This is a genomic window from Candidatus Tisiphia endosymbiont of Nemotelus uliginosus, assembly GCF_964264835.1.
GTDB lineage: Bacteria > Pseudomonadota > Alphaproteobacteria > Rickettsiales > Rickettsiaceae > Tisiphia.
This window is the reverse complement of record NZ_OZ183485.1, coordinates 519,043-749,728: the sequence shown is the minus strand read 5'-3', so window position 1 is coordinate 749,728 and position 230,686 is coordinate 519,043. Positions and strand designations below refer to the sequence as shown.

Below are 230,686 nucleotides of genomic sequence, written 5' to 3'. Positions count from 1 at the left end.
TATTAATATGCATGTAATATTAACATATAGTGGTAAAAAAACTCAGTATCAAGTATAAAACTATTTGACTTATATATCAAAATCATGATAATGCACATAATGATATATTCGTTTCAAACGATTCTTCTATGGTAATATTATTTAGACCAATATAAGCTAAGGTATTACCTCCTAATTGCCCTAAAAGTAAAATTGCCAGCGTGCTGTTAATTATCTTATTCATTGATAATATTTAATATCTCAATTGCACTTACAAATTACTAATATTTTAAGGAGACATAAGAATATGAGCAAAAATTTTGCGCCCCTCAACAAAGCGATACTTGTTCAGGGAAATACATTGCCAAAAAAACAATTCAGTGGTAAACAATCCTCAAATCAATTAACCACGTTACAAAAGCAACAAAAAGCAGAACTTATCATTAGTGAAATGGAGCCAGAGCTACCTAATATTAAAAGTTTTATAGCTATCCAACTTTCAGGAATAGCCTATAAAAATAATGGGGTAATTTCCCTAAAGGACCAAGAATGTGCGCAAATGTGCTATACTTTATTAAATGCTGACCCTAAAAAGCAAAGTAGTAATAAAGATGTCAAAAGTATAACAAACACTATAAGCTCTCTAACTGCCACAATGGAACAAGCAAAAGTAAAATATAATATAAATCCAAAATATTTTAATAATTTTAAAAAGCAAATAGAACGTTTTGAAGCAGATATAAGAAGCCAACTATCCACTGATCAAGGGATAAAAGAAATGGTTGTAGGGACTTTAAAAACAAGATTACTTGAGCAAGTGCCCCTCCTGGATATTAAGAAGCAAGTTATTTGTACTGAAATTGCCCCCTATATCACAATTCCTGCTGACTTACAAATACCTATGCTACAAAAAGATTATCAAGCTTCCCCGGCAGTACAAAAATTAATTAATAGCATAGTGCTGGACAAGTTTGCAATCAAAATACCAGGGGGCCAGAATCAGTCTCAAAACTTTGGTATTTTTAATGCAGAAAAGTACCCAGATAAAGCTAGTAGAAGCGAGAGCAATAAAATAATCGCTAGCACTATCAATAACATTTTAGAGGCTAGGTCAATAGTTTTATCGGCAACTGCAAAATTAACTAAAGGTACAAAATTCAATAAAAAACAAAGTGAGCACCTGCAAAAACAAGTGGAGAAAATTACAAGTATTTTATGCCCCAAAATAGCTGAATTTAATGGGGAATATTTAGAGAATAATAAACTCCAAATTATAGACCAGCTCAGTAAAAAGCTGCAGGATAATAGCAGCCATTATATTAAAAATCGTTTTACCATTTCTACTAAAAAGTTAATTAACATCTCTGAACAATTAACTGAATACCATAGCCAGACAAATGAGATAAACCCTCAAGAACAAAATATAGAGATGCTTAGTACAGTTAGTAAAACCAACTCTACTGCCAGTGAGCTGCTCCACTCTCCTGATACAACTTTAGAATTACAAGATATAGCTCAGGACGAAATAGTGAGGGACGAAAACCAATCGCTCACAACACAACAACCTCCAGCTATAGCCGCACTACATGTTAGTAATAAAAAGTTATCAAGTGACGAAATAATACAATATTATACAGAACTACAAGCTATTGGTAAAAACACCCATGCTTTACAGAAATATTTTGATGATTATCTTCCTACAATCTGCTCAAAGGACAATCAACTAATGCTAATCAATAAGTGGTTAGAGATTGAAGAAGTGAGTCGAGAGAATATTAAATTAATATGGATAATGCGTGACACGAGAGAAAAGCTACAAAATACCTCTTCTCCTCTGCCCAAACACAAATGTCATAATATGAGTATAGAGACCGATAATTCTCAAAAAATTGTTGTACAACAAGCACCTTTATCTCCTAAGTCTGAACATTCAGATCTAACTAAGGATGCAAGTCCTATTATGCCTATAAACCCATTACCAGAAGTAGAAGTAGACTGCTCCTCAACCCACTCCAGCGTGACTACAGAAAAGACGCAGACAGAAGTAGTACAAAATAAGCAAACTACCAGTGCAGAATCTTGGTTTGCTAAAACGCCCTTAAGCTACCTCTCCTTCCTCGCCGATAAAGCGACTGGGTTTTTTAGTAGTTTATCATCTTTGGTACAGCAGGAGCTAGACCTCCCATCAACTTGCGAGAATAATCATTATTATTTAGAGGGAAACCCATCCTTACCCGACGATAATCTCTATCTACTAGGAACAGGTTTCCTAAAATATTTCTTATAACTAACCGCAATTTGTTATAATACCATTTTCCAAAACTAAATTAGCACTAGGAGTACGAGTGGTGGCTACCGCCGCGTACCTCTACTAGTACGTGAGGAGCAGAAGATCATGAAGTACGACGAACGTAGATGATTAGTTTTCGGAAATGCTATAAGAAAGTTATATTAATTGCTTATAGGAGGTGGTACTGGCGAATAATTTTCATCATGCTTAGTTAATAATTCCTTAGCAATAAACATATTATTTGCTAGTTTGCCTACCGCCACTATACCTTGCTTTTCACGAAATAAAGGAGGTAGCACTCCTTGATAAGATATTTTTAAATCTTTAATATTATCTGTAATAACAAAAATTATTTTATCAGGGGCATTTTTTTCTATTGATCCTGCCTTGACTATTCCCCCCACTCTAAATTCCTGACCCATTTTTGTTTCATTAATTTTTGAAGGAGGATAAAAAAATGTTATATTCTCTTCAAGATTATATAATATTATATATACTCCTAGGCTACTACATACTAAAAAACATAGTATAATTTTTAACCTATCTTTTACCCTTTTTTGCATTAGTAGATCTGATCTTATTATAATCTAACACACTTTTTATTAGCATAGTGGCAAGCAGCCCAAGAGCAAAGAGGTATGATACTATTATATGCTTTTCCATATTTCCTTAGTAAATTTAATTTCATCTGCTAATAGGATAATCACCCCAAACCGTTACTGTTGAAATCATGCAATACTGCGCATTATAGGTATAGTACTCCCTGCTATACACAACAGCCACTTTCATCTTTATCGCGCCGGACTGGGCCTACCACTATTATTCTGTGAAGTTGCTGGCGGAGTCGGAGCTGGAGAGACACGTCCTGTGGAAGTCACATCCGACGCCCCTGCTATCGAGCCCTGCCCTATCCTATTAATAGGTTTTATTGATGATCGGTATTGTACAGCTTCCTCGTAAGAAGGTAAGCCAGCTACACTCGATGCTATGTCATAAGAGGGCAGCAAATCCACTAAAGAAGCGTGTGCAGGACGATATTGAGAAGTACTGGGAACAGCGTCTTGAACAGGGGGTGGAGAACCATATTGAGAAGTGCTGGGAGTAGCTTCTTGGGAAGAATGCAAAGGACCGTCCAGCGAAACGAGCAGTAGATTTTGACAGATATGTTTTATCTGATAGCACCCCTCCTCTAATCTGTTGCTTCTCTCATCTCTATCCTTGGCGTGTCCTAGCTTATCCTTCATTTCTTTCAACGCCTTTGCTACCATTTTGAACTCTCGAGTTTCTATCTTACTCGCAAATAATAGGTCTACTTTACCGCAATCCCCAATACGCCCTACATACTCCTGAAAATCGTCAAATATGTTTTTCACATCTTCCTTACTTTCCCTTACCTTCCTGTCATCTATCCTTTCTCCAATATCTTTCAATTGTGCCCTTTAACCATATCTGTAGTTTTTGTTCTTTAATTCTTCCTTCTATAGCCTGATTCATGATCGCTAACTGTCCACTCATGTTTCCCCTACCCGGCGCTATTTGCTTAACAAAATTTTTCACATCAGAATATAAACCCAACCCGTTCACTGGGTACCATTTCATTGTTTGTTTTATACTCCAAACTGCACCCTTTGCGCCTTCTGTATCTACATCTCTGTTCAAAGCTAGGACAAATTGTTCCCTTAAACTCTGTAAAGTCTCTGCAGCCTCAGGATTATAGCATTGTTCATCTATATAGCATAGCTGAGTTTCGTTGTTAATACATTCTTTCCAACTTTCTATCACTTCATTTGTCTGACCTACTAATAATGGATTCACCATAAAACCCCTTTTTAGTTTATTAGGAATTAAATTCTTAATATTAGTTTACTACAATAGCCTAACATATTCTATAATTTCTTGAGAAGAAGAATTTAAATAAAAATGCTTTAAATATTTTCCTTCCGGACTCATCAGATAAAGAAAAGACGAATGATCCAGCATATAATCGTCTCCCTCTCCTGGTACTTTTGCATAATATACTTTAAATATATCTGCTGCTGCCTTGATTTGCTGCTCATCACCCGTTAAACCAATAAATTGCGGATTAAAATGAGCTAAATATTCCTTAAGGACGTGCGGAGTATCACGTTTAGGGTCGATAGTAATAAAAGCAAATTGAATATTAATTTGATATTTTTGTAAAGTGGTATAAACTTCAACTATCTTTTGTAAAGAGGTAGGACAAATATCAGGGCAATAAGTAAAACCGAAATAAATTAAGCTAAATTTACCTTTTAATTTATCACTATGAAATACCTTACCATTTTGATCTATTAACTCAAAATCGCCCCCTATCTGTACTTCATTTTTATGCATATCCCCTTCTCCGGCGATAGGCTTTTGGGGCACTTCACTAGTAAATAATAGATATAGGGAGGTTACAGTAATTAACAACCCTATTATTATCACTATTTTTATCATCATGCTTGAGCGCGGCAGGTCTTGCTTCATGTCATTACCACAAATTATTATTTTCTATTTTATAAGTGTCAGCTTAGGTCCTGTTGACAAAATTTTTGCTACTTCAAGGGCGGCATAAGTAAAAATTACACTAGCCCCAGCGCGTTTAAAACATATTAAGGACTCTATTAAAGCCGCATGCCAATTTAATGCCTTTGCTTCTGCAGCAAATTTTAGCATAGCATATTCACCACTTACCTGGTAAGCAAATATTGTAGTGTTAAAATTCATGGCTGCATCACGAATAATGTCTAAAAACATCATACCAGGTTTTATTATAATCATATCTGCTCCCTCAGCCAAATCATGTTCTATTTCTAACATAGCTTCTCTACTATTACGTATATCTAGCTGATAGGTCGCTTTATCTAGATAATTAATGTTATTATTATTTAAAGCATCTCTAAAAGGAGAATAAAAACTTGATGCATATTTAGCAGCATAAGCTAATATGTTAACATTATAAAACCCTTCAGCATCCAGCATCTGGCGTATTCCTATAATTCTACCATCCATCATATCGGAAGGAGCGACAATATCTGCTCCAGCTTGCGCTAGAATTAATGCTTGTTTACATAAAGCTTTTACTGTTTTATCATTATCTACATCCCCATTATATATAACTCCATCATGTCCATGCTTGGTGTAAGGATCCAATGCAACATCACATATTATCCCAATATCTATATTAGCATTTTTTATACTTCTGATAGTTCTACATATTAAATTATCTATATTATATGCTTCATCAGCATCATTATTCTTTAATTGTGGCTCAACGCAAGGAAAAAGAGCTATTGCCTTAATATTATTTTCATATGCCTCTTTAGCAGTTAAAATGACTTGATCAATTGATAATCTATATATTCCTGGCATTGATTCAATTTCTTGCCGTTGATTCTCTCCTTCTACTACAAATAAGGCTAATACTAAATCTTGTGCACTTAAAGTAGCTTCTGCAATCAATTCTCGAAGCCAGAATGATTTTCTATTACGTCTTAACCTTACGATGGGGTACATATAATATATCCTTTTATTACTAACAATATATTCTAAAAGCAAGCTATACCATTTCCCAAAACTAAATTAGCACTAGGAGTACGAGTGTCGGCTACCTCCGCATACAGACGTATACGTGAGGAGCAGCGATCATGAAGTACGACAAACGTAGATGATTAGTTTTCGCAAATGGTATTATAGATTGCATTGTTTATATACTTGATTATATATATCAAATCCTGCTGGGTTAAGCTTATAATCTACTTCCGCCTGCTGTAAACATTTTAAAATTCTGGTACATTCTACTATATCAATCTTGTTTATCACTTGTTTCAAACTTGGGATATTTTGATAAAAAATAGGAGGGGATAAGAACTTGATAGCCTCTTCTATATTCATTTTATCGGCGATTTTATTTAATAAAGTATATAAGGTGACATAATACCTTATTAGGGCTCTAATCATTAATACTTCATTAATATTTTGTTGCTTTAACTTTATAAATTCTTGCAAAAAAGCGGCCAGGTTATTTAACGCAAAGTAGATACATAAGGTATCGCCATTTCCTACCAAACCAGTGGTAATAACAGAGCGTGCATCCTCTAGGGTCACTTGCTCTTTCTCAATAGTAAAATATATTAATTTATCAATTTCATTCAATATGAGCTGATGATCTCCCGTTAATATTCCAGTTAAATATCTAACCGCCTCTTCTTCTATATTTTTACCTGCTTTAGCAAATTTTTGTAAAATGATTTTAGCAATTTTTTGTTCCCCATCATGATAACACGCTAAACAGGCTAAATGATTTTCTGTTTCAAAAAATTTCCTAATAGGAGCGTGAGCAGATAATTCATCAGCTATGAACACTACAAAATGTCCTAATTCACTCGTAAGAGCAAGCTTTACCAATTTATCGATAGATTCCCCAACAGATCTTACTTTAATTAATTGCTTTTGCATGAAAAAATTTTGGGTATTTGCTAATATCTTAAGGGAAGAGTTTTTAAGCTCTGAATATTCAATAGAAGTTTTAAGTAAATTAAATTTTTTAATCAACGTGTTAGTGATTTTGTCTATATAACCCTTATCCGGTCCATAAAGTAGTAGCGCTTTAATGTGTTGACTCTCAATTTGCTTAAATAGAGCAATAATTTGCAATAGATAAAACTTCATATTGATAATTTGATCTTTATCCTATACTTTCGAAATATAAAATTAATCGACTGATAATTTCTTCTGCTGCTCGTTTAGTAAGCTCCTCTACTCCTAATTCACCTAATGTATAGCTACTATAAACTGCAGAATCTACCCTATAAGTTGTGATATGATTAAATTTTCCCTCTGTTACTGTTCTATTGGTTTGTATATCAATTAGTTTATAGCGTACAACTTGATCGACTATTTCTCTTAAAGAGTCAGAATTTTTTTGTAATATAGAAGGGGATTTATTATTAGAAAATTCTATGTTTAATATATATTTAACTTTAACTCCATGCTTCCTAGGCAGTAGAGAAGATAAATGATAGACAAGCTCTGTTCCCGCCACCGAATTAATATCCTGGATTGTAATAGCATTTAATTGATTAATAGCTGGAGAACTAGATTGATTATATACTGCCCTTAAATTACAAGATGACAATAACAATAAACACTGTAGTACGAATAAGAGATTTTTTAGACTTCCTGCACTAGTCAATCTAATTGGTGATTTGGTTGTCAACCCTTGCTTTCCGCCGAGTAACAATCGTTTAGGTACACAGCTTGGCTCGGCTTCGTTGTTTTCTTCAAAATCCCGAGAACTTTTTTGAACTATATGCAGGACGTCTTGTAAACAGGAAAGATAATTCACTCTAACTTCCTCCTATTATTTCCTGATTTGAAATTGGGGTATCATTTTTTCTATCGAGTTTATGCTTATTACGCGCTCTTGGACGAGAATATGTTTTCTTAGCATTTTTCGGGGGGGATGAGGATTCCGAATTATTAGCATTATCTTTTAGTGGCGCAGCCGGTTGCAGCTCATTTTCTTTCTCAGCAGTTTTTTGTTGCTTCACCATATCTTTCTTACTTACTAGCTGCTCATTAATCCCAGTAGCCATTTGGCTTGGATTTATGGGGCTATCTAAAGGTAACTCTATTATCGTCTTTGGTGGCTGCAAAATAACATTAGGATGTAAGGCTTCTCGACTGGGTAGCTTATCATCGCTCCCCCCTGCCTTATTGCCTTGCACAATACCCCCATTGCCCGTTTCCTTTACGGACCCAATTTTCCCCTTTCCTGGTTTAGAATTGCCAGTTTCTTCATGATCTTTTACTATTATCTCCTGATTTATCTCTCCCCCTATTTCCGCTTTATTACCTGATACTTTCCATTTTTGTTTATTGTGATTAGCTCCCACTTTACTATTTTTTTCTTCTTGGTAATTCGCCGAAGGATTTTGAATTAACGGTTTATTATTCACTACTACATTACTAACTTTTTTCGGTAATTTTATTTTTTCAATTGAATAATTATCGGAAGTAGCAGTAGGATCAACCTGAAAGTTTAGTTTTAAACTATATTTCTGTTCAATGAAAGATATTTCTGACCGCTTATTATTGAGTAAATAAATTACTGAGCTTACATTAGCAAAAACGTTGATTACATCCACTGCTTCATTAAAGATTTCATTTTCTACTGTCCGTAAAATTAACATTGCATTGGATTCATCAGCTCTTACCAGCCCTTTACCATTACAATATGAACAAATTGAAGAATTGGACTCTAGAAAGGAAGGTCTAAGCCTTTGACGCGACATTTCCAGCAACCCAAACTGACTAATATTAGCAGTTTGAATTCGTGCCCGATCACGACTTAAAAATTCCCGGAAAGATCTCTCGATAATTCTCCGATTTCTAGTATCGTACATATCGATAAAATCAATTACTAATAGGCCAGATAAATCTCTTAATTTTACTTGACGAGCAATTTCTCGTGCTGCTTCTAAATTAGTCTTTAGTGCTGTTTCTTCAATATTTTTTTCTGAGGTAGCCTTACCAGAGTTCACATCTATTGAAATTAGCGCTTCGGTAGGATTGATTACTATATATCCCCCAGAAGGTAACGCAAAAACTGGTTGGTATAAGTTAGCTAATTGTTCCTCAATAGCAAATTTTGTAAAAATTGGTACCTTACTTTTATATTCTTTAAGCTTGCTAAGTTCTGTTGGTAAAATATCTTTCATAAACTTCACAGCATTTTGATATGCGGTGCTACCTTGTATTATCATCTCCTTGACCGTATGATCAAACATATCTCTAATTATTTTTTGAATCAACCCATCTTCCTCATGTATAAAGCACGGCGCTACTGATTTAAGAGTAATCTCACGAATTTTATTCCACAATTTCACTAAATAATCATAGTCTCGTTTAATATCTAAGGTAGTACAACCAGCACCTGCAGTACGTACTATAATGCTTGAAGTATTGCTATTATTTGCCGTTACTTTACTAATAATATTTTTTAGCCTTTTTCGTTCGTCAACGTTAGATATTTTACGGGACACCCCATTTTGCAAGGGAGTATTAGGCATTAAAACACAATATTTTCCAGCCAAAGATATAAAAGTAGTAAATGAGGCTCCTTTATTTCCTCTTTCTTCCTTAGTAACCTGAACAAGTATAACCTGCCCCTTTTTTATTACTTCTTGAATTTTATATTGTTTTTGCTTATTTTCTGCTTCTTTATTATTGCTCCATGAGCTTATTGTTTCAATATCATTATCCAAGACCTCTAGATTAAATTCACTTTGGATTTTTTCATCTACTAATTTCTCTATGGCGTTTAAATCAATTTCTTCACTATCTATAAGGGGGTTATATGACCTTTCTCTAACATTGTCCTCAAGGTCCTCAGCAGGAAGATTAGAAAAAGCAATTGCTTGTAAGTTCTCTATAGGCAATAATATTTTCGCATCAAAATTAGGTATATTATAATAATCTGGGTGAATTTCTACAAAAGACAAAAAGCCACTTTTATCTGCTCCATATTCTATAAAAGCAGCTTGCAAAGAAGGTTCTACCCTGGTAACTTTAGCAAGATATATATTACTTTTATTTTGTTGTTTAGTAGCTGTTTCATATTCAATATCTTCGATATTGTTATTTTGACTCAATAATACCGCTCTTGTTTCGTTAGGAAAATTAGCGTCAATTATAATTTTTTTATTCATTAATTTTTTACTCGTAAATTTCTACTAATATACTTTATATTCTTACTTAATATCGAAAAGGTTGCATTTATCGCCATAGGTTTTAAAATGTAATATTAACTAATGAATTTTTTATTCAAATATACTCATTTGATCTCAAGAATTGGATTTTATTTTAAGCATTAGACGTGCGGAAGTAACACTAATACATAAGCAGCACTCATTCTCCGCTAAAATGAAAAAACAATGCTTGAAAGCAAAGAAGCATACTCCACTATCTCTCTTAAACAACTGCAGTCTTATGCTTTACCATACCAACACCAGAACCTTACTATTGGTGCCAAGATTATTGTGGTTTTCAAACACTATATTAATCCCCTTACTATCCTGTCCCATATAATTCAACGCAATAGGCTGAGAATTCGCGCTAAATACATTATGTATAATAAATTTATTTAATTTATCCTGCTCCCCTTTAATAATTGTTTTACAATGATTGGGAGAGAAAATAAATACGGTAAGTACCAAAGATTTAAGGCAATTACTAACTTATAGTAACATTTGAAGTTCTGTTACCATATTTCCCCTAAAACTTTATTAAAATATGAAAATTACGTTCCTAATTCTTCAGTTTTGTGCAGTATAACTTGTTACATAGAATTCAGGTTAGTATAATAGAAACATTAATATCCTTACCAATACTTATAACTTAAAATTTATATACCATGTAATTTAGTTTAGCAAATAATTATTTATGAGCCAAAATCATCCGTTCCCAAGAGTGTTATTATTATTTCTCGGCGTGCTCTTTTTTGCCTGCACCACACATATTAACGCGCATATAATACCACGAGTACTCAGCAGTAAAGGCGTAACGAGTACGATATTGGCTAAGTTTGAATTAAACGAAATGCTAGGCTACATCATAGCTGGCTTAGGCATTACTACTTTAATTAACAAAATCAAATATAGAAGCCTAGCCATTAGCAGCTTAATAATCATCATAATTGGCATGACTAATATGATGCTAGTACAGGATTATACAATACTTAAATTCCACGGTATCATAATATCGATAGCATATTATACTTACGTCACTATTACTATAATACATATTTTAGAGGAGTCAGAGAATAAACACCTTGCTCTTATCATTTTTTCCCTATTGTGGATAGCGGGATATTTTTTAGTTTATTTATTAAGGCCCTTCTTAACAACCCATATAAATGCCTTATTAATATGTGTGACATTTTATATGTTAATTATTATAACTTGTTTGCCCAAAAGCAATATTATTCATAAAACACATATGATTTCAAAATTTTCCTTTTTAATGGAAAATATAGAACTACAGATCTTAACAGGCTTTATGGTAACTTACATTGTCTTTGCCATATTATGGTATTATGAAGGGTTTGCTAAACTTAATCAATTTCCTATCTCAAATATATGGTCTATTATCTACTACATATTTCTCACTATCTTACTCTTTATTGCCCCTATCATTCTCACTTTTAAGTTTATTAATAAATACTTAATGAATTTTATATTAATTAGCATATTAATAGCTAGTTTTATTCTGTTACCAAGCTATGGCACAAATTTAGTATGGAATATAATATTACTTTCACTTATTGGCCTGTGCCTCTGGTCTATCTTCCTGGGTAATATATTAATATTATCCGACAAATTTAGTAATCAGGACTATCGCATTGTCTTAATGATATATTTTACTATGTGCGCTCTTGGGATGTATTCAGGAGCTTTGTCTTCCTATATATCTTATGATCCTACTAACCCACAAAACTTTTTATTTTCCATCTTTACTGCCTCTACTATCTTTATTCTATATTATGCTTGGTGTTTATTTACCCAAAAATTATATAGAGGCTGAGAGTATTTTGTGATAATTTCAGCCCATACCAATATTATAGGCAATGTTAGTTAGCTCTCATATATTTGCAATACAGAAGGAGTAACTCAATTATTAATTAATCATTAATAAATTACTTTTTTATTAATGATTTTGTTGGACAATAGCGTATAATTACTGTATTATTCTGCATTACATCAATATTAATTAAAGGTAATTACTGACATGCTTGAATTTATTAAAAAATTTTTTAGATCTGACCCAACTACTCAATATAATCAAGATATACAAGATTTTACAGATATGATGCTACTAAAGGGTATAATACAGCGCGAAGATGAAGGCACTCTAACTAACAGGCTTAGCCAGGAAGGCGCAAATCCTAATTGTACGATTACTGAACAAAATACTCCTTTTACTAAAGAAACTGTGTTAAGTCAATATTATACTACTTTCGGTTTTACCCCTATGCATGTAGCAGTACTTTGGAACAATTCTCCAGCCATTCAAGTACTAGCAAAATATGGCGCTAATATTGATAGTATGAAGGAATATTATAACTTGTACTACAACATTTTTCTATACCGCAATTGGGATCTGATGAAAGAAGTGGGAAATATAGGAGCAAAATATTTCGTGGACCTTCTTATTCTACAGAAGAACACATCAACTACTCCTCTAGGATTAGCGGCACGTGTAGAGAATAATAAAGAGCTAATAAAATTACTCCTTGAAAATGGAGCGCAGCAAGATCTGGTAGACCCTATATTATTACAATCCCATGCCACCGAAACTACTAAGCACCACTTAAAGATAGCTAAACAAATAGCACTTATTACTGACTTATTATCTGATAACAAAAATGCTACTAATATTATATTTCAACGTTATCTTCACCATAACAATTTAGTGGAAGAGAATAAAGATTTTGCTCAAAAAGTATTCGCAAATTACACATCAGAACCCTATAATACAGAAAAATTCCAAGATACTGAGGTAATAGGCGAGCATTTTACTATAAAGTCAGAAGTGCAAATTTAGCTCTAGATAGGTTGTTTTCCTAGCTTGTGTTAACAAAATTTTTTGCTAGACAACAACTTGTGGTTACTTTACTATATTATCAATAAAGTAAAAACTATTAGATGTATGTGGGGTTATTTAAAACATTATTGGTGCAACCTAAGAGCGAAAAAAAAGTTAGAGGCCAAGCTGCTACAATCCATTATTAACAAAGATGATGTAACAGATATGGTCTCACATATCGTAAACGGGGCTGATCCTAATCAAATTATCACCGATCACAGTATTACCATCCCTCCTGGCACTCAGTTTCTTCGTGGGGTTACTCCTCTACAACTCGCAATAGCACAGCAAAGCCCTCTCTATATTCAAGCATTGCTAGATAATGGGGCTATCGCCAATAAAGCAAACAGCCCTTCACTAACATCGGCGCTTCAGAACATTACCCAACTATATGTCGCCATCATTGCATTGTATGATATTGCCGTAATAACACATTATATAGGTGGTGATAGTAATATAAAATCTCTGATTACTATTAACAATATTATATTACTTAATGCCTCAGCAGTGATTAGTACTGTGATGTTGCTACTCGACTTAATACCTAATATCACACTACCTATCATTTGTAAGGCGAACGTAATAATGCCTATAGAATTGGCCCTACAAACCGTAGAACACAAAGAAACAATAGTTCGAATACTTTTAGAATATGGAGCAGACCAAAACCTTGTCCGCGACCAAGCTTTATTACATTCCAATCTCAGCAATGCAACCAAAAAACACTTGCAAATAGCTAAAGAAATAAAATATATTATGGATTTAACTAATAACCATAATGTTCTTGCAACGGCCACTGCTATCACTCAATTTAAAGATTTCTATACTCTGCTAAAGGACCGTGATAAAGAGTTTGCCAATAAACTCTTCGCCTATTATAAAGATATAAAATGTCATGATAACGTAGAACAGTATGAGATAAATCCCTATATGGCAGGATTTTTGTCTGTAGGTAATATTATAGATATGACAGGGACTACACTTAACATAAGTTAACTATTGGCATTTAAAACAAAATATTATACTCTATATTCATATCATACCATTTTCCAAAACTAAATTAGCACTAGGAGTACGAGCGGCGTCTGCCTCCGCGTACATATACTGCTCGCAGATGAAAAGTTGGTAGACGAAGGTCAACTTCAAGAAGAGCAAGGAGTGTTCAAGTCTCAGAGCGCAGCGTACTTATGTACGTGAGCATCTGAGAACTTGAACAACGACGATGCCAATTCTTGAAGTTCACCGAGTATACTAGTACGTGAGGAGCAGAAGATCATGAGAAAGTACGACAAACATAAATAATTAGTATTCGGAAATGGTATCATTTCTTATTTAATGCTATTAAATATTCCTCTGTCGACTCTTTACGACTAGCAGCAGGCTTAAAATGTTTTACTATCTGAAAATTCAGCTTTATTTTAGTAAGAAGAGTATTTTCAAGACCACCCCGAAAAATTTTAGCAATAAAATGGCCCTGTGGTTTTAAAACTTTCAACGCAAATTCTAAAGCATGCTCACATAGATTCAAGGTTCTAATATGATCAGTAGCAGCATGCCCTATGGTATTAGCTGCCATATCACTCATAACAATATCAGCTTTATGCCTATTATTGCTCCTCTGGGATTGACCGTGGTTAAATAATGGGCGAGTTGCTACATGGGCATTATCTTCGCGTGCTAAGACCTCAATAAAATTAGGAGCATCATTAAGCAGCTCCATAATCATGCTTTCTGTGTCGTGGGCATAAAAATCTTGTTGCAAACATTGAACCCCGGCAATTGGCTCAATTTCTAGTAAATCCACCGCTATTATAAGGCTATTATTTGTATTTAATTTGTTAGGAATCACAATTTTTGCTGCTACTTGACTCCAGCCTCCTGGAGCAGCACCTAAATCTACAATTTTCATTCCTGGTTTTAATAATTTAAATTTGTCATTAATTTCCAGCAATTTATACGCCGCTCTTGATCTATATCCGTTGATTTGAGCCTTAGCAACATATGGGTCATTTAATTGACGCAAAAGCCACTGCCTTGAAGATGATTTACGCTTTTTAGCGCTTTTCACCGGGACAAACTTACCTCTAAACCCTAAAGTTCTATCAACTTTCATACTGTTCACTACTTGTTGCAATATTATCTAATATCGAATTAATAAAAGCTACTTCGTGATCATTTACCATATCACTGCCAATATCTGTGAACTCATTAATTATTACCTTCCTAGGAACATGAGGAAAATATAGCAATTCGCAAACTGCTACCCGTAAAAGTGCAACAAGCAAAATAGGTAAATTCGTTATTGCCCATTCACTTGCCAAATATTTAATTATTATATTATCAATTTGAGCTAATTTCAGCACTACGCACTTTACTAATGCTTCAAAATAACTTATGCTAAATTTTACTTTTATTGAGTTATTTGAATTATTGCGAGCTCGCTCATCTTGGTAGAATTGAATCATTTGCTGCATGAGAAGATTAATGTTTGGGGCTGGCACTTCCAACTGATATTGATACATTAGTTGCACGGCAGCAATTCGCGCTATTGTTTTGCTACTAATCTTATTTTGGCAAGTCATATACAAGTAGGAGCTATTTCATTAAAATAATAGAGTCATGTTAACAAAGTTTACAATGTTTTGTTATTACAATATAAGCCTTAATACCATATAACCCTAATTTAGTAAATAATATTTAAAAATTTGTTCTGCATGTTGTCGCTATTTGGGTATATTATTACTATCAGTATATTAGTATTTATTCATGAATTTGGTCATTATTATGTGGCCAGGTTGTGTGGTATGAAAATTGAAGTATTCGCTATAGGTTTTGGGAAAGAACTATTCTCTAGGGTAGATCAACAAGGGGTTAAATGGAAAATTTGCAGTTTACCATTTGGAGGTTATGTCAAAATACATGGTTTTGACTCCACCGCCTATCCGCCAGAACAAAAAATTGATAGACAACCTGGAGCTTTTCGCAGTAAACCTCTTTATGCGCAATTTTTAACGGTTATTGCCGGCCCTATCGCTAATTATGTATTAGCTATCTTGATCTTCACTACTCTTTATTGTTACTACGGTCAACTTACATTCCCACCAGTAGTAGATAAAATAGAAGTGGGCTCCCCTGCGGAAAAAGCAAACCTTCAAGAGAATGACCGCATTATCATGATGGATAATAAAAAAATCAAAGACTTTGCTACGTTACAACGGAATCTTCTGCTGAATAATAAACCAACCTTAAACCTATCAATAGTCAGAGAAGGAAAGATCATTAATATTTCTGTGGCCCCTGAAAAAATGAAAAAACCGAGTAAAGATAATAATACATTAATAGAAATCCCTTATATAGGGGTAATTGCTAAAAATGAACCAGTTTTGAACAAACTTAATATCTTGCAAGGTATATATAAAGCTTCCATTGATGCTATTAATATTTCCCATCTTATTTTAAAAACGCTAGGGCAAATGATAATTGGTACAAGGCCGTTAGAACTTGCTGGCCCTATTACCATTGCCCAAGAATCAGGTAAATCATTAAGTTATGGGATAGTAGATTTTGCATTATTTATAGCCATGATATCAATTAATTTAGGACTACTTAATCTTTTACCTATTCCAGTATTTGATGGTGGGCATTTAATGTTTATAATATACGAAGGAATATTTGGTAAAGCACTAAATCAACATGTAAAAACTGTTATGTTGAAAACAGGCATGCTAATAATTATTTTTCTTATTGTATTTTCTATCTCAAATGATATAAAAAATTTAATACACTAAAATACATCCAAAAGAAGGGTCTTGTGAAAAACAACGTGAAGTCAACTATTAAGCTAGCTATTTTTACAACAACTATTTTATATCATGCTTCTTCCTTATCAGCTGAGTATATAAAAAAAATAACTATTCAAAATAATGAGAGGGTTGAGGCTTCTACTATTATCAATTATCTCAAGCTTCACGTAGGAGAAGAATATACTTTAGCCAAAGAAGATGCAGCCCTAAAAAGCCTATATTCTACTTCTTTATTTGAAAATATTAATATTAAATTCTTAAATAATGGTAATTTGGTAGTTAAAGTCACAGAAACGCCTTTTATCACTAAAGTAATATTGCAAGGTAATTCAAAAATTAAAACGGCTCAACTATCCAAAGAATTATTAACTATGGCTGGCGACTCAGTAAGTCATAGTAAAATTCAGTTAGATGTTAAAAAAATTAAAGAAATTTATAAGCGTTCTGGACGTTTTTCTACAATTGTAGTGCCTAAGATAGAAACACTGCAAAATAGTAGAGTCAAAGTTATATTTGATATCACCGAAGGCCCCAAAACTACTATTAGACAAATTTATTTTAATGGTAACAATAATTATAGTGATAATGAACTGCAATCAATTATCATGACAAAAAGAACAAGGTGGTTTAGCTTTTTTGAAACCAATGACACCTATGATCCTGATAGATTAGAATATGACAAAGAATTACTCAAGGAATTTTACCAATCTGTAGGGTTTGCGGATTTTCGGGTTATTTCAGCCACCGCCGAATTAGGCACCACTAAAGAATATTTCTCAATTACTTATTCAGTAGAAGAAGGACAAAAATATAAAATTGGCCATATATCTATTGATAATAAATTATTAGATACTGAGGTCACTGCCTTACAAAAATATATTACCGTAAAACCCGGTAGCATTTTTAATATTAAAACCTTAAATCAAATAGCTGATAAGATGTCTTTATATTTTGCGGTTTCAGGTTATCCAGGAGTGAATATCTACCCTGATGTTAGTAGTCGAAATCCTGATCACACTATTGACATTAAATTTGTTATAGAAAAAGCGGATAAAGCCTTTATTAATCAAATAAATATTAATAATAATTTAAAAACTGAAGATAAAGTTATTAGACGTGAATTCAAAATTGCTGAAGGAGATATTTTTAATCGTAGTTATATTGAAAATGGCGAGAAAAATCTACGGAATTTAGATTATTTTGAACAAGTATTGGTTAATCTTACTCCCACAGATAAAAAAGATAAATATGATCTTAACATTGAGGTTGAAGAAAAATCTACTTCCTCAATCGGCTTTGATATCGGATATAATACGGCTGGCGGTTTATTTGGACGCCTTTCATTTTTGGAACGCAATTTAATTGGTACAGGTAAAATTTTAAACGCTGGCGTGCAAACTGGTAAGAAAAGTATTAGTTATTATGGCGGAATAACCGAGCCCCATTTCCTAGACAAAGATTTATCACTAGGAATTAACGTGTTTAAAAACCATGTCGGTCGTGGAACTTCATTTTTATCTCAAGGCGATCAAAATTATACTTTAAAATCAGTAGGATTGAAAACTTCTCTTGGTTATGAAATAGCCGAAGATTTAAGCCATGAAATTGAATATACTATCAAAAAGGAGGAATTAAAGTCACCAACCGAATCAAATTCTATATTCTTAAAGGAGCAGATGGGAAAATTTACTACTTCTGCTATTGGACATACTATCACTTATGAGCAACTTGATAGCCGCATTATTCCTAAAAATGGTTATATTATAAGCGGTACTCAAGAATTTGCCGGGGTGGGAGGGAACAATAAATATCTTAAACATGAACTAGATGGTAAATATTTCAAATCATTTGTTAATAACAAAGTTACTTTAAAATTAGCAGCCAGTATAGGTAATATCAAAGGTATAGGTAGCAAAAACGTCAGAATTTCTGATCGCTTTAACCTAGGTGATTACAGTCTGAGAGGATTTTCTTCAGGAGGCGTAGGACCGCGAGAGAAAAAAACCTCGGAAGAACTTGGAGGAGAAAAATTCTATACCTTTTCCACAGAGTTAAATTTTCCTACTGGTTTACCGGAAGAATTTAACTTAACTGGAGCGGTTTTTATGGACGTTGGAAGTCTCTGGGGTGTAGGGCGCAAAACAAAAACTTATCCGCCAGATAGTTTCTATAATGATAAATCTTTACGTGCTTCTGTTGGAGCAGGTTTTATATGGATTACTAGGCTTGCCCCTATCAGGATGGACTGGGCGTTCCCTATTAAGAAAAAACCTTATGATGATAAACAAACTTTTCACATAAAATTTTCTACCCATTTTTAGTGATTTCCTTAACTAGTCGCAAGAGAATATTAGACTTCTTGCGACACGCACTTTGAGACAGGAATGTAAAGTAGATAGGGAGGACAAAACCGCAACGTACTTACACATATAGATCAGGATTTGAGCCTTGATTTGTCCCACGCGATCCTTATGCCGCAGGCAGTAAATAACATAAGGGACAGTTAATGAAGTAGCCCTAGATTCGTGTAGGTTGGCAACCATAATTTAGCTTTGAACATATTAAATATGACGCATTATCGCTGGTTGATTACAATAATTTATATAATATTATCATACTATACTCCAGTTTATGCTGCTCATTCTAATAATGAAACTAAATTTTTAGGGCAAATCGCTATAGTAGATATTCCTGCTGTTTTAGAATCTTCAGTGGCAATTCACTCTATAAGAAAATCTGTTGAGAATATCAGCAAAAAAATACAACAAACTCTATTAGAAAAAGACGCAGAATTTAAAGCATTAGAGAGCAAACTACTAGCAAAACGAAATAATATAAGCGAAGCTGCTTTTAATGAGGAAGTGCATCATTTTAACCAAAATGTCAATGTAGCACGCAAGCACCTACAAGAAAAAAAAATAATGCTCACACATTCACATAGCGAAGCGGTAGGCAAGGTACAACAGGCTATACTGAACATTATCAGTACATTAGCAGAAAAATATAATATCGATATAGTCATTTCTAATACTCAAATTTTGTTTGCTAAAAATACTCTTAATATTACTTCAGAAGTGATAGAAGAATTAAATAATAGTTTAAAACAGGTGGAAATTACCTATGAGTAATAATTGTGACAGTAATAGATTTCTTAGAAATTATATTAAACGATACTTTATGAGGTAATAATGACAGACTTTACTCCTATCACAGTAGCATATGGGGATGGAATAGGCCCCGAAATAATGACTGCAGTACTGCACATTTTAAAGGAAGCGAAAGCAAGAATACGCATAGAGGTGGTAGAAGTAGGAGAAAAATTGTATAACAAACATTATACTTCAGGGATTGCTGAGGATACTTGGGAGTCATTAACTAGAACTAGAGTTCTTTTAAAAGCTCCTATTACTACTCCCCTAGGTGGCGGCTATAAAAGTTTAAATGTCACACTTAGGAAAGCTCTCTCTCTATACGCAAATGTGCGGCCTGCTGTTTCTTATGCGCCTTTTATTAAAACATTGCATCCAAATCTTAATATAGCAATTATTCGGGAAAATGTCGAAGATTTATATGCAGGCATTGAATATAGACAAACCCACAACGTCTATGAGTCTCTTAAATTAATTAGCAGGGTGGGTAGTGAGAAAATTATTAGATACGCATTTGAATATGCTATAAAAAATAATCGTAAAAAAGTTACTTGCTTTAGTAAAGATAATATTATGAAGCTTTCAGATGGGATTTTTCATCAAGTGTTTAAAGAAGTAGCAGTTGAATACCCACAAATTCAAAGTGACTATTATCTGATGGATATAGGAACCGCTCGCCTAGCTACTACCCCAGAAATATTTGATGTAGTGGTTACCTCCAATCTCTATGGAGATATAATATCTGATGTCACATCTGAAATTTCTGGTTCAGTTGGCTTAAGTGGTTCCGCCAATATAGGAGAAGGATACGCTTTATTCGAAGCAGTCCATGGATCTGCACCCACCATTGCTGACCAAAATATCGCTAACCCTTCTGGGTTACTTAATGCGGCAATTATGATGTTAATCCATATTCGGCAGGGGGATATTGCCACCTTAATAGAAAATGCCTGGAAAAAAACCCTTGAAGAAGGAATCCACACCCAAGACATTTATCACGCTAATATATCCAGCAAAAAAGTTGGTACTAAAGAATTTGCACAAGAAGTTATTAAAAGACTTGGTGCAACCCCTTCTATGCTGCAAGTTGCTAGGTATTCTACCGTACCTACTCACGAAAATGATGATAGGACCTATTCTATTAACCTTACTGAAATCAAAAGTTTAATAGGAGTAGATGTATTCCTTCAGATGAATGTCCTATCGGCCCATGATGTAGCTACTAAAATTCAAGATATAAATTTGGGAGAGCTAGAATTAAAAACTATTTCTTCTATGGGACTTAAACTCTGGCCTCATAATGATCGGTTTGAACTTATTTCTGATCACTGGTGCTGTCGTTTTATGGCCAAAACAACAGGAGACGCAATCCAGCACCTAGCAATAGCCGATTTACTTAAAATATTAAGTAATAATCATATAGATTTTATTAAAATTGAAAATCTCTTTTTATTTGATCAAAAACCAGGCTTCTCTTTAGCGCAAGGGGAATAAGTGAAAGGAATGATGTTATTATGATGCTATTTATTGGTTATATATTCATATTTTTAGGTATTAGCGCTATATTTTCTGGTATTATAGGGTTGGTTCGATTTGTAGATTTTTATACTAAGATTCACGCTGCGAGTTTGATTGAATGTTGTGGGGTCCCTTTAACCCTTATTGGCCTTGCTTTCTTACAACAGGATTCTTCTAGTACTTACAAACTAATTTTTGCGGTAATATTAATTTTAATATTAAATCCTGTTTCAACTTATGCCATTGGCAAAGCCTCTTTATTGAGTTCGACTCAAAGCCATTCTAAAGCTAACATACAATCCGAATAAAGGATAAGAGTAATATAGGGCTTTTATGATACCAGAAATAATAAATTTTTATCTTGCTACTTGGTTCTTGATAAGTATCCTCATTTTATTAACTTTAGTAATAATCAAACTTAACTTTTGCAACACTCTCTTAGAAACAATAATCAATAGTTCTATCGTTAGTTTATTAATCAGCCTAGCTTATTTATTAATGGATGCTCCAGACGTGGCGATGACAGAAATAGCTCTAGGCAGCTGTTTATCTAGCTGTGTTTTATTAAGTTTTTTAAGCAAGTTGCCCAAAACACAAAAATATCATTTAACTCAAACGCGCTTAATAAGCTCTTCGATTATTTGTTTAGTGTTTATAATAGTTTTTACGCTATTAGGCACAGAATTACCGGAATATGGTGCTAATAATTCTCCTCTACAAAACCACCTCACTAAATACTACATCCAGAATACTAAAGCAGATATTGGTATCTCATCTTTTGTTGCCGCCATCCTTGCTAGCTATAGAGGCTATGATACTTTTGGAGAAACTATAGTAATTTTAACAGCAGGCATATCAGTATTACTATTATTGTCAAAAAAAGTTCAACATGTTTAAAAATTTTATCATTATCAAACAGCTGACGCTTTTTATATTACCTTATATATTCCTCTATGCCTTATATATTCAAATTAATGGAGAATCCTCACCAGGCGGAGGCTTTCAATCTGGGGTGATATTTGCCTCTATTCTAATTGGTTTAGATTTAGTGTATGGACCGTTAAAGTTCAAACATTATTTTTCTACTGACACCCTAATGGTTATCGCTACTATAGGGGTGCTAATCTATGCTGTGGTTGGTATAATACCCTTACTATATAATGATAATTATTTAAATTATTACTCCCTTACTCATAATAAATTATTATCTCAACATATTGGTATTTTTATTATTGAGTTAGGGGTAGGGTTATGTGTAGCAGCAGTAATGTATTTAATATATTCTACTATAACTAATAGCCCAGAATAAGCACCCTTTTACTACCTAGGTATATTATGAGTAGATTAATACAGCTAATCAAATGGGAGTATTTAATTCAAAATCGTATTAATAATCTTACCCAATATCTAGTAATATTTTTTTCATTTTGTACTTTTAGCCTTACCTTAATTAATGAACAAGAAAATATTACCAAATTTAGCATGACTTTTTCTATAATTTTGTTACCTTTAGCTTTAATGAATTTACCACATATTATATTTAAGCAAGACTTAGAAGATGGCAACCTAGAATTGTTATTAACTAACTTCACTGCCAATGAAATTATTATCTCTAAATTTCTTACTATTTGTTTAACCTCTATCAGCAGTACTGTGCTTAATCTACCAATAATTTATTTCTTTTTTAATATCTCATTGGCAACCCTAACCTATATTTTGCTAGTCTTAATTTTATTACTAATTTTAGCTAGTGCTTTATTAATCTTAATTGCTGCTATTCAAAGCTATTTTAGGGCAAATACTTATTTATTGCCCGTATTAATCATGCCATTATTAATGCCTAATATTATACTTGGGGGAATAATTATTCATAATCCTAATAATCTTAGTTTAACTTTCTGTATGTTGGGAATTAATATAATACTTTTACCAATTATATTGTTTCTAGCAGCATATTTAATTAGTAACATTTACAACATTTAATATTAATTATCAGTTTTCCCCATGTTTAAACTAATAAAAAATTTGTCATTTTTTTATAATTCCTGTACCATACCATCTAAGAATTTTTAATCGTTGTATCAATTTATGGAAATATATTTATGTGGCTAGCATTAAGAAGGTTGATCACAGCCAATCCTATCGGAATATTTTTATGGGGACTGATAGCCAAATGGTACGTGATGATAGCGGTAGCATCTTTAGTAGTGCTATTTTGGGTAGTAAAAGGTCTGGAGAAAACCAAATTTCTTGATGCTATGGAAACAGCTACAAAGGAAATATTTACCATTACTAAAGGAGCCGCCCAAAACTGTATCCCAAAATTAGGACCAACCTTTACGGATTTAACTAATTTTTGGAATTGTTTAGGTGATCCGCCAGCATATGATAAAGATAAACCGGCATATGATAAAGATCAGGGAGAGATCAAGACTCACGAAGAAGAGTTAGAAAAAGATTTTAACAAAATATTACCTAAAGATAAAACAGTGCCAGAAATGGTACCATATAGCAATCCTTATGATATACCTGACACGCCCAGCCCTAATAACCCACCGCCTAATAATCCCCAATCACAATAAGGGATATGACAATTCAGGGTCTGGTTGTGTGGACAAAAATTATCTCCTCACTTCTCCTTGATTGGTTACCCTTGATTTTTTATGCTAGTTTGGTATTATAGGCGAGAAAATAACAGCCTCACCAATAGACTTCTTTTAGAGCTTGCTTCTGGTAGGAAATTTGAAGAAGGCTCCTCGCTTCAAACCGCAGCGTACGGCAGTAGTAGTGAGGATTTGAGCCTAGATTCATTAGACCTCTTGCATAACCTAAAGATAGTTGAGGAATTTTTAGGAAAAACGTAGCCCAGCACCACATCGTACATAGAAGTACGTGAGGAGCGGAGACAAGTTTTGACAACAAAATTACCAACTAGATTAGGTTATGCAAGGGGGCTATTGTCCAAATTACCATCGCCAGTAGAGTTTCGAAAGAAGCCTAATAATACCAACATAATAGCTGAATATATAATAATATTTTATGTCTGACCCACAGGATGATAACAAAACAACCCGCAGAGATTTTATAACTCTCTCCGCTACTAGCATGGTTGCTGTTGGCGCAATGTGCAGCGCTTGGCCCCTTATTGATTCATTTAATCCTTCTGCTGACGTTTTAGCTATATCTTCAATCGAAGTAGATTTATCGAAAATATCACCTGGACAAACGCTAACTGTGAAATGGCAAGGAAAACCAGTTTTTATTACCAATAGAACCCAGAATCAAATTAACGAAGCAAGAAACACCAAACTCTCGGAATTAGTAGATCCTGAACCTGATCAAAATAGGGTAAAAGCAGGCCATGATAACTGGCTAGTTACCATAGGGATTTGCACCCATTTAGGATGTGTGCCTCTTGCAAATCAAGGAGATTATGATGGCTGGTTTTGCCCTTGCCATGGTTCCCACTATGATTCGTCAGGACGAATCCGTAAGGGCCCAGCCCCTCTAAATTTAGCTGTTCCTCCTTATGAATTTATTTCCAATACTAAAATCAAAATTGGGTAATTATTTATGACTCAAGACGATTATCCCAAGAAAGCTAATTCTATAATAGAGTGGCTAGAGTATAGGCTTCCTATTTTTTCCTTTTTTAAACATTTAGGTGAATACCGCACTCCCAAAAATTTGAGTTATTTATGGAATTTGGGGTCAATTGCTGGCATTGCTTTAGTCATTCAAATCATCACTGGTATTATTTTAGCTATGCATTATACTCCGCATGTTGACCATGCATTTGATAGTGTAGAAAAAATTATGCGTGATGTCAATTATGGGTGGTTATTGCGTTATATCCATTCCGTAGGCGCCTCTATGTTCTTTGTTGCAGTCTACCTTCATATTGCTAGAAGCCTCTATTATGGTTCATATAAAACACCTCGAGAATTATTATGGCATATAGGTATAATAATTTTGCTTATGATGATGGCCACCGCCTTTATGGGCTATGTGCTACCTTGGGGTCAAATGAGTTACTGGGGAGCAACCGTAATAACCAATTTATTTTCGGCTATACCTATTATAGGAAAAAATATCGTGACCTGGCTTTGGGGCGGATTTTCCGTTGATAATCCTACACTGAATAGATTTTTTGCCTTACATTATTTATTGCCTTTTATTATAGTCGCGTTAGTCATGTTACATTTAGTCGCATTGCACATTCATGGCTCTAATAATCCTAAAGGTATTGATGTTAAAACTGATAATGATACCATTCCTTTCCATCCTTACTATACGATCAAAGATTTTGTTGGATTTGGGTTTTATTTTGTAATATTTGCCTTTTTTATATTTTATCAACCAAATTATTTAGGACATCCTGATAATTATATTCCAGCTAATCCTTTAGTCACCCCTGCTCATATAGTGCCGGAATGGTATTTTTTACCGTTTTATGCAATCCTGCGAGCTGTTCCATCCAAACTTGGCGGAGTTGTATTAATGCTCTCCAGTATATTGATATTATTTATTCTTCCTTGGCTTGATACCTCAAAAGTAAGAAGCGCAAATTACCGCCCCATTTTTCGGGTTTCTTTCTGGGTGTTTATATTCAATTGCTTACTACTTGGATATCTTGGAGGTATGCCAGCAGAAGAACCTTATCTTACATTAAGTAGGTTAGCGTCTACCTATTACTTTTTTCATTTTTTAATCTTGGTACCATTAATTGGCAAATATGAAAAACCGCTCCCCCTACCGTATCACTTATGAACTTATGACAGATTTTTTAAAAACATTTATTTATTTTTTGATTTTACTTACTCCCTACATTACTCAGGCTAATGAAGCTCTACCTCCAAAAAAAGTTAACTGGCCATTTGATGGAACTTTTGGTACAGTAGACCGAAAAGCTGCACAGAGAGGATTTCAAGTGTACAAAGAAGTTTGTGGTGCTTGTCATGGCCTATATAATTTATACTACCGCAATCTTAAAGAGTTAGGTTTTTCTGAAGCAGAAATTAAAGAAATAGCCAAAAGCTATACCTTGCAAGATGGCCCAAATGATCTTGGTGAAATGTTTGAAAGACCAGCCCTGCCATCTGACCGTTTTAGCCGCCCCTATCCTAATGAGCAAGGCGCCCGCGCTGCTAATAATGGAGCTTACCCTCCGGATCTATCGTTGATAATTAAAGCCCGACCTAATGGTGCTAATTATCTATACTCTCTGCTCACCGGCTATACTAACCCTCCTGAGCATTTTAAATTAATGCCAGGGCTACACTATAACCCCTATTTTCCTGGCGCGCAACTGGCAATGCCAGCTCCTTTGACGAATGGCCAAGTAACCTATATAGATGGAACGGAATCTTCAATAGAACAAATGGCTATGGATGTCACCATTTTCCTACAATGGGCTGCTGAACCAGAAATGGAACACCGTAAATCACTGGGATTAAAAGTCATGTTATTTTTAGTAATCTTGACTATTTTCTTGGCAATTTCTAAAAATCGAATTTGGCAGAATGTTAAATAACACTGGCTATATGAAATAATTTTATCTATATTTATATGATAATTATATACTCAATGGATTTCAAGCGTTGAGTTTCATTGTGGGGATGAGCACGGGAGCGTAGCTAAGCCATAATAAAATAAACTTCTTTTAGAACTCACTTCTGTAGGGAATGTGAAGGAAGGCTCTTCGATTCAAACCGCAGTGCATGTGCGGCTTTGAGCCTAGATTCATTGTCCAGATTACCATCGCCAGTAGAGTTTCGAAAGAAGTCTAATGAAAAAAACAACTCTTGAAAGGCGAAGAGTATACTCACTTTATATATGTAAGGGCTAAAAGTAATGAGAACATTTATTTGTATATTTACTAAATTTTTGCTACCCCTATCACGACATAATAGCCTAACTCAACTTTATCTTAAACATTCATTTGTGATAATTTTTATCACTGTTTTCTGTATGAAAGCTATTGCAGCCACCCCACAAGTACCACAATGGCAGGAGACTGAAGCACAGTTCCAAATTATCGCTCACGATATATCAGATTTAAAGACTGAAAATACACTCTTAGGATCCCTCCTTCAACAAAATAATAAAACTTTAAAAGCCGTATTAGAAAAAGATCAAAAAACTGTATTATCTTTCACAATTCACTACGAAGCGCCAGTAAAGTTAAACAATACTAAAGAAAGAAAACAACAAACTATTACTCAATATGGGTTATACCAAACTCTTAATCCTAAGGTGCAAGCTGTTTTAGATCCTCATAACCCTTCGTCTACTATCAAAATTCGATTTGCTTTAAATGATCCTATACTAATACAATTTAGGGTAAACCAAGACTTTATAGCTGCCCCTCCTCTACTCACCAATACTATAGATGATGATTGGACAGCAGCCTCTAAATAACTAACTTAAGTTATATTTTGAAGTGAATTATACGAGGAATAAATAAGCTAAAGTTAAGAAGGTAAAAAATCCAAATGAATCAGTGATGGTGGTAAGAAATACACCTGAGCCAGTAGCGGGGTCAAGATTTAAATAATGTAGTATAATTGGAATTAGCGAGCCGAAAAGTCCAGCGATTAGAAAATTGAGTATAACCGCAATTGCAAAAATAAGGCTCAGATTAGGATCAGAAAGCATTACTAGACTGAGCAAAGCCCCCACTAAAGCTAATACCAAACCATTAAATCCACATACCATTACCTCTTTACAAATTACCTTTAACATATTACTTGGGTGAATATCTTTATTTGCCAGGGCTCTTACTGTCACGGTCATCGCCTGTGTACCAGCATTGCCTCCCATAGACGCCACTATCGGCATTATGGAGGCAAGAGCTATCAGCTTAGAAATGGTCACACTAAATTGGTTAATGATTATAGACGTTAGGCAAGCAGTAATTAAATTGACAAACAACCAAGGAAATCGATGCTTTACTGTATAGAATAGATTATAAAATGTATCTTGTGTATGTACTCCCCCAAGAGACATTATATCTTTTTCAGTTTGCTGTTCAATAATATAAATCATATTATCTATTGAGACGGTTCCTACTAATTTACCGCTCTTATTGATTACCGGCACAATAGTTAGAGCATATTGCTTAAAAATAAAACTTAATTCACTTAATTCAGTAAAGATATCGGTAATTTTAAATTCATGAATCATAATCTTTTTTATTGATTCATCAGCCTCATGTTTTAGTAAAGTACTTAATAATATAATACCTATAGGACGATATTTGTGATCTGTTATAATCGCTGCATGAAAATCTTGTCTTATATGCTTATGCCTAATAACTTCTATAGCTTTCCCTACCGTCCAGTCTTCATAAAAAGAGATAAAATTTCGTTCAATAACTCTACCTACCGTATTTTCTGGGTAAGTACAAGCTTCAAGAATTTGCTGCCTTTTTTCAGATTTTAAACTACTTAATATTAGTTCTTTCGTAATATCATCTAAATCTACTATTACCTCCACCGCCTCTTCTATTGCTAGTTGATTAATTAGTTGGGCACTTTTTTGAACTCCTAAGATTTGGATTATTACAGCTTTACTGCTAACACTAAGTTGTACTAAAATCTCAGGTCGCAAGGAGGGAGCAAGAAGAGGTAAAATTATTTTATAAGTTTTGTGATTAAGGTTATCGAGGAAATCTGCAAGATCAGCATAGTGAAGCTTGCTCATAATCTCTACTGCTTCCTTGATCTGCTCATTATTAATAAGATTATTAATTTGTTCAAAAATTTCTTCAAATTGATCTTGATGAACACATAATACACTTTTGGGTTGGTTCTGCATAATTCCTCAGTGGGATTATTGAATTTTAAAATTATCCCTAAATAACCACGAAGAATTAGACTCTACTATTCTTCTTTGGTAAAAATTATACGATATTGGTGCGGCCGAGAAGATTTGAACTTCCACTCCAAAGAACAGCACCCTCAATGCTGCGCGTCTACCAATTCCGCCACGACCGCATTAGCAATTTTTATTAATAGTCTAAATTCGATATAAAATAAATAGCATCAATGATTAAGCCGACTATATTGTGATAAACCTATCCTAACCTTACCAATGATCTTGACAGCAGCTATCAATTAGGGGCTCAATATTTTCTCCTGACAATTGTATTGAACGCGCTAAGGCATTTTTATACTGTGCTGCTATTATTACATGTAACTTAAAATTTTTATCATTAAATGCTTCTTCTACTAACTGCTCTACTAGTATTAAGCCATTATTTTGCAGCAGCAGATCTTTTTGTATGATTTCCAGCGCTTCTTCGCGCTTAGCGGCATCTACCAGTTTTGCTACTTTCTCATATATCTCTTTTATCGTTTGCTTGTTAGTCACTCACATTCCACATATATCTATCATTTATATCATACCTCCTCCTAAATAGCGAACTAAGTCCTTGTAAAATGTTATTGCTTAACTATTAACAAATTATTATCTTTATTTCAATAGCATTTATGGAATAGCTTTATTTTTTTAAGAAATTCAGTTATTGCGAGCTAAGAAATTCCTGCTTATTTCCTAAGGCAATAATAAAATTAGGCATTACTTCTTCCTCGGTAGCTGCAATTTTTATATGTTCTAATTTCTCCTCTAAAATATGATATTGCCTATGAAATTTAGCAGCATTCCCTGTTAATACTAATGCAGAGTCGATACCTATTTTATTAGCACCTAATATATCGGTATAAAAAGTATCACCGATCATCAGAATACGTTTTTTAGGTATATTTGGTAATTTATTTAAGGCCCAGTTATATATTTCATTATATGGTTTACCCGTATAAATTACCCTACCTCCGAATTGCTTTATTTTAGCAGCAAAATATCCAGCACAATATCTATATACCCCTTGTTGCATGATCCCTAGATCGGGATTAGCACATATAGTAACTATTTTTCTATTAACCGCCTTTTGCAGTAAGCTATCAAATTCATCTAAATTGAAGTTAGTGCTTTCATCATAATGTAGGGTTAAGAGTAAAATATCTGCGTTATGTATGCTAGTAGTAGTAGAGATTGGGAGATTGTCTATGAGGTCACTTTGATGACTACCAAGGTGATATACTAATGGTCTATTAATATCAAAAATTTCCTCACTATTCAGGATCATATTCACTGCTAACTCTCCTGAGCTAATAATCATTTCCTTGCTAGCGTTAATTCCCCAATCAGTGAGCTTCGTTAACAAATGGGTGATATTACGAGGAGCATTGGTAACAAAAATAACTTTTTTGCCGCTGTTAATGACATGATTAACATTATCCACCACTCCAGGATAATTGTAACTGCCTTCAACTACTACCCCCCAGAGATCAAATAAAAAAGCATCATAATCATCAAGTATGGCAGTAATATGTTTATAAGTTAAGCTAGTCATTTTTGTTTCCACTAATATATCAAGTTAAAAATACTTTCACTATAGTTAATTAGAAATGATAATAATCAAGAAATATTTTTAGTAAAATTATTTATTATCTATATGCCAGAATATTTTAATAGAGGGCAGGAAAAGTCATAGTACCCCACACTTATTGTTGAAGTTGAAAGGCATGCATAATGTGTTTTCGTAGTAATGAAAACAACATAGCAGGGGTATCACTTAACGAGTTATAAAAATAATCTTTTATCCAATCAAATCCGTAAGTAAATAATGAGTATAATTTACGACCATGTTTTTTGATCTTTATAGGATAAATTTTGTTCTTAATGTCACCAGCAAGCACGCAAATAGCTAAGGATAAAGATACTATTGCAAATAGTTTTTCCAGCTTTTTTTGATCTGTAATGTGGGTATCTTCAATATTAAATCCAGATGACTTGAGAGACAGAAAAGGTCGCTCAATGCTCCACCTCTGCTTATATGCTAGCAAAGCACATTCACCAATAAGCACATTACTAGCAATAAATAGTTGCTCTCTTTCTAATTGCAAACAAGTTATTTTAATTGCCATACCATTGTAAATTTTGCTTTCTATAGTTTTAGTGTCACCCATTTGCATATCGGCAAAACATTTATTCAACTTCATCTTGCCACCGTTGAAATGCTTGACCTTCTCACTTTTTCTTAGCCTGATAGCAAAAGGTAATTTTTGGATTCCACCCATATATTGCAACCATTCCTCACCAACAAATTCCCGATCGGCAAGGATAAGCTCTATCATTTCCTTAGGTATAATTGTTAAAATTTGCTCAATCAATTTCTTTCTTTCATTAGTAGAAGAGTTGCCTTTTTTATCAAGTAACAACCATGCTATAGGAATTGAAATATTACCATAAACGATAGTTGCAACAAAAAAATTCAAATTTTTAATACCAAATTGCCAGCTGGTTCTATCTATGGCAAGGCTAATTTTACCTGTTAGACAGAGCAATTTAACAATAATTTTCCCTAAACTTATAAAGCACATATTTTGTTCTAAAAGCAAACGCTCAACTTTAACAATCTTGGCATGCAAATTGCCTTTAGAAGCGACATACAGTGCTAATTCTTTGATTCTCACAGTTTTAGCTTTTACTACTGCACAAATTAATTCTGCAAATGTTTTAATTCGTGCTGGGTGCCAATCTAAAAATATGTATAATATTTGGTATAGTGATTGAGAGTCCATTAATACCTCCTGTTGCTTGTTTCTCAGCGGAGATTAGTGACTCTCAGTCACTTATTCAATTTATTATTTTAACCCTCCTGTAAAATCTGTGGGGTACTATGGGTAAGTCATACAAATTTAATCTTTAATTAAGAAATCATAATAACAATGCGTGTATAGTAGATTAAGCTTATCAATATATTTATTTTTCCTGTTTCCAATGTCTTCATATGCGACTCTCGATCAAGAAATTGCAGAGTCACATAAATGCTCAAGGCTATTTTCTTACTTTGAAGCAAAACATACTATTCCTCGCAATACCCTGCATTCAATTGCTTTAAAAGAGTCGGGGAAAAAACATAGTATACATAATATAGTGATTGTCTGGCCCTGGACAGTGAATGTTGCAGGACAAGGGTATCATTTTAATACTAAAAGGGAAGCTATATTATTTGTAAAAAAGCAAATAATTAGAGGCAAAGAAAATATTAATGTCGGGTGCATGCAAATTAATTTAAAACATCATTTAGATGCGTTTAATTCTTTAAGTCAAGCCTTTGAACCTAAATATAATATTGCGTATTCAGCTAAATTTCTTAAAGCTAAATATGACCAATTAGGTAATTGGCATAAAGCCATAGCCCATTACCACTCTAGCACCCATGAGCGTGGTGCAAGATATAAACAAGATGTTATTAAGATTGCAAATAATATGCACCTGTATCAAAATGCTATTAGCTTACATAATAATAATTATTATAATAAGGCAGTTACCTATCCTGCTACAATATCTAAGGTTACTCTTATTGACAATTCTTCCTTTAAAAGGAATATTAAAAAATACCGCAGTAATATGATGGTAGCAATCCCCAGCAAATATAACTAAACTCAATGCACGACAATTCTTATAGATTTCCTTCGCATCATGGTAGATAATAGTTTACTATAATAGAAGATATCCTTGATCGCTATGAGCATACTTAGAAACAAATATAATGCAAAATGAATATTATATTTGACCGAGCAAAATTAAAGTCTAACCGCAATAAAAATGTCAACACTATCAAGCAATGTTCATATTTCCAGCAGGCAGCAGAGGACATTATTGCTCGCTTAAATTATATTGATCAAGATTTTTCTAATATCCTAGATGTAGGATGTCGAACTGGACAACTCACTACTCTATTAGCACAGCATTATAAAAATGCGATCATTACCGCCACTGATTCATCTCCTAATATGCTGGAGGCTGTGACCCATGATAACAAATTATTAGTTGACGAAGAAAATTTATCTCTTACCCCGGCCAGTTTTGATCTCATCACCTTTTCTTTAGGTTTACACTGGATTAATGACGTCCAAAAATTTTTATTACAAATCAGATGGCTGTTAAAAGATAATGGGATATTTATCGGTAATTTTGTCGGCGGAAATAGCTTAAAGATGCTTAAAAGAAAGTTTGTTGCCGCAGAAATAGCTGCCAAGAGCCCTAGCTATTCCCATATTTCTCCTTTTATCCATTTTGATCATGTTACTCCCCTACTCTCTTATGCTGGTTTTCAAGAAATCATCGTTGATTACGAGAATATTCCGCTAGAATATTCAAGCCCCTTAGAATTTATTAGAGAATTAAAGGATATTGGAGAATCGACAGCATTTAATAATAAAGTGCCTTATAATACCATATCAAAACAAATATTTGCTATATTGCAAGATGATACTTGTCCTTTTTATGAACAAATTAATATCATTAATTTTATTGCGGCTCCTAATAAAAATACTATTCAATTAACTCATAAATAGGATAAGCCTATTGACGTGCTCCATATTTTCTGTCTTTATATACTCATTTGATCTCAAGAATTGGATTTTATTTGCCAGGGGGTGAGCGCGCGGAGCGTACACTTAAGTCACACTACTGGACAAAAATAGAAAATGGTTAAAAAAACATATTATTTTAAGTACAAAATGTTATTTTTGAGATAATAATTGCTAAAAACGAGCTTTAGCAGATAACAATTTTTGTACTTTTTCAACCATCTTCTATTTTTGTCCAGTAGTGTGACACTTAAGTACGTAAGCATAGCTAAATCCTTGATAAAATAAAAAAACAATTCTTGAAAGCAACTGAGTATATCACTTTATAATTTTAATGGTACCTAATATGCAACAATTTGATTTAATAGTAATTGGCAGCGGACCAGCTGGCTATACTGGCGCAATAAGGGCAGCTCAACTTGGTATGAAAGTTGCCTGTATAGAAAAAAGTGCCACTCTGGGCGGTACTTGCCTAAATGTAGGATGTATTCCGTCAAAAGCCTTGCTGAATTTCTCAGAAAAATATTATGAAGCTATACACAAATTCTCTGAGATCGGTATTATCGCAGCTGCTAAACTTGATTTACAAAAAATGATGAGGAAAAAAAACCAGGTGGTAGAGGAATTATGTAAAGGAATAGGAAGTTTATTTGTTAAAAATAAAATTACTCAAATTAATGGCACTGCAACAATTCTCTCTAACAATGTTGTAGAAATTAATAATGAGAATATCAAGACCCAAATTTCAGCTAAAAATATTTTAATTGCCACTGGCTCAGAGATTATTGAAATTCCCAATGTTGTAGTTGATGAAGAATTGATCGTATCATCAACTGGTGCGTTAAATCTCACTAAAGTACCAGAAACGATGGTAGTAATTGGTGGCGGTTATATCGGTTTAGAGCTAGGATCAGTATGGAGCCGGCTTGGAGCTAAAGTCACAGTAGTAGAATATGCGGATACAATTGTACCAGCTTTAGATAAAGAAATTATTAAACAATTCTCTAAAATATTACAAAAACAATCTATTGAATTACGACTCAACACTAAAGTAGTATCAGCTGAAAAGAAAGCAGGAAAAGTTGTGTTAAAGCTAGAAGACATTAAGAATAGTACAAACCAACAAATCACCGCTGATATAGTATTATTGGCAGTTGGGCGAAAAGCTAACGCCATAAATTTAGGGTTAGATAAATTAGCAATCGAATTAGATACACATAATAGGATTATAGTAAATAACCATTTCCAAACAACAATCAATAATATTTATGCGGTAGGGGATGTGATTGCCGGACCAATGCTAGCCCATAAAGCGGAAGAAGAAGCCATAGCTGCAGTGGAAATAATGGCTGGTTTAGCAGGTCATGTAAACTATAATCTGATCCCCAGTGTAATCTATACGTGGCCAGAAGTAGCAAGTGTAGGATTTACAGAAGAGCAATTACAAGAAGCAAAGCGAGAATCATAGTACCCCACACTTATTGTTGAAGTTGAAAAGCATGCATAATGTGTTTTCGTAGTAATGAAAACAACATAGCAGGGGTATCACTTAACGAGTTATAAAAATAATCTTTTATCCAATCAAATCCGTAAGTAAATAATGAGTATAATTTACGACCATGTTTTTTGATCTTTATAGGATAAATTTTGTTCTTAATGTCACCAGCAAGCACGCAAATAGCTAAGGATAAAGATACTATTGCAAATAGTTTTTCCAGCTTTTTTTGATCTGTAATGTGGGTATCTTCAATATTAAATCCAGATGACTTGAGAGACAGAAAAGGTCGCTCAATGCTCCACCTCTGCTTATATGCTAGCAAAGCACATTCACCAATAAGCACATTACTAGCAATAAATAGTTGCTCTCTTTCTAATTGCAAACAAGTTATTTTAATTGCCATACCATTGTAAATTTTGCTTTCTATAGTTTTAGTGTCACCCATTTGCATATCGGCAAAACATTTATTCAACTTCATCTTGCCACCGTTGAAATGCTTGACCTTCTCACTTTTTCTTAGCCTGATAGCAAAAGGTAATTTTTGGATTCCACCCATATATTGCAACCATTCCTCACCAACAAATTCCCGATCGGCAAGGATAAGCTCTATCATTTCCTTAGGTATAATTGTTAAAATTTGCTCAATCAATTTCTTTCTTTCATTAGTAGAAGAGTTGCCTTTTTTATCAAGTAACAACCATGCTATAGGAATTGAAATATTACCATAAACGATAGTTGCAACAAAAAAATTCAAATTTTTAATACCAAATTGCCAGCTGGTTCTATCTATGGCAAGGCTAATTTTACCTGTTAGACAGAGCAATTTAACAATAATTTTCCCTAAACTTATAAAGCACATATTTTGTTCTAAAAGCAAACGCTCAACTTTAACAATCTTGGCATGCAAATTGCCTTTAGAAGCGACATACAGTGCTAATTCTTTGATTCTCACAGTTTTAGCTTTTACTACTGCACAAATTAATTCTGCAAATGTTTTAATTCGTGCTGGGTGCCAATCTAAAAATATGTATAATATTTGGTATAGTGATTGAGAGTCCATTAATACCTCCTGTTGCTTGTTTCTCAGCGGAGATTAGTGACTCTCAGTCACTTATTCAATTTATTATTTTAACCCTCCTGTAAAATCTGTGGGGTACTATGAACAAATCTATTATGCTAACCTTTTTTCTGGTTGACTTCTAGGGTAGTTGGTAAAGTTTTAGGCATACCAGGTATCAAGTCAGGGGTAGATTGAAAATATTGTACCTGATCAGGCACGTTTAAAAAAGCTGCTATGGTTCGAAATAAACCTATATGATGTTCCGGGCTAACTAAAGTAGCTAGATCTTCATAAATCTTTGCAGGGGGGAGGGAAGTAAATTGCTGATATAATGCTGCAATCTCCAAGGTCGGATTTGCTGTAAATGCATTTTCAAGGATTTTAATATCAAGATTTTGCTTAATAGAATAATTTACAGTACAATAAAGACTTAATGCTTCGTAATGAGAGGGCACCAGTTGTAAAGCTATTTCTAAATAATATATGGCTTTTTTAGTATCGTCACTTGCTAGCATATCCTTTGCGGCAACCGTATAATAATTAGCTAATTTATTTTTTAGCGGTCCGAATTTGTTGGGATTAATTCTATTAAATTTACTGATAATGAAGGTAAGCTTTTCCCATTCAAAAAGCTTAAAATAGCAATCAATCAACATTTCTAGAGTATCTGTATCATACTCATTTAAATAAAAAGAGCGAATTGCATAGTTTTCAGCTTCTTTATACATCTTCTTTTGATAAAAAATTTGCCCCAATCTTTTAGTAGCAAAAGCTGTAGTGAGTTTAAACTGTTCTAATTCTTGAAAATACTTTATTTGTTGATGCTGATCTTCAGAAGTTTCCGCTAGCAGTAAAGTATAGAAAATTTGATTATCACTTTTGATCGGCGCTTTTATTCGTTTAATAGCATTTTGAGTAGCGGCTTTATCACCCATAATCAATGTTCCTAGAGCTTTTATGAGCTGGCCATTAATATTGTGAACTTGACGTGCTAGGAATAGTCTTTTGATATAGAATGGTAGGTCTAGGAGTAAAAATGTTATCTTAAGTCCAATGAAACCAATGATTGCTGATAATATATATATAATAATAAAAGTAAAAAAAGTACTTTCTATGTGATAGTCATAGAGGGTGATCGTTAATACAGAATCAAGTTGACTTAATAGAGTAAAACTCAAATATAATAATAGAAATATAATGCAAATTATTAACAACCTAATCATTGCTTTGCTCTATAAAATTTTGTTGGAATGTTTGGGAATAAAAGAAATTAATTATAAAATCTAGCTGTGACGTTATTTTCTGTTTTAAAATTTCTTGCTCCTGAGTAGAGATATGTTTTTTTTCTACCTTAATAAATTTTTCTAGCCAGGAAGGAGAAGAAGGAAAAATTTTTTCTGTTTTGGCGCTATTATTAAATAAGTAATTTTTATGATAATTTACTAAATCTGCTAGAACATTTTTTATGTCTTGAGGTAATGCCACCTCTGCGATTTTATCTATTTGTGCAGTATAATGTTTACCCTGTAAAAAGTTTGCTATTAAAAGATTTATATTAAGTAAATAATTACGGTAGTTATTTTGCACGATAGGAGATGGGTATGCTATATTCTTTTGAGGTAAGTTATTAGCAGGTTTGTCTGATAAATCAGAGGAGGGTAGCAGTTCAGATAGCGGGGCATTATTTTGAGATTCATTAAAATTGTCTACTGCTCCTAACGAAGTAGAGCTGACTTCTTTTAAGTTGTTATTGCCTAATATTGTATTAGTATAACTTGTGGCTAGTAGAGATACAGGATCACTGGGCACAATATTTTTATAAGCTATTTCGTTTGTAGCACTAGCTTTTTGGCGGTTTTTAAATAAATCTAGCTGATAAAAAGCCATATAGCTTATAGATAGCACAAATACCATAATAAGAATTATGGTGAAAATAATGGGATGGCTGCTCTGCACTTTTAATCCTTTATTCTCGATCTTTTCCATATATTCCTCTTAGCTATAAAAGATATTCAGTGGTTTTGGTCTAATGCCATTTCCGAAAACTAATCATCACGTCGTCGTACTTCATGATCTCCGCTCCTCACGTACTAGTATATGTACGCTCCGGTCCTCGACACTCGTACTCCTAGTGCTAATTTAGTTCCCGGAAATGGTTTAAGTTGTGTGAACATTGCTATCTAATGGTCGATTTTGTTGGTATTTTCGTTCTCGACTCCTCACATACACCCTAGGGTGCTGCAGTGTTGCGAGTGACAATGGCTATAAATCTACTCATTCCCTAGAAATGTTTACAAAACCTAATTCCATTCTACAATAAGTTTCTTATCTTTGAGGCAGCCGCAGTAGAGATTAACAATTTTAACATTTCCTCGGGTTTACCTTCTTTACAAGAAACCACATTTTTTGTAAAAAATCTAATAATAGATGCAACTTTTTCACTAATAGTGAGAACTTGAGTAGAAAAAAATAATTTTAATAAATTATTTGCTCTTAGTAAGGTAATGAGAGTTTTAGCACTGTTCTGTGAATATAATAAAATATAATCCACTCCTTTTTTAATTTCTTCTAGGTGCTGCAGAGTATTAGCATATTGGACTTCATAAATAATTTGTCTTTTAATGGGGCTGGGTAACTCTTGAGTGATTTCATTAGATGATAAATAGATACTATGGTTATAAAGCTGGGGGGGGATGTTGTATATCAGCTCTTGGATATTTTTAGCAATATAGTGCACCGTAAAATTATGTTGTCTCAGAATGATATTGGAAGAATCGCCCACTACCCAAATATTTTTTGTAATATTGGGTTGCAGTTGTAAGTTTGGATAATTATTAAACCAGGAAACAAAAAGTTTAGTTGCTACTTTGCTGGTAATAATTACGTTATTATAATTATGTAAAATAGTAGGGTCAAAATCTAGAGCATGATATTTTACTAAGGGAGAACAAATATATTTAAATTGTTTTTCCGATATACCATTTTTCCTGACAATACTTGCATTAGGGTAAGCAAAATTATTATTTTCTAGTGTTTGAATAATGTCATAATTGTCTTCTGTGCTTCTAGTTAATAATACAGATTTCATAGTTTTATATCAAAACGTTTAGATAGAGGAAAAGTTTGATACAAGGGGCAATTATCCTTATATCAAACTAGTTTATTAAAATAAAGCAAAATATATACTCTGTAGTTTGTCCTAATTTGTTCACAGAGATTAACTGTTTTACTGGTAAAATTCTACTAAAAAATTTTATTAACAGAATCTAAGTTGAGATAGACATTGAATAAAAGAAGATATAGCATACTGTTTAATAAAGTTTAACAAATAGGATATATCATGAATATGTTAAGCAAGTTTAGAAAGTTTTTTATATTCTTCTTGTTGTGGATCCCTCCGGTCATTTTAGCTAATGAAATAGAAGTCAGAAAAATTACTCCTCCAAATTTAGGGAGTAAGTATTTAGGGAAGAAAATACTTTGTCATCGTCCTGTTAGGCATGGGGCCCCTAAGATGGCCATAGAGCAAAAATATGGGAAGATAATAGCTCATAATTATGGCCATGGTGGTAGCGGTTGGACTTTGGGGCCTGGTTCTGCCGAATATGTTAATAATTTATTAATAAAATATAAAGACAATTTACAATCTTCATTTAGGTTAACTAAAAATACCCCAATAACAATTATTGGAGCAGGAGCTTTAGGGCTATTTACCGCTTATGATTTACAGAAACAAGGCTTTAATAATCTAACAATTATTGCGGCGCAATTTGAACACTTGGCTTCTCATAATGCTGGAGGGTTGCTGGCACCAGTATCTATGGATAATGACCCAGCAATACAACAAACCATTGATCAGATAGGAGTGGATGCTTATAAGTTTTATGCTGCTATTGCTAAAAAAGTGCATCCAGATTTTAGTGAAGGAGCTATTATTGTTCCAACATATTTTGAGAATCGAGAAGATTCAGGATTGGAACCTTATGTTGGTAAAGTAATGCAACCAGCAAAAGATGTGATACTTGATTTCGGTAATGGTACTACTAGGAACATGGTAGTATATGATGATGGTATTTTTATAGATACTGCTCGTATGATGTCAGATCTTACCAATTACTTAAAAAAGAAAAAAATTAAGTTTATCAAAAAAGAAATTAAATCATTTACTGAAATAAAAGGGCCAGTAATCATTAATTGTACTGGCCTTGGTTCAGCCGCACTTAATGAAGATACAGAGATGGTGTCAATACAAGGACATTTGATTATGCTGAAGAATCAAGTGCCTAAAGATTTGCAATATATGATTTTGATTTATTTGAAGGATGGTGTTACTGAATCTGGGCAAAAAATAAAACGTTCATTCTATATTTTCCCTAAACATTTAACTAATACTCAGGCAACCGATATAGGGGTATTAGGAGGTACTTTTATTGAAGGGGCAAGTAAAGCTACCCCTAATAATAAGGAATTTGATATTTTACTACAAGGCGCTAAAGATTTTTATGGCATTAAATAGTTCTAGAGCCAATTCGATATAAGAATTAATAATTCTTATATCGAATTGAGGTTCATCTTAAATATTAATAGTTCTTTTCTCAATAGCTAAGGCCGCTTCTTTGATAGCTTCACTTAAAGTAGGGTGAGCATGGCATGTTCTAGCAATATCCTCTGCAGCAGCACCAAACTCCATAAACGCGACTATTTCGGCAATGAGTGTCCCAGCATCGGGGCCAATAATATGTGCTCCAAGTATTTGATCAGTAATACTATCTGCCAATATTTTTACCATTCCCTCAGCAGTGCCTGTAGTCCTTGCTCGACTATTAGCTATAAATGGAAATTTACCAACTTTATATTCTCGCTTTGCTTCTTGTAATTGCTCTTCTGTAAATCCTACACTTGCTACTTCTGGCCACGTATAGATTACACTGGGGATCAGATTATAGTTTACATGACCTGCTAAACCAGCCATTATTTCCACTGCAGCTATGGCTTCTTCTTCCGCTTTATGGGCTAGCATTGGTCCGGCAATCACATCCCCTACCGCATAAATATTATTGATTGTTGTTTGGAAATGGTTATTTACTATAATCCTATTATGTGTATCTAATTCGATTGCTAATTTATCTAACCCTAAATTTATGGCGTTAGCTTTTCGCCCAACTGCCAATAATACTATATCAGCGGTGATTTGTTGGTTTGTACTATTCTTAATGTCTTCTAGCTTTAACACAACTTTTCCTGCTTTCTTTTCAGCTGATACTACTTTAGTGTTGAGTCGTAATTCAATAGATTGTTTTTGTAATATTTTAGAGAATTGTTTAATAATTTCTTTATCTAAAGCTGGTACAATTGTATCCGCATATTCTACTACTGTGACTTTAGCTCCAAGCCGGCTCCATACTGATCCTAGCTCTAAACCGATATAACCGCCACCAATTACTACCATCGTTTCTGGTACTTTAGTGAGATTTAACGCACCAGTTGATGATACGATCAATTCTTCATCAACTACAACATTGGGAATTTCAATAATCTCTGAGCCAGTGGCAATTAAAATATTTTTAGCTGAAATTTGGGTCTTGATATTCTCATTATTAATTTCTACAACATTGTTAGAGAGAATTGTTGCAGTGCCATTAATTTGAGTAATTTTATTTTTAACAAATAAACTTCCTATTCCTTTACATAATTCCTCTACCACCTGGTTTTTTTTCCTCATCATTTTTTGTAAATCAAGTTTAGCAGCTGCGATAATACCGATCTCAGAGAATTTGTGTATAGCTTCATAATATTTTTCTGAGAAATTCAGCAAGGCTTTTGACGGAATACATCCTACATTTAGGCAAGTACCGCCCAGAGTGGCACTTTTTTCTATACAGGCAACTTTCATACCAAGTTGAGCTGCCCTTATTGCGCCAGTATAGCCAGCTGGTCCGCTGCCAATTACTATTAAATCAAATTGTTGCATATTAGGTACCATTAAAATTATAAAGTGATATACTCAGTTGCTTTCAAGAATTGTTTTTTTATTTTATCAAGGATTTAGCTATGCTTACGTACTTAAGTGTCACACTACTGGACAAAAATAGAAGATGGTTGAAAAAGTACAAAAATTGTTATCTGCTAAAGCTCGTTTTTAGCAATTATTATCTCAAAAATAACATTTTGTACTTAAAATAATATGTTTTTTTAACCATTTTCTATTTTTGTCCAGTAGTGTGACTTAAGTGTACGCTCCGCGCGCTCACCCCCTGGCAAATAAAATCCAATTCTTGAGATCAAATGAGTATATAAAGACAGAAAATATGGAGCACGTCAATAGGCTTATCCTATTTATGAGTTAATTGAATAGTATTTTTATTAGGAGCCGCAATAAAATTAATGATATTAATTTGTTCATAAAAAGGACAAGTATCATCTTGCAATATAGCAAATATTTGTTTTGATATGGTATTATAAGGCACTTTATTATTAAATGCTGTCGATTCTCCAATATCCTTTAATTCTCTAATAAATTCTAAGGGGCTTGAATATTCTAGCGGAATATTCTCGTAATCAACGATGATTTCTTGAAAACCAGCATAAGAGAGTAGGGGAGTAACATGATCAAAATGGATAAAAGGAGAAATATGGGAATAGCTAGGGCTCTTGGCAGCTATTTCTGCGGCAACAAACTTTCTTTTAAGCATCTTTAAGCTATTTCCGCCGACAAAATTACCGATAAATATCCCATTATCTTTTAACAGCCATCTGATTTGTAATAAAAATTTTTGGACGTCATTAATCCAGTGTAAACCTAAAGAAAAGGTGATGAGATCAAAACTGGCCGGGGTAAGAGATAAATTTTCTTCGTCAACTAATAATTTGTTATCATGGGTCACAGCCTCCAGCATATTAGGAGATGAATCAGTGGCGGTAATGATCGCATTTTTATAATGCTGTGCTAATAGAGTAGTGAGTTGTCCAGTTCGACATCCTACATCTAGGATATTAGAAAAATCTTGATCAATATAATTTAAGCGAGCAATAATGTCCTCTGCTGCCTGCTGGAAATATGAACATTGCTTGATAGTGTTGACATTTTTATTGCGGTTAGACTTTAATTTTGCTCGGTCAAATATAATATTCATTTTGCATTATATTTGTTTCTAAGTATGCTCATAGCGATCAAGGATATCTTCTATTATAGTAAACTATTATCTACCATGATGCGAAGGAAATCTATAAGAATTGTCGTGCATTGAGTTTAGTTATATTTGCTGGGGATTGCTACCATCATATTACTGCGGTATTTTTTAATATTCCTTTTAAAGGAAGAATTGTCAATAAGAGTAACCTTAGATATTGTAGCAGGATAGGTAACTGCCTTATTATAATAATTATTATTATGTAAGCTAATAGCATTTTGATACAGGTGCATATTATTTGCAATCTTAATAACATCTTGTTTATATCTTGCACCACGCTCATGGGTGCTAGAGTGGTAATGGGCTATGGCTTTATGCCAATTACCTAATTGGTCATATTTAGCTTTAAGAAATTTAGCTGAATACGCAATATTATATTTAGGTTCAAAGGCTTGACTTAAAGAATTAAACGCATCTAAATGATGTTTTAAATTAATTTGCATGCACCCGACATTAATATTTTCTTTGCCTCTAATTATTTGCTTTTTTACAAATAATATAGCTTCCCTTTTAGTATTAAAATGATACCCTTGTCCTGCAACATTCACTGTCCAGGGCCAGACAATCACTATATTATGTATACTATGTTTTTTCCCCGACTCTTTTAAAGCAATTGAATGCAGGGTATTGCGAGGAATAGTATGTTTTGCTTCAAAGTAAGAAAATAGCCTTGAGCATTTATGTGACTCTGCAATTTCTTGATCGAGAGTCGCATATGAAGACATTGGAAACAGGAAAAATAAATATATTGATAAGCTTAATCTACTATACACGCATTGTTATTATGATTTCTTAATTAAAGATTAAATTTGTATGACTTACCCATAGTACCCCACAGATTTTACAGGAGGGTTAAAATAATAAATTGAATAAGTGACTGAGAGTCACTAATCTCCGCTGAGAAACAAGCAACAGGAGGTATTAATGGACTCTCAATCACTATACCAAATATTATACATATTTTTAGATTGGCACCCAGCACGAATTAAAACATTTGCAGAATTAATTTGTGCAGTAGTAAAAGCTAAAACTGTGAGAATCAAAGAATTAGCACTGTATGTCGCTTCTAAAGGCAATTTGCATGCCAAGATTGTTAAAGTTGAGCGTTTGCTTTTAGAACAAAATATGTGCTTTATAAGTTTAGGGAAAATTATTGTTAAATTGCTCTGTCTAACAGGTAAAATTAGCCTTGCCATAGATAGAACCAGCTGGCAATTTGGTATTAAAAATTTGAATTTTTTTGTTGCAACTATCGTTTATGGTAATATTTCAATTCCTATAGCATGGTTGTTACTTGATAAAAAAGGCAACTCTTCTACTAATGAAAGAAAGAAATTGATTGAGCAAATTTTAACAATTATACCTAAGGAAATGATAGAGCTTATCCTTGCCGATCGGGAATTTGTTGGTGAGGAATGGTTGCAATATATGGGTGGAATCCAAAAATTACCTTTTGCTATCAGGCTAAGAAAAAGTGAGAAGGTCAAGCATTTCAACGGTGGCAAGATGAAGTTGAATAAATGTTTTGCCGATATGCAAATGGGTGACACTAAAACTATAGAAAGCAAAATTTACAATGGTATGGCAATTAAAATAACTTGTTTGCAATTAGAAAGAGAGCAACTATTTATTGCTAGTAATGTGCTTATTGGTGAATGTGCTTTGCTAGCATATAAGCAGAGGTGGAGCATTGAGCGACCTTTTCTGTCTCTCAAGTCATCTGGATTTAATATTGAAGATACCCACATTACAGATCAAAAAAAGCTGGAAAAACTATTTGCAATAGTATCTTTATCCTTAGCTATTTGCGTGCTTGCTGGTGACATTAAGAACAAAATTTATCCTATAAAGATCAAAAAACATGGTCGTAAATTATACTCATTATTTACTTACGGATTTGATTGGATAAAAGATTATTTTTATAACTCGTTAAGTGATACCCCTGCTATGTTGTTTTCATTACTACGAAAACACATTATGCATGCCTTTCAACTTCAACAATAAGTGTGGGGTACTATAATTAATTTTATATAAAATATAAATAGCTAAAACTTCCTCCATACGTTATTTATAATATAGCTTCTCCTATTACCAATGCTTCAAGACCTCCTACAGGAAGGTGATGGCCATTTTGATTAATATTTTGGTTTAAATGGTCTAGCTCTACTTCTTCTCCATTATTATCTTGCGCTTTAGAGTACTCCCGAAATATTGCTACACCAACTATTATTAATAAAAATCCAGTGAATCCTAAAGCTAGAATAACAAACATATTATATAAAGGATCTTTATTTTCTTGAACTCCTCCATACATATGGGTTATAACTGGCAAGATAGAAATATCCACGTTTCCCGAAGAGTTTAATAAGCTTACTATAGCTGCTGGCATATATTACCTCTTATTATTAATTTGTTTCATTAGACCTCTTGCATAACCTAATCTAATTGGTAATTTTGTTGTCAAAACTCATCTCCGTTCCTCACGTACAATTTAAGTACGCAGCTCGGCTCGACTTCGTTTTTCCTAAAAATTCCTCAATTATCTTTAGGTTATGCAAGAGGTCTATTATACTAGGTTCTGTAAACATTTTTCTATGTAATGAGTAGATTTATAGGCATTTTCGCTCGCAGAATTGTAGAGCACTAAAGTGTATGTGGAGATTTGAAAACAAAAATAACGAGGAAATCTATCATTAGATAGAAATGTTCACAGAACCTACTTTAAAGATATCTTTTATCTTTTGATTTGATGACCCTAAATTATACTTCTCCAACTCCAATCACTGCCACTTCAGCATCTAGAAGTATAGGATTGTCATTTTGAGGCACATCCTCTAGTTCTATTTCCTGTTGCTCCGCTCTTTGCTCGGCATTTTTAATACATAACCAAAGGGGTAGTATTATCATAAATATTAGGGCAGATGTACCAATTACTAAACCTAATAGCAACGATATGGCGGAAGAGTGATTTTTAATTACAAATACATTATAATCGGAGGTAGTAAAATTATCTGTAAAAATTGGTAAAGCAGGAGTAGTTATTGCCCTATACGGTGGATGCATACTTTCCCTTCAATTATGTTCTATGAACATTTCTATCTAATGGTTGATTTCCTCGTTATTTTTATTTTCGAATCTCCACTACGCTGTGGTTCTGTAAGCGAAAATACCTATAAATCTATACCATTACATATAATTATTTTACTGAGTTCAATAGATTTCTTTCGAAACTCTACTCCAGATGGTAATTTAGACAATGAATCTAGGTTCAAATCCTCACATACATTTAAGTACATTGCGGTTTGAAGCGAAGAGTCTTCTTCAAATTCCCTACCAGAAGCGAGCTATAAAAGAAGTCTAATAGACCTCTTGCATAACCTAATCTAATTGGTAATTTTGTTGTCAAAACTCATCTCCGTTCCTCACGTACAATTTAAGTACGCAGCTCGGCTCGACTTCGTTTTTCCTAAAAATTCCTCAATTATCTTTAGGTTATGCAAGAGGTCTAATATAAAATAGGAATTTTTATATAGAGCTCAGGTTAATTTATTAAAATAATTTAACTTTAGAAATATACAAAATTAATAATACCTTATTTTTTTAATAAAAGAAACATTTAAATTAATTCAGTTTAAAATTGTGATAAAAATTCAACTTTTGAAAGAAATAACTATAGATTATTAGACAATTTTCTTATATTCAAAATATATTTTTCTTACAGAATAAATCCACATAATACAAACAATTGTAAATATACTCATTAAAAGAGAAGAAATAGAGGTAAAAGTTGCCGTTGGTACTAACGTAAAAATGATTGATTGTATTAAACCGCTTGAGGATTTACCCACTTTAGAACTAATTACATCCACAGCTGCTTTTCCCTTGGTTTTTAGTTCTTGATCCAAAGGTATATAGAGCATTTCCCTTGAAGTATCCCAAATAGAATATTTGGTGCCTTTTGCTAGAATATTTTGTAAAGCGCCAACTGACACTGAAAGTGCTAAAGGCGTCATTAATATAGTGCTATCAAATAATGATAATATCTGTTGATCAAATACAATTAAAATAAAAAATAATATACCAGTAATCATTATTATAACTGGCGAAATGACTGCTGCAACAAACCAATTATGACTGCGCATTATATTATTACCAACTATAGTCATGATCATGATAGCTACTCCTGTCCAAAGTATATAAAGACTATTAAACTCAGCATAGCTATTGACAGTAGGATATAGTTCTTTAATTTTTGCTTTCCAAACAGCTTCTACCAAATTCATAGACAAACCAAAAGCAGCAGAACAAATTAACATTAACCACAAATATTTGGATTTAGTTATATATTTAAAGCTTTCAATTAAACCCATACTTTCTTTAGTTGACCTACCACGTTTAGCATGAATATAAAATGTAGGGTTGGTAAAAACATTTTTCGTAATAAATTTGACAAATAAACATGATATAACCGCAGAAATTATCACCATACTTATGGATATTTTTACCAAAATTATTTTATCATCTACTATATTAAAAAAATGTTTAGCAATAGTGCTTTCAGATGACAGATTCATCATTAAAAAGCCTACAAAAATTAAAGAAGAATTACCGAATAATGAAAAAAGAGTATAAAATCTTTTTGCTTCTTCAGTTGTAGTAAGCTCGTTTGCAAACTGCCAAAACAGTAAGACATAAAATATATTGGGCCAGAGTTCAGATAAGGTATAGAAAATGACATAACTCCAATTGTTAATTAAAGCTATATACCATTTAAAATGAGGGTAATTTAGTGCTATCTGATTAAGAAAGGTGCTTTTAACATGAAAAATTTGAACATTGGGGTAAAGAACAAAAGCAAAAAGAACAAAGAATCCTACAAAAAAGCTGATTAGATAATAATAAATCTTTTCAAAGCTAAAATGATTAAGCATTTTAGCATATATTATCACAAATAAGGCAGCAGCAGGAGTGACACAATAGACTTTAGTAAAACTAACTACTTCCGCGCTAATTTCTGAAATTAATATACTATCTTTTAGAATTCTTAATATGTTTTGGTTGAATAGCACGCTAAACATTAAACCACACATCGGTAAAAACTTTCCAAGTTCATAATTATGGATAGGCCAGAATATAGTCCTGAATTTACCTTTAAATGAGCTTGACTGCGAACTAGTCATATCAATATTTCCTAAGGCAAAAAAAAAATTTAAGGTTGATATTAGCTTAAATAATTTTTAATTTTTAGGGTTGAGAATATTCTCGAATTCTTTACAATAATTTAAGACTTAATTACGAACAGAATAGAAGAGTTTTGCACTTATATATTATTGCCTTAATTCTGTCAAGGTATTTATAGCCTTGGTTGATTAATTGTTGTCCACAAAGCTTAATATTTTTCTGTATCGAATTCAAATTAACGAGCGTAAAGTTTGTGGTATAAGATAACTATGTTACAAGATCAATGTCAGAAATTTTTTGACGAATATAATAATTATTCCTCCCTACATTTACTAGGTAATAATTATTTAGAATTAGGGACAATAATATCAAAAACTCCATATTATCAAATTTTATCCTACAAAAGCTTTAAAAGTAATATCAATAAGACATTTTTAGTTATTCCTTCAATTTTTAACTCACCAGAAATTCTTTTTTTATCCAATTCAATAAATTTTATTGATAATTTAAGACAATACGGAAATGTTTTGTTAGTGGACTGGATGGAACTGAATGAAAATAATTATTTATTAGAAGATTATGCAAAAAAAGTAGTGGATATTATTATAAAACTAAGAGAAAAAAATATTCAAGTACTAGACTTAATAGGTCATTGTATAGGGGGTAATTTAGCTATTGCAGCTGCTATAATATTACCCGATTCAGTTAAAACATTAACTTTATTATCTACGCCGTGGGATTTTTCTCATTTTTCTCTATCTCGTAGTCTGTATCAATATTTTGCTTTAGGATCACATATACAAAATTTAACCATAATTCCGAAACTATATATTCAAATTCTTTTGTTCTTATTGTTGCCAAACCAGTTTAGTAGAAAACTTAATAAATTCTTCGATATAAGGTCTTTAAAAGAGAAAGACTTAACGTTTAGAATAGAAAATTGGTTATTATCTGGTACTGCCTTGCCTAAAGGAACATACATGCAAATTATGGATGAAATAATAGGCAATAATATTCTCATGAAGTTACAATGGCAAGTTAATAATGTCATTATTAATCCATCCTTAATAACGAAGCCAGTATATCAAGTAGTGGCAGACAATGATAAAATAGCTCCCAGCTCTTCTATTTTACCTTTGCATAAATTATTTAAAAAATCTACACTATTTGAGGTAAAAGGGGGGCATATTAGTTATTTAATTAATAATAAATTATCACCCTTACTAAATGAATATAACAATTAACCTTCAAGTGTATGTATAGTTTTAAAATTATTTTCTGTGGGAGGAAACAATGAATAATAAAGTAGTATATATAGCGTATGCTAAGAGAACCGCAGTAGGTTCATTACTAAGAAGTTTAGGGAAAATTCCAGCCGCCAAGCTTGGAGCATTACTTATAGAAGCAATTGTAAAAGAGAGTAAATTGGACCCTGTTCTTATTGATGAAGTAATAATGGGGCAAGTAATTACTGGTGGAGTTGGACAAAATCCTGCTAGACAAGCTTTATTGCAGGCTGGTTTGCCTTAAGAAGTTAAAGGTTTTACGATTAATAAAGTATGTGGTTCTGGCCTAAAAGCAGTATGTTTGGCAGCTAGCTCTATCATGGGTGGGGAGAATGAGATAGTTATAGCAGGAGGACAAGAAAATATGTCTTTAGGATTGCATGGCGCTTATATTAGAGGGGGGCAAAAGCTTGGAAATACTGTGATGGTTGATTTAATGCAGCATGATGGTTTAGTAGATGCATTTTCTAATAATTCAATGGGAATTACTGCTGAGAACATAGCCAGGAAATTTAACATTACGAGAGAAATGCAAGATGAGTATGCAGTAAAGTCTCATCAAAAAGCAAGTAGAGCGCAAATAGAAGGGTATTTTAAAGATGAAATATTACCAGTGGAAATTAAGTTAAAAAAAGGTATCTTAATGTTTGATCAAGATGAAGGGATTCGGTCTAATGCTAGCTTAGACGCTTTAGCTCAACTTCATCCTGTTTTCGAAAAGGAAGGCACTGTTACCGCTGGTAACGCTTCTTCCATTAATGATAGTGCGGCTTGTGTAATGGTAGTATCGGAAGAATCATTAAAGAAATATAACCTGAAGCCTCTGGTTAGAATTGTATCTTATGCTAGCGCTGGCGTAGATCCTAATATTATGGGCACTGCTCCTGTACCCGCCTCTCTTAAAGCCTTAGAAAAAGCTGGGTGGAAAGTAGAAGATTTAGATGTAATAGAAGCAAATGAAGCTTTTGCTGTTCAAACCATTTATGTTAATCAACATATGAAATGGGATGATAATAAAGTGAATATGAATGGTGGAGCCATAGCTATAGGCCATCCTATAGGAGCAAGTGGAGCAAGAATTTTTGTGAGCTTAATCCATCAAATGCAAAGAGTAAATGCTAAAAAAGGATTGGCTACACTTTGTATAGGAGGTGGTCTGGGTATTGCCATGTGTGTAGAAGCAGTTTAAGTGGTTTATTTTTAAAAGCAGTTATTTACAATAATAATTTTTCTCCATATAATTCAAACATAATAGTAGAATAATATGAGAAATATATGGTAAGCGATATCACAGATGACACATTTGAAAAAGAGGTCTTAGAGGCAAGTATGCCTGTAATGGTTGATTTTTGGGCTGATTGGTGTGGGCCGTGTAAAATGTTAACTCCTATACTTGAAGAACTAAGTAAAGACAAGGAATTAGTAGGTAAAATAAAGATTGTCAAAATAAATATAGATGAGAATCCTAATATCCCTTCAAAATTTGGTATTCGTAGTATCCCGACAATAATATTATTTGAAAATGGCAAAAATGTTGCTACTAAAATGGGGGCCTTGCCTAAAGATATTATTAAAGAATGGATTTATTCTGTATTAAAGATATAATACCATTTCCGGGAACTAAATTAGCACTAGGAGTACGAGTGCCCGCTACCTGCGCGTACAGACGTATACGTGAGAAGCAGAAATCATGAAGTACGACGAACGTAGATAATTAGTTTCCGGAAATGGTATTACGTATGAAACTTGCTTTTGGGTTAGATTTTACTGACTTAAATAACCTAGAAGGCCTTAAAAAGTTAGATCAAATTTTCCTTCAATTTCTATGTGACCATAGTTTCCCTCTTTATGAAAAACTTTTATCCTGGAGAAATGATTCTGATCAAGTTGATCACAATTATTATTCAGAGTTCTTATTAGACATCTCCCCTATTTTCGATGATTTTTTAGCACAACTTTTTGGTATTGAAAAAGAAATAGACAAATTACGATTGAGCCATAAAGAATTTGATATAATTTATGAATGTAAAAGAAAGTTCGTACACCGTGTTGCGTTAAAAAAATATCCATATGAAAAATTAGAAGAGTTGAATTTTAATAAACTATTAAGCTTTATAGAACAATTTTTAGGAGTAGGTTTTACTGATGATAAATTTGCGCATCAGATATTAGCATGGCAATTAAATAAAGAAAAATACTCGCATGAGCTAAATGAAGCGGCAAAATATGCAGCCTTTATGGTTTATAATAATACGAATAGTATATTGTTTTCAACGCCTAGTAAAATTGAGCACGACGATTTAATTGATCTTAATAAGATAGCTAGGTATAAGCAACGGGTAAGAGTAGGGTTTGATTTTTTTGATCCTGAATTTAACTTAAATAGAGCTTTAAACGAAGCTCATTATTGTATTTATTGTCATAAAACGGGTAAAGATTCATGTTCTAATGGTTTGTTTCCTGCTAGATCTACTAATGAGAGTAACGCTTTAAAATTAGGGTGTCCTCTTAAACAGAAAATTTCTGAAATGAATTATGTGAAAGCAAAAGGCTTTAATTTAGCCGCTCTTGCTATTATTATTATTGATAACCCTATGGTAGCTGCTACTGGTCATAGGATTTGCAATGACTGCGCTAGTGCGTGTATCTATCAAAAACAAGAACCTGTAGATATCCCTCTGATAGAATCTAATATTTTGCAGGAAACATTATTATTGCCTTACGGGGTAGAAATATATTTGTTACTGACTAATTGGAATCCTCTTAATATTTTTTATCCATTACCTTCTATCCTCTCTAATTATAAAATTTTAGTAGTGGGGCTTGGCCCTGCTGGCTTTAGCTTATGCTATTATTTATTACGAGCTGGCCATAATGTAGCGGCAATAGATGGCTTAAAAATTAACCCACTACCTTTGGATATTAATAAACCAATTAAATATTGGATTGATTATAAAAAAAACCTATCGGAGAAAGTACCATCTGGTTTTGGAGGGGTTGCAGAATATGGCATTACTCCAAGATGGGATAAAAATAATTTAATTATATTACAATTGCTATTACAACGAAATAGACATTTTAGGTTGTTTAGTGGGGTAAGCTTGAGTAGTAATATAATGGTTGAACAAATTATAGAACTAGGTTTTGATCATTTAGCCATATGCACCGGAGCGGATAAGCCTAAAATGGTAAAGATGAAAAATTTTCTTGCCAAGGGAGTAAGAACTGCTTCTGATATTTTAATGACGATTCAATCCGGCGGAGCATTTTTAGAAGAATCTATTACTAATTTACTTATTAGAATGCCTGTTATTATTATAGGAGGTGGTCTTACTGCTGTGGACGTAGCAGTTGAAACATTATTTTATTATAAGTTACAAGTAGAAAAGTTTTATAATAAATATCGAGCCCTAGTTAAGCAGCACGGAATAAGCTATACTGAAAGAAACTGGACCGAAGAAGACAGATTAATAGCATGCGAGTTTATTTCCCATGCTAAGTTGTTTAAGGCGGCTCAAGATAAGGAAAGTGTTTTGACTATCCTAAATGAGCTAGGAGGAGCGACAATTTTTTATAGAGGTAAACTAAAAGATTCTCCTGCTTATAAATTAAACCCGGATGAAATAATGTATGCTATGGCTACGGGAATTAAGTTTGTAGAAAATATGGAACCTCTAGCAATTAATGTAGATAAATATGAATATGCTGAATCGATAGAATTTAATAATTTAGGTAGTAAGAAGAAAATTCTCGCTCGAACAGTAATTATGGCTATAGGAACCGACAATCACCGGGATATTTTTAAAAATAGTTATAATAAACAAATGATTGCTAATAGGTCTCTGGAAGAGAAAATAACTTATTTTGGTGATAGTAATCCTTTATTTGCAGGGAGCGTGGTTAAAGCTATAGCAAGCAGTAAAGAAGGGTATAGGTTTATTAGTAAAAAGCTTTTGAAGAATCCACCTAATTTCCCTGGTAATTATTTTAAATTTTTTGCTAAGCTTGATTGGTTACTAATCAGTTATATTAAGGAAATTACTCTTTTGTCTACTGATATAATAGAACTAGTAATCCATTCACCTTTAGCTGCTCGAAATTTTCAGCCAGGTCAATTTTTTCGTCTGCAGAATTATAGCAATGAGATATCAAAAATTATGGAGCCTTTAGCTCTTACCGGTGCTTATGTCAATCCTGAAAAAGGCTTAATTAATTTAATAATTTGGGAAAAAGGAAACTCAAGTAAATTATGCAGAACTTTATCAAAAAATGAGCAGGTAGTTTTGATGGGGCCAAGTGGTAAACCAACTGAAATAGTGAAAGATACTACATTAGTTCTTATCGCTACTGGTATTGGGAATGCTCTTTTACTTTCCGTTGCACAGGCCCTTAAAAATAATAATTGTACAATAATTTATTTTGCGGGTTATAAAAAATTACAAGATAGGTTTTATCAAGAAAGAATAGAAAACTCAGCAGATATAGTGATATGGTGCTGTGAGGAAGAAATTTTACCAAAAAATAGAGCCAGAGATATGAGTATTAAGGGAAATGTTTTGGATGGTATAAAGCTAGCATATTTGAGTAAATTTCAAGAATTAACCAAGTCTCTAGCTCAGACTAGTAGAGTAATAGTGGCAAGTAGTCCAAAAATGATGGAAGCTATTAAAGATATAAGAGAAGAGGTTTTTGGTAATGATATTCCAATGATAGTCAGTATAAATTCTCCTATGCAATGTATGATGAAAGGTATCTGCGGGCAATGTATTCAAAAAGTTACCAATAAACAACAATATATTTTTGCTTGTGCCTGCCAAGAACAAGATGCTAAAATAATTGACTTTAAAGGATTAAAAAATCGTTTAGAACAAAATTCTTTACAAGAAAAATTATGGTTAGTTTGAGCGGGGCTTTGCTGAATATATAGTAGTTTTTAATTGATGGATAGCCTTAAAGCCTAAGTAAACAGAGATACGTTCTATTATTATATGTTGATGAAACGAAAGTTCTAGCGCAATACTTGAGTTTTCTACCTGTACATGTAAAATATTTAATACTTGTCCTTTTTCTCTAATAGTTCCTATTTTTAGTGGAGTAGTTTGAGAGCTAAACTTAGGGCCAACAATTTTATCCCAATTAATCATGATTTCAGCAAGTAAAGGGTGACGTTTTCCGAAAATTCTTTTGATAATTATATTTATATCATGACTGAGCAGTTTCATAGGGTAAAATTAATTATTGTAATCATTACTACTAATATAGCAAAAATAATGGATATTAAAGGGAGATAAAGGGAAATGATAGAAAGTAGCATAAGCAATATGTTGCACAATATTATTCTACTTACTATTTGTCTATGGGTTTTTCCATTTCTTACAGCCTTTTGAAAAAAATGCTGTAAATGAGGTTGCCAAATCTTTTCTTTATTTAGCAGCCTAGTTAAAATAGTCAGCCCTCCATCTGCAAGGTAATATAAGCTTGCAATAGAGGAAGCAATAAATAAATGCGACCCGGAAGCAGATACTAATAATAAACTTAAACCTAGCATAAAACCTAAACTTATACTTCCTATATCACCTAAAAAGATTTTAGCAGGGCTCCAGTTAAACATTAAAAAGCTTAAAGAGCATGCTAAAATCAGTATATTGAGTACTACTATTAAATGTAAGTTTATTATAGTGTCAGTTTTTAAATAACATAATATCAACAGGGTAATAGACAAATGAGTAGCTTCCGCACAACTAATACCATCTATCCCATCAAGAAAATTATAAATATTCAAAAAAGTAGTTAAAGTAATTACTACCAATAGAAAATCAATAGTTGCAGGTAATTCATGATGAAATAATGAATGAGGAGATAAAAATAACTTAGCGGCTATTGCTGCACAAATGATGTGAATAATTAATCTGGTAAATATGGATATAGAAGTAAGATCATCCCAGAACGAAATTATCGCAATGATACCTAGTACAGGTAAAAATTTAATAGAGTTGGTTAGAGAAGAAGTTGAAAAATACTCATAGTTACTAAAGCCAATTATTATAACTATAACTATTGCAAGTCCCCCACCTCTAGGAGTAATTTTGCTGTGAGCTCTGCGATTATTTGGGATATCTACTAGCCCTAAACTCGGAAGAATAGGAATTAAAACCAGAGTCAGGAGGCTAGTAGCTATAAAAGCTAGTAAAAATAAAATACTATAATGAAAAAAAATCTCCATAAGACCTAATTGTCAACCCGTGAGAAAATTATACTTTTACTTGCCCAGAGTCTAATATGTATACTGCAGCCGCTCCTATATCAAAATAAAATTAGGGTTTTTGATATAGTAGTAATATACAAGTTTGAGATAATTAGCCAATATTAACATATAAAAAATAAATAATAATTCAATTATTTTAATAAAATTTCTTCTCGTGATAGAAAATTAATCAAGCTTTAATACAAAGAGCAAGATGAGAATAATATCATTTCCGAAAACTAATCATCTACGTTCGTCGTACTTCATGATCTTCTGCTCCTCACGTATACGTCTGTCACACTACTGGACAAAAATAGAAGATGGTTGAAAAAACATATTATTTTAAGTACAAAATGTTATTTTTGAGATAATAATTGCTAAAAACGAGCTTTAGCAGATAACAATTTTTGTATTTTTTCAACCATCTTCTATTTTTGTCCAGTAGTGTGATACGTCTGTACGCGCAGGTAGCGGGCACTCATACTCCTAGTGCTAATTTAGTTTTAGGTAAATGGTATAATTGCCTTGCCCCAACTTCTTGACCAATTTATTCTCCATTAATGCTTGGTTTTCCTGGTAACTTAGAGTTAATATAATCAAGAAGCGGATAAGGAAGGAGACTGATAATTTTAAGAATAAAATACATGATTTTTGGAAATACTATAAGCCCTTTCTTATTACTAATACCTTTAATTATAATTTTTGCTGCTTGCTCAGCAGAAATTTTAAAGGGCATAGGAAATTTATTAACCTGTGTCATTGGTGTATCAATATAGCCGGGGACTACTACACATATTTGCACATGAAAGCGCTTAAGATAAGATCTCATAGCTTCTCCAAAAGTTTTAATAGCCGCCTTACTTGCTGAATAAGAAGGCGCACTAGCAAGAGGAAGCAAACCTGCCATCGAACTTATAAGCACTATAGTTCCGTATTTGCGTTTGATCATCATTGGTAAAGCTGGCAAAATAATATTTAAGGAACCGTTTAAATTGGTAGAAAAGATTTCTTTTATTTGCATAGTTGATTCTGGATGATTTAAAGTACCGGCTGATACTCCTGCTGAAGTAATTATAATATCAATATTATAATTATTACAAAATTTTTCCATATAGGTAGCTGTTAGAATAGTGTCCTTAACGTCACAAATCACTTCTACTATCTCAGCTTGACGTTTCTTACAAATATCTGCTACTTCTCTAATCCTCAATTCTGATCTAGCAAATAAAATTAAACATACTCCCTTATTAGCATATTGTATCGCTAGAGCCCTGCCAAGTCCGCTAGAGGCCCCTGTTATTAGAATTGTTTTAGACTTCTGGCATAAGTCGTATCGAGATGGTAATTGGGGCAATAGACCTCTTGCATAACCTAATCTAATTGGTAATTTTGTTGTCAAAACTCGTCTCCGTTCCTCACGTACAATTTAAGTACGCAGCTCGGCTCGACTTCGTTTTTCCTAAAAATTCCTCAATTATCTTTAGGTTATGCAAGAGGTCTAATGAGCCTAGATTCGAATCCTCACATACCATCCCGTACGCTGTGGGTTGAGGTTCGGTGTCTCCGGCAAATTCCTGAGCTAGAGAGTAGTCTGTAAGAAGTTTATTGTGAATCATGCGCAAATGTTTTTAAAAATGCTACTACATCTGCTATATCTTGAGGTTTATTTAACCCCGCAAACGTCATTTTTGTGCCAGGGATATATTGATTAGGCTTATGTAAAAAATGGAATAAACTTTCCTCATCCCAAATTCCTCCTATATTAGTTAAAGCAGTTGAATATTTGTAATTTTCTACTTTTGCCTTTTTGGACCCTACAACATTCCATAAATTTGGGCCAACTTTATTTGCCCCATCCTTATCAAATGTGTGACACATTAAGCATTTTTTGATTATATTGCTGCCAGCTTGCGCATTGGCATTTTTCATTAATTCTGCTACATTAATCGGTTCGCTTGCCCCAGTTTTGCTGATATCATCTATGGAGTTGTCTGTTACTGCTATAGTATAGCCTCGGGATTCAGGATGTAAGAGAGGTTTATATAGAATGTTTGCTATGAATCCGACCATCATTGCAATTAAGCTGGCTAATAAAATAGAAGCAACAATTTTGTTTAACTCTATCCCAGACATGTTCTTATCTCACAAGGATTATATGACATACTTTATCTGCTTTGAAAGATCTTATGGACAACTTTGGGGTCGTTTAGCACTGTGATAATATTTACGCTTGTTTATTGCAATTTGTGTTAATGAAGAATAGTCGGTAAGATAAAAATATAATAACTTTATTAATCTAGTTATTTTTGTATTGGAGCGGGTGAAGGGATTCGAACCCTCGACTTCGACCTTGGCAAGGTAGCGCTCTACCCCTGAGCTACACCCGCTGAACTCCAATTTATGGTAAGATTATTCACTCATAAATTAGTTTTGATACAGAAATTAAGTTCTGGATCCTTATAATAGACTTCTTTTGAAACTCTACTCGAGCTGGTAATTTTGATAATGAATCTAGGCTCAAATCCTCACCTACACTTACGTACGCTGCAGTTTGAAGCGAGGAGCCTTCTTCAAATCCCCTACCAGAAGCAAGCTCTAAAAGAAGTCTAATGTATTTTCTATATTAAGTAGCTAAACAAATCTAATAGTGAATTAGCTATAAAGTTGCTTGTTGCTTTCAACCTACCGTAATTCAACTAAATTCACTCCCTATAAAAAATAATAAAATATAGATTACTCTTACCTCAAATTAGCTAAATAACCTGAACTCGACGTAACAAGTTACATCGAATTTCAGAGGAATATATAGAAACAATCAGGTTTAAAGCGGTTTTACACCTGATTGTTAAAATCATCTTGAATGATAAAAAAGTTAAAATGCATACAAAAAACCGCTGCGAGTATGCGTTTTGCTTTCTAACAAAGCCAATTCGATATAAGAATTATTAATTCTTACATCGAATTGAGGTTAAATAGGTTTTCTATATTATACAACTATTAATGTCAGGATAAATATAAGGAAATACTATAAAAAGATCAAGAAGAAAAATATACTTAACTATAAAATTCTATATCCCTTGCCTTTCTATTATTTGTCTCTTGATTGCCGCAATAGCTTTAGCTGGATTTAAACCTTTTGGACAAGTTTTAGTACAATTCATAATTGTATGACAACGATATAATTTAAAAGGATCTTCTAAGCTACTCAGTCTTTCTCCATTGTACTCATCTCTAGAATCCATAATCCATCTATAGGCTTGTAGTAAAATTGCAGGTCCTAAATATTTGTCTCCATTCCACCAATAACTTGGGCAAGCAGTAGAACAACACGCACATAAAATACATTCATATAAACCATCTAATTTTTCTCTATCTTTCAAAGACTGCAATCTTTCGCTATTTGAAGGAGCTGGACTATCAGTTTTTAGCCATGGTTCTATTGATTCATATTGAGCATAAAAATCAGACATATCTGGTACTAAATCCTTTATGACCCCCATATGAGGAAGAGGATATACTTTAACATCTCCCGCAATCTCTTTAATAGGTTTAATACATGCCAAAGTGTTAGTGCCGTCTATGTTCATAGCACAGCTACCACAAATTCCTTCACGACAAGAACGCCTGAAAGTTAAGGTAGAATCTATTTCGTTTTTTATTTTAATTAAGGCATCCAAGACCATAGGCCCAGTTTTTTCTAAATCTAATTCGTAGGTATCCATTCTAGGATTGTCTCCAGAATCAGGATCATATCGGTAAATTTTGATATTACGTAGACTTGCTGTAGGAGCGGAAGATTTATGTACTACACCTTGATGAATCCTGGAATTTGGTGGCAACCTAAATTCTGCCATAATCTATTTCTCATTTTATTTAGTTTAATCACATCTAAGTATAACTAGCGTTAGTTGGTTAAGGAATAATTAAATTCTCTACTACTTAGGCAGCCGGCACTTTATTGCTCAGCAGAGCCTTAAGCATTACTTTGAGTAGGAAATAAATTTTCCGCTTCGGAATTCAAAGACCTGTCACTTAATAAATTTTTAATCTGCTGTCCTGATAGGGTTTCATGTTCGATTAACATTTTAGCTAATAAATGTAGTTGTTCAATATGTTGCGTTAATATTTCTTTAGCAAAATCATATCCTTTCTCAATAATTTTCTTTACCTCTTTATCAATTATTTCTGCAGTATGGGGGGAACTATGACTATTGCCTGCTCTTCCATGACTATATAAATCTTCATTAGCTGACCCATAATATATTGGTCCTATTATCTCACTTAATCCCCAATCTGTTACCATAGCTCTAGCCATTTGGGTTGCCATTTTAATATCTGAAGAAGCGCCAGAAGTAACTTTAGATGAGCCAAAGATCAGTTCTTCTGCAACTCTACCTGCCATAGCTACTGCTATATCAGCTTCCATTTTATCACGAGGCATAGAAAAACGATCATTTTCTGGTAATCTCATTACTAGACCAAGGGAGCTACCTCTTGGGATGATTGTTGCTTTATGAATGGGATCAGAGGCAGGACAGTAAAGGCCAACTAAAGCGTGTCCACCTTCATGATAAGCAGTTAATTTTTTTTGTTCCTCAGACATTACCATAGAGCGCCTTTCTACACCCATCAGCACCTTATCTTTAGCTTCTTCTAAATCGCCCATATTAACTTCTTTTTTGCCTTTACGTGCAGCGATTAATGCAGATTCATTAACTAGATTTGCAAGTTCTGCCCCAGAAAATCCAGGTGTTCCCCTGGCAATAATTCTGGGGAGTATATTTTTAGCACATTTTATTTTTTTTAGATGTACTTGCAAAATTTGTTCTCTGCCATCTATGTCTGGATTAGGTACAGTAATCTGGCGGTCAAATCTTCCTGGTCTTAACAAGGCAGTATCTAATACATCAGGCCTATTAGTGGCAGCAATAATTATCACCCCTTCATTATCTTCAAACCCATCCATTTCAACCAACATTTGATTTAAGGTTTGTTCTCGCTCATCATTACCGCCGCCCATACCAATTCCTCTATGGCGGCCTACTGCATCTATTTCATCAATAAAAATTATACACGGTGCATTACGCTTACCTTGCTCAAACATATCCCGTACACGACTTGCTCCTACCCCAACAAACATTTCTACAAAATCAGAACCAGAAATACTGAAGAAAGGTACATTAGCTTCTCCTGCTATTGCTTTAGCTAATAAAGTCTTACCAGTACCTGGGGGTCCGATAAGTAAACATCCTTTTGGGATTTTACCTCCAAGCTTTTGAAATTTGCTTGGATCTCTAAGAAAATCAACAATTTCAGTTAATTCTTCCTTCGCTTCATTAATTCCCGCTACATCTTTAAAAGTAACTTTAGGGCCTTTATCTGAAATTAATTTTGCTTTAGATTTACCAAAGCCCATGGCTTTACCTCCGCCTTGCATTTGGCGCATAAAAAACACCCACACACAAATCAATAAGATCATGGGGAACCATGATACAAATATACTAAATAAGGAATTCATTTTGGTATCCGGAGGGGTTACTTCAATATGAACCCCATTATTATTTAGCCGATTGATAAGGTCTGCGTAATCAGGTGCATAAGTAGAAAAGACAGAACCGTCATTTAGAGTACCATTAATTGTTCTACCTTGAATTTTGACAGAGTTAACAGATTTTTCATCAATTTTTGCTAAGAAATCTGAAAAAGCAATATGACTTTTTGCTCCCATGAAGCTGTCATTTTGAAAAGCATGGAAAGTAAGTATCACTAAAACAAAAACTGATACCCAAATTAGAATATTTTTACCTTGATTGTTCATCTATATTAACCTAATAGAAATGTGTAAAACGTGATACAAAGCTAGGATAAAAACAAACCGAAATTTCCTTCCCTAAGCTTTCATCATTATAGTATGATAGATGGGGCATGGCTATAACTTTTTCAAGTATTTTGATAGCAGGTAGAGTAAATAAAATTGCGATATGGTTATTAAAACTGAGATTTTTTAAAGTTGCTAAACCTAAATTGTCTCTTATCTCAGAATAATTTTTTATTGTTAAATTATCAATAAAATATTTTTTGTTTTCTAATTTTAGAATATGGCTATTAAGGTTAAAAAGAAATCTGTGATCCCAAATACAGTTGTTATTGAGTATTATAGAAGGAGGCTTTTCTCTTCCAAACTCTCGGTATATTATAAGGTTATCGTTAATCTTTTTAATTATACATCCATGAAACGTTTTAGTAAAATTAGAGAGTTGGTATGTTAGTTCAATTATTTGGATAATAGTTGCGGTTCTACTAAGGTAATTTTTGCCGCTAATAGTTATCAAGGTAAAGTTAATGGCTTGTTTTTGAACCTCATTAGCAAATTCTGTAAGTTTTAATAAATTTATTACAGCAAAACCTAAATCATAAATTTGCACTGCTTCTGCAATACAAGCAATAAGTTCGAGACGTAACTTGCCTTCTACTTGTTGATTAACTGCTAATTGTTCTTTCATTACTTGATTTTTTTTGTTTTCACCTTCTAGGTTTAATTTTTTTCTAATGACGTTTCGTAGATATTTATCAGATAAGTTAGTTTCGTCTTCAAACCATTGAATATTATTGGTAACCAAATATTTAGTTAGTTGTTGTTTTGGAATATTGAATAATGGCCGGACTATTCTAATATTATTATGCCACATAATGTAATTACTACTTAGGCCAAATATACTACTTTTCTTTTCTAACCTTATACAATAATTTTCAATATAATCATCTGCATGATGGCCAGTAAAGATGGTCAGAATATCTAATTTTATACATAGCGCTGTCATTAATTTATAACGAGCTTCTCTTGTTCTTACTTGTAAATTAGACAAATTATTTTTAGCATAAAAATGCAGTTGATAATGGGGATAGCCTAATTTATGGCTTAAATCGCGTACATATTCATTTTCTAGTTTAGAATTACTACGTAAATGATGATCTATAGAGAGCACGATTAGGTTGATATTACTGCTTTGGGCCCATCTATGTGCAAGCATTAAAAGTGCTATTGAATCAGAACCACCAGAAACAGCTAAGGCAATAGTTGGGGTAGAGCCAATATCTAATGCATTAATGCTATCTCCAATTAAATTATTAATATTATTTGTGAATTGTTCATATAGCATTATAAACTCTGGGCTTTAAGAGTGCAGCTGCTGTCTTGCTGAGTTAGGTTATAGAACCTAATTCTTTTGATTAAAATTATTTTAAACAAAAGAATTAAGGTTTAGCTAGTTTATTTGGTAGATAAGCTGTTACTATTAGTTTTATGATCTGCCTCATTGTTTTTAGGGGTGTTGATAGTTTCTTGACTATTCGCCTGGTCCTTTTTTAACGCTAATATTCTTTTTTTATACTTCTGCTCCTCAGCTAGATAACTCTGTGCTTCCTGACTAATTCTTTTAAATAATTCACGTTTCTCTTTATTTACATTAACTATTTTAATTCTATATTCTTTGACTTCTTCCCTGACTTTTTGGGGAATGCCTGCAACATATGAATCAAATTCATTAATAATTTTTTGTAATTCATCATTAGTATTATTCTTATTAAGATGTTTAGGGGTAGAGGTAGCAGTAAGCTGGGCAGCCAAGCTATGAGAATTGAATAATAATAGTCCTAGTATAGTGGTTATTAATCTAATTTTTTTGGTCATGAAAATCTCCTAAATATTTATTAAACAAAAGTTTGTATTAGTTCTTGCTAAATATCAAAACTATTGTTATCTTTTAATTAAACACAATATACACTATAATATCCCCCCTTAGTCAATTAAAAGATCCATAATATTGCGAATTTATAATTGCTGCATGCGAATCATTTAGTTTGACTTTTTCTTAGCTTTCTATATCATGCGTTGATATTAATTATTAAGTAAAATAAGTATGAGTAAGGCACAAAATAATAGTTACTTTTCAGAAATGAGAAAAGTCATTTGGCCCATTGAATGGTATGAAAATAAAAAGTTTCTACCTATGGCAGCTATGATGTTTTGTATTTTATTAAATTACTCTACTCTTAGGTCAATAAAAGATGGATTTGTTGTAACTGCGATAGGGCCTGAAGCTATTAGTTTCCTAAAAACTTATATAGTTTTACCTATAGCTGTAATGGCTATGGTAGCTTATGTGAAGCTTTGTGATGTATTAAAACAAGAAAATGTTTTCTATGTAGTGACAGGTTTTTTTATTGCATATTTTGCACTATTTACTTTAATTTTATATCCTTATCCCGATTTAGTTCATCCTGATCCTAAAACAATAAGCGCATTGAGCCAAGAATATCCTAATTTTAAGTGGTTTATTAGAATAATTGGTAAATGGAGTTTTGCAACTTTTTATGCTATGGCCGAACTTTGGGGTAGTATGATGCTAAGTTTGTTGTTTTGGCAATTTGCTAATCAGATTACTAAAACTGAGGAAGCAAAACGTTTTTATTCTATGTTTGGTATGTTGGCAAATTTATCTTTGATAGCTACAGCATATATTGGTGATTACTTTTTAAGGGAAAATACTCAAATAGTAGCAGAACATTTAAAATTTATACCTTTACTACTTATTATGATAATTAGTGGTCTGGTTATTATATTATTATATAGATGGATTAACCAGAATGTGCTAACAGACCCTAGATTCTATGACCCAGGCAATAAAACGACTAAGAAAAGTAAAGTGAAATTATCGCTTGCAGAAAGTTTTAAGATGATTTTGACTTCAAGATACTTAGCTCTTATTGCTTTATTAGTACTAGCTTATGGTGTGTCAGTAAATCTTGTGGAAGGTGTATGGAAAGCAAAAATTCTTCAATTATATCCAAATACAGAAGAATATACTAGATATATGACTCATTTCCAAGGGTGGCAAGGGTTTACTGCTATATTATTTATGATTATTGGTAGTAATATTTTAAGAAAAGTATCATGGTTAACTGCTGCTATGGTGACTCCGATAATGATGCTAGTTACTGGTATTGCTTTCTTTATATTTATTTTTTTTGATAGCGAGATTGCAATGTATGCCACAGGCATACTTACTTCTGGCCCTCTAGCAGCAGCCGTTATGATTGGTACGGTGCAAAATATTTTAAGTAAGGCTACTAAATATTCATTATTTGATGCTACTAAAAATATGGCATATATTCCTCTGGATAAAGATTTGAGAATAAAAGGTCAAGCAGCGGTAGAGGTTATAGGAGGTAGATTTGGTAAATCTGGTGGCGGTATAATCCAATCAACATTTTTTATTTTACTTCCTTCCTTTACTTTTGCTGAAGCTACCCCCTATTTTGGCGGGATATTTTTTGTTATTGTAATTTTATGGGTATATGCTGTTAAAGCTTTGAATAAAGAATATCAAGAGAAAGTAAGTTAGTTATTAGACTTCCTGCAAATAGTGCAAAAAAGCCCTTGAGATTTTTAGCAGCAATTCCCGCTAGTAATCTTCTAAAAACAGCAGAGGGACAAGGTTTTACTGATAAAACAGTAGATTTCTTTTAGAGCTCGCTTCTGATAGGGGATTTGAAGAAGGTTCGTAGCACGAAACCGCAGCATACTTAAATGTAGGTGAGGATTTGAGCCTAGATTCATTGTCCAAATTACCATCGCCAGTAGAGTTTCGAAATAAGTCTAGTGTAAAAATTAAATCTGAATTAGACTTAGATATCAGGCTTGTCAGACCTAGCGGGAATTGTGGGATTTTGAAGAAAAAAACGAATCCGAACCGAGCAGTCGTAACATAGACGATTGTTACTAGGCGGGAGGCCATGTTTTGACGACAAAATCACCAACTAGGCCGATTTATGCAGGAAATCTATTGTAAAGAGCAACGCAAAATATCAGATTATATTTGACTCACGCATTGTTTATTGTTATAAGGTTTTATCGATGAAATAGATGGGGCGTAGCCAAGTGGTAAGGCAACGGTTTTTGATATCGTCATTCGGTGGTTCGAATCCATCCGCCCCAGCCAATAATTCCTTGTTCTCACCTTTTTGTTGATTATATTAAATAACTTAAAGAACATCTCAAGATTAATATTAAAAGTTAATTTTTTATATTCAACTATTTAATTTTATCTACTCTAAAATTATTAATAGACTTTTTGCAGAATTCGCTTTTGCTAGGGAATTTGGAGGAGACACGAAACTTCGACCCGCAGCGTACTTGAGTAGCAGTTAGGATTGGCAATCTAGGCTCAACGCACAAATTGCCATCTCGAGTGGCATTACGCAAGAAGCCTAATATAGACAAGGGAATTATGGGAAATAAATCTACCAGCAAAAGACCTGCTCATGTAAAAAAATATAATAGTTGGCGTATTAGAATTTTATATTCAATAATTATTGGCTACTCAACTTTTTATTTGTGTCGACAAAACTTTAATATTGCAATGCCTGCTTTAATGGAGCATTTTGAAGTAACTAAAACCCAACTTGGCTGGATTTTAACTGCCGCTTCTATAGTATACGGTATAGGAAAATTGTTAAACGGTTTTCTTAGTGATCGATCGAATGGACGTATATTTATGGTGGTTGGGCTTGGAATTGTAGGCATAATAACTCTTGCTGCCGCTTTTGTACCTAGTATTTTAATATTAGGGCTTCTATGGATATTGAATAATTGGTTTCAGTCTATGGGCTGGCCTCCTGCCACAAGAATGTTAACCCATTGGTACGCGCCTAAAGAGTTAGGAATGAAATGGTCGTTAGGGGCTACTTCTAATCAGTTAGGAGGAGCGATGTCTATGATAATATGTGGATATTTAGTTGAGACTTATGGTTGGGAGTCAGCCTTTATAGTTCCTGGAATAGTGGCTTTAATAATTTCTTTATTTTTGTATAATAGGCTGCGTAATTCTCCAGCTGATGTGGGACTGCCGATAGTAGAAGAGTATAAAGAGTGTGAGTTACCTACTAAGGAGGAGTATAAACATTTATCAATATCTGCTTTACTAAAACTAATATTTCATAATAAATTAATGTGGTATGTTTGTATAGCTAATATGTTTGTTTATATGGTGCGATTAGGAATCGTTTTTTGGGCTCCGCTCTTTTTGTATCAGTTAAAAAATATCTCTATTTCAGACATTGGGTGGCAGTTGGCCTCATATGAAATGGTAGGTTTAATTGGAGGAATTGGAGCAGGATGGATGTCAGATAAAATATTTCATGGTAGGAGAGGCCCGGTAGGTTCAGTTTTTATGCTGGCTTTATCTGTTACTTTGATTTTATTTTGGCAACTTCCGTCAGAATATGAAGGGTTAAGCTTAATTATTATTACTTTAGCAGGGTTTTTTGTATCAGGCCCCCAAGTGTTAATCGGAATTGCTACCGCAGACTTTACTAATAAACAGGTAGTAGGTACTGCAAACGGTCTTTCTGGATTATTTGGTTATCTTGGTTCTGCTATCGCTGGTATATGTGTGGGCTGGATTTCTGATGGTTTTGGCTGGGACGGGGTGTTTATCTTCTTTAGCTTAGCTGCTTTTTTAGGAGCAGCATTTTTTGCTTTAACCTGGAATTACAATTCTAGGATAGGTTATGGTAGTCAATTGATATAATACCATTTCCGAAAACTATCTACGTTCGTCGTACTTCATGATCTTCTGCTCCTCACGTACTAGTATGTATGGGCAGGTAGCCGATAAAATCTAACTCTTGAAACCCATTGAGTATAAGGGTGCTCTTCCTGCTAGTTTTAAATTTAAATTTTTAGGAAATCAGTTGAATTTTCTTAACTTGAAGTTATATAATTATGATACAATGTACGCGTAAAATTGAATTTGATGCAGGACATAGAATTATTGGGCATGAAAATAAATGTCAATTTCTGCACGGGCACCGTTATGCTTTAGAGGTAACAGCGCAGTCTACTGTTACAGATTCTCTGGGTATGGTGGTAGATTTCGGATACATGAAATTAGTGATCAAAAAATGGATAGACGCTCATTTTGATCATAACCTTATTCTACATCAAAATGATAAAGAAATGGGTGATCATGTAGCACGATGGACTGGCCAAAAAATCTACTACCTGCCCCAAAACCCAACAGCTGAAAATTTAGCATTGCATTTAAAAACAGATATATTACCAAATTTATTTACTAATACTGATTTTATGATCACAAAAGTAAAATTATTTGAAACACCTAATTGCTTTGTTGAGGTATAAGTGGTACAAAGTTGTTGTATGATTTTAACTACTTCTAATGATCAACAGGTAGTAAATCAAATAGCTAATAAGTTGTTAGAAACAGGGTTAGCTGCTTGTATACAAGTGGATAATATTACCAGCTATTTTTAAGTGGGAAGGTAAGATTTCTACGCAATTAGAATATCGTGTTGTGGTAAAGGCTAAATCTACGGATTACCGCAAGATAGAAAAATTAATTACTACCCTCCACAACTATGACCTGCCACAAATAATAAAGTTAGAGATTCAAGATGGATTACCTGAATATTTAAATTGGATAATGCAAGGGATCTAAGTTTAAAAGAGTGTTTATTAGAGCCCCCGTTATTTTTAAAAGCAATTCAGAGTTATGAAGGAGTTTATATGACCTTCGGAAAGATTTTGTTTCTGTAAAGCAGCTTCAACATATCTAATTAACTTAATTAGTTAATCTAGTTTTGAGGTAAGAAATACTATTGCAATCAGGGCGGTAAATAGGCTCAACCACTAACAAAGTAGTCTAAATTTATAACACTGCTGCAATTAAGTATTGTTATTATCTTAGTAAGTCAATTCGAGATAAGGATGTTTATGTTTAGCTCGAACTTAACGCTAAATTTGCGTATTCATCAATAGACTTCTTGCATAATTAACTTCTGCTGGTAATTGGTGCAATGATCCGGTACTGCCAATCCTCGCGTACACCTAAGTACGCTGCGGCTTCAGGTTCGGTGTCTTCTACAAATTCCCTAGCATAAGTTAATTATGCAAGAAGTCTAATAAAAACACTCTATAATTTTTAATTAAGGATAAGTATGAAATTATGGATGAAAGTTACCCTAGGTTTAATATTGGGTATAATGGTAGGTAGATGTTTTCCTCAATATGTATCTTATATCAAGCCTATAGGGGACATTTTTTTGCGTTTAATTAAAATGATTATTGCTCCTTTAATATTTTTTAGTTTAGTAGCAGGCATAACTAGCATGAGTGATCCTTCAACCCTTGGGCGCGTAGGCATGAAATCGGTTACAGCATTTTTAGGGACCACTTTGTGTGCGGTAGTATTTGGTATCTCAGTAGCCCTTATATTAAAACCAGGGCATGGGGTGCATGTAAATTTTGATTCAGCAGTAACTATTGCTCCTGCAAAAACCTTCAATTTAATTAATTTTTTTGTAGAAATTATACCTGATAATGCAGTAGCAGCTTTTGCACATTCTAACGTATTACAAATAGTGTTTTTTGCAATATTTTGTGGAATTGTCATAAATAAAATGGGAGCTACTACCGCTCCAATTAAAGATTTATTTCATTTATTTTCAAAAATAATTTTAAAAATGATATCAGTTATTATTCAATTCTCCCCCTATGGAGCATTTGCTTTAACTGCCTGGGTAGTTGGTACCCAGGGGCTAGATATAATGATTAGTTTATCAAAGCTAGTAATTTCAATAGTGATTGCCATGTTATGCCAATACGGGATTTTTGGCATTCTAATTTATGTATTTGGTCGTATATCTCCATTACCTTTTTATAAAAAAAGCCTAGAATATCAGCTATTAGCTCTTTCTACTGGTAGTAGTAAAGCAAGTTTAGGTACTACCATGAAAGTGTGTCAAGAAAAGCTTGGCGTCTCAGAATCTAGTACTTCTTTTATACTGCCACTTGGGGCCTCCATTAATATGGATGGATTTGCTATTAATCTAGGGCTTACTACTATATTTTTTGCTCAAATGATGGGGATAGATTTAGCTTTGCATGATTATTTAGTTATTATTTTAACCTCTACTCTTGGCTCAATAGGAGGAGCTGGAATTCCTGGAGCTTCTTTGATAATGTTGCCAATGGTATTATCATCAGTAAATATGCCAATAGAGGGAGTAGCTATGATAGCCGGCATCGATAGAGTGTTAGACTTATTGCGAACTGCAATTAACATTACCGGCGATGCGACAATTACCTTGATTATCGATAGCAGCGAAGGAACATTAGATAGAGAAAAATATTTTTCATAAGTTTGTGAAAGAAGATTGAATTTAGTGGTATTTATTTGAATTTAAGTAGTCAACTTTAACTAGCTTGCAAGAATAGTTGTTCTTGTATTGAACTTAAGTTATATTAAGATCAAATTAGTTGATATAAATTTAATCGTGCCAATTTATTGTTGAGAGGTGTTTATGTTTCAAAATATAATAATACCAGTCGATCTATCAGAAAAACAATCCATTAAAATTATCTTGTCTAAAGCTTTAGAAATTGCCGATAAATTTAAAGCAAAATTACATTTTATTTATATTATTTCAGATTTCGGTATAAAAATGGTCGAAGATTATCTACCAAAAAATTGGGCAAAGGTGCAAAAGGAAAAATATCAAATGCAGATGCAAGAATTAGTAAGCCAATATGTGCCAAAGGAGAGAGCGGTTGAATTTTATGTGGGTCGAGGCGCAATCTATGATAAAGTAATTCAATATACTAATGATGCAAAAGGTGATTTAATCATTATTTCAGCAGTAAGGCCACAATTCAGCGGGTATATGTTAGGGCCCAATGCCTCTAAAATTGTTCGTCACGCTAGTGTATCTGTATTAGTGATCAGAGAATAGTGATACCAATTTGTCTAAGATTTTGATATCTGATAAGCCTTGAATTTTAGATAAGCATAAATATTACTTACCTTAGACTTGATTAATAGCAAAACAATTAACACAATATTCTTATGTATATAAATTTTCTTAAGGAGCTAATTGCTTTTCAATCTATCACTCCTAATAGCGCAGGATGTATAGAGTATATTAATAATATACTAGCAAAAAATGGTTTTAAAACAGAAATGAGGATATTTGGGGTAGAAGATTATCAGGTAACTAATCTTTACGCGGTGTATGGTAACTCAAAACCTAACATTTGTTTTGCTGGCCATGTTGACGTCGTATCGGAAGTCGATAAAACTTTATGGTTTAAGGATCCTTTTATTGCCAATATTATAGATGATAAAATCTATGGTAGAGGAGCAGTAGATATGAAAGGCGCAATAGCATGCTTTTTAGCGGCTAGTTTAGATTTGATTACATTGCATCCTAAGCTCAATGGCTCAATTAGCTTTTTAATTACCAGTGATGAAGAAGGAAAAGCGGAACATGGCACTAAAGAAATGCTTAAATACTTACATTTAGACGCTCATAACTTAATTGATCTGGCTATTGTGGGAGAACCAACAAGTGAGCAGCAAGTAGGGGATACTGTAAAAATTGGTAGACGAGGAAGTATTAATTTTGACCTGGTTTTATATGGAACAGCTGGCCACGTAGCATACCCCAACCAAGCAAATAATCCAATTCCTTGCTTAATATATACATTAAATAATTTAATTAATTATCGTTTAGATGAAGGCAGTAAATTTTTTCAAGAATCTAATTTAGAAATCACTTCTATTGATGTAAGTAACAACACTACTAATGTCATTCCTAGCAAAATTACCACAAAATTCAATATTCGTTTTAATGATAATCATTCATCTGATAGTATACTAAAATTAATAGAACAAATTATCCAGCGTCACTGCTTAGAATATCAAGTAGAATATAAATTAAGTAATGTGGTTTCAGCTGATTGCTTTATTCAGGAACCAAAAGGGTTAATTACAGATTTTATGCAAGTAGTAGCTAATACTACTCAAATAGATACCAAATTCTCTACTAGTGGGGGAACCTCTGATGCAAGATTTATTAAAAATTACTGTCCTGTGGTAGAATTTGGATTACTGTATAGTACAGCTCATAAGATTAATGAGTATACTAAAATTATTGATTTACAAAGACTATATCATGTGTATTATAACTTTTTAGCGAAATGTTTAGTTTTTTAATTTTTACCTAACTACGTTAGAATAACTTAATGGTGATTGTTCCGGCTGTAAAATATCAAATTTTTTTGAAATATTAACTAGTTATCATTTAATAAATTTAAGTAATATTTGTTAATCAATAAAATAAATATAACTTAAATAATTCTTCAGAGGCTAGGTTATTCTGGAATAAATTAAATAACCTAATATATTTTTTCTAATTGACCATGCGGGTGTGACGAAATTGGGAGACGTACTAGATTTAGGTTCTAGCGCTGCAGAGCGTGGGGGTTCAAGTCCCTCCACCCGCACCATACCAACCATAATTCATTATAAGAACTTAAGTGGAAAAATAACTTGATTAGTCTTTAGGTAGGAGCATTTTGCGTAATGTTTTTACAAAATTTGATCATCCTGCAGATAATCTGTGAATTATTCTAGTCTAATTTTTCTGTAGGTTTTATATATATACTATTTTAATATTGCTAATGAGAGTTTCAGTATGCAAGTTACAGAACTTAAAAATGATGAGCTGAATTTTGAAGCCAAACTGTTGATCCCTTGGGTTAAAATTGCCAGCGAAATACAGGAAGAATTAACAATTTTAGCAAAACAAGTTAAAGTTGATGGGTTCCGTGTTGGCAAAGTGCCAATTCAAATTATTGAAAAAAAACATAAAAGTTCTGTGCAATTTAAGGTCATACAACGTGCCGTCTCTCAAGCTCTAAAGGATATTATTAAAAGTTATAATCTAAAGATAATAGGAGATCCTCAATTAGAACCTTCACTCGAGAATCTTTATAATAAAGAAGACGAGGATGTGGAATTTACTGTAAAATTTGAATTATTACCCAATATTGTTTTACCAGAATTTAAGCAAATTATTATTACTCGTCCAAAGCTCATAGTTCAAGAAGAAGAAATTAATAATCAGCTTGCTAGGTTAGCTGCTAGTTCAAGAACCTACCCTATCGAAAGTCAAAATCAAGCAGAAAATGGACAGCAAGTGACTATTGATGCTACGGGGTACATTGATGGAGAAGCTTTTGCCGGAGGAGAAGTTACTGATTATAAATTAGTGTTAGGTAGTAATACCTTTACCGATAATTTTGAAGAGCAGCTTATCGGCGCTAAAGTTGGAGAAGAAATAGAAGTGAATATTACTTTCCCGGCAGATTATCATTCAAAGGAACTTGCTGGGAAAGCCGCTAAATTTGTGGTGCAAATAAAAGCTATTCATTCACCAGAAGAAGTAGTTATGGATGATGAGTTTGCCAAAAAATTTAATTGTGATACCCTAGAAGTGCTACGTAATAAAATTGCTAAAAAAATTGAGGAAGAAGTAAGTGAATCTATCCTTACTATAATGAAAATGAGTTTATTTGATCAACTAGAAACAATGTTAACCTTTCATATACCTAAAACATTGATAACGCAAGAAATTAATATACTAAGAAGTCAAATAGCAAAGAATAGTGATTCTAATGTAGTGCTGAGAAACAAGACAGAAGAAGAAATTAACGAATATTATCATAAATTAGCTTTACGCCGGGTTAAGATAGGTTTAACATTAGCTGAATATATGAAAGTTAAAGATCTACATATTAATCAAGAGGATGTCAATAAAGCAATTATAGCCCAAGCAAGAAATTTTCCTGGTCAGGAGCAGTTAATAGTTGATTTTTATCAAAAAAATCCTAAAGCAATAGGGAATTTAACAGGCCCTGTATTAGAAGAAAAAACAGTCCAACATATTTTTGAGAATGAAGTAACCTTAAATGAGAAAGGGTATACCAGGGTAGAACTAGAAGAATTTTTAGCCCAACAGGAAGATCGGGTAATATAAAATTCTTACTTCTTTAGGTAGGGATTATTTTTTCTATTATTTAAAGCTGAATAGGAAAACTTATGAAAAATATTGATTTGATAATAGGAGGTTTATTTCTAGCTATTGTTACTATATTTATTTACCTTTTTTATAAACGAAGAAAGAGAATAGCTAATAGGGATAGAGCGCAAGAAGCTCCGCCAACTAATGAGGTAGTTTATAATAGAGAAGGATATATAAAGCATCTTTCTTTACAAGAGAAAATTGAATTGTCTTGGAAGTTTTTGTATGAAATTACAGAATTAATAGTTATGAAATTTTCTATAGAGGACAAAAATGCTGTAAACCAATATGGCCATAAATTATTAGGTAATGGAATGCGATATGAACATGTACCAGATTTAGGAATTAAACATAATGTAGTAAATGTCTCAACAAATATTGAACAAACCCCCTCCCAATCTCAAGGATTTAATCCTAATATATAGCTTGCTGTGAATCTCCTATATTTAGGAAAGTAAGGTAAGAAAAGTAATATACTAAAAGTTTTTTTGTAGGCACAGAATAGCCAAGAACCATAAAGTAATTAAACAAATCCGGATTTCTCTCTTGATATCGTCAGTTTGTTTAACTAATAGCTTTAAAGTATCCTCAGTTTTTTTAGTCTCTTTTATATTTTCAGACCTCATAGCAATTATATAACCGGACATAGTTATAATTTTATTATTGAGCAATTTTAGCTCTTTAGGATAATTTATATTATGTGTTTTTTCATTAAGATCATTTTGCATGATAAGCTCTTCTTTCCATTATAGTTAACATTATATAAAAATTTCCTTTACACAACCTAGGCACTATTTAAAAAAATTCTTATCTAAATCACAATAATATTTGCTTCTAACTTAAATTTTGGATATATTTACAGAATATTTTATATAATAAAATAAAGTTTTTTTTAAATAACTCCTTTATTAAACTTAACTAATAAATTATAAAAAAGTTGAGCTTTATAATAGGGGTTATGTTTTTATTATCAGTATAAAATACTATAAAGTTTTTGTATAATTGAGAATCGCAAAGTTATTAATTAAAGAGCAAGTAGTCTTATAATTGTTAATAGATGTTAAACTGTACTTTAGTAATTTTCTCATCGGCTGTCAAGGAAAAAAACCGTTTTTAACGGATTAATTTTAAAAACATTTATTTATAATGGATTGGTTTAGTAACTTAAGAAATTTCCTCCATCAAAAAATGGAAGAGCAACAACTCACTATTCGTCAGCTTTCTAACAAATCTGCTATTCCTCTAACTACTATGCGAAAGTTATATGATGGGGAAAGGTATCCAAGATTAGAAACGATAGTTAAACTTGCAGATTTTTTTGAGTGTTCTATTGATGAAATGTTGGGTATAAACTCCTCTTCTTCCATGAAAGGACAGAAATATACTAAATTAACTTCAGAAGAATTAAGGGTCAACTTGATAAATTTTATCAATAATCTATTAGAAAAGCAAAATATCACTTTGTATCAGCTAGGAGTTAAAATTGGTTGTAGTGAAGATGCATTTCGTAGTTTTTTAAAAAAAAGGTAATAATTCTCAATGTTGAGTATCAAAACGTTGGAAAAGCTTAGCAAATATCTCTCCAAGTTTAGCGTGGACGAGGCCTTAGGTAGGGTAGCTCCCGTGACAAAGGAGCAAAAACTTGAAAAAACTCTTTTCAGACAAGTAATAGCTGAGGGCATTAAGCAACAAAATCCAAGTTCATCTCACAATACTTTACTAGAAGCTGCTAAAAAGCTAGCGGAACCGGCAAGGAGTTATTTGCAACCTTTGAGTGAAAAAGAAGAGAGTAAAAGTCATGTAAAGACTTTATCGGAAAGGGCGATTAAAAAAAGAATTAGAGGAAAAGGGTTATAATAATTTCATAAAATCTTTATGCACGCTCCTATCGGTAATATCATAGCTCTTTTTGATCACTATCAAATAAGTGCATATATAGTTCCTTCTAATGATCAATATTTTAGTGAATACCCCCCAGCGGGCGGCCAAAGGCTAAAATATCTCACTAATTTTAGCGGTTCAAACGGTATAGCTATAATCTGTCAAGATAAGGGATTGTTTTTTACAGATGGTCGTTATTTAGAACAAAGCAAGCTAGAATTAGATCAAAGTTTTTTCTACATTTTTGATATTAACAACTTACTAGCTTTTCCTTGGGATAATTACTTAGATAAGAAGGCGATATTGGGTTATGATCCTAGGCTTTTTACAAATAGTAAATTAACAATATTTGCTAAAATAGTGCCGTGTTTGTTGAAAATAACAGATAATCTAGTAGATAAAATTTGGATTGATAAGCCTGCCCCCCCTATTTCCTCAATATATGCTCATGATATAGAATTTGCTGGCCAGGCTTATAGTGATAAAATTGCTGAAGCAAGGAACTTATTAATCCAACATTATGCTATTGCTCTTATAATTACTACACTAGATTCAATATGCTGGCTATTAAACCTTCGAGCAAATGATATTTCTTATTCTCCTCTGCTACTTGGGAAAGTTATAATAACGGTAGATAGTTTATTTGTATTTACTAATTTAACAAAGGTTAGTAAAGATATTATGTTGGCTAGGCCTGATATAACCTTTTGCGCAGAAGAAAATTTTGAAATTATATTGCATAATCAAGATGGTAAAATCTTATTTGATGAATCTACTACCTCTATTTATGTTAAGGAATTGTTAAATAATAAAATAACAGAAAAAGTTAGTGATCCTTGTCAATTATTAAAAGCCTGTAAGAACAATGTTGAAATTACTCATGCTGTTAATTGTCATATTCAAGATGCGGTAGCGTTATGTGAATTTTTTGCTTATTTATTTACATTACCCTCTGACTTACTAGGCAAGCAAACTGAATATAGCCTTGGTGAGATACTAACAGGTTTTAGAGCTAAACAAACTCATTATATTATGGATAGTTTTCCAACTATTTGCGGCTTTAAAGAGCATGGGGCTATAATTCACTACCGTGCATCTTTATCACAGGCAAAACAAATCGTAGGTAATGGTTTATTATTAATTGACTCAGGGGGGCAATATAAAGGAGGGACAACTGATGTAACCAGAACTTTTGCCATAGGCAAACCGACAATAGAACAAAAATTACGTTATACACAAGTTCTAAAAGGGCATATTGCTTTATCGAAGATTAAGTTTCCAAACAATAATGTTACGGGATCAAATTTAGATGTGTTAGCTAGACAGTTTTTATGGCAAGATTTTCAAGATTATCCGCACGGTACAGGTCATGGTGTAGGTAGTTTTTTAAATGTACATGAAGGTCCGCACGGTATTAGCTTGCGAAATAACATTTTCTTAAAGCCTGGGATGATTGTGTCTAATGAGCCAGGATATTACAAAGTAGGAGATTTTGGCATTAGAATAGAAAATTTAATGTATATTAAAGAATATTTTCCCTATTCTAGAGATATCAGTGGTTCCGCAAACGCTTTAGAGATTGTGGGTAGCAATTTACCGGCGCAGGGTAAGGAGTCAGCTAATTATTTAGAATTTGATACACTGACTTTAGTTCCATATGCTAAAGAATTAATTGAGCTAAAAATGTTAAGTAACGATGAAAAAGATTATATAAAGCAATATTATAATAAAATCAAACAACAAGTGTATCCTTTACTCTCAATTAAAGGGAAAAAATGGCTAGATAGCCAGTTATTCTTATAAAAAACCTGTCTTTAATTTTTAGGGGAGGTAGTTCTTATACCAAGTCGCTTTCAAGACAGTAGTAGGAGTATGAGTGGTGAGGCGCGCGGAACCTAACAGAAGGATTATTGGCAATAATGTAAAGGTTCGAAATATAGTTAAATGCGAGGATAGTTTAAGGGCAAAGCTGCCTTGTTACAAAACGGGCAGCTAATGTAGTAGTGGGTATTTCGGTGAGCTTCAAGAATTGGCGTCGTTGAGTTATAGTCGTCGTGTTATAAAGTTCGAGGGTGCTTACATACTTAATATGTAAGCTACGCTCCGAGGGCTTTGACACTTCTGCTCTTCTTGGAGTTAATTCTCTCGTCTACCAACTCTTCACTTATAGGAGTATTTCTAAAAAAGCACTTAGGATTTTCTCAAGTAATAATTTATAAAAATACTTATGAGAAAAATCTTTCCTACTGCTCCTTTAAGCTCCTTTCTCCGCTTTGTCTTTGGTGCTTTCATTTGTGGCCGGAGCTTTTGGTAGCAATATCTTTATCTCTGCTTTATTTTCAAGTTCAGTAACATATTGCTGTATAGCGTCTCTTCCAAGTTTATTAGTGATATTAGGAGTCGCTTCTTCTTTGGAAGGTATACGAGCAGGTCTTTTGTCAAGCACATTAATAATATGCCAGCCAAATTGAGTTTTAACAGGAGCGGATATTTCATTAACTTTCATAGAAAGGGCTTTATTTTCAAATTCAGGTACTAGCTGGCCAGAAGTGATATAACCTATTTCTCCGCCATTTGCTTTTGTTGCTTCATCTGTTGAAAATTCTGTAGCAAGTTTAGCAAATTTTTCACCTTTATTAAGTTTATTTTTTACATTAATTGCTTCTTTCTCACTAGCTACCAAAATATGGCTTACTTTTACTTCTTCCTTACCTTTTAAACTAGCAGCTAATTTATCATATTCAGCATTAATCATTTTGTCAGTAACATTAGATTTTACATAACGCTCATAAAATTCTTGAGTCACTAACTGTCTTTTGATGTTATTTAGTTTATCTTGAAATTCTTTAGAGGTTTCAATGCCTAACTTTGAGGCTTCTTGCTCGATTAGTTTTGCATCGATATAACCGTAAACTAAGTCTTTCTGGATACGTGCATCAAAATCACTAAACTTTTTATCTTTCCCTCCTGGCTGAGCAGCCAAAAATGGTTGAATTTCTTTCATTACTTGGGATTCCTTGACTTCTCCTCCCTTATAAGTAGCGATAATTTTGTCTTCATCTGCAAAAGCTATACTAGCAAGTAAGGTAGCAGATAAAAAAACTATAGATGTTCTTTTCATTTGTGTTCCATTAATATATTGTATTACTTATAAATAGTATGTTTTAGAAGGATAATAGGTTTACGTCAACTTCTATTTACAATATTATTTGATAAATTTGTAAAATACCATATAAATATGGTATTTGTATTCACACTAGGATTTAAATGTTCTCTCTACTTACAAGACTATTCGGTACAGCAAATGATAGATCTGTTAAAAAACTATCATTAGAAATTAAACAAATTAATTTATTAGAACCAGAAATCCAGAGCCTTTCTAACGAAGAATTACAGGGTAAGACTGCCTTATTTAGAGAGAGATTAAAAAAGGGAGAACCATTAGATAATATAACTTATGAGGCTTTTGCTGTTGTTCGTGAAGTTACAAAAAGGATATATGGAATAAGACATTTTGATGTTCAGCTAATTGGAGGGTTAATACTACATCGGGGTATGATTACAGAAATGCGTACTGGTGAAGGTAAAACCTTGGTTGCCACCCTGCCCGCTTACCTTAACGCTCTTACAGCTAAAGGGGTTCATGTGGTGACTGTAAATGATTATCTGGCTAAACGTGATTCTGAAGGTATGGGGAAAATTTATAATTTCCTTGGCCTATCTGTAGGTTGTGTTGTGGCAAATATTAGTGATGAGGAAAGACGGGATGCTTATATGGCAGATATTACTTATGCTACTAACAATGAATTAGGGTTTGATTTTCTAAGAGATAATATGAAATATAGTGAAGATTCAAAGGTGCTACGTCCTTTTAATTTTGCTATTATTGATGAAGCGGATTCAATTTTAATTGATGAAGCAAGAACACCGTTAGTGATATCAGGGCCAGTAGATGATACATCAGATTTATATACTAAAATTGATAAATTAGTGCGCAAATTTAAAGATGAAGATTATGAAAAAGATGAAAAATTACGTACAGTTAATTTGACTGAACATGGTATCACGCATGTGGAATCAATGCTAATTGACAACAAGCTTATTAAAAATGGTTCAAGTTTATATGACTTGGATAATTTAAAGTTAGTTCATTATATTAATCAGTCGCTGCGAGCTCACCATCTTTTTAATCGTGATGTTGAGTATTTAGTACGTGATGGTAAAGTAATGATTATTGATGAATTTACTGGTCGTGTTATGGGGGGGCGAAGATATTCGGAAGGATTACATCAAGCATTAGAAGCAAAAGAATATGTCTCAATACAGAATGAAAATCAGACTTTGGCTTCTATTACTTTTCAAAATTATTTTAGGAATTATCCTAAATTATCTGGTATGACTGGCACGGCTGTTACTGAAGCGGCTGAGTTGAAAGATATCTATAATCTTGATGTACTGGCTGTTCCTACTCATCAACCTATAACTAGAATTGATCATGATGATGAAGTATATGGTAGCAAACAAGAAAAATATGAAGCAATAATTAAGCTAATAAAAGATTGTTATGATCGTGGGCAGCCTGTATTAGTAGGAACAGTGAGCATAGAAAAATCTGAAGAAATTTCTACCTTACTTAATAAAAATAAAATATTACATAATGTTTTAAATGCAAAATTTCATCAACAAGAGGCTTTCATTATAGCCCAAGCTGGGCGATTTAAAGCAGTAACTATTGCTACCAATATGGCAGGGCGTGGTACTGATATTATGCTTGGTGGTAATCCGGCAATGTTAATAGAACAGCTTTCATTCAAGAAATTATCCGAAGAGGAGTATCAATTAGAAGTAAAAAAAATACAAGAGGAAACTGCAGAGGAAAAGAAGCGTGTAATAGAAGCAGGGGGATTATTTGTTATAGGTACCGAACGACATGAGAGCCGTAGGATAGATAATCAACTAAGAGGAAGATCCGGTAGGCAAGGAGATCCAGGTAATACAAAATTTTTCCTATCTTTGGAGGATGATTTAATGCGTATTTTTGCTTCGGATCGTATTTCGGGAGTGTTACGAACTTTAGGATTAAAGGATGGAGAAGCGATTCATCATCCTATGATTAGTCGTTCTCTTGAAAAAGCTCAACAAAAAGTTGAGGCCCATAATTATGAAATACGTAAAAATTTATTGCGTTTTGACGATGTTATGAGCGATCAACGCAAAATAATTTATGAACAACGTACAGATATTATTGCAGCAAACGATACCCAAGTTTTCTTAAGCGATATGACAAAAGAAATGGTAGAAAAAATAGTAATAACCTGTTTGCCCCCGGGATCTTATAAAGAGGATTGGAATTTGGATAATTTAGTGGGAGAATTACAGCGAATTTTTGCTATAACTCTACCTCCTGAAACAATGACAAAAACCGATATTACTGAGGTAGAAGTGACATCTAATGCTGAAAAAATGGTGCAAGAGTTATATCGGGTCAAAAGGGAAACATATGGTGTTGATTTAATGAATGATGTTGTTAAGTATATTTTATTGACTACTTTAGATCAAGTATGGAAAGATCATTTACATAACTTAGACCATTTACGTCAAGGTATTTCATTAAGAGCTTATGCTCAGAAAGATCCGCTTAATGAATATAAGAGGGAAGCATTTTATTTATTTGAACAAATGTTAGATAACTTAAAAGAGCTATTTATACAGCGAGTGTGTCATCTGCATATAGATGATACTCATCCCTATAAAGACACGCTGTTCTTAGAGAATAAAAAGCTGCAAGTTATGCGTGAAACTAGAGAAGACCCTGCTTTTAGTAAATATAATGCCGGCGTTAATGTTGATGCTCAAGTGAAAACTATTAAAACACACGTACATCCTGAAAATAGAATTCACTCTGATCCAACAAGTTGGGGAAAGGTAGCTAGAAATGAATTATGTCCTTGTGGATCTAATAAAAAATATAAATATTGCCATGGAAATAATGAATAAATTTTTTATAATAATTTTAATAGACTTCCTGTATAAGACGAAAAAGACCTGGGAATTTTTAGAAAAAACGAAGCCGAGCCGAGCTGCGTACAGAGATGTACCTGAAGAGCGGCGGCAAGTTTGGACGACAAAATCACCAACTAGATCAATTTATGCAGAAAGTCTAATAAAAGGTTGGTGAGTTAGACGGATGAACGAAATTTTTTCTAGCACATTACCTATTTTTTTGATTACTCTTCTTGGAAGTATTATAAAAAGGAAATGGTTAACTTCTGAAGAATTTTGGAGAGGATTAGAAAAATTATCATATTTTTTTCTCTTCCCCATTATGCTATTTAATTATATTTCTGTAGCTGACCTGAGTGCTGCAGCAATTATTCGGCTTGTTTTTGCATTAATTATTTCAACTGGTATTGTTTCATTAGGGTTAATTATTTATCAAAAAAAAACTAACTTTGATAAAATTCAATTTACTTCAATATTTCAAGGAGCGGTGCGTTATAATAGTTATATTTTTTTTGCTATTAGTAGTCCTCTTTTAGGAGCAAATGGGCTTGCTATAGTGTCAGTAATTTCATCCTATATGATTATCTTTACTAACATTATTTCCGTAATGATCTTTGCCCGCTATATCCCTGATAGTTCGATATCTCAAAGTCCGCGCGCTAGTTTTATATTAATGCTGAAGTTAATATTACAAAATCCTTTAATTATAGCTAGTATAGTTGGTTTTCTGTTTAATTACTCTAACTTAGAATTATATCTAGGGATCAAGAAGACTTTATCTACTCTATCTGATTCAGCTTTGGCTATAGGTATGTTGAATGTTGGGGCGGGACTTAAATTTGCCATGCGAGGAGCGCTTTTACATAATGTCTTATTTACTAGTTTTGTTAAATTAGTAGTTTTCCCTATTGTTACCGTAATTGTTTTGTCATTAATGTCGATTACTGGCCCAGCCAGATCAATTGGAGTATTGTATAGTTGTTTACCCTGTGCTAGTACAGCTTATGTCCTATCCCGTCAGCTTGGAGGGGACCCAGAATCTATGGCATCTATTATTACTTTTACAACACTTTTTTCCGTAATTTCATTATCAGTCCTTATGTATTTATGGGGTTAACTGTTAATTTGGACAGACTACTTGATATTTAGGAGGTGGTTTGTTAAATTAACTTAAAAATTTGTAAAGGATTAAATATTTGTTATAGAATGAGATACTGTATACTCTAGGAACTTCAAGAATTGGCGAAGGTACATGCCATAAAGATTTGCAGGTAGCCCCGTACTAGTCTGTACTGCTTTCGCTCCTTCAGGCTTTGCTACTGCCTCGCTCTTCTTGAAGTTGATTCTATCGTATAGTCAATTAATATAAACTATGGACGTCGTCGCTCGTTGCTCACCTAGTATCTCTAGGCTTCGCGCCTCGCTCCTAGTCCCTAATTCATCTTAATTGACTATATCCAACTCTGTGGGTACGAGTAGTATACACATGTAATGAATTAATAAGAGAAATTTTAACTTATGGATGAAATGAATAAAATAAATTATAATAGAGCGTTAGAATATCATCAAAAAGATAGACCGGGTAAAATTGCTATTGTGCCAACTAAATCTTTAATTACACAACAAGACTTAGCTTTAGCTTATTCGCCAGGAGTAGCTGCCCCATGCTTAGAAATTGCAAAAAATATAGATAATATCTATAAATATACCGCCAGGGGTAATTTAGTGGCAGTAATAACCAATGGTAGTGCGGTTCTTGGTCTGGGTAATTTGGGAGCTGCTGCTTCTAAACCGGTAATGGAAGGGAAAGCAGTTTTATTCAAAAATTTTGCTGATATTGATGCTATCGATCTCGAGGTTAACACTAGTGACCCTGAAGAATTTATTAATGTAGTAAAATATCTTAATTATAGCTTTGGAGGTATTAATTTAGAGGATATTAAAGCCCCAGAATGCTTTATAATTGAAGAAAAATTAAAGAATAGCATGCAGATCCCAGTTTTTCACGATGATCAACATGGGACAGCTATTATTACTGCAGCTGGCCTTATTAACGCTGCTTATTTGACTAATCGTTCTTTGAATAATATGAAAATTGTAGTAAATGGGGCGGGGGCTGCTGCAATTGCATGTATTGAATTGTTAATTTCTATTGGGGTAAATGGTCACAATATTATTTTATGTGATACTAAAGGAGTAGTATACAAAGGTCGGCAAGAAGGGATGAATAAATGGAAGGAACGATATGCGGCCGAGACTAATTTACGTACTTTAAGTGAGGCAATGAAATCTGCAGATATATTGCTAGGTTTATCAAGTAAAGGGGCAGTAACCAAAGAAATGGTTGCTTCTATGGCAGCAAATCCTATTATTTTTGCTATGGCAAATCCTGATCCAGAAATTACTCCAGAAGAAGTAAAAACAGTAAGAGATGATGCAATTATTGCTACCGGACGTTCTGATTATAATAATCAGGTTAATAATGTTATGGGATTCCCGTACATTTTTCGTGGGGCTTTGGATATTAGAGCTACGACTATCAATCAAGAAATGAAAATTGCTGCGGCAATGGCGTTAGCTGAATTAGCAAGGCAACCTGTGCCTGATGAAGTCTATAAAGCATATGCTGGTAGAAAAATGAGCTTTGGCCCAGAATATATTATTCCTGTCCCATTTGATCCAAGATTAATTACTACCATTCCAATAGCAGTAGCTAAAGCTGCTATAGATAGCGGAGTTGCAAAAATTACTACTTTTAATGCTACGAAATATAAAAAAGAATTAGAAAATAGGTTAAATCCTACCTCCCACTATATGAATTTATTGCTAGAGAAAATTCATGCTTCCTCACTCCAAAAAATAGTGTTTGCGGAAGGGGAAGAGGAAGAAGTGATTATGGCTGCTATTATGATGCGTGATGCTTGTTATGCGACTCCTATACTGGTTGGTAGAGCTGCTAAGATATTTGTTACTTTAGATAAAATGGGTCTGAAGGATAATTTAGCAGGTATTACTATAATGAATGCTGCTGTTACTCCTAACCTTGATAAATATATAGATAAGCTTTATACTAGATTACAACGCACTGGCTATTTGTATCGTGATTGTGCTAGGTTAGTGAAAAGTAATAGAAATGTTTTTTCAGCCTGCATGATAGCTTGTGAAGATGCAGATTGTATGGTTACAGGAGTAACTCAAAGCTATTATAATAATTTAGAAGATGTTATGAAAATAATGGGGGCTAAAGAGAATAATAGAATTTTAGGCTACTCAATTATGATTTCTAAAGAACATAATATAATTATTGCGGATAATAGTATTGCTGAAATTCCAGATGAGCAAGATCTAGTAGAAATCACTTTGCAAACTGCTATCATAGCAAAAAATATGGGGATGAATCCAAGGGCAGCTCTACTTTCATTTTCTACCTTTGGTAATCCTATGCGAGAAAATACTACTCGAATAAGAGATGCTATTAAAATTTTAGATAGTATGCAATTGGATTTTGAATATGATGGCGAGATGTCTGCGGAAGCAGCATTAAACCCTACTTTACGTAATTTATATCCATTTTGTAAGTTATCTGGCCCTGCCAATGTTTTAATTATGCCGGGAATGCATTCAGCCAGGATTTCCACTCAACTACTACAACAATTAGCTGGAGGTATTTTTATAGGTCCAATAATTAGTGGGTTACAATATCCAGTTCAAATATTACAAATGGGAATGTCAGCTAGCGAAATAATAAAATTTGCAACATTTGCATGTATGGATTCAATAAATAATAAAATTATTTAATTTATAATCTCTAACTACTTTATAGCACTTAATCTCATTTAGTATGGAATTAACAGAATTTACTTGCTAAATATTCAAAAATTATATAAACATTGACGATAAAATATAATAAGGTTTATTGTGTCTCAAGAATATACATTTTCAATGATTAAGCCTGATGCTACAAAAAGAAATTTAATTGGTAAAATTAATTCTTACTTGGAGCAGGAAGGCTTAAAAATAGTTGCGCAAAAAATGGTGGTTTTGTCTAGAGAACAAGCGGAAGCCTTTTATCACGAGCATAGATCTAAAGGCTTTTTTAATAGCTTGATCCAATATATTATATCTGGTCCTGTGGTACTACAGGTACTTAGAGGGGAAAATGCTATTTTAAAAAACCGTGAAGTAATGGGCGCCACTAACCCACAAGATGCCCAGCCGGGAACAATTAGAAAAGACTTTGCGGAAAGCATTGAAGCGAATAGCATTCATGGGTCTGATAATCTCAATAGTGCTCAAAGAGAGATAAGCTTGTTTTTTAGTCCTGCTGAAATCGTAGGGTAGTTTTTTATAATAATCTAAACTCAAGATGTTAAGTAAGCACCTATGTTATAATGCATAACTTAAATTTCTGTAGTATAGGTTTTTTTATTTGATAAGTTAATGTTACTGTTGTTTAAATAATTAAAATACGATACAGCTTTTGTAACTATTTACTGGGATTAATTCATGCAATATAGTGTTATAGTGATTGGAGGGGGTCATGCTGGTTGTGAAGCATCGTCAGCGTCAGCACGATTAGGGATAGATACTCTTTTAATCACTTTAAAACCTGATAATCTTGGAGAAATGTCTTGTAATCCTGCCATAGGAGGGGTGGCAAAAGGCACTTTAGTAAAAGAGATTGATGCGCTAGGAGGTCTTATGGGTATAGTAATAGATCAAGCTGGCATTCATTATAAAATGTTAAATGCAAGTAAAGGACCAGCAGTTTGGGGCCCAAGAGCGCAGGCTGATAGAAAGCTTTATAAAAAAGCTATGTACGAGGTTTTAAATAGTCAACAAAATTTAACTATTATGTATGCTTCTGTAGGAGATATAGAAGTTGATCAATATGAAATAAAAGCAGTAATTCTACAGGACGGTACTAGAATCAAGTGCCAGAAAGTTGTGTTAACCACAGGCACTTTCTTGTCAGGGCTGATACATATTGGGTCTCACAAAATACCAGCAGGGAGAGCAGGGGAAGAACCATCGTATGGCTTGTCCAATACATTAAGGAAATTAGGATTTGCTCTAGGTAGGCTAAAAACGGGCACGCCTCCCAGGTTAGATGGTAGAACCATTAATTATGATGAAATAGAAGTGCAGCCAGGAGATAAAAACCCTATCCCTTTTTCGCAGCTTACAGAAATCGTAAAAGTAAAACAAATCAATTGTTTTATTACTAGAACCACTGAACAAACTCATGAGATTATTAAAAATAATCTAGAGAAATCAGCTATGTATTCTGGCCAAATAGAAGGAAGGGGCCCAAGATATTGTCCGTCTATTGAGGATAAAGTGATTAGGTTTAGTTCTAAATTAAGTCATCAAATATTTTTAGAGCCAGAAGGTCTAAATGATTATACTATATATCCAAATGGTATATCTACCTCATTACCTGAAGATGTACAGCTACAATTACTTAAAACCATTCCTGGTCTTAAGAAGGCAATTATGCTAAGACCAGGTTATGCCATAGAATATGACTATGTCGATCCTAGAGAATTAAGAGCAACTCTTGAAACAAAAAAAGTTAAAGGTTTATATTTTGCCGGCCAGATTAATGGTACTACTGGCTATGAAGAGGCAGCAGGACAAGGCATAGTGGCAGGCATTAATGCCGCTTTGTCGGTAAAGAATCAAACTTGTTTCATTTTAACCAGAGCAGATTCGTATATCGGGGTTATGATTGATGATTTGATTACTCTTGGTACACTAGAACCTTATAGAATGTTTACTTCTAGATCAGAGTATAGACTTTCATTGAGAGCGGATAATGCAGATTTAAGGCTCACGCCAAAGGCTATAGAGTTAGGAATGGTATGCGCATTACGTAAAGAAATTTTTATTAAGAAATATGAACAACTTCAAATAGCTAGAGAAATTACCCGAAAACTTTCTATCACTACTGCTAAATTAATGAATTTTGGAGTACCAGTATCTCAAGATGGAACGTATAAAACTGCCTTTGATTTATTAGGATTTCCAGCGTTAAAATTAAGTACAGTTCTTGAAATTTTTCCGACACTTTCCTCAATAGATAAAATAATACTTAATTATATTTCTGTAGAATCCAAATATTCTGCTTACTTAATACGTCAAAGTATAGATATTAAATTATTTAAGGAAGAAGAAAAAGAAATAATAGATGAGGATATAGATTATTCATTGATTCCTAATTTATCTACCGAAGTAAAAGAGAAGCTATATTGTTATAGGCCTACTACTATAGGAGCAGCTAGAAGAATTTCAGGTATTACTCCAGCTGCCTTAACCGCTCTAATAATTTATATTAAAACAAAATATAAAAATTAATGTATGAGGTTAAGAATGTTTCACGTGAAACTATGATTGCGCTAAAAAGATATCAGTCACTAATACTAAAATGGAATAAAACTATTAATTTGGTTTCTTATAAGTCTGCAGGTGAGCTATGGTCAAGACATATCTTGGATTCCTTACAATTAATGCAATATATTGATGAGTTAAATATACATTTAGTCGATGTTGGTTCAGGAGGAGGGTTTCCTGGGGTGGTCTTGTCTATTGCAGGGGTACAAAATGTTACTTTGGTTGAATCAGATACAAGAAAATCAATTTTTTTAGCCCAAGCTGCTAAAATTTGTGATAATAAAATCAATATAATAAATCAAAGAATAGAGACGCTAGACTTAAATTGTGATATCCTAACTTCTAGAGCCTGTTCGCCGCTCAAAAAGTTTTTTAGTTATACCCAAAATATTAAAGTAAAAGCTAAATATCTATTGCTTAAAGGTCAAGAATATCAGAAGGAAATTGATGAAGCGCAGAAAAAATGGTCTTTTTATTATTTGACATATGATAGTATAAGTTCTAAGAATAGTAAAATACTAGAAATTAATAATGTAAAAAATATTGCATGACTAAAATAATTGCTATAGTAAACCAAAAAGGAGGAGTGGCTAAAACTACTACTAGCGTTAATTTATCGACGGCTTTATCTGTAATGGATAAAAAAATTTTAGTAATAGACCTTGACCCGCAAGGGAATAGCAGTACAGGGTTTGGAATTAAACATAGTGATAGAAAAATTACTATTTATCAGGTATTAATTGGTACAAAATGTGTCAAAGAAGCGATCATGGATACTAATATACCAAACTTACATTTAATTACATCTAATACTAATTTATCAGGGGCCGAAGTAGATTTGTTGCCTATGCAAAATCGGGAATATTCTTTATTAATTTCATTAAAGAAATTAGAAAAAAAATATGATTATATTATTATAGATTGTCCTCCGTCTCTTAATTTACTGACAGTTAACGCCTTAGTCGCATGTAATGAAGTATTAATCCCTATGCAATGCGACTTCTATTCATTAGAAGGGTTAAGCCATTTACTAAAAACAATCGAGGTTATAGAAAAAAAACTAAACCCTAAAATAAAAATAATTGGTATTTTGTTTACCATGTATGATAAACGTAATCGTCTTACTGAACAAGTGGAAAAAGATGTAAGAACACATTTAGGAAAATTAGTTTTTAAGACGGTGATTCCTAGAAATATCAAACTCTCTGAAGCGCCATCGTATGGCCAGCCGGCAATCATTTATGATCATAAATGCTTAGGATCTATTGCCTATATGGAATTAACAAAAGAAATATTAGATAGAAGCTTATGAAAAACAAAGGGTTAGGGAAAGGGTTGTCTGCGTTGTTAGGAGAAGACGTCTTTTCTCTAGAAAAAGAAGAGCTGGTAAAAATTATAGATATAGTTAAAATTGAAGCGAATAACCAACAACCTAGGAAAAAATTTGAATATGATAAAATAAAAGAGTTAGCAGATTCTATAAGCAATAACGGCTTATTGCAACCTATTATTGTTAGCCCAACTAATGACGGAAAATATAAAATTGTAGCGGGGGAAAGACGTTGGCGTGCTTGTAAATTAGCAAAAATTCATAACATTCCTGTGATAATAAAGGAATTAGAAGAAAAAGAAATTATAGAAGTAGCTTTAATTGAAAATATCCAACGAGAAGGTCTATCAGTTATAGAAGAAGCAGAAGGGTTTATGCGATTAATTAAAGAATTTAATTATACGCAAGAACAATTGGCGGAGAAACTTAGTAAAAGCCGTAGCCATATAGCTAATTTATTAAGATTAAATCAGCTGCCTAATTTTGTAAAAGCTAAGGTTGATGAGGGTCTTTTAACTATGGGACACGCTAGGTGCTTAATAAATCATGATCAAGCCGAGTTAATTGCTGCGCATATTATTGAAAAGGAGTTAAGTGTTAGGCAAACTGAAGAAATAGTAAGAAATTGGGCTAAAAATGAATATACTCAATCACCTGAGAATGACAAACGAGTAGGTCAAAAATTCTTAAAAGAAGCAAATAAAGGTAATGACTTGCAATTGCTAGCGAGATCATTATCAGAAAAATTTAATGTAAAAATAACTATAGAGACTTACCCCGTCGGTGGCAGATTAATATTTCATTATGGCAACTTAGAAGAATTGGATTTAATTTTATCAAGGTTAGGTTAAAAATGAAAATTTTTTTAGATAGTGTTGACGTTGAGGAAATTAGAGAAATTAATCAATTAGGTATAATTGATGGCATTACTACTAATCCGTCTTTATTTTCTAAGATAAAATATGATTTTAGGAGCACAATTATCCAAATATGTAAAATTATTCAGACAGATATTAGTATTGAGGTGGTCGCGAATGATTTTGATGGTATGGTTAAACAAGGTAATAAAATTTTAGAAATAGCCAATAATATCGTGCTAAAACTACCTATGACATGGGATGGTATTAAAGCATGTAGATATTTTGCTGATCGAGAAAAGAAAGTAAACATGACTTTATGTTTTTCCGTGAATCAAGCACTTATTGCAGCTAAAGCAGGCGCTACCTATATATCGCCTTTTATAGGAAGATTAGATGATATAGGTGAAGAGGGAATGAATTTGATAAATAATATACGTCAGATATATGATAATTATCAAGAAAAAAGCCAGTGGCAAACAAAAATTCTCGCTGCTTCCATACGTAACTTTACCCATGTAGCTCAATGTGCTATGTCAGGTGTAGATATAGCTACAATGTCAGGAAAAATTATCAAACAATTAATCACTCATCCATTAACCATAAAAGGGCTAGAAGTTTTTAATAATGATTGGAATAACTCTGGCTTAGAAATATAAGTTTTGGGTAGGGAATTAGAGCTTGTCTGCAAACTAAAATTAAGGCGACCGTTCAGGTTTATTAAAATCGTATTTTACTTTGTATTTTGAACAGAGAGGGTACCAAGATATAATTGCTCTTGTGACCAATCAACTCAACGATATCATCACCCTTCTTCCACTTTGACTCTTTTTAGCGATATTTTTAAGATATAATCAGGTGATTTATATGAGTACAGGTGATTATACAACTACTCCATCTACGATCACTTATGTTGAATGGGCAAATTTTTTCCAGAAACTTCAACAACGAAATGTGACTGATAAAGAAGATTTAGACTTCATGCATAAAGCATTGATTATAGGTGAAAGCTCAGGAATATCTGGTAGTCTGAGTCGTTCTACCTCTGAAATATTATTAAATTTATATCATGACGATAAAGCATTATTTGACAGAGTTTAATGAGGCCAAGTCTTGATGGTCTCCCTAGTTAAACTAGGGGCTTACCTATCGTTGAGTTATCAATGAGTTCGATTTTTGATAAGGCAATGCGTAGGTATAATCATAATATTATTTGAGTTAGTAGAGTGCTCCTGACAATTACCACGACCTATAACCCTGCGACTGATATAGGATATTTGCTACACAAAAATCCTCACAATTTGCACACTATTAAACTATCATTTGGTGATGTTCATGTGTTTTATCCTGAAGTGACAGTTGAGCGTTGTACTGCTGCTCTGATCCTTGATGTCGACCCTGTTGCACTGGTGCGTAACAAAACCTTTACTAGTAAAGGTTTTGCGCTTGAGCAATATGTAAATGATCGGCCTTATGTGTCTTCTTCGTTTATGAGTGTTGCTCTCAATAAGGGGTTTGGTACGCTGTTTTCAGGTAAGAGTAAACAGCGGCAAGAACTGGTAGATCAACCGATGCCATTGGAAATTAAATTATTTATGTTGCCATGTCGTGGTGATGAAAAACTGCTACACTCTCTATTTAAGCCACTGGGATACGAGGTGGAAGTTATACGGCATATCTTGGATAATAAGTTTCCTGAATGGGGCTATAGCCCATATTTTACTGTGATACTAAAGCGAACATGTCCTTTACGTGAATTTTTAATACATCTTTATGTGCTGATACCAGTGTTGGATAATGACAAACACTATTGGATTGGTGATGATGAAGTCAAGAAGTTACTGAAGTTTGGTGAAGGTTGGCTTGCAGTACATCCTGAAAAAGATTTGATTGTTCGCCGCTATCTTAAGAATTTAAAATCACTGGCAAATGAAGCTTTAGAATGTTTATCTGAAGGGCAAGTAACAGAAGAAATCAATGAATCTGGTGAAGTAATTACTACCCAAGAAGAATCGCTAGAAAACAAAATCAATCTTAACCAACAACGTATAGAATGGGTAATAGCAAAGCTTAAAGCTCATAACGTCAAGCGTGTCATTGATCTTGGATGTGGAGAAGGCAAGTTGTTGCAGCACTTGTTATCTGACAATTCATTTGAGCAAATTGTAGGGACCGATGTTTCATCACGTGTATTGAGAATTGCTAGTGAATATTTAGATATAGAGCGATTGCCAAGTTTTCAGCGGAAGCGTATCAGCTTGATGCAAACTGCACTTACCTACCGTGATAAACGGCTAGCAGGATATGATGCTGCTACATTGCTTGAAGTTATTGAGCATATGGATTTACCACGACTTGATGCTTTTAAACGGGTAGTGTTTGAATTTGCTAAACCATCTATTGTAATTATTACTACGCCAAACATCGAATATAATGTGTTGTTTGAGAATCTCACTGTAGGACAATTTCGGCACCCAGACCATCGTTTTGAATGGACACGACAAGAATTTCAACACTGGGCAAATGAAATTGCCCAACAATTTGGATATAATGTTACTTTTGACAATATTGGCAATGAACATGACACATTAGGAGCGCCAACCCAAGTAGGAGTTTTTGTAAAAAATGACTAATATAGATAAGATCATAAAAATTCCTGAGCTTGCTGTTGTGATGCTAGTCGGCCCTTCTGGGTGTGGTAAGTCATCTTTTGCCCAGAAACATTTTAAATCAACGGAAATTCTGTCTTCAGATTATTGTCGTACATTGGTGTCAGATAATGAAAACGATCAGGCAGCAACGAAAGACGCATTTGAGATTTTACATTTTATTGCCTCCAAGCGGTTGATTGCTGGTAGATTGGTAGTGGTAGATGCAACAAACGTTCAGCCGGACGCTCGTAAATCTTTGGTAGATTTAGCAAGAAAGCATCACGTCATACCAGTAGCAATAGTACTTGATATCCCCAAAGAAATTTGTCATGAACGTAATCAAAATCGTCCTGATAGACAATTTGGCAAGCATGTAGTCCGAAATCAAAGCGATCAGCTACATCGTTCCCTTAAAAACCTACATAAAGAAGGAGTAAGCAAAGTTTATCTTCTGAACTCTGTTGAAGAGGTGGATAACGTTGTAATTAAACGAACCCAACTTTGGAACAATTTAAAACATGAAAGGGGACCGTTCGATCTAATTGGGGATATTCATGGCTGCTTTGATGAGTTGTATGCACTGCTAATTAAACTTGGTTATCAGATACAAAAAGATCAGCAATATATTGTCACACATCCTGAAGATCGTAAGGTAATCTTAGTGGGTGATTTAGTTGATCGTGGCCCAAACACTCCAGAAGTATTACGAATTGTCATGGATATGGTAGAATCTGGCGTAGCCTTCTGTGTTAATGGTAACCATGATGATAAACTTAAGCGTAAGCTACAAGGACACAATGTGAAGATAGCTCATGGTTTAGCAGAATCGTTGGTACAGTTAGAGTCGGAATCACAGGAATTTAAAGATAAGGTGATAAAATTTTTAGATGGGCTGATTAGTCATTATGTGCTAGACGATGCTAAATTAGCAGTGGCACATGCAGGATTAAAATTGCAATATATTGGAAGAGGCTCACCACGTATTCGAGAGTTTTGTATGTATGGAGAAACCACAGGTGAAATTAATGAATTTGGCTTACCAGTGCGTTATTCATGGGCACAAGATTATCGTGGTAATACCATGATTGTTTACGGTCATACGCCGATTCCGGAGGTAGAATGGCTAAACAATACTATTAACATTGATACAGGTTGTGTATTTGGCCACAAACTGACCGCGTTACGCTATCCTGAGAAGGAATTAGTTGATGTACAAGCTAAACAGGTTTATTCAAAACCAGCACAACCATTTAATCATAAAGCAGAGACTAATTCACGTAACGATATGCTGGATATTGATGATGTTACCGGCAAGCGAATCGTTACCACTAGCCTACACAATAATATTACTCTCCGTGAGGAAAATACAATTGCAGCATTGGAAGTTATGAGCAGATTTACTATTGATCCACGTTGGCTAATTTATTTACCACCTACAATGTCGCCTACTGAAACTAGTAAAGAAATTGAGCTGCTTGAACATCCAAACGAGGCTTTTACTTTCTACCGTAACCATGGTGTAGAAAAACTCATTTGCGAAGAAAAGCATATGGGATCTCGTGCTATTATCGTTGTTTGTAAGAATAATGGCGCTGCACGAAAACGCTTTGGGACTAACGGCAATGAGATTGGTGTTTGCTATACCCGTACAGGACGCAGCTTCTTTAATACACCAGATGTTGAGCAAGAATTTCTAGTCCGTGTATCACAGGCCATTAGCAAGGCTAGATTGTGGGAAATATTTAATACAGACTGGTTTTGTTTTAATTGTGAATTGATGCCGTGGTCTGCTAAGGCAAATACACTACTTGAACAACAATATGCACCTGTAGGTGCATCAGCATCTGCCGTGTTACCAAATGCTGTAGCATTACTAGAAAAAATCGCTGGCAAGATGGAAGGCTCAGAAGTATTACTTCAGAAATTTCAAGCACGAGCAAAAATGATTACACTCTACCAAGATGCTTATCGTCGCTACTGCTGGCCAGTTAATAGTATTGTAGATTACAAACTTGCGCCATTCCACATTTTAGCATCGGAGGATAATTTTAACATGGACAAAGACCATCTGTGGCATCTAGAAATCATTGACCGTTTATGCGATATTGATCCTGAGTTATTCCAGGAGGTAGATTATAGACTAGTAGATACTAATAATTTGAATAGTTGTGCTGAAGCTACAGCATGGTGGCAAAAGATGACAGCAGATGGTGGAGAAGGAATGGTAGTAAAGCCACTAAATTTTACTGTCAAAGGAAAGAAAGGCCTGATTCAACCTGGTATAAAATGCCGTGGACGCGAATATCTACGCATAATCTATGGTCCAGAATATACTGCACCTGAACACCTAAAACGCTTGCGTTCACGTGCGCTGGGGGCAAAACGTTCATTGGCACTGCGTGAATATGCACTTGGCTATGAAGCCTTACAACGTTTTGTAAATAAAGAGCCACTTTATCGTGTCCACGAATTAGTATTTGGGGTGCTGGCATTAGAAAGTGAACCAGTTGATCCAAGATTATAAGAGAGTAATTAAACATAATAGACTTCTTTCAACACTCTACTGGCGATGGTAATTTGGACAATGAATCTAGGCGCAAATCCTGGCGTACATTTAAGTACGCTGCGGCCCTACGCTCCGAGCCTTCTTCAAATTTCCTACCAGAAGCGAGCTCTAAAAGGAGTCTAATATTTAATCTTAACACTGTACATCTCTTTGGTTTTTAAACTAATATTTTTGAATTTATAATTCTGGTAGAACCCCAACAGCCTTCCAATAGTTAGATTTTTATTTGAGGCAGTACGACGGGAAATTATAGTTATTGCTACACATTAAGCTTGCTTTATAAGTAAATATAAGTTATATATACATTAATATTTTAACAGAAGGTTAATTTTTATATTTCTAAAATATATAATTAGCCTAAAGATTCAGCTGCAGGGGTTAGAGTCTATAGGTCCCAATATTTGGGAGTGATATATCACTTGTTCCATAACGCTAAGGCGACTAGACACAATAATTTATCCTATCTAATTAGAATGGAGCTATTATATCGCTCCATTCTCTGTATTTGATAAGTATAGGTTATTTTGTTCTAGTCTCCCTCCTAGTCTAAAAACTGAAATACCTTTAATTTAAAAGGATATCACTATTAGATAAAAAACTATGTGCAGCCAAGCTATCCAGGCTTTTAATGAATTTAGGATAAATAGAGAATAATCAGTAACCACGAAATTGTCAAAAGGAGATAAGATATGGTAAAATACACTATTAGCAATAAGGGGGTAAAACTTAAGGATTTATATAATGATGAAAGTAAATGGCTAGCCAGAGGAAAAACATTACAAATATATGAAGACGAACAAGTTGATATTAATGAGGATTTTTTAACTAAGTTTGCAGCTGAAATGCCAATGGTTTGCAATGCTTATATATTGCGGGTAGAATAACCCTCAATAACTTGAGATCAATAATAAATACTCCCAACTCTGAAATTTCATCTGAATTATCATAGTACCCCACACTTATTGTTGAAGTTGAAAGGCATGCATAATGTGTTTTCGTAGTAATGAAAACAACATAGCAGGGGTATCACTTAACGAGTTATAAAAATAATCTTTTATCCAATCAAATCCGTAAGTAAATAATGAGTATAATTTACGACCATGTTTTTTGATCTTTATAGGATAAATTTTGTTCTTAATGTCACCAGCAAGCACGCAAATAGCTAAGGATAAAGATACTATTGCAAATAGTTTTTCCAGCTTTTTTTGATCTGTAATGTGGGTATCTTCAATATTAAATCCAGATGACTTGAGAGACAGAAAAGGTCGCTCAATGCTCCACCTCTGCTTATATGCTAGCAAAGCACATTCACCAATAAGCACATTACTAGCAATAAATAGTTGCTCTCTTTCTAATTGCAAACAAGTTATTTTAATTGCCATACCATTGTAAATTTTGCTTTCTATAGTTTTAGTGTCACCCATTTGCATATCGGCAAAACATTTATTCAACTTCATCTTGCCACCGTTGAAATGCTTGACCTTCTCACTTTTTCTTAGCCTGATAGCAAAAGGTAATTTTTGGATTCCACCCATATATTGCAACCATTCCTCACCAACAAATTCCCGATCGGCAAGGATAAGCTCTATCATTTCCTTAGGTATAATTGTTAAAATTTGCTCAATCAATTTCTTTCTTTCATTAGTAGAAGAGTTGCCTTTTTTATCAAGTAACAACCATGCTATAGGAATTGAAATATTACCATAAACGATAGTTGCAACAAAAAAATTCAAATTTTTAATACCAAATTGCCAGCTGGTTCTATCTATGGCAAGGCTAATTTTACCTGTTAGACAGAGCAATTTAACAATAATTTTCCCTAAACTTATAAAGCACATATTTTGTTCTAAAAGCAAACGCTCAACTTTAACAATCTTGGCATGCAAATTGCCTTTAGAAGCGACATACAGTGCTAATTCTTTGATTCTCACAGTTTTAGCTTTTACTACTGCACAAATTAATTCTGCAAATGTTTTAATTCGTGCTGGGTGCCAATCTAAAAATATGTATAATATTTGGTATAGTGATTGAGAGTCCATTAATACCTCCTGTTGCTTGTTTCTCAGCGGAGATTAGTGACTCTCAGTCACTTATTCAATTTATTATTTTAACCCTCCTGTAAAATCTGTGGGGTACTATGAACAAATCTATTATGCTAACCTTTTTTCTGGTTGACTTCTAGGGTAGTTGGTAAAGTTTTAGGCATACCAGGTATCAAGTCAGGGGTAGATTGAAAATATTGTACCTGATCAGGCACGTTTAAAAAAGCTGCTATGGTTCGAAATAAACCTATATGATGTTCCGGGCTAACTAAAGTAGCTAGATCTTCATAAATCTTTGCAGGGGGGAGGGAAGTAAATTGCTGATATAATGCTGCAATCTCCAAGGTCGGATTTGCTGTAAATGCATTTTCAAGGATTTTAATATCAAGATTTTGCTTAATAGAATAATTTACAGTACAATAAAGACTTAATGCTTCGTAATGAGAGGGCACCAGTTGTAAAGCTATTTCTAAATAATATATGGCTTTTTTAGTATCGTCACTTGCTAGCATATCCTTTGCGGCAACCGTATAATAATTAGCTAATTTATTTTTTAGCGGTCCGAATTTGTTGGGATTAATTCTATTAAATTTACTGATAATGAAGGTAAGCTTTTCCCATTCAAAAAGCTTAAAATAGCAATCAATCAACATTTCTAGAGTATCTGTATCATACTCATTTAAATAAAAAGAGCGAATTGCATAGTTTTCAGCTTCTTTATACATCTTCTTTTGATAAAAAATTTGCCCCAATCTTTTAGTAGCAAAAGCTGTAGTGAGTTTAAACTGTTCTAATTCTTGAAAATACTTTATTTGTTGATGCTGATCTTCAGAAGTTTCCGCTAGCAGTAAAGTATAGAAAATTTGATTATCACTTTTGATCGGCGCTTTTATTCGTTTAATAGCATTTTGAGTAGCGGCTTTATCACCCATAATCAATGTTCCTAGAGCTTTTATGAGCTGGCCATTAATATTGTGAACTTGACGTGCTAGGAATAGTCTTTTGATATAGAATGGTAGGTCTAGGAGTAAAAATGTTATCTTAAGTCCAATGAAACCAATGATTGCTGATAATATATATATAATAATAAAAGTAAAAAAAGTACTTTCTATGTGATAGTCATAGAGGGTGATCGTTAATACAGAATCAAGTTGACTTAATAGAGTAAAACTCAAATATAATAATAGAAATATAATGCAAATTATTAACAACCTAATCATTGCTTTGCTCTATAAAATTTTGTTGGAATGTTTGGGAATAAAAGAAATTAATTATAAAATCTAGCTGTGACGTTATTTTCTGTTTTAAAATTTCTTGCTCCTGAGTAGAGATATGTTTTTTTTCTACCTTAATAAATTTTTCTAGCCAGGAAGGAGAAGAAGGAAAAATTTTTTCTGTTTTGGCGCTATTATTAAATAAGTAATTTTTATGATAATTTACTAAATCTGCTAGAACATTTTTTATGTCTTGAGGTAATGCCACCTCTGCGATTTTATCTATTTGTGCAGTATAATGTTTACCCTGTAAAAAGTTTGCTATTAAAAGATTTATATTAAGTAAATAATTACGGTAGTTATTTTGCACGATAGGAGATGGGTATGCTATATTCTTTTGAGGTAAGTTATTAGCAGGTTTGTCTGATAAATCAGAGGAGGGTAGCAGTTCAGATAGCGGGGCATTATTTTGAGATTCATTAAAATTGTCTACTGCTCCTAACGAAGTAGAGCTGACTTCTTTTAAGTTGTTATTGCCTAATATTGTATTAGTATAACTTGTGGCTAGTAGAGATACAGGATCACTGGGCACAATATTTTTATAAGCTATTTCGTTTGTAGCACTAGCTTTTTGGCGGTTTTTAAATAAATCTAGCTGATAAAAAGCCATATAGCTTATAGATAGCACAAATACCATAATAAGAATTATGGTGAAAATAATGGGATGGCTGCTCTGCACTTTTAATCCTTTATTCTCGATCTTTTCCATATATTCCTCTTAGCTATAAAAGATATTCAGTGGTTTTGGTCTAATGCCATTTCCGAAAACTAATCATCACGTCGTCGTACTTCATGATCTCCGCTCCTCACGTACTAGTATATGTACGCTCCGGTCCTCGACACTCGTACTCCTAGTGCTAATTTAGTTCCCGGAAATGGTTTAAGTTGTGTGAACATTGCTATCTAATGGTCGATTTTGTTGGTATTTTCGTTCTCGACTCCTCACATACACCCTAGGGTGCTGCAGTGTTGCGAGTGACAATGGCTATAAATCTACTCATTCCCTAGAAATGTTTACAAAACCTAATTCCATTCTACAATAAGTTTCTTATCTTTGAGGCAGCCGCAGTAGAGATTAACAATTTTAACATTTCCTCGGGTTTACCTTCTTTACAAGAAACCACATTTTTTGTAAAAAATCTAATAATAGATGCAACTTTTTCACTAATAGTGAGAACTTGAGTAGAAAAAAATAATTTTAATAAATTATTTGCTCTTAGTAAGGTAATGAGAGTTTTAGCACTGTTCTGTGAATATAATAAAATATAATCCACTCCTTTTTTAATTTCTTCTAGGTGCTGCAGAGTATTAGCATATTGGACTTCATAAATAATTTGTCTTTTAATGGGGCTGGGTAACTCTTGAGTGATTTCATTAGATGATAAATAGATACTATGGTTATAAAGCTGGGGGGGGATGTTGTATATCAGCTCTTGGATATTTTTAGCAATATAGTGCACCGTAAAATTATGTTGTCTCAGAATGATATTGGAAGAATCGCCCACTACCCAAATATTTTTTGTAATATTGGGTTGCAGTTGTAAGTTTGGATAATTATTAAACCAGGAAACAAAAAGTTTAGTTGCTACTTTGCTGGTAATAATTACGTTATTATAATTATGTAAAATAGTAGGGTCAAAATCTAGAGCATGATATTTTACTAAGGGAGAACAAATATATTTAAATTGTTTTTCCGATATACCATTTTTCCTGACAATACTTGCATTAGGGTAAGCAAAATTATTATTTTCTAGTGTTTGAATAATGTCATAATTGTCTTCTGTGCTTCTAGTTAATAATACAGATTTCATAGTTTTATATCAAAACGTTTAGATAGAGGAAAAGTTTGATACAAGGGGCAATTATCCTTATATCAAACTAGTTTATTAAAATAAAGCAAAATATATACTCTGTAGTTTGTCCTAATTTGTTCACAGAGATTAACTGTTTTACTGGTAAAATTCTACTAAAAAATTTTATTAACAGAATCTAAGTTGAGATAGACATTGAATAAAAGAAGATATAGCATACTGTTTAATAAAGTTTAACAAATAGGATATATCATGAATATGTTAAGCAAGTTTAGAAAGTTTTTTATATTCTTCTTGTTGTGGATCCCTCCGGTCATTTTAGCTAATGAAATAGAAGTCAGAAAAATTACTCCTCCAAATTTAGGGAGTAAGTATTTAGGGAAGAAAATACTTTGTCATCGTCCTGTTAGGCATGGGGCCCCTAAGATGGCCATAGAGCAAAAATATGGGAAGATAATAGCTCATAATTATGGCCATGGTGGTAGCGGTTGGACTTTGGGGCCTGGTTCTGCCGAATATGTTAATAATTTATTAATAAAATATAAAGACAATTTACAATCTTCATTTAGGTTAACTAAAAATACCCCAATAACAATTATTGGAGCAGGAGCTTTAGGGCTATTTACCGCTTATGATTTACAGAAACAAGGCTTTAATAATCTAACAATTATTGCGGCGCAATTTGAACACTTGGCTTCTCATAATGCTGGAGGGTTGCTGGCACCAGTATCTATGGATAATGACCCAGCAATACAACAAACCATTGATCAGATAGGAGTGGATGCTTATAAGTTTTATGCTGCTATTGCTAAAAAAGTGCATCCAGATTTTAGTGAAGGAGCTATTATTGTTCCAACATATTTTGAGAATCGAGAAGATTCAGGATTGGAACCTTATGTTGGTAAAGTAATGCAACCAGCAAAAGATGTGATACTTGATTTCGGTAATGGTACTACTAGGAACATGGTAGTATATGATGATGGTATTTTTATAGATACTGCTCGTATGATGTCAGATCTTACCAATTACTTAAAAAAGAAAAAAATTAAGTTTATCAAAAAAGAAATTAAATCATTTACTGAAATAAAAGGGCCAGTAATCATTAATTGTACTGGCCTTGGTTCAGCCGCACTTAATGAAGATACAGAGATGGTGTCAATACAAGGACATTTGATTATGCTGAAGAATCAAGTGCCTAAAGATTTGCAATATATGATTTTGATTTATTTGAAGGATGGTGTTACTGAATCTGGGCAAAAAATAAAACGTTCATTCTATATTTTCCCTAAACATTTAACTAATACTCAGGCAACCGATATAGGGGTATTAGGAGGTACTTTTATTGAAGGGGCAAGTAAAGCTACCCCTAATAATAAGGAATTTGATATTTTACTACAAGGCGCTAAAGATTTTTATGGCATTAAATAGTTCTAGAGCCAATTCGATATAAGAATTAATAATTCTTATATCGAATTGAGGTTCATCTTAAATATTAATAGTTCTTTTCTCAATAGCTAAGGCCGCTTCTTTGATAGCTTCACTTAAAGTAGGGTGAGCATGGCATGTTCTAGCAATATCCTCTGCAGCAGCACCAAACTCCATAAACGCGACTATTTCGGCAATGAGTGTCCCAGCATCGGGGCCAATAATATGTGCTCCAAGTATTTGATCAGTAATACTATCTGCCAATATTTTTACCATTCCCTCAGCAGTGCCTGTAGTCCTTGCTCGACTATTAGCTATAAATGGAAATTTACCAACTTTATATTCTCGCTTTGCTTCTTGTAATTGCTCTTCTGTAAATCCTACACTTGCTACTTCTGGCCACGTATAGATTACACTGGGGATCAGATTATAGTTTACATGACCTGCTAAACCAGCCATTATTTCCACTGCAGCTATGGCTTCTTCTTCCGCTTTATGGGCTAGCATTGGTCCGGCAATCACATCCCCTACCGCATAAATATTATTGATTGTTGTTTGGAAATGGTTATTTACTATAATCCTATTATGTGTATCTAATTCGATTGCTAATTTATCTAACCCTAAATTTATGGCGTTAGCTTTTCGCCCAACTGCCAATAATACTATATCAGCGGTGATTTGTTGGTTTGTACTATTCTTAATGTCTTCTAGCTTTAACACAACTTTTCCTGCTTTCTTTTCAGCTGATACTACTTTAGTGTTGAGTCGTAATTCAATAGATTGTTTTTGTAATATTTTAGAGAATTGTTTAATAATTTCTTTATCTAAAGCTGGTACAATTGTATCCGCATATTCTACTACTGTGACTTTAGCTCCAAGCCGGCTCCATACTGATCCTAGCTCTAAACCGATATAACCGCCACCAATTACTACCATCGTTTCTGGTACTTTAGTGAGATTTAACGCACCAGTTGATGATACGATCAATTCTTCATCAACTACAACATTGGGAATTTCAATAATCTCTGAGCCAGTGGCAATTAAAATATTTTTAGCTGAAATTTGGGTCTTGATATTCTCATTATTAATTTCTACAACATTGTTAGAGAGAATTGTTGCAGTGCCATTAATTTGAGTAATTTTATTTTTAACAAATAAACTTCCTATTCCTTTACATAATTCCTCTACCACCTGGTTTTTTTTCCTCATCATTTTTTGTAAATCAAGTTTAGCAGCTGCGATAATACCGATCTCAGAGAATTTGTGTATAGCTTCATAATATTTTTCTGAGAAATTCAGCAAGGCTTTTGACGGAATACATCCTACATTTAGGCAAGTACCGCCCAGAGTGGCACTTTTTTCTATACAGGCAACTTTCATACCAAGTTGAGCTGCCCTTATTGCGCCAGTATAGCCAGCTGGTCCGCTGCCAATTACTATTAAATCAAATTGTTGCATATTAGGTACCATTAAAATTATAAAGTGATATACTCAGTTGCTTTCAAGAATTGTTTTTTTATTTTATCAAGGATTTAGCTATGCTTACGTACTTAAGTGTCACACTACTGGACAAAAATAGAAGATGGTTGAAAAAGTACAAAAATTGTTATCTGCTAAAGCTCGTTTTTAGCAATTATTATCTCAAAAATAACATTTTGTACTTAAAATAATATGTTTTTTTAACCATTTTCTATTTTTGTCCAGTAGTGTGACTTAAGTGTACGCTCCGCGCGCTCACCCCCTGGCAAATAAAATCCAATTCTTGAGATCAAATGAGTATATAAAGACAGAAAATATGGAGCACGTCAATAGGCTTATCCTATTTATGAGTTAATTGAATAGTATTTTTATTAGGAGCCGCAATAAAATTAATGATATTAATTTGTTCATAAAAAGGACAAGTATCATCTTGCAATATAGCAAATATTTGTTTTGATATGGTATTATAAGGCACTTTATTATTAAATGCTGTCGATTCTCCAATATCCTTTAATTCTCTAATAAATTCTAAGGGGCTTGAATATTCTAGCGGAATATTCTCGTAATCAACGATGATTTCTTGAAAACCAGCATAAGAGAGTAGGGGAGTAACATGATCAAAATGGATAAAAGGAGAAATATGGGAATAGCTAGGGCTCTTGGCAGCTATTTCTGCGGCAACAAACTTTCTTTTAAGCATCTTTAAGCTATTTCCGCCGACAAAATTACCGATAAATATCCCATTATCTTTTAACAGCCATCTGATTTGTAATAAAAATTTTTGGACGTCATTAATCCAGTGTAAACCTAAAGAAAAGGTGATGAGATCAAAACTGGCCGGGGTAAGAGATAAATTTTCTTCGTCAACTAATAATTTGTTATCATGGGTCACAGCCTCCAGCATATTAGGAGATGAATCAGTGGCGGTAATGATCGCATTTTTATAATGCTGTGCTAATAGAGTAGTGAGTTGTCCAGTTCGACATCCTACATCTAGGATATTAGAAAAATCTTGATCAATATAATTTAAGCGAGCAATAATGTCCTCTGCTGCCTGCTGGAAATATGAACATTGCTTGATAGTGTTGACATTTTTATTGCGGTTAGACTTTAATTTTGCTCGGTCAAATATAATATTCATTTTGCATTATATTTGTTTCTAAGTATGCTCATAGCGATCAAGGATATCTTCTATTATAGTAAACTATTATCTACCATGATGCGAAGGAAATCTATAAGAATTGTCGTGCATTGAGTTTAGTTATATTTGCTGGGGATTGCTACCATCATATTACTGCGGTATTTTTTAATATTCCTTTTAAAGGAAGAATTGTCAATAAGAGTAACCTTAGATATTGTAGCAGGATAGGTAACTGCCTTATTATAATAATTATTATTATGTAAGCTAATAGCATTTTGATACAGGTGCATATTATTTGCAATCTTAATAACATCTTGTTTATATCTTGCACCACGCTCATGGGTGCTAGAGTGGTAATGGGCTATGGCTTTATGCCAATTACCTAATTGGTCATATTTAGCTTTAAGAAATTTAGCTGAATACGCAATATTATATTTAGGTTCAAAGGCTTGACTTAAAGAATTAAACGCATCTAAATGATGTTTTAAATTAATTTGCATGCACCCGACATTAATATTTTCTTTGCCTCTAATTATTTGCTTTTTTACAAATAATATAGCTTCCCTTTTAGTATTAAAATGATACCCTTGTCCTGCAACATTCACTGTCCAGGGCCAGACAATCACTATATTATGTATACTATGTTTTTTCCCCGACTCTTTTAAAGCAATTGAATGCAGGGTATTGCGAGGAATAGTATGTTTTGCTTCAAAGTAAGAAAATAGCCTTGAGCATTTATGTGACTCTGCAATTTCTTGATCGAGAGTCGCATATGAAGACATTGGAAACAGGAAAAATAAATATATTGATAAGCTTAATCTACTATACACGCATTGTTATTATGATTTCTTAATTAAAGATTAAATTTGTATGACTTACCCATAGTACCCCACAGATTTTACAGGAGGGTTAAAATAATAAATTGAATAAGTGACTGAGAGTCACTAATCTCCGCTGAGAAACAAGCAACAGGAGGTATTAATGGACTCTCAATCACTATACCAAATATTATACATATTTTTAGATTGGCACCCAGCACGAATTAAAACATTTGCAGAATTAATTTGTGCAGTAGTAAAAGCTAAAACTGTGAGAATCAAAGAATTAGCACTGTATGTCGCTTCTAAAGGCAATTTGCATGCCAAGATTGTTAAAGTTGAGCGTTTGCTTTTAGAACAAAATATGTGCTTTATAAGTTTAGGGAAAATTATTGTTAAATTGCTCTGTCTAACAGGTAAAATTAGCCTTGCCATAGATAGAACCAGCTGGCAATTTGGTATTAAAAATTTGAATTTTTTTGTTGCAACTATCGTTTATGGTAATATTTCAATTCCTATAGCATGGTTGTTACTTGATAAAAAAGGCAACTCTTCTACTAATGAAAGAAAGAAATTGATTGAGCAAATTTTAACAATTATACCTAAGGAAATGATAGAGCTTATCCTTGCCGATCGGGAATTTGTTGGTGAGGAATGGTTGCAATATATGGGTGGAATCCAAAAATTACCTTTTGCTATCAGGCTAAGAAAAAGTGAGAAGGTCAAGCATTTCAACGGTGGCAAGATGAAGTTGAATAAATGTTTTGCCGATATGCAAATGGGTGACACTAAAACTATAGAAAGCAAAATTTACAATGGTATGGCAATTAAAATAACTTGTTTGCAATTAGAAAGAGAGCAACTATTTATTGCTAGTAATGTGCTTATTGGTGAATGTGCTTTGCTAGCATATAAGCAGAGGTGGAGCATTGAGCGACCTTTTCTGTCTCTCAAGTCATCTGGATTTAATATTGAAGATACCCACATTACAGATCAAAAAAAGCTGGAAAAACTATTTGCAATAGTATCTTTATCCTTAGCTATTTGCGTGCTTGCTGGTGACATTAAGAACAAAATTTATCCTATAAAGATCAAAAAACATGGTCGTAAATTATACTCATTATTTACTTACGGATTTGATTGGATAAAAGATTATTTTTATAACTCGTTAAGTGATACCCCTGCTATGTTGTTTTCATTACTACGAAAACACATTATGCATGCCTTTCAACTTCAACAATAAGTGTGGGGTACTATGAATTTCTTGATATTTATCGCTAATTTTTTTGAGGTTATTAATTATTTGGTCAATAGGTGTATTGTTTAACATGCGAAGCCAATTTTAAGTTATAAGTAATACCATGTCCGAACACTAATTATCTACGTTCGTCGTACTTCATGATCTTCTGCTCCTCACATACTAGTATGTATGCACAGGTAGCCGACATTCGTACTCCTAGTGCTAATTTAGTTTTGGGAAATGGTAGAATATCAACAAGTAGTTCATATTCTAAGAGATTCCCATATTTTATCAATTTTCTTAATCACATCATCAGTCATTTCTATTTTTTGACCCCAATTTCTGCTAGTCTCTGGGGAGAGTTTATTAGTTGCATCGATTCCTATTTTACTACCTAACCCTGAGACAGGAGAAGCGAAATCAAGATAATCTATTGGGGAATTCTCGATAATCATACTATCTCTTGCAGGGTCACTCCTAGTAGAAAGAGCCCAAATTACTTCTGGCCAATCACGAATATTTATATCTTCATCCACTATTATAATAAATTTTGTATACATAAACTGCCGTAAAAATGACCAAATACCCATCATAATCCTTTTAGCTTGCCCAGGATAAGCTTTACGAATAGATACTACTGCAACTCTATAGGAACAACCTTCAGGTGGTAACCAAAAATCTATAATTTCAGGAAATTGTTGTTGAAGTATAGGAATAAATATTTCATTTAGTGCTTCCCCCAGTATAGAAGGCTCATCTGGTGGTTTGCCAGTATACGTACTAAGATATATTGGTTGTTTTTTCATAGTAATAGTTTTAATGTGAAAAACCGGAAAATATTCTATATCATTGTAATAACCGGTATGGTCTCCAAATGGCCCTTCGGGGAGATATTCATCTAGGCTGACATATCCTTCAATCACAATTTCGCTGTAAGCCGGAACTTTCATATTGATATTAATACAATCGACTAATTCAATAGACTTGCCACGTAACAAACCGGCAAAATTATATTCAGAAATATTATCAGGTATAGGCATAACAGCAGCCATAGTTACAAAGGGGCTGGTACCAATAACAATTGCTGCTGGGAAGGCGTCCTTTTTTGCGGCTTGCCAGCGCTGGTGTTGCTGAGCTCCACCTCGCATTTTAAGCCAGCGCATAATAAGTTTATTGGGGGCTACTACTTGCAGCCTGTAGATCCCAAGATTATAATTATCTATTTTTTCTTTGGTAGGTCCTTTTGTCACTACTATGCCCCAGGTAATTAGTGGAGCAACATCCAGAGGCCAGCATGTTTGGATTGGCAATATATTAATATCAGGATTATGTAGTACAACTTCTTGGCAAGGAGCTTTGGAAACCATTTTAGGGGACATAGAAAATATTCTTTTGGCTATAGGCAGCATGGCAAATATTTCTTTAAAGGAAGATGGTAATTCGGGTGTTTTAAGAAAGGCTAACAATTCGCCAAATTGCCTTAAATCTTCTTTGCCTCCTAAATTCAGCCCTAATGCAATACGTTGAGTACTAGCATATAAATTAGTGAGTACTGGTATATTGGATTTAGTACCATCATTTTTAATAACGTTTTCAAATAGTAGTGCCGGGCCATTCTGCAGTAAAGCTCTTTTGCTGATTTCTGTGATTTCTAGATTCGTGGAGACAGGATAAGAGATACGTTTAAGATGCCCATTTTTTTCTAAAAGTTTTAGAAATTGAGGTAAATCTTGGAAGTTCATATAGCTCTACGAAAATATAAATATATGCTCAATATAATAGCAGCAATAACATTGGCATAACAAGCAAAGATAAAAATTAAATTTTTAGTGGTAAAATTTTGAAATACGAAGTGTAAAAATGTGATGATTATCGTAACAAATGTTGTAATGAGTACTTGCCTTAAATGGTATTTTTTATTATATTGCTGCCGTAGAAATACAGATAAAGTTAAGAATGCCAATACAAAATTATACATTGGCCAAATAAGTCGTTGATGCCCTTCAGCAATTAATTTTGTTCGTCTTTGGGGCGGAAGATTGGCAGGAGGATTTAGTAGCTCATGAATATAATATTCATTAATCTCTCGATTACTTTCCCGAGACATTAGATTGTCCTCGTTCTCGTTATTTAGCTCTATAATTAAAGAATCAAATTTTAAATTAGTTAAATTACCATTATAGTCATGGATTTGTCTGGTGCCTTTATACAATCGAAAAACAGAAATATTATTATCAGTTTTGAAGTTACCAGATTGAGCAAATAAAATAGCTTGATTATTGACTTTACGATTATCAAAAATAATTAAACCTTTCATGGTGCCATCTGCTAATTTGGTATCGAAATAGGCTGTTATATCTTTAGTAACTGCAGTGAATATTTTTTCTTCTAATATACTAGTAGTATAGTTATGTTTCATAGCTCTAAGATCTGCTTTAAGCTTTGTATAAGATAATGGTAATAGACTCGCAGAAATATAATAAGCAACACCCATTACGATCAAAGAGATTAATAAGGCTGGGCTAGCAATTTGGAGATTATTAAGCCCCAAATTTTGTAGGATAATTAGCTGGCGGCGTTCATTTAAGTAAATATAGGTATAGATGATAGAGATAATAGTAGCAAAAGGTAAAAGAATAAATAATAAGGAAGGGATAATAAGGATGATTACGTGAAAAAAAAAGCTGACTTTGATTCCTTTATCAATTAAGTATAAAAATTTTAGTATCTGGGTAATCCATACTAGCGTAGTTAATGACAAAGTAATTGTTATTAAAGACGGTAAAATATTCTTTATAATATACTGCTTATATATTAACATTTGTTAAGTAATTTTTGTTTATGCTATTTAAGCATTAAATTGTTCTTTGATAATTCTGTTTTCAAGCGTATTTTTCTTATCAAACAGTAATTTTATGGCTTTATTTTTTACTGATTCTATTAATACAGTTTTAATATCGTTAAATTCTTGAAAATCTGCCGCAACATTTACTGGCCTTTTATCGCTTTCTAAAATTTCAAATTTTATCTTAGTGGAAAATGGTAATAAAGCTCCATGCCAACGTCGTGGTCTAAATGGACATATAGGCGTTAAGCATAATACATTTGACTCGAGAGGTAATATAGGCCCACCGGCTGATAAATTATAAGCGCTACTACCTGCAGGAGTGGCAACCATTGCTCCATCCGCTACTAAATTTATACGCTCAATTTGATCTATAGCAATCCTAAATTTAGCTGCTTGGTTAGTTTTGCGAAATATTGATATTTCATTAATAGCTAAAGCGTGATATATTTCCCCTTCTATAGTTTCTGTTTGCATTTGCAAAGGATGCACATAGGATATTTTTGCATCTTGTAAATTATGTATCAAATTCTTTGCGGTAACTGAATTCATTAAAAAGCCAATATTTCCGGAATTAACCCCAAAAAAAGGGATATCTAGATCCATGTGACGGTGTATAGCATGCAGTAACTCCCCATCTCCCCCTACTACCGCTATAACTTCTGCTTCATTTACTGGGCAAAAATTATATAGTTGTGTTAATTGTTTCACTAATTCTAGTGTCTTAGTAGAATTGTTATGAGTAATTGCTACTTTATCTAAATTGATCTTAGTTTTTGCCAACATAAATATAATAAATGATTAATAATGAGTATTACAAAACAAGAGGTTAGCACATCGCTTAAAAAATGCCCCCCCATTAATATACGGCTTACTCCTACCAGAGAGCCTAAAATTAAAGCAGTGCTATAAATTCTAGTAAAAAATATAGGAGAGCAAATATACGCTAGGCACGTAAAGCTATAGCCCATAGCAGCATGTCCTGACGAGAATGAGCAATTATGCTCACACTCATTGCTTATCCAAAAAGCCTTAGTGAAATTCTTGCTGCCATTAAAATTGGTGATTTGTGCAGGTCTGGCTCTACCAAAATTTTCTTTAAATATATGGTTTACTAATAAACCAGGTCCTATGGCAATAGAGAGAATTATATACAAACTTCCAGAACGAAGGATGTTGTTAAAAGTTTTATACTTAATTAGGAGGTAAAGTAAATATAATGACGTTACTATACCTAAAGTAATAGTAAGGGCAGGAATCATGATAAAACATAGTCTTACTAGCCAATTATTGCGGTAAGAAAACCCTTCTACATTATTATAAAAGAATGTAGAAAAATCTATATCAATACGAGGGAAGAATAAAACTACCAGTAAAATAGTACCAGAGATAAATATACTAGCATGCACTAATCGTGTATTAATCATAGACTGAAGACCCAGAATAAGTTATAAGAGATAAGTGGCTTTATTTTTTAGGGTAATATGATAACAGTTCACTATATATAACCTGAAATGCGATGTGATGTAACAAGTTACATCACATTTTAAGAGAAATATATAGAAACAATTAGGTTTAAAGGGTTTTACACCTGATTATTAAAATCATCTATTGAATAATGAAAAAAGTTAAAATGCATACGAAGAACCGCTTCAAGTATGCATTTTGCCTTATAACAAAGCCAACTCGATATAAGAATTAATAATTATTATATCGAATTGAGGTTATATTTATATGATCATACAAACAATTTGAAAACAATATTTAGAATAATAATATAGAAGTTAATATGTCATTCAACATTAAAAACTACAAAAATGATCTGCTATTTTTAGCTCTTGGGGGAGCAAATGAAATAGGGATAAATGTTAATCTATATCATTATAGAGGAAAATGGCTAATGGTTGATTGTGGTAGCGGATTTGCAGATGATTATTTACCAGGTGTTGATATGGTAGTTGCTGATATTAGCTTTATTGAAAAATATAAAAATGATTTAGTAGGTTTAGTGCTAACTCATGCTCATGAAGACCATTTAGGGGCAGTGCAGTATTTATGGAGTAATCTAAGATGTCCAATATATGCTACAACTTTTACTGCAAATTTCCTAAAATTAAGATTAGCAGAATATGATTTTACTAAAGATATTAAGATTCATACGGTAAATCCTGCTGCCAAAATAGATTTGGCTCCTTTCCAACTAGAAATGGTACCATTAACTCATTCAGCTCCAGAAATGCAAGCAATTATGATCCGGACAGAAGCAGGAAATATTCTGCATACTGGAGATTGGAAATTTGATGACGACCCAGTACTTGGCAAAAAAGTGGATGAAGAATTATTAAAGTCCTATGGGGATGAGGGGGTATTAGCGCTGGTTTGTGATTCGACGAATGTATTTAATGAAGGTGTCTCTGGTTCTGAAGGATCAGTACGCAAAAATTTAGTAGATATTATAGCTGGCTGTCCTAAAATGGTAGTAGTGACAACTTTTGCATCAAATTTAGCACGGCTTGATACCTTAATTCATGCAGGGCAACTTGCTAGAAGGAAAGTGGTCTTAACCGGCAGAAGTTTACATAGAATTTTACAAGCTGCTCAGGAAAGTGGTTATATGCAAGATATTTTGCCATTAGTCGATGAGCGTGATATCGCTAGATTTAAAAGAGAAGAGTTGTTAATTATAGCTACTGGTTGTCAGGGAGAGCCATTAGCGGCAACTGCTAAAATGGCAAATAATAGTCATCCTAATGTCAAGCTAGCTCCCAAAGATACTATTATATTTTCTTCAAAAATTATCCCGGGTAATGAAAAGAAAATTTTCCGCTTATTTAATATTTTTGTCAGGTTAGGGGTTGAAGTCATCACAGAACGAGATCATTTTGTGCATGTTTCGGGTCATCCATCTATAGAGGAGCTGAAGCGTATGTATCTACTAGTCAGACCACAAATTTGTGTACCAGTACACGGGGAACCGGTGCATATTCACGAACATGTAAAATTAGCGCGTAAAAATGGGATCAAACAGGCAGTTGAGGTAGAAAATGGTAGCTTATTATTACTTGATCCTTTTAATCCACGTATTTTAACGAAAGTAGAATCAGGCTATTTAGCTGTAGATGGTAACTATCTTTTACCGACCGAATCACCAATTTTCAAGATGCGCCGTCGCATGCGGGAATCTGGGGTAGTAGTAATTTCATTATTAATTAATAGAAGAGAGAGGCTAAGTTGTAGACCGATTGTTGCAATGCCGGGGCTTCTCGATCTTAATGATGATGCTCAGCTAATTAACATTATAAAAGATGGTATAGCTAATGTTATCGAAGTGCAAGTTCAATCAATAAAAGACAAAATATTTAATGAACAAATTGAAAATGCTGTCAGATCTTTTATCAGGAGAACATTAAAGCAGGAGATAAATAAATCTCCAATTATCATAATCAATATAGAACAAGTTAGAGAGACGACGCTATAATTTGCGGTATTTAAGTTTAGGATACATAAATTTCCTTCACACAACCTAGAATATACTGGGATATTGTAGCTGATAAAATGCTATGGCTTGGTTTAAATCTTCTTCAGTATCAACTGAAATAGGAACGTTATTAACATAACATACTCCTATTGACATATTATTTTCTAATGCTCTGAGTTGTTCCAGGTTTTCACTTTGTTCTAAAGAAGAAGGAGGTAATTTGACAAATTTATGTAATGCTTTTTTACGGAATCCATAAACACCTATATGGTATAAAAATTCACTAGCACCATGAGGAATTACACTGCGAGAGAAGTATAGCGCTCTGTTATTACTATCCGCAATGACTTTTACATTACTACTATGATTGGCTAATGATAAGCTTACTTTTGTCACTGGCGTTATTATATCATAATTACTATTTTTTAGATTTTCAATAACAGTAGTAATGGTTTCGGATTCTATAAAAGGCATGTCGCCTTGAACATTAATGATATAATGAATATTATGATTATCTGGAATTAGTTGGAATGCCTCATATACCCGCTCAGTGCCAGAACTGCAGCTAGGGCTGGTGAAAATAAATTGCCCTCCACGGTCCTTAACTTTTTCGGCAATTTCTTCTGAATCTGTAGCAACAAAAATATTTTTTAAACCGCTCGCTAATACCTGACTTACCACATGTTCAATCATGGTAATATTGCCAATAAGTTGCAGAGGTTTTTTATTAAGCCTGAATGAACTTAGCCTTGATGGAATAATAATTGCTACATCTGAATGCATAATGTACTTCTTGTGTAAATTGGCATATTCTATCTCTGTAGCTAACTATAGAATGTATTATAGTCAATTAATATAAACTATGGACGTGCTCGCTCGTTGCTCTACCAACGTATCTTCTCAGCTTCGCGTCTTGCTGCTAGTCCCTAATTCATCTTAATTGCCTATATATACTCTTTGAAATATTCATAGCAAATAGGAAAATAATAGTTGACATATTAGCCTTTTTACACGATAAAGTAAAGCATATTCAACACGGTTCTTAGAAGTCTTAAGAGCCATATTATTGGGTTCGTAGCTCAGCTGGTAGAGCACTTGACTTTTAATCAGGGGGTCCCGGGTTCGAGTCCCGGCGAACCCACCATTTCAGCATATTTACTTATACTTAATCTGGTATGCTGGGAAGCATGTGATTTCGTGGGTAGTCTAATGGGTTTGTAGCTCAGCTGGTTAGAGCACACGCCTGATAAGCGTGAGGTCGGAAGTTCAAGTCTTCTCAAACCCACCAATTATAAGTATACTCTAGGAACTTTTAAAATATTTTGTTTGTTCATTTAGATTGTAATAAATTAGCTACTTATTGGCTTAAAAATGGTATTTTTGCTCTTGCCGTTTCCAGTATTTATTTAATCCTGATAATATTTTTCCTCCTTTACCCAGGATGCAGTGTATTTTTATCTACAGACATCTTTAGATCAGCATTGATAATTCACGTTAATTTGTCGATTCTGGTATGGTTTGTGTCGAATATTGCTGCTGTTTGGAGTTATAAGCTACAACTTTCCTATTTTACTATCACTTGTGTAATATTAGCATTTATTGCTACTGTCCTAATTGCTTTATCCTTAATTTGTGGACCGAGTTTTTCGGTAATGAATAAATATATTCCGATGCTGGAAAATATTTTGTTTATATTAGGCTTTAGTTTATTTGGGGTGACGATATTACTATTAGCATTCTATACACTATATCATACTATTTTCTATTTCCAAGTTAGCGATAATAGTTCGCGGTTAATTAAAAGCACGATTTTGTCTACCTCAATATTATTTATTTTAATGTGGGTATGCTTTACTCTATCATATTTACAGTTAAAAACAGTGATTAAGATAACGGAGGTTACTCTAGAATTTTACTATGAATTACTATTTTGGAGTGGAAGCTATTTATTACAATTTATTTATACTCAAACCCTCATTTTCGTATGGGTAATTTTATTTTATAGCGGGGTAGGGAGAGAAGTAAGATATAGCAAACTCTACCTGACATTATTAGTTTTAAATTTTGTTATAGCGCTCGCTGCTCCTATGGGGCATTTATTATATAATATTTTAGATGATGGGTTTAAAGAATATTATATAGTGCTAGAGAGATATGGTAACGGTATTATTCCAGTGCTAGTTTTGGTTTTGCTGCTATATGATTTAATGATCTACTCAGCAAAAACCAAGCCTGTAAAAAAGAATAAGGCGCGAGCAGTTGCTAGTTTTTCTTTAATATGCTCAGGCATATTATTTGTACTTGGAAGATTGGTGGAATTATCAATTACTAATACGGCCCCCTTAACCCTTGCATATTATCAAGCTCCCGTAGCAGGTATTACTATAGCATTTATAGGTTTTAGTTTTCTTATAATATGTCGATATTGAGTTACTATTAGCCTGTGTGATAAGTTTGTCATGCCTTAAATATTTTATTAGATCCTAATTCTGTAGCTCAATATGTTCTTTCTTGCTCCCTAACAGGATTTGGCAAATTTTATCTCCTAGTTATTAAAATAAATTCATAGAATTATAATTTTATTTATGGAATACTTATTAAATATCGTTAATCAAATATAGAGTTAACAATATAAGGTAATAAATAAAATTAAAAAAACAGGAGTATAATATGTCTAAAGATAAAAATCAGCCAATGCAAAGAGTTATGTTAAAACAATTTTCTGATGCTATCTTCAGTACAGGAGCAGGTCTTGTTGAACTAAAGGGGGACGGCAATGACGGATTTCCTTTTGTGTCAGGTTCAGCTCTAATGATAGAAACTGAAAAGTCCGACTCGAATGAGACGGTTAAAATTATAACTATCAATAAGAATACTGACATTAAATGCATCAGTACAAGATCCTCGCACAGTAAGAAAGATGTTGATGCCATACGCTTGGTGGTCACCGAAGAAGTAGACAATCTAACTATAGGTAGCATCAGTCATATAGATTATTCGTTCAGTGGTTCGTCGAGTTTTAAACCGTTTCAAGAAAAAAAAGTGCCGGTAAAAATAGAGATCCAGAATAGTAGTAAGAAACTAGCGCTTACTTTTACAGGTAAAGGTGATATGACGGTTCCACGTCTTACTGACACCCCTCCTGAGGTAAAAGAAAATACCTATAATAGTTTGGAAGAGATAATTGATCCTGTAGAGAGATGTGGTGGTCCCAATGGGATAAAATGGGCACCTTATAATGAACCTGGAGCATGGGCAGCGACAATACAAGTAGCCGGTATTAAGTATAATAATGAGGATCTGCATGGGGTGGCACTAGGGGATCATGCTCTTGATGTAGCCTAATGTGTCGCGATATATTCATAGTCCAGTAAAGTAATAATTGCTCCTCCTGTTAAAATAAAGCAGGAGGTTTGATCATACTAAGTTTACCAATTTTAATAAAAGATACAATTAATAATAATAGGTAATCAAGTGAAATAAAATAACAAATACGGAGCATAATATGTCTAAAGATAAAATGTCTAAAGATCTTAAAAAGCAACCAATGAATAGAGATATGTGGGCTCAATACTCTAGCTCTACCTTATCTACAGGAGAGGGGCTTGTTGGCGTTATGGGACCAGGAGCTCATCCTGATGGATTCCCCTTCATTTCCGGTTCCGGCATAAAAGTATTGAACCAAGGAAGTGGTGTTAAAACTGTAAATATTGATCTAGATAATGTTGACATTCGATACCTAGGTACATGGTACACTAATCATAACGTTGTTAACGTACAGGTTATGATATCGCCAGTGGTTAAAACACTATCTATAGGTAGCATGTGTGACATGCTGTGGAAGAGTTCGTGGGTTCCGAAAATGTCAACAGAAATATATATTGATGGTGATAGTAAGGAAAAGTTAACCCTTACTTTCACTGGTACAGGTAGTAAGACAGTCCCAGCGCCTTATGGTGCAGGTGATGTCTTTCCAGAAAATAACTATAAGAACCTGACTAAGATAATTGATCCTGCAAAGAGATGTGAGGTAGTAGTGAAACCTTGTAATGGAGGTACCATAGTACTAGACTATGAGTATAATGGCCAGCCAGTACATACGTCAGTAACAGGGGAAGCTCAGGTGCTTGATTTTGTAGCATAATATGGTAAGCTATTAATAGCCTAATAATTTTTATCTCCTACTAAAATAAAGTAGGAGGTTTTTTTATATTAAGCTTTCCAGCGTTAAATCCTTTAATCTTCACGCCGCCTTAATTGTGAGTTTATAATTACTATTGCCGAAGTCTCTAGTTGATAGCTTGATGTTTACTGTTATTTATGGTAAAAAGGCCCTTTGTAGTTTTAATTCCCACTAATTCTGTTTCCTTAAGTAATTAATAGAAAATATGACGTTTATAAAGCCCTCTCTTGAAGAAGCAAAAGAAGCGGTAAAAACCTTATTGAGGTTTATTGGTGAAGATCCCAATAGAGAAGGTTTACTTAAAACACCTGAGAGAGTAATAAAAAGTTATCAAGAAATATTTTCTGGTTATAATCAAGATGTGGAAGACATATTAACCACTAAATTTTATGATACTTGTAATTTTCAAGATTTTATTTTATTAAAAGACATAAACTTTAATTCTTTTTGTGAGCATCATTTATTGCCAATATCTGGCAGCGTAGATATCGCTTATATACCTGATAATTGTATTATAGGTATTAGTAAATTAGCAAGAGTAGTGGAAGTGTTTGCTAGAAGACTACAAATCCAAGAAAAACTGACAGTACAAATCGCTGAAACTGTGCAACAATATGTTAAGCCTTTAGGTGTGGCAGTCAAGATTTCAGCACTACATAGCTGTATGACCCTTAGGGGAGTGAGGCAAAATAATACAGTAATGAATACTATGCATTATACGGGTATCTTTGTTGAGCAGCAAAAATACCGCCATGAATTCTTAAATATAGTCTCTAAAAAATAATTAACAGCCCTTATGTTATTATCTAAATATTTTTTACCTGTTTTAAAAGAAGTGCCTTCAGAAGCGCAAGTAGTATCTCATCGTTTGATGTTAAGGAGTGGGATGATTAGGCAACAAGCGTCTGGGCTTTATAGTTGGCTACCTTTAGGGTTAAAGGTTTTACAAAATATTATGCATATTGTTAATCATAATATGCAGCAAGTAGGTAGCCTGGAGATATTAATGCCCTGTATTCAACCAGCTTCTTTATGGATAGCATCAGGCAGGTTTGAAAATTATGGCAAAGAAATGTTAAAATTTCAGGATCGCCATGATAATACCTTGTTATTTGGTCCTACTAACGAAGATATGATTACCGATATTTTTAAGCATAATATCAAGTCTTATAAAGACCTGCCCAAAAATCTGTATCATATTCAGTGGAAATTTCGTGATGAAATTAGGCCACGGTTTGGAGTGATGCGTGCTAGAGAATTTCTGATGAAAGATGCTTATTCTTTTGATATAGATCAAGCTAGTGCTGTGCTGCACTATAATAAAATGTATCTTGCTTATCTAAACACCTTCCGTGATATAGGACTTGATGTTATTCCCGTATTGGCTGATAATGGCCCTATAGGGGGAAATTTAAGTCATGAATTTCACATTCAAGCAGTAAATGGTGAGAGTAATATTTTTTATGATAAACAAATCTTAAATTTAATTAATTCCAAAAATGTAGATATTGAAAGATTACAAGCTTTATATGCAGTAGCAGAAGAAAAACATGATCCTCACAATTGTCCTTTGGCGCCCGAGGAGATATCGAGTAGTAAGAGCATTGAAGTTGGACATATTTTTTATCTTGGCAATCGATATTCAAAAGTAATGAATGCAGTAGTGAATGATCAACACGGTAATCTAGTGTCCATCGAGATGAGTTCTTATGGGATCGGCATTTCCAGATTAGTAGCTGCTATCATTGAAGCTAGCCACGATGATAGGGGAATTATATGGCCTAAAAATATTGCTCCTTTCTTTGTTTCCATATTGAATTTGAATATAATGGATAATAAATGTAATGAGTTGTCACAAAACTTATATGATAGGCTAAGAGATAATAATATTGCAGTATTATATGATGATACTGAAGAGAGAGCTGGTAGTAAATTTGCAACTCACGACCTGATAGGTTCACCATATCAAGTAATCATTGGCCCTAAAAAAGCGATAAATAACATTGTAGAGCTAAAGGACCGTAGAACTGGTCAAATAGAAGAGCTGGACATGGAAGGGGTGTATGAGAAAATTATAAGTCTCCTATAATAATTATTAACACTTGTCTATATTACAATTTACAAACAATGTTACAACAAAAATTATCAATCAAAAGCTGGTTAATTGCATGTTGCTTAATGGTATTATTAATGATTTTATTAGGAGGGATCACTAGGCTTAGTGATGCGGGGTTAGCAATTGTTGAATGGAAACCAGTAGTAGGAGTGATTCCTCCACTTAATGATGCGCAATGGCAGGATGAATTTATCAAATATCAACAATTTCCTGAATATCAGCAGCGCAATATTCAGATGCAACTTGCAGAATTTAAGTTTATTTTTTGGCTTGAATTTATTCACCGCTTGGCTGCTAGACTGATGGGCTTATTATATGCATTACCCTTATTATATTTGTGGCTAAATAAGAAAATCGATCAAAAAGCCATGCTGATATATTTTATAATATTGATATTATTTTTTATGCAAGGATTTATGGGGTGGTATATGGTCAAAAGCGGCCTTATTGTATCGCCTCATGTAAGCCACTTCCGCTTAAGTGCGCATTTAGTGATTGCGGTGCTCATCTATAATTTATTATTCTATCAGCTGATGCAAAATAATTTTGATATACTGCTTATTTCCTGTAAAACTAGGATAAGCAATCAAAAATTTTGGTGCTTATTATCTCTTACGGTAGTGTATCTCCAAATTATTGTAGGAGGATTAGTGGCAGGGTTGGGTGCAGGTTTAATATATAATAGTTTTCCCTTAATGGGTAATAGTTTTATACCTGAAGAAGTCACTTTTACCGTGTTTAATATACAAAGCTTTAGCCAACCGGTGTTTATTCAATTTATCCATAGAATTGGGGCGTATATTGTGTGCATTAGCACAATGTGTTTAGCAATTAGCCTGTTCAAAACAGCCCATCTTAAACTAAAGAAAGTGGCATATAGTATATTAAGCATATTAACGTTACAAATGGCAGCTGGCATCATACTAATTCTATATTCAAGGCCGATCTTAATAGCTTTAGTACACCAAATTTTTGCTGTTATATTATTATCTTATATATCTTGGTGCTATTTTTTGTTGAAGAGTACTGAAGAGAGTAAGGGAATAAAACAAATATGTTAAGATTGGAGGTCAATGCTGCATCACCCTGTCGGTTAGATCGTTACTTAAAAAGATTATATCCTGGTCTTACACAAGGAATAATTGAGCGTAGTTTACGCCACAAAAAGATTATGGTTAATGCATGTAAGGTAGAAGCAAGTGTAAGAATAACAGTAGGTGATAAGATTTTTCTAGATGCTGCTCTACATCTTAACCCCCAAAAAGCTACTAGCAAAAATTTCTCTGACTCAGCTATTATATTAGCGGGTAAGTTATTAAAAGATTATCTAATTTATCAAGATAATTATTTGATAGCTATTAATAAACCAGAGGGGATTGCAACTCAAGGCGGCAGCAAAATTAGCTTATCTATTGATGATGCTCTCCAATACTTAAATAGTAGGGGAGGGGAATTTAAGTTAGTGCATAGATTAGATAAAGATACTTCTGGTATATTATTAATAGCAAAAAATTATTCTAGTAGTATAAAGTTAGTAAAATCTTTCCAAGAAAAAATTATCCAGAAAACTTACATTGCTGTAGTTTTAGGTAATCTTACCAAAAATGAAGGGCAAATTGTAGGTATGATAGGCAAAAATAGGGATGGGGTATATGAAACTGTGCAAGATGACCCGGCTAATGGTAAGTTAGCTATAACTTCCTATAGATTATTGGAAGTGTTAGGCCTGTCTTCTATAAGTAATTTAAAAATATCATTAATAGAATTTGTCCCACTTACCGGCAGAATGCATCAGTTGAGGTTTCATGCTAAAATGCTAAATTGCCCAATAATAGGAGATAAAAAATATGGTAGTCTGGAAGCAATAGCTCTATCCAAAGAAATGCTGTTACATGCAAAAAAAGTAGTTTTACCAGAACAAATATTTGGTAAAGAGATAATAATGGAAGCTGAGCTTCCACATTATTTCAATAATGTTAATAAAATACCAAAAAAATAATAGAAATTTTTATATATAATCTATAATTTATCCACTTTTTTGAATAGAACCACTGGATTTATGATAGAATTCAACAATAATCTAATTTAAAGTATCTAAAAATACTGAAGCAAATGCTTGCACCAATTCAGCATCAAACCAATAACATTTACAACTAGCAGAGCTTAAAAGTATCTAGGGCAGTTATATTGTTAATTAGATAGTGATTTAGCATTACTTGTTTTTCGATCATTATGAAACAATTAAATTATGTAACCAACTAAAAAATTGGCACTTTTATGAAATGGATTTTAGAAATGAAACAAGTGATCTGTTTTATAAAACAAGCCGTAGGGGATACGGTAAATTTTTTTATTTTTTAAGATATTTGCTATTTCCCAACAGATTCCTAGGGCTTATAGCTACCTAAACTTAAATTATGAACTATCAAGATATTATTGCAGCATTAAGAAATGACCCTAATTTTGATAAAGTAAAAGTTAAGGAGGCACTTAATTTTGCCATAAAGCATCACAGAGATAATAATCACCAATTCATAGCAATAGCAAGAACTATCACCTCAGTATACCCTGATACCAGTGCTACTGTTGCAGCATTATTGTTCTTTAGTTTTGCAACAGCTAACTTAAAGGCCTCTAAAATTCAACGTTTTAATACGGAAATATCTAAGATATTTAATGCATTAACTAAGCTTTTTCAAATTCACAACACATATCGCCGTGATACAATACGGGAGACTCTCAAGTTATTATTATCATTAGAACCTGATATAGGAATAAGGATCTTATTAATCAGATTTGCATATTTACTGAATCAAATAATATTTGACTCAAAAGTATCAGATATTGAATGTTATTTAACTATCGATGAAATAAGTAAGATATATGTACCATTATTTCAAGAAGTAACAATAGAGAACATTAAAACTGCATTGCAAGATGTTTGTTTAACAATATTACAGCCACAGTTACGAGAATTGATAGTCACTCGTTTAACAGAACAATATCCTAATCAACAGCAGTTAGTTATTAGCACCATTAATACATTGCATGATATTTTATCTGTTGTGGACATAGCATATACCATATCTGGGAGAGTTAAATCTTGCTATTCTATTGCTAAGAAGATAGTACAGAAGTCTAGTAAAGTAACAGAATTATTTGATATTATTGGCATTAGAGTAATAGTAGAGGAAGAAGATCAATGTTATAAAATCTTGGATACTATTTATAATAATTATAAACATATTCCAAAACGATATAAAGATTTTATTAAGTTTCCTAAGAAAAGTGGTTATCAATCACTACATACGGTAATAGTTAACGATTCCCAGAAGATAGAAATACAAATACGTACTAAAAGGATGCATTACATTGCATTATTTGGTAGTGCATCACATTTGCAATATAAAATGCCGTCAATAAGAACTAACACTACTCTACATAGTGTTTATGATCTATTAAATAAATATATATTAGATATATTAAATCCATTTATTATCAACATCAGACTGCAGGCTGTTAGAATGGCTAATGAGTCAGTTGCTCTAAGATCAGAGGTGACATGGTTAATAACACAAGATATTGAGGCAACACAGTTGCATTACCGATTTGCCTACCAAGAACATGCTGCATATTATGCTGCTGAAGTTATAACAGTTAATATCATTGAAGTAAATCAACTATCTCGACCGTTAGTTAATATTAATGACAGGATATATATAGATGCTGTTAGGGCGTTACAGATTCAAGAGCAATATTTAGCAAATATACGAACTAACTATCAAGATCATAATCAACAATATGCTGAAATCTTACTCATCGATCTACCACTTGATAATATGGATAATAATTACAGGGGTAATCAGAGTGTCCAAAACGCTAAAAAATCAAATATTTTAGAAGTAATAAAGAATAATGCAACAATAATACCCGGGTCCCCAATCGAACTATTAGAAAAGCTATTGCACCCAGATATATTTCAAGAGGCAGTAACAGTAACCACCCACTATCAAGATATTGACTGGTATTCAGATAAATCAGATAACACATCGAACTACATTGACACAGCTGTATTGGTTGATGAAAAACTAGAAGAGTACCAAATTAATTTTGGTGATCAAAATATTCATGATCTTAATAGTAGTGATCTTGATAGTTGCCCTAAAGCACAAAATACTACATATCAATTTCAAGAAGGAGCAGAAGACAATACATCATTGCAAATAGCTGATACATTAAATGATAATGATCATAGGAGTAAAGATAGTAGTAATGATATATCTAAATCTAAACAAAAAATATCATCGTGGGGGCAAGATATTAAACTAAATGAAGAACATATCCACCAATTGAATATGCAAGTTAATAATAGCGATAAAGACTCATGGAGAATTCCAATTAAAACAGCTAATTCTATACAACGAAACGAACCCATTACTATTGATCTTCAAGACGAAAAAATAAAAGATTCAGACATTGAAACACTTATTTCTATACTAAAAGAACATAATATTACACACTTAACTCTTAATACTAATGAGGAATCTTATAAGATATTTATTTCTTTACTAAAAGATACTAATATTATACACCTTAGTCTTAAACGTAACTACATAAGCGAGAAAGAGATTGAGATATTGGCTCTTGCACTTAGAGACACTAAAATTACCCACCTTAATCTAGAAGGCAACCAAATAGCAGAGGATTGTGTTAAAACACTTATTGCTATATTAAAAGATACTCAAATTATAGATCTTAATCTATCAGGTAATGATATAGGAGATACTAGTATACCAAGTGTTGAAAATAATACACTTACTTTCCCACAAGATACTAAAATTACATACCTTGACCTTGGATATAACAGTATGGGCGATGCAGAAATTAAGTCACTTGCTTCTATACTACAAAACACTCAAATTATAGATCTTAATCTTGAATACAACCATATAGGAAATTCAGGAGCGATAGCACTGGCTTCTGTATTAAAAGACACTCAAATTACAAAGCTTAATCTGGCATACAACCAGATAAGAAATTCAGGAGCGATAGAGCTAGCTTTGATATTGAAAGATACTAAAATTACACAGCTTATTCTGGACGGTAACATTATAGATAATACAGGAATTAAGACACTTATTTCTATACAAGCAAACACTAAAATTATCATTAATTTTAAAGATCAGCATAAGGAGATAGATAATAATATGATTCCTTATGATGAGGCTAATACTCAACTAGTAGATATAGAAGAATCTTTATACCCAGATAGTAATGATGAGAGGAGTAGTGAAAGTGGATATGGTGGTAGTGTATGTGGTATGTATGAAGAATCGGATCTACAGGATGAAGAGCCGTATAGCATTCCAATTAAGACATTTGTTTCTATATTACAAAAAGATTCCAACATGACACATCTTGATCTTCAAAACCAGGGAATAAAAGGTTCAGATATAGAAATGCTTATATATTTACTAAACAATACCAGTATTACACACTTAAATCTTAGCAGTAACGACATATATTATAAAGAATTTAATACACTTATTTCTCTACTAAAAGATACTAGCATTACCCACCTAGATCTTAAACACAACTACATCAATACATTCGTCCAACAGGAGCTTCATTTTATTGAGGAATGTGAGTCTACATTCAAAAGTGCTAGAATTAAATATCTTGATCTAGAAAATAATGCGGGAGATAGTTTTGATATTACAGCTCTTACTTTTATATTCAAGTATATTGAAGTTGAATATCTTAATCTAGCATGTAACCGTATAGGAGAGGAGGATGATGATATGAAGCAACTTGCTAATATATTAAAGGATACTGAGATTAAACATCTTGACCTTCAAAACAATCACATAAATGATTTAGATATTGAGGCACTTGTTGCTGTACTACCAAGAACTAATATTACACACTTAAATCTTAATGATAATGAAATAACAACTAAAGGAGCAAAAAGGCTTATTAATATATTAAATAATACTAGGCTTATAAAGCTTGATCTTAAGCATAACTATATAGAAGATAAAGATATAGTGACTGATCAAAAGCCAGTAGGTTGTCAAATTGATTTTGATGATCAAAAGACTATTTATCCTGGGGATTTTTATCCTGGAAATTTTCCTAAACTACAAAATATTACTTATTCGTTGCAAGACAGAATAGAAGATAATAGTTCCCCTGTATCTCAAATAGTGGATAAAATTTACTATTCACCGAATTATGATTATCAAAAAAGGTTAGTGAATGAAAAGAGTGAATTATTAGGAGAGAAATTTATGGACTGAAAATTAACATGAGTTTACCAGCCTAGGACGTGTCCTTAATTAAGCTAATTTGTAGAAGTCAAGATTTGATCTTACAGACCCCATAAATTAACTTATTAGATTGTCAGATAAATTTTGACTGTCAGATAAGTGTTCAAGATACAAGATCTCATTATTTTTTTCAAACGCTAATTTTTTACTATCTTTAAAGGTTTGCATAGGCGTTTTACCATAACAATACTTACCAGAATGAGGACGTTCGTTATTATAATAACGTAACCAGGTATCAAGATCTTTTTGCAATTCAAAAAGTGAATTGTAAATCTTTTTACGCATTGCAGTATCATAAAACTCATTTTTCATGGTTTTATGAAACCTCTCACATATCCCGTTAGTTTGAGGGGAATATGCTTTTGTAACGGTGTGTTCTATTCCTTCAATACTTAAAAACAATTCAAAGGCATGATGTTCTATATTTCCTTTATATTCAGTACCACGATCAGTTAATATACGTAGTATAGGAATACCTTGTTCTTCGTACCAAGGTAGAACTCTATCATTTAACATATCAGCAGAGGTTATAGCTGTTTTGTCTGTGTATAATTTGGCATCCGTCACCCTGGAATAGCTATCGATAAAAGTTTGACCATAAACCTTACCTATTCCTTTAAAGTTGCCAACATAGTAAACATCTTGACAACCAAGATAGCCTGGATGTTCTGTCTCTATTTCCCCATGTGCCTCTTTAAGATTCTTACGATTCTCCAAGACACGTAATTGAGCTTCCGTAAGTATAATGCCATCCTGAGCCATTTTAGTTTCTAAAGCTACTAGCCGTTTCTTAAGATTATTGAGATCGTTCCTAAGCCAGATAGATCTAATGCCGCCGGGAGATACTAAAATCCCATCTTTTTTTAATTCGTTCGATACACGAAGTTGACCATAAGCGGGGTACTCTATTGCCATGTCTAATACCGCTTTCTCTACAATAGGATCAACTCTATTAGCCAATATGGGTTTCTTACGGCTTATTTCATACAAGGCTTCATCGCCACCATTCTCATATAATTCCTTGAATCTATAATAACTATCTCTGCTATACCCCATTGTCTTACATGCACTAGATACATTTCCTAAGCTTTTTGCTAGTTCAAGTAATCCTATTTTTGGTCTTATTATTTTCTGATTTAAATTCATTTTAATCTCCATTTAATAATTTGTTTATTTTACTAAATGTAAGATTAAATCTCAACTACTTCAGCTAATTATTAGATACTGATTTATACTACTGCGTAACATCAGTTATTAAAATTAATAGTAGTAAAATAAACATGACTACTATATAGTGAATTGATTTGAATTAGCGACAATATCTCTTCCTGTTCTCGAGTTAGGCTTTACTCCTCGTTACTTAGTCTCTTAATTCAAGGGAACTTATTATATAACTTACTATATAATGCGCAATTAATTGTTACCTAACTTGATAGGCAACAAAATTCTATTCTATCAAGTGAGTTATTTTATACTATCAATATATTTGATTTTTGATAAAATAGGTTAATAATTACTATTGATTTAGCTCTTTTTTGCTGCGAACTATAAGTTTGGTTTGAAAGAGAATAAGCTAGTTTCCCACTCTTTCTCATTATACTCAGTTGGCTTGCAAGAATTGGTGTTCTACAACTGTAAAATATTCGCATTCTAATGCAAACTGTTTATTTATGCGTATTAACCTAGTGTTTTACTTACCAATTCGTCAATTATGCTAGTATATTGAGTTGCTGGTTAGTGTTAAAATTTTTACTAAATTATCTTAAGGAAAATTTATGCAGATATCAATATCAGGTCAGCATATTTCTGTAGGCAATTCTTTACAGGATTATGTTAAAAACCGTACTTCACAAATAACTGGCAAGTATTTTATTAATGCAATTAGCGCAAATATTCACTTTTCTAAAGATGGATTTCAATTTATTTGTGATATCATAGTTAATGATGGCACTAGTAGGCATATGCTACTAAAGAGCAATGCCACTTCTGATGAAATATATTCTTCATTTGATATAGCAATTTCCAAGTTGGAAAAACAATTGAGGAAATATAAATCTAAGCTTAAAGATCGCCATGAAAAAATTAAAATATCGGAGCTAGCGCCTAAAGCAGTGAAGTATGTCATTACCCCTCATAGTCAGTACGAAGAAGAGGTATCTATAGCAGATAATCCGGTAATTATAGCAGAAAAATCTATAGAAATATTGAATTTATCAGTAAGTGAAGCAGTAATGAAAATGGATCTTGAAAATCTTCCAGCTTTAATGTTTCAAAATATCAATACTAATCGGATTAATGTTATTTATTATCGGCGAGATGGTAATATATCATGGATAGATTCTAAGTAATTTAAACTTTTATTAGTAAGAAACAGATAGAGTATTGCCAATTTTTGCGCTCTATAAATAAGTTCAGCTCGATATAATAAGTAAATATTTTTATATCGAATTTTAACTCTGCTAATGTGGAATATACTATTCGTACCCGAAGTTGGATACGATAGAATCAACTTCAAGAAGAACTAGAAATGCCAAAGGCAAGGAGCGCAGCATACATAATATAAGTACGTGGCTGCCCTCTTAATCTTTATGGCACGAGACGATGCCAATTCTTGAAGTTCATCGAGTATATATCATCAACCAAGTATTCTTAACTAGGTTCTGTGAACATTTCTATCTAATGGTCGATTTTTGTTGTTATTTTCGTTCTCGAACCCTCACATGCACCCTAATGCACTGCCGTTTTGCGAGCGAAAATGCCTGTAAATCTACTCATTATATAGAAATATTCACAGAAGTTAAATTACTTTGGCTAAATAATAAAATTTGTATGCTGCTCGGGTAATTATCATGTCATTTAAAATAATTTCTTATAATAATATTTTTCCCAGCATTGATAAAGAAGCGTATATTGCTGCTAATACATGCATAATAGGAGATGTAATTATAGGAAATAAATCAAGCGTCTGGTATAATTGTGTACTAAGAGGGGATGTAGCGCCTATTAGAGTAGGGTGTAATACTAATATCCAGGATGGCACTGTTATTCATACTTCGAGATTTAATGGGCCAGTAATAATTGGAGACAATATTACTATAGGACATTGTTGCCTTATTCATGCCGCTACTATCGAGAATAATGCTTTCATCGGAATGAGAGCTACTATTATGGATTATTCTGTCATCGAACCATATGGGTTTGTTGCTGCCGGCAGTTTAGTGCCGCCCAACAAGATTGTAAAATCAAAAGAATTGTGGATGGGGGCTCCTGCTAAATTCACTAGATATTTAACAGACAAAGAACTAAATGCAATGTTAGATAATACTCTAAACTATATTAATTTGACTAAGAATTATTTAAGTAATCCCTTAGCGTAAGATATAATATTCTTACCTCAAACTAAAAGTGATCTTAGTTCTAAATTTTGGCTTTTATATTATTATATAGCCTAATTATATTACAATTAGGCTATTATTGTATTTCTAAGAAATTGAGGTAGCAATATTTATGATCATGTTCCTACGTCTTGACATTTTGTGCTAGCATCTTTATCTTGCTCTATCAGATCTATAATATCAGGTGCTTTAAATAATATTATTATTCCTGTGACAATTACTAAAGCTACTTCCCATTTTAGTTGTCCTCTTAAAGTTTGAATACCTAAGACCACTACTCCCACTATCGCTATTCCTCTAGCTGTTTTACCACGAAATATGTGAATCATCTTACAAAACGCTTGACCGACTGGATCATCCGTAGCAGCAGCAGCAAAAGCATCGGACGCTGTAATTATTAGAGCAATACTACATAACATAAAAAATAGACGCCATATAAAAGCATTATCTAATTGTTGAGTATAAGAGCTACCATTCATAAATTTACCTCTGTTTAAACTAACTTCTTCCATGAAGCAGATTCTATCCATTACTTACGTCTCATTCAAGAGTTAATATGTATTTAATCTTCCCTAACGAAGTAATTAACTTAGAATCTCCACTTACGTGCTGTTTTAGCAACATAGGCTTTTTTTGTTTTAAGAAATTGAGTAACAATAGTTATGGTGTTGGTGCTGCTGCTGATGTACATTTGTCGGCGTCATCTGACGCAACCAAGTTGATAATATCAGGTGCTTTAAATAATATTATTATTCCTGTGACAATTACTAAAGCTACTTCCCATTTTAGTTGTCCTCTTAAGGTTTGAATACCTAAGACTACTACTCCCACTATCGCTATCCCTCTAGCTGTTTTACCACGAAATATGTTGATCAGTTTGCAAAACGCTGCACCGACTGGATCATCCGTAGCATCAGCAGCAAAAGCATCGGACGCTGTAATTATTAGAGCAATACTACATAACATAAAAAATAGACGCCATATAAAAACATTATCAAATTGTTGAGTATAAGAGCTACCATTCATAAATTTACCTCTGTTTAAACTAACTTCTTCCATGAAGCAGATTCTATCCATTACTTACGTCTCATTCAAGAGTTAACATGTATTTAAACTTCCCTAATGAAGTAATTAACTTAAACTATCCACTTACGTGCTGTTTTAGCAACAAATTAAATAATATTATTTAACAAACTTAAGCCCAGCTTTAATAGGAAAATCTATCCTTGCTTATCTTCCGAGAATATATAGAAAAATAAATAAAAAGAGCCATATTACATCAACAAAATGCCAGTACCAAGCGGCAAATTCAAAACCTAAATGATTATTGCCTTGAGCAAAATCCCCTCTTTTGGTTCGTAGATAACAAATGCTTAAAAATATAGTCCCTATTATTACATGCGCTCCATGGAAACCAGTGGCCATATAGAAATTAGAAGGGTATATCCCATCTTTAAAGCTAAAAGCTGCATGATGATACTCATACGCTTGCATCACACTAAACAAGATTCCTAATATTATAGTATACTTAAGAGCTTGCAAAAAATCTTTTTGATTGTTGTCTTCAAGAGCATAATGCGCCCAGGTAACAGTTGTGCCTGATAACAAAAGAATTAGGGTATTAATGAAAGGAATATCAAATGGATCAAAGGTTTGAATAGATGCAGGGGGCCATATGCCAGGTTTGATTACCCACACTCCCTCTAATATTCCTGCTGGAAAAACACTTGTTTTTAGGAAGGAACTAAAAAATACAGCAAAAAATGCTATTTCCGTGAGAATAAATAAAGCCATACCTATCCGGAGACCTGTTTGTACTTCACGAGTATGACATTTTGCTACTAAACCTTCTCTAATAACTTCTTTCCACCAGGAATATAAACAATAAATTACTGACAAAGCTCCAGCGCTAAGAATATATTTAGCAAATTTATAATTATGCATAAACATTATTATCCCAGCCGACAAAAGTAATAACGCAAAGGAAGTTAAAATTGGTAATGGGCTAGGATCAACAATGTGGAAAGGGTGAGGCTTGTTTGGTAAAATAGTAACATTATTATTGTCAATCGACTTATTGAACATATATATACTCCTATGATTTGAAGAGTTGGTAAACGATAGAATCAACTTCAAGAAGAGCTATCAGTAGAAAGCCTTAAGTAGCGCAAGCAGTACATATAAGTACGTGGCTATCTTTTCGACCTTTAGGGCGCGTACCTCCGTTAGTTCTTGAAGTTGATCGAGTATAACTCATTAAAAAATTAAACTTGCACATCATAATTGCCAACATTACGAATCTAGCTATTGTAGAAAAGTAATTTTCAGTTGAGCAGCTATGGGATCATAACCTAGAAATCTGAAATATTTATACTAGTAGATACCTGTCCTCTAAAATTGAGTAACATATTATTATGGGTAGCACTAAAATTATTAGCCTTAAGGCTAGAAGCTTTAAAGAATAATACTACTCCTGCTTCACTATATATTTCCTTATTTAGTAAATTTAATTGAGCTTTTGGAGTGGCTAAAATCCCATCCCCTAAAAGAAATTGTACATTATTATTTAATTCTAATACCTGGGTAGCCTCATTTAATATTCCATCTTTTGCACTCACCATTAATTCTTCTGCATTGTTCATTTGATATTTAGCAGCAATTTTTTCTAATAAATAATTATTATCTGTAGTTCGCACAGCCGTAGTAGTATTAATCTCATATGGATTTAGATTTTTGTTGACTCCACTAAAAGTAGAGCCGCCAATTTTTATTGGATAATGTGATTGCTTATCACCTGCAATAACGTTTTCCTCTATATTGTCATTTTGTGGAACTGCAATAATATTAATAGGCCATTTTAAACTTATATATATAAAATATAAAATTAATAAAACCCCTAATAAGGTTAAAATTTTCGATAAGCCATTTAAACGTTTGTAACGGATATATTTACGTAAAATTACAGTATTAGTAATATTATTTTTCATCAATTAATCCCTACGCGCAATAGATCATGCATATGTATAATACCAATCACCTTTTCTTCCTTAACCACCGGTAAGCTAGTAATTGATTTGTTATTCATCATAGCTAATGCTTCAACTGCCAGTTTAGCAGGAGAAATATATAAAGGATTAGCAGTCATTACATCACAAGCATATTTCATATTTATTTTATCATTAATATGTCTACGTAAATCCCCATCTGTTATAATACCAATTAGTTGTAAATCATTGTCTACTACTACCGCACATCCCAAAGCTTTTTGATTCATAATTAATATTGTATCAGTAAAAGAGGTGTTGTTATATACTAAAGGGATTTGCTCATCTATCCTCATTAAACTTTCGACCTTTATAAGATTTGTACCAATCTTGCCTCCTGGGTGATATACATAAAAATCTTCTGCCGAAAAACCTTTTGCTTCATGTACAGCTGTAGTAAGCGCATCTCCAAGAGATAACATCATTAAAGCAGAAGTAGTAGGAGCAGCAATTACAGAAGCTTCCTTGATTTTGGGTATCAATAATAAAAAATCACTATTGAGGGCTATAGTTGAATTTGCATTCATCGTCATAGCAACTATTTTAATAGAAAACCTCTTGCAATATTTCATTATATCAAATAATTCTTTTGTTTCACCTGAATTAGATAACATAAATATCAAATCACCGTCTGTTACCATTCCCAGATCTCCATGACTGGCTTCAGCGGGGTGTAAATAGAAAGATACAGTACCAGTAGAAGCAAAGCTTGCAGCTATTTTATGTGCTATATAACCACTTTTTCCTATGCCTGTTAAAATAATTCGCCCGTTAAAATCAATAATGTGATTTACTACTGTACTAAAATCATTCGGTAAATTATTCAATAATTCAATTAATGCTTCAGATTCTTTTAGGATAACTCTTTTAGCAACATCGAAATGGTAGGACATTTTAATCCAAAATTAAGTTTTTTACTTAGGAAGGCAAAAGCCAAATTTACAGAAGTATACCTAATCTCATTCCCCAATTGCAAGTTAATTAACCTCAATTCGACGTAAGAGAGATTAAAATGGTTTAATTTTAAAAAGGTACGGAAATTTTATTGGGTTTAAAAACGTAGATCCTGAAAATAGGGATCCACGAAACAGCAGAAGAATTAGCCGTTACTGCCCATAACATTAACAATAAGTTTGATTTACTCCTTATTAAACTGATCCAAAAAAGCACACAAATAACTTCAGAAGACAATGATTTTGAATCAATTCAACAGTTAATAGAACAACGTCCAGAGCTAGAATGTTATGCTATTAATAATATCTTAGAGGAATTTAAGAAAAAATATTAATAATCAAATTTAATAGGGCAGTGTGACACTGAATCTAAACAGTAACCTACTTATAAGTGGTTCTGTAGAAATTTTTAAGTTTTTTTAGCATTTTGTTCTTGTAAATACAGGCAAATAGTTTAAAATATTATGGTATTTTTGTAAAACTCACCTATATTGTTAGTGTTATAATCAAAACAATAGCGAGCAAGGAGATGCTTTTGCATTAGCCAAATTAAGTGTGAATGAAGCTATCAAAAGGTCTTTTGCTTTTTGAAACCTCAAAATATCCCTACTCTATAGTACTTCACTTGTTGGAGTTCTAAGTTCTGGTAATAAAAATTTTTAGTAGACTTTTTTTAAGCAGATTTGTACCGAAAATATAGGGAAATTTTGTAAGTAAATAACCCGCCTATTTCAAAAAGTTTGCCTATATTCGTAAGAAAAGCATATTAAAAAGAATCAAAAAAATTTTGTCAACACAACCTAGCACCACAAAATTTATATAAATTAGCCGCTTGCGTGTAACATTATTAAAATATTTTATGGAAGATATTAACAGTTGGCACACCAAACTTGAGCCATGCTACTACTCAGATAGGCTGCTTAATAAGCTGATTCAATTATTATGGAGCCAAAAAAAATATAATGTTTTATTAATTAAGCTATTTGATAGATTTCATAATATGCAAACTTTAGATTTCCAATCTGCTGAGCAAATACGCAAAGTAGTCAAAGAGTATTTTGCCAGTTTTATCACTCTTAGTATGTATTTTAGAAACAAAATACCTAAAATGTTACAAATAGAAGAAGAGATGTATAGGCTCTGCTATCAGAATTTGTCCCTCTAAACAATCTTTGCTACAAAATTGACGACCATATTAGATTTTCTGCATAAGACCTAAAAAGCCCTTTAGAATTTTGAAGAAAAAACAAAGCTGTGCCAAGCTAGGGTATGTCCAAATAAATGTGTCAATTTCTCAAAGGTTATATAAAAGGAAATATCACAACAAAAGATATAATCAAGGATTCTATTAGAAAAGACTTGGTTTAAAGGAGTAATTGATTTGGTTGCGGGGGTTGGATTTGAACCAACGACCTTCAGGTTATGAGCCTGACGAGCTACCAAACTGCTCCACCCCACGACGATAAACTTAGTATTTTTGAAATATAAGGTGACACTATTTAAATAGCATCACTTATCTGTAGTTCAAATAAAAATTGAAGAATTATTACCTTGAGTACTGATATATGCTCTTTAGCTTTCAAGAGTTGTTTGTTCATTTTATCAGAAATTTGGCTATGCTCACATACTTAAGTGTATGTTGCGCGCGCTCACCCCCTGCCAAATAAAATCTAGCTCTTGGAAGCCATTAAGTTAAGAATATCTTTTCCAGAAATAAAAACAAGATTCTCTTAGTAAGCTATTAACTTTCTGATTTTTTACCAAAATTAAGGCCAGCAAATTTCTTATTAAAATCACTAATATTTTTATTAGATTGATTAACAACATTGCCTGCTTCTTTGGTCCACGCGGGGTGTTTTCTATAATCAACATCCATTAAAATCTCATCTGCCTCTCCCGCAGAATTAGTTTCAAAAAAATCACTACCAATGATTATTTTTAATATTTTATATTGTGGATGAATTGCAAAGTTCATATTTATATAGTACCAACTTTTTTCTCGATTACTCTTTTCTTAATAATTTGCGCTTTATCGGAAAGTAGTTCACTTGATACCTTTAGCATATATGCATCAAAACCCCCGACTTTCTCAACTGTACGCATACATTTTGCATTCACCAGAAGCTTATATTCCTGACCAGTAAGCTCACTTTGATAACGCACAACTCGTAGGTTAGGCTCAAAGCGTCTTCTAGTTTTTCTTTGAGAGTGAGATACTTTATTACCATATAAAACCCCAACTCCACTAAGCTCACATTTCCAAGACATTACGGCTTCCCCTAACTATATCCTAAATCACATTTTACACTGTACCATTAATAAGAAATAATGTCAATAGCACTTGTATGATCTGTTCAACATTTTTCTGGACAGTGTTTTTTAAAGCGATTTTGCATTGCTTCGTATTTAATTGGTGATAAATAATTATTTAGTGGGTGGTCTACATAATGCTACAATAGTTACAGCAAGGACAATTTTCTCCGGTTGTGGCCACTTCTGGCTGTATTTCTGGAACGTAAGATACCAGAACAATGCTTCTTGTTTGAGGAATTAGGCCTTCTCTATCCTGGGGAAGGAAAGCAGCTTCGCTATGTTCAGTTGACAGATAGCCAGAAGAAGTATCAGGAGTTACATATAAAGTATTACCTTTAGGAACTTGCAGCAGCCCGGCACTTGCTCCTTCAGTAGTGTTTGCGTTAGTGCTAGTAGGCATGCTGGTGTCAGGTATATGTTGCTCAAATCCTTTAAAAATTTTAATAGCATGGGATGGGTCGCATTTGAAAAAATTAATAACAGCATTGGCATGATCAGTAGTTAATAATGGATTTATTCCATATTTGTTTCGATTTTCTTTAACAGCTTGGGCATATTTTTCAGCTTTGCTAAATATGTCTTGAGAATATGATTTACTACTAGGATTCTTTTCTAAAAAATCTGCCATATTATATATTTCATGATTCTTGCCATTCATGAAATCAGTACATATTTTATTTTCTAATATATGTCCTATGATTATATATAATTTTACCATCTCATCATCTTGTGCTAACCCTAGATAAGAATACCTGTAATTATGTATATAGGCTAGAGCAGTAGCAGCAGCAGGTACCCCAAATATTAATGCTTCCTTGAATTCGAATTCTGCTACTGCAAAACCATTTTTAGCTTCTGGAAATTTCTCGAAGTCTAATAAGGTTTCTGCCATACCTAATGCCATTAGAGCATGATTATATGCTTTAATAGGGGTACGAGGCACTAAATTCCCTTCCTTATCCTGAATATATAATTGTCTTGTTTCTACTAATTCAGCGTTAACCATAATTGTACTCTATTTTATTCCTTTATTACCTTTGGATTCGCCTCCTACTTTATATCTCAAAGCAGACAGGGTTATATTGTGATGACCGTTAGAGCGCAATAAGTTAGTTTTAATATTATTACCTAATTGCCGTAACTCTGCTTGACTAAAAGATTTTGCTTGATCTGTACTAATAGGCAGTGTTTTATTGCTGATTTCAGCGTTAGACTCTTCTGCTATTAACTGCGCAAATTGTACCAACTTGGTTTTTCTAGGATCAGACTTTGGTAGGTTATTAATACTTTGGGTTAACACATGGCTATTCTGTACCACATCATGCTGAATATCATCAAAAGAGTTTTGTGCCTTACTTACTACTTTTAACAGGGGTACAAACCGCCCGTGTTGTTTTTCAATATTAACCAATTCTTGGTTTGCAGCCTCTTTTTTATATGCCGCTACATTTGGATCATCTATAACATTTTTCAGGGTTGTTGTTTGTACTACAAATACCTGCTCACGTATCTGCACTTTCTGGTAACAATAATGCCATGCTTGTTGTTTTGCTTGCCTTATCTTTCTGTGATTACAGAATTGATCTAATTCTTTTTGTGAGATATCCTCGCCTTTTGCTATACGGGTTGATATATCACGCAAAAGATTTCGTTCTGTTGTGATAGCTTCGGTAAATTCTCTGGATAACTTTACTATTTCTGCCGCTTCTTTTAACAATAGTTTCTCTTCTTCTGCAGCAGCTTTGTCTTGTGCTGTATTATAGATTTCTATTCTTGGTTTATTTTCATAATTTTTGACCTGTGTTTCTACGGCCTGTAATAATTCTGATATCTGAAGATCCAAACCTAATCTACTAGCCTCTAAAATTACACTAGCAACGCGTGCTAACATGGTAATTAATTTAGATCTTGAAGTAGGGCTATTAAATGCAGCTTTTAATTCAGTAAGTTCTTTTTTGATTTTTAACGTTGTGTTGTTATCTGCTTCTGCCATTTGTGCTACCCAATCTTTTTCGTTTATAGATTGCAATTTGATTAGAACAGATCTAGATTATCAGTGTCAACATTTTTAGTTGAATTATTGTAAAAATTTTCGCTTACCAAAAAGGAAATTCTTAAGTTCTACTACATGTGATATTGTCTCTATAGTTAATACTTCCTTAATTTCTTGAGGAATTTTTAATAGATCTTTGTGATTACCTGCAGGGATAAATACTGTGGTAATATTGTCTCTCACTGCTGCAGAAAGTTTCTCCTTTAATCCTCCTACAGCTAGCACTTTGCCTTTTAAAGTTAATTCACCAGTCATTGCTATATCTTGCTGGACTTTCTTGTTAGTGAGCAGGGATATCAAGGCTACATAAATTGTAATCCCAGCAGAAGGACCATCTTTCGCAACTGCCCCTTCTGGAATATGAATATGCAAGTCGTTATTTTGAAAAACTTGTGGCCTAATTTCTAATTCTTTAGCATTAGCCTTAAGATAGGCAATGGCCGCATCTATTGATTCCTTCAATACTTCCCCGAGTTTACCAGTTGCCTTAACTTTCCCATCCCCGGGAAATTTCTCTACTTCAATGGTTATGGTACTACCGCCGCTTGCAGTATAGGCTAGTCCTATCGCTGTGCCAATTTTTGCTGTTTGATCTATAGGAGTATTGCTGTATTGCCTACTACCAAAATATTTTTCTATCAATTGTTCATTAATTACTGGTTTATTTCCTTTAATTTCATCTAATAAATATTTTTGTATCAAGATTCTTAAGATTTTTTCAATATCCCGAACCCCGGATTCTTTGGTATAATGATTAATCAAATATTTAATAAGTTTATTATCAAATTCCATTTGGGATTCAATAAGATTGGCTTCCTTTAATATCTTAGGAATTAAATATTGATTCGTTATGTGTATTTTTTCTGAAATAGTGTAACCACTAAGTTCTATAATCTCCATTCTATTAATGAGTGGAAAAGAAATTTCCTCTAATGAATTAGCAGTCGCAATGAAGAAGATCTTGGATAAATCAAAGGAGAAATCAAAATAATCATCAGTAAATCTACTATTATGGTCAGGATCTAGTAGCTGAAGTAGTGCTGATTCTAAACCGTTTCCCCTACTTCTATATTTATTAACCTTATCAATTTCATCCAGAAGCATCACTGGGTTACTCGTACCTATTTCAGTTATTGAAGATAAGATTTTGCCAGGATGAGAATCGGCATAGGAGTGCATAAAGCCTCGAATTAACGAGCTATCATCACTGCCAGCAAGTGAAAGGCTAATAAATTTACGGTTTAAAGCATTAGCAATAGATCTAGCGATAGAAGTTTTGCCTACCCCTGGAGGGCCTACTAAACAAATGATAGGAGTTTTAGCCAAATCAGAGCGGGGGAGAAATGCTAAACATTCTAAGATACGACTCTTTACTTCCTCCATACCATAATGTTCTTGATCTAAAATTGTGCTTGCTTGTTTAAGATCAATATGAACATTATCATACTTACCCCAGGGTAGTTTAAGTATATTATGTAAATATTTACGATGTTTAGCTTTGTCCTCACTATTGACGCCCAGGGATTTAATGATATTAAATTCTTTAATAGCTATATTGTTTGCTTCTGTGGAAAGCGGCAGATAGGTTATTAGATCTTCTATATCTTGCATGTCTTCGGGCAGAGACAATTTACATGTTTCACATAAAGCAGAGCGCTTTAGCTCTAAAAAATCAGCATCTTGTAACCATTGGTCACTCGTAGTAAAAGCACTAGTATTAACAGGAGAGGTGTGGTTGTTTGGAGAGGATTCTATATATTTAATAAGATATAAGATTTTTTCTATTGTGTTCTTACTACAAAATTCTTTTCTTATATTATCTGTTTCAGCAGAACAATAATGATATCCCAGGATTGAGTTGGCTATATAAAAACTAACATTAATAGCATAACTCTCTAAATTAGTAAAAATGCCATTAAAGACAGGAATAGTTCTATTGTCTTGATAGGCTGCTAGTGAGTTGATAATATAGGGTGATTAGCTTATCTAGTAATGGCTTTAATTGTGCAGTATTATCTAAAGTTGATTCTATAATTGCTTTAGATTTGCCATAAAATATACCATCTTTTAATATTATTTCTACTATTCTTACTCTTTGTTTAGGGGTTATATATATATGGGTACCGTTATCTTTGCGAATACTGATATTATTAACTTCAGTTAATATAGAAGGTACCTTATTTGCGTTAGAAGAGTAAATAGGGGGCGTTCCTTCGACTAGTAGTAAACTTTTATTACCACTATAATAAAGCCTTTCAATTTGTTCGGCTATTAATATACTGTAGTAAGTAAGATATATCTTTTTGGAGATCAATAATGATAAATGTTCAGTGATAATATCTTCAAATAATATAATAGAGAAACCCTTTGGAACTTCTTGCATCTCTTGAATATGTTTATTTGTTTTTTTGTTAACATTTTCTAAAACTTGTTTTTTCTTAAGATCAAGAAGCTCTAATAATTTAGATTCAATATTTTCAAATCTTTTTTCAAGTTGGTTAATTTTCAGTAAATCTGTACATTCTATTAACTTAATTAATTTATTACTGATATTTATTACATAATCCACATTATTGCCTATAGTATCATTAAAGACAATTGACTCAGAACTATTATTTAATTTGTGTATTTCATTGAAAATTTTTGAACAATTAATTATTAAATTTCTTAAATTTTCCTGATTATTGACTATATATTCAACCGCATCAATTATACAAAAACATACTTCAACTAAGTCATCCTGTTTATTTTTATGTTTTATTATTGATGAAATTGTTACCATTTTTTTTGGCACAATATTCAAATAATAAGATATAGCAGGATATTCTGCCGTAAACATTTTGAAAGAAGCAAAGATGCCAATTTGTTTTTGGCTGCTAAGTAATGCCTGTTGAGAATTATCAACTAAAATCACATATCCTATTTGTTCTTTTAAGATTTTTCTATATTCCATTAATTGGATTTGCGCCTCTTCTGGTATATGAATATTATTATTTGCTATATCGCAGTGAATTAACGGAATAATTTTGTGGATGGTGGAGCATTCTCCTAATGCAATTAACGGAAAGATTTGACCAGATAATAGCTTGTCTTGAAAGGTTATATCTTCTGTAGTTATCAGCTTATTAGAAGCAGCTTCTATAATAGACTTCTTTTGAAACTCTACTCGAGGTGGTAATTTATGCGCCTTCCCTCCTGCCAATTCCTGCGCTAGAGTGAATTCTGCCAGAAGTCTATTATCTTTAATCTTTTTGACCATTTTTTTCTCTTACTTTAATTTGCCACATATAGGCAAGAATGCAGAAGATGAGCTCAAGTTTTGAGGATATACTTTTTGCCTTTCAAGAGCTGGATTCCGGTGATAGCTAGATTTTATAAAAACCCATCCTATGTTCATTAATTATTCATTAATTTTATAAGCATTCTTTAACCATTTTTAGTGGCTTGCAGAAATATTATATACAGGTTGATTTTTTGCAATGAATTTTTACTTAGAGAGGAAAAATACTGATAAGAATTTTTTTAGAAGAGGAACAGTTCGGGCGTTTGAGTATAATTCTTTCGCAACTGATATTGAAGCTGTAAATTATAAATGACAGCAATTAGCTGAAATCTCGCTTTGTTCCAAATATTTATTAATTTAAATAATTAATAAATATTAATTATTTTACTAATTATTAGTTGCTTAGTAAGGCTAATGCCTATATATTGCCTTCTTGTTTTATCCCCTTATACCATTTCCTAAAACTAATTATCTACGTTCGTCGTACTTCATGATCTTCTGCTCCTCACGTACTAATATGTACGCGCAGGTAGCGGGCACTCGTACTCCTAGTGTTAATTAGTTTTCGGAAATGGTATTACTCACCTACATAAAGTATGAATATTAATTCAGAATAAAATTACTAAAATGCCTACTAATAATACTGTTAATAATGCTAATGTCTCTGTGATGGCTTATTTCCACTCCGTTGGAGGAGTAAGTAGCAGTAATCACTCAATTCCTACATCCTCTAACTACCAAAACAAGGCCGCCTTTAGTACGGCACAACATAAAGAGAATACAACTTTTTCTTATACCTTTAAATCTCAAATACAGCATTACCATAATGGGACTCACCACCCCCCTATACAGCATTTACCAGCCCATAATGGTGCTAAGGCTCAGCCTCGATCGCAGGGAAATACCACTATCGTTAAGGCGGCGAGTACCTCTGCTATTCATAAAAATTTAACCCCTAAAATGACTACCAAAGATCAAGAAATTCCAGTCCGGGCAAAGCTTATATCTGCTTCTTATAATATTTCAAAACATGACCATGACTCAAAAGTTAATATATCTAATATTAACCCTTTACACTATAAACTTAAACCTTCTATAAAATATAAAAATATCTCAGAAGCTCAATCTAATAATACGATAGTTAACTCACATCAACCTATTAATGCTACTAAACATCAAAAAACCAAAGGCCAAAAATTAAATAAGGATTCTGAATTGCGGTTATACTTAAAACATGAGTATGATCATGACAATAATCACTCAAAATTATTTAACACCACATATGTAGAGCCAATTAGAGTAAAAAAAATATTGCTAGACTAGATCAGAACCAATTTAATGATTTTAAAAAACCCTCAATTGCTAATGGATATTTAGCTAATACAAACCAGCTAGAGATAATTTCGTTAACAAATTCAGCGAATATCACGAATGTAGCAAATAATTATAATCGTTATAATATAGATCCCGACCCAAATATTCCATGTATTAATGAGGAAAACTTTATCGGGTACTGCAAAAACTTTGCTTCTCATAGTGACGAAAGAAGGATGGCCGTATATTATCGAGAAGCTCAAAAGATATTTTCTGAAAAAATTGCCCCCTCTATATCGTCAACATTTACACAAGTTTGTACCATTCATATTGTACCACTAGATCACATTTCCAATCGCCTGGGTTTTTACTCTCCTGCCCATATAAATAGAGATATTAATAGCTTTAATTGTAGCTTAAAAATTGCGGATATTGTTTCAGGTCCACTAACACCAATGCATGAATTTGGGCATGCCATTCACCTGCAATTTCTTCAGAATACTATACCTAGCAATATATTTAGGGAAGGTATTGCCGAGTTTGTAGCAATTTATGAGCAGCCGAAGAAAATAGCCGATTATTGTCAACAAGCTCAAGAATTTTTTAGGAATCACCCAAATTTATATTCTAAGTTTAATGAGATATTGGACTTATCTTATAGATATGATCAGCATTTAAATGGTGAACCTATTTATATTATCGGGGCTCTTTTAACATATTATTTTGTCACTATTAAGCCGGTAATGCAAAATTACTTGATATGTGTTAGGGATAATAAGGTAGAAGCAAATTATCTACAATGTGATACTCAGTTCCGAGAATGTAATAATCATATAAGACGGTTAGGGGAATTAAAGTGTCAAAATGTCTATAGTGAATGCGTAAGGGATAATAAAATTAGTAGTATCCATTCTAATGCGCAGATATGCAATACACGGTACCAGCAATGCTGGGAAGAGTATCATAATAGACACTGTGTTAATGAGGATATAAAATGTAAAAGCAATATACCCACCGCAGCAGAACAATTAAGAGCAAGAAAAAATAAGGAATGTGAGCAACACTTAACAGCAGCCTATAACAAAGACGAATTTAAGGATTTCATAAATAATAAATGTCAAAATCCTAGTCCTGCTGCAGCTTTTGCTGAGCCCTTGCAAATAATAGCAAATTGTGTAGCACAGAAGTGTAAACTGTTGAAAGCTCACTTTACAAACAGTATGGATGCTGAGAAACAATGATACTTGCCAGTTATAATAGTAGAAGATAATATTATAACTAACAAACGCGGGTGTTTAGGGCCGCTATGGAAATCTCTGCTTATAGAAAAGTTAGAGCGAGGAGAATCTATAATGATAGACCACTTCACTCCGTGTCCGGAAGTAACTTATATGCCAATTGATGAAAAGCTCATTTATGCTGCGGTTAGTAACAAAACTGTTACAATAAGTTTCGTAGCCCAACCTAGGCCAATGAAGAGCAATGCTAGTATAACGAAAATCTCTCCCCCTTATTATCAAGAATGAAGGGTTCCATATCTTTATTGCCACCCCCTCTTATTCCCACTCCTCTAGTGGGTTACAAGTTCCTACCCCTAAGGCCCATCTTAACACCCCTTCTACCACTACCTCTTCTACTTCTATTAAACCAGCTACTATTGACGCAACATCTTTTAAAGAGGTAGAAGCGGTATGTAATCAAGAAATTTGTAAGCTTTCTCATACTAACTATCAAAACACTAATATAGATATTGTAGTGAGCATAAGGGGAGAGACTGATAATATACAATATAATTGCCCAGCTAGCTGGAATAACTGGTTTCGCGCTATATACGTTCCACAAGAAGCATTTGTCAAGGGCCTTAATAGAGGATGTCAGCCAATAGATATTACGTCAGCAAGTAATATTGACGCTTCTGATTTGGCTAATATTCATAATATTAATACGCTATTGCACTCCCAAATCACTAACAGCACCCCTGTTGAAGAGGTAGCTTTTATCTCAAATAATAACAAGACAACCCCGACCTCGAATGTTATTATTGTAGTGTCGGCTGTAGGCGGTGTAATGATATTCTCCATTGCAGTTGGAATAGGAGGGTGCATTAATTCGTATAAAAACAAACAGGAGCGAGATGATATTGATTTAGAAAAAGGCGATAATACCAATTCAGACAATTACTCTGCAGAAACAACAACTAAAAAAGATGCCAAAATATATCATGCTATGAATTTCATTCAGAAGTTTGCAGAGCAAGCGGAAGATTCTCCAGGTCTTTCATGTGTAGAGGATATTGCTGCCCCTAATGATTTTAATGATATGCTCAATTATCATGGCTATGAGGTGTGTACGAATGGAATGGACAGCTTGATGAATCCCCATAATAATTAGTGGTGATATTTAGTGGTATATACTCCTATGACTTAAAGAGTTGGTAGAGGATAGAATCAACTTCAAGAATTAGCGTTATCAATCTACTTCGAGAGATCAAATGAGTATACTACTTCCCAGCAGGTCTATTTTTTACTGCAGTAGTGATCCGAATAAATTCCTTGAGTAGCGCTTCTATTTCTTGAATTTTTTGTGCATCATTAAGCAAGCCTTTTTCATTAAATTTAGCATATGCTTCTGCAATATTAACCTTTTTAGGTAGTACAATCACACCAATATTAGTTAACATCATTTGTAAGGGAATAAGCCCTCGTTGTCCTCCTAAGTGACCCGGAGAAGCAGAGCACAAGGCTACTACCTTATTATTGTATACTTTGTTAGGCATTTCACCTGCTTCATGGCTTCTTGATATCCAATCTAATGTGTTTTTTAATAGGGGAGTTATTGAACTGTTATATTCAGGAGACGCAATGAAAATTCCATCATGTTCTGCAAATATTTTTTTTAACTCAATAGCTTTGCTAGGCAGCCCCTGACTTGATTCTAAATCACCATCATATATAGGTAGCGGAAAGTCTGCTAAATCAATAAAAGTGGCATTAGCACCCAGAGTTTTGGCGATTTCAAAAGCATTATAGGCAAGTTTCTTATTTACAGACTCTGTGCGGCTACTGCCCGCCATAAAAAGCAGTTTAGGCTTATTTTGATTATTGTTTAATACAATTTGAGGTGGTTCTGCAGCTAAAGATAAATTAGAAATAGTCATAATTATTAATATTAAGATTAAATGTAAAAATCGCATAAGGTTTAATAGTTCCATAGGTTTTACTTTGTATTGCAAGTATCCTCACGCACACTGCGGTTTGAAGCGAAGAGCCTTCTTCAAATTCCCTACCAGAAGCGAGCTCTAAAAGAAATCTATTAATTACCCCCAATTGCTCCAAGCACATCCATTGTTGAGTCATCATATAATTGTACTATCCCATTATCATATAACTTCTCAAACACCAGCCTATTATGCTCAAATTTGTAGCTATTCGTTATATGTCGGCCACCGATTTTTTCTAGTATTTTTTGAGATCCAGGATTATCATCTCTGACAGTTGCTTCTAACTTGGTAAAAACAGTACCCCCAGTAAATTTTTCATTGTCTTGATTATACACCTGATTTACTAATCTTTTTTCATTAAATAAAGTTTGTCCATATTCTAAGCATAAGGCACCCACATTCTCGTAACCTACATCTTTGATAGTTTCACTTCTATGATAAGCTTTATTAAATAAATAAGCTAGTTCGCCAGTATGAACATTCTCACTATTGCCAATAACCTCGTATCCTACTACATCGTGATCTTTATCGTTATCAGTTATGATAAATGCAGCAAAAGGGTAGCCATGTGCCCAGCGCACGGATTGTAAATTCACCATACTTTCAAATTGTTCCTGAGTTTTGGTGTTACCTGTAGCAAATTTTTGCATTACTATAGGGTCATTAAAAGTCACTTTATAAAGTTGTTGAATATCAGTACTATATTCATCATAAGTCGTTTTTTCAGAATATAGGGACCTAGCAGTAAATCTATCGGTGTCAATGTACGCTATCCTTCCTGTTGGTAAATCACTGATATCTTCGTACGTTAATTTTGGTCTAGAAAACTTATCTAAATATGCGTCTATTGGAGATAATGAATCTTTATTGTTAGCTGCTTTTGACATATCAACCCTTTCAAATAATTGCCAATAATCAGAATATTATAGAGAAAATCTATTAGAATACTAGTAATAAATTTGGACCTTCCGATAAAATTCCTTTAGGTGGGGAATAAGGTAGCGTCACATTCTTGCTGTCAATTCAATGTTATAGCTAATCACTAAATAATGCATGAATTGGTAATTATTTAGTGATATCTTGTTTAATAGTTTACGTTACAACTCCGTTGAGTGGTAGGGGTACTTTGCCAGTACCTCAACATCGTAGTAGTCAGTATAATCGTCCTTCGTCGGAACACTTGAAAAATGGGCCCCCGGATAATCATCGGGGTGATACACTGGTTTGTATGGCTTATAGTCTTTAAGAGGCAGAAGCGGCGGAACCTTTTCAAATTTCGCATCGGGGTGTTGAGCCGTCATTATTTTGGTAGCATCGAGTTTCGAAGACTTGTATAGTGGCAGAAGAGCTTGTTTCGGGGGGGTGTTGGCGGAAACAGGTTTTACATGATGAGAACTGGCCACGGCATGCGTTGTATGGACAGAGTCATCTTCATCCTCACTCTCACTATTTTCTTCCAACTTTATTATAGTATGCTTACTTTTTAGGGACCTCTTGACATGATCAGACTTTTGATTGCCCCCATGCTGCCCATCCTCAGGTGGTGGGTAGTTCAGAGCTGGTGGTTTTGGATGAATCTTCTTATAGCATGTCATTATACACCATGCAAAGCCCGCGCCTGTCAGCAGAGCTCCTACCACCCCCACACCTATCGCTACCTTTAGCTCTATACTAATAGACGACTTGTTACTACTGTCTGTACCTATAAATCCTTCTGCGAAATTGCGCATTAACTGCGGCGGAGGTAGCTGTACTAACTTCTGAGGGTCAGGTAGTTTTTCCAAATGATCAACCGAACCTTTTGGTAGTATCCTACCCATGTGCTGAACCACTGAACATGAAGAAATGTACTCTTTGAATACTTCCTCAGTTATAGGTGGTAATTCCGCAATAAATGTGTCGGAATAATACTCCGATAGTTTTTTTGGACAAAGATAATGAGTCGTATCACTGCTATTATCTAGATTTACTTTTATTTGTATTGCTTTTATTCCATAAATAAGATACTCCTGAGATACCGTCGCAACAGAAGGAGAAAATATAGGCTTATCTGGATTTTTGTTCAGTGCTTGAGTTTGTACATATATCATCGCATTGTTTTCTACTTTACGCACTGGCCCAGCAGTTTGTGTTTCTGATGGACTGCGTTGAGTAGATGGGGTATGTTCAGGAGGTAGATCTTCTAGCTCAATATCTCCTTCTACTTCGGGATCTAGCTCAATCTCTCCTCCTGTTCTAGGATCATGCCCAGCTTGCTGGGTGCTGACAGGATTATAATCATATGGTTTATTAGTGCTAGGGGCGGCAGGACGATGCCCAGACGATTGAACCTCACCTTGATTATTACAATATTGCTTAATAACCTTTACTAAAAACTCGTTGGCTGCTAGTTTTACTGCAGCAGGGGTACGATTGGTTATTGATGAATAGTAAAAATTTCCAAGGGGGCAGTGCGGCCAGTACTTAGCATGTAATATATTACACATATATTGTATAATACTTCCTGAATCAGACTCTAAGAACATACTGAGAAGATCGTTTTGAAAATCATATTTAATCACACTAGCTTTATCTTCACTACCCTCTTTACTCTTAACAATAATAATATCCTGCTTAATACTAATTTTCCTATTAGCTAATCGGTGTGCTCCTATGTTAGAAGGTGAACAATGCGGATTACCTCTAATGATATTAAAATCAACGTTAAGTACGGGAGGATCTAGCTTTACTGTACCTTGAGGACATTCATATTCTTTATATTTATCAGAAGAAGGATCATGCAGGAGAATAACCTCTGTGTTACCACCATTAGGGGATTGATGCTGAGATGGAGACTTAGTATTAGATTGATGCTGCTGCTTTTGACATGGAGGCTGGTTAGATTGATATTGCTGATTCGGACATGGAGGTTGGTTAGATTGATGTTGAGATTGACCCTGATTTTTAGTATTATACACATTAGCGCCAGAATCTTGCGAGTAACCCCCTGCTCCCCCGCTCAAATATTGCCCGCTTTGCCATAATTTTTTTACACGTCCTGCAACCCAGTTAGCATTTTGCTCCGTTGCCTCTCTCCCGTTGCTAGCATCATATGCATGGGTGTTTTCATGTGCTGCTACCGCAATGTCCTGAATATTGCCATTAAACCTTGCAAGTCTTAATCGGCATGCATTAGGGTGTCCGGTAGGACCATAGTATGGGAGCATGTCTCCTAGCCGATCTATATATATTAACGTAGGATCTATTGTAACACTACATGTGATTGGATTTCCAACGCTATACTGGCTACTATAAACATCTCCTGTCAGATCAAGCACTTGCTTCATAAGTTCTCTTTGACTTGGAGATACAGTATGATCACAAAACAACTTTAAGTTATGCTTATTCCCACATTCTATGCCGCCCCTCTGATATTGATGCTGAGACTGATCCTGATTTTGAGTATTATATGAATTAGTGCTAGAAGCCTGCGGGTAACCCCCTCCTCTCCCACTCGCATATTGCACACTTGGCCATAATTCTATTACACGTTTTTCAACCCATGTAGCACTTTTCTCCCCTTCAGCGTCAGAACCCCCACATCTCCCGTTGCCAGCATCATATCCATGGGTGTTTTCATGCGCTAATATCTTAATTCCCTGAATATTTCCATTAACATATGCGAGTTCTATAAAGCATTTAGTAACGTGTCCAGCGCTATTACAGGCTGTGCTCGTTAATCCTGGCGTATTTTTTCTATATATTAACGTAGGATCTATTGTAACACTACATGTGGTTGGATTTCCAACGCCATACTGGCCACTATAAACATCTCCTGTTAGATCAAGCACTTGCTTTATAAGTTCTCTTTGACTCGGAGACACAGTATCATCACAAATCAACTTTAAGTGATGCTTCACCCCACATTCTATGCCGCCCCTCTGATATTGATGCTGAGACTGATCCTGATTTTGAGTATTATACGAATTAGCGCCAGGACTCTGTGAGTTGCTTCCTGCTCTTCCGCTCGCATATTGCTTGTTCCATGATTGTTGTATCTCCTTCTCAACCGGATCAGCTCTTGCATCGAGTTCCTCCTCGGTCAGGGCACAATGGCCATTGGCAAAATCAAGCACATGAAATGATTCATGTCCCACTGTCTCAATATTAAAAGGACTCTTATCAACATATTTAAAATCATAGTACCCCACAGATTTTACAGGAGGGTTAAAATAATAAATTGAATAAGTGACTGAGAGTCACTAATCTCCGCTGAGAAACAAGCAACAGGAGGTATTAATGGACTCTCAATCACTATACCAAATATTATACATATTTTTAGATTGGCACCCAGCACGAATTAAAACATTTGCAGAATTAATTTGTGCAGTAGTAAAAGCTAAAACTGTGAGAATCAAAGAATTAGCACTGTATGTCGCTTCTAAAGGCAATTTGCATGCCAAGATTGTTAAAGTTGAGCGTTTGCTTTTAGAACAAAATATGTGCTTTATAAGTTTAGGGAAAATTATTGTTAAATTGCTCTGTCTAACAGGTAAAATTAGCCTTGCCATAGATAGAACCAGCTGGCAATTTGGTATTAAAAATTTGAATTTTTTTGTTGCAACTATCGTTTATGGTAATATTTCAATTCCTATAGCATGGTTGTTACTTGATAAAAAAGGCAACTCTTCTACTAATGAAAGAAAGAAATTGATTGAGCAAATTTTAACAATTATACCTAAGGAAATGATAGAGCTTATCCTTGCCGATCGGGAATTTGTTGGTGAGGAATGGTTGCAATATATGGGTGGAATCCAAAAATTACCTTTTGCTATCAGGCTAAGAAAAAGTGAGAAGGTCAAGCATTTCAACGGTGGCAAGATGAAGTTGAATAAATGTTTTGCCGATATGCAAATGGGTGACACTAAAACTATAGAAAGCAAAATTTACAATGGTATGGCAATTAAAATAACTTGTTTGCAATTAGAAAGAGAGCAACTATTTATTGCTAGTAATGTGCTTATTGGTGAATGTGCTTTGCTAGCATATAAGCAGAGGTGGAGCATTGAGCGACCTTTTCTGTCTCTCAAGTCATCTGGATTTAATATTGAAGATACCCACATTACAGATCAAAAAAAGCTGGAAAAACTATTTGCAATAGTATCTTTATCCTTAGCTATTTGCGTGCTTGCTGGTGACATTAAGAACAAAATTTATCCTATAAAGATCAAAAAACATGGTCGTAAATTATACTCATTATTTACTTACGGATTTGATTGGATAAAAGATTATTTTTATAACTCGTTAAGTGATACCCCTGCTATGTTGTTTTCATTACTACGAAAACACATTATGCATGCCTTTCAACTTCAACAATAAGTGTGGGGTACTATGATAATTATTATATTAATAATAAAGGGGTGGCATTAGAAGGTGTTAAAGAACTATTAGTAATATGCAATGATGATAATATCATCCAGGCAATAATTCTTACGTTTAATAATAAAAAATTTGAGGAAGTTTATGAATTACTTGCTGAAAAATATCAGCCTATAAGCAATCATTTCCTCAATGTAACTAATAAAGAGGCCAAATTTGCAAGTAATGACTGTACCATCATATTAGATGCGCCTCACGTGAATTTCGATGTAAGTCTGATATATATCACTAATGAATTTTTAACGCGATTTCAAGCTAAACAAAAAGTAGAAAAACTTGTGACTAAAATTAAAGATAAAGAATTATTATAGTATCAGCATAAAACCATCGACAAAATGAAATAATTCTACGATAATCTGACTTGTTTTACTATGTACCACTTTATAATATATGATAGAAAATAATTTAATTCCTGCGGTCATTGATAAAGTAGAGCAAGAATTTTCAGTAAGTGAAATTTCGATTAGAATCAAGGAATTATTAGAAAATAATTTTAATTATATTAGGATCAAGGGAGAAATTTCTGGTTTAAAAATAGCCACGTCAGGGCATGGATATTTTAATCTAAAAGAGAATACTGCTATTTTAGCTTGTACTTGTTGGCGCCCTGCGCTTGCAAAGCTTAATTTTATCCCAATAGATGGCATGGAAGTAATAGCCAGAGGTAAACTTTCGGGATATGCTGGAAATTCCAGGTACCAGCTATCGGTAGAAGTCTTGCAGCAAGCAGGTTTGGGCGCTTTTATGCAAATTTTAAAAGAGCGACAAGCAAAATTAGCAAAAGAAGGGATTTTTGATAAGCCTAAAAAGCCATTGCCTTTCCTCCCTAATAAGATAGGTGTCATTACTTCATTAACAGGAGCGGTAATAAAGGACATTATCCATCGAATAAAAGATCGCTACCCTTCTCACCTGATTATATGGCCAGTTGCAGTTCAAGGTGAGAATGCGGCATCTGACATTGCTAAGGCCATTGAAGGATTTAATCAGTTAAATCCTGATATGCGTCCATGCGTTATTATTATAGCAAGAGGCGGCGGGTCTATCGAAGATTTATGGGCCTTTAATGAAGAAATAGTAATAAGAAGTGCATTTAACTCAACCATTCCTCTTATTTCAGCAGTAGGGCATGAAATAGATCATACTTTAATAGATTTAATAGCTGATAAGCGGGCACCTACCCCCAGTGCTGCAGCAGAATTTGCTGTACCTGTACTAGCTAATTTAATACATGCAGTAAGTTCTTATTATGAGGCATTAATAAGTCGTACAAGTCAATTGATTAGGTATGCTCAGCAGAATATTAATTATAATACTGATGTTACAAAAAGCTTCAATCATTACATTGAGTACAATCAACAACTCCTGGATGAGCTAAGTTTTCGCCTGCTGGACTCTTTGCCCAATCTTCTCAAATTTAAAAGTGCTACCCTTAATGCATTGGATGTTGAGAGGATAAGTCCTATAAAAATAATTGAATATCAGAACCTTGAGTTACGGCATCAAGTTCATTATATGCTTCAGTCTATTAAACGGCAGATCCAAAATTATGGCTATCAATTAAATTTAAATAGCTCTCTACTTACCAGTTTAGACTACAAAAATGTATTGAAGCGTGGTTTTGCTGTTATTAAATCAGAAGAGGGACATTTTATTACTTCACAAGCTCAGGCAAATAAAATACAAGAATTTAATATTCACTTCTTTGATGGGAATATAGCGGTAAGATGTAATAACTAACAATAATTAGGGGGTGCTTCTCTAATTTAACTGAATTCAATAGACTTCTTTTAGAGCTCGCTTCTGGTAGGAAATTTGAAGGAGGCTCCTCGCTTCAAACCGCAGCGTACTTAAATATACGTGAGGATTTGGGCCTAGATTCATTGTCCAAATTACCATCGCCAGTAGAGTTTGGAAAGAAGTATAATATAAATTAACTTGAATTTCTGTACTATACTCGCATGCTCCCCAGAATTGGATTTGAAAATGAATTGTGAAGGAGCGCACGCAGTATATTAATACGTGAATATCTGAGTCCATGATATTGTCAAAAAACAATTCTGGGGAGCAAAAGGGTATATAATACCATTGCCGGGAACTAAATTAGCACTAGGAGTACAAGCGTCGGCTACCTGCGCGTACAGACGTATCACACTACTGGACAAAAATAGAAAATGGTTAAAAAAACATATTATTTTAAGTACAAAATGTTATTTTTGAGATAATAATTGCTAAAAACGAGCTTTAGCAGATAACAATTTTTGTACTTTTTCAACCATCTTCTATTTTTGTCCAGTAGTGTGACAGACGTATACGTGAGGAGCAGAAGATCATGCAGTACGACGAACGGAGATAATTTAGTTCTCGGAAATGGTACAATAAATTAGAAGATCAGAATAAGTAAGGAACAATATAAAATGCAGCTTCTTAAAATCGCCATCGCAATTTTTATTATTTTACGCTGTTTTCTTACTTTGGCTTCCCCCAACATAAGGAACAATGATTTAGTTGATATTCAAGAACAATATTCTGTATGTCGAGAAGAAATATTTGATAAAAATAAATTAATTGTAAACTGGTATATGGCTGATCCTTATCAGTTCGCTTATATAAATAAGCATGGTAATTATGGAATTGCTGGATTAGATATAGAATTAATTAATACCATTAGTAATAGGGTAGGAGTTAATATACAATATATTAACTCTAGCGGCATAAAATCAATCTCTAATATCCAAAACGGTAAAAGTGACATAGTAGCAGGAGCAACCTATACTGATGAAAGGGCTGAATTTGCTAATTTTTCTACTCCTTATCGTGTTGAAGAAATTTCATTATTTGTCCTCAGCTCCAGCAAAAAACAAGTTAATTTTACTACTGTTCCTGAACTTTTAGCTCAAATCCGTGCTCTAAATTTTCGCCTTGGTATAATGACAGGCTTTGTTTATGGAGATATTAAAATAACAAATTATTTAAATGATGCTAATAATAGTGATATTATCATCAAATATGAAAGTAATTCCGAGTTATTTAATGCGCTAATACGTAAGGAAATTGATGGTTTTATTACCGATAAACTTACAGGCCTGGCACTGATTCTAAGTTATACTAACGAACAAATAGAAGAAGTACCTACGGGTATTAAAGTGCCGTTACATTTAATGTTTAGTCAAAAAACTGTTTCTAAAGATTTAGTAGAAAGATTTAATAAGGCCATTAAAGAATCTATCAATAACGATGATTATAAAGCATTAATTAAACGTAACTTATATAGCGTATTACTAACTAAATCTATTGGATCTACTTGGGGTTATATAGTAGGTTGCATAGCTAGTATTGCCTTTGCTATTTCGGGCATTATTCTAGCAACTCAGAAAAATGCTACGTTTTTTTTGACTTTTATATTAGCAACTTTACCTTCTATATTTGGCAGTGTTTTACTTGATTTTACAATAAATCATGTATATAATGCTCCCCTTACTTTCACGCCAACTTATTTTTATCCTATATTTATTACAGTCCTGGCTGGTTTTTCTACTCTTAAGTTGCTAAATTACTATAACACTACTTTATATGAAGATAATTTTGGTAATAAAATATTAACTAATACTCTCATTATTTGCGATACTGTAGGGCAAGCATATTTTATGGTTGTTGGGGCAATTATAGTCATTATAGAAAAAATTGAACCATTAGAATTCTGGGCGCCATGTTTTGCTTTTATTATTTCCACTACCGGCATAGCAATACGAAATTTAGTAAATAGTTATGGCCAAAATAACCAAGGTTACATTTCCCACAAGATTAATTTTGAAATTTCAATATTGTGGAGCTTAATCTTTATTATGTTATTAGATATTTACGCTTATCACACTAGCTATGATACTATCAAATATTCTATGATTACAGTCATGGCAGGAGCTATTGTTAGTAGACTGCTAATTTTATTATAATCTACCCAACTTAACTTTTCAGGTAGAGAAGCCAGAAGACTCGTCAAGTATAGTAAGAGATCAAGATTAATATTTGGCAATATTGAAATAGGTAATTCATAAAAATTGAGAATGAAAGTAGTAACGTGGAATATTAATTCTGTAAGGATAAGGTTACAACATTTGCGGGACTTGCTGCTAGAGATAGATCCCGATATAGTGTTACTGCAGGAAATTAAATGTGAAACTGAGCATTTTCCTTTCGATGAATTATCAGATCTACCTTATAATTTTTATGTATATGGTCAGAAGGCTTATAATGGGGTAGCCATTTTATCAAAATTGCCTGCCAATGAAGTAATAAAAGACTTGCCTCCTTATACAAATATTGGGCAGGCAAGAACTCTACAGATTTCATTACAAACCCCCATAGGTCTTTGTACTTTTATGTCGCTATATGCTCCGAATGGTTCTTTTGTAGGTAGTGATAAATTTACCGCAAAATTAAAATTTTATGATGATTTAATCCATTACTTGGAACGGCAAAAATCTTTTGAATCTAAGTTAATAATAGGCGGAGATTTTAACATCGCACCTTTTGATATAGACGTATATTCAGCTACAAATTTACAAGATAGTACCTGTTTTACTATCCCAGAAAAACGACAATTAAGAAAAATATTAAATTCTGGTTTCGAGGATTTATATAGGTTATCTCATCCTGATAAGCAAGAATTTTCTTGGTGGGACTACCGAGCGGGAAGCTTTGAACGAAACCTGGGAATGCGTATTGATATGATACTTGCATCTAGTAATGCTGCGGATTACCTAGATAGTTGCGAGATGCATAATAGTTGGCGTAGTAAAATTAAACCTTCTGACCATATACCAGTGATCGCTAAAATGATTGAATTTCGACCAAGGTCGTGAATGGAGGCTGAAACAAATTGGTCGGTTATTGAGTTGAGTTATAGTATTCTTCACCATCTTTTATCTGAGTGGCACCTCATCGCTTCTTCCATAACACTTGCTTAAAAAGCACAGGACTATAAAAAAGAGGCAGTCAATTTGATACTGCATGGCCACTTCCTTACCACAAAAAGCCATAGAGATCTTTATGATCTTTTTAACAATCCGATAAATCAGAGTCTGGTAAAGTAGAACTACCGGATTGCTCCAATAGACTTCTTTTAGAGCTCGCTTCTGGTAGGGAATTTGAAGGAGGCTCCTCGCTTCAAACCGCAGCGTACTTAAATGTATGTGAGGATTTGAGCCTAGATTCATTGTCTAAATTACCATCGCCAGTAGAGTTTCGAAAGAAGTCTAATCGAACTCATATCCACTTTTACAGGAGGTCCAGACATGACGGTCCCATATCAGTTCCTTGTATCAATCCACTCAAAAATTCAGATAAATCTAAAGATACAGAAGAGCCTAATATTTCAGATAAACCTGAAAGCGCTGATAAATCACCTCCAGCGCAACTAGTACTTGGATTATTATTGACAGTTATCTTTTTTGTTTCCTTATTAATTAACCATTTAATTCCTGTTTGATTTAATATACTGAAGAGCTTAAATAAATCCACCTGCGCGGGTGTAATATATTGATTATTTACTGGCCTATTATTATCAAAATAAACATATCCTGTATTAATAGGTATATATGGATTATACGATGGGTTAGATATAAATAACACATTGAATAATTCATCAAATATTTGGGCAGCCTTAACGCCAGTATCACGTAACATACTAAATACATTATTCATTATTGATATATCAGCTTGGATAGTAATTAATTTTACTGATTTGATATAGTGTCCATCTGATTGCTGGATAAATAATTGCTCAAATAATCCCTCAAAAGCCTCAAGAGCTTTAGCACCTGATCCGCTTAAAATACTAGAGATACTGGATAATGATACTTGTTCATGTGCTAATGCCAGTAATTTGGCTGATTTGATATAGTCTCCAGCTGGCTGCTGAGTAAAGAATTGCTCAAATAATTCCTTAAACACCTCTACCACTTTAGCACCTGCCCCGTTTAAAATACTAAAGATACTGGATAATGATACTTGTTCATGTGCTAATGCCAGTAATTTGGCTGATTTGATATAGTCTCCATCTGGCTGCTGGATAAATAATTGCTCAAATAATCTCTCAAAAACCTCGGCAGCTTTAGCACCTACCTTGCTTAAAATACTAAAGATACTGGATAATGATACTTGTTCATGTGTTAATGCCAGTAATTTGGTTGATTTGATATAGTCTCCATCTGGTTGCTGGATAAAGAATTGTGCAAATAACCTCTCAAAAGCCTCGGCAGCTTTAGCACCTGTCCCCTTTAAAATACTAGAAATATTAGATAATGATACTTGTTCATGTGCTAATGCTAGTAATTTGGCTGATTTGATATAGTGTCCATCTGCTTGCTGAGTAAAGAATTGCTTAAATAATCCCTTAAATACCTTTACCGCTTTAACACCTGCTCCGCTTAAAATACTAGAGATACTAGATAATGATACTTGTTCATGTGCTAATGCCAGTAATTTGGTTGATTTGATATAGCGTCCATCTGCTTGCTGAGTAAAGAATTGTTCAAATAATCCCTTAAACACCTCTACCGCTTTAGCACCTGATCCGTTTAAAATACTAGAGATATTAGATAATGATACTTGTGCATGTTCTAATGCCAGTAATTTGGCTGATTTGATATAGTCTCCATCTGGTTGCTGGATAAAGAATTGCTCAAATAATCCCTCAAAAGCCTCAGCAGCTTTAACATTTGATCCACCTAAAATGCTAGAGATACTGGATAATGATACTTGTTCATATGCTAATGCCAGTAATTTGGTTGATTTGATATAGTGTCCATCTGGTTGCTGGATAAAGAATTGTGCAAATAATCTCTCAAAAGCCTCAAGAGCTTTAGCACCTGATCCGCTTAAAATATTAGAGATATTAGATAATGATACTTGTTCATGTGCTAATGCCAGTAATTTGGTTGATTTGATATAGCGTCCATCTGCTTGCTGAGTAAAGAATTGTTCAAATAATCCCTTAAACACCTCTACCGCTTTAGCACCTGATCCGTTTAAAATACTAGAGATATTAGATAATGATACTTGTGCATGTTCTAATGCCAGTAATTTGGCTGATTTGATATAGTCTCCATCTGGTTGCTGGATAAAGAATTGCTCAAATAATCCCTCAAAAGCCTCGACAGCTTTAGCACCTGATCCGCTTAAAATACTAGAGATATTAGGTAATTTTCATAGTACCCCACAGATTTTACAGGAGGGTTAAAATAATAAATTGAATAAGTGACTGAGAGTCACTAATCTCCGCTGAGAAACAAGCAACAGGAGGTATTAATGGACTCTCAATCACTATACCAAATATTATACATATTTTTAGATTGGCACCCAGCACGAATTAAAACATTTGCAGAATTAATTTGTGCAGTAGTAAAAGCTAAAACTGTGAGAATCAAAGAATTAGCACTGTATGTCGCTTCTAAAGGCAATTTGCATGCCAAGATTGTTAAAGTTGAGCGTTTGCTTTTAGAACAAAATATGTGCTTTATAAGTTTAGGGAAAATTATTGTTAAATTGCTCTGTCTAACAGGTAAAATTAGCCTTGCCATAGATAGAACCAGCTGGCAATTTGGTATTAAAAATTTGAATTTTTTTGTTGCAACTATCGTTTATGGTAATATTTCAATTCCTATAGCATGGTTGTTACTTGATAAAAAAGGCAACTCTTCTACTAATGAAAGAAAGAAATTGATTGAGCAAATTTTAACAATTATACCTAAGGAAATGATAGAGCTTATCCTTGCCGATCGGGAATTTGTTGGTGAGGAATGGTTGCAATATATGGGTGGAATCCAAAAATTACCTTTTGCTATCAGGCTAAGAAAAAGTGAGAAGGTCAAGCATTTCAACGGTGGCAAGATGAAGTTGAATAAATGTTTTGCCGATATGCAAATGGGTGACACTAAAACTATAGAAAGCAAAATTTACAATGGTATGGCAATTAAAATAACTTGTTTGCAATTAGAAAGAGAGCAACTATTTATTGCTAGTAATGTGCTTATTGGTGAATGTGCTTTGCTAGCATATAAGCAGAGGTGGAGCATTGAGCGACCTTTTCTGTCTCTCAAGTCATCTGGATTTAATATTGAAGATACCCACATTACAGATCAAAAAAAGCTGGAAAAACTATTTGCAATAGTATCTTTATCCTTAGCTATTTGCGTGCTTGCTGGTGACATTAAGAACAAAATTTATCCTATAAAGATCAAAAAACATGGTCGTAAATTATACTCATTATTTACTTACGGATTTGATTGGATAAAAGATTATTTTTATAACTCGTTAAGTGATACCCCTGCTATGTTGTTTTCATTACTACGAAAACACATTATGCATGCTTTTCAACTTCAACAATAAGTGTGGGGTACTATGAATAATTTTGCTTACCAAATTATTTACTACTTCTCCAATATTATCCTTGTGAATAGCTAAATTGTTGGAGGGTGTTACCCCGCAGGTCCATAACTCATATTGATTACCAATTGATGGTTCTAATTCATCCGCTATGCACAAAGCAATTCTTCCTATAAATCCTGGCAAACAAGAAGGAGTGCTTCCATAACTTATTTCGGCACTACATATAGCTGTACATAACTTAAACAACTGTTCTAATTGAAACGCGTAATTTATATCATTACCGCTTACAGTTTCAAATAATACATCAACCATATTTTCTGGTAATGCTCCTAAAATGTTATAAAATTTGCTTCTATTAGATAATATTGCAGCCGTTACATCATCGCTTCCCAATATTTTGATAATTTTGTCTATATTATCACTAACCAAACTATAATTGTTATTATATAACGTTACTAATAGTTCTTTCTTTTCATTAAAACTGGCTGATCTTTGGATAAAATATTTTTTAATTATAGCTAGAAGTACAGGGGTAGAGATAGACTGCATCACATTATCACCTGGGGGCCAGTATGCCAATGTGCTAGCAGCATGACCTTTATATTGACCTGTACCTAAATCTTTTTCTAAATAAGTTTTATTTAAAGAATTAATTGCAGTTTCAACTATATATTTAATATAGTGATTGGGAGAGCCGGTAATTAATTCTTGAAATTTCTTTAAAGTTGCTCCTGAAGATTTGTGTATAGCTTCTGTAAAGAACTCTTTTCTTATACCAAGGCTAGTACTAATTAAGGTTTTAAGTAAAATTTGATTATTTAATAATAATTTCTCAGATATCTCCTCACTAAAATTTCCTATTAAATCTTGGATTTCATGATGGGGGATTCTTACTAATTGCTCCAGTACCCAATCTCTTTTTTTTATAATATTTTTATCATGTGAATTTTGCGCATCATTAGCAATTTGTTGTAAAACTGTCTGTTGATCAGAAATAGGTATAGGAGTATATCCCTTACGAAACAAATACAGCATCATTTCTAGGTCATTATTATAGTACTTCATTAATGTATAGGGAGATCCTAGATATGTATAGCTCAGTATAACCGGGAATTCCACTGGACGCTCTAATATATATTTAACAACTTTAACATTTTGCTGAGTTCCCATAAGGTCCAAATATTGAGATATGCGGAATGCAATCATTTCTTGAGAGTCTCCTTTATTTTTTGCGTCTTCAATTTCTTTGTACATTCTTGACACCCCTTCATGGGTATAATTACTAGAATATGTTCTTAAAGGATCTAGATTCAGTAATTTCAAAGCTACTGTGTCGCTATCTGTACCATTACTTACATTTAAGTAATCTATGGCAAGTGAATTATTGGTAATCGCTTCTATAATTCTTAATTGGGTGGGTTCCGTAATATCAAGGCTATATAACTTTAATATCTTTAAATTTGGTAACGCTTTTACTTCAATAGCATATGATATAGCATTGATTATATAATCAGTTGGGGAATAAGCAGATAAATCTATTTCTTGTAGACCACATAGGTTACTATTATCAGCATTTTTAAATATAACATTCAGATTTGTCTCAATATTTTTTCTCCACTGTTCTGTATTAGGGCCGGTAATAGCAATTTTTTTTAAACTTGAAAGTTTTCCTTCTATTACCGCCTTTTCTAGCGCTCTACTTTCTTCCATGTTAAAATTACTAGAAATAAGAAATTCAGATTTTATGCCATGGGCAATTGAGTCTAAAGCTTGTTCTACTCTATTTTGCATAAATATTTAAATATTTAATATTAACGAAAACTAATTATTTTGTTATGTACTAATGATTGATTTTAAATTAAAGTCAATCATTACTTAAAAAAAAGTTAGTCTTATAACCTCTCTCGTGTTAGCTACATATTGAAAAAGAGGAATGTGTAATATACACTATAAATATTAACATTTTTTAAGTAATTTGTCATGCTATTTTATGTTTAATAGATATGCATCAAAATAAAATGACGGTTCTTGAAATACGAGAAGTATATTCTCAATGTTGAATTTGAATTTGATCATTTTGACCTAGTACTCCTGAATGGCTCTGTGCCATCTCCAAGGATATCTAGATACTTACGATATACGTAAACTTTGTCACGTTTTTTGCCGCTCATTTCCTCTATAACCCCAATGGACGCCATGTGATTCAGTGCGCTTCTGGCAGTCGGCGCTGTCATTCTTAATTCTCTTGCAAGCAAAGGAGCCGTTACTTGCGGTAGACGCTTTATATATTCTAAGACTACCTCACAAGAAAATCTTGCACGTCCTAATTGAGCGATTTTTTGTAAATCTTGCTCAAAAAGATTGTTAATCTTCCCAGCAGCATTAATCGCTTGTTTCGCAGATGCATAAACTCCTTCAAGAAAAAATTCCAACCAGGTTTCCCAAGTCCCGCGAGTGCGGACCTCTTGGAGTAGTTCATAATAGGTATGGCGATTTTGTTTAAGGTAAAGGCTTAAATATAAAATAGGCGCATCAAGTATGCCTCCCAAGCACAAAAGCAAGATTATCAATAATCTACCAAGTCTGCCGTTACCATCCAAAAAAGGGTGAATCGTTTCAAATTGGACATGCGCAAGTCCTGCTTTAATTAAAATTGGTAAACTTTCCTCATGCAAGAAAGTTTCAAAATCACTAAGGCATTGGTTTAAGTGCTCTACTGGCGGTGGTACAAACAAAGCGTTACCAGGCCGTGTCCCGCCAAGCCAATTTTGTGAGCGCCTAAATTCACCGGGTAGTTTTCCTGAGCCCCGACCACCCGACAGTAATACGCCATGGATCTCTCGAAGAAGCCTAAGAGATAAAGGAAAATCTTCTTTTAACCGCTGCAACCCATAACTAATTGCTTTAACATAATTAGACACTTCTTCGACATCTTCCAGAGATACTTCTGGCTTTTGATGGTGTTCAAAAAGCATAAGATCCGCAAACGAGCTTTGCGTTCCTTCAATTTGACTTGAGAGCAATGCCTCTTTACGCACGTACATATAAATAAACAAAGACGTGTTAGGGATGACCTTATGAATGCTATTTAATTCCGCCACGGCTAAAGTGGCTTTTTCAAGGTATGGATATAGTCGTGCTAGATCCACTGGAGGTGCTGGCGGCAATTTAGGTGGAACATAGGCCTTATAGGATTCCCCAGTCACTTTTTGAGTAATGTATGTTCCGATTCTTTGATTCATATGCTATCTTTTCTTAAGTTGGTCATACTAAAAAAAGATAGTTTATTATTTTTTCTTAGTCAAGAGTACAAAGAAAAGGAGAACTGTCAAAACCAGGGACAAAATTTCCCTTTATTGGCGAAAGAGCTTAGTAAGTATTTAAGTTGTCCGTACAATTGTAACGCCCATCTTCCATATATTGTGTGACTTCCTTAACAGAATTTTTATGGTATGAGTTTACTTATGTTGCATTCCCTGTTAAAGGTACGAATCTGACAGGCATAAGTTTTTCTTGTCTAAAGTTATTGGCTTCATCAGTTTTAATTAATAATATAAGAGTCTGATTAAAATCATCTTCTGCTAAAGGCATGACCATGCGGCCACCAACCTTTAATTGGTTAAGTAAGCTGCGCGGAATATACTTCGCAGCAGCTGTAATAATAATTACATCAAAAGGTGCGGCTGAGGGCCACCCTATATTACCATCTCCTATCTTTAGATAAATGTTATCGTATCCAAGTTTATGTAGTAATGTTTTAGTTATTTCAGCTAATTCCTCTATTATTTCAATGCTATATACTGTCTGACATATTTTGCTTAGCACTGCTGCTTGATATCCTGAACCTGTGCCAATTTCTAATACCTTTGATTCTGCATTTAATTGCATTACTTCAGTCATAAAAGCTACTATGTAGGGCTGAGAGATAGTTTGACCATATCCAATATCTAAAGGTCCATCTAGGTAAGCATAATCTTGCATATTTGCAGGAACAAAAAGATGCCTGGGAACAATTTGCATTGCATTTAACACTGCTTTATTTTTAATCCCTCTGGTTTTTATTTGAGTTTCAACCATTTGTAATCTTGCAAGATGAAAATTATACTTATTCATTACGGTGCTATCATTTGTTTTAGGGATTAACAACACTATACACAAGCTTATAACCATCAGTTTCTTTGTCAACCTCATAATATTAATTAAGTGCGGTAATTTAGATAGTTAATATAGTTCATATCCTCTACTTTTTCTTCGGTGTAGAATGGCTTTTAAAGTATGGTCTATTCTTCAGTAGAATCACAGTAATAATTTTGAAATTGCCTAAATTATTATGACAAGCTCCCCAAGAGCACAGGATATTAGTATTACCAAATAAAGTTTGTTGAGTATATAAATGATAATGTGTATGTGTCGAGCGCCAACGGTATTGCATTTTAGTAATGAATTATCAGCTTGAGTAATAGGTATACAGAAGGCCAGGTTACTAGTATTACAATTCAAGTGCCTTGTTTTAAAAGTGATATTTAAATATGGCAATATACGCTGCTTTACATTAGTTTTATATTCAATAGCAGCTAGAACAATATCAATATTTAGATATTGATAGATTATAACTGTTAAAAGTAATACCGTAAAATAACTAAATTTAATTTTTGTAGTATAATATATACAGCTCATATAACTTAAAAATTTAATTTAAAAGTTATTGACCCTTGATGATTGTAATAATGTTTATATAAATGATAATAATATTCTAAAGAAATTTGGATATTTTGTAGATCGGTAACAAGGCTCACCCCGATATTATAGGCTGTTTTAGGGGGCTTTGGTATAATATAGTGTTTGGTCTGCTCTTGATTTGCGATATTGATAGTTTTTAGTATATACTGCACTTTTGGGTTGAAATTATACTCTACTGCACCTTGCAGTGCTAAACTAATCAGAGGTGAGCTAGCAGTTTTTCTGAAGGGTAATAAAAGATTAGCCCCTATAATTCCAGTAGTCATATTACGAGACCTAGAATTATTTAATAAATTATGTGGATTATTATGCATAGCATAATGTGCAAATCCATATCTCAACCCAATATTGGGGATGAGAATTAAGTTATGTTTAGTAAGATAGTGATAATTGAGCAATGTTTCTACACTATAATGACTCACCCGGTATTTTTCGGTCAAATGGTATTGAGAATTATTCAATAGATAGGAAGTATTATTTTTAACATAATTACGGGCAATTAATGCTAGACCTTGTAAAGTGAAATTATGAGATAAATTTGTCTGCCCATATATAGAGAATATATGACTTATTGCCCTTTCCCGCGCTTTATCCGTATTATTTTTAAATTTAAACATAGAATGGATATTACTATATGCTAGACCAATAAGGTTATTGTTGTTAATCTCGACATCAAAACCAATACTTCCACCACGGTTATGGCCGGTATAACCAGCAATATTATTGCTTAATCCTTGGTTAATATAGCCATATAAAACACTTATCCATAACCCCCTTTGGGTATTTAAATTGTTATCTCCCGCTGAAAGGGCTATTTTAGGAATCCCAATATTATATAGATTAAACCTGCGCTTAATAACATCTCTATTCGATATTTCTAGATTAGTATAATTTTGTAAGATTTGAGGTTTATCTGACAGTAGTGATCCGCTACTTCCTACAGTTGCTCCTTCATTATTGCATATAGGTGTTACTCTTTGGCGCCACTCATCCCCACTGCTTCCTAAGGCCTCAGTGCTTAGGGGGATTTCTGTGCCTGGATGCGCTGATTCTAAAGGGATTGTTTCTACCCTTCTCTCTTCTACTGGGCTGTCTGATATAAAAGACGAGGCAGAAGGTAGTGTTCCTTCAGTGGTAGAGGGGAGAGATATACTAGCTAGTGGATCTGCTAAAGATTGCGCGGATATTTCTTCATCTAATGGAGGTTCATTACCGACTAAAATTACCTCTCGCTTGCTTCTCTTAACATTGTCTGGGGATTCTATATCGTGAGTATTAATGGGTTGTCTTATCGTGATAGCTGTATATCCAAGATTATTTAATTGTTTTGATCTTAAAATTTCAGCATTTTCTATATTTACTCCGGGGGGTATGGAATTCTCTTCGGGTAAATCTTCTAAATCTGATATGGAGGTAGTGACACTACTTGCTGATAAATTCATGCTGGACATATGGTAACTATTATCTGTCTCTAAGTCTGCTAAAGTTTGATTATTAGAAAAAGGTAATATGGGGCTAGTTAATAACTCTGTACTGATTGAGATATTTTCTGTCCTTCTTGCAATAGCATTGTTATCTATACCTTGAGGTGATCTTTCGTGTGATATTGTTAACTTGTCTTTTTGTTTTATATCCTGCAATGCATAAGGTTCCTGTTCTGGATTGGGCGTACTGATCCTTATTAATGTGCCATCTGCAACCTCCAAGAAAGAATTATCTAATGTTACTGTTTCCCCTGTAACGTGGTATAAGCTTGCTGATATTGCTGCAGGTGGTAAGTTTTTAAGTAATTTTGAGTCTGGCAACAAAAGAGCTTCACTCGCAGAGAGAGTTCTACTTTTATCCTTTGTTAGTATTTGAGCATCTGATAACAGGGATGATTTGTCATCTACGAATGAACAAATATTTGAAGATGATTCTCCTTCTCTATGTGTTTCAATGCTTTCTGTTGTCTCATCCTTCTGCATTAGCGTTGATTCGGTACTTAAAGACGGTACTACATCTCTGAACCTACTGTCAAAACTTGCAGGTATAAGGGGAGAGTATGCATAGAGCGCTTTCTTCTGCTGGCACCTATCAGAACATCCTGGCTTGAAGGGGTTGAAGTCGTAAGTAAAAGAGATGAACATGCTATAGGGCTAGAAGAAGAGAGCACTTCTTTCGATGATTCTTGTTCCGTAGGTTTGCCGGTATTGTCAGCTGACTTATCCTGTTGAATTAAGTTTGTAATATTTGCTACTGTTGATGGAGCTTCAAATTCTCGCTCTTGATACCGTACATCATTTTGAACAATGTTTTTGTTATCTGTTACTCTTGGGCTGTCTAATCTTTGACTATTAAATCCACCTTCCCAATAATTCATTAGACTATCCTGAGAAAGAGTAGGAGAAGGTCATAGTACCCCACACTTATTGTTGAAGTTGAAAGGCATGCATAATGTGTTTTCGTAGTAATGAAAACAACATAGCAGGGGTATCACTTAACGAGTTATAAAAATAATCTTTTATCCAATCAAATCCGTAAGTAAATAATGAGTATAATTTACGACCATGTTTTTTGATCTTTATAGGATAAATTTTGTTCTTAATGTCACCAGCAAGCACGCAAATAGCTAAGGATAAAGATACTATTGCAAATAGTTTTTCCAGCTTTTTTTGATCTGTAATGTGGGTATCTTCAATATTAAATCCAGATGACTTGAGAGACAGAAAAGGTCGCTCAATGCTCCACCTCTGCTTATATGCTAGCAAAGCACATTCACCAATAAGCACATTACTAGCAATAAATAGTTGCTCTCTTTCTAATTGCAAACAAGTTATTTTAATTGCCATACCATTGTAAATTTTGCTTTCTATAGTTTTAGTGTCACCCATTTGCATATCGGCAAAACATTTATTCAACTTCATCTTGCCACCGTTGAAATGCTTGACCTTCTCACTTTTTCTTAGCCTGATAGCAAAAGGTAATTTTTGGATTCCACCCATATATTGCAACCATTCCTCACCAACAAATTCCCGATCGGCAAGGATAAGCTCTATCATTTCCTTAGGTATAATTGTTAAAATTTGCTCAATCAATTTCTTTCTTTCATTAGTAGAAGAGTTGCCTTTTTTATCAAGTAACAACCATGCTATAGGAATTGAAATATTACCATAAACGATAGTTGCAACAAAAAAATTCAAATTTTTAATACCAAATTGCCAGCTGGTTCTATCTATGGCAAGGCTAATTTTACCTGTTAGACAGAGCAATTTAACAATAATTTTCCCTAAACTTATAAAGCACATATTTTGTTCTAAAAGCAAACGCTCAACTTTAACAATCTTGGCATGCAAATTGCCTTTAGAAGCGACATACAGTGCTAATTCTTTGATTCTCACAGTTTTAGCTTTTACTACTGCACAAATTAATTCTGCAAATGTTTTAATTCGTGCTGGGTGCCAATCTAAAAATATGTATAATATTTGGTATAGTGATTGAGAGTCCATTAATACCTCCTGTTGCTTGTTTCTCAGCGGAGATTAGTGACTCTCAGTCACTTATTCAATTTATTATTTTAACCCTCCTGTAAAATCTGTGGGGTACTATGGATATTTATATACAATTTGCCAGAAGTGAATTAGGACTAGGGAAGAGGGATAAAGTATTGGAGTATCTTAATAAAGCTAGAAGAATATTTCTAAGTGATAATAGTAGCAATCCAAAAGATGCCAATTATTCGGAAGATCTAGGTTTAGCAGTGAGTTATGTAGTAGAAGGTGATCTTTTGTGTGCTAAGAATAACCGTAAAAAAGCAATAGAATCTTATCATAAGGCTTACCTGATCTATTTGTCCCTATATGGTGAAAGGTTAAAAAATGTAGCACAGGTGAGCTATCTATATTTACAAGGAGCTACAGCTGCCTGTAAAACCAAGGATTTATATAATTATAAATTTTTTAGTGATCAGCAAATTAAGGAATTTGGGGCAAATCATCCCAATACTATTACTATGTTACAATATTGTCAAAAGTATCAGGAGCGTATCAGTAATAAAAATTAGAGTTTTTATTACGCCTCCTTTAACACAACAGAGTATATGTCAATTAAGATAAAATTTTTATCAGATAGCACAATAAATCGTATCGCTGCAGGTGAAGTAATAGAAAAACCTGCGTCTGTAGTCAAAGAATTGATAGAAAATGCGATAGATGCTTTGAGTACTAAAATAGATATAGTACTTGAACAAGCAGGCAAGAATTTGATTATCATTTCTGATAATGGTATAGGTATGTCCGAGGAAGAGCTGAAAATTGCTATAGAACGTCATACTACTTCTAAGCTAGATGAAACGGATTTACTGAATATTAACAGTTTTGGCTTTCGAGGTGAAGCTTTGCCTTCTATAGGCGCAGTTAGTAAAATGCAAATTACTTCCAAAGCCCGTGGTAATGATAGATCTTATCAAATACAAGTCGGTGGAGGAATAAAAGAAACTAAACCGGCAATTCATAATGAAGGTACTAAAATTGAAATAAGAGATTTATTTTTTACCACACCTGCTCGATTAAAATTTTTAAGATCAGATAAGTCTGAATTGGCTGCCTGCCTTGATATAGTGAAGAAAATTGCTTTAGCGCATCCACAGATCTCTATTAGTTTAATGCATGATGGTAAAACTATACTAAAAGTAAGAGGTCGCCAGGGGGAGCATGAAGATATTTTCCCAGAGAGAGTCACAGAGCTATTAGGAGTTGAGTTTATAGAAAATACCGCAAAGATTCACTTACAAAGAGCAGAATTGTTAATATATGGTTTTACCAGTCTTCCTACTTTTAACAGAGCTTCTACTGGCGATCAATTTCTATTTGTTAATAACAGGCCAGTAAAAGACAAGCTATTACAAGTCGCATTAAGAGTAGCTTACCAAGATTATTTAGCTAAAGATCGGCACCCTGCTGCAGTGTTATTTCTACAAATCGACCCACAGTTGGTTGATGTTAATGTTCATCCAGCCAAAACAGAAGTAAGATTTCATGACCCAAATACTATACGTGGGTTGCTAATAGGGTCAATAAAAGACGCTTTAGCGACTAAAAGTCATAGGGTTTCCACGCATATTGCCACTACTGCTCTTGGGCTTTTTAGAAATATTCAGCCTAAGAGCAACCCTATTGTTGCTCAACATGCATCTAAAATTGAGGATAATATTATAGTAAATAGTGTTGCTGATAGTAGTGAAAGAAGTAATTATAAAATACAGGCTTTGCGTGATAGAAAGTTTCAACCACAATTAGTCAGCACCAAACCGTATGCCAAAGTAGAGATAGTCGAGGAGAATATTGCCAGCTCTGATACTTCAGTAAGCGAAAATATAAATACTCAAGATGAATTTAGAAGAATTAATCCTGTAAACAATCTCTATCCTCTTGGGGCTGCTAGAGCACAACTTCACGGCACTTATATAATTTCTCAAACCAATGATAGTATTATTATTATCGATCAACACGCTGCTCATGAACGTTTAGGGTATGAGAAAATTAAAAAAATGATTAGTAATAACGGGTTAGTTAAACAACGCTTACTAATTCCGGAAATAATAGAATTACCGGATGAAAATAGAGCAAATTTACTATATAACAATAAAGATAATTTATCTAAATTAGGTTTAAGTGTAGAAAAATTTAGTGATCGATCAATTATAGTATCAGAGGTTCCAAGCTTATTAGAAGATATAAATATAGGGCAATTAATCCAAGATTTGGCAGATAATTTATCTGATCTTGGAGAAAATATTTCCTTGATTCAATTGATTGAACATGTTACAGAAACATATGCATGTCATTATTCGATTCGAGCTGGTAGAAAATTATCTGCGGATGAGATGAATGAATTATTACGCCAAATGGAAACAACTCCTTTTTCTGGTCAGTGTAACCACGGAAGGCCTACTTACATTGAACTTAAACTTAAAGATATAGAACGGTTGTTTGGACGTACGTAAAGCTTAGACCTTACAAAGTTTGCTAAATAATTAACAATTCTCAAAGTATAATTATTTGGTCAGCTGCGCATTAGAACCATAATTAAAAAAAATAATAAGATGTTTCATTACAATAAAATATTTGATAATCATATAGATCAAATTAAAAGAGAAGGAAGATACCGTGATTTTGTTCCTGTTCAAAGACAAGCTGATAATTTTCCTTCGGCTTGGCACAATGGGAAAAACATAGTAATGTGGTGCATTAACGATTATCTTGGGATGAGTAAACATCCCAGCGTTACTGAGGCTGCGTTGAGGACAATAGCTGAATATGGGATTGGATCAGGGGGCACTAGAAATATAGGCGGTAATAATAGCTGTATAATACAATTAGAAAAAGAACTAGCCGATCTGCATCACAAGGAGATGGCGTTGGTGTTTACTTCTGGTTATGTTGCCAATGATACTACCCTTGCCACCCTTGCTAAAATAATGCCTGATATAGTTTTTTTCTCAGATGAGCTTAACCATGCTTCTATTATTTCTGGGATTCGTAACTCAAAAGCTGAGAAATATATATATCGTCATCTTGATATGGAACATTTGGAAACATTATTAAGAAAAATTGATATTAATAGGCCCAAAATTATTGTTTTTGAATCTGCTTACTCGATGGATGGTTTATTTTCCCCTATAAAAATAATTATAGATTTAGCTAAAAAATATAATGCTCTTACTTTTATCGATGAAGTACATACGGTCGGATTATATGGCCAAAGTGGAGCGGGAATTGCGGAACTGCAAGGATGCGCTGACCAAATTGATATTATTCAAGGCACGTTAGGTAAAGCCTATGGCACTATCGGGGGATATATAGCTGCGAAACAGCAGATTGTTGATTCCATTAGATTAAGCGCTCCTGGTTTTATATTCACCACTTCATTACCTCCAGCTATTTCTGCTGCCGCTACTACTAGTATTCGCCACTTAAAAAAATCTAGTGTTGAAAGAGAAATGTATCAAAAAGTAATAGGCAAAGTTAAGAAATCATTTAATGATGCTAGCGTACCATATTTTAAAAATGATAGCCATATTATTCCAATAATTATTGGGGACCCTGTAAAAGCTAAGTATATTTCTAAGGTTTTATTAGATAAATATAATATTTATGTGCAGCACATTAATTTTCCTACTGTTCCACGAGGTACGGAACGTTTGCGGATCATACCCACCCCCAATCATACTGACGCAATGATAGAGGAACTTACTAAAGCTTTAGTAGAAATTTTTAGTACACTAGCTATATCCCAAACAATTAATTCGCATTTTATAATAAAAACTCCCCTGATCCCGGCAGCATAAAGTGGTATTGAGTAATAAGTTTTGCGGACAAGGTATAAGTAATTTGATATAGTTAATTATCCTTTAATCTATCAAACAGAAATAAATAATATGAAATTAATATTTACAGTATTAGCTTTGCTAAGCATCAATATACCTTTAGTTTATTATTCTTCTCTTCTGAATTCAGAGGAATTTAATGTTGCGCATAGTAAACAAACTGGTAAGAACATTAGCACATTATCAAAAGATAAAGTCCTTAAATTTACTACCCCTGACTATAATAAGTTTGATCTATACCTTCGAGGATATATACAAAGCATTTTCATTAATAGTTATGGCTTACCAAGCAACGCTGTTACTGTAAGAGAAGGTATTATCCTGATTGATAACGACAAATTACAAGGTAATAATCCACAGCAGATTTTAGAAAAAGTCAAACAAGCCACAGCATCAATTAAAGGAGTAAAAGATGTACAATTGATTAGTTACAGTACAACTAATAGTAATCTAAGTAAATTAAATATTATTGATCCCAGTAATATAGAAGAGAATGGCACCAGAGATATTGCGATGCCAACTCACAGCTTGTTCCAAGCGTTAATTGCGGACAATAGATGGCCACGTTTTACTTTATCTTATCAATATTTTTTAAAAGGTAAATTACTAAAACATGCCTTTGCTCCTAACTTTGGAGCCAGCTTTCCTTTATATAAGGTGGTAAATCAAGTAACAAACAGAGAATGGGAAGTTGGTATTCAAGCCGGGTTATTCGGGTTATTAGATATTGGTACTAATCCGACTGCCTTGATTAATGCTGATTATTATATCGCTGTACCTGTTACTTATCGTAGCGGTCCTTGGTCTGGTTTGGTTCGGCTGTATCATCAAAGTTCTCATTTGGGAGATGAATTTATGTTAACAGAGGAGGGCAAGAAGACCAAGCGTATTAACCTGAGTTATGAAGGGATAGATGTGTTATTGTCGTATAATTTTGATATATTACGCATATATGGAGGAGGAGGATATATTGTCCATCGAGATCCTAGTTATATAAAGCGGGGGAAAATTCAGGTAGGGGTAGAATATTATTCTCAATCTACTTTTATGAATGGTCAACTTCGACCGCTAATAGGTGTTGATATGAAAGCGGAAGCTCTGAGTTCATGGACCCCTGGCATATCTTGTAAAGCAGGGGTGCAACTGGAAAATTCTGCCCTTATCAGTAATAAAGTACAATTTATGCTTGAATACTATTCCGGTAAGTCTATGCATGGACAATTTTATAAAAATAAAATAAAATACATTGGTGTAGGAGTGCAGGCTTTCTTATAAACCCGTTATATCCCTATGGCGCTATTAACAAAATAAATTATAAGCTTTAAATAAGAGCAAGAGCGATAAAACTGAAGGCAAGGGCAGTCAAAGTTGTCAGATCGCATAGTAATGCGTTTATTTTCTTTAAACCTAGTAAAAAGTCTTTCAATAATATGCCATTTTCGGTAAAGTTTAGTATCATAAAAATCTTCTGGAGTTAAGCTAGGTTCTGTTGACAAAATTTTTTAGTAGACTTTTTGAACAGGTTTTTACCTAAAAATATAGGTGAATTTTGCAAGTCAATAGTCCAGCTATTTCAAAAAATTTGCCTATATTTGTAAACAAAACATGCCAAAAAAGGTCCTAAAAAATTTTGTCAACAGAATCTAGAATAAGAAAACCATATCGTGTACGGCAGCCCCGTTATTAGTACAGCTACCTAACGGTAATATATCATTTTCTAAATAACTATCTTGTAATAAACGATCTATATATTTTCTCTTATCCGCCTCACTGTAAAGCTGATCCCAAACAAAATAAGATATTCTTTGGACTTTATAACCTAAATTTTCTAATAATTTAGTATTAAGCTTAGTAGAACTATTTTGCTCATATTTATTAAAATGAGTAGGACCATCTACCTGAATTATTAAGTTAGTGTCGGAAATGAAGTTATCAACATATGATGCAATTTCTGGTATCCATTTTTCACTTATTATTTCTTTAGGTGATATTTGTGATAGTATCTCAGACACTTCTTGTTGCAGCCTAGTCATGTAAGATGGAGCTAGACCATTATTTTCTATATATTGCCATAAATATTCCAGCACTTCATTTGAAAATAAAGATTGTTGATATTTTTGAAAAAAATCAGCATTAGCAACCCAAAGTTGGTGACAATCCCTAAGATCAAGTATTTTATATTTTTCTTCAATAGAGCGCAATATAGGAATAGGTATTTTAATGTGACAATTAGTTAGGTTATTAATCGTATATATTGCATAAACAGAAAAAACTAAATATTTAGGATTAAACTCTTCAATTTTATCACAAGTTTCGCGTTCCCAAGCTTCAATAAACTGGATAGACGGTTTTATTTCTAGGCCTTTAAAAGCCTCAATAGAGTTTACCAACTCTTGAGTCTTAAAAGACTTAATTTTGGTACAAGCTTCGCGTTCCCAAGCTTGAATAAAAGTAGCAGAAGGCCTTAACGCGAAATGCCCAAAAGCATGTATGGACAAAGCTAATTCTCGAGGCGTAAAATCTTGAATCTGCTTGCAAGCTTCACGTTCCCAAGCGTCAATAAAATACTGCTCTACAGGAATATCGTGTATGCTAAATTGATACAAAATAGTTGCTAAACCTCGAGCGTTAAACCATAAATAGCTGTTCTCTTCTTCGCTCAGCAACTGCAGAGCTCTATGATATATAGCAACTTTCAAAGAAGCATTAATAGGGTTATACTTGAATATTTGGCATAGCTTGATACTACCCATTCGCATTATATTATGGGGAGTGATCTGAGTATTATGATGCATCTATTTTCCTTTTCTTTAACATCTGAAAGTTTTGTTAGATATTGTGTAACTATTCCACTAATTTTTCTAAATTAATGGTAGCAAAGGCTGGAGATTTGAGCAAGCAATAAATGTAAATTTTGTTATAATTATTTTAATTGAATGTCATATCCAACTTTTCCAGTGATAATAGATAATAAATATTAAATGATCGTAAATATTACTTGACTTTGTAAACATGTTTTCATATAATGCTTGCATTATATAGGATCTGCCTTGCAAAGGTGGCCTTATAGTAGCTGTTATTACAAGTTTTTGGTTTCTTTTGAGTAATAAATTAACTTATAAGGAGTTATATATGACTATCTATTTGTCTAATAATCCAAAACATCAAGTTAGTTACAATACACTTACGGCCGCTAAAACTAAACGAGGTACAAACTCTGCTAACAATCAGATTGAACAGTATTTTACTAAATCGCATGATTTGAAAATAGCAGATAATAAATTAACAGTAGCAATTAAATATAATACGCCTAAAATTAAAGCCCATAATGCTGATCTCCAATTACGTCAAATAAAAGACGATATCACCAAAACTCTTCAAGCATTTACAACACTGCATCCGTTAAGTCTACAAACCGATAAGGTCTTGGAAGTATATATATTTAATAATAAGAAGGACTATAAACAATATGGTACTAAGAGCCAATATCGTTTTGGAAACCATGATAGTGGGATATATTTTTACCATGATGGAATTGATGGTACTACTTCTAAAATCTTTACATATTACGAATATAACAAACCTCAAAATTTAAAGCATGAGATTACACATGGTTTAGTAGGTCTTATCACTAATGGTAAGGTGCTACCTCCAATATTACGAGAAGGATTAGCTGAGTATTTCCAATATTTATCAGATCCACAACGTATTGTTCAAGATTTTCATATTACTAAAATTATACAAAAGATTCAAACAGGAGCACTCAATCTAGACTTGCAGACTCTACTTAATACTAAAGATAATACTGATCATCAAGATATCATCTATGGTTTAGGTCACGCTTTAGTAGAATATTTTTATAAAAAAGATTCTGGGAAGTTTGTCCAATTATTAGATTCAGTAAAAAACGCGAATCCAAGCGCAATAAATAAGATGCTACAATCAGGACTAGAGTCAATATATTCGCCAAAAGAATTTCAAGGTTATTTAGAGCAAAATAGTATCGATTCTTATATGAAAGAAATCAATGCTTTAAAAGTTGAAAAATCGACACTCGCAGGAATTATCTATGACGCAAATAATAACAAAACTGAATTTCATCAAGCGGTGATTAAAGATAGTATGGGAAATACTGTGGCAAGCTTTTCTCCAGTTGTACATTACTATCAATTTGGGGTGGTAAGGGTAGAACATACTGCTAGTGGAAGTCGTTATAGTAGTGAGCAGCATTACTTAGATATATCTAAAGAATATACTTTCTTAAAACTAGTTTCTTTTAAAGGCCAGTTAAAATTAATTTATTGTGATAAAGAAGGTACACCTTATTTTGAATCAGCAGAATTTTTACAACAAATACAAAAGTTACAAGCTCATTATCAAAATCATCCTGCAATATTAGCACAAATTCAAGATGGCCTAACCTATTTTGATCCAGAAAGCGTAGTGAACATTTCCCAAAAAGGGCAAAAAGGTTTTATGTCTTATATTAAAGGGTTACCATCACCTGAAAACCTGATATTCAAAATTAAGGATAATGATATAAACCCTGCTAAGAAATCTCATATTTTAACCATCATACATAATGATCAGCCTGTAGGGGAATTAAGTTACACTAGTGGTTTTTTCCAAGATAAACGTTTTATCTATAATGATGAAGCGCAACAATTATATAGCTCATATACCAGCCAGGCTTATGTTGCTTTAGACAAAACACCTAATGGACAAGTTAGAGCCTCTTTATTAGAAGGACGTCAGGTTGATAGTGATGCATATTATCAAACACCTCATATTCACAGAAATGAAGCCATGGAAAATATACATATACATCTTAACAATCCAAATCAAAATGTAGATGCTCTACTATTGAAACCAGATGTCAAAATCCATGATCATGCTAATTCAGATTTGGCTAATAGTGCAAGGCAAAACACTTCAAACAGCACAGGATTCACAATAAGCAAAGGAGAATTATTAGATGATAGAGGAACCAGTGCTAAAAAAGATGATGTGCATAAAGCGCATGTAATGCATAACAATCAGAAAGTATATAGTTTTGATCATATGGGATATTATGTCACTGAAAATGGGGCGTTTTTTATCGATGATTATGGAAAGAACAACCGTTACCAGTTAGCAAAAGGCACTACTCACTTAAAATTAGTGCATAAAAGGCAAGGATCTTTCCTTATCCCAACAGATCAATATGGTAGAGAAGACCCTGAATCTGTAGCTAAGATTCCTGATGAGTATAGAAATATTCCTACTAGGTTTGCTTATGATTCTCTAGAAAAAACACAAGATAACTCTGTAGAACAAGGTAACTCTATTCCTCACTACTTGGTGCGTTTTGCTGACTTCAATAAATATCAGTCTGGTTCTCTATTTACTATAACAGCTGATGCAACTACTGCGGACTCACAATATAAACAGGTCATATTACGTGACGCCCAAGGTAAATCAGTAGCAACATTATGTGATGAATACCATTATCAGAAAGGTAAGTTTTTTATCTCAGCAGACTTACCAATGTATGCACAAAATAAAGGTTTCTTAATGTCTACTGATTCTAAAATCAAACCTTGCCACGACAAAACTAATGTTGTGTTAACATTTGATAACGGTGCCGGTGATGTAGAGGGTATAGATAGAGAATATACTGCAGAAAAAATGATTCCGATCAGCAAGGATAGTGGAACTTTATACAGCAGGGTCATAGCGGAAGAAGAGTATGATGTATACTTAGCAGGATAAAATCATGTTAGAAAAATTTACCATAAGTAATAGACCAAGAAATGTATCAACTGCTAGAGACTATATCCTGGTAGGCTTTGGTGCACCTCTGTAAGATACTGAAAATGACTTAAAGAACCTGAATTCGGTGTAGCTTGCTACACCGAATTCAGCAATTATCGTATAGCCTTCGTTCTTTAGTTGGTGACACTTAATTTTGCAAAATTTTCAAAAGTAGCAAAGTTATCGTTAGCCTTAGGTTCTGTTAGCAAAATTTTTTAGGTCTTTTTTTGGCATATTTTGCCTGCAAATATAGGCAAATTTTTTAAAATAGGGGTCTATTTACTTGCAAAATTCCCCTATATTTTCAGTAAAAACCTGTTCAAAAAGTCTACTAAAAAATTTTGTCAACAGACTCTAGTAATTTGTCTAATACCATTTCCCAAGACTAAATTAGCACTAGGAGTACGAGTGCCCGCTACCTGCGCGTACAGACGTATCACACTACTGGACAAAAATAGAAAATGGTTAAAAAAACATATTATTTTAAGTACAAAATGTTATTTTTGAGATAATAATTGCTAAAAACGAGCTTTAGCAGATAACAATTTTTGTACTTTTTCAACCATCTTCTATTTTTGTCCAGTAGTGTGACAGACGTATACGTGAGGAGCAGAAGATCATGAAGTACGACGAACGTAGATGATTAGTGTTCGGAAGTGATATAACATATTAGACCTATTGCATAACCTAATCTAATTAGTAATTTTGTTGTCAAAACTCGTCTTCGTTCCTCACGTACAATTTAAGTACGCTGCGGTACTCGACTTCGTTTTTCCTAAAAATTCCTCAATTATCTTTAGGTTATGCAAGAGGTCTATTACTTTTTCTCCCATTTTTAATCAGGATCGAGAGGTATTGTAGTTATAGCCCTAAGAAGTTCAATGATTTTTTGGCGAATTATTGGGTTTGGTACTTCTATGAATACTTTAACTAAAGCTAATACTTCTTGGCGTACGGCATGGCACATTTCCGCCTTCATGACTTCCTCTATTTCTGCAGTTAATTGGGGTACTGAATCTAGACCCAAATCTTCTTTTACATTTACGGGATCTAACTGGGAAGATGGTGGATGTGTTTCAGGCTCTTTGCACGAACAGGGGAATCAGCAATAAATTGACAATCCGCCTTCGGTGGAGCTATATACTCCTCTGAATCTTCGGCAATAATATGCTCAAAGAATTTATAATCATCTTCTGCAGTAAAGAAATATTCATTAGGTGGTTTGATATGTGGTATATCGATAAAGTACTTAAGGGGTACCTTTAATTCTCTAGCCAAAAAATATAGCGCACTTCCTGCTATTGGAATGGTAGCATTCTCATATTTTTGTACTTGTTTCACATTGATATTAGCCGATTTGCTTAACTCTTGGTGACTCATGCCAAGCATTTCACGGCGCTCTTTTAAACGTTTGGCTATAATTAAATTTATATCTGTGAGAGTTGGGTGTTCATACATGCACTTAATAATATCAATTTTATTTTCAACTAAAAATAGAATATTATTATAGGACAATCAAGTGATTATTTTAATTTAATTACTAACTGATGTTACGCAGAATATAATTAAGCGAACAAATCTTTTAATTCATTGAAGGCAAATAGCAAAAAGTCATGTCTATTAAATCTCTTATTCAACCAAAAGGAATATGGAATCAATGTTGAAAGATGATTAACCAAAAAGGCTTAAGCGACCTCTTTGCGAGTAGTGAACATTATTCAATAGCTGTACCCACCCCAGATTATTAAAACAGTTTTAAATATTATATATTTTTTAGTAGGAAACTATTAGTAGTCAAATAAAAATCCTTATACTTCTTAGTTTAATATTAATATAAATTAGGTAAAAAAGTATGATTAATAGAGATAATATTGCTAACGTTATTAAATTTCAGGCGCCCTTTGAACGTCTTAAATCATATACTGCGTCTCCTGATATTGCCTTACGTAAAGCAATCATTACCCAAGCAATTATTGATGCAACCAATATATCCGAAGTGCCAATAGCAAAAAAATTTGAACAAGAAGCAAAAGCTTGGATCTTCGGAGGAGGGGAATCATTTAAATCGACCTGCCTCGAAGGAGGGATTGAGCCTACTTTTGTGGTAAAAGTTACTAAGGAAATTATCAAACTACATAAACGTCAGTCTAAGTTTAGGAATGCATTAAAAAACAAGATTCCTTCACTAACCCCCCTTATCAAGTTTGCTTCTGCTAGACAATTGGAAAACACACAAAACATAAGGCGCAGGCATAGCTAAATATTACTATTATTTTTTACTGATAACGCAAGGCAAGTAACACTAAATCAAAATTGAGCTTTTCTTCTCGCTTAGTATTAACAATAGTTATAGCTCTTCAAGGCGCATCTTGCAGAATGTTTTTTATCATATTGTAACAATCTAAGAGCTTGTTATTCTTTTTGTCAATACAACCTAAAGGACTAAGGGGAAAAGATGTGCATAAAAACATTCTATAAAATTTTAAGACCAATCACCTTGATCATAATACCGTACATTTGTTATGGAAGGCGCATTACTTTTGTCATTGCGGGTCATCTATAAGTCAACGAAGCAATCCAGGACAAATCACTTAAATCATCGTATTTTGTAGGTTTTGCCTGGATGCCTTGCTCGCTCACAATAGACTTCCTGCGTAAGGCCCTATCTCCATGAAGTATACTCATCAGCAATGCCCGCTAGTCATCTTTTAGAAACAGCAGGGAGACAAGGCTTTACTGAGAAAACAGTGCGAAAATTAAATGCTGAAATAGGCTTATATATCATGTTTGTCAGACCTAGCGGGAATTGCTGCATGCAAATTGATTTTATGTACTAGTAGTTGAAATAAAATAATTGTGCCAAAAGCAGTACACACCCACCATGTTTGCCAAATATTCCAGGAAATCATACCAATGATATAATAATTTATAAAAATGGCATAAGAAATAGCAGTATGATTTAATATTGTAGCGCTTATTTTTGAGTATCTATACTTCTCTGATATGAATTTGCATGCGTCATTACTCGTCGTTCGCCCATTATCTATAGGCTTTGCTCCACCGCGTCTAGCAGCAAAATCACCTGAGAACAGTATATCATTTGCTGGACTTGCTAATAAGGCTAAATTGGCCATTTGTTTAATATATTTTCGAACTAATAATAAAAATAATAAGAATCCTATTAAACCTGTTTCAAACAGAATCTGCATTATATTATTGTGTGGATGTAGAGGAAATAGTGGCAATGACCACTGATTATAAGTAATTATCTTCTCGTTATTAGCTTGATAATACTGTGAATAATACCTTGACGCAGAAAATCCATGGCCAAACATTGGTTTTTCTACAATTTTCTTAGCAATAAAATGCCAAATAAAAAGACGATGTTTTGCAGAATGTGGGAGAAAATTAGCGTAGTGATCTGAAGCTTCATATGGATCAATCTTATAGGAAATGATAGGCATTAATATTGAGCCAGTTAGCACAGCTATAATAAATAATTTGAGAAAAATTGATTGTAATGATCTAGTGATTGATAACCTACTAATTAAAAACACTAATCCACCTACCATAAAAGCTAAAAAGCTGGCAAGGCTATCTGAAATAAATAATAAATAGATAATTAATAGATAATATATTAGTGCTAGAAGATATTTATGGTATTGCATCAATATAGCAATTACTATCCATGAAAAAACTGATAATAAAGCACATCCCCGATCAAGGGTAAATAAAAAGAAATGTCCAGAAGTTTTTGGCTGAAAAATAGCACGAAATCCTCGGGTTATAATGCCATAAGAAAAATATTCTATAAAAAATAGACTAATTGCAATGCTCATCCCAATTATAAAATATCGCGTGACAACCGTTACATTTATAGGTAGCTGCTCAATATTATTATTTACTATCAATCCTATTAATATAATTAAAGAAATTTGGATATATACAAATAAGGACCCAAGGTAATTTGGTGAATAACAAATTGTTATAAAACACCAGAGGCCAAAGATTAATTCTAATTTCCACTTTGATAATAAATGATTTTGAATGGTTGCATATTTCAAGTTAACAAAGAGCTTATCTCGCAGTCCAATCAATATTAGTAGTAAGAAAATAGGGATAGTTACTGCAACAGAAAAGCCAGACACTAAACCAATTACTGGAATTATTGCTACTAATATGGAAATTAACTTGTATAACATTGAAGTTACCCTATAAAAATATAATCAAAATTATTTGTCATTACTTGCCAAGTATTTTTGATAAAGATTTGATCAACTGACGTAACCATCATGGCACGACGACCTCATGAACGTTATATAATACAAGTTAATAATGTTCAATAATTATTGTTATACTGAATTTTATATAAGACTCTCTATCGTTCCCTCCCCGAAAATTATTGCTAAAAGTAGAGGATCAATGACAAAAACTCTTAATAGTGGTATAGTATGCGTAAGAATAGCTATAGTTTGGGATATTTAGCTATATTATGTTTCTTTAGTAGATGCTAATTCACATGCTCAAGCCAACCTAACGGGCAGCAAGAGAGTCAATAAAATTAATAGGGTAAATTAATGAGCCTACCTCCTGACATTAGAGAGAGATTTAATCTTATAAATATTACAATATGCGAAAAAGCGTTTAGACAAGCTTTACGTAACCATATACCCAAACAATTATGTTCAACACTTGCGTGCATAATTAGTATTGATCATGAAATTAGAGTCCATCCTACTCCTAACATAAAAGAACATATAAGTAATTGTTTACATAAATTAACGGCTTTTATTGGAAAAAAAGTAATAACAGATGAGAGCTTTAACATGGTGCTAATGTTATTTGCAGTTGCTATTTCTATTGATATAGGTGATTTATTAGATGGAGAGAATATTATTAATAAGTCAGAAGATATAATAATTAATACTTTAATAAATATATATTTTAGTACACTGACTTTCGACAAAATCAATATTATTAAGTTAGTTCTTAAAACTTTATTAAGAGAAAAAAATAATTATGAAAAAATAAATTTTATTCAAGTTGATCCTACCACATTTAGGGGAATAGTAATGGGAGCTCTTAAAAAATCTCAAAGTGTGATAGAAATAAGTAAGCAAATTAATTTAGAACTTAATAAAATAGCCAATGCTACCTCTCAGTGCTCGAAAAAAATCGAAACATTTAAACAAGCAAGTAGTAAAATGGTCACAGCAGTCTGTGGTATAGTGGTTGGGGCAGTAACTGTAGCTACCGCAGGGATGCCATTGGCCCTCATGGTAGTACCAACTACTATTTTAGCAGTAAAATATGCTCCTAAAGTTGGTGAGATAATTGGAGAGATAATTTTAAAATATGATAAATTCATTATTAGGGAGCAAGAAAAAATCATAGAGTTAAAAGTTAATTTGAATAAAAATGATAACGAATTTTTAGCAGACCAACAATTATTAGCAGGAGCCAAGTTCTATAAAATAAATCAGCCGCATCCTCAAATAAATGAGGGAATTGATAAATTAAACATACCATCAAACCCTGATAAAATACAGGTTGCGCCTAATGTTAATAATGCTAATCTAAGATTTTTGAAAGAAGGTAAAATTAAAGAATCGGATAGAAAAAGGTAGAATAATTTTAATTTCAATAAAAAATCTACCAAAATATGTAGTAGCATTGCATAACTTCAATTCATTAACTCTCTGCCACATTCCAGTCCTACTACTTTTATATTGTAATAATTGAATGATAATATTATAATTGTTATTGTATTAGAACAAATGCTCTTTTGTGTAAATTTTATATTAAAGGTAAATTAATGCGTCTTTCATTTATTACTATGTTATTATTAACTACTGCGCTAACTTCTTGTAATACTATGCAAGGGGTAGGTAAAGATTTGCAAGCGGGCGGTAAAAAATTAGAACATTCGGCAGAAACAAATAAGCCAAATGGTTATAAAAAATAGAATTTTCTTCCCCAAAGAGACGCAAAAAAAGATAAGTGTATACATTTTAACCTGGCTTCACTATGTAGTGGATTCAGGTTAATTAGCTTAGCTCTAATGCCGCCTCTTCTAACACATTAATTTGGTCCCGCAACTTCGCTGCTTCTTCAAATTCCAAATTACTAGCCGCTCTAAGCATTGCTTTTTTTAATTTATTAATATGCGCTTTTAATTTTGTCGGATTATCTAATAGAGAATGAATTTGTTTCTTATTCTCTAATTTACCATCTAACTTTTCTAACTCTACTAAGGCATGAATTTTATGGTTAATAGTGGTGGGGATGATAGAATGTTTTTGATTATATTCTTGTTGCACCTTTCTCCTTCTATGCGTTTCCCCCACTGCTTTTTCAATAGATTTAGTAATAATATCAGCATATAATACCACTCTTCCTTGGCTATTTCGTGCTGCCCTGCCAATAGTTTGGATTAGGGACACTTCTGAGCGTAAGAATCCTTCTTTATCAGCATCTAATATAGCGACAAGCCCGCATTCGGGAATATCTAAGCCTTCCCGTAATAGATTAATACCCACTAGAATATCAATATTACCTTGGCGTAAATCTCTTATAATCTCTATTCTCTCTAGAGTATGCACATTAGAATGTAAATATGATACTTTATATCCTAATTCTTGTAGGTAATTTGTTAAATCTTCTGCCATTTTTTTAGTAAGAGTAGTGACTAAAATACGCAGGCCTTTAGCTATAGTAGCCTGGAGCTCGCTTAATAAATCCTCCACTTGTTTAGTAACTGGTTTTATAATACATTCAGGGTCAAGTAAGCCTGTAGGCCTGATAATTTGTTCTACTACTATACCTGCAGTTTCTGCTAATTCAAAAGGTGCTGGAGTCGCTGAAACAAAAATTGTTTGAGGCCGAAACTCTTGCCATTCTTCAAATTTTAATGGTCTATTATCTAGTGCTGAAGGCAAACGGAAACCATGCTCTACCAATGCTTCTTTTCGTGCTCTATCGCCATTATACATAGCCCTAATTTGAGGGACAGATACATGGCTTTCATCAACAAATAATAATGCGTCTTTAGGTAAATATTCAAATAAAGTAGGAGGAGGCTCCCCAGAAGCTTTACCTGTCAAAAATCTGGAGTAATTCTCAATCCCTTTACAACTTCCAAGCTCCATCAACATTTCTATATCATATTGAGTACGCTGATTTAGCCTTTGAGCTTCCAGTAATTTATCCTGTTTATTCAAAAATTCTAAACGTTGTTGTAATTCTGCCTCTATTTGTGAAATAGCCTTTTGCACTACTTCTTTTGGGGTGACAAAGTGAGAACTACCATAAATCACCGCCTGATCTAAATGAACTAATTTTTCACCGGTTAATGGATCAAATTCTCTGATATATTCAAGTTCATCACCAAAAAACGATAATCGCCAAGCTTTATCATTATAATGCACGGGAAATATATCAATATTATCTCCGCTTACTCTAAAAGTTCCTCGTTCAAAACCTATATCATTACGCTCATATTGTAAATTTACCAAATCATTCAGCAATTTCTCTCTAATATAAGTCTGGCCTGCTTTAAGTGTGATAGTCATTTGATAATAAAGATCTGGCGAGCCAAGACCATAGATGCAAGAGACTGATGATACTACTATTACATCACGGCGCTCTAATAATGATCTAGTGGCAGAATGTCTTAATAAGTCTATTTGTTCATTAATTGAAGAATCTTTTTCTATATAAGTATCAGTTCTGGCAATATATGCTTCTGGCTGATAATAATCATAATATGAGACAAAATATTCCACAGCATTATTAGGAAAAATTGCCTTCATTTCTGAGTAGATTTGAGCCGCTAATGTTTTATTATGCACCATGACAAGGGCAGGACGCTGCAAATAAGCAATTATATTGGCCATAGTAAAAGTTTTACCTGAGCCAGTAATACCAAGTAACATTTGAGAACGCTTTCCTGCTTCAATCCCTTTAATAATTTCTTTAATTGCCTTTGGCTGATCCCCAGCTGGAGAATAGGGGGATTTAATAGAAAACTTATTGATCATTTATTTGTCACTTGCTAAAAATTATTGGTCTCGATAATATACTATCCTATTACTAACTATAACTATAAAATTGAAGAATTTTTAATAAATTATAATAAGTACGATATAACTAGTTCTGCAAAATTAAGAAACCAAACTTAAATATTATAGGTAAAATATGAATAAAACCTTCTTACATGTAGTAATCATTTATACATTATCAACTTGCCCCTGGTGTGCAAAAGCTAAAGCTCTATTAAATCAAAAAAACGTAACTTATCAGGAAATAGTGGTAGATGACTTTACCATCGAAGAAAAAGCGAAAGTAGGTAATACATCTGAGGGAAAAGTAACATTCCCGCATATATTAATTGATGGTCAATCAGTTGGGGGCTATACTGACCTGGAAAAGCTGGAGACGCAAGGTAAACTAGACGAATTGCTAAAAAATTCAAAATAGTTACCTTATCAGTAATTCGATATAACTTCATTATATCGAATTACCACTATTTGTAATCATTAGTTTAATTGTTCTTCCAGGATATTCCAGATGTATTGTCTTCCACCCCTTCGTAAAAAGAATTTCTTTTGCTTGCTCCTACCTTATTTGTGGTCTAAGGACTTGGAGATTCGCTCTCGTGTTATTTGGTCCCTATTATGCCTAATAATAGCTAAAATCATTAGTTTAGCGATTCCGATTACTTATAAATACGCTATAGATAATTTAACGCACAACTTAACGACAATAATATTTTCAGGAATGTTATTAGCATATGGAGGAACGCGAATATTTTCAGTAATCTTTGCTGAACTTAGGGATGGAATTTTTGCCAGAGTCGGACAACGGGCAGCCAGGCAGGTAGCGCTCAAAGTATTTGATCATATGCATACACTAAGCTTAAGCTTTCACATTAATAGAAAAACTGGAGGAATCAGTAGGTCGATTGAAAGAGGCGTGAAAGGAATAGAGACTATCTTACGTTTTTCCATTTTTAATATTATTCCTACTAGTTTTGAGATCGTACTAGTTTGTGGGATCCTATGGTTTAGTTATGGTTTTTGGTTTTCTATAATCACCTTAACTACTATGATATTCTATGTAATATTTACTTTATGGGTAAGTAAGTGGCGTATTGCGTTTGTCAGACAAATGAATGAAAATGAGAATCAGTCTAATACTAAAGCGCTTGATAGTTTATTAAACTTTGAAACGGTAAAATATTTTGGTAATGAAAATTATGAAAGTGACAGGTTTAATCAATCCTTAATAAAATATGAAGACGCCGCAGTCAAAAACTATGCTACCTTATCTGTGTTGAATATTGGGCAAGGGGTTATTATAGCATTAGGATTAGTTAGAGTTATGCTTTTAGCTGGGTTTGAGGTTCAAGACGGTAATATGACCATTGGAGATTTTGTTTTAGTAAATACTTATATAATTCAATTATCTATCCCTCTCAATATGTTAGGATTTGCTTACCGGGAGATTAAAAGCGCCATAATTAATATGGAAGATATGTTTAATTTATTAAATATCCCTTCCGAAATATCCGAAAACCCTCACAGCCAACCTTTAAAAATTTCAAACGCAAAAATTGTTTTTGATAATGTCAATTTTGCATATAATCCTAACAGGAACATTTTAAAAGGAATCAACTTCACCATTGAAGGTGGAAATACCTTGGCGATTGTAGGGCATAGTGGATCAGGAAAATCCACAATTTCTAGACTTATATTCAGATTTTATGATGTAACAACTGGTCAAATTACCATTGATGGACAAGATATAAGAGAGGTCACCCAAAATTCTTTACGTCAAGCAATAGGAATTGTTCCACAAGATACGGTATTATTTAATGATACCATCTACTATAATATAGCATATGGTAATATCAAAGCTACCCAAGAAGAAATAATAAATGCCTCAAAAAAAGCACATATACATGACTTTATTATCTCTCTACCAGATGGGTATAACACTACAGTAGGAGAGAGAGGGCTCAAACTTTCGGGAGGAGAAAAACAACGAATTGCTATAGCTCGCACTATCTTAAAAAATCCTTATATTTATATTTTTGATGAAGCAACTTCATCCCTTGATACGAATACTGAGAAATCTATTCAAGCAAGCCTCAAAGAATTATCATCTAACCATACCACTCTTATAATCGCACACCGTTTATCAACTATTATCGATGCTAATGAAATTATAGTAATAGATAATGGATATATTATTGAACGTGGTTCTCACTCCGAGCTTTTAGCATTAAAAGGGCATTATGCAGGATTATGGTATAAGCAACAGAGTGAGCTTTCATCAATTAGGTCGATCATAAAAAGAAATGATTAACATTGCCCTTTATTCTCATTAAAATTTAGTTAATTAATTAAATTATTATTGACTTAAATTAATACATGTGATATATATAATGCCTCATTAACAACATGGTGATATATAATATGTCGGTGCCACTTCCCCCCTTAGCAATTTTGAGCCCTAGTTTTAAAGATGAATTAGAAAAGGTATTGGAGATTATATCAAAGTGGAACTTTGACGATGTAGGTCCTGATACTGAAGAATTACTTCAAAAATTCCGTGCACTAGTGCTTACTATTGCAACAATTATGGAGAAAGATGCAAAAAGAAATATTAACCCAGAAATAAATATTACTGGCAGCACCGATTTAGCTTTACTAGAACCCCACTTTCACGAAGAAGGGGTTGAGACTACCGGTACCTTGTCATCAGAAATTCATGAAGAAATATAGCATAGAAAAGTTCACAGAGCCTAGAATAGACTTCTTCAAATTCCCTACCAGAAGCGAGTTCTAAAAGAAGTCTAATAGCTCAAGGAACATATTTTATAGCCTCAAATGCTTTTTTAAGCACTTGATTTAGCCCTTTCTTAGAATAAGAAGAAATAGTAAAAATTTCCCCTTGTATCACGTTCTGTAACTGGTTAAGCTTATCTTGGACTTCTTGTTCGAGTAAAGCATCAGTCTTATTCAAACAAACTATTTCTATTTTTTTTTCTAATAACGGTGAATAAGAGCTAAGTTCATTTCTAATAGTTAAGTAATCAGCCCTGATATTGTTGCTTGTTGCATCTAACAAATGAATAAGTACGTTACATCTTTCAATATGTTTTAAGAACTTGTCACCAAGGCCGTGTCCTAAATGGGCACCTTCAATTAAACCTGGAATATCCGCTATTACAAATTCTTCACTGTCTAAATAAACTACCCCCAGATTTGGGCTTAAGGTGGTAAAAGGATAATCAGCAATTTTTGGTTTTGCCGAAGTGGTGGCAGCTAAGAAAGTAGATTTGCCAGCATTAGGCAAACCAATAAGGCCCACATCGGAAATGAGCTTTAAGCGTAGATGCACCCATATCTCCTCTCCTATTTCACCTTCTGTGCTACGTCTAGGAGCTTGATTAATAGATGACTTAAAATGACTATTACCTAAGCCTCCTTTTCCACCTTTAAGTATTTCAAAACTTTGCTGATCTGCTGTAAAATCATAGAGTAAGAAATCAGTATTTTCGGAAAATATTTGGGTTCCTACGGGGACTTGTAAAATTACTGGCGCTTTAGATTTGCCGCTTCTGTTTGCTCCTTTTCCATTGTCACCATTTTCCGCTTTAAAATGCTGCTTATATCTAAAATTTACTAAAGTATTGAGGTGAGTATTACTTTCAAATATTATGCTACCACCGCGGCCGCCATCTCCACCATCTGGTCCTCCATTATCAATATATTTTTCCCGGCGGAAGCTAACTGCCCCATGTCCTCCATTCCCTGCTTTTAAATATATTTTAGCTTCATCAATAAAATTCATCGCACCTTATATATATCATAGTTAATTTTGTTATCTACTGATTCTACTAAATTAGTAGATAACTCATAAGCAAAATTTTGTCTTGCCATACCTAAATTCTTCTTAAGCCAGGATTGTTTGACGGTAATATGTTTGATAGTAGCATTCTCATATTTTTGTTTGATAAAATTATACATGTCATCTATACCATCAATTAATCCAAAATCAACCGCTGTTTGACCGCACCAAAATTCGCCATTAAACAAAATACTATCTTCTTGGGTTAATTTACCAATACGGCGCTCTTTTACGTAATCTATAAAATGCTCATGGATTTGTTTTTGTAAATTCTTAATAATTTTGACATCTATTTCTTGGACTGGTTGGAATGGGTCAAGGATAGCTTTATTTTTGCCTTCCGTATATACTCTCCTTTCTATACCTAGCTTATCTATAGCACCCGGAAAACCAAAACCCGCTAAAATTACTCCTATACTACCAATAATTGAGCTCCTAGAAGCATATATTTTATCACCAATACAGGCCAACCAATACCCCCCCGATGCTGCGACGTCCTCTACAAAGCTATAAACTGGTACTGCTTTCTCGGTAGCCAATGTTCTAATACGTTTGGCAATTAAATCTGACTGCACTGGCGAGCCCCCAGGAGAATTAATAGTTAAACAAATAGCCACAAGGTTTTTGATATCAAATGCTCTTTCTATTAACTCATTTAAAGTTTCAATATTTAATCCTAGCTTGACTGCATTAACTTTACCTATGACTCCGTTAAGGTGGAGGACAGCTACTGTTTGGGTATTTTTAGAACCTATTATAGGTAACATAGAAAATAATTGAGTAAGCTTTCCGGCCTGACGTTTAGAAATTGCACCATCAAATCCGGTACCAGCAATTGTATTATTGTGCGCCTTATTATTACTCATTTATCCAGCTCCTTATATGTATATGGTTATTTGTCTTTAGGATTATTATCTAACTTATCGTCGAGCTTTTCCGCTTTTGGTCCTTTATGGTTTAGATTTTCTGTTTGTTCTTCTACTGCAGAACTTTCTTTTTGGGCCGGAGTGTCATTCACTTTAGGGTTCTTGTTCACTGGCTGATTCAGTGATTGTTCTTGATAGCTATTTTTAGGCTCTGGGTGATTTCCTGGAATATTAGACAAAATAATTTGGCGAATTTTGGCCTCATACCAGTTTATAGAACCTACAAAACTTACTAATTTTTTACCATCAGGATTAATCAGGATAGCAGTTGGCAATCCTACTATTTCAAACGCTTTAAATAGTTGATTCTTAAAGTCATGATATAGTGGTAAATATCTTATATCATAATTTTTGTAATATTTTTGTACCACTTCTATTGCTTGATAATCTTGTGAGACAGGAATTATTTCAAATGGTAATTTTCTAAAATCTTTTTGTAATATATCTAAATCTGGCATTTCTTTTACACAAGCCGAGCACCAAGTAGCCCAAAACACTAATAGTATCGTTTTACCTTCAAACTGGTCCAGGGAATGTTTTTCTTCTTTTTCATCAAAGAAAAATACGGAATCAGGCACACTAACCTGCTCCAGCATCCTAACACCAGTTTTAATATTGTCACCTGCAATACTATTAGATATTATAAAGAAAAACACTATAATTAAAATTAAAAGTTTATTGTATTTCTTATTATTCATCTAGATAATGTAAATATATAAATATGATTCCAATATTAAAGTTTGTAATATAATGAAAAAGAATGTTTTGCTCTTCATCTTCTTAGCACTCTTCACCTTACTCGCTTCTTGCGGCCTAAAAAAACCTTTAGAACTTCCTAATAAAGTTGCAGTTAAAGAAGTCTATTAACGTCAGTACGATAAAATTAGTACCTACGTAAAGTGCTACCCGGCATTACAATATCAAAATCATAAACGGTTAGTTCTTGTGAAACGTTAAATAAAGCATGATGAATTTCCCCACAATTTTGAGCATGTGCAAATTTGCTACTTAAAAAGAGCTGAGTTTGTAAAGATCCAAGGTCACGATGTTCTACTCGTATATTAACATATGCCTTATTAGGATTTTGTCCAGGATAGAGAGTGATAAAATAGAATTCCCCTTTATTATTGGTAGTAGCGATGCCAGAACCAGTAAAAGTAGAGCTATTAGTTAATTTAAATATATTTTTATTAACCTTCGTTCGCAAAGGCTTATACGGGTATTTTCCATCCCTGCCAGTTTGCCATAAATATATTTTCGCATCAGATATAGGCACACAATGTTGATCTAACAATTTACCTTTTATTATAATTTTTGCTCCGCTATATGTTGCTTCTTGCCCCGTTTGCCTCAATAAATTATTAGTTGGTTGAAACTCTTCCGGTTCGTAGTTATTCAGTACACTTTTACTAATCTTACAGCGATTGAGTTTATTAGAGAATATAGCGCCGCTTGCTATAGCGGTGCTCGAATATATACATATTATAAATAATAAAAATTTTTTCACGTTATTTCAACTTGTTAATAAATTTATAGCTAGTAGCTTCTATTAGTTGGCTCGAAAGCTTCTATATTATCAATTGATTGCCGTACTGCCCGCGCGACACACCGCCTATCCGTATTAATATAAATAGTATGATGTAAAAAATTATTATCATTCCTACGGGGATAGTCATTGCGCCAATGAGCACCTCTACTTTCACAGCGCCAGAGCGCAGAACATATAGTTGCTTCTGCAGAAATAATCATATTTCCTACTTCTAAATATTCCTGTAATTCTAAATTCCACAATAGTGAACTATCTTGCACTCCACTATTATTATAAACTTGTTTAATATTATCAAAAGTTTTAATTGCTTCAATCAAATTATTTTTTGACCTAAATACTCCAACGTTTTTTTGCATTAATAACTTCAGCTCTCGTTTTAACATATGCGCTTTTTCTTGTTTTTTTTGCAAAATGTTCGAAAAATCTATTAACTATTGCTTCTACCAATTCTCTACTATCAACACTTGTACTACAAGCAGGAGGGTGGGGATCATTAACAATCTTTTCAACAGTTACTCTAGCAAACACTATTAAATCAAGCAATGAATTACAACCAAGCCTACCAGCCCCATGCACCGAAGTAGAGGCAGCCTCCCCTATAGCATATAATCCTTCAACTCGCTTCTCCTCTTGATCAAATTTTACTACTTGACAAAATTTATTAGTAGGAATGCCCCCCATAGTATAATGAGCAGCAGGAGCAATTGGAATAGGGAATTTACTTGGATCTCTTTTTAAGAAAAGCTGACAATTCTCAAAAACAGTAGGTAAATTATTTTTAATATACTCAGCTGTTAAATGGGTTAAATCTAATAATACATGATCTTTATTAGCACCGCACCCTTCCCCTACCGCTATTTCAGTGGCAATAGCTCTTGCTACTACGTTTCGTGATGCGAGCTCCATGAATTTGGGGGCATATTTTGCCATAAAACGCTGATTATGCCTGTTCCGTAAAGTACCTCCTGCGGAACGAGCAGCCTCCGTGATCAATACTCCAAGCTGATTAATAGCGGTCGGATGAAATTGAACAAATTCCATATCTTGTAAGTTAATACCCGCTTTTACTGCTAAGCCATTTCCATCTCCGCTACAAATTGCTGAGGACGTTGTGGTAACATAAATTTGACTGTAACCCCCGGTGGCAATAATAGTATTCGTCCCGTATATTATATTTAGTAAACCGTTTTCGATATCCCAACTTACCACCCCATAACATTTATCCTGGTGCATTATTAATTCTAGGGCAAAATTATAATTAAAAAAAGTTATATTATCTAAATTTACTGCTGTATTATATAGTTGTTTCATAATAGAAGGACCAGTCCTATCATCTGAATAACAAGCTCGGTATGCTAATTCTCCGGAGCCATAATGAGTGCTCTGACCACCATAAATTTTTTGGTCAATAAGCCCATCAGATGTTCGGTTGAATTGCACACCAATCTCATCTAGCATCTTAATAGCATTAACGGCTTGTCGGCACATTATTTCGACGGAATCTTGATCTGCTAGCCAATCACCAGCTTTAATGGTGTCATAAGCGTGCCAACGCCAATCATCTTTGATAATATTGCCAAGGGCCGCATTAATACCGCCTTGCGCAGCAACAGTATGGCTACGCATTGGATGTACTTTGCTAATTACTACTACTTTACAGCCATTTCTTGCAGCATAAATAGCAGCAGCCAGTCCTGAGCCTCCGGCTCCAATAATTATTAGATCATAGTTATGGTATTTTTTTAATGGTATCATACTGTTATCTGGACGACCTTTGGTTAATATTAAATGACAATTTGCTGCTGTTTATTTTGTTGCTTATTAACAATTTTGTCAACACAACCTAGTATACTCGATGTACTTCAAGAATTGCGCTCTATCGTGTCCCAAGATCTCAGGTACTCACGTACTTATATGTACTGCTTGCGCTCCTTCAGGCTTTGTTACTGCTAGCTCTGTGCAGGGAGATGGTGAAATGTTTTATACAATATTTAACAAAATTTATGAAAAATCATATTGTATTTTAGTCATAAAGTATTATAATGTGCTGTTTTGCTCAATTAATAAGAGGATAGAAAAAGGTGATAATAGATTTAAAAATACCGGCTTATATTATAATAGATGAGTAGCAAAGTAAATAATGCCTCGACCATAGTAGTAGCAATGTCAGGAGGAGTGGATAGCTCAACTGTTGCTGCTATGCTGCAATCGCAAGGCCATAAAGTGATAGGGGTCACTTTGCAATTATATGATCACGGGATGGCAGCCATGAAAAAAAATGCTTGCTGTGCTGGGCAAGATATTTACGATGCAAAAATGGTGGCGGCTAAACTTAACATACCACACTACGTGCTAGATTATGAAAGTAAGTTTAAAGAGTCAGTAATTGATGATTTTGCGGATAGCTATCTTAGAGGTGAGACTCCCCTACCGTGCGTTAGATGTAATCAATCAGTGAAATTTACAGATCTGTTAAAAGTAGCAAAAGATTTAGGCGCGGATCATCTAGCAACTGGGCATTATGTGCGTAAAATAAATGGCGCGGAAGGAGCAGAACTACATACAGGCATTGATCCGTTGAAAGATCAAAGCTACTTTCTATTTTCTACTACTATGGAGCAGTTAAATTATCTTTATTTTCCTTTAGGTGAATTAAACAAACACCAAACTCGCAATATGGCAACTCAGTTTGGGTTAGCTATTTCCGATAAACCAGATAGCCAAGATATTTGTTTTGTGCCGGATGGAAATTATAGAGCAGTGATTAATAAAATACGTAAAGGTGCTAATGAAGAAGGCAAGATTCTACACGTAGATGGCTTTGAGCTAGGGACTCATAGTGGCATAATAAATTACACTATAGGGCAACGTCGTGGCCTAAGGATTTCGTTCCATGAGCCTCTATATGTAGTCAAAATAGATCCAAGTACAAAGATAGTATATGTAGGGCCAAGTACAGCACTAGAATCGCTAGAGTTTACTATTAAGGACGTTAATTGGCTTGGCAGACAAATGCTTGAACAAGAAGAACTGGAGGTACAAGTGAAAATTAGGTCTACTAGGCCTGCTACCTTTGCTAAGGTAACAAAATTGAGTGATAAGGAAATTAGAGTAAAATTATTGACTGCCGAAAAATCTGTGACGCCTGGTCAAGCATGCGTAATATACGATAATAATAGAGTACTTGGCGGCGGGTGGATTACTAGAGAGATTATATAACACGCAAATTTTGGATCACAGCTGCTCAGGTTGATTCAGAATTAAGGTATAACAAGTATTTAAAAGAATATTAAATTTCATTTACCCTTATAAATTGGAGCACTAATGAGTTTTTTTACAAAAAAAAGTTTTAATTCAATCAAAGAGCTAGGGGCTACTAGAGGACTTAGTAAGACTTTAGGAGCTTTTGACCTAGTATTGCTGGGGCTGGGAGCTATAATTGGTACTGGCGTGTTTGTCACGACTGGGATAGTTGCTGCTAAATATTCAGGGCCAGCGGTGATGTTATCTTATCTAATTGCGGGCGTCACCTGCATTTTTGTAGCGCTTGCTTATACTGAGCTTGCTACTATGTTACCTGATTCAGGTAGCATCTATACCTATTCTTACGTAGCCTTTGGGGAAGTATTTGCTTGGCTAATGGGCAGTGTCATTATATTGGAATTAGCTTTTGCGGCTGGCGTAGTTGCTGTTGGCTGGTCAGGTTATGTGCAGGCAATATTAGCAGCAGGGGGAATATATTTACCTAAATTTCTCACTACTGTGCCTATGAATGGAGGGATCATAAATTTATCAGCTTTTCTAATTGTAGTATTCGTCTTTTTTATTCTCTATTTAGGCACAAAAGATAGTAAAAGATTAAATGCAATTTTAGTATTGGTAAAAATGGCAGCTATTTTTGCTTTTATAGTATCTGCTACTCCTCATTTTGATATTACTAACTGGCAAAACTTTCAGCCATTTGGAGTAAATAATATGTTAATAGGCTCCTCTATCTTATTTTTTGCCTTTACAGGTTTTGGTACGATAGCGTCTACTGCCGAGGAGTGTAAAAATCCCAATAAAGATTTAATGATTGGTATTATTGGCTCTTTAGTAATCTCAACGATAGTATATGTAGCAATTGCCGGCTTAGTTACAGGGATTGCGCCTTTTTCTGAGCTTAATAATGATCAACCTTTAGCCCATGCTCTTAACCTAAATAATAGTAAGATAGGATCGGCAATTGTAGCTACTGGCGCCGTCTGTGGTATGACTACCGTATTGATGATGAATATCTATGCGACCTCACGTATTTTTTATGTAATTGCTAGAGATGGATTACTACCAAAAAGTTTTGCAAAAATTCATCCTAAATATGATAGCCCTTATATTACTCTATTAATATTCTCTGCCCTTGCAGCTATTTTAGGGGGATTCTGTCCAACGTCACTGCTTATTCAATTATCTTCCATGGGCTCACTAATAGATTATTCAGTAGTTGCATTAATTGTAATATTATTTAGAATAAAAATGCCTGATGCTGTTAGGCCGTTTAAGTGTCCTGCAGTATTTGTGGTGGTTCCTATTGTTTTAATAGCTTGCACTTACTTACTAGTCATTCAAATATTTGATACAGATTTTAGACTTATGGCGGCCGGTAAAGCGCTAATAATCTGGTTTATTGCGATGTTTGTTTTATATATCTTAAGATATTACTTCATGTTAAGGAATAAAATAGCATGAATGACCCATTAGGTTCTAGTCATCTTCATCACATTCAGCCGCTGCGGGGTACTAAAGATTTACTTCCTAATGAGTTTATAACTCAGGAATATATTATCAACACAGCAAAAGATATAGGGAGGCTTTATGGGTATAAACCCATGAGTACTCCTATAATTGAATATACTAAAACTTTTGATCGTACTCTTGGTGAAACATCAGATATTATCAGTAAAGAAATATATAGTTTTAGCGATAAAAGTGGTAATAATATAGCACTAAGACCGGAATTTACTGCTGGAATTATTAGGGCGGTCATCTCTAATAAATTGTATCAATCATTGCCTTTAAAATTTTTTTCAGCAGGCCCAATATTTCGATATGATAGACCACAAGCTGGACGACAAAGACAATTCCATCAGATAAATTGTGAGTATATTGGAGGAGAGGGACCATTAGCCGATGCTGAAACAATTAACTTGGCTTTTGATATTCTGAACGCTTTAGAGCTAAATCTAGATATAATTTTAGAGATAAATTCCCTTGGTTGTATTGAAACACGAGCTGTTTACGAAACCAAGCTAGTAGAATATTTTAATGACTATAAATTTGAATTATCAGAGGATAGTCAAAGGCGCTTAATTAAGAACCCCATGCGCATATTGGATTCTAAAGATGAAAATGATAAAAAAATAATTAAAAACAGCCCTATTATTACACAATATTATAGTAATGAGGCTGCTAACTATTTCGATAAGCTCGTGAAATATTTAGACTTATTAAATATACCATATATTATTAATCCAAGGCTGGTTCGTGGCCTTGATTATTATTGTCACACAGCTTTTGAATTTACTGCTCCTAACCTTGGAGCGCAGTCTACCATCTTAGCTGGAGGGCGTTATGATAATTTAAGTAAAATTATGGGAGGACCAGATGTGAAAGCTGTTGGTTTTGCTGCAGGAATTGAAAGGCTAGCTTTATTAAGACAATATAATATTCTGCAAGGTAGACCAGTCGTTATTTGTCCTATTAGCGATAACAATGTAGACTATTGTTTCACTTTAAGCCAGCGTTTACGTCAAGAAAATATTTCTATAATTTTAGATATTACTGGGAAAATTGGCAAAAGGATTCAAAAAGCTAATTTTCAAAATGCTAGATATATGATTTTTATAGGGGACGATGAGCAAACAACTAATAGCTTAAAAATCAAAGATCTTGATATGCAACAAGAATATATACTGCAATTTAATCAGCTTATTGAATTTTTGCATAATAATCAATAGATGGAAATTTAATTGTTAATTTCAATAAACTTTAGAGAGAGTTAAGTGTTATATATATTGATTGCTTTAAGTTTAACTAGCTTGGTCTTAGTAATAGGGCTTATTGGCATGATAGTTGGAGGCAAATTTGAGAAAAAATTTAGCTCAAAATTAATGTCTCTAAGAGTGCTATTGCAGGCAATTACTGTATGTTTACTTGCTTTTCTCTACCTTTCAAAATAAGATAATCAGCAAATTTAAAGATTTTAATTGATAATATGTCTGATTTATTTAATTTTACCAATCAAAAAAAATCAAAAATAAATAATAGCTCCTATAGCGCTAAGGACATAGAAGTCTTAGAAGGCTTAGAACCTGTTCGTAAAAGACCTGGTATGTATATCGGTGGCACAGATGAAAATTCTATGCATCATTTAGTATCCGAGGTGTTAGATAACGCTATGGATGAAGCAGTGGCTGGTTTTGCTGATATAATAACTATCAAAATGCATGCTAATAATACTATTACTATTGCGGATAATGGTAGAGGAATTCCGGTAGATAACCATCCAAAATTTCCAGGTAAATCTGCCCTGGAGGTAATTTTAACTCAACTACATTCTGGTGGTAAATTCACCAACAAAGTATATCAAACAGCAGGAGGATTGCATGGAGTTGGTATTTCAGTGGTTAATGCGTTATCCGACCACCTAGAAGTGAAAGTTTATAAGGAAGGAAAATTATATAAGCAATCTTATTCTAAAGGCCAAAAGTTAAATGATTTGACTAGTGAAGAGGTAGCAAAAAAATTTAAAGGTACATCAATAAATTTTCATCCTGACCCTGAGATATTTGGTGCAAATAATTACTTTATCCCACAAAAAGTATATGAGTTAGCCAAGTCAAAAGCTTATTTATATAGAGGAGTAACGATAATATGGGAATGTGAGGTGATCACTAAAGACGATGTCCCTACAAAATCTTTAATACATTTCCCAAATGGCTTGACAGATTATCTGCTGTCCAAAATAAATCCTCATACTTTGGTGCGGGAGGACATTTTTTGGGGTAATATTCACTGGCAACAAGACCATGTAAAAGTAGAATGGGCAATTGCTTGGCATACAAACGAAGAGCGAAATTTTATGCAATCATATTGTAATACTATTCCTACTCCGCTGGGAGGAACGCATGAACAAGGACTGCGGCTAGCGTTATTAAGGGGGATAAAGGATTATGGGGAAATGACCGGCAATAAGAAAACTGCAGCTTTAATTATTGAAGATATACTTGAAACTTCTTCCATAGTACTGTCAGTTTTTATTCAAGATCCAATATTTCAAGGTCAAACTAAAGAAAAATTAGTGTCCTTGGGAGTGAATAAAATAGTAGAAAACATTATTAAAGATCATTTTGATCATTGGTTAAGTAGCAATAAATCAGCTACCAATATTCTAATAGAACATCTAATCAATATTGCAGAATTTAGAGTTAACAAGCGCAATGAAAAAAATATATCCCGCAAAACCGCTACCCAAAAATTAAGGTTACCTGGTAAGTTGGCAGATTGTACTAGGTCTACTCCTCAAGGTACTGAATTATTTTTAGTTGAAGGTGATTCAGCTGGTGGATCTGCTAAACAGGCAAGAGATAGAGAAACTCAAGCAATATTACCTCTTCGAGGTAAGATCTTGAACGTAGCGAATGCTACTTTAGACAAAATTACTCACAATCAAGAAATTCAAGATCTAGAAATTGCTTTAGCATGTGGTAGTCTTAAAAATTATAAAGGAGAAAATTTAAGATATGAAAAGATCATAATCATGACAGATGCCGATGTAGACGGGGCACATATAGCCTCCTTATTAATGACATTTTTTTATCTACGTATGCCGAAATTAATTGCTTCAGGACATTTATATATTGCTAAACCCCCACTTTATCGTATAACTCAAGCTAACAAAACTTACTACGCAATAAATGAGCAGCAAAAATCGTCCTTAATTAATAAATTAACTACTACTAATAGAGCCAAAATAGAAATTGGCAGATTTAAAGGTTTAGGAGAAATGATGCCAGCTCAATTAAAAGAAACCACAATGAGCCCTAAAAATAGATCACTGCTACAAGTTACTATAGATGATTTTGAGAATGTTGGTAATATAGTAGAAGATCTGATGGGTAAAAGACCGGAGAAGCGCTTTCAGTTTATTCATGAGCAGGCTTTAACTAAGATGGATAAAATTATAAACAATCTTGATATTTAGGAGCATTATGGGACGCGGTTTACAGACAATATTATTAACATATGTTTTGATTTTTTGTAATGTAGCATGGGCACAAGAGGAACAAATCCGTCATCTAGAGCTACCAAACTCTGTTTATTTTAAGCAATTTCAAGAAGTTTTTGAGCGTGTTAACAAGGATTATGTCCAAGAACCCGACAAACAAAAAATGACTGATGCTGCGATAGAAGGAATGTTAAGTTCTTTGGACCCGCATTCCAGCTATTTTACCGATGCGGATCTAGAGGATTTCCTTAATCAAACTAAAGGAGTATTTGGCGGTATTGGGGTGGAAATAATGTATGATAAAGGGGATATAAAGGTCATCTCCCCTATTGATGATCTCCCTGCCTATAGAGCAGGTATTAAGACTGGCGATTATATAGTCAAAGTTAATGATGATTTTGTCTCAACTTTAGGTTTTAACAAGTCTGTTAAAGAAATAAGAGGGGCACCTGGTACCAAAGTCAAATTATTAGTAATCAAAGAAAATGAAACGAAACCCCAGGAAATTGAGCTGACACGTGAAATAGTTACTATCAAGCCAGTTAAAGTACATTTAGAAAAAAATAATATTGCTTATATAAGAATAGCAACCTTTAACAAGCATACAATTGCCGAATTGAAGAAATCTATGAAAGGGTTACATAATGAAAGCAAAACTGGTATCAAGGGTATTATTCTAGATTTACGTTTCAACCCAGGGGGTTTATTAGAGCAATCTATTGCTGTGAGCGAATATTTTATTGATTCCGGAGTAATTGTTTCTACTAAAGGACGCACAAAAAACAGCAATATAGTATTTACCAGTAATAAATTGGCCGAAAAAGCTCCGCATGTTCCTATGGTAGTGCTGATTAATGGTGGTTCTGCCTCCGCGTCAGAAATTGTGGCGGGAGCTTTAAAAGATCACAAAAGAGCTATAATTCTTGGGACTAAATCATTTGGTAAAGGTTCAGTACAAAGTTTCACTCAAATCAATCCGAGAGCTGCAGTAAAACTTACTACTGCTAAATATTATACTCCTAATGATCGCTCAATCCAAGCAGAAGGTATAGAGCCAGATATAGTTGTTGAAAGAGCAAAAGTTGAATATCTAAATGTTCCAGAACCGGAAAAAAGATTTTCTGAAGCGTCATTAAAAAATTATTTAAAAAATGATAATAAAAAAATAGAAAAAGTAAATACCGGTAAAGAAATTCCTAGCAAGTTAGATAATATTAAAGATAGTAAAGATAGTAAAAATAATACTAAAGAGATAGAATTAAAATCTATTAATAATTCAGGGGAGGAGCTTTATAAAAATGACTATCAGTTTGCTAGAGCCTATGATTTGATTATGGGTTTAATTCTAATAAATAACCAGAATGCACAAATTAGTACTCAAAACCATTAACTAGCTGCCTTTTTGCTCATAAATAGTAATGAATATTAGGTTTGTGCAAAAGATGCAAGGCACTTTGAATCTTTTAAACAAGATAATATAAGAACCTAAAACTTTTAGAGAAATCTAATGATTCAAAATAAACATATTGTTAGGTTGGCATTCGTTGGGTTGTTTGTTAACATTATAGTAAATATGATTTATTATCGTTACTTTATTATTGAAGAAATGATTTTAAAGCAAGTAGGAGCAGCTAATATAAAAATAGCTGATATATATACCCAAAATGTTTGGAATCTCAATAGAAAAGCGATAGATAAGATACATGCTATCGGCTATATCAATTTGTTGCAAGATCAAGATTTTATTAATTTTGCTGTTACTTCAACTAATACGTTTGTTAATCTCAATGCTAATATTTCTTTATACGACCTTCAAGGCAATAAAGTGATTACTAGCTCTCCTACCAGGATAACAAGTTATAAATATTTTCCTGATGATAATATATATCAAAGAATTATTCACCAGATTGATAGGTATTTTTTAAAAGAATTAATTGTAGAAAAGGCTTTTAATAAAGCGTTTGCTGGTATCACTACACATGTATTAATACCTAACGCTATAGTGCAAAAAACTGATTCTAATAAAGGGGAGAAACGATCTATCATTACTAGTTATATCCCGATCATAGATCTGCGAATAGATAATCCTCCTGTTGATGGGGTATTAGAAATTAATACTGATATTACTACTCTTTGGGCTAATATCGCTCATCTAGAAAAAAAGGTAGTGCTAACTTTTGCTATTATATTAATTATTTTGCTGACAATAGTGATGAGTAATATTCAATATGCTCAAAAAATTATAGATCAGCAATTTGAAGTAAACAGAACATTAGAGGAGGCGGTAACTAAAGTCAGAAACGAAAGCTCCGCTCATACTAAATTTTTTGCGAATGTAAGCCATGAACTACGCACCCCTTTAAATGCTATTATAGGTTTTTCGGAAATCATGTTGTCTGAAGAGTGTAATAAAGAACACCCCAACTATATCAAAGATATTCATAATGCAGGTAAACATTTACTAGGCATAATAAACGATATATTGGATTTATCCAAAGCCTCAGCTAATAAATTAACAGTAGAATATATAGAACTAGACTTAAATAAGTTAATATCTTCAACTTTGCGATTGATTAGCCCCAGGGCAATACAAGCAAAAGTAGAGTTAATTGAACAATTACCAAAAACTCATATAATTATCAACGCAGACCCTAAAAGGCTTAAGCAGGTATTATTAAACCTATTATCTAATGCGGTTAAATTTACCAAAGAAGGAGGGCGCGTTACAGTGATAGCGAAGAAAAATGAATTTGAGAGATTAATATATTTACAAGTTCAAGATACAGGCATAGGAATTGATGAGAAAGATATTCCGAAAGTATTGTCGACATTTGGGCAGATTGATAATATCGACTCTAGAAAATATGAAGGTACAGGTCTTGGTTTACCTTTAACTAGGAAGTTGGTAGAATTAATGAATGGAAACTTTGCTATAGAAAGTAAATTGGGCCAAGGGACCACTGTCACTCTAAATTTTCCTTTGATTACTTAGCCAGAGCTTGATTAAGCTGCGGGAAGAACTTTTGACAAAGTTCAAACATGTTATAATATTAGATAAAGGATATATTGACCTCAAGTCCTTTTTGTGGTGTAATGACTCCAAATTACCTGATGCAACTAATCTGAAATGGTTTTAATCATCACTATTACCTATACTGAATTACATGATAAAAATTGATCAAATAGTACCAGTAATACAAAATCTTAAGAAAGAGTACTCACAACTCTTTAATAATGCTGTTGGTAGTTTTATCAGTGAGATAATTGATCCTGATAATTTTGACGAAATATTAACAGATATTAATAGTAACGAAATACTTAATCAAATTGATAGCGAGCTTGCCAATTCTCTTTTTTGCTGTGCAACGGAGTTTTTTCTAAGTAACGAATATCCACATCGTATAACTAAAAAACATTGGAATTGTATTGATCACTTGTTAAAAACGCAAGAAGGTTCCTTCAATGATCTTGAGAGAAAGTATTTACTAGGTCTACGAGACTCGTATATGAATCTTTACCAAGTAAAAGCTATCCAAAATGGCAAGATTATTACGGTAAGCAATATGATTGAGAGTAAACAGCAGCCTATTATCGTACAAGATGTATTAGGCAGTCAAAATATGGATATAGGTAATATTATCGGATGTCGTATAGTGAAGGTAGATCAGGATTACTTACTATCTTCAGTTTGTCTCACATTAACTGATGAAGCAGCAGCAGGCGCTGTCAAGATGATTAAACAAATATCTAAAATGGCCTTAACTAAAGATAATCTCAGGTTATACTCAAAACACTATAAAGATCCTGAATTAATGTTAAAAAAAATGTGGGCTAAAGAAATAACAGAACAATGGTTTTTGTGCAATAACAAGACTTATATGTTGAATTGATTGAGTAATTCACCCCTATTATAACTTCTCTCAGATGATTTTGCTGCTAGGCGCGATGGAGCGAAGCCTATAGATAATAGGCGAGCAACTAGACACTACTTTGTCTTACATTCTTGTTGTAATAAGGTATATAAATCACACACTTGGATTTAAAGGTGAGGTTGCGAAAGCAGTATAGAGAATACGTGAGCACAACAAAAATCCTGCAAAATCAAGTGTCACCAGCTAAATACCGCAGGCTATATGTTTAGCAACACGTTGCATACTTAGGGGATGCGATTCCCCACTATAGCCCACCTGTTCCTACATACTTTCATGCATATTCGGAGTTATATTAAAATCCCCTTTATTTTTATTTATTTATTTGTTAGCATTTAGCTATATTTTTTTGTAGTACTTTTATGAGCATGAAGTGTTAACACTTTATCAAGTAAGCAAATAAGTTGTTAATAAATTGTTTAATTAATAATAGCTAAAGGAGATAATTTTATGACAGGACGTCAATACAACCATACAGATTTTATTAATAGCATTAGGAAAAATAACTATTATTCACCAAAACACAATGAGATAGAGAAGATGCTAAATGCTAAACCTGTCGTGCTAAAAGGAGATGTAGCTCATAATCCTCCTGCAGCTGCTCTATTATCTTTAGCAACAGTGCTATCGGTAGTAAATAATAGTGCACTAGGTGTGGAGGATAATACTTTTAGATCAAAGCGTTCTATAGATTCAGATCTTAGTATGACAAATACGGTAGAACCAAAAAATGTTCACAATTTAATAAGATTAGAACGTTCTATCGAGTCTGAAACTATTCAACAATTTACTTTAAAAAATGGTAACTGTCTAAAGTTCGAAGAAAGTTTTGACCCTAATCAACGAGAATTTCGAATTGCCTATCAGTGTTTTAATCAACCATGTAATGCAGCGCAAAAAGTGGGTTTTGTTGATGCAAAACTCCATGAATGGACTCCTGACCCTCAAGAACTAACTATTACTCAAACTAATCAAGATGACACAGTAGCAATAATTAAACATAATAATCCTGCTTATGCCAAAAGAATTCAATGTAATTTAAAAGCACCAATAGGTGATAGCCCATCGTCAGCTAATACAATAAAGCCAGCAATAATTGAATTGTTAGGAACAGTTTGATTAGGTTTAGGCGCCATAAATTTTCTAGGGTTTGATAGTTTTGTAGATGAAAAGGAAGGTAAATCAAACAAGGTATTGTTGAAGTCAGATCTCGGAGAAGGTACGCCAGGTTATGTACTAGATGCAGGTGCAGAACTTGATATACGAAGAGACAATATTGATGCAAATTTAGTTGGTGATTTAAATAATGACGTATAGATGGCTTTGCTTATTAATAGAGAAAGTGTTACCATTATTTTAATGTAGATATTACTAAATTTATATAATTTATCATATGAAAATAAATTTGATAAAGAAGATTTATTTTCTTTGATATTGGTAGTGAGAGCCCGCCCCATGCTGAATATACTCACACATGCTGGGAGCTCGTATTTGAATTTCTATATTTTTTTGCTCTGGCCCTGCAACTACAGTATGTAAGGATTGATAGCCATTAGGTTTTGGAAAGCGTATATAATCTTGTAATTGTTCTATAACCACTGGATATTGATGATATATAATCTCAACTGCCTTATAACATTGTTCTAAATCATTAACTATTATCCTAAAGGCCAGAATATCGTATAATTGTTTTATATCGATATTTTTCTGTAGCATTTTTAACCAGATCGAGTAGGAAATTTTAATTTTACCGAATATTTTAGCTTTAATACCTCCTACCCTTAAATTATTATGTAATACATAAATAGTTTTATATACCGAAGCTTTTACATCTTTACCAAAGATTGTATATAGGCGTCTTAAAATATATTCTTTACTTCCGGGTTGTACCAGTATTAAACAAATTTCCTGCAACTCATCGGCAATTTCTTTTAACTGAATTTTTTCCATTAATGGTATATATATTTCCATGATTTCTAAAATCGCGGTAATATGTCGCTTAGGTGAGGGGGTTAAGTTAAAGACACTAATGTTATGTAATAAATAGCTTAGCTTAATAAATAATACTTCTACTCCCCTTTTTTCGACCATCGACAATAGTAAGGTACAAAATTTTTGTGTGTGAGTGTTATTATAAGGTAAATAATTAATTGTGGATAATTTAATAACCACTTCTACAATATTGGCTATTTCTTGCCCAAAATTATTGGAAATTTCTTGTATCTGGAAGGTAGTATTAGACAAATTTTCTGTCATTAAAGTAGTAGATAATAAGCCTGCAATAAGGGTACTAGTATTTGGATGAATTTCTAGCAGAATTTCAGCTATTTCAAGTAGATAAACGCTATAGTTACCACGAGCAATAATATAATCTAGCGCTTCTTGAAATTTTTTTGCATTAAGCTTAACAATAGTTGTAGTAAGCATAAATGTAATATTTTTAATATTGAATTATGCAACTTTTTGCTAAGTTTAGGGCATTGATCTTACTCAGAAGCAAGTAGACAGATAGCATTAGGATAAAAAATACTCACAGAGAATACCAAGAATAATAATGATATTATTATTCTTGGTTTCTACAGTCGAATTTTGTCAACAACACCTAGAATATGTAGTTTTCACTGTGAATATATTGGTGCCGGGAGCTAAAAACCATGCAAACAATCATGCCCTATCACCTTTACGCAGAAAAGCGCTATTATATAGTGATAAGACTCCCAGCATCAGCTCAGGAGTCCGATATTACAGTTCGGAAAAACTGTTGTTTGTATGGTGTTTTTAGTACCGGGATTGTTAACGATAATAGAAATTGTAAAGCTCGTCAATAGTTAAATTAAAATTAATTAAAGGAACAGCTAACATAGAGAGTTAATTATAATTAATTTAATTTTAAATTAATTATAATTAACTCTATGAGTTCTATTAGAGTTACAAACTCTGGTGCTAAAAAACCATACAAACAACAGTTTTTCCGAACTGTAATATCGGACTCCTGAGCTGATGCTGGGAGTCTTATCACTATATAATAGCGCTTTTCTGCGTAAAGGTGATAGGGCATGATTGTTTGCATGTTTTTAGCTCCCAGCTCCACTGTCATCCCCCATATTATCAAAATGAAAGCTAACAGGCTAGCTTTGGGAGGACAAAAAACTTTCACAAAAATCTATGAAAGATATCAGTAGACTTGCTACTATACTCCATACTTTTTTGAATTTTTGTCTAATTAATATAGCCGCATTTTTATGCTCTACTGATATTACCACACTGTTAACAACGCTGTTTTTTTTAGATAATTTTTTGAATTAAAGTCAACTACTACAACAAAAATTGCTCTAATTTGTGCTACAAGACCCCTTAGCTTGCCAATTTCAAAGCTTTGCTAACAGTGAGCTAGTAAATTTAGTTGCATTAGACATGGGGTAAGGTGAACAGTAAAGCAAATATGTTAATAAGGTAAGAAAATAAAGTGTTAGTAAAGTCATATAAGTTAGGTTTAAGGGCAAGAGTATTGTTATGGGTAAGTATGATGATGTCATTAACTTATGCCTCAGAAGCTAGAGCTATGGATTCTTTCTCTTCGGGTACAGATGTATCAATCACGGTAAATAACAAAGAAGAAAAAATTTCCCAAACCCAAACAACGCTAAAAAAATTAGAGGATAAATTGAAGGCATTATCAGTGCAGCAACATCCCTTGCAGTATGTAAAAGAATACACAGCAAGCCTCTATAATGATTTGGAACAGCTGAATAAGAAACTAGGCATCGCAAAATACCAATCTCAACATAGCGCCCCCTACAGAGAGATATATTTGTCACCCCAGCAGCAGGTTGAACAAACTTTGGCTAACTTACATCAAGAATTTGAATCTATTATGACGCAGCAAACTATATGTCAAAAAAAGTTATCAATAATACACTCTATTAAGGAGGGTAATGTCCCTGCTGTTATGACTGTAGAAGAGCAGCAATATTACGAGCAATATAAACACGATCCCTCGCAATTTGATATAGAATTATTAGAGCAACAAGTTCAGCAATACGAGCACCAGAAGGAAGAATTAATACGCACAGAACAATTGATAACCAATGATGAGTATTTACCTCAAGAAGAACAACAAGCCGTTAATAATGCGCCAATTTATGGTGATCTTAGTATAGTAGATAATAGTATAATAAAAAATATTCAAGCCGAATATGAGGCTGTAACAAAAGAATTAAAAGAGAAAGAGTCCCTTCTAAGCCAGTATGAAGCTCTGGACAAAGAACAACAGCAAACTGTAAGAAAAATAAAGAAAAAACAAAAAATAATACGAAAACTTTATAATATCAGTGATCCTAGATTAGCTGATAGAGAAAAATTGGCTCGTCCTACTATTCCTACTATTAGCATAACTCATGACCCAGAATCACCAGATTTGTCTTTTGATGAGTTGCCACAAAAGCTCGAATTTAATGACACTTCTAGTATTAGTAAACCACCGTCGGATCTTGCTGCTAGTGAATCTAGTAAGGAATTGGAAGGGGACTTCTCGCTCAAGGCCCCATCATACTTAAGTGTAGGTGAAAACTTGAATCTAGATTCAAGTTTTAATGGGAACAAATTAGATGTACATCAAGGTTCTAGTTTAGATTCACAAGACTCATCTGCCCAAACTTCTTTATTATCTTCTGCGCCATTATCTTCTACTCCTAACAAGAATAAAGATACTCTCCACCCCTTCCAAAATAGTGGGCTAGCAGAACCAATATTATCACCAATAAAAGGCATAACTCTTGCTCAAGAACTAAAAGAAACAGGAAATATTTTTTCCGCTACCCTTCAATCTATTGTGCAGACCAATGCGGATATGGACCTGGGGGGGCATATATCAGAACAAGCAAAAAAAATTACTGATATTGAGGAGGAAGTAAATGAGCCTCTACAGCGAGACGATCCCTTGCGAGAGAGTAATTTAAATGATGTAGTTACTAATGTAAATAATGTGACTAGCCCATCTGCTACCTTACTTCCACCGTCTATGCAAGGAGAAAGCGAACCATCACACGTACAGATTATTGCCAATAATACTACAGATCCCATAAGAGCCCCACAATTAACAGCCAGCGCTTTCCCTATGAGGCAGTCTACTGATATTATTGACTCAAATGAACTATCTCACCGGATAATCAATGCTAGTAATACGTTATTGCTAGGGCGTATAACTCAGCTAGTAAATAATATGTTGATTAATAATATAGTTGATCACCGAATAAATTTAGTAAATATTGTCGCAGCGGGAGATAACGAAAACGCTAATATACAGAAAGGTTTATGGATTAGCAGCTTATACGGGGCTAATAGATTTAGTACACTACAAACTATGCATAGCTATCAGGGGAGTAATTATGGTGCTATTATTGGTTTTGATGCTGAACTAACTGATAGGAAAGAATTTTTTGGTATTGCGTATCATACTATGCATTTTCGTTTTAAATTGAACGATAGGAATAACAAGAAGATTTTAATGCGAAATCATGGTGTAACATTATATCATCATAAAGAGTGCAGCAATGCTTGGAGTATACACAGCATTCTTACCGCCGTACGTAACTATATTATCAACAAATCTGTATGTAATATTGCACATGTTCAATCTGATTGTCGTTCTAAGTATAATAATACTCTCTATAATGCTGGAACAAAGATAAATTATAAAATATTTACTCCTACTATAGTTATTATGCCCTATATCGGGATGAGATATGGCTATTATCAAACTGGCCCCTATATTGAGAGTAATATAAGAACATATCGCTTCTCTATTGCTGCTAATAAAGATAGTGGTTTAACAGGAATTATTGGCACCAAGGTAATAACCCCTTCCTTATATAGCACTAATTCTGGACTTTTAAAACTAATATTGCATGGCTCTATCGAGCAAAATTTCTTCAATAAGAATAAGACAGTACATAGTAAAGTTACTTATATTAATAATAATACCCACCAAGTGATTAACGTACCAAAATTACCCAAAGTTAGCTATAATATAGGGGCAAGTATATTATATGAAAAAAACAATATTAAATTATTTACCCAATATAATTATTATGTGGGGAAAAAATATTATAGTCATCAAGGAGCTATAATCTTTAAGTTTATGTTCTAGGTTTTGTAGGGTAAATTTTAGATTAGGTGAATATCAATTATGATATTCACCCTATAGCTTAAATAGTTAGAGACAATATTACCACAGTTCTGAATATAAGAAGAATGCTCTATAAACTCCTTAAAATCCCAGAGAGAAGCTAAATAAATATTAACTATTATACTGTTCTCATATTAATATAGAATCTAAAATTATCCTTATAAACCGAAAAATCTTTATCATAATTACTTTTAAAGGGGTTGACTATTATAGTTAAACTATGCTCTAATTTTAACTATATAGCTCAAACCTAAAGTGATAAATAAAATATTAAGTATAGAATAATGGCAACGATAGAATCTGAAAAAACAGCAGAATTAGAAAAAAGGCTTAAACAAGAGCTGAAAGAGATCCTAAGTCAAATGAATTATAGGTCAGGTGATGTAAGCAGCGTTATAGACAAGGTGTGGGCTTTATTGATTGAAGCGAATCAACAGGGAATTACTCTTGCTAATTCTATAGATGACTTATTAATGACGGCAGATGAGAAAGTTAAAGAGGCTGTGAGGAAAGAAATTGCAGATAGAGAAATAGTAGCCCAAAAACAAGCTGAAGAAGAACGCCGCCTAGAAGAAGAATTGGAGAAAGCAAAACTTGTGACTGAAGCTTTACTTGCCGAAAGTATTAGATTACAAAACAATCATGAAATTTTCAAACAAGAGATTGACACTTATATGCACGCTAAAGTGAAAGAGCATGATAAATTGGACAAAATATTCGAAGATTATAAGCAAGGGAAGGTAGACTACAATCATCCAGATGAAATACGCAAGCTAGCTGAGCTACTCAAGACTGATGAACAAATTAAGGAAGACCACGAAAAAAAACAGCGATCCTATCAACACTTAGTTGCCGCAAATACACATCATAGTAAGGCGCAGTTAAATTTGAAAGGCAAGGAGGCTTCCCTCCGTCAACTAGAGGAGGGAATTGCCCTAGAACAACGTACCTCACCAAATACTACATCACCAGCTTTATTAAACAAAATAGCACAAGCAAAACGTTTGAAAGAAGAGATTGATAACGTTGATAGGCCTACTGTTAGTAAAGCTGCACAGATCAAACAAGAGGCGAATGAGAAAATTGAGAAAATTAAACAAAATGATTTGGAAATCGCAGAAAAGCTAGCTCAGTTTAAAGAGAGTTTGAATAGTGCTAGAGATAAAGGGCAGCCACCAGGTCCCCCTGGTGTTTTGGCGGATATATATGAACAGCAAAACAAAGCTTTACGGGATGGTAATATTAGTGGTATAAATCCACAACAAACCTTTCTAGATATGTTTTTATTGCAAGAAGGTAGATCGCCTAAAAACTTCCCTCATGTACCAAATGACGTTACTAAAGAGTGTGGGGATAGGCAATCTCAAAATACCTCTACCCATCCTCAAGATACTGCAAATCAGATAAGACGCAATCTAAATGTTGGCGTGCATGTAAAACGTCATGAAGTATCATCAGTGAGTAAAGTGGCAACACCTACCCCTAGAAGTGGTGAGCAAAAAGGACGTGATATCAATATATAATCAATAGATACATTATGAGCGGAGATGAAAAACGTTATATAGAGTCAGAGGAAAGAACAGCTAATAGCTTGTTTAAGTATTGTGCACGCATGTTGAAGGACGCAATAACAACAGATCGTTTCAGCAAATCAAAGGAAGAGAGCATAGAGTTTCATAGAATGATGTATTCTCTCTTACAAGAATCATTATTATTCGGTAAGGCAGAAGCCGCGCTTGGAATGTCTGTGGCATGGACCGAATTCGCAACGCTAGAAGGGCATGTAACGCCAGACGAGAGAGAAAAGAAGAGGCGCTTGTTAATGGCTGTGGCCATCGAGTTATGTGACGAAACAGAGGTTGAAGAAAAAGCACGATTCAAGGACAGCATCTCTGCAAAAGCCCTTGAGGATGCTGAAAAGGAAGCAAAAAAGTGGGTTAAAGGTATACACAAGAATACCAAGCATTATAAGGATAGCAAGAATATTGTGATTACTGCTAATAAACTCCATACAGCACACACAAAATTCAACAAAATAGTACCAGGACAGTTAATGTTAGATCCCCTAGTTGCTACTAGGGTTGACCACAAAGTAGATAATGCTACTGCAGCTACTCTTAGGAACCATTTGTCAGCTGCTTCAGGATCGGGATCGGGGTTAGGATTTTCTAACCCTCCTACGTCACATGCGAAACCACCACATACCCCAGTATCGAGTAAAAGTGTCAGTAAAAGTATTGGGAGGAAGGTATGAGTAAGGAGGCAATGCTAATGAAAACGGATCAACAAACAACAGCTCGATATATCGACCTAGAAGGTAAAATATTAATAACAGCTAATAACTTATACATGCATTCTTTGGACTTGGTGAATGCCTCATTTACTGCTAACCTACCAGTGTCAGATTTATTACAGTTTTATACAATAATGTATTCTCACTTACAAGAATCATTATTATTCGGTAAGGCAGAAGCAGCGGTTGGGATGGCGGTGGTGTGGAAAGAATGGGCACAGCGACAAGGAATAATGCCAGAAGAAGAGATAGAAAAGAAGAGGAGCTTGTTAGTTGCTGTGGGCAGTATGCTTGGGGATAAAGCTTGTGATGAGATAATCCCTAATATCAAAACTAAAGCAAATTATAATCAGATTGAAGAGGAAGCAGCTAAGTGGGTTAAGATTATCCAAAAAATTAGTGCGCATTATCCCGACAAGGATGCTATGATTACTGCTGTTATGAAATTTGAAGCACAAAGAGAATTCAATGACGAATTACCAGGACGGTTAATGCTAAATCCTATAATCGATAAGCCAATTTCTCCTGATGATGTGAACCAACCTACTACTTCTGGGGCGTGTGCCAGCAATTTTGTAGTTAATAAACCAACCAGTATATTAACAAAAATAGGCGAAAAACATACGGCTCAAAAATATCAAGAGCAAGGAGAAAAAGATTTAATATTAGTGGCGCAGCTAGAAAACACTAATATTTCATCTGAAGAAGTGGATATTTGCTTGGAGCACGCCTATAAATCATTTTGGTACGCATTGGCATTAGGGAGTGAAAAAGCTCCTTTGAGTTTGTTTAAATGCACTATGAAAGCTATGCAAGTTAAACAAGATGCAGAAGGTAGAGCTGTGCTAGAAAGTATGGCTACTTTAATGTATGGAGCCGCATTAAAGTTAACACCTAAAGAATGTACTCAAATTCCCTATAATGAAAGACCAATAGTTTCTAAAAATATACAGCCTAAAATCAAGTCTTTAATCAACACAATCAAAGAAGTTAAAAAGTGCGTTCCGAAAGAGGGCGTCGATGATAAGGCCTTTGATAGTATATCACGAGAATTTGATGATTACGTAAAAGGTATTACTGGCACGCAGCTGGTACATTGGTATTTTGAACATAGTTCGGTTCTTGCTAACTATCATGAACAAGCCGCTAGTTCGAGTGGAAGCGATGTTGGTACAAGTATTGTGACTGCTGCTCATGGGGGCGAGAAAAAAGTGCATAAGAGAGAGGCAAGTATCTTGCCTCACAAACTTTCCTATAGCGCTAGCATATTTGCTGAAGCAAAGAGTTTCTTTGAAGAAACACATTCCTTATTCAATACCCAAACAACAGTAGAGACCTTTATAGCTCGTAATAAATTACAAAAAGCAACAACGCTATTCATAGAAGCTCTGGCACTTGGAGAGAAAGATGCAACTGAGTATTTAGCATGTATATGTTATAATTACCATGATTATGGTATAGAGAAAAACGAACAGTTGACACAACTATTCATAGCAATAGGTGAGATATTGGGTAGCACAGTAAAAATGCCTTTTATTAATTCAGAAAACTATATTACTACCGAAGTAGTAGAGAATTTAAAGACTCGTGCTAATTTTAACACAGTTCTTAAGGTAGCTCAAAAATATGCTGAAGTTATTACAAATAATCAGAAGAAATATAGTAATAAGCCAGAGTTAACAACTAATAACATAACAGAGGCTGTTAAACGGTTGGAAGAAGCTGAGCCTTTAAAAATTATTAAACAATTTAGACATCGCTCTCTAGACACAGGGTCGACTAATAGTACTATAACTGATTTAGATGATAATATCACTCTGCTAGACCCGGCTGTATTTAATCGCTTATTAACTGCAGGAGAGCCGCAGGAAAATGTTGAGCCCATAGGTGCAGATAGTACCAGTTGCGGTTGTTGCAGTTGTGTGATTATGTAGGTTTATTTTACTCTTAAACTATAGTTAGTTGCTATTAAGTAATAGTAGTGCTATTTATTAGTATGACTCCAGAACAAGTACACAATAAGTTATGTCCAAATTGATATCCCTTGAGGGAAAATATACAATCTCTAAATATCCTCTTACCAGAGAACAAAAAGAAGCTATAGGTTTACTCTCCATAGGAACATTCTTAGAATATTTTGACTTAATGTTATATATTCATATGGCTGTTTTACTAAATGACTTATTTTTTCCTGAGTCAGCTCCATATATGAAAAAGTTACTTGCAGCTTTTACTTTTTGTATTACTTATTTATTAAGACCTATTGGAGCATTAATTTTAGGTTGGGTAGGTGATACTATTGGGCGTAAAACCACTGTTGTTATCACAACTTTTATGATGGCAATTTCTTGTATGACTATTGCTACCTTACCAACTTATAACGAAATCGGTATTACTGCCTCGTGCGTTATGGTAGCTTGCCGTATAATTCAAGGTATGACTTCAATGGGAGAAATAATAGGAGCGGAATTATATTTAACCGAAACTATAAAACGCCCCCAACAATATTCAGTAGTATCACTACTGAGCCTGTTTGCTGCCTTAGGGGGTACTGCTGCTTTAGGCATTGCCTCTCTTACCACTACTTATCAATTTAATTGGCGTACTGCTTTTTGGATTGGGGCATTGGTAGCATTAATAGGTTCCGTCGCTAGGACTGCTTTACGAGAAACTCCGGAATTTGTTGATGCCAAACGGCGAAAAAAAGTTTCGGTAGGTACTCCTGACGAACCCAACATGCGGCAAGAAAACGCGACTCAAATAGAAGAAGTGAATAATGCTACTGCTCTGGCGTTATTTTTAATAAGATGTGCTTGGCCGGTCTGCTTTTATTTAGCTTTTATTCATTGCCAGGATATCCTAATAGAAAATTTTCACTATACAGCTGCGCAAGTAATTCATCAAAATTTCTTTGTGGCATTGATAGAAATGCTAGGGTTTTCCCCTTAGTCTATTTAGGCTATTATATCTATCCTATATTCATTTTAAAGGTTAGGTTGATAATTTTTTGGGTTTTGATCTTATTGTACCCATATTTATTGAACAATGTTACGACACCTTTTGATGTGTTGATCATTCAAGGATTGATTATGTTTTTTGTACCTGATTTAACCCCAGGTCAATCAATTTTGTATACATATTTTCCGGTCTTTAAGCGTTTTACTTATGTAGGTTTTATGTACGCTATATCAAGGACTATTATGTATACTATTACATCTTTTGGTCTTATTCATGTAACAAAGTATTTAGGTAATTACGGGGTGTTAATTGTGATGATACCCGTCATGATAGGCTATAGTTGGGGTATATTTTACTTTGAAAAATTAGAGAAGGCAGCGGGACGCTATCCAACAAGGAAGAAATGGTTTTTAGCAATGAATTAAATTCTGGATCAGAATACTCATCTTGTTACAGAGAGAGTGAATTGTGGGCTTATTGCCTTATCAATCTCTTATTACTGGGAATTAAAAAATTATGATCGGAAGATCGATAAGGAGAAATATCTATCCCGCCTCTTCTGGTATATCTTGCATATATTGCGAGATATTCAGGTCGTGTTATACTGTAAATATCCATAAAAATACGTTCCACGCATTGTTCATGAAATTCATTATGATTTCTGAATGAAATTATATATTTTAACAAACTAGCATGGTCTATCTTTTTGCCACTATATTTAATGCTAATAGAGCCCCAATCTGGCTGGTTTGTTATAGGGCAATTTGTTCTTAGTAAATCTGAATAAATTTCTTCTACAATATGAGTATTATAATATTTAATTAGGCTTTTATCAGCTGCCGGATAATTCTCACACTGAATTTCTAAATGGTCAATATTTTTTCCAGGTAGTACCTCAAATCTATAAGGAATATTCAAAGGCAGTAAAGTAATATTTATTTTAGCTTGCACTAAGTGAGATAAATCTTGCAACAATAAATGTTTTATCTTATCAATGGACTCAAATTTACTATTATTAAAAGAATTTAAGTATAGCTTCAAAGATTTAGATTCTATAATATATTGAGAATTTGCTGGTATATAGAATTCCCCTATCATAACCTGGGGCTTTCCCTGTAAATTTAACCAAGATATTTCATAAGCATTCCAAATATCTACTCCAAAGAATGGAAGATTATCTTGATTACAGGTTAATTCTTGTCTCTGTGAAGCTCGAGCAATAGGAAATAGTAAAGTAGGATCGTAGGTGGTCACATATTCTGTTTTTTTCCCTAATAAAGAATCAGTTAAGTTCATACACATAATTTATTTTAATAGCTTGGATTTATTACTGACATTAAAGCTATAAATAATCAAATATCTTAGGCTCTGTGAACTTGTCTATTTAAAGTGACATTTTTGATTATTTTTTAGCGAAAATTAACAGGATTGTTGCAAGAATATTGGCCATATTTCAAAAAAATTCTGTTAATTTACAGCAAAAAAGAAGCGAAATTAAATTAAGTAGAAAAGTTCACAGAGCCTAGTTGATTAATAATTCTTTTGCTGCTTTTAGGGTAGTATCAGTAATTAATTTACCTGATAACATACGGGCAATTTCATATTCTCGCTCAAGAATATCTAAATTTTTTATAGTAATTTTAGTATGTTGATCATATTGGGTTTTAGTAACTAAAATATGCTGATTAGCTTTGCCTGCCACTTGAGGTTGATGCGTAATTACAATGACTTGCGATAATAAGCTAAGCTTTTTTAACCTATCCCCTATTTTATCGGCTACGATGCCGCCAATACCTGTATCTATTTCATCAAAAATTATAGTATCAGTTAATAGCTTATTAAAAAGGCAAGTTTTAATGGCTAACATGAATCGTGATAATTCGCCGCCAGATGCAATTTTATCAATAGGGGCAAGTTTCATACCAGGGTTAGTGGAAGCAGTAAAGCGTACATCGTCTATACCTCTGGGGGATATATTTAGGAGGTCTGGGTGTATGTTCTGATTCATCTCATTTAAACATATTGTATCTTTGCGGCCAATTTCAACTTTAAAAGTTGCGTTTTCCATTTTAAGTTGTTCCAGTTCTTTTTGAATCGCTATTTCGAGCTTTTTTGCACTAGTGACACGTTTGTTGGATAATAGACTCGCTAATTCTAAATATTCTTTATATTTTTCTATCCTATTAGTATCTAAATTTTCTACATTCTTAATTTTATTTTGCAAAATTGCTAATTGTTGTTTAGATGCTTCAAGAAACTGGGGTATTGTATCGCAAGTAATATTATATTTTCGCGCTTTAGCACGTAGTAAGAATAGTCGTTCTTCTATTTCCTCAATATTATATTCATTTTCTTCAAATGTATTAATAATATTTTGTAACTTGATCTGCGCTTCTTCTAAGCTGTTATAGCAATCTTCTAAATCTGCTGAAATTGATAAAAATTTTTCATTTTGTGATAAATTGCGACTTATTAAACGCCTGGCATTACTGATTAGATTGGACAATTCAGGGTTTTCTAGATACCCTAAAATAGTGTGGGTAGTAGTTAGTTCTTTCTCCTGGTTTTGCAGATCATGCCTGATACTAATAAGTTTTTCTTCTTCTCCTTCTTGCATATTAAGGTTGGTTAGTTCCTCAATAGTAAAAGCTAAACAATCTATTTCTTGATTGATAGTTTCTTTATCTTGATTAATTTTATTTGCTTCTGTTATATTTTCTTGTAATACATGATAACATTTGGTTAACTCAGCTCTTAACTCTAAGAGCTCTCCGTACTCATCTAAAATATTTAGATGAGTAATAGGGGATAGAAGAGAAGTATGATTATTTTGCCCATGTAACTCAAATAAATAAACAGCTATTTGTTGAACAGAATTTTGAGTTACTATTTGATCATTGATGAGGAATTTCTTACGATTACCCAATTTTTGGATACGCTTTATAAATAATTCTCCATCATGTTCGATGTTAAATTGTTCTAAAAATTTTTTTAAGTGATCATTTAAGGTAAAAGTAGCGGTAACTGAGCAAGAATCATAGCCTTCTTTTATTACGTTATCTGAAAATTTATTACCTAATGAGAATAAAATAGCATCAAGCAGAATAGATTTTCCGGCCCCTGTTTCTCCAGTAATTACGCATAATCCTTTCTCAAATTCAACTTCTAGTGCGTCTATCAGAATAAAATTTCTCACTGAAAGACTTTGTAACATCTGAATTATCTTACAGAGTGATTAAATAATATGTGCCCATATCTATACCAAGTACTATTTGGATAATTATAGCCAAGTACAGAAGCATATTTTTGTGCTTCTTCAGATAGACCTAGCATCAAATATCCTTCTACTAAACGATAAAGTGCTTCGGATATGTGAGAGGTAGTCTGATAATTATCCACTACTAATTGAAATCTATTAATTGCTGCTATTGGGTTTTTTTTCTGCAGATAATAGCGCCCTAAATCCATTTCCTTACCGGCTAAGTGATCATTTACTAAATCTATTTTTAAGGAAGAGTCAATAGAGTAGCGAGTATTAGGAAATAGTGTGATCACTTCCTCAAAACTTTCTTTAGCCAGTAATGTCCTTGACTGATCAAGTTGCGTATCTGATATTTGCATATAATACGATAGAGCTTTTAAATAATAAGCGTAAGATATATCGGAATGTAGTGGGTGCAATTTAATAAAAGTAGTTAATACATCAACTGCTTCCTCATATTGGCCTGCTAAAAATAAAGAATATGATTGCATTAATTCAGCTTGAGGAGCCGCTATATTACCTGGGTCTTGATAAAAAATTCTTGAGAATTGCTCTGCAGCCTTTAAATATTTTTGTTTTTCTAGTAAAACAATACCTTCATCATATAATTCATTAACTGGGACTATTAAATCCTCATCTACTTTTTTGGTTTTACAGCTAGATAAAACTAAGCTAGCAGTGATTATATAGAATAATAATGTTATTAATTTCATAAGGCTTAATTGTTATAAAATCTACTTTATACACCAAATATTAGAAGCTATACAAGATTATTTTACAAAATGATATTTTGCCAGTTCTTAATCTTACATTTACATAGTTTTGTTTATCTTAAGCTTTAGCAGTTTGGTACCTCTGACTGGACTTGAACCAGCACGCTTTTGGGCTATAGATTTTGAGTCTATCGTGTCTACCATTCCACCACAGAGGCGCGTAAGTGCATCAAGCTTTGGATTATTTGCTCCAATAATAGCGGTATAGTTTTTTGCTATGTTAAACAATTTACTGAAACTTTCCTAAAAATACAACGAATATCAGTAAGAATTGTTGAATATAAAAATATTTTAAAAATATACTCTTGAAAAGTGTTAGCTTGAAGCTTATACTATAACCTAATAAAATAAAAATGGTTCATGGGGTTTGCTTATGATTGATTACACAAAGACAAGAGTCTTTACAGATACACAGAATAAAACATATGATACTGGGTTAAGAGAATATATGTTAAAGATGTATAATTACATGGCCTTAGCGCTTGCCCTTACAGGGGTTTTAGCCTTTGCTACAAATTTTGAGCCTTTAAGAAGTTTAATGTTTAGCGTGGCACCTAATGGATACGTTGGTAATACAGGCTTTGGCACATTGGTAATGCTTGCGCCAGTGGGGATAGCGATATATTTCTTTATGGGCTTTGGCACGATGAAATTGGAAACTACTAGGGTGTTATTTTGGGCTTATGCAGCTTTAACCGGTATGTCACTAGGATCGCTAGGCCTAATTTATACAGGGGAATCAATTGCCCGTACATTCTTTATTTGTGCCTCGGTTTTTGGGGGAATGAGCCTTTATGGTTATAGTACTAATCGCGATTTAACCTCATTAGGTTCTTTCTTTATTATGGGTCTATTTGGCCTTATTATTGCTTCTTTAGTAAATTTATTCTTACAAAGCTCAGCCTTATACTTTGCGGTATCTATAATTGGGATTGGGGTATTTATGGGACTTATTGCCTGGGATACACAAAAAATAAAATCTATGTATTTTATATATGGTGGCGGTGAGTTAGGACAAAAGATGTCAATTATGGCAGCTTTTACCCTATACTTAGATTTTATTAATTTATTCTTACATCTTATAAGATTCTTAGGTAATAGAAGAAACTAATATAACTAGAATTCGGGGTAACAACAAATTACACCGAATTTCCAGCTATACTCCTCTGATATGAATTTGCATGCGTCGTTACTCGTCGCTCGCCTATTCTGCTTTGCTCCATCGCGCCTAGCAGCACAATCATTTGAGAGGAGTATATCCCTATATTCCCACCATATCCTAGTTGAAGGCATAACGTACTAATCTATAAGGGCCTGCGAGCCTTCAGGCTTTGCTACTGCCTAGCGCTTCTTGAAGTTGATTCGATCGTATCCAACCCTTCGGGTACGAATAGTATACGTAAATAAGCACGTGAATATACTCAATTGATTTCAGGGTGTTATTTGCTAAGTTCTAGTATTTTAAATTTTAATATAGCTAGTTTTAATAGTATAATTTTTATCGGGTCCTAGTACATCGTAATGTAATTCAAAGGCCCTTGGACTATAAAAGATATAGCGCGCTGTATAAATGTCTAAGTTACATTTATGAATTCCTTCAGCTTGCAAAGGGTCAGTAGCATTAAAATGTATTTGATAAAATAAAGTATTATCATTGTCATCGCAAAAGTATTTTGTTATCGTATTATCCCTCAGAATATACCAATATTTTCTAAGCCCCTTGGTTTTACCTTTATTATTATAATAATTAAGGATTAATTCTTCTCTATATAATATCCTACTTTCTGTAGAATTATATAAGGTAAGATCTTGTTTGTTTGTAGGGTTATATTGGGCACAATGCGCAGTTCCTTCCCCTGTTCCTCTATTGCCTAAAATTCTTCTTATTGAATATGTGCCTATTAAGCTATAGAATATATTTTTTATAAGTTTGTTTGTCATTTACACTCTGCTGATTGGATATTAAAATAACCATAATATACTACTCATATCTGAAGGCTATATATAAGGATTTAAGTACCGAATCGATACACAAACTACCATCTCAAGCAGAATTATGCAAGAAGTCAGCGATATTTCTTTGACATCCCTCAAACCTTGTGTGTTTTCATTAAATGCTGACCTTTTCTTAGCTAATTCTAAGGCATTTTCTTAGCGAATTCCACCTAAACTCTGCGAAAAATAATGCCTACAATCCTTGTCTTATTACCTCTTTAACCCTTACTGGGAATTGCTGATGAATAAAAAGTTAGAAATCATAAGGATATTATGATATGATTAATCTGATTTGGGAAATGGTATAGTCAATTCAGGAGAATTTGGTGCTAGGCGCGATGGAGCGAAGCCTATAGATAATAGGCGAGCGACGAGTAACGACGTCACCAACTTCTCATCAATTGACTATATAACAGCTATCTCCAATTTGCATACTACTATGCAAAATAATATAAGTTAAAAGTTGGATTGTATGCGACTCACTTTACGTATGCCCTATTCGTTGATTTATTAAAGTTATGTCTGTATTACCTCTTGTGACTGCTCCAGATCCACGATTGAAACAAAAATCAATGCTAGTAGGAGAAGTAACTAATGATATAAGAAAGTTAATGGATGATATGTTAGAGACTATGTATCATGATCAGGGTGTAGGTCTTGCTGCAGTACAAGTCGGTGTTCCGAAATGTATCTTAACAATTGATTTGCAAGATAATGATGAAGTCGTCAGAGAGGCTGGTTTTTACCCCTTATTTATGGCAGATCCAGAAATAATTGCCCAATCAAAAGAATTAATAGTGGCAACAGAAGGATGCCTATCTTTACCGCATCAACGGGTAGAAGTAGCAAGATCTGAGTGTATCAGTATTCAGTTTTTAGATTATCATAATAATAGACAAGAATTAAACGTTAAGGGTTGGTTAGCTAGAGTTATTCAACATGAAATGGACCATTTAGTAGGCAAGCTGCTAATTGACTATTTAAGTGTACTTAAAAAAGATGTAGTCCTACGGAAGTTAAAAAAGCTTAAAAATAATATTTTGTGAAAGTAATTTTTATGGGTACTCCAGAATTTGCGGTACCATCCCTTCAGGCACTAATTGATTCTGCAGCGCATCAAGTAGCTGCGGTATTTACTCAACCTCCTAAATCAAAAGGAAGAGGGCTGCAGGAAATTGCCTCACCTGTCCATCAGCTAGCGTTACAGTATCATATTCCTGTATATACTCCCACCACTTTAAGAAATCAGGAAGCAGTCGATTTAATCAATTCCATTAAGTCAGAGATAATCATAGTGGTGGCTTATGGTTTTTTAATTCCTCCATTAATCCTTCAAGCTAAGAAATATGGTTGCCTTAACATTCATCCTTCAAGTTTACCAAGGCATAGGGGGGCTGCTCCGTTACAACGTACTATTATTGCAGGTGATACCACTACATCAGTATGTATAATGCAAATGGATGAAGGGTTTGATACTGGTGATATTATATTACAACATTCTTTTATATTGCCTCCTAGAATAACCTTAACACTGTTACATGATCAATGTGCAGTAATAGGATCTAATTTACTACTAAATGTTTTGGATAATATCGAGAATTTGCCAAGAATTGCTCAAAGCCCAGAAAATATTACATATGCCCCCAAGCTCAAGAAAGAAGAAGGAAAAATTGATTGGCGTGATAGTGCCTATAAGATAGATTGTAAAATTCGCGGAATGAATCCCTGGCCTGGGGTATATTTTGAATATAATGGTAAAATAATAAAAATTTTGAAGGCAGAGTACAATAACATAGATAGTCAGATGCTGCCTGGTACTATAATAAATGATAAGTTATTTGTTGCATGCGGCCAAGGGATCTTGATGATTACTGAACTACAACAACAAGGGAGAAAAATATTAGGGGTTGATGAGTTTCTCCGTGGAGAGACTATCTTACCAGGTAGTACACTCAATGGATTTCAAGAGGTGGATTTTATTTTAAAGGGTGAGGCGCGGAGCGTACAAATAGTACGTGAGCATAGCGAAAACCCCGCAAAATAGACTTCTTTAGAAGTCTATTACAGTACGAAAATTCAATTTAACAAATAATCATGAATTTTAGTCAGAGCTAGGAGCTATTGTGATATTTTTATTCTTTAGTAATAATATTAAATCGCCGTTTTCATACATGGTTCGTACTATATCGCAACCCCCAACAAACTCACCTTTAATATAGAGCTGAGGGATAGTAGGCCAATCACTAAAAATTTTTATCTCTTCTCGTATATTTGGTTGCTCTAAAACATTAATATCTTTGAATTTTACTCCAAGTTTTCTCAGAATTGTTACCACCGTAGAAGAGAAACCACATTGGGGAAACTGAGCAGTCCCTTTCATAAATAATACAACCTCATTATTTTCAATTTCATTTTTTATAAAATCAAAATTTCTATTTTCTAACATCTTTAAACCTGCTACAAATTATAACTTCCTTTTATACTTTAATACTACCATATGCAAGCCGAAATAATTGATAAAATTTTTAGCACCTTAAGCAAAGCTAACCCTACTCCTAGGACAGAACTGCAATATGTTAATAACTTTACACTGCTGATAGCAGTTATATTATCGGCTCAAGCAACTGATGCTTCAGTTAACAAAGCTACCAGTGTATTATTTACAAATTATAATACTCCACAACAAATATTAGAGCTAGGAGAAATCAAATTAAGGGATTATATCAAATCAATAGGTTTATTTATAACAAAAGCAAAAAATATTATTGCACTTTGTCAAATTTTAATAGATAAGTATGATAGCAAGGTGCCTGATAATTTAGAAGATTTAATAAAACTACCAGGGGTGGGCAGGAAAACAGCAAATGTAATATTAAACTGTCTGTTTGATAAGGCTACTATGGCAGTAGATACTCATGTATTTCGAGTGGCGCGCCGATTAGGGCTAGCTCACGGCCACACTACTGCTAAGGTAGAACAGGAACTACTTAACTCTATTGATATAAAGTGGATGAAATATGCGCATCATTGGTTAATATTGCTGGGTAGGTATATTTGCAAGGCTAGGTCCCCCAGCTGTCCTAGTTGTCCTGTTAAAGATTACTGTGAATATTACGCTAATATAAATTCTATAGTTAAGTAGAGATTAGGTTAAATTACTATAATGCATTTACCTATTAGGCTGTGTTTTATAAATCAAAATGTTTATTTACGAAGCACATTTTTTCTTATTTATAATAAGACCATTTGTAATAAGACCATTCTCAGTAAGAATAATTACTGTTATTTAGAATGGAAAAAGTTTAAGCAATAATCACTGGAGAGGTGGCCGAGTGGTTTAAGGCGCACGCCTGGAAAGCGTGTTCACGGCAACGTGTCAGGGGTTCAAATCCCCTTCTCTCCGCCAATACCTATTAGGCTTAGGTTTGCTCTAGCTCTTAAACACAAATTCATATGTTGCTTTAAAATATAGCTGTTAGCTATGATAACTGTGCTAGGGGTAAATTGTTACCTTTTTGTAAAATTACTGTTCTAAAAGTTAAAGATAATCGTCTTTTTCTAGATATGTTACTACCACAATATTTATCGTTCTTTCTTCCAACGATACCATGTTTCCATAAATTTCAAACATACAAAGTGGGTTCATATTCTAAATTCCCAAGTAGCAAATTTATTATAATTCTCTATTCCGCTTTCACCTTGGTGTGTCATAGTGTGTTCATATTCAGGATAATCTCTTGGATCAAATTTATATTTGGTGGGTTTTGGTATATTTAATTGCTCTGATAGTTTTTCAAATTGAAATACACCGTTGTAAAAATCGTTATCTACAATTGTAATTAATATCATAGTACCCCACACTTATTGTTGAAGTTGAAAAGCATGCATAATGTGTTTTCGTAGTAATGAAAACAACATAGCAGGGGTATCACTTAACGAGTTATAAAAATAATCTTTTATCCAATCAAATCCGTAAGTAAATAATGAGTATAATTTACGACCATGTTTTTTGATCTTTATAGGATAAATTTTGTTCTTAATGTCACCAGCAAGCACGCAAATAGCTAAGGATAAAGATACTATTGCAAATAGTTTTTCCAGCTTTTTTTGATCTGTAATGTGGGTATCTTCAATATTAAATCCAGATGACTTGAGAGACAGAAAAGGTCGCTCAATGCTCCACCTCTGCTTATATGCTAGCAAAGCACATTCACCAATAAGCACATTACTAGCAATAAATAGTTGCTCTCTTTCTAATTGCAAACAAGTTATTTTAATTGCCATACCATTGTAAATTTTGCTTTCTATAGTTTTAGTGTCACCCATTTGCATATCGGCAAAACATTTATTCAACTTCATCTTGCCACCGTTGAAATGCTTGACCTTCTCACTTTTTCTTAGCCTGATAGCAAAAGGTAATTTTTGGATTCCACCCATATATTGCAACCATTCCTCACCAACAAATTCCCGATCGGCAAGGATAAGCTCTATCATTTCCTTAGGTATAATTGTTAAAATTTGCTCAATCAATTTCTTTCTTTCATTAGTAGAAGAGTTGCCTTTTTTATCAAGTAACAACCATGCTATAGGAATTGAAATATTACCATAAACGATAGTTGCAACAAAAAAATTCAAATTTTTAATACCAAATTGCCAGCTGGTTCTATCTATGGCAAGGCTAATTTTACCTGTTAGACAGAGCAATTTAACAATAATTTTCCCTAAACTTATAAAGCACATATTTTGTTCTAAAAGCAAACGCTCAACTTTAACAATCTTGGCATGCAAATTGCCTTTAGAAGCGACATACAGTGCTAATTCTTTGATTCTCACAGTTTTAGCTTTTACTACTGCACAAATTAATTCTGCAAATGTTTTAATTCGTGCTGGGTGCCAATCTAAAAATATGTATAATATTTGGTATAGTGATTGAGAGTCCATTAATACCTCCTGTTGCTTGTTTCTCAGCGGAGATTAGTGACTCTCAGTCACTTATTCAATTTATTATTTTAACCCTCCTGTAAAATCTGTGGGGTACTATGACTCATTTGTTGTTAACAATTGTTTTTACATGTTTTCTAGGATTTAGCTTTGCTCATATATTAGTATGTTACTGCCACGCTACGCCCCTACTGCTGGCAAAGAAAATCCGGTTTTTTAGATTAACTGAGTATATTTAGTAACGCATTGTGTAAGCAGTTTAGACGCACGAAGTTTATTTACGCTCTAGCCAATATCCTGCAGCTGGAGCTAAATCACTTGCGACAGCTCTCCTATCATCAAATACAAAGCATTCTCCATACCATACATTATTATTATTGTTGGTCTCTGCCAAATATTGTAAAATGCCTCCCTTGAGATGATATACCTCCTTCAAACCTATCGTTCTGGAAAAAGCGGTTGATTTTTCACACCTAATGCCTCCAGTACAAAACATGGCAATTTTTTTTCCTGAAAATAATTCTTTGTTTTCTATTAACCAATTGGGAAATTGCTTAAATGTATCTGTATTTGGCACTAGAGACCCTTTAAAACTACCAATAGTAGTTTCGTACCTATTTCTAGTATCTATCGCTACTACATCATCTTGACTAATAAATTTGTCCCAATCTTTTGGTTCAATATATTCACCTTTAAGGCTGGAAGTATCAAGATTCTCTATCGCCATGGAAATTATTTCTTTTTTAAGCTTTACTTTTAATTTATGAAAAGGGTGTTTATCACAATAATTGACCTTACTATTCACAGTAGGGGCTGCAGTAAGTTTTATAATTTCTTGTAATAGTAGCTTTACTTCTGTTTCTATACCAGATACCGAACCATTAAAACCTTCGTAAGCTAAGAGGATAGTACCTCTAACCCGTAGTTTTTTACCAATATATAAAATCTTCGGTAATATCAATTCTAAATCTTTAATATTAACAAAACTATAAAAACTTAATATTACTATTTTAACGTTATGATCCATAATAAAACAATCTCTATATAGACATAGAAACCTATAATACCACATTGCTTTCTTCACATTAGGTCATCGTATTTCGGGATTCGTCATGCTCCCCTAGATCTACTAGGTTCCGCGTGCCTCACCACTCATACTCCTACTACTGTCTTGAAAGCAACTTGGTATAACTTAGGCATTTAAATTTAACAATTAGTTTTAGGCCTGTGTGAAGGAAATTTTTATAGTTTGATTTATGCGTATTTTATCTGCAAAATTTCCACTATTTTTCGATTAAGATGCTCTATAAATCACTTCTAAAAAAATTTCTTTCACACAGGCCTAATCTATTACTGGCAAAGGGACAAAAATAGAATTATTACGTCGTTTAATTAACAAAATTATATTTTGTTTGTTAGCATTTTTTGCATTTTCATATAATAAACTTAATTGGGCAATAGATTCTATTGGTTGCTGTTTACTGGCAACTATTAAGTCCCCAATTTTAAAATCATAATTTTTTTCATTTTTTATTACATCGGTAACGATCACACCTTTAGCCGGGCCCTTAATAGCAAATTTTTGCTTAATATCCTCCGTGAGATTATGAAAAGTGACATTACCTTTGATCATTGAAGAATTAGTATCGTCATTCTTGAGTATGACGTTTTCGTTTACTGCTTTGTGCTGCTCTAGATCGGTATCATTGATTTTACCGCTTAACTCTTGATTATTTCCATCGCGCACTACTATAATTTTTATTTCTTGATCTACAGGTGTTTCAGCAACCAATATTTGTAATTTTCTTGAATTTTTTACCGGTTGTCCAGCAAATTCTGTTATAACATCACCAGGCTTGATACCAAAATTATCCGCTGCACCTCCTTTCTTTACTTCTACTACCAATGCTCCTATCGCTTCTTTTAAGTCTAATCCTTCAGCAATTTCATGCGTTACTTCTTGAATGATTACTCCAAATCTGCCACGATTAATTTTACCATTTTTCTTTAACTGATCTATAACGAACTTAGTAGTATTGGATGGGATAGCAAATCCTATACCAATATTCACTCCTGAAGGAGAAAAAATAGATGTATTGACTCCTATCACTTGACCTTCTACATCAAACATAGGACCTCCAGAATTACCATTATTAATGGCTGCATCCGTCTGTATAAAATCTACTATAACATTAGTATTGTCATCAATATCACGCCCTTTTGAAGATATAATACCAGCTGTAACAGTGCCTCCAAGCTTACCAAAGGGGTTACCAATCGCTATTACCCAATCTCCTACTCTTGCTTTCCCTGAATCCCCAAATTTTACAAATGGCAACGTCCCATCACTATCAATTTTTATAAGAGCTAAATCAGTTTTCTTATCACTTCCTATTAAGGTAGCCGAGAATTCTCTATTATCCATTAATTTAATGTAGATCTTATCTGCATTTTCGATGACATGGTGATTAGTAACTATATAGCCAGCAGGGTCTATAATAAAGCCAGAGCCTAAAGGAATAGATTTAGGGTTAGAATATATTTCATCAAAATTAAAAGGGATATTAAATTTTTCTAAAAGCTCATTAAAATGTTCGAGAGGAAATTTTGCAAAAGGTTTTGTTTGTGTATTGTCTAATTTGGAGTGGTATTGTACAGTATATATATTGACTACTGCTGGAGCTAATGGTTCTACAATATCTGCGAAACTATTATAATGAGATGTTGCTGGCACTTTTACTGGCGGTATCTCTAATTCTTTGCGTTCCAAAGGCAGTATATTTGGAGGTGGAGTAATATCTTCAGCAAAAATGCAAGATAGAAAAGATAGATTAATAATTAAAAATAAAATTTTTAACAAATTATCAAACTTAAAAATACTTATAATCATATACCAAATAATAATTATTATTTACCTAAATTGAGATATTTTAATAACTCGGCCTCCGGTGAAAGCACCAAAGAAGTATCCTCCTTTTTAAATGCATTTTTATACACTTCTAATGATCTATAAAATTTATAAAATTCAGGATCAATAGAATAAACCTGATTATATATTCTGCCTGCTTCTCCCTCTCCTTCACCTTTGATTATTTGCGCTTGCATATAAGCTTCAGCTAATAATATTTTACTTTCCTTATCAGCTTTAGACCTGATACGGGCGCCTTCTTCCTGTCCTTCTGCTCTTATTTGGGTAGCCTCTTTTTCACGAGCAGTTTGCATACGACGATAAATTGCTGCGCTGTTTTCCTTAGGAAGATCGGTTCGTAAAATTCTAACGTCTATTACCGCAAGGCCAAAATTTTGCGCTTCCTTATTGACCTGTGTTAAAATATTCAACATTATCTCAGATCTTTCACTAGTAAGGAGGCTAGTTAAAGGTACTCTACCGATCACTTTTCTCATGGAGGATTCTAAGATTTTATTAATCCGAATTTTTACTCCTTGATAATTATGAACAGTTTTATAAAACATCACAGGATCGGTAATCTTAAATTTAGCAAAAGCATCTACCATTACCCTTTTGCCATCCGAAGCAGTCAATTCTTTCGCCTCTGCCTCCACATTTAAAATTCGTTTGTCAAAAAATTCAACATTTTGAATAAAAGGGAATTTGATATTTAATCCAGGATTATCAATAGTTCTTAGAGCTTCCCCAAATTGGAATACTACTGCAGAATAGCGCTGATCAACAGTAAATAAAGCATTAGTAGTGAGTAACAATAACCCCAGAACTACAAAACTTACGTAATAAATTATTTTCATATAGCACTATTCCTTAATTTTACTTTGTTGAATTGCCATATGCGGCAACACCCCATTAGTGCTCATAATAACTTTATTAGTGCCTTCTAGAACTTTTTCTATAGATTCCAAATAAAGTCGATCTTTAGTGAGCAATTTGTTAGCCAGATATTGTTTATAAATAGCGGCAAACCTTTTAGTGTCACCCTCCGCTTTTGAGATTACTGCTTGTCTATACCCTTCTGCTTCTTGAACAATTTTAGCTGCTTCCCCGCGGGCTTTAGGCAGAATGTCATTATTATATGATTGAGCTTGATTTATTTCACGTTCTTTATCAGCCTTAGAAGTTTGTACATCTCGGTAAGCATCTATTACCTCGGCCGGAGGTTCTGCCTTAAGTAATTGCACTTTTTCTATGTTAACGCCTGCTTTATACTGATCTAGAATTTTTTGGGTTAATAATTCAATCTTATTAGTAATTTCTTGCTTCTGATCAGATAATATAGAAGAGATAGGGGTATTACCCACTACTTCTCTTATAGCACTTTCAGCTGCAGTTTTGACTGACTCTTCT

General features: G+C 33.6%; 193 protein-coding genes, 9 tRNA genes and 7 pseudogenes (1 of these 209 cut by a window edge). 112 read left to right on the top strand and 97 right to left on the bottom strand.

Features of this window, described 5'->3' with window-relative positions:
• Nucleotides 1-82 precede the first annotated feature (82 nt).
• On the bottom strand, nucleotides 83-223 hold the full coding sequence (locus tag ACFELV_RS03315) for a hypothetical protein (protein WP_375326734.1): 141 nt from the start codon (nucleotides 221-223) through the stop codon (nucleotides 83-85).
• Between the two features lie 63 nt (nucleotides 224-286).
• Between ACFELV_RS03315 and ACFELV_RS03310 the strand changes: the two genes are divergently transcribed.
• Nucleotides 287-2,266 carry a hypothetical protein gene (locus ACFELV_RS03310; RefSeq protein WP_375326733.1) on the top strand — a complete coding sequence of 660 codons (1,980 nt, stop codon included), beginning with the start codon at nucleotides 287-289 and terminating at the stop codon, nucleotides 2,264-2,266.
• A gap of 164 nt (nucleotides 2,267-2,430) precedes the next feature.
• Here the strand turns inward: ACFELV_RS03310 and ccmE are convergent, their stop codons facing one another.
• The 8 genes and pseudogenes from ccmE to ACFELV_RS03270 form a co-directional block, all read right to left on the bottom strand.
• A complete protein-coding gene (ccmE, locus tag ACFELV_RS03305; RefSeq protein ID WP_375326732.1) occupies nucleotides 2,431-2,832 on the bottom strand; it encodes a cytochrome c maturation protein CcmE in 402 nt (133 codons plus the stop codon).
• Between the two features lie 228 nt (nucleotides 2,833-3,060).
• Nucleotides 3,061-3,699 carry a hypothetical protein gene (locus ACFELV_RS03300; protein WP_375326731.1) on the bottom strand — a complete coding sequence of 213 codons (639 nt, stop codon included), beginning with the start codon at nucleotides 3,697-3,699 and terminating at the stop codon, nucleotides 3,061-3,063.
• Nucleotides 3,671-4,087: a hypothetical protein gene (locus ACFELV_RS03295; RefSeq protein ID WP_375326730.1), complete on the bottom strand. Its 417-nt coding sequence runs from the start codon at nucleotides 4,085-4,087 to the stop codon at nucleotides 3,671-3,673. The genes ACFELV_RS03300 and ACFELV_RS03295 overlap by 29 nt, the downstream gene beginning before the upstream one ends.
• A gap of 48 nt (nucleotides 4,088-4,135) precedes the next feature.
• Nucleotides 4,136-4,747, bottom strand: coding sequence for an SCO family protein (locus ACFELV_RS03290; protein ID WP_375327499.1), 612 nt, complete (start codon nucleotides 4,745-4,747; stop codon nucleotides 4,136-4,138).
• Between the two features lie 36 nt (nucleotides 4,748-4,783).
• The gene (gene hemB / locus ACFELV_RS03285) at nucleotides 4,784-5,788 is read right to left on the bottom strand and encodes a porphobilinogen synthase (RefSeq protein WP_375326729.1); all 1,005 of its coding nucleotides are present in this window, start codon (nucleotides 5,786-5,788) and stop codon (nucleotides 4,784-4,786) included.
• A gap of 174 nt (nucleotides 5,789-5,962) precedes the next feature.
• Complete coding sequence (gene holA, locus ACFELV_RS03280; RefSeq protein ID WP_375326728.1) at nucleotides 5,963-6,943, bottom strand: DNA polymerase III subunit delta; 981 nt, start codon at nucleotides 6,941-6,943, stop codon at nucleotides 5,963-5,965.
• A 16-nt stretch (nucleotides 6,944-6,959) separates the two neighbouring features.
• Nucleotides 6,960-7,490 carry a hypothetical protein gene (locus ACFELV_RS03275; protein ID WP_375326727.1) on the bottom strand — a complete coding sequence of 177 codons (531 nt, stop codon included), beginning with the start codon at nucleotides 7,488-7,490 and terminating at the stop codon, nucleotides 6,960-6,962.
• Nucleotides 7,491-8,091: 601 nt separating this feature from the next.
• Nucleotides 8,092-9,984 (bottom strand): annotated as a pseudogene (locus ACFELV_RS03270) (Rne/Rng family ribonuclease); the annotation flags it as partial.
• 733 nt (nucleotides 9,985-10,717) lie between these two features.
• Between ACFELV_RS03270 and ACFELV_RS03265 the strand changes: the two are divergent.
• From ACFELV_RS03265 to ACFELV_RS03255, 3 genes are all read left to right on the top strand, one after another.
• Nucleotides 10,718-11,857 carry a hypothetical protein gene (locus ACFELV_RS03265; protein ID WP_375326726.1) on the top strand — a complete coding sequence of 380 codons (1,140 nt, stop codon included), beginning with the start codon at nucleotides 10,718-10,720 and terminating at the stop codon, nucleotides 11,855-11,857.
• Between the two features lie 204 nt (nucleotides 11,858-12,061).
• Complete coding sequence (locus ACFELV_RS03260) at nucleotides 12,062-12,877, top strand: hypothetical protein (protein ID WP_375326725.1); 816 nt, start codon at nucleotides 12,062-12,064, stop codon at nucleotides 12,875-12,877.
• A gap of 105 nt (nucleotides 12,878-12,982) precedes the next feature.
• Nucleotides 12,983-13,915 carry a hypothetical protein gene (locus ACFELV_RS03255; RefSeq protein WP_375326724.1) on the top strand — a complete coding sequence of 311 codons (933 nt, stop codon included), beginning with the start codon at nucleotides 12,983-12,985 and terminating at the stop codon, nucleotides 13,913-13,915.
• Nucleotides 13,916-14,240: 325 nt separating this feature from the next.
• Here ACFELV_RS03255 and ACFELV_RS03250 read toward each other — a convergent pair whose 3' ends face one another.
• The gene (locus ACFELV_RS03250) at nucleotides 14,241-15,032 is read right to left on the bottom strand and encodes an RlmE family RNA methyltransferase (RefSeq protein WP_375326723.1); all 792 of its coding nucleotides are present in this window, start codon (nucleotides 15,030-15,032) and stop codon (nucleotides 14,241-14,243) included.
• Nucleotides 15,022-15,501, bottom strand: coding sequence for a transcription antitermination factor NusB (gene nusB, locus ACFELV_RS03245; protein WP_375326722.1), 480 nt, complete (start codon nucleotides 15,499-15,501; stop codon nucleotides 15,022-15,024). The genes ACFELV_RS03250 and nusB overlap by 11 nt, the downstream gene beginning before the upstream one ends.
• Nucleotides 15,502-15,633: 132 nt before the next feature.
• Between nusB and rseP the strand changes: the two genes are divergently transcribed.
• From rseP to ACFELV_RS03185, 12 genes and pseudogenes are all read left to right on the top strand, one after another.
• Complete coding sequence (gene rseP / locus ACFELV_RS03240; protein WP_375326721.1) at nucleotides 15,634-16,707, top strand: RIP metalloprotease RseP; 1,074 nt, start codon at nucleotides 15,634-15,636, stop codon at nucleotides 16,705-16,707.
• Nucleotides 16,708-16,730: 23 nt separating this feature from the next.
• On the top strand, nucleotides 16,731-19,043 hold the full coding sequence (gene bamA / locus ACFELV_RS03235; RefSeq protein WP_375326720.1) for an outer membrane protein assembly factor BamA: 2,313 nt from the start codon (nucleotides 16,731-16,733) through the stop codon (nucleotides 19,041-19,043).
• 246 nt (nucleotides 19,044-19,289) lie between these two features.
• On the top strand, nucleotides 19,290-19,850 hold the full coding sequence (locus ACFELV_RS03230) for an OmpH family outer membrane protein (protein WP_375326719.1): 561 nt from the start codon (nucleotides 19,290-19,292) through the stop codon (nucleotides 19,848-19,850).
• A 60-nt stretch (nucleotides 19,851-19,910) separates the two neighbouring features.
• Nucleotides 19,911-21,365, top strand: coding sequence for an NADP-dependent isocitrate dehydrogenase (locus ACFELV_RS03225; RefSeq protein ID WP_375326718.1), 1,455 nt, complete (start codon nucleotides 19,911-19,913; stop codon nucleotides 21,363-21,365).
• A gap of 20 nt (nucleotides 21,366-21,385) precedes the next feature.
• Entirely contained in the window at nucleotides 21,386-21,697 is a 312-nt protein-coding gene (locus ACFELV_RS03220) for a Na+/H+ antiporter subunit G (RefSeq protein ID WP_375326717.1), read from the top strand.
• A gap of 25 nt (nucleotides 21,698-21,722) precedes the next feature.
• Nucleotides 21,723-22,698: pseudogene (locus tag ACFELV_RS03215) on the top strand (DUF4040 domain-containing protein).
• Nucleotides 22,699-22,724: 26 nt separating this feature from the next.
• On the top strand, nucleotides 22,725-23,372 hold the full coding sequence (locus ACFELV_RS03210) for a heme exporter protein CcmB (protein WP_375326716.1): 648 nt from the start codon (nucleotides 22,725-22,727) through the stop codon (nucleotides 23,370-23,372).
• Nucleotides 23,373-23,491: 119 nt separating this feature from the next.
• Nucleotides 23,492-23,971: a DUF2670 domain-containing protein gene (locus ACFELV_RS03205; RefSeq protein WP_375326715.1), complete on the top strand. Its 480-nt coding sequence runs from the start codon at nucleotides 23,492-23,494 to the stop codon at nucleotides 23,969-23,971.
• A gap of 457 nt (nucleotides 23,972-24,428) precedes the next feature.
• The gene (petA, locus tag ACFELV_RS03200) at nucleotides 24,429-24,956 is read left to right on the top strand and encodes a ubiquinol-cytochrome c reductase iron-sulfur subunit (RefSeq protein WP_375326714.1); all 528 of its coding nucleotides are present in this window, start codon (nucleotides 24,429-24,431) and stop codon (nucleotides 24,954-24,956) included.
• A 6-nt stretch (nucleotides 24,957-24,962) separates the two neighbouring features.
• Nucleotides 24,963-26,159: a cytochrome b gene (locus ACFELV_RS03195; RefSeq protein ID WP_375326713.1), complete on the top strand. Its 1,197-nt coding sequence runs from the start codon at nucleotides 24,963-24,965 to the stop codon at nucleotides 26,157-26,159.
• 4 nt (nucleotides 26,160-26,163) lie between these two features.
• Nucleotides 26,164-26,922 carry a cytochrome c1 gene (locus ACFELV_RS03190; RefSeq protein WP_375326712.1) on the top strand — a complete coding sequence of 253 codons (759 nt, stop codon included), beginning with the start codon at nucleotides 26,164-26,166 and terminating at the stop codon, nucleotides 26,920-26,922.
• A 437-nt stretch (nucleotides 26,923-27,359) separates the two neighbouring features.
• Nucleotides 27,360-27,809: a hypothetical protein gene (locus ACFELV_RS03185; RefSeq protein ID WP_375326711.1), complete on the top strand. Its 450-nt coding sequence runs from the start codon at nucleotides 27,360-27,362 to the stop codon at nucleotides 27,807-27,809.
• A gap of 27 nt (nucleotides 27,810-27,836) precedes the next feature.
• Here ACFELV_RS03185 and mgtE read toward each other — a convergent pair whose 3' ends face one another.
• The 5 genes from mgtE to ACFELV_RS03160 form a co-directional block, all read right to left on the bottom strand.
• Nucleotides 27,837-29,207: a magnesium transporter gene (gene mgtE, locus ACFELV_RS03180; protein WP_375326710.1), complete on the bottom strand. Its 1,371-nt coding sequence runs from the start codon at nucleotides 29,205-29,207 to the stop codon at nucleotides 27,837-27,839.
• A 96-nt stretch (nucleotides 29,208-29,303) separates the two neighbouring features.
• Nucleotides 29,304-29,386: transfer RNA gene (locus ACFELV_RS03175), tRNA-Leu, on the bottom strand.
• Nucleotides 29,387-29,477: 91 nt separating this feature from the next.
• Nucleotides 29,478-29,762 carry a hypothetical protein gene (locus tag ACFELV_RS03170; protein ID WP_375326709.1) on the bottom strand — a complete coding sequence of 95 codons (285 nt, stop codon included), beginning with the start codon at nucleotides 29,760-29,762 and terminating at the stop codon, nucleotides 29,478-29,480.
• Between the two features lie 151 nt (nucleotides 29,763-29,913).
• Nucleotides 29,914-30,804, bottom strand: a complete 891-nt coding sequence (locus ACFELV_RS03165; RefSeq protein WP_375326708.1) for a TIGR01459 family HAD-type hydrolase — start codon at nucleotides 30,802-30,804, stop codon at nucleotides 29,914-29,916.
• Between the two features lie 151 nt (nucleotides 30,805-30,955).
• Complete coding sequence (locus ACFELV_RS03160) at nucleotides 30,956-32,035, bottom strand: IS4 family transposase (protein ID WP_375326208.1); 1,080 nt, start codon at nucleotides 32,033-32,035, stop codon at nucleotides 30,956-30,958.
• Between the two features lie 199 nt (nucleotides 32,036-32,234).
• On the opposite strand from ACFELV_RS03160, the gene ACFELV_RS03155 reads away from it, so the two are divergent.
• From ACFELV_RS03155 to lpdA (ACFELV_RS03145), 3 genes and pseudogenes are all read left to right on the top strand, one after another.
• Complete coding sequence (locus ACFELV_RS03155; RefSeq protein ID WP_375326665.1) at nucleotides 32,235-32,900, top strand: transglycosylase SLT domain-containing protein; 666 nt, start codon at nucleotides 32,235-32,237, stop codon at nucleotides 32,898-32,900.
• Between the two features lie 116 nt (nucleotides 32,901-33,016).
• On the top strand, nucleotides 33,017-33,817 hold the full coding sequence (locus ACFELV_RS03150) for a methyltransferase domain-containing protein (protein WP_375326666.1): 801 nt from the start codon (nucleotides 33,017-33,019) through the stop codon (nucleotides 33,815-33,817).
• A gap of 361 nt (nucleotides 33,818-34,178) precedes the next feature.
• A pseudogene (gene lpdA, locus ACFELV_RS03145) lies at nucleotides 34,179-35,282 on the top strand (dihydrolipoyl dehydrogenase); the annotation flags it as partial.
• Between the two features lie 28 nt (nucleotides 35,283-35,310).
• Here the strand turns inward: lpdA (ACFELV_RS03145) and ACFELV_RS03140 are convergent.
• From ACFELV_RS03140 to ACFELV_RS03125, 4 genes are all read right to left on the bottom strand, one after another.
• Nucleotides 35,311-36,390, bottom strand: a complete 1,080-nt coding sequence (locus ACFELV_RS03140) for an IS4 family transposase (RefSeq protein ID WP_375326208.1) — start codon at nucleotides 36,388-36,390, stop codon at nucleotides 35,311-35,313.
• A 116-nt stretch (nucleotides 36,391-36,506) separates the two neighbouring features.
• The gene (locus ACFELV_RS03135; protein ID WP_375326460.1) at nucleotides 36,507-37,568 is read right to left on the bottom strand and encodes a tetratricopeptide repeat protein; all 1,062 of its coding nucleotides are present in this window, start codon (nucleotides 37,566-37,568) and stop codon (nucleotides 36,507-36,509) included.
• Between the two features lie 37 nt (nucleotides 37,569-37,605).
• Nucleotides 37,606-38,376: a hypothetical protein gene (locus ACFELV_RS03130; protein ID WP_375326461.1), complete on the bottom strand. Its 771-nt coding sequence runs from the start codon at nucleotides 38,374-38,376 to the stop codon at nucleotides 37,606-37,608.
• 325 nt (nucleotides 38,377-38,701) lie between these two features.
• Nucleotides 38,702-39,478: a uroporphyrinogen-III synthase gene (locus ACFELV_RS03125; protein WP_375326462.1), complete on the bottom strand. Its 777-nt coding sequence runs from the start codon at nucleotides 39,476-39,478 to the stop codon at nucleotides 38,702-38,704.
• Between the two features lie 258 nt (nucleotides 39,479-39,736).
• Between ACFELV_RS03125 and ACFELV_RS03120 the strand changes: the two genes are divergently transcribed.
• Nucleotides 39,737-40,906, top strand: a complete 1,170-nt coding sequence (locus ACFELV_RS03120) for an FAD-dependent oxidoreductase (RefSeq protein WP_375326463.1) — start codon at nucleotides 39,737-39,739, stop codon at nucleotides 40,904-40,906.
• A 57-nt stretch (nucleotides 40,907-40,963) separates the two neighbouring features.
• Here the strand turns inward: ACFELV_RS03120 and lpdA (ACFELV_RS03115) are convergent, their stop codons facing one another.
• The 3 genes from lpdA (ACFELV_RS03115) to ACFELV_RS03105 all read right to left on the bottom strand — a co-directional run bounded on the left by lpdA (ACFELV_RS03115) (nucleotide 40,964) and on the right by ACFELV_RS03105 (nucleotide 44,305).
• The gene (gene lpdA / locus ACFELV_RS03115) at nucleotides 40,964-42,361 is read right to left on the bottom strand and encodes a dihydrolipoyl dehydrogenase (RefSeq protein WP_375326667.1); all 1,398 of its coding nucleotides are present in this window, start codon (nucleotides 42,359-42,361) and stop codon (nucleotides 40,964-40,966) included.
• A gap of 361 nt (nucleotides 42,362-42,722) precedes the next feature.
• Complete coding sequence (locus ACFELV_RS03110) at nucleotides 42,723-43,523, bottom strand: methyltransferase domain-containing protein (RefSeq protein WP_375326666.1); 801 nt, start codon at nucleotides 43,521-43,523, stop codon at nucleotides 42,723-42,725.
• Between the two features lie 116 nt (nucleotides 43,524-43,639).
• Complete coding sequence (locus tag ACFELV_RS03105; RefSeq protein ID WP_375326665.1) at nucleotides 43,640-44,305, bottom strand: transglycosylase SLT domain-containing protein; 666 nt, start codon at nucleotides 44,303-44,305, stop codon at nucleotides 43,640-43,642.
• A 199-nt stretch (nucleotides 44,306-44,504) separates the two neighbouring features.
• Between ACFELV_RS03105 and ACFELV_RS03100 the strand changes: the two genes are divergently transcribed.
• On the top strand, nucleotides 44,505-45,584 hold the full coding sequence (locus tag ACFELV_RS03100; protein WP_375326208.1) for an IS4 family transposase: 1,080 nt from the start codon (nucleotides 44,505-44,507) through the stop codon (nucleotides 45,582-45,584).
• A 64-nt stretch (nucleotides 45,585-45,648) separates the two neighbouring features.
• On the opposite strand, the gene ACFELV_RS03095 is transcribed toward ACFELV_RS03100, so the two are convergent.
• The 3 genes from ACFELV_RS03095 to ACFELV_RS03085 form a co-directional block, all read right to left on the bottom strand.
• Nucleotides 45,649-45,969 (bottom strand): hypothetical protein, encoded by a 321-nt coding sequence (locus tag ACFELV_RS03095; protein ID WP_375326707.1) that lies wholly within the window; start codon nucleotides 45,967-45,969, stop codon nucleotides 45,649-45,651.
• Between the two features lie 371 nt (nucleotides 45,970-46,340).
• On the bottom strand, nucleotides 46,341-46,643 hold the full coding sequence (locus tag ACFELV_RS03090; RefSeq protein WP_375326706.1) for a hypothetical protein: 303 nt from the start codon (nucleotides 46,641-46,643) through the stop codon (nucleotides 46,341-46,343).
• A gap of 617 nt (nucleotides 46,644-47,260) precedes the next feature.
• On the bottom strand, nucleotides 47,261-48,760 hold the full coding sequence (locus tag ACFELV_RS03085; protein WP_375326705.1) for an Npt1/Npt2 family nucleotide transporter: 1,500 nt from the start codon (nucleotides 48,758-48,760) through the stop codon (nucleotides 47,261-47,263).
• Between the two features lie 270 nt (nucleotides 48,761-49,030).
• On the opposite strand from ACFELV_RS03085, the gene ACFELV_RS03080 reads away from it, so the two are divergent.
• The 4 genes and pseudogenes from ACFELV_RS03080 to ACFELV_RS03065 all read left to right on the top strand — a co-directional run bounded on the left by ACFELV_RS03080 (nucleotide 49,031) and on the right by ACFELV_RS03065 (nucleotide 54,951).
• On the top strand, nucleotides 49,031-50,005 hold the full coding sequence (locus ACFELV_RS03080; protein ID WP_375327498.1) for an alpha/beta fold hydrolase: 975 nt from the start codon (nucleotides 49,031-49,033) through the stop codon (nucleotides 50,003-50,005).
• A gap of 49 nt (nucleotides 50,006-50,054) precedes the next feature.
• Nucleotides 50,055-51,236: pseudogene (locus ACFELV_RS03075) on the top strand (acetyl-CoA C-acyltransferase).
• 86 nt (nucleotides 51,237-51,322) lie between these two features.
• Nucleotides 51,323-51,652: a thioredoxin gene (gene trxA, locus ACFELV_RS03070; protein WP_375326704.1), complete on the top strand. Its 330-nt coding sequence runs from the start codon at nucleotides 51,323-51,325 to the stop codon at nucleotides 51,650-51,652.
• A 122-nt stretch (nucleotides 51,653-51,774) separates the two neighbouring features.
• Nucleotides 51,775-54,951 (top strand): FAD-dependent oxidoreductase, encoded by a 3,177-nt coding sequence (locus tag ACFELV_RS03065; protein WP_375326703.1) that lies wholly within the window; start codon nucleotides 51,775-51,777, stop codon nucleotides 54,949-54,951.
• Here ACFELV_RS03065 and ACFELV_RS03060 read toward each other — a convergent pair.
• The 9 genes and pseudogenes from ACFELV_RS03060 to ACFELV_RS03020 all read right to left on the bottom strand — a co-directional run bounded on the left by ACFELV_RS03060 (nucleotide 54,943) and on the right by ACFELV_RS03020 (nucleotide 63,981).
• Nucleotides 54,943-55,269 carry a DciA family protein gene (locus tag ACFELV_RS03060; RefSeq protein ID WP_375326702.1) on the bottom strand — a complete coding sequence of 109 codons (327 nt, stop codon included), beginning with the start codon at nucleotides 55,267-55,269 and terminating at the stop codon, nucleotides 54,943-54,945. The two genes, ACFELV_RS03065 and ACFELV_RS03060, sit on opposite strands and share 9 nt — an antisense overlap.
• Nucleotides 55,266-56,270, bottom strand: a complete 1,005-nt coding sequence (locus tag ACFELV_RS03055; RefSeq protein ID WP_375326701.1) for an MraY family glycosyltransferase — start codon at nucleotides 56,268-56,270, stop codon at nucleotides 55,266-55,268. Before ACFELV_RS03055 ends, ACFELV_RS03060 begins: the two co-directional genes overlap by 4 nt.
• Nucleotides 56,271-56,838: 568 nt before the next feature.
• Nucleotides 56,839-57,645, bottom strand: a complete 807-nt coding sequence (locus ACFELV_RS03050; protein WP_375326700.1) for an SDR family NAD(P)-dependent oxidoreductase — start codon at nucleotides 57,643-57,645, stop codon at nucleotides 56,839-56,841.
• A 248-nt stretch (nucleotides 57,646-57,893) separates the two neighbouring features.
• Nucleotides 57,894-58,424 carry a c-type cytochrome gene (locus ACFELV_RS03045; protein ID WP_375326699.1) on the bottom strand — a complete coding sequence of 177 codons (531 nt, stop codon included), beginning with the start codon at nucleotides 58,422-58,424 and terminating at the stop codon, nucleotides 57,894-57,896.
• Nucleotides 58,425-58,603: 179 nt separating this feature from the next.
• Nucleotides 58,604-58,678: transfer RNA gene (locus tag ACFELV_RS03040), tRNA-Gly, on the bottom strand.
• Between the two features lie 681 nt (nucleotides 58,679-59,359).
• Nucleotides 59,360-60,145 (bottom strand): succinate dehydrogenase iron-sulfur subunit, encoded by a 786-nt coding sequence (locus ACFELV_RS03035; protein ID WP_375326698.1) that lies wholly within the window; start codon nucleotides 60,143-60,145, stop codon nucleotides 59,360-59,362.
• A gap of 137 nt (nucleotides 60,146-60,282) precedes the next feature.
• Nucleotides 60,283-62,109, bottom strand: a pseudogene (ftsH, locus tag ACFELV_RS03030) (ATP-dependent zinc metalloprotease FtsH); the annotation flags it as partial.
• A 10-nt stretch (nucleotides 62,110-62,119) separates the two neighbouring features.
• Nucleotides 62,120-63,451 (bottom strand): tRNA lysidine(34) synthetase TilS, encoded by a 1,332-nt coding sequence (gene tilS / locus ACFELV_RS03025; protein ID WP_375326697.1) that lies wholly within the window; start codon nucleotides 63,449-63,451, stop codon nucleotides 62,120-62,122.
• A 110-nt stretch (nucleotides 63,452-63,561) separates the two neighbouring features.
• The gene (locus tag ACFELV_RS03020; protein ID WP_375326696.1) at nucleotides 63,562-63,981 is read right to left on the bottom strand and encodes a hypothetical protein; all 420 of its coding nucleotides are present in this window, start codon (nucleotides 63,979-63,981) and stop codon (nucleotides 63,562-63,564) included.
• A 229-nt stretch (nucleotides 63,982-64,210) separates the two neighbouring features.
• Between ACFELV_RS03020 and ACFELV_RS03015 the strand changes: the two genes are divergently transcribed.
• The 12 genes from ACFELV_RS03015 (at nucleotide 64,211) to ACFELV_RS02960 (ending at nucleotide 74,659) form a co-directional block, all read left to right on the top strand.
• Nucleotides 64,211-65,695, top strand: a complete 1,485-nt coding sequence (locus tag ACFELV_RS03015) for an Npt1/Npt2 family nucleotide transporter (protein ID WP_375326695.1) — start codon at nucleotides 64,211-64,213, stop codon at nucleotides 65,693-65,695.
• Nucleotides 65,696-66,217: 522 nt separating this feature from the next.
• Nucleotides 66,218-66,292 (top strand) — tRNA-Gln (locus tag ACFELV_RS03010).
• Nucleotides 66,293-66,580: 288 nt separating this feature from the next.
• Nucleotides 66,581-67,882, top strand: coding sequence for an MFS transporter (locus ACFELV_RS03005; protein ID WP_375326694.1), 1,302 nt, complete (start codon nucleotides 66,581-66,583; stop codon nucleotides 67,880-67,882).
• Between the two features lie 194 nt (nucleotides 67,883-68,076).
• Nucleotides 68,077-68,493, top strand: coding sequence for a 6-pyruvoyl trahydropterin synthase family protein (locus ACFELV_RS03000; RefSeq protein WP_375326693.1), 417 nt, complete (start codon nucleotides 68,077-68,079; stop codon nucleotides 68,491-68,493).
• An 18-nt stretch (nucleotides 68,494-68,511) separates the two neighbouring features.
• A complete protein-coding gene (cutA, locus tag ACFELV_RS02995) occupies nucleotides 68,512-68,625 on the top strand; it encodes a divalent cation tolerance protein CutA (RefSeq protein ID WP_375326692.1) in 114 nt (37 codons plus the stop codon).
• A gap of 40 nt (nucleotides 68,626-68,665) precedes the next feature.
• Nucleotides 68,666-68,809, top strand: coding sequence for a divalent cation tolerance protein CutA (gene cutA, locus ACFELV_RS02990; protein WP_375326691.1), 144 nt, complete (start codon nucleotides 68,666-68,668; stop codon nucleotides 68,807-68,809).
• A gap of 499 nt (nucleotides 68,810-69,308) precedes the next feature.
• Entirely contained in the window at nucleotides 69,309-70,511 is a 1,203-nt protein-coding gene (locus ACFELV_RS02985) for a dicarboxylate/amino acid:cation symporter (protein WP_375326690.1), read from the top strand.
• Nucleotides 70,512-70,673: 162 nt separating this feature from the next.
• Nucleotides 70,674-71,102, top strand: a complete 429-nt coding sequence (locus ACFELV_RS02980; RefSeq protein WP_375326689.1) for a universal stress protein — start codon at nucleotides 70,674-70,676, stop codon at nucleotides 71,100-71,102.
• A 113-nt stretch (nucleotides 71,103-71,215) separates the two neighbouring features.
• A complete protein-coding gene (gene dapE / locus ACFELV_RS02975; protein WP_375326688.1) occupies nucleotides 71,216-72,364 on the top strand; it encodes a succinyl-diaminopimelate desuccinylase in 1,149 nt (382 codons plus the stop codon).
• Nucleotides 72,365-72,572: 208 nt separating this feature from the next.
• Nucleotides 72,573-72,657: transfer RNA gene (locus tag ACFELV_RS02970), tRNA-Leu, on the top strand.
• Between the two features lie 188 nt (nucleotides 72,658-72,845).
• The gene (gene tig, locus ACFELV_RS02965) at nucleotides 72,846-74,189 is read left to right on the top strand and encodes a trigger factor (protein WP_375326687.1); all 1,344 of its coding nucleotides are present in this window, start codon (nucleotides 72,846-72,848) and stop codon (nucleotides 74,187-74,189) included.
• Nucleotides 74,190-74,251: 62 nt separating this feature from the next.
• Entirely contained in the window at nucleotides 74,252-74,659 is a 408-nt protein-coding gene (locus ACFELV_RS02960) for a DUF2660 domain-containing protein (RefSeq protein WP_375326686.1), read from the top strand.
• Nucleotides 74,660-74,710: 51 nt separating this feature from the next.
• On the opposite strand, the gene ACFELV_RS02955 is transcribed toward ACFELV_RS02960, so the two are convergent.
• Nucleotides 74,711-74,962 carry a hypothetical protein gene (locus ACFELV_RS02955; protein WP_375326685.1) on the bottom strand — a complete coding sequence of 84 codons (252 nt, stop codon included), beginning with the start codon at nucleotides 74,960-74,962 and terminating at the stop codon, nucleotides 74,711-74,713.
• Between the two features lie 418 nt (nucleotides 74,963-75,380).
• Between ACFELV_RS02955 and ACFELV_RS02950 the strand changes: the two genes are divergently transcribed.
• From ACFELV_RS02950 to ACFELV_RS02940, 3 genes are read left to right on the top strand one after another with little or no spacing between them, the layout of a single operon-like run.
• On the top strand, nucleotides 75,381-75,764 hold the full coding sequence (locus tag ACFELV_RS02950; protein ID WP_375326684.1) for a helix-turn-helix domain-containing protein: 384 nt from the start codon (nucleotides 75,381-75,383) through the stop codon (nucleotides 75,762-75,764).
• Nucleotides 75,765-75,773: 9 nt separating this feature from the next.
• Nucleotides 75,774-76,091 (top strand): hypothetical protein, encoded by a 318-nt coding sequence (locus ACFELV_RS02945; protein ID WP_375326683.1) that lies wholly within the window; start codon nucleotides 75,774-75,776, stop codon nucleotides 76,089-76,091.
• A gap of 18 nt (nucleotides 76,092-76,109) precedes the next feature.
• Nucleotides 76,110-77,918: a M24 family metallopeptidase gene (locus ACFELV_RS02940; RefSeq protein ID WP_375326682.1), complete on the top strand. Its 1,809-nt coding sequence runs from the start codon at nucleotides 76,110-76,112 to the stop codon at nucleotides 77,916-77,918.
• 451 nt (nucleotides 77,919-78,369) lie between these two features.
• Here the strand turns inward: ACFELV_RS02940 and ACFELV_RS02935 are convergent, their stop codons facing one another.
• Nucleotides 78,370-79,236, bottom strand: a complete 867-nt coding sequence (locus tag ACFELV_RS02935; protein ID WP_375326681.1) for a peptidylprolyl isomerase — start codon at nucleotides 79,234-79,236, stop codon at nucleotides 78,370-78,372.
• Nucleotides 79,237-79,382: 146 nt separating this feature from the next.
• Here ACFELV_RS02935 and secA point away from each other — a divergent pair, with 146 nt between their 5' ends.
• From secA to ACFELV_RS02870, 13 genes are all read left to right on the top strand, one after another.
• Nucleotides 79,383-82,112, top strand: a complete 2,730-nt coding sequence (gene secA / locus ACFELV_RS02930) for a preprotein translocase subunit SecA (RefSeq protein WP_375326680.1) — start codon at nucleotides 79,383-79,385, stop codon at nucleotides 82,110-82,112.
• A gap of 190 nt (nucleotides 82,113-82,302) precedes the next feature.
• Nucleotides 82,303-83,235, top strand: a complete 933-nt coding sequence (locus tag ACFELV_RS02925; protein WP_375326679.1) for an AEC family transporter — start codon at nucleotides 82,303-82,305, stop codon at nucleotides 83,233-83,235.
• A 401-nt stretch (nucleotides 83,236-83,636) separates the two neighbouring features.
• Nucleotides 83,637-85,916 carry an NADP-dependent malic enzyme gene (locus tag ACFELV_RS02920; RefSeq protein WP_375326678.1) on the top strand — a complete coding sequence of 760 codons (2,280 nt, stop codon included), beginning with the start codon at nucleotides 83,637-83,639 and terminating at the stop codon, nucleotides 85,914-85,916.
• Nucleotides 85,917-86,036: 120 nt separating this feature from the next.
• Complete coding sequence (gene ndk / locus ACFELV_RS02915; protein ID WP_375326677.1) at nucleotides 86,037-86,459, top strand: nucleoside-diphosphate kinase; 423 nt, start codon at nucleotides 86,037-86,039, stop codon at nucleotides 86,457-86,459.
• 165 nt (nucleotides 86,460-86,624) lie between these two features.
• Nucleotides 86,625-88,475, top strand: a complete 1,851-nt coding sequence (gene mnmG, locus ACFELV_RS02910; protein ID WP_375326676.1) for a tRNA uridine-5-carboxymethylaminomethyl(34) synthesis enzyme MnmG — start codon at nucleotides 86,625-86,627, stop codon at nucleotides 88,473-88,475.
• A complete protein-coding gene (gene rsmG / locus ACFELV_RS02905; protein WP_375326675.1) occupies nucleotides 88,475-89,062 on the top strand; it encodes a 16S rRNA (guanine(527)-N(7))-methyltransferase RsmG in 588 nt (195 codons plus the stop codon). Before mnmG ends, rsmG begins: the two co-directional genes overlap by 1 nt.
• Entirely contained in the window at nucleotides 89,059-89,823 is a 765-nt protein-coding gene (locus tag ACFELV_RS02900) for a ParA family protein (protein WP_375326674.1), read from the top strand. The genes rsmG and ACFELV_RS02900 overlap by 4 nt, the downstream gene beginning before the upstream one ends.
• Nucleotides 89,820-90,692: a ParB/RepB/Spo0J family partition protein gene (locus tag ACFELV_RS02895; protein ID WP_375326673.1), complete on the top strand. Its 873-nt coding sequence runs from the start codon at nucleotides 89,820-89,822 to the stop codon at nucleotides 90,690-90,692. The genes ACFELV_RS02900 and ACFELV_RS02895 overlap by 4 nt, the downstream gene beginning before the upstream one ends.
• A gap of 2 nt (nucleotides 90,693-90,694) precedes the next feature.
• Nucleotides 90,695-91,357 carry a transaldolase family protein gene (locus ACFELV_RS02890; protein WP_375326672.1) on the top strand — a complete coding sequence of 221 codons (663 nt, stop codon included), beginning with the start codon at nucleotides 90,695-90,697 and terminating at the stop codon, nucleotides 91,355-91,357.
• Between the two features lie 208 nt (nucleotides 91,358-91,565).
• Nucleotides 91,566-91,799 carry a hypothetical protein gene (locus ACFELV_RS02885; RefSeq protein WP_375326671.1) on the top strand — a complete coding sequence of 78 codons (234 nt, stop codon included), beginning with the start codon at nucleotides 91,566-91,568 and terminating at the stop codon, nucleotides 91,797-91,799.
• A 125-nt stretch (nucleotides 91,800-91,924) separates the two neighbouring features.
• Nucleotides 91,925-93,331 (top strand): 3' terminal RNA ribose 2'-O-methyltransferase Hen1, encoded by a 1,407-nt coding sequence (locus ACFELV_RS02880; RefSeq protein WP_375326670.1) that lies wholly within the window; start codon nucleotides 91,925-91,927, stop codon nucleotides 93,329-93,331.
• On the top strand, nucleotides 93,324-95,873 hold the full coding sequence (locus ACFELV_RS02875; RefSeq protein WP_375326669.1) for a polynucleotide kinase-phosphatase: 2,550 nt from the start codon (nucleotides 93,324-93,326) through the stop codon (nucleotides 95,871-95,873). Before ACFELV_RS02880 ends, ACFELV_RS02875 begins: the two co-directional genes overlap by 8 nt.
• Before the next feature lie 731 nt (nucleotides 95,874-96,604).
• A complete protein-coding gene (locus ACFELV_RS02870) occupies nucleotides 96,605-96,799 on the top strand; it encodes a hypothetical protein (RefSeq protein ID WP_375326668.1) in 195 nt (64 codons plus the stop codon).
• 75 nt (nucleotides 96,800-96,874) lie between these two features.
• On the opposite strand, the gene ACFELV_RS02865 is transcribed toward ACFELV_RS02870, so the two are convergent.
• The 4 genes from ACFELV_RS02865 to ACFELV_RS02850 form a co-directional block, all read right to left on the bottom strand.
• The gene (locus tag ACFELV_RS02865; RefSeq protein WP_375326208.1) at nucleotides 96,875-97,954 is read right to left on the bottom strand and encodes an IS4 family transposase; all 1,080 of its coding nucleotides are present in this window, start codon (nucleotides 97,952-97,954) and stop codon (nucleotides 96,875-96,877) included.
• A 116-nt stretch (nucleotides 97,955-98,070) separates the two neighbouring features.
• Nucleotides 98,071-99,132 (bottom strand): tetratricopeptide repeat protein, encoded by a 1,062-nt coding sequence (locus ACFELV_RS02860; RefSeq protein ID WP_375326460.1) that lies wholly within the window; start codon nucleotides 99,130-99,132, stop codon nucleotides 98,071-98,073.
• A 37-nt stretch (nucleotides 99,133-99,169) separates the two neighbouring features.
• Nucleotides 99,170-99,940, bottom strand: coding sequence for a hypothetical protein (locus ACFELV_RS02855; RefSeq protein WP_375326461.1), 771 nt, complete (start codon nucleotides 99,938-99,940; stop codon nucleotides 99,170-99,172).
• Nucleotides 99,941-100,265: 325 nt separating this feature from the next.
• Nucleotides 100,266-101,042: a uroporphyrinogen-III synthase gene (locus ACFELV_RS02850; RefSeq protein WP_375326462.1), complete on the bottom strand. Its 777-nt coding sequence runs from the start codon at nucleotides 101,040-101,042 to the stop codon at nucleotides 100,266-100,268.
• A 258-nt stretch (nucleotides 101,043-101,300) separates the two neighbouring features.
• On the opposite strand from ACFELV_RS02850, the gene ACFELV_RS02845 reads away from it, so the two are divergent.
• Nucleotides 101,301-102,470: an FAD-dependent oxidoreductase gene (locus tag ACFELV_RS02845; RefSeq protein WP_375326463.1), complete on the top strand. Its 1,170-nt coding sequence runs from the start codon at nucleotides 101,301-101,303 to the stop codon at nucleotides 102,468-102,470.
• A 57-nt stretch (nucleotides 102,471-102,527) separates the two neighbouring features.
• On the opposite strand, the gene lpdA (ACFELV_RS02840) is transcribed toward ACFELV_RS02845, so the two are convergent.
• The 3 genes from lpdA (ACFELV_RS02840) to ACFELV_RS02830 all read right to left on the bottom strand — a co-directional run bounded on the left by lpdA (ACFELV_RS02840) (nucleotide 102,528) and on the right by ACFELV_RS02830 (nucleotide 105,869).
• Nucleotides 102,528-103,925 (bottom strand): dihydrolipoyl dehydrogenase, encoded by a 1,398-nt coding sequence (gene lpdA, locus ACFELV_RS02840; protein ID WP_375326667.1) that lies wholly within the window; start codon nucleotides 103,923-103,925, stop codon nucleotides 102,528-102,530.
• A gap of 361 nt (nucleotides 103,926-104,286) precedes the next feature.
• Nucleotides 104,287-105,087 carry a methyltransferase domain-containing protein gene (locus ACFELV_RS02835; protein ID WP_375326666.1) on the bottom strand — a complete coding sequence of 267 codons (801 nt, stop codon included), beginning with the start codon at nucleotides 105,085-105,087 and terminating at the stop codon, nucleotides 104,287-104,289.
• 116 nt (nucleotides 105,088-105,203) lie between these two features.
• On the bottom strand, nucleotides 105,204-105,869 hold the full coding sequence (locus tag ACFELV_RS02830; protein ID WP_375326665.1) for a transglycosylase SLT domain-containing protein: 666 nt from the start codon (nucleotides 105,867-105,869) through the stop codon (nucleotides 105,204-105,206).
• Nucleotides 105,870-106,068: 199 nt separating this feature from the next.
• Between ACFELV_RS02830 and ACFELV_RS02825 the strand changes: the two genes are divergently transcribed.
• Nucleotides 106,069-107,148, top strand: a complete 1,080-nt coding sequence (locus ACFELV_RS02825) for an IS4 family transposase (RefSeq protein ID WP_375326208.1) — start codon at nucleotides 106,069-106,071, stop codon at nucleotides 107,146-107,148.
• A gap of 260 nt (nucleotides 107,149-107,408) precedes the next feature.
• On the opposite strand, the gene ACFELV_RS02820 is transcribed toward ACFELV_RS02825, so the two are convergent.
• From ACFELV_RS02820 to ACFELV_RS02805, 4 genes are read right to left on the bottom strand one after another with little or no spacing between them, the layout of a single operon-like run.
• The gene (locus ACFELV_RS02820; protein WP_375326664.1) at nucleotides 107,409-108,887 is read right to left on the bottom strand and encodes a UbiD family decarboxylase; all 1,479 of its coding nucleotides are present in this window, start codon (nucleotides 108,885-108,887) and stop codon (nucleotides 107,409-107,411) included.
• On the bottom strand, nucleotides 108,884-109,966 hold the full coding sequence (locus tag ACFELV_RS02815) for an LptF/LptG family permease (RefSeq protein WP_375326663.1): 1,083 nt from the start codon (nucleotides 109,964-109,966) through the stop codon (nucleotides 108,884-108,886). The genes ACFELV_RS02820 and ACFELV_RS02815 overlap by 4 nt, the downstream gene beginning before the upstream one ends.
• A gap of 27 nt (nucleotides 109,967-109,993) precedes the next feature.
• Nucleotides 109,994-110,758, bottom strand: coding sequence for an NAD kinase (locus tag ACFELV_RS02810; protein ID WP_375327497.1), 765 nt, complete (start codon nucleotides 110,756-110,758; stop codon nucleotides 109,994-109,996).
• Nucleotides 110,749-111,417: a phosphatase PAP2 family protein gene (locus ACFELV_RS02805; RefSeq protein ID WP_375326662.1), complete on the bottom strand. Its 669-nt coding sequence runs from the start codon at nucleotides 111,415-111,417 to the stop codon at nucleotides 110,749-110,751. Before ACFELV_RS02805 ends, ACFELV_RS02810 begins: the two co-directional genes overlap by 10 nt.
• Before the next feature lie 362 nt (nucleotides 111,418-111,779).
• Here ACFELV_RS02805 and ACFELV_RS02800 point away from each other — a divergent pair, with 362 nt between their 5' ends.
• Nucleotides 111,780-113,468, top strand: a complete 1,689-nt coding sequence (locus ACFELV_RS02800) for a ribonuclease J (RefSeq protein ID WP_375326661.1) — start codon at nucleotides 111,780-111,782, stop codon at nucleotides 113,466-113,468.
• Between the two features lie 45 nt (nucleotides 113,469-113,513).
• Here ACFELV_RS02800 and ACFELV_RS02795 read toward each other — a convergent pair whose 3' ends face one another.
• Entirely contained in the window at nucleotides 113,514-114,254 is a 741-nt protein-coding gene (locus ACFELV_RS02795; RefSeq protein ID WP_375327496.1) for a 3-deoxy-manno-octulosonate cytidylyltransferase, read from the bottom strand.
• A gap of 282 nt (nucleotides 114,255-114,536) precedes the next feature.
• On the opposite strand from ACFELV_RS02795, the gene ACFELV_RS02790 reads away from it, so the two are divergent.
• The 10 genes from ACFELV_RS02790 (at nucleotide 114,537) to ACFELV_RS02745 (ending at nucleotide 126,066) form a co-directional block, all read left to right on the top strand.
• A tRNA-Lys gene (locus tag ACFELV_RS02790) sits at nucleotides 114,537-114,612 on the top strand.
• A gap of 67 nt (nucleotides 114,613-114,679) precedes the next feature.
• Nucleotides 114,680-114,756, top strand: a tRNA-Ile gene (locus ACFELV_RS02785).
• 232 nt (nucleotides 114,757-114,988) lie between these two features.
• On the top strand, nucleotides 114,989-115,897 hold the full coding sequence (locus tag ACFELV_RS02780; RefSeq protein ID WP_375326660.1) for a hypothetical protein: 909 nt from the start codon (nucleotides 114,989-114,991) through the stop codon (nucleotides 115,895-115,897).
• A gap of 241 nt (nucleotides 115,898-116,138) precedes the next feature.
• A complete protein-coding gene (locus ACFELV_RS02775) occupies nucleotides 116,139-116,813 on the top strand; it encodes a hypothetical protein (protein ID WP_375326659.1) in 675 nt (224 codons plus the stop codon).
• A gap of 160 nt (nucleotides 116,814-116,973) precedes the next feature.
• Complete coding sequence (locus ACFELV_RS02770) at nucleotides 116,974-117,612, top strand: hypothetical protein (protein WP_375326658.1); 639 nt, start codon at nucleotides 116,974-116,976, stop codon at nucleotides 117,610-117,612.
• 244 nt (nucleotides 117,613-117,856) lie between these two features.
• Nucleotides 117,857-118,435 carry a GTP cyclohydrolase I FolE gene (folE, locus tag ACFELV_RS02765; RefSeq protein ID WP_375326657.1) on the top strand — a complete coding sequence of 193 codons (579 nt, stop codon included), beginning with the start codon at nucleotides 117,857-117,859 and terminating at the stop codon, nucleotides 118,433-118,435.
• A 12-nt stretch (nucleotides 118,436-118,447) separates the two neighbouring features.
• On the top strand, nucleotides 118,448-119,740 hold the full coding sequence (gene proS / locus ACFELV_RS02760; protein WP_375326656.1) for a proline--tRNA ligase: 1,293 nt from the start codon (nucleotides 118,448-118,450) through the stop codon (nucleotides 119,738-119,740).
• 38 nt (nucleotides 119,741-119,778) lie between these two features.
• Nucleotides 119,779-120,828, top strand: coding sequence for a COX15/CtaA family protein (locus tag ACFELV_RS02755; protein WP_375326655.1), 1,050 nt, complete (start codon nucleotides 119,779-119,781; stop codon nucleotides 120,826-120,828).
• Entirely contained in the window at nucleotides 120,822-121,766 is a 945-nt protein-coding gene (locus ACFELV_RS02750; protein ID WP_375326654.1) for an RluA family pseudouridine synthase, read from the top strand. Before ACFELV_RS02755 ends, ACFELV_RS02750 begins: the two co-directional genes overlap by 7 nt.
• Nucleotides 121,767-122,184: 418 nt before the next feature.
• Complete coding sequence (locus ACFELV_RS02745) at nucleotides 122,185-126,066, top strand: hypothetical protein (protein WP_375326653.1); 3,882 nt, start codon at nucleotides 122,185-122,187, stop codon at nucleotides 126,064-126,066.
• A gap of 87 nt (nucleotides 126,067-126,153) precedes the next feature.
• Here the strand turns inward: ACFELV_RS02745 and ACFELV_RS02740 are convergent, their stop codons facing one another.
• Nucleotides 126,154-127,242, bottom strand: coding sequence for an IS481 family transposase (locus ACFELV_RS02740; RefSeq protein ID WP_375326314.1), 1,089 nt, complete (start codon nucleotides 127,240-127,242; stop codon nucleotides 126,154-126,156).
• A 629-nt stretch (nucleotides 127,243-127,871) separates the two neighbouring features.
• Here ACFELV_RS02740 and hpf point away from each other — a divergent pair.
• Both hpf and ACFELV_RS02730 read left to right on the top strand, forming a co-directional pair.
• Nucleotides 127,872-128,444, top strand: coding sequence for a ribosome hibernation-promoting factor, HPF/YfiA family (gene hpf, locus ACFELV_RS02735; protein WP_375326652.1), 573 nt, complete (start codon nucleotides 127,872-127,874; stop codon nucleotides 128,442-128,444).
• A 501-nt stretch (nucleotides 128,445-128,945) separates the two neighbouring features.
• Nucleotides 128,946-129,473: a gamma carbonic anhydrase family protein gene (locus ACFELV_RS02730; RefSeq protein WP_375326651.1), complete on the top strand. Its 528-nt coding sequence runs from the start codon at nucleotides 128,946-128,948 to the stop codon at nucleotides 129,471-129,473.
• 134 nt (nucleotides 129,474-129,607) lie between these two features.
• On the opposite strand, the gene ACFELV_RS02725 is transcribed toward ACFELV_RS02730, so the two are convergent.
• From ACFELV_RS02725 to ACFELV_RS02705, 5 genes are all read right to left on the bottom strand, one after another.
• Nucleotides 129,608-129,970 (bottom strand): TrbC/VirB2 family protein, encoded by a 363-nt coding sequence (locus ACFELV_RS02725; protein WP_375327495.1) that lies wholly within the window; start codon nucleotides 129,968-129,970, stop codon nucleotides 129,608-129,610.
• Nucleotides 129,971-130,151: 181 nt separating this feature from the next.
• Nucleotides 130,152-130,517, bottom strand: a complete 366-nt coding sequence (locus tag ACFELV_RS02720) for a TrbC/VirB2 family protein (RefSeq protein WP_375327494.1) — start codon at nucleotides 130,515-130,517, stop codon at nucleotides 130,152-130,154.
• 204 nt (nucleotides 130,518-130,721) lie between these two features.
• Nucleotides 130,722-131,576, bottom strand: coding sequence for a cytochrome c oxidase subunit 3 (locus tag ACFELV_RS02715; RefSeq protein ID WP_375326650.1), 855 nt, complete (start codon nucleotides 131,574-131,576; stop codon nucleotides 130,722-130,724).
• A 266-nt stretch (nucleotides 131,577-131,842) separates the two neighbouring features.
• Nucleotides 131,843-132,478: an LPS export ABC transporter periplasmic protein LptC gene (gene lptC / locus ACFELV_RS02710; RefSeq protein ID WP_375326649.1), complete on the bottom strand. Its 636-nt coding sequence runs from the start codon at nucleotides 132,476-132,478 to the stop codon at nucleotides 131,843-131,845.
• The gene (locus ACFELV_RS02705) at nucleotides 132,478-133,428 is read right to left on the bottom strand and encodes an SIS domain-containing protein (RefSeq protein WP_375326648.1); all 951 of its coding nucleotides are present in this window, start codon (nucleotides 133,426-133,428) and stop codon (nucleotides 132,478-132,480) included. Before ACFELV_RS02705 ends, lptC begins: the two co-directional genes overlap by 1 nt.
• Nucleotides 133,429-134,347: 919 nt before the next feature.
• Between ACFELV_RS02705 and ACFELV_RS02700 the strand changes: the two genes are divergently transcribed.
• Nucleotides 134,348-134,653, top strand: coding sequence for a hypothetical protein (locus ACFELV_RS02700; protein ID WP_375326647.1), 306 nt, complete (start codon nucleotides 134,348-134,350; stop codon nucleotides 134,651-134,653).
• 217 nt (nucleotides 134,654-134,870) lie between these two features.
• On the opposite strand, the gene ACFELV_RS02695 is transcribed toward ACFELV_RS02700, so the two are convergent.
• The 7 genes from ACFELV_RS02695 to ACFELV_RS02665 all read right to left on the bottom strand — a co-directional run bounded on the left by ACFELV_RS02695 (nucleotide 134,871) and on the right by ACFELV_RS02665 (nucleotide 141,113).
• Nucleotides 134,871-134,947: transfer RNA gene (locus ACFELV_RS02695), tRNA-Met, on the bottom strand.
• A 282-nt stretch (nucleotides 134,948-135,229) separates the two neighbouring features.
• A complete protein-coding gene (locus ACFELV_RS02690) occupies nucleotides 135,230-135,463 on the bottom strand; it encodes a 50S ribosomal protein L31 (protein ID WP_375326646.1) in 234 nt (77 codons plus the stop codon).
• Nucleotides 135,464-135,465: 2 nt separating this feature from the next.
• Complete coding sequence (gene rpmB, locus ACFELV_RS02685) at nucleotides 135,466-135,756, bottom strand: 50S ribosomal protein L28 (protein ID WP_375326645.1); 291 nt, start codon at nucleotides 135,754-135,756, stop codon at nucleotides 135,466-135,468.
• 172 nt (nucleotides 135,757-135,928) lie between these two features.
• Nucleotides 135,929-136,807, bottom strand: coding sequence for a hypothetical protein (locus ACFELV_RS02680; RefSeq protein ID WP_375326644.1), 879 nt, complete (start codon nucleotides 136,805-136,807; stop codon nucleotides 135,929-135,931).
• A gap of 9 nt (nucleotides 136,808-136,816) precedes the next feature.
• Nucleotides 136,817-137,794, bottom strand: a complete 978-nt coding sequence (locus ACFELV_RS02675; RefSeq protein ID WP_375326643.1) for a hypothetical protein — start codon at nucleotides 137,792-137,794, stop codon at nucleotides 136,817-136,819.
• A gap of 84 nt (nucleotides 137,795-137,878) precedes the next feature.
• Entirely contained in the window at nucleotides 137,879-139,465 is a 1,587-nt protein-coding gene (locus tag ACFELV_RS02670; RefSeq protein ID WP_375326642.1) for a S16 family serine protease, read from the bottom strand.
• A 322-nt stretch (nucleotides 139,466-139,787) separates the two neighbouring features.
• A complete protein-coding gene (locus ACFELV_RS02665; RefSeq protein WP_375326641.1) occupies nucleotides 139,788-141,113 on the bottom strand; it encodes a hypothetical protein in 1,326 nt (441 codons plus the stop codon).
• A 651-nt stretch (nucleotides 141,114-141,764) separates the two neighbouring features.
• Between ACFELV_RS02665 and ACFELV_RS02660 the strand changes: the two genes are divergently transcribed.
• The 4 genes from ACFELV_RS02660 to ACFELV_RS02645 all read left to right on the top strand — a co-directional run bounded on the left by ACFELV_RS02660 (nucleotide 141,765) and on the right by ACFELV_RS02645 (nucleotide 144,842).
• Complete coding sequence (locus ACFELV_RS02660) at nucleotides 141,765-142,460, top strand: hypothetical protein (protein WP_375326640.1); 696 nt, start codon at nucleotides 141,765-141,767, stop codon at nucleotides 142,458-142,460.
• Nucleotides 142,461-142,687: 227 nt separating this feature from the next.
• Entirely contained in the window at nucleotides 142,688-143,692 is a 1,005-nt protein-coding gene (locus tag ACFELV_RS02655) for a hypothetical protein (protein WP_375326639.1), read from the top strand.
• Nucleotides 143,693-143,695: 3 nt separating this feature from the next.
• The gene (locus tag ACFELV_RS02650; protein WP_375326638.1) at nucleotides 143,696-143,977 is read left to right on the top strand and encodes a hypothetical protein; all 282 of its coding nucleotides are present in this window, start codon (nucleotides 143,696-143,698) and stop codon (nucleotides 143,975-143,977) included.
• Nucleotides 143,978-144,206: 229 nt separating this feature from the next.
• Nucleotides 144,207-144,842 carry a hypothetical protein gene (locus ACFELV_RS02645; protein WP_375326637.1) on the top strand — a complete coding sequence of 212 codons (636 nt, stop codon included), beginning with the start codon at nucleotides 144,207-144,209 and terminating at the stop codon, nucleotides 144,840-144,842.
• Between the two features lie 109 nt (nucleotides 144,843-144,951).
• On the opposite strand, the gene ACFELV_RS02640 is transcribed toward ACFELV_RS02645, so the two are convergent.
• The 3 genes from ACFELV_RS02640 to ACFELV_RS02630 all read right to left on the bottom strand — a co-directional run bounded on the left by ACFELV_RS02640 (nucleotide 144,952) and on the right by ACFELV_RS02630 (nucleotide 149,861).
• On the bottom strand, nucleotides 144,952-145,608 hold the full coding sequence (locus tag ACFELV_RS02640; protein WP_375326636.1) for an NADPH-dependent FMN reductase: 657 nt from the start codon (nucleotides 145,606-145,608) through the stop codon (nucleotides 144,952-144,954).
• Nucleotides 145,609-145,763: 155 nt separating this feature from the next.
• Nucleotides 145,764-146,558, bottom strand: a complete 795-nt coding sequence (locus tag ACFELV_RS02635) for a GNAT family N-acetyltransferase (protein ID WP_375326635.1) — start codon at nucleotides 146,556-146,558, stop codon at nucleotides 145,764-145,766.
• 210 nt (nucleotides 146,559-146,768) lie between these two features.
• A complete protein-coding gene (locus ACFELV_RS02630; RefSeq protein ID WP_375326634.1) occupies nucleotides 146,769-149,861 on the bottom strand; it encodes a hypothetical protein in 3,093 nt (1,030 codons plus the stop codon).
• Between the two features lie 88 nt (nucleotides 149,862-149,949).
• On the opposite strand from ACFELV_RS02630, the gene ACFELV_RS02625 reads away from it, so the two are divergent.
• From ACFELV_RS02625 to xth, 5 genes are all read left to right on the top strand, one after another.
• Entirely contained in the window at nucleotides 149,950-151,029 is a 1,080-nt protein-coding gene (locus tag ACFELV_RS02625) for an IS4 family transposase (protein ID WP_375326208.1), read from the top strand.
• Between the two features lie 2 nt (nucleotides 151,030-151,031).
• Nucleotides 151,032-151,400, top strand: coding sequence for a hypothetical protein (locus ACFELV_RS02620; protein WP_375326633.1), 369 nt, complete (start codon nucleotides 151,032-151,034; stop codon nucleotides 151,398-151,400).
• Between the two features lie 79 nt (nucleotides 151,401-151,479).
• Nucleotides 151,480-152,829, top strand: coding sequence for an exodeoxyribonuclease VII large subunit (gene xseA, locus ACFELV_RS02615; RefSeq protein ID WP_375326632.1), 1,350 nt, complete (start codon nucleotides 151,480-151,482; stop codon nucleotides 152,827-152,829).
• A 677-nt stretch (nucleotides 152,830-153,506) separates the two neighbouring features.
• Complete coding sequence (locus ACFELV_RS02610; protein ID WP_375326631.1) at nucleotides 153,507-155,042, top strand: transporter substrate-binding domain-containing protein; 1,536 nt, start codon at nucleotides 153,507-153,509, stop codon at nucleotides 155,040-155,042.
• 111 nt (nucleotides 155,043-155,153) lie between these two features.
• Nucleotides 155,154-155,951 carry an exodeoxyribonuclease III gene (gene xth, locus ACFELV_RS02605; protein ID WP_375326630.1) on the top strand — a complete coding sequence of 266 codons (798 nt, stop codon included), beginning with the start codon at nucleotides 155,154-155,156 and terminating at the stop codon, nucleotides 155,949-155,951.
• Between the two features lie 415 nt (nucleotides 155,952-156,366).
• On the opposite strand, the gene ACFELV_RS02595 is transcribed toward xth, so the two are convergent.
• Nucleotides 156,367-158,091 (bottom strand): hypothetical protein, encoded by a 1,725-nt coding sequence (locus ACFELV_RS02595; protein ID WP_375326629.1) that lies wholly within the window; start codon nucleotides 158,089-158,091, stop codon nucleotides 156,367-156,369.
• Between the two features lie 306 nt (nucleotides 158,092-158,397).
• Here ACFELV_RS02595 and ACFELV_RS02590 point away from each other — a divergent pair, with 306 nt between their 5' ends.
• Entirely contained in the window at nucleotides 158,398-159,477 is a 1,080-nt protein-coding gene (locus tag ACFELV_RS02590) for an IS4 family transposase (RefSeq protein ID WP_375326208.1), read from the top strand.
• Here ACFELV_RS02590 and ACFELV_RS02585 read toward each other — a convergent pair.
• From ACFELV_RS02585 to ACFELV_RS02560, 6 genes are all read right to left on the bottom strand, one after another.
• On the bottom strand, nucleotides 159,436-161,268 hold the full coding sequence (locus ACFELV_RS02585; RefSeq protein ID WP_375326628.1) for a hypothetical protein: 1,833 nt from the start codon (nucleotides 161,266-161,268) through the stop codon (nucleotides 159,436-159,438). The genes ACFELV_RS02590 and ACFELV_RS02585 overlap by 42 nt on opposite strands.
• 281 nt (nucleotides 161,269-161,549) lie before the next feature.
• Nucleotides 161,550-162,719, bottom strand: a complete 1,170-nt coding sequence (locus ACFELV_RS02580) for a Fic family protein (RefSeq protein WP_375326627.1) — start codon at nucleotides 162,717-162,719, stop codon at nucleotides 161,550-161,552.
• A 220-nt stretch (nucleotides 162,720-162,939) separates the two neighbouring features.
• Entirely contained in the window at nucleotides 162,940-163,668 is a 729-nt protein-coding gene (locus ACFELV_RS02575; protein ID WP_375326626.1) for a protein-L-isoaspartate(D-aspartate) O-methyltransferase, read from the bottom strand.
• Nucleotides 163,669-164,159: 491 nt separating this feature from the next.
• Nucleotides 164,160-166,184: an autotransporter outer membrane beta-barrel domain-containing protein gene (locus tag ACFELV_RS02570; RefSeq protein WP_375326625.1), complete on the bottom strand. Its 2,025-nt coding sequence runs from the start codon at nucleotides 166,182-166,184 to the stop codon at nucleotides 164,160-164,162.
• A 29-nt stretch (nucleotides 166,185-166,213) separates the two neighbouring features.
• The gene (locus ACFELV_RS02565) at nucleotides 166,214-166,579 is read right to left on the bottom strand and encodes a hypothetical protein (RefSeq protein ID WP_375326624.1); all 366 of its coding nucleotides are present in this window, start codon (nucleotides 166,577-166,579) and stop codon (nucleotides 166,214-166,216) included.
• Between the two features lie 46 nt (nucleotides 166,580-166,625).
• Complete coding sequence (locus ACFELV_RS02560) at nucleotides 166,626-167,705, bottom strand: IS4 family transposase (protein ID WP_375326208.1); 1,080 nt, start codon at nucleotides 167,703-167,705, stop codon at nucleotides 166,626-166,628.
• A gap of 98 nt (nucleotides 167,706-167,803) precedes the next feature.
• Here ACFELV_RS02560 and ACFELV_RS02555 point away from each other — a divergent pair, with 98 nt between their 5' ends.
• The 4 genes from ACFELV_RS02555 to ACFELV_RS02540 all read left to right on the top strand — a co-directional run bounded on the left by ACFELV_RS02555 (nucleotide 167,804) and on the right by ACFELV_RS02540 (nucleotide 172,858).
• Nucleotides 167,804-168,259, top strand: a complete 456-nt coding sequence (locus ACFELV_RS02555) for a hypothetical protein (RefSeq protein WP_375326623.1) — start codon at nucleotides 167,804-167,806, stop codon at nucleotides 168,257-168,259.
• Nucleotides 168,260-168,301: 42 nt separating this feature from the next.
• On the top strand, nucleotides 168,302-170,200 hold the full coding sequence (mutL, locus tag ACFELV_RS02550) for a DNA mismatch repair endonuclease MutL (protein WP_375327493.1): 1,899 nt from the start codon (nucleotides 168,302-168,304) through the stop codon (nucleotides 170,198-170,200).
• A gap of 99 nt (nucleotides 170,201-170,299) precedes the next feature.
• Nucleotides 170,300-171,544 (top strand): 5-aminolevulinate synthase, encoded by a 1,245-nt coding sequence (gene hemA, locus ACFELV_RS02545; RefSeq protein WP_375326622.1) that lies wholly within the window; start codon nucleotides 170,300-170,302, stop codon nucleotides 171,542-171,544.
• 90 nt (nucleotides 171,545-171,634) lie between these two features.
• A complete protein-coding gene (locus ACFELV_RS02540) occupies nucleotides 171,635-172,858 on the top strand; it encodes a DUF1207 domain-containing protein (protein WP_375326621.1) in 1,224 nt (407 codons plus the stop codon).
• 5 nt (nucleotides 172,859-172,863) lie between these two features.
• On the opposite strand, the gene ACFELV_RS02535 is transcribed toward ACFELV_RS02540, so the two are convergent.
• Both ACFELV_RS02535 and ACFELV_RS02530 read right to left on the bottom strand, forming a co-directional pair.
• The gene (locus ACFELV_RS02535; protein WP_375326620.1) at nucleotides 172,864-173,079 is read right to left on the bottom strand and encodes a hypothetical protein; all 216 of its coding nucleotides are present in this window, start codon (nucleotides 173,077-173,079) and stop codon (nucleotides 172,864-172,866) included.
• A gap of 147 nt (nucleotides 173,080-173,226) precedes the next feature.
• A complete protein-coding gene (locus ACFELV_RS02530) occupies nucleotides 173,227-174,378 on the bottom strand; it encodes an RAP domain-containing protein (RefSeq protein WP_375326619.1) in 1,152 nt (383 codons plus the stop codon).
• Nucleotides 174,379-174,715: 337 nt separating this feature from the next.
• Between ACFELV_RS02530 and ACFELV_RS02525 the strand changes: the two genes are divergently transcribed.
• Nucleotides 174,716-177,334 (top strand): hypothetical protein, encoded by a 2,619-nt coding sequence (locus tag ACFELV_RS02525; protein ID WP_375326618.1) that lies wholly within the window; start codon nucleotides 174,716-174,718, stop codon nucleotides 177,332-177,334.
• An 877-nt stretch (nucleotides 177,335-178,211) separates the two neighbouring features.
• Here ACFELV_RS02525 and ACFELV_RS02520 read toward each other — a convergent pair.
• Both ACFELV_RS02520 and ACFELV_RS02515 read right to left on the bottom strand, forming a co-directional pair.
• Nucleotides 178,212-178,403, bottom strand: a complete 192-nt coding sequence (locus ACFELV_RS02520; RefSeq protein ID WP_375326617.1) for a hypothetical protein — start codon at nucleotides 178,401-178,403, stop codon at nucleotides 178,212-178,214.
• Nucleotides 178,404-178,426: 23 nt separating this feature from the next.
• Nucleotides 178,427-178,891 carry a helix-turn-helix domain-containing protein gene (locus ACFELV_RS02515; RefSeq protein ID WP_375326616.1) on the bottom strand — a complete coding sequence of 155 codons (465 nt, stop codon included), beginning with the start codon at nucleotides 178,889-178,891 and terminating at the stop codon, nucleotides 178,427-178,429.
• Between the two features lie 337 nt (nucleotides 178,892-179,228).
• Here ACFELV_RS02515 and ACFELV_RS02510 point away from each other — a divergent pair, with 337 nt between their 5' ends.
• On the top strand, nucleotides 179,229-179,636 hold the full coding sequence (locus ACFELV_RS02510) for a hypothetical protein (protein WP_375326615.1): 408 nt from the start codon (nucleotides 179,229-179,231) through the stop codon (nucleotides 179,634-179,636).
• A 514-nt stretch (nucleotides 179,637-180,150) separates the two neighbouring features.
• Here ACFELV_RS02510 and ACFELV_RS02505 read toward each other — a convergent pair.
• Nucleotides 180,151-181,578, bottom strand: a complete 1,428-nt coding sequence (locus tag ACFELV_RS02505; RefSeq protein WP_375326614.1) for an O-antigen ligase family protein — start codon at nucleotides 181,576-181,578, stop codon at nucleotides 180,151-180,153.
• 375 nt (nucleotides 181,579-181,953) lie between these two features.
• Here ACFELV_RS02505 and ACFELV_RS02500 point away from each other — a divergent pair, with 375 nt between their 5' ends.
• The gene (locus tag ACFELV_RS02500) at nucleotides 181,954-183,003 is read left to right on the top strand and encodes an RP853 family protein (protein ID WP_375326613.1); all 1,050 of its coding nucleotides are present in this window, start codon (nucleotides 181,954-181,956) and stop codon (nucleotides 183,001-183,003) included.
• A 188-nt stretch (nucleotides 183,004-183,191) separates the two neighbouring features.
• On the top strand, nucleotides 183,192-183,341 hold the full coding sequence (locus ACFELV_RS02495) for an entericidin A/B family lipoprotein (RefSeq protein WP_375326612.1): 150 nt from the start codon (nucleotides 183,192-183,194) through the stop codon (nucleotides 183,339-183,341).
• A gap of 82 nt (nucleotides 183,342-183,423) precedes the next feature.
• Here the strand turns inward: ACFELV_RS02495 and uvrB are convergent, their stop codons facing one another.
• Nucleotides 183,424-185,412 (bottom strand): excinuclease ABC subunit UvrB, encoded by a 1,989-nt coding sequence (gene uvrB / locus ACFELV_RS02490; protein WP_375327492.1) that lies wholly within the window; start codon nucleotides 185,410-185,412, stop codon nucleotides 183,424-183,426.
• A gap of 160 nt (nucleotides 185,413-185,572) precedes the next feature.
• Here uvrB and ACFELV_RS02485 point away from each other — a divergent pair, with 160 nt between their 5' ends.
• From ACFELV_RS02485 to ACFELV_RS02475, 3 genes are all read left to right on the top strand, one after another.
• Nucleotides 185,573-185,854 (top strand): glutaredoxin domain-containing protein, encoded by a 282-nt coding sequence (locus tag ACFELV_RS02485; RefSeq protein WP_375326611.1) that lies wholly within the window; start codon nucleotides 185,573-185,575, stop codon nucleotides 185,852-185,854.
• Nucleotides 185,855-185,944: 90 nt separating this feature from the next.
• Entirely contained in the window at nucleotides 185,945-187,744 is a 1,800-nt protein-coding gene (locus tag ACFELV_RS02480) for an ABCB family ABC transporter ATP-binding protein/permease (protein ID WP_375326610.1), read from the top strand.
• A gap of 110 nt (nucleotides 187,745-187,854) precedes the next feature.
• The gene (locus ACFELV_RS02475; RefSeq protein WP_375326609.1) at nucleotides 187,855-188,163 is read left to right on the top strand and encodes a hypothetical protein; all 309 of its coding nucleotides are present in this window, start codon (nucleotides 187,855-187,857) and stop codon (nucleotides 188,161-188,163) included.
• Nucleotides 188,164-188,242: 79 nt separating this feature from the next.
• Here ACFELV_RS02475 and obgE read toward each other — a convergent pair whose 3' ends face one another.
• The 3 genes and pseudogenes from obgE to ACFELV_RS02460 all read right to left on the bottom strand — a co-directional run.
• A complete protein-coding gene (obgE, locus tag ACFELV_RS02470) occupies nucleotides 188,243-189,235 on the bottom strand; it encodes a GTPase ObgE (RefSeq protein WP_375326608.1) in 993 nt (330 codons plus the stop codon).
• On the bottom strand, nucleotides 189,232-190,158 hold the full coding sequence (locus tag ACFELV_RS02465; RefSeq protein ID WP_375326607.1) for a S49 family peptidase: 927 nt from the start codon (nucleotides 190,156-190,158) through the stop codon (nucleotides 189,232-189,234). Before ACFELV_RS02465 ends, obgE begins: the two co-directional genes overlap by 4 nt.
• 149 nt (nucleotides 190,159-190,307) lie before the next feature.
• Nucleotides 190,308-190,916: pseudogene (locus tag ACFELV_RS02460) on the bottom strand (TlpA disulfide reductase family protein); the annotation flags it as partial.
• A gap of 52 nt (nucleotides 190,917-190,968) precedes the next feature.
• Between ACFELV_RS02460 and lptM the strand changes: the two are divergent.
• Nucleotides 190,969-191,085, top strand: coding sequence for an LPS translocon maturation chaperone LptM (lptM, locus tag ACFELV_RS07805; protein WP_410521658.1), 117 nt, complete (start codon nucleotides 190,969-190,971; stop codon nucleotides 191,083-191,085).
• Between the two features lie 16 nt (nucleotides 191,086-191,101).
• On the opposite strand, the gene ACFELV_RS02455 is transcribed toward lptM, so the two are convergent.
• The 3 genes from ACFELV_RS02455 to ACFELV_RS02445 are packed head-to-tail and all read right to left on the bottom strand — an operon-like array spanning nucleotide 191,102 to nucleotide 193,522.
• Complete coding sequence (locus ACFELV_RS02455) at nucleotides 191,102-191,725, bottom strand: dioxygenase (protein ID WP_375326606.1); 624 nt, start codon at nucleotides 191,723-191,725, stop codon at nucleotides 191,102-191,104.
• Nucleotides 191,726-191,754: 29 nt separating this feature from the next.
• Nucleotides 191,755-192,123 (bottom strand): hypothetical protein, encoded by a 369-nt coding sequence (locus ACFELV_RS02450; protein WP_375326605.1) that lies wholly within the window; start codon nucleotides 192,121-192,123, stop codon nucleotides 191,755-191,757.
• On the bottom strand, nucleotides 192,098-193,522 hold the full coding sequence (locus tag ACFELV_RS02445) for an FAD-dependent oxidoreductase (RefSeq protein ID WP_375326604.1): 1,425 nt from the start codon (nucleotides 193,520-193,522) through the stop codon (nucleotides 192,098-192,100). The genes ACFELV_RS02450 and ACFELV_RS02445 overlap by 26 nt, the downstream gene beginning before the upstream one ends.
• 366 nt (nucleotides 193,523-193,888) lie before the next feature.
• On the opposite strand from ACFELV_RS02445, the gene mnmA reads away from it, so the two are divergent.
• From mnmA to ACFELV_RS02395, 10 genes are all read left to right on the top strand, one after another.
• Nucleotides 193,889-194,986, top strand: coding sequence for a tRNA 2-thiouridine(34) synthase MnmA (mnmA, locus tag ACFELV_RS02440; RefSeq protein ID WP_375326603.1), 1,098 nt, complete (start codon nucleotides 193,889-193,891; stop codon nucleotides 194,984-194,986).
• A gap of 105 nt (nucleotides 194,987-195,091) precedes the next feature.
• Complete coding sequence (locus ACFELV_RS02435; RefSeq protein WP_375326602.1) at nucleotides 195,092-196,492, top strand: amino acid permease; 1,401 nt, start codon at nucleotides 195,092-195,094, stop codon at nucleotides 196,490-196,492.
• Nucleotides 196,489-197,760 (top strand): histidine--tRNA ligase, encoded by a 1,272-nt coding sequence (gene hisS / locus ACFELV_RS02430; RefSeq protein WP_375326601.1) that lies wholly within the window; start codon nucleotides 196,489-196,491, stop codon nucleotides 197,758-197,760. Before ACFELV_RS02435 ends, hisS begins: the two co-directional genes overlap by 4 nt.
• Before the next feature lie 45 nt (nucleotides 197,761-197,805).
• Nucleotides 197,806-197,982 carry an HIG1 domain-containing protein gene (locus ACFELV_RS02425; protein WP_375326600.1) on the top strand — a complete coding sequence of 59 codons (177 nt, stop codon included), beginning with the start codon at nucleotides 197,806-197,808 and terminating at the stop codon, nucleotides 197,980-197,982.
• A 35-nt stretch (nucleotides 197,983-198,017) separates the two neighbouring features.
• Nucleotides 198,018-200,006: a DNA topoisomerase IV subunit B gene (gene parE, locus ACFELV_RS02420; RefSeq protein ID WP_375326599.1), complete on the top strand. Its 1,989-nt coding sequence runs from the start codon at nucleotides 198,018-198,020 to the stop codon at nucleotides 200,004-200,006.
• 7 nt (nucleotides 200,007-200,013) lie between these two features.
• Nucleotides 200,014-201,420 carry a S41 family peptidase gene (locus ACFELV_RS02415; protein ID WP_375326598.1) on the top strand — a complete coding sequence of 469 codons (1,407 nt, stop codon included), beginning with the start codon at nucleotides 200,014-200,016 and terminating at the stop codon, nucleotides 201,418-201,420.
• A gap of 117 nt (nucleotides 201,421-201,537) precedes the next feature.
• On the top strand, nucleotides 201,538-203,022 hold the full coding sequence (locus tag ACFELV_RS02410) for a sensor histidine kinase (protein WP_375326597.1): 1,485 nt from the start codon (nucleotides 201,538-201,540) through the stop codon (nucleotides 203,020-203,022).
• Between the two features lie 172 nt (nucleotides 203,023-203,194).
• Complete coding sequence (locus tag ACFELV_RS02405; RefSeq protein ID WP_375326596.1) at nucleotides 203,195-203,920, top strand: hypothetical protein; 726 nt, start codon at nucleotides 203,195-203,197, stop codon at nucleotides 203,918-203,920.
• A 489-nt stretch (nucleotides 203,921-204,409) separates the two neighbouring features.
• Nucleotides 204,410-205,078 (top strand): hypothetical protein, encoded by a 669-nt coding sequence (locus tag ACFELV_RS02400; RefSeq protein ID WP_375326595.1) that lies wholly within the window; start codon nucleotides 204,410-204,412, stop codon nucleotides 205,076-205,078.
• 75 nt (nucleotides 205,079-205,153) lie between these two features.
• Nucleotides 205,154-205,276: a hypothetical protein gene (locus ACFELV_RS02395; protein WP_375326594.1), complete on the top strand. Its 123-nt coding sequence runs from the start codon at nucleotides 205,154-205,156 to the stop codon at nucleotides 205,274-205,276.
• Between the two features lie 102 nt (nucleotides 205,277-205,378).
• Here ACFELV_RS02395 and ACFELV_RS02390 read toward each other — a convergent pair whose 3' ends face one another.
• A complete protein-coding gene (locus ACFELV_RS02390) occupies nucleotides 205,379-206,386 on the bottom strand; it encodes an HD domain-containing protein (RefSeq protein ID WP_375326593.1) in 1,008 nt (335 codons plus the stop codon).
• A 1,039-nt stretch (nucleotides 206,387-207,425) separates the two neighbouring features.
• Here ACFELV_RS02390 and ACFELV_RS02385 point away from each other — a divergent pair.
• The 6 genes from ACFELV_RS02385 (at nucleotide 207,426) to ACFELV_RS02360 (ending at nucleotide 215,822) form a co-directional block, all read left to right on the top strand.
• Nucleotides 207,426-210,107: an autotransporter outer membrane beta-barrel domain-containing protein gene (locus ACFELV_RS02385; RefSeq protein WP_375326592.1), complete on the top strand. Its 2,682-nt coding sequence runs from the start codon at nucleotides 207,426-207,428 to the stop codon at nucleotides 210,105-210,107.
• A 323-nt stretch (nucleotides 210,108-210,430) separates the two neighbouring features.
• A complete protein-coding gene (locus ACFELV_RS02380) occupies nucleotides 210,431-211,669 on the top strand; it encodes a hypothetical protein (RefSeq protein ID WP_375326591.1) in 1,239 nt (412 codons plus the stop codon).
• Between the two features lie 14 nt (nucleotides 211,670-211,683).
• Nucleotides 211,684-212,400, top strand: a complete 717-nt coding sequence (locus ACFELV_RS02375) for a hypothetical protein (RefSeq protein ID WP_375326590.1) — start codon at nucleotides 211,684-211,686, stop codon at nucleotides 212,398-212,400.
• Nucleotides 212,397-214,373, top strand: coding sequence for a hypothetical protein (locus ACFELV_RS02370; protein WP_375326589.1), 1,977 nt, complete (start codon nucleotides 212,397-212,399; stop codon nucleotides 214,371-214,373). The genes ACFELV_RS02375 and ACFELV_RS02370 overlap by 4 nt, the downstream gene beginning before the upstream one ends.
• A 91-nt stretch (nucleotides 214,374-214,464) precedes the next feature.
• Complete coding sequence (locus ACFELV_RS02365; protein ID WP_375326588.1) at nucleotides 214,465-215,388, top strand: MFS transporter; 924 nt, start codon at nucleotides 214,465-214,467, stop codon at nucleotides 215,386-215,388.
• A gap of 227 nt (nucleotides 215,389-215,615) precedes the next feature.
• Nucleotides 215,616-215,822 (top strand): hypothetical protein, encoded by a 207-nt coding sequence (locus tag ACFELV_RS02360; RefSeq protein ID WP_375326587.1) that lies wholly within the window; start codon nucleotides 215,616-215,618, stop codon nucleotides 215,820-215,822.
• 49 nt (nucleotides 215,823-215,871) lie between these two features.
• On the opposite strand, the gene queF is transcribed toward ACFELV_RS02360, so the two are convergent.
• From queF to ACFELV_RS02340, 4 genes are all read right to left on the bottom strand, one after another.
• Nucleotides 215,872-216,693 carry an NADPH-dependent 7-cyano-7-deazaguanine reductase QueF gene (gene queF, locus ACFELV_RS02355; protein ID WP_375326586.1) on the bottom strand — a complete coding sequence of 274 codons (822 nt, stop codon included), beginning with the start codon at nucleotides 216,691-216,693 and terminating at the stop codon, nucleotides 215,872-215,874.
• Between the two features lie 226 nt (nucleotides 216,694-216,919).
• The gene (recN, locus tag ACFELV_RS02350; RefSeq protein WP_375326585.1) at nucleotides 216,920-218,611 is read right to left on the bottom strand and encodes a DNA repair protein RecN; all 1,692 of its coding nucleotides are present in this window, start codon (nucleotides 218,609-218,611) and stop codon (nucleotides 216,920-216,922) included.
• Between the two features lie 5 nt (nucleotides 218,612-218,616).
• A complete protein-coding gene (locus ACFELV_RS02345) occupies nucleotides 218,617-219,372 on the bottom strand; it encodes an outer membrane protein assembly factor BamD (protein ID WP_375326584.1) in 756 nt (251 codons plus the stop codon).
• 134 nt (nucleotides 219,373-219,506) lie between these two features.
• A tRNA-Leu gene (locus ACFELV_RS02340) sits at nucleotides 219,507-219,590 on the bottom strand.
• A gap of 215 nt (nucleotides 219,591-219,805) precedes the next feature.
• Here ACFELV_RS02340 and ACFELV_RS02335 point away from each other — a divergent pair.
• Entirely contained in the window at nucleotides 219,806-220,543 is a 738-nt protein-coding gene (locus tag ACFELV_RS02335) for a Bax inhibitor-1/YccA family protein (protein WP_375326583.1), read from the top strand.
• 350 nt (nucleotides 220,544-220,893) lie between these two features.
• Here ACFELV_RS02335 and ACFELV_RS02330 read toward each other — a convergent pair whose 3' ends face one another.
• Nucleotides 220,894-221,373 (bottom strand): DUF6314 family protein, encoded by a 480-nt coding sequence (locus ACFELV_RS02330; protein ID WP_375326582.1) that lies wholly within the window; start codon nucleotides 221,371-221,373, stop codon nucleotides 220,894-220,896.
• Between the two features lie 572 nt (nucleotides 221,374-221,945).
• On the opposite strand from ACFELV_RS02330, the gene def reads away from it, so the two are divergent.
• Together def and fmt are read left to right on the top strand one after the other, a co-directional pair.
• Nucleotides 221,946-222,473 (top strand): peptide deformylase, encoded by a 528-nt coding sequence (def, locus tag ACFELV_RS02320; protein ID WP_375326580.1) that lies wholly within the window; start codon nucleotides 221,946-221,948, stop codon nucleotides 222,471-222,473.
• A pseudogene (fmt, locus tag ACFELV_RS02315) lies at nucleotides 222,470-223,381 on the top strand (methionyl-tRNA formyltransferase); the annotation flags it as partial. The gene def and the pseudogene fmt, both read left to right, overlap by 4 nt.
• Before the next feature lie 147 nt (nucleotides 223,382-223,528).
• Here fmt and grxD read toward each other — a convergent pair.
• The gene (gene grxD / locus ACFELV_RS02310) at nucleotides 223,529-223,873 is read right to left on the bottom strand and encodes a Grx4 family monothiol glutaredoxin (RefSeq protein WP_375326579.1); all 345 of its coding nucleotides are present in this window, start codon (nucleotides 223,871-223,873) and stop codon (nucleotides 223,529-223,531) included.
• 51 nt (nucleotides 223,874-223,924) lie between these two features.
• On the opposite strand from grxD, the gene nth reads away from it, so the two are divergent.
• Both nth and ACFELV_RS02300 read left to right on the top strand, forming a co-directional pair.
• Nucleotides 223,925-224,569, top strand: coding sequence for an endonuclease III (nth, locus tag ACFELV_RS02305; protein ID WP_375326578.1), 645 nt, complete (start codon nucleotides 223,925-223,927; stop codon nucleotides 224,567-224,569).
• A 176-nt stretch (nucleotides 224,570-224,745) separates the two neighbouring features.
• A tRNA-Ser gene (locus tag ACFELV_RS02300) sits at nucleotides 224,746-224,833 on the top strand.
• A gap of 236 nt (nucleotides 224,834-225,069) precedes the next feature.
• Here the strand turns inward: ACFELV_RS02300 and ACFELV_RS02295 are convergent.
• The 6 genes from ACFELV_RS02295 to hflK all read right to left on the bottom strand — a co-directional run.
• A complete protein-coding gene (locus ACFELV_RS02295; RefSeq protein ID WP_375326577.1) occupies nucleotides 225,070-225,276 on the bottom strand; it encodes a hypothetical protein in 207 nt (68 codons plus the stop codon).
• Nucleotides 225,277-225,288: 12 nt separating this feature from the next.
• Complete coding sequence (locus tag ACFELV_RS02290; protein ID WP_375326208.1) at nucleotides 225,289-226,368, bottom strand: IS4 family transposase; 1,080 nt, start codon at nucleotides 226,366-226,368, stop codon at nucleotides 225,289-225,291.
• A gap of 274 nt (nucleotides 226,369-226,642) precedes the next feature.
• Nucleotides 226,643-227,395, bottom strand: a complete 753-nt coding sequence (locus ACFELV_RS02285; protein ID WP_375326576.1) for a rhodanese-like domain-containing protein — start codon at nucleotides 227,393-227,395, stop codon at nucleotides 226,643-226,645.
• Nucleotides 227,396-227,710: 315 nt separating this feature from the next.
• Entirely contained in the window at nucleotides 227,711-229,258 is a 1,548-nt protein-coding gene (locus ACFELV_RS02280) for a Do family serine endopeptidase (RefSeq protein WP_375326575.1), read from the bottom strand.
• A 17-nt stretch (nucleotides 229,259-229,275) separates the two neighbouring features.
• On the bottom strand, nucleotides 229,276-230,133 hold the full coding sequence (gene hflC / locus ACFELV_RS02275) for a protease modulator HflC (RefSeq protein ID WP_375326574.1): 858 nt from the start codon (nucleotides 230,131-230,133) through the stop codon (nucleotides 229,276-229,278).
• A 6-nt stretch (nucleotides 230,134-230,139) separates the two neighbouring features.
• A protein-coding gene (gene hflK, locus ACFELV_RS02270; RefSeq protein ID WP_375326573.1) for an FtsH protease activity modulator HflK crosses the window boundary here: on the bottom strand, nucleotides 230,140-230,686 show its 3' portion. 530 nt of this gene lie beyond the right edge of the window; only the last 547 of its 1,077 coding nucleotides appear in the window; its start codon lies beyond the right edge, outside the window; the stop codon is at nucleotides 230,140-230,142.

Excerpts from the sequence above, each read along its gene's own strand:
- ACFELV_RS03315 (WP_375326734.1), bottom strand. The coding sequence starts at position 223 with ATGAATAAGATAATTAACAGCACGCTGGCAATTTTACTTTTAGGGCAA.
- ACFELV_RS03310 (WP_375326733.1), top strand. The coding sequence starts at position 287 with ATGAGCAAAAATTTTGCGCCCCTCAACAAAGCGATACTTGTTCAGGGA.
- ccmE (WP_375326732.1), bottom strand. The coding sequence starts at position 2,832 with ATGCAAAAAAGGGTAAAAGATAGGTTAAAAATTATACTATGTTTTTTA.
- ACFELV_RS03295 (WP_375326730.1), bottom strand. The coding sequence starts at position 4,087 with ATGGTGAATCCATTATTAGTAGGTCAGACAAATGAAGTGATAGAAAGT.
- hemB (WP_375326729.1), bottom strand. The coding sequence starts at position 5,788 with ATGTACCCCATCGTAAGGTTAAGACGTAATAGAAAATCATTCTGGCTT.
- holA (WP_375326728.1), bottom strand. The coding sequence starts at position 6,943 with ATGAAGTTTTATCTATTGCAAATTATTGCTCTATTTAAGCAAATTGAG.
- ACFELV_RS03265 (WP_375326726.1), top strand. The coding sequence starts at position 10,718 with ATGAGCCAAAATCATCCGTTCCCAAGAGTGTTATTATTATTTCTCGGC.
- ACFELV_RS03260 (WP_375326725.1), top strand. The coding sequence starts at position 12,062 with ATGCTTGAATTTATTAAAAAATTTTTTAGATCTGACCCAACTACTCAA.
- ACFELV_RS03255 (WP_375326724.1), top strand. The coding sequence starts at position 12,983 with ATGTGGGGTTATTTAAAACATTATTGGTGCAACCTAAGAGCGAAAAAA.
- ACFELV_RS03250 (WP_375326723.1), bottom strand. The coding sequence starts at position 15,032 with ATGAAAGTTGATAGAACTTTAGGGTTTAGAGGTAAGTTTGTCCCGGTG.
- nusB (WP_375326722.1), bottom strand. The coding sequence starts at position 15,501 with ATGACTTGCCAAAATAAGATTAGTAGCAAAACAATAGCGCGAATTGCT.
- rseP (WP_375326721.1), top strand. The coding sequence starts at position 15,634 with ATGTTGTCGCTATTTGGGTATATTATTACTATCAGTATATTAGTATTT.
- ACFELV_RS03230 (WP_375326719.1), top strand. The coding sequence starts at position 19,290 with ATGACGCATTATCGCTGGTTGATTACAATAATTTATATAATATTATCA.
- ACFELV_RS03225 (WP_375326718.1), top strand. The coding sequence starts at position 19,911 with ATGACAGACTTTACTCCTATCACAGTAGCATATGGGGATGGAATAGGC.
- ACFELV_RS03220 (WP_375326717.1), top strand. The coding sequence starts at position 21,386 with ATGATGCTATTTATTGGTTATATATTCATATTTTTAGGTATTAGCGCT.
- ACFELV_RS03210 (WP_375326716.1), top strand. The coding sequence starts at position 22,725 with ATGAGTAGATTAATACAGCTAATCAAATGGGAGTATTTAATTCAAAAT.
- ACFELV_RS03205 (WP_375326715.1), top strand. The coding sequence starts at position 23,492 with ATGTGGCTAGCATTAAGAAGGTTGATCACAGCCAATCCTATCGGAATA.
- petA (WP_375326714.1), top strand. The coding sequence starts at position 24,429 with ATGTCTGACCCACAGGATGATAACAAAACAACCCGCAGAGATTTTATA.
- ACFELV_RS03195 (WP_375326713.1), top strand. The coding sequence starts at position 24,963 with ATGACTCAAGACGATTATCCCAAGAAAGCTAATTCTATAATAGAGTGG.
- ACFELV_RS03190 (WP_375326712.1), top strand. The coding sequence starts at position 26,164 with ATGACAGATTTTTTAAAAACATTTATTTATTTTTTGATTTTACTTACT.
- ACFELV_RS03185 (WP_375326711.1), top strand. The coding sequence starts at position 27,360 with ATGAAAGCTATTGCAGCCACCCCACAAGTACCACAATGGCAGGAGACT.
- mgtE (WP_375326710.1), bottom strand. The coding sequence starts at position 29,207 with ATGCAGAACCAACCCAAAAGTGTATTATGTGTTCATCAAGATCAATTT.
- ACFELV_RS03165 (WP_375326708.1), bottom strand. The coding sequence starts at position 30,804 with ATGACTAGCTTAACTTATAAACATATTACTGCCATACTTGATGATTAT.
- ACFELV_RS03160 (WP_375326208.1), bottom strand. The coding sequence starts at position 32,035 with ATGGACTCTCAATCACTATACCAAATATTATACATATTTTTAGATTGG.
- ACFELV_RS03155 (WP_375326665.1), top strand. The coding sequence starts at position 32,235 with ATGTCTTCATATGCGACTCTCGATCAAGAAATTGCAGAGTCACATAAA.
- ACFELV_RS03150 (WP_375326666.1), top strand. The coding sequence starts at position 33,017 with ATGAATATTATATTTGACCGAGCAAAATTAAAGTCTAACCGCAATAAA.
- ACFELV_RS03140 (WP_375326208.1), bottom strand. The coding sequence starts at position 36,390 with ATGGACTCTCAATCACTATACCAAATATTATACATATTTTTAGATTGG.
- ACFELV_RS03130 (WP_375326461.1), bottom strand. The coding sequence starts at position 38,376 with ATGGAAAAGATCGAGAATAAAGGATTAAAAGTGCAGAGCAGCCATCCC.
- ACFELV_RS03125 (WP_375326462.1), bottom strand. The coding sequence starts at position 39,478 with ATGAAATCTGTATTATTAACTAGAAGCACAGAAGACAATTATGACATT.
- ACFELV_RS03120 (WP_375326463.1), top strand. The coding sequence starts at position 39,737 with ATGTTAAGCAAGTTTAGAAAGTTTTTTATATTCTTCTTGTTGTGGATC.
- lpdA (WP_375326667.1), bottom strand. The coding sequence starts at position 42,361 with ATGCAACAATTTGATTTAATAGTAATTGGCAGCGGACCAGCTGGCTAT.
- ACFELV_RS03110 (WP_375326666.1), bottom strand. The coding sequence starts at position 43,523 with ATGAATATTATATTTGACCGAGCAAAATTAAAGTCTAACCGCAATAAA.
- ACFELV_RS03105 (WP_375326665.1), bottom strand. The coding sequence starts at position 44,305 with ATGTCTTCATATGCGACTCTCGATCAAGAAATTGCAGAGTCACATAAA.
- ACFELV_RS03100 (WP_375326208.1), top strand. The coding sequence starts at position 44,505 with ATGGACTCTCAATCACTATACCAAATATTATACATATTTTTAGATTGG.
- ACFELV_RS03095 (WP_375326707.1), bottom strand. The coding sequence starts at position 45,969 with ATGCCAGCAGCTATAGTAAGCTTATTAAACTCTTCGGGAAACGTGGAT.
- ACFELV_RS03090 (WP_375326706.1), bottom strand. The coding sequence starts at position 46,643 with ATGCATCCACCGTATAGGGCAATAACTACTCCTGCTTTACCAATTTTT.
- ACFELV_RS03085 (WP_375326705.1), bottom strand. The coding sequence starts at position 48,760 with ATGACTAGTTCGCAGTCAAGCTCATTTAAAGGTAAATTCAGGACTATA.
- ACFELV_RS03080 (WP_375327498.1), top strand. The coding sequence starts at position 49,031 with ATGTTACAAGATCAATGTCAGAAATTTTTTGACGAATATAATAATTAT.
- trxA (WP_375326704.1), top strand. The coding sequence starts at position 51,323 with ATGGTAAGCGATATCACAGATGACACATTTGAAAAAGAGGTCTTAGAG.
- ACFELV_RS03065 (WP_375326703.1), top strand. The coding sequence starts at position 51,775 with ATGGTATTACGTATGAAACTTGCTTTTGGGTTAGATTTTACTGACTTA.
- ACFELV_RS03060 (WP_375326702.1), bottom strand. The coding sequence starts at position 55,269 with ATGAAACTGCTCAGTCATGATATAAATATAATTATCAAAAGAATTTTC.
- ACFELV_RS03055 (WP_375326701.1), bottom strand. The coding sequence starts at position 56,270 with ATGGAGATTTTTTTTCATTATAGTATTTTATTTTTACTAGCTTTTATA.
- ACFELV_RS03045 (WP_375326699.1), bottom strand. The coding sequence starts at position 58,424 with ATGTCTGGGATAGAGTTAAACAAAATTGTTGCTTCTATTTTATTAGCC.
- ACFELV_RS03035 (WP_375326698.1), bottom strand. The coding sequence starts at position 60,145 with ATGGCAGAATTTAGGTTGCCACCAAATTCCAGGATTCATCAAGGTGTA.
- tilS (WP_375326697.1), bottom strand. The coding sequence starts at position 63,451 with ATGCTATATGAACAATTCACAAATAATATTAATAATTTAATTGGAGAT.
- ACFELV_RS03020 (WP_375326696.1), bottom strand. The coding sequence starts at position 63,981 with ATGACCAAAAAAATTAGATTAATAACCACTATACTAGGACTATTATTA.
- ACFELV_RS03015 (WP_375326695.1), top strand. The coding sequence starts at position 64,211 with ATGAGTAAGGCACAAAATAATAGTTACTTTTCAGAAATGAGAAAAGTC.
- ACFELV_RS03005 (WP_375326694.1), top strand. The coding sequence starts at position 66,581 with ATGGGAAATAAATCTACCAGCAAAAGACCTGCTCATGTAAAAAAATAT.
- ACFELV_RS03000 (WP_375326693.1), top strand. The coding sequence starts at position 68,077 with ATGATACAATGTACGCGTAAAATTGAATTTGATGCAGGACATAGAATT.
- cutA (WP_375326692.1), top strand. The coding sequence starts at position 68,512 with ATGATTTTAACTACTTCTAATGATCAACAGGTAGTAAATCAAATAGCT.
- ACFELV_RS02985 (WP_375326690.1), top strand. The coding sequence starts at position 69,309 with ATGAAATTATGGATGAAAGTTACCCTAGGTTTAATATTGGGTATAATG.
- ACFELV_RS02980 (WP_375326689.1), top strand. The coding sequence starts at position 70,674 with ATGTTTCAAAATATAATAATACCAGTCGATCTATCAGAAAAACAATCC.
- dapE (WP_375326688.1), top strand. The coding sequence starts at position 71,216 with ATGTATATAAATTTTCTTAAGGAGCTAATTGCTTTTCAATCTATCACT.
- tig (WP_375326687.1), top strand. The coding sequence starts at position 72,846 with ATGCAAGTTACAGAACTTAAAAATGATGAGCTGAATTTTGAAGCCAAA.
- ACFELV_RS02960 (WP_375326686.1), top strand. The coding sequence starts at position 74,252 with ATGAAAAATATTGATTTGATAATAGGAGGTTTATTTCTAGCTATTGTT.
- ACFELV_RS02955 (WP_375326685.1), bottom strand. The coding sequence starts at position 74,962 with ATGCAAAATGATCTTAATGAAAAAACACATAATATAAATTATCCTAAA.
- ACFELV_RS02950 (WP_375326684.1), top strand. The coding sequence starts at position 75,381 with ATGGATTGGTTTAGTAACTTAAGAAATTTCCTCCATCAAAAAATGGAA.
- ACFELV_RS02945 (WP_375326683.1), top strand. The coding sequence starts at position 75,774 with ATGTTGAGTATCAAAACGTTGGAAAAGCTTAGCAAATATCTCTCCAAG.
- ACFELV_RS02940 (WP_375326682.1), top strand. The coding sequence starts at position 76,110 with ATGCACGCTCCTATCGGTAATATCATAGCTCTTTTTGATCACTATCAA.
- ACFELV_RS02935 (WP_375326681.1), bottom strand. The coding sequence starts at position 79,236 with ATGAAAAGAACATCTATAGTTTTTTTATCTGCTACCTTACTTGCTAGT.
- secA (WP_375326680.1), top strand. The coding sequence starts at position 79,383 with ATGTTCTCTCTACTTACAAGACTATTCGGTACAGCAAATGATAGATCT.
- ACFELV_RS02925 (WP_375326679.1), top strand. The coding sequence starts at position 82,303 with ATGAACGAAATTTTTTCTAGCACATTACCTATTTTTTTGATTACTCTT.
- ACFELV_RS02920 (WP_375326678.1), top strand. The coding sequence starts at position 83,637 with ATGGATGAAATGAATAAAATAAATTATAATAGAGCGTTAGAATATCAT.
- mnmG (WP_375326676.1), top strand. The coding sequence starts at position 86,625 with ATGCAATATAGTGTTATAGTGATTGGAGGGGGTCATGCTGGTTGTGAA.
- rsmG (WP_375326675.1), top strand. The coding sequence starts at position 88,475 with ATGTATGAGGTTAAGAATGTTTCACGTGAAACTATGATTGCGCTAAAA.
- ACFELV_RS02900 (WP_375326674.1), top strand. The coding sequence starts at position 89,059 with ATGACTAAAATAATTGCTATAGTAAACCAAAAAGGAGGAGTGGCTAAA.
- ACFELV_RS02895 (WP_375326673.1), top strand. The coding sequence starts at position 89,820 with ATGAAAAACAAAGGGTTAGGGAAAGGGTTGTCTGCGTTGTTAGGAGAA.
- ACFELV_RS02890 (WP_375326672.1), top strand. The coding sequence starts at position 90,695 with ATGAAAATTTTTTTAGATAGTGTTGACGTTGAGGAAATTAGAGAAATT.
- ACFELV_RS02885 (WP_375326671.1), top strand. The coding sequence starts at position 91,566 with ATGAGTACAGGTGATTATACAACTACTCCATCTACGATCACTTATGTT.
- ACFELV_RS02875 (WP_375326669.1), top strand. The coding sequence starts at position 93,324 with ATGACTAATATAGATAAGATCATAAAAATTCCTGAGCTTGCTGTTGTG.
- ACFELV_RS02870 (WP_375326668.1), top strand. The coding sequence starts at position 96,605 with ATGGTAAAATACACTATTAGCAATAAGGGGGTAAAACTTAAGGATTTA.
- ACFELV_RS02865 (WP_375326208.1), bottom strand. The coding sequence starts at position 97,954 with ATGGACTCTCAATCACTATACCAAATATTATACATATTTTTAGATTGG.
- ACFELV_RS02855 (WP_375326461.1), bottom strand. The coding sequence starts at position 99,940 with ATGGAAAAGATCGAGAATAAAGGATTAAAAGTGCAGAGCAGCCATCCC.
- ACFELV_RS02850 (WP_375326462.1), bottom strand. The coding sequence starts at position 101,042 with ATGAAATCTGTATTATTAACTAGAAGCACAGAAGACAATTATGACATT.
- ACFELV_RS02845 (WP_375326463.1), top strand. The coding sequence starts at position 101,301 with ATGTTAAGCAAGTTTAGAAAGTTTTTTATATTCTTCTTGTTGTGGATC.
- lpdA (WP_375326667.1), bottom strand. The coding sequence starts at position 103,925 with ATGCAACAATTTGATTTAATAGTAATTGGCAGCGGACCAGCTGGCTAT.
- ACFELV_RS02835 (WP_375326666.1), bottom strand. The coding sequence starts at position 105,087 with ATGAATATTATATTTGACCGAGCAAAATTAAAGTCTAACCGCAATAAA.
- ACFELV_RS02830 (WP_375326665.1), bottom strand. The coding sequence starts at position 105,869 with ATGTCTTCATATGCGACTCTCGATCAAGAAATTGCAGAGTCACATAAA.
- ACFELV_RS02825 (WP_375326208.1), top strand. The coding sequence starts at position 106,069 with ATGGACTCTCAATCACTATACCAAATATTATACATATTTTTAGATTGG.
- ACFELV_RS02820 (WP_375326664.1), bottom strand. The coding sequence starts at position 108,887 with ATGAACTTCCAAGATTTACCTCAATTTCTAAAACTTTTAGAAAAAAAT.
- ACFELV_RS02815 (WP_375326663.1), bottom strand. The coding sequence starts at position 109,966 with ATGTTAATATATAAGCAGTATATTATAAAGAATATTTTACCGTCTTTA.
- ACFELV_RS02805 (WP_375326662.1), bottom strand. The coding sequence starts at position 111,417 with ATGATTAATACACGATTAGTGCATGCTAGTATATTTATCTCTGGTACT.
- ACFELV_RS02800 (WP_375326661.1), top strand. The coding sequence starts at position 111,780 with ATGTCATTCAACATTAAAAACTACAAAAATGATCTGCTATTTTTAGCT.
- ACFELV_RS02775 (WP_375326659.1), top strand. The coding sequence starts at position 116,139 with ATGTCTAAAGATAAAAATCAGCCAATGCAAAGAGTTATGTTAAAACAA.
- ACFELV_RS02770 (WP_375326658.1), top strand. The coding sequence starts at position 116,974 with ATGTCTAAAGATAAAATGTCTAAAGATCTTAAAAAGCAACCAATGAAT.
- folE (WP_375326657.1), top strand. The coding sequence starts at position 117,857 with ATGACGTTTATAAAGCCCTCTCTTGAAGAAGCAAAAGAAGCGGTAAAA.
- proS (WP_375326656.1), top strand. The coding sequence starts at position 118,448 with ATGTTATTATCTAAATATTTTTTACCTGTTTTAAAAGAAGTGCCTTCA.
- ACFELV_RS02755 (WP_375326655.1), top strand. The coding sequence starts at position 119,779 with ATGTTACAACAAAAATTATCAATCAAAAGCTGGTTAATTGCATGTTGC.
- ACFELV_RS02750 (WP_375326654.1), top strand. The coding sequence starts at position 120,822 with ATGTTAAGATTGGAGGTCAATGCTGCATCACCCTGTCGGTTAGATCGT.
- ACFELV_RS02745 (WP_375326653.1), top strand. The coding sequence starts at position 122,185 with ATGAACTATCAAGATATTATTGCAGCATTAAGAAATGACCCTAATTTT.
- ACFELV_RS02740 (WP_375326314.1), bottom strand. The coding sequence starts at position 127,242 with ATGAATTTAAATCAGAAAATAATAAGACCAAAAATAGGATTACTTGAA.
- hpf (WP_375326652.1), top strand. The coding sequence starts at position 127,872 with ATGCAGATATCAATATCAGGTCAGCATATTTCTGTAGGCAATTCTTTA.
- ACFELV_RS02730 (WP_375326651.1), top strand. The coding sequence starts at position 128,946 with ATGTCATTTAAAATAATTTCTTATAATAATATTTTTCCCAGCATTGAT.
- ACFELV_RS02725 (WP_375327495.1), bottom strand. The coding sequence starts at position 129,970 with ATGAATGGTAGCTCTTATACTCAACAATTAGATAATGCTTTTATATGG.
- ACFELV_RS02720 (WP_375327494.1), bottom strand. The coding sequence starts at position 130,517 with ATGAATGGTAGCTCTTATACTCAACAATTTGATAATGTTTTTATATGG.
- ACFELV_RS02715 (WP_375326650.1), bottom strand. The coding sequence starts at position 131,576 with ATGTTCAATAAGTCGATTGACAATAATAATGTTACTATTTTACCAAAC.
- lptC (WP_375326649.1), bottom strand. The coding sequence starts at position 132,478 with ATGAAAAATAATATTACTAATACTGTAATTTTACGTAAATATATCCGT.
- ACFELV_RS02705 (WP_375326648.1), bottom strand. The coding sequence starts at position 133,428 with ATGTCCTACCATTTCGATGTTGCTAAAAGAGTTATCCTAAAAGAATCT.
- ACFELV_RS02700 (WP_375326647.1), top strand. The coding sequence starts at position 134,348 with ATGGAAGATATTAACAGTTGGCACACCAAACTTGAGCCATGCTACTAC.
- ACFELV_RS02690 (WP_375326646.1), bottom strand. The coding sequence starts at position 135,463 with ATGAACTTTGCAATTCATCCACAATATAAAATATTAAAAATAATCATT.
- rpmB (WP_375326645.1), bottom strand. The coding sequence starts at position 135,756 with ATGTCTTGGAAATGTGAGCTTAGTGGAGTTGGGGTTTTATATGGTAAT.
- ACFELV_RS02680 (WP_375326644.1), bottom strand. The coding sequence starts at position 136,807 with ATGGTTAACGCTGAATTAGTAGAAACAAGACAATTATATATTCAGGAT.
- ACFELV_RS02675 (WP_375326643.1), bottom strand. The coding sequence starts at position 137,794 with ATGGCAGAAGCAGATAACAACACAACGTTAAAAATCAAAAAAGAACTT.
- ACFELV_RS02670 (WP_375326642.1), bottom strand. The coding sequence starts at position 139,465 with ATGCAAGATATAGAAGATCTAATAACCTATCTGCCGCTTTCCACAGAA.
- ACFELV_RS02665 (WP_375326641.1), bottom strand. The coding sequence starts at position 141,113 with ATGGTCAAAAAGATTAAAGATAATAGACTTCTGGCAGAATTCACTCTA.
- ACFELV_RS02660 (WP_375326640.1), top strand. The coding sequence starts at position 141,765 with ATGCCTACTAATAATACTGTTAATAATGCTAATGTCTCTGTGATGGCT.
- ACFELV_RS02655 (WP_375326639.1), top strand. The coding sequence starts at position 142,688 with ATGGCCGTATATTATCGAGAAGCTCAAAAGATATTTTCTGAAAAAATT.
- ACFELV_RS02640 (WP_375326636.1), bottom strand. The coding sequence starts at position 145,608 with ATGACTATTTCTAATTTATCTTTAGCTGCAGAACCACCTCAAATTGTA.
- ACFELV_RS02635 (WP_375326635.1), bottom strand. The coding sequence starts at position 146,558 with ATGTCAAAAGCAGCTAACAATAAAGATTCATTATCTCCAATAGACGCA.
- ACFELV_RS02625 (WP_375326208.1), top strand. The coding sequence starts at position 149,950 with ATGGACTCTCAATCACTATACCAAATATTATACATATTTTTAGATTGG.
- xseA (WP_375326632.1), top strand. The coding sequence starts at position 151,480 with ATGATAGAAAATAATTTAATTCCTGCGGTCATTGATAAAGTAGAGCAA.
- ACFELV_RS02610 (WP_375326631.1), top strand. The coding sequence starts at position 153,507 with ATGCAGCTTCTTAAAATCGCCATCGCAATTTTTATTATTTTACGCTGT.
- xth (WP_375326630.1), top strand. The coding sequence starts at position 155,154 with ATGAAAGTAGTAACGTGGAATATTAATTCTGTAAGGATAAGGTTACAA.
- ACFELV_RS02590 (WP_375326208.1), top strand. The coding sequence starts at position 158,398 with ATGGACTCTCAATCACTATACCAAATATTATACATATTTTTAGATTGG.
- ACFELV_RS02585 (WP_375326628.1), bottom strand. The coding sequence starts at position 161,268 with ATGCAAAATAGAGTAGAACAAGCTTTAGACTCAATTGCCCATGGCATA.
- ACFELV_RS02580 (WP_375326627.1), bottom strand. The coding sequence starts at position 162,719 with ATGAATCAAAGAATCGGAACATACATTACTCAAAAAGTGACTGGGGAA.
- ACFELV_RS02575 (WP_375326626.1), bottom strand. The coding sequence starts at position 163,668 with ATGAGGTTGACAAAGAAACTGATGGTTATAAGCTTGTGTATAGTGTTG.
- ACFELV_RS02570 (WP_375326625.1), bottom strand. The coding sequence starts at position 166,184 with ATGCAGAAGGATGAGACAACAGAAAGCATTGAAACACATAGAGAAGGA.
- ACFELV_RS02565 (WP_375326624.1), bottom strand. The coding sequence starts at position 166,579 with ATGAATTATTGGGAAGGTGGATTTAATAGTCAAAGATTAGACAGCCCA.
- ACFELV_RS02560 (WP_375326208.1), bottom strand. The coding sequence starts at position 167,705 with ATGGACTCTCAATCACTATACCAAATATTATACATATTTTTAGATTGG.
- ACFELV_RS02555 (WP_375326623.1), top strand. The coding sequence starts at position 167,804 with ATGGATATTTATATACAATTTGCCAGAAGTGAATTAGGACTAGGGAAG.
- hemA (WP_375326622.1), top strand. The coding sequence starts at position 170,300 with ATGTTTCATTACAATAAAATATTTGATAATCATATAGATCAAATTAAA.
- ACFELV_RS02540 (WP_375326621.1), top strand. The coding sequence starts at position 171,635 with ATGAAATTAATATTTACAGTATTAGCTTTGCTAAGCATCAATATACCT.
- ACFELV_RS02530 (WP_375326619.1), bottom strand. The coding sequence starts at position 174,378 with ATGCATCATAATACTCAGATCACTCCCCATAATATAATGCGAATGGGT.
- ACFELV_RS02525 (WP_375326618.1), top strand. The coding sequence starts at position 174,716 with ATGACTATCTATTTGTCTAATAATCCAAAACATCAAGTTAGTTACAAT.
- ACFELV_RS02510 (WP_375326615.1), top strand. The coding sequence starts at position 179,229 with ATGATTAATAGAGATAATATTGCTAACGTTATTAAATTTCAGGCGCCC.
- ACFELV_RS02505 (WP_375326614.1), bottom strand. The coding sequence starts at position 181,578 with ATGTTATACAAGTTAATTTCCATATTAGTAGCAATAATTCCAGTAATT.
- ACFELV_RS02500 (WP_375326613.1), top strand. The coding sequence starts at position 181,954 with ATGAGCCTACCTCCTGACATTAGAGAGAGATTTAATCTTATAAATATT.
- ACFELV_RS02495 (WP_375326612.1), top strand. The coding sequence starts at position 183,192 with ATGCGTCTTTCATTTATTACTATGTTATTATTAACTACTGCGCTAACT.
- ACFELV_RS02485 (WP_375326611.1), top strand. The coding sequence starts at position 185,573 with ATGAATAAAACCTTCTTACATGTAGTAATCATTTATACATTATCAACT.
- ACFELV_RS02480 (WP_375326610.1), top strand. The coding sequence starts at position 185,945 with ATGTATTGTCTTCCACCCCTTCGTAAAAAGAATTTCTTTTGCTTGCTC.
- ACFELV_RS02475 (WP_375326609.1), top strand. The coding sequence starts at position 187,855 with ATGTCGGTGCCACTTCCCCCCTTAGCAATTTTGAGCCCTAGTTTTAAA.
- obgE (WP_375326608.1), bottom strand. The coding sequence starts at position 189,235 with ATGAATTTTATTGATGAAGCTAAAATATATTTAAAAGCAGGGAATGGA.
- ACFELV_RS02465 (WP_375326607.1), bottom strand. The coding sequence starts at position 190,158 with ATGAGTAATAATAAGGCGCACAATAATACAATTGCTGGTACCGGATTT.
- lptM (WP_410521658.1), top strand. The coding sequence starts at position 190,969 with ATGAAAAAGAATGTTTTGCTCTTCATCTTCTTAGCACTCTTCACCTTA.
- ACFELV_RS02450 (WP_375326605.1), bottom strand. The coding sequence starts at position 192,123 with ATGCAAAAAAACGTTGGAGTATTTAGGTCAAAAAATAATTTGATTGAA.
- ACFELV_RS02445 (WP_375326604.1), bottom strand. The coding sequence starts at position 193,522 with ATGATACCATTAAAAAAATACCATAACTATGATCTAATAATTATTGGA.
- mnmA (WP_375326603.1), top strand. The coding sequence starts at position 193,889 with ATGAGTAGCAAAGTAAATAATGCCTCGACCATAGTAGTAGCAATGTCA.
- ACFELV_RS02435 (WP_375326602.1), top strand. The coding sequence starts at position 195,092 with ATGAGTTTTTTTACAAAAAAAAGTTTTAATTCAATCAAAGAGCTAGGG.
- hisS (WP_375326601.1), top strand. The coding sequence starts at position 196,489 with ATGAATGACCCATTAGGTTCTAGTCATCTTCATCACATTCAGCCGCTG.
- parE (WP_375326599.1), top strand. The coding sequence starts at position 198,018 with ATGTCTGATTTATTTAATTTTACCAATCAAAAAAAATCAAAAATAAAT.
- ACFELV_RS02415 (WP_375326598.1), top strand. The coding sequence starts at position 200,014 with ATGGGACGCGGTTTACAGACAATATTATTAACATATGTTTTGATTTTT.
- ACFELV_RS02410 (WP_375326597.1), top strand. The coding sequence starts at position 201,538 with ATGATTCAAAATAAACATATTGTTAGGTTGGCATTCGTTGGGTTGTTT.
- ACFELV_RS02405 (WP_375326596.1), top strand. The coding sequence starts at position 203,195 with ATGATAAAAATTGATCAAATAGTACCAGTAATACAAAATCTTAAGAAA.
- ACFELV_RS02400 (WP_375326595.1), top strand. The coding sequence starts at position 204,410 with ATGACAGGACGTCAATACAACCATACAGATTTTATTAATAGCATTAGG.
- ACFELV_RS02390 (WP_375326593.1), bottom strand. The coding sequence starts at position 206,386 with ATGCTTACTACAACTATTGTTAAGCTTAATGCAAAAAAATTTCAAGAA.
- ACFELV_RS02380 (WP_375326591.1), top strand. The coding sequence starts at position 210,431 with ATGGCAACGATAGAATCTGAAAAAACAGCAGAATTAGAAAAAAGGCTT.
- ACFELV_RS02375 (WP_375326590.1), top strand. The coding sequence starts at position 211,684 with ATGAGCGGAGATGAAAAACGTTATATAGAGTCAGAGGAAAGAACAGCT.
- ACFELV_RS02370 (WP_375326589.1), top strand. The coding sequence starts at position 212,397 with ATGAGTAAGGAGGCAATGCTAATGAAAACGGATCAACAAACAACAGCT.
- ACFELV_RS02365 (WP_375326588.1), top strand. The coding sequence starts at position 214,465 with ATGTCCAAATTGATATCCCTTGAGGGAAAATATACAATCTCTAAATAT.
- ACFELV_RS02360 (WP_375326587.1), top strand. The coding sequence starts at position 215,616 with ATGTACGCTATATCAAGGACTATTATGTATACTATTACATCTTTTGGT.
- queF (WP_375326586.1), bottom strand. The coding sequence starts at position 216,693 with ATGAACTTAACTGATTCTTTATTAGGGAAAAAAACAGAATATGTGACC.
- recN (WP_375326585.1), bottom strand. The coding sequence starts at position 218,611 with ATGTTACAAAGTCTTTCAGTGAGAAATTTTATTCTGATAGACGCACTA.
- ACFELV_RS02345 (WP_375326584.1), bottom strand. The coding sequence starts at position 219,372 with ATGAAATTAATAACATTATTATTCTATATAATCACTGCTAGCTTAGTT.
- ACFELV_RS02335 (WP_375326583.1), top strand. The coding sequence starts at position 219,806 with ATGATTGATTACACAAAGACAAGAGTCTTTACAGATACACAGAATAAA.
- ACFELV_RS02330 (WP_375326582.1), bottom strand. The coding sequence starts at position 221,373 with ATGACAAACAAACTTATAAAAAATATATTCTATAGCTTAATAGGCACA.
- def (WP_375326580.1), top strand. The coding sequence starts at position 221,946 with ATGTCTGTATTACCTCTTGTGACTGCTCCAGATCCACGATTGAAACAA.
- grxD (WP_375326579.1), bottom strand. The coding sequence starts at position 223,873 with ATGTTAGAAAATAGAAATTTTGATTTTATAAAAAATGAAATTGAAAAT.
- nth (WP_375326578.1), top strand. The coding sequence starts at position 223,925 with ATGCAAGCCGAAATAATTGATAAAATTTTTAGCACCTTAAGCAAAGCT.
- ACFELV_RS02295 (WP_375326577.1), bottom strand. The coding sequence starts at position 225,276 with ATGATATTAATTACAATTGTAGATAACGATTTTTACAACGGTGTATTT.
- ACFELV_RS02290 (WP_375326208.1), bottom strand. The coding sequence starts at position 226,368 with ATGGACTCTCAATCACTATACCAAATATTATACATATTTTTAGATTGG.
- ACFELV_RS02285 (WP_375326576.1), bottom strand. The coding sequence starts at position 227,395 with ATGGATCATAACGTTAAAATAGTAATATTAAGTTTTTATAGTTTTGTT.
- ACFELV_RS02280 (WP_375326575.1), bottom strand. The coding sequence starts at position 229,258 with ATGATTATAAGTATTTTTAAGTTTGATAATTTGTTAAAAATTTTATTT.
- hflC (WP_375326574.1), bottom strand. The coding sequence starts at position 230,133 with ATGAAAATAATTTATTACGTAAGTTTTGTAGTTCTGGGGTTATTGTTA.